The 172148-nt window shown below is 72.1% G+C and carries 143 protein-coding genes, 2 pseudogenes and 1 riboswitch (1 of these 146 only partly in view); of the genes and pseudogenes, 60 read left to right on the top strand and 85 right to left on the bottom strand.

The window, feature by feature from the left end; translation table 11 throughout:
* The 3 genes and pseudogenes from ACF08F_RS26255 to ACF08F_RS26245 all read left to right on the top strand — a co-directional run.
* A pseudogene (locus ACF08F_RS26255) lies at nucleotides 1-825 on the top strand (RiPP maturation radical SAM protein 1); the annotation flags it as partial.
* Between the two features lie 220 nt (nucleotides 826-1045).
* Nucleotides 1046-1609 (top strand): DUF2087 domain-containing protein, encoded by a 564-nt coding sequence (locus ACF08F_RS26250; RefSeq protein ID WP_392300992.1) that lies wholly within the window; start codon nucleotides 1046-1048, stop codon nucleotides 1607-1609.
* A 13-nt stretch (nucleotides 1610-1622) separates the two neighbouring features.
* Nucleotides 1623-3215 (top strand): M17 family peptidase N-terminal domain-containing protein, encoded by a 1593-nt coding sequence (locus ACF08F_RS26245; protein ID WP_392300981.1) that lies wholly within the window; start codon nucleotides 1623-1625, stop codon nucleotides 3213-3215.
* On the opposite strand, the gene ACF08F_RS26240 is transcribed toward ACF08F_RS26245, so the two are convergent.
* The 7 genes from ACF08F_RS26240 to ACF08F_RS26210 all read right to left on the bottom strand — a co-directional run bounded on the left by ACF08F_RS26240 (nucleotide 3187) and on the right by ACF08F_RS26210 (nucleotide 13658).
* Nucleotides 3187-3768, bottom strand: coding sequence for a TetR/AcrR family transcriptional regulator (locus ACF08F_RS26240; RefSeq protein WP_392300980.1), 582 nt, complete (start codon nucleotides 3766-3768; stop codon nucleotides 3187-3189). The genes ACF08F_RS26245 and ACF08F_RS26240 overlap by 29 nt on opposite strands.
* 75 nt (nucleotides 3769-3843) lie before the next feature.
* Entirely contained in the window at nucleotides 3844-5433 is a 1590-nt protein-coding gene (gene serA, locus ACF08F_RS26235; protein ID WP_392300979.1) for a phosphoglycerate dehydrogenase, read from the bottom strand.
* Between the two features lie 237 nt (nucleotides 5434-5670).
* Nucleotides 5671-6672: a ketol-acid reductoisomerase gene (ilvC, locus tag ACF08F_RS26230; RefSeq protein WP_392300978.1), complete on the bottom strand. Its 1002-nt coding sequence runs from the start codon at nucleotides 6670-6672 to the stop codon at nucleotides 5671-5673.
* Between the two features lie 119 nt (nucleotides 6673-6791).
* Nucleotides 6792-7319: an acetolactate synthase small subunit gene (gene ilvN, locus ACF08F_RS26225; RefSeq protein ID WP_024756291.1), complete on the bottom strand. Its 528-nt coding sequence runs from the start codon at nucleotides 7317-7319 to the stop codon at nucleotides 6792-6794.
* Nucleotides 7320-7350: 31 nt separating this feature from the next.
* Nucleotides 7351-9195 carry an acetolactate synthase large subunit gene (locus ACF08F_RS26220; protein WP_392300977.1) on the bottom strand — a complete coding sequence of 615 codons (1845 nt, stop codon included), beginning with the start codon at nucleotides 9193-9195 and terminating at the stop codon, nucleotides 7351-7353.
* Nucleotides 9196-9424: 229 nt separating this feature from the next.
* The gene (locus ACF08F_RS26215) at nucleotides 9425-12256 is read right to left on the bottom strand and encodes a putative bifunctional diguanylate cyclase/phosphodiesterase (RefSeq protein ID WP_392300976.1); all 2832 of its coding nucleotides are present in this window, start codon (nucleotides 12254-12256) and stop codon (nucleotides 9425-9427) included.
* A 436-nt stretch (nucleotides 12257-12692) separates the two neighbouring features.
* A complete protein-coding gene (locus tag ACF08F_RS26210; RefSeq protein ID WP_392300975.1) occupies nucleotides 12693-13658 on the bottom strand; it encodes a 2-hydroxyacid dehydrogenase in 966 nt (321 codons plus the stop codon).
* 75 nt (nucleotides 13659-13733) lie between these two features.
* Here ACF08F_RS26210 and ACF08F_RS26205 point away from each other — a divergent pair, with 75 nt between their 5' ends.
* The 3 genes from ACF08F_RS26205 to ACF08F_RS26195 all read left to right on the top strand — a co-directional run bounded on the left by ACF08F_RS26205 (nucleotide 13734) and on the right by ACF08F_RS26195 (nucleotide 16312).
* Entirely contained in the window at nucleotides 13734-14756 is a 1023-nt protein-coding gene (locus tag ACF08F_RS26205) for an aldo/keto reductase (protein WP_392300974.1), read from the top strand.
* A gap of 104 nt (nucleotides 14757-14860) precedes the next feature.
* Complete coding sequence (locus ACF08F_RS26200; RefSeq protein ID WP_392300973.1) at nucleotides 14861-16015, top strand: PQQ-dependent sugar dehydrogenase; 1155 nt, start codon at nucleotides 14861-14863, stop codon at nucleotides 16013-16015.
* A 15-nt stretch (nucleotides 16016-16030) separates the two neighbouring features.
* A complete protein-coding gene (locus tag ACF08F_RS26195) occupies nucleotides 16031-16312 on the top strand; it encodes a DUF6191 domain-containing protein (RefSeq protein ID WP_392300972.1) in 282 nt (93 codons plus the stop codon).
* Here ACF08F_RS26195 and ACF08F_RS26190 read toward each other — a convergent pair.
* The 15 genes from ACF08F_RS26190 to ACF08F_RS26120 form a co-directional block, all read right to left on the bottom strand.
* Nucleotides 16196-19252 (bottom strand): AAA family ATPase, encoded by a 3057-nt coding sequence (locus ACF08F_RS26190; protein ID WP_392300971.1) that lies wholly within the window; start codon nucleotides 19250-19252, stop codon nucleotides 16196-16198. The genes ACF08F_RS26195 and ACF08F_RS26190 overlap by 117 nt on opposite strands.
* Nucleotides 19253-19259: 7 nt before the next feature.
* Nucleotides 19260-19457 carry a hypothetical protein gene (locus tag ACF08F_RS26185; RefSeq protein ID WP_392300970.1) on the bottom strand — a complete coding sequence of 66 codons (198 nt, stop codon included), beginning with the start codon at nucleotides 19455-19457 and terminating at the stop codon, nucleotides 19260-19262.
* A 169-nt stretch (nucleotides 19458-19626) separates the two neighbouring features.
* A complete protein-coding gene (locus tag ACF08F_RS26180) occupies nucleotides 19627-20262 on the bottom strand; it encodes a hypothetical protein (protein WP_392300969.1) in 636 nt (211 codons plus the stop codon).
* Nucleotides 20263-20297: 35 nt separating this feature from the next.
* Nucleotides 20298-20864, bottom strand: a complete 567-nt coding sequence (locus tag ACF08F_RS26175) for a GNAT family N-acetyltransferase (RefSeq protein ID WP_392300968.1) — start codon at nucleotides 20862-20864, stop codon at nucleotides 20298-20300.
* Nucleotides 20842-23112 (bottom strand): MMPL family transporter, encoded by a 2271-nt coding sequence (locus tag ACF08F_RS26170; protein ID WP_392300967.1) that lies wholly within the window; start codon nucleotides 23110-23112, stop codon nucleotides 20842-20844. The genes ACF08F_RS26175 and ACF08F_RS26170 overlap by 23 nt, the downstream gene beginning before the upstream one ends.
* Nucleotides 23113-23291: 179 nt before the next feature.
* Nucleotides 23292-25394 (bottom strand): phosphocholine-specific phospholipase C, encoded by a 2103-nt coding sequence (locus ACF08F_RS26165; RefSeq protein WP_392300966.1) that lies wholly within the window; start codon nucleotides 25392-25394, stop codon nucleotides 23292-23294.
* A gap of 293 nt (nucleotides 25395-25687) precedes the next feature.
* Complete coding sequence (gatB, locus tag ACF08F_RS26160) at nucleotides 25688-27199, bottom strand: Asp-tRNA(Asn)/Glu-tRNA(Gln) amidotransferase subunit GatB (RefSeq protein ID WP_392300965.1); 1512 nt, start codon at nucleotides 27197-27199, stop codon at nucleotides 25688-25690.
* 16 nt (nucleotides 27200-27215) lie between these two features.
* Nucleotides 27216-27449 (bottom strand): hypothetical protein, encoded by a 234-nt coding sequence (locus tag ACF08F_RS26155; protein ID WP_030693796.1) that lies wholly within the window; start codon nucleotides 27447-27449, stop codon nucleotides 27216-27218.
* Nucleotides 27450-27454: 5 nt separating this feature from the next.
* Complete coding sequence (gatA, locus tag ACF08F_RS26150) at nucleotides 27455-28954, bottom strand: Asp-tRNA(Asn)/Glu-tRNA(Gln) amidotransferase subunit GatA (RefSeq protein ID WP_150265818.1); 1500 nt, start codon at nucleotides 28952-28954, stop codon at nucleotides 27455-27457.
* A 6-nt stretch (nucleotides 28955-28960) separates the two neighbouring features.
* Nucleotides 28961-29257: an Asp-tRNA(Asn)/Glu-tRNA(Gln) amidotransferase subunit GatC gene (gene gatC / locus ACF08F_RS26145; RefSeq protein ID WP_015036350.1), complete on the bottom strand. Its 297-nt coding sequence runs from the start codon at nucleotides 29255-29257 to the stop codon at nucleotides 28961-28963.
* Nucleotides 29258-29406: 149 nt separating this feature from the next.
* Nucleotides 29407-31521, bottom strand: coding sequence for a putative bifunctional diguanylate cyclase/phosphodiesterase (locus ACF08F_RS26140; RefSeq protein WP_392300964.1), 2115 nt, complete (start codon nucleotides 31519-31521; stop codon nucleotides 29407-29409).
* Between the two features lie 310 nt (nucleotides 31522-31831).
* Nucleotides 31832-34012, bottom strand: a complete 2181-nt coding sequence (ligA, locus tag ACF08F_RS26135) for an NAD-dependent DNA ligase LigA (protein WP_392300963.1) — start codon at nucleotides 34010-34012, stop codon at nucleotides 31832-31834.
* Nucleotides 34013-34044: 32 nt separating this feature from the next.
* Nucleotides 34045-35070 (bottom strand): methionine synthase, encoded by a 1026-nt coding sequence (locus tag ACF08F_RS26130; RefSeq protein WP_392300962.1) that lies wholly within the window; start codon nucleotides 35068-35070, stop codon nucleotides 34045-34047.
* A 2-nt stretch (nucleotides 35071-35072) separates the two neighbouring features.
* Entirely contained in the window at nucleotides 35073-35771 is a 699-nt protein-coding gene (locus ACF08F_RS26125) for an SDR family oxidoreductase (protein ID WP_392300961.1), read from the bottom strand.
* A gap of 64 nt (nucleotides 35772-35835) precedes the next feature.
* Nucleotides 35836-36375, bottom strand: a complete 540-nt coding sequence (locus ACF08F_RS26120) for a TIGR00730 family Rossman fold protein (RefSeq protein ID WP_392300960.1) — start codon at nucleotides 36373-36375, stop codon at nucleotides 35836-35838.
* Between the two features lie 98 nt (nucleotides 36376-36473).
* Between ACF08F_RS26120 and ACF08F_RS26115 the strand changes: the two genes are divergently transcribed.
* Entirely contained in the window at nucleotides 36474-37268 is a 795-nt protein-coding gene (locus tag ACF08F_RS26115) for an alpha/beta fold hydrolase (protein ID WP_392300959.1), read from the top strand.
* Nucleotides 37269-37544: 276 nt separating this feature from the next.
* Here ACF08F_RS26115 and mnmA read toward each other — a convergent pair whose 3' ends face one another.
* Nucleotides 37545-38690, bottom strand: a complete 1146-nt coding sequence (mnmA, locus tag ACF08F_RS26110) for a tRNA 2-thiouridine(34) synthase MnmA (RefSeq protein ID WP_392300958.1) — start codon at nucleotides 38688-38690, stop codon at nucleotides 37545-37547.
* A 60-nt stretch (nucleotides 38691-38750) separates the two neighbouring features.
* Between mnmA and ACF08F_RS26105 the strand changes: the two genes are divergently transcribed.
* Nucleotides 38751-39428: an N-acetylmuramoyl-L-alanine amidase gene (locus tag ACF08F_RS26105; protein ID WP_392300957.1), complete on the top strand. Its 678-nt coding sequence runs from the start codon at nucleotides 38751-38753 to the stop codon at nucleotides 39426-39428.
* Nucleotides 39429-39476: 48 nt separating this feature from the next.
* On the opposite strand, the gene ACF08F_RS26100 is transcribed toward ACF08F_RS26105, so the two are convergent.
* The 11 genes from ACF08F_RS26100 to ACF08F_RS26050 form a co-directional block, all read right to left on the bottom strand.
* Nucleotides 39477-40640, bottom strand: coding sequence for a cysteine desulfurase family protein (locus tag ACF08F_RS26100; protein ID WP_392300956.1), 1164 nt, complete (start codon nucleotides 40638-40640; stop codon nucleotides 39477-39479).
* 144 nt (nucleotides 40641-40784) lie between these two features.
* Nucleotides 40785-41660, bottom strand: coding sequence for a thioesterase family protein (locus ACF08F_RS26095; RefSeq protein WP_392300955.1), 876 nt, complete (start codon nucleotides 41658-41660; stop codon nucleotides 40785-40787).
* Nucleotides 41661-41683: 23 nt separating this feature from the next.
* Nucleotides 41684-42361, bottom strand: a complete 678-nt coding sequence (locus ACF08F_RS26090; RefSeq protein ID WP_392300954.1) for a trimeric intracellular cation channel family protein — start codon at nucleotides 42359-42361, stop codon at nucleotides 41684-41686.
* Nucleotides 42362-42669: 308 nt separating this feature from the next.
* Nucleotides 42670-43812, bottom strand: coding sequence for an ABC transporter ATP-binding protein (locus ACF08F_RS26085; RefSeq protein WP_392300991.1), 1143 nt, complete (start codon nucleotides 43810-43812; stop codon nucleotides 42670-42672).
* A gap of 8 nt (nucleotides 43813-43820) precedes the next feature.
* Nucleotides 43821-44924, bottom strand: a complete 1104-nt coding sequence (locus ACF08F_RS26080; protein WP_150265843.1) for an ABC transporter ATP-binding protein — start codon at nucleotides 44922-44924, stop codon at nucleotides 43821-43823.
* On the bottom strand, nucleotides 44921-45919 hold the full coding sequence (locus ACF08F_RS26075) for an ABC transporter permease (RefSeq protein ID WP_392300953.1): 999 nt from the start codon (nucleotides 45917-45919) through the stop codon (nucleotides 44921-44923). Before ACF08F_RS26075 ends, ACF08F_RS26080 begins: the two co-directional genes overlap by 4 nt.
* A gap of 113 nt (nucleotides 45920-46032) precedes the next feature.
* A complete protein-coding gene (locus ACF08F_RS26070; protein WP_392300952.1) occupies nucleotides 46033-47805 on the bottom strand; it encodes an ABC transporter substrate-binding protein in 1773 nt (590 codons plus the stop codon).
* A 119-nt stretch (nucleotides 47806-47924) separates the two neighbouring features.
* Complete coding sequence (locus tag ACF08F_RS26065) at nucleotides 47925-48953, bottom strand: ABC transporter permease (protein ID WP_392300951.1); 1029 nt, start codon at nucleotides 48951-48953, stop codon at nucleotides 47925-47927.
* A 362-nt stretch (nucleotides 48954-49315) separates the two neighbouring features.
* A complete protein-coding gene (locus tag ACF08F_RS26060) occupies nucleotides 49316-50107 on the bottom strand; it encodes an enhanced serine sensitivity protein SseB C-terminal domain-containing protein (RefSeq protein WP_392300950.1) in 792 nt (263 codons plus the stop codon).
* Nucleotides 50108-50208: 101 nt separating this feature from the next.
* Nucleotides 50209-50949 carry an enhanced serine sensitivity protein SseB gene (locus ACF08F_RS26055; RefSeq protein ID WP_392300949.1) on the bottom strand — a complete coding sequence of 247 codons (741 nt, stop codon included), beginning with the start codon at nucleotides 50947-50949 and terminating at the stop codon, nucleotides 50209-50211.
* Nucleotides 50950-51285: 336 nt separating this feature from the next.
* Entirely contained in the window at nucleotides 51286-51966 is a 681-nt protein-coding gene (locus ACF08F_RS26050) for an AAA family ATPase (protein ID WP_392300948.1), read from the bottom strand.
* Nucleotides 51967-52117: 151 nt separating this feature from the next.
* Nucleotides 52118-52217, top strand: a riboswitch (glycine riboswitch).
* A 172-nt stretch (nucleotides 52218-52389) separates the two neighbouring features.
* Here ACF08F_RS26050 and gcvT point away from each other — a divergent pair.
* The 6 genes from gcvT to ACF08F_RS26020 all read left to right on the top strand — a co-directional run bounded on the left by gcvT (nucleotide 52390) and on the right by ACF08F_RS26020 (nucleotide 58475).
* Entirely contained in the window at nucleotides 52390-53514 is a 1125-nt protein-coding gene (gene gcvT, locus ACF08F_RS26045; RefSeq protein WP_392300947.1) for a glycine cleavage system aminomethyltransferase GcvT, read from the top strand.
* A 77-nt stretch (nucleotides 53515-53591) separates the two neighbouring features.
* Nucleotides 53592-53969, top strand: a complete 378-nt coding sequence (gene gcvH, locus ACF08F_RS26040) for a glycine cleavage system protein GcvH (RefSeq protein WP_024756552.1) — start codon at nucleotides 53592-53594, stop codon at nucleotides 53967-53969.
* A 31-nt stretch (nucleotides 53970-54000) separates the two neighbouring features.
* The gene (gene glyA, locus ACF08F_RS26035; protein ID WP_392300946.1) at nucleotides 54001-55269 is read left to right on the top strand and encodes a serine hydroxymethyltransferase; all 1269 of its coding nucleotides are present in this window, start codon (nucleotides 54001-54003) and stop codon (nucleotides 55267-55269) included.
* A 159-nt stretch (nucleotides 55270-55428) separates the two neighbouring features.
* Nucleotides 55429-56799 (top strand): L-serine ammonia-lyase, encoded by a 1371-nt coding sequence (locus ACF08F_RS26030; RefSeq protein WP_392300945.1) that lies wholly within the window; start codon nucleotides 55429-55431, stop codon nucleotides 56797-56799.
* 110 nt (nucleotides 56800-56909) lie between these two features.
* Nucleotides 56910-57830, top strand: a complete 921-nt coding sequence (locus ACF08F_RS26025; protein WP_392300944.1) for a hypothetical protein — start codon at nucleotides 56910-56912, stop codon at nucleotides 57828-57830.
* A gap of 75 nt (nucleotides 57831-57905) precedes the next feature.
* Nucleotides 57906-58475 (top strand): DUF7010 family protein, encoded by a 570-nt coding sequence (locus ACF08F_RS26020; protein ID WP_392300943.1) that lies wholly within the window; start codon nucleotides 57906-57908, stop codon nucleotides 58473-58475.
* Between the two features lie 312 nt (nucleotides 58476-58787).
* Here the strand turns inward: ACF08F_RS26020 and ACF08F_RS26015 are convergent, their stop codons facing one another.
* From ACF08F_RS26015 to ACF08F_RS25985, 7 genes are all read right to left on the bottom strand, one after another.
* Complete coding sequence (locus ACF08F_RS26015; protein WP_017236050.1) at nucleotides 58788-59003, bottom strand: EF-hand domain-containing protein; 216 nt, start codon at nucleotides 59001-59003, stop codon at nucleotides 58788-58790.
* 106 nt (nucleotides 59004-59109) lie between these two features.
* Entirely contained in the window at nucleotides 59110-60285 is a 1176-nt protein-coding gene (locus ACF08F_RS26010) for a hypothetical protein (RefSeq protein WP_392300942.1), read from the bottom strand.
* The gene (locus tag ACF08F_RS26005; protein ID WP_392300941.1) at nucleotides 60285-61082 is read right to left on the bottom strand and encodes a polysaccharide deacetylase family protein; all 798 of its coding nucleotides are present in this window, start codon (nucleotides 61080-61082) and stop codon (nucleotides 60285-60287) included. Before ACF08F_RS26005 ends, ACF08F_RS26010 begins: the two co-directional genes overlap by 1 nt.
* Before the next feature lie 392 nt (nucleotides 61083-61474).
* A complete protein-coding gene (locus ACF08F_RS26000; protein ID WP_392300940.1) occupies nucleotides 61475-61981 on the bottom strand; it encodes an ATP-binding protein in 507 nt (168 codons plus the stop codon).
* Nucleotides 61982-62073: 92 nt separating this feature from the next.
* Nucleotides 62074-62841: an enoyl-CoA hydratase/isomerase family protein gene (locus ACF08F_RS25995; protein WP_384138974.1), complete on the bottom strand. Its 768-nt coding sequence runs from the start codon at nucleotides 62839-62841 to the stop codon at nucleotides 62074-62076.
* 110 nt (nucleotides 62842-62951) lie between these two features.
* Nucleotides 62952-64214 carry an Ig-like domain-containing protein gene (locus ACF08F_RS25990; RefSeq protein ID WP_392300939.1) on the bottom strand — a complete coding sequence of 421 codons (1263 nt, stop codon included), beginning with the start codon at nucleotides 64212-64214 and terminating at the stop codon, nucleotides 62952-62954.
* Between the two features lie 280 nt (nucleotides 64215-64494).
* The gene (locus ACF08F_RS25985; protein WP_392300938.1) at nucleotides 64495-65673 is read right to left on the bottom strand and encodes an Ig-like domain-containing protein; all 1179 of its coding nucleotides are present in this window, start codon (nucleotides 65671-65673) and stop codon (nucleotides 64495-64497) included.
* Nucleotides 65674-65896: 223 nt separating this feature from the next.
* Between ACF08F_RS25985 and glgX the strand changes: the two genes are divergently transcribed.
* Nucleotides 65897-68098 (top strand): glycogen debranching protein GlgX, encoded by a 2202-nt coding sequence (gene glgX / locus ACF08F_RS25980; protein ID WP_392300937.1) that lies wholly within the window; start codon nucleotides 65897-65899, stop codon nucleotides 68096-68098.
* 42 nt (nucleotides 68099-68140) lie between these two features.
* Here glgX and ACF08F_RS25975 read toward each other — a convergent pair whose 3' ends face one another.
* The 4 genes from ACF08F_RS25975 to ACF08F_RS25960 are packed head-to-tail and all read right to left on the bottom strand — an operon-like array spanning nucleotide 68141 to nucleotide 71775.
* Nucleotides 68141-68785 (bottom strand): response regulator, encoded by a 645-nt coding sequence (locus ACF08F_RS25975; protein WP_392300936.1) that lies wholly within the window; start codon nucleotides 68783-68785, stop codon nucleotides 68141-68143.
* Between the two features lie 13 nt (nucleotides 68786-68798).
* A complete protein-coding gene (locus ACF08F_RS25970; RefSeq protein WP_392300935.1) occupies nucleotides 68799-70106 on the bottom strand; it encodes a sensor histidine kinase in 1308 nt (435 codons plus the stop codon).
* A 17-nt stretch (nucleotides 70107-70123) separates the two neighbouring features.
* Nucleotides 70124-70873 (bottom strand): ABC transporter permease, encoded by a 750-nt coding sequence (locus tag ACF08F_RS25965; RefSeq protein WP_392300934.1) that lies wholly within the window; start codon nucleotides 70871-70873, stop codon nucleotides 70124-70126.
* Nucleotides 70870-71775, bottom strand: a complete 906-nt coding sequence (locus ACF08F_RS25960; protein ID WP_392300933.1) for an ABC transporter ATP-binding protein — start codon at nucleotides 71773-71775, stop codon at nucleotides 70870-70872. The genes ACF08F_RS25965 and ACF08F_RS25960 overlap by 4 nt, the downstream gene beginning before the upstream one ends.
* A gap of 155 nt (nucleotides 71776-71930) precedes the next feature.
* Here ACF08F_RS25960 and ACF08F_RS25955 point away from each other — a divergent pair, with 155 nt between their 5' ends.
* Both ACF08F_RS25955 and ACF08F_RS25950 read left to right on the top strand, forming a co-directional pair.
* The gene (locus ACF08F_RS25955) at nucleotides 71931-73733 is read left to right on the top strand and encodes an ABC transporter ATP-binding protein (protein WP_392300932.1); all 1803 of its coding nucleotides are present in this window, start codon (nucleotides 71931-71933) and stop codon (nucleotides 73731-73733) included.
* Nucleotides 73730-75583: an ABC transporter ATP-binding protein gene (locus ACF08F_RS25950; protein ID WP_392300931.1), complete on the top strand. Its 1854-nt coding sequence runs from the start codon at nucleotides 73730-73732 to the stop codon at nucleotides 75581-75583. The genes ACF08F_RS25955 and ACF08F_RS25950 overlap by 4 nt, the downstream gene beginning before the upstream one ends.
* Nucleotides 75584-75759: 176 nt before the next feature.
* Here the strand turns inward: ACF08F_RS25950 and ACF08F_RS25945 are convergent, their stop codons facing one another.
* Complete coding sequence (locus tag ACF08F_RS25945; RefSeq protein ID WP_392300930.1) at nucleotides 75760-76128, bottom strand: hypothetical protein; 369 nt, start codon at nucleotides 76126-76128, stop codon at nucleotides 75760-75762.
* 651 nt (nucleotides 76129-76779) lie between these two features.
* Between ACF08F_RS25945 and ACF08F_RS25940 the strand changes: the two genes are divergently transcribed.
* The 4 genes from ACF08F_RS25940 (at nucleotide 76780) to ACF08F_RS25925 (ending at nucleotide 81536) form a co-directional block, all read left to right on the top strand.
* The gene (locus tag ACF08F_RS25940) at nucleotides 76780-76953 is read left to right on the top strand and encodes a hypothetical protein (RefSeq protein ID WP_392300929.1); all 174 of its coding nucleotides are present in this window, start codon (nucleotides 76780-76782) and stop codon (nucleotides 76951-76953) included.
* 239 nt (nucleotides 76954-77192) lie between these two features.
* Nucleotides 77193-79223, top strand: coding sequence for a M4 family metallopeptidase (locus tag ACF08F_RS25935; protein WP_392300928.1), 2031 nt, complete (start codon nucleotides 77193-77195; stop codon nucleotides 79221-79223).
* Between the two features lie 125 nt (nucleotides 79224-79348).
* Nucleotides 79349-80026: a response regulator gene (locus ACF08F_RS25930; RefSeq protein ID WP_392300927.1), complete on the top strand. Its 678-nt coding sequence runs from the start codon at nucleotides 79349-79351 to the stop codon at nucleotides 80024-80026.
* Nucleotides 80019-81536: a sensor histidine kinase gene (locus ACF08F_RS25925; RefSeq protein ID WP_392300926.1), complete on the top strand. Its 1518-nt coding sequence runs from the start codon at nucleotides 80019-80021 to the stop codon at nucleotides 81534-81536. Before ACF08F_RS25930 ends, ACF08F_RS25925 begins: the two co-directional genes overlap by 8 nt.
* A gap of 22 nt (nucleotides 81537-81558) precedes the next feature.
* Here the strand turns inward: ACF08F_RS25925 and glgP are convergent, their stop codons facing one another.
* The 3 genes from glgP to ACF08F_RS25910 all read right to left on the bottom strand — a co-directional run bounded on the left by glgP (nucleotide 81559) and on the right by ACF08F_RS25910 (nucleotide 85264).
* Nucleotides 81559-84114 (bottom strand): alpha-glucan family phosphorylase, encoded by a 2556-nt coding sequence (gene glgP / locus ACF08F_RS25920; RefSeq protein ID WP_392300925.1) that lies wholly within the window; start codon nucleotides 84112-84114, stop codon nucleotides 81559-81561.
* Between the two features lie 158 nt (nucleotides 84115-84272).
* The gene (locus tag ACF08F_RS25915; protein WP_392300924.1) at nucleotides 84273-84575 is read right to left on the bottom strand and encodes a helix-turn-helix transcriptional regulator; all 303 of its coding nucleotides are present in this window, start codon (nucleotides 84573-84575) and stop codon (nucleotides 84273-84275) included.
* Complete coding sequence (locus tag ACF08F_RS25910) at nucleotides 84572-85264, bottom strand: cupin domain-containing protein (RefSeq protein ID WP_392300923.1); 693 nt, start codon at nucleotides 85262-85264, stop codon at nucleotides 84572-84574. The genes ACF08F_RS25915 and ACF08F_RS25910 overlap by 4 nt, the downstream gene beginning before the upstream one ends.
* A gap of 117 nt (nucleotides 85265-85381) precedes the next feature.
* On the opposite strand from ACF08F_RS25910, the gene ACF08F_RS25905 reads away from it, so the two are divergent.
* The 5 genes from ACF08F_RS25905 to glgB all read left to right on the top strand — a co-directional run bounded on the left by ACF08F_RS25905 (nucleotide 85382) and on the right by glgB (nucleotide 94488).
* Nucleotides 85382-86323, top strand: a complete 942-nt coding sequence (locus tag ACF08F_RS25905) for an SDR family oxidoreductase (protein ID WP_392300922.1) — start codon at nucleotides 85382-85384, stop codon at nucleotides 86321-86323.
* A 369-nt stretch (nucleotides 86324-86692) separates the two neighbouring features.
* A complete protein-coding gene (locus ACF08F_RS25900; protein WP_392300921.1) occupies nucleotides 86693-88678 on the top strand; it encodes an alpha-1,4-glucan--maltose-1-phosphate maltosyltransferase in 1986 nt (661 codons plus the stop codon).
* On the top strand, nucleotides 88675-90369 hold the full coding sequence (treS, locus tag ACF08F_RS25895) for a maltose alpha-D-glucosyltransferase (protein ID WP_392300920.1): 1695 nt from the start codon (nucleotides 88675-88677) through the stop codon (nucleotides 90367-90369). Before ACF08F_RS25900 ends, treS begins: the two co-directional genes overlap by 4 nt.
* A 245-nt stretch (nucleotides 90370-90614) precedes the next feature.
* On the top strand, nucleotides 90615-91964 hold the full coding sequence (locus ACF08F_RS25890; RefSeq protein WP_392300919.1) for a maltokinase: 1350 nt from the start codon (nucleotides 90615-90617) through the stop codon (nucleotides 91962-91964).
* Nucleotides 91965-92187: 223 nt separating this feature from the next.
* Nucleotides 92188-94488: a 1,4-alpha-glucan branching enzyme gene (gene glgB, locus ACF08F_RS25885; RefSeq protein ID WP_392300918.1), complete on the top strand. Its 2301-nt coding sequence runs from the start codon at nucleotides 92188-92190 to the stop codon at nucleotides 94486-94488.
* On the opposite strand, the gene ACF08F_RS25880 is transcribed toward glgB, so the two are convergent.
* The 4 genes from ACF08F_RS25880 to ACF08F_RS25865 all read right to left on the bottom strand — a co-directional run bounded on the left by ACF08F_RS25880 (nucleotide 94475) and on the right by ACF08F_RS25865 (nucleotide 98223).
* A complete protein-coding gene (locus ACF08F_RS25880) occupies nucleotides 94475-96709 on the bottom strand; it encodes a HelD family protein (RefSeq protein ID WP_392300917.1) in 2235 nt (744 codons plus the stop codon). The genes glgB and ACF08F_RS25880 overlap by 14 nt on opposite strands.
* A gap of 159 nt (nucleotides 96710-96868) precedes the next feature.
* Nucleotides 96869-97207 (bottom strand): thioredoxin family protein, encoded by a 339-nt coding sequence (locus tag ACF08F_RS25875; RefSeq protein WP_392300916.1) that lies wholly within the window; start codon nucleotides 97205-97207, stop codon nucleotides 96869-96871.
* A gap of 5 nt (nucleotides 97208-97212) precedes the next feature.
* Nucleotides 97213-97623: a MerR family transcriptional regulator gene (locus tag ACF08F_RS25870; RefSeq protein ID WP_392300915.1), complete on the bottom strand. Its 411-nt coding sequence runs from the start codon at nucleotides 97621-97623 to the stop codon at nucleotides 97213-97215.
* A gap of 84 nt (nucleotides 97624-97707) precedes the next feature.
* A complete protein-coding gene (locus ACF08F_RS25865; RefSeq protein ID WP_392300914.1) occupies nucleotides 97708-98223 on the bottom strand; it encodes an Lrp/AsnC family transcriptional regulator in 516 nt (171 codons plus the stop codon).
* A 67-nt stretch (nucleotides 98224-98290) separates the two neighbouring features.
* On the opposite strand from ACF08F_RS25865, the gene ACF08F_RS25860 reads away from it, so the two are divergent.
* Entirely contained in the window at nucleotides 98291-99220 is a 930-nt protein-coding gene (locus tag ACF08F_RS25860) for an NAD-dependent epimerase/dehydratase family protein (RefSeq protein WP_392300913.1), read from the top strand.
* Nucleotides 99220-100113 (top strand): aldo/keto reductase, encoded by an 894-nt coding sequence (locus ACF08F_RS25855; RefSeq protein ID WP_392300912.1) that lies wholly within the window; start codon nucleotides 99220-99222, stop codon nucleotides 100111-100113. Before ACF08F_RS25860 ends, ACF08F_RS25855 begins: the two co-directional genes overlap by 1 nt.
* A gap of 280 nt (nucleotides 100114-100393) precedes the next feature.
* Here the strand turns inward: ACF08F_RS25855 and ACF08F_RS25850 are convergent, their stop codons facing one another.
* Nucleotides 100394-101776 carry a cation:dicarboxylate symporter family transporter gene (locus ACF08F_RS25850; RefSeq protein ID WP_392300911.1) on the bottom strand — a complete coding sequence of 461 codons (1383 nt, stop codon included), beginning with the start codon at nucleotides 101774-101776 and terminating at the stop codon, nucleotides 100394-100396.
* Between the two features lie 177 nt (nucleotides 101777-101953).
* Between ACF08F_RS25850 and ACF08F_RS25845 the strand changes: the two genes are divergently transcribed.
* From ACF08F_RS25845 to ACF08F_RS25830, 4 genes are all read left to right on the top strand, one after another.
* Nucleotides 101954-103684 carry an ATP-binding protein gene (locus ACF08F_RS25845; protein ID WP_392300910.1) on the top strand — a complete coding sequence of 577 codons (1731 nt, stop codon included), beginning with the start codon at nucleotides 101954-101956 and terminating at the stop codon, nucleotides 103682-103684.
* Nucleotides 103681-104376, top strand: coding sequence for a response regulator (locus ACF08F_RS25840; RefSeq protein WP_392300909.1), 696 nt, complete (start codon nucleotides 103681-103683; stop codon nucleotides 104374-104376). The genes ACF08F_RS25845 and ACF08F_RS25840 overlap by 4 nt, the downstream gene beginning before the upstream one ends.
* 166 nt (nucleotides 104377-104542) lie before the next feature.
* Entirely contained in the window at nucleotides 104543-105151 is a 609-nt protein-coding gene (locus ACF08F_RS25835; RefSeq protein ID WP_392300990.1) for a helix-turn-helix domain-containing protein, read from the top strand.
* A 41-nt stretch (nucleotides 105152-105192) separates the two neighbouring features.
* The gene (locus tag ACF08F_RS25830; protein WP_392300908.1) at nucleotides 105193-105951 is read left to right on the top strand and encodes a tyrosine-protein phosphatase; all 759 of its coding nucleotides are present in this window, start codon (nucleotides 105193-105195) and stop codon (nucleotides 105949-105951) included.
* A 9-nt stretch (nucleotides 105952-105960) separates the two neighbouring features.
* On the opposite strand, the gene ACF08F_RS25825 is transcribed toward ACF08F_RS25830, so the two are convergent.
* A complete protein-coding gene (locus tag ACF08F_RS25825) occupies nucleotides 105961-107157 on the bottom strand; it encodes an RICIN domain-containing protein (RefSeq protein ID WP_392300907.1) in 1197 nt (398 codons plus the stop codon).
* Between the two features lie 282 nt (nucleotides 107158-107439).
* Nucleotides 107440-108465, bottom strand: a complete 1026-nt coding sequence (locus tag ACF08F_RS25820) for an ATP-dependent 6-phosphofructokinase (RefSeq protein WP_392300906.1) — start codon at nucleotides 108463-108465, stop codon at nucleotides 107440-107442.
* Nucleotides 108466-108777: 312 nt separating this feature from the next.
* Between ACF08F_RS25820 and pta the strand changes: the two genes are divergently transcribed.
* The 5 genes from pta to ACF08F_RS25795 all read left to right on the top strand — a co-directional run bounded on the left by pta (nucleotide 108778) and on the right by ACF08F_RS25795 (nucleotide 118205).
* Nucleotides 108778-110889 carry a phosphate acetyltransferase gene (gene pta / locus ACF08F_RS25815; protein WP_392300905.1) on the top strand — a complete coding sequence of 704 codons (2112 nt, stop codon included), beginning with the start codon at nucleotides 108778-108780 and terminating at the stop codon, nucleotides 110887-110889.
* Nucleotides 110886-112118: an acetate kinase gene (locus ACF08F_RS25810; protein ID WP_392300904.1), complete on the top strand. Its 1233-nt coding sequence runs from the start codon at nucleotides 110886-110888 to the stop codon at nucleotides 112116-112118. The genes pta and ACF08F_RS25810 overlap by 4 nt, the downstream gene beginning before the upstream one ends.
* 82 nt (nucleotides 112119-112200) lie before the next feature.
* Nucleotides 112201-113628, top strand: coding sequence for a pyruvate kinase (gene pyk, locus ACF08F_RS25805; RefSeq protein WP_392300903.1), 1428 nt, complete (start codon nucleotides 112201-112203; stop codon nucleotides 113626-113628).
* Nucleotides 113629-113929: 301 nt separating this feature from the next.
* Nucleotides 113930-117721, top strand: a complete 3792-nt coding sequence (locus ACF08F_RS25800) for a hypothetical protein (RefSeq protein WP_392300902.1) — start codon at nucleotides 113930-113932, stop codon at nucleotides 117719-117721.
* Nucleotides 117705-118205: a hypothetical protein gene (locus tag ACF08F_RS25795; RefSeq protein ID WP_392300901.1), complete on the top strand. Its 501-nt coding sequence runs from the start codon at nucleotides 117705-117707 to the stop codon at nucleotides 118203-118205. The genes ACF08F_RS25800 and ACF08F_RS25795 overlap by 17 nt, the downstream gene beginning before the upstream one ends.
* Before the next feature lie 87 nt (nucleotides 118206-118292).
* Here the strand turns inward: ACF08F_RS25795 and ACF08F_RS25790 are convergent, their stop codons facing one another.
* The 4 genes from ACF08F_RS25790 to ACF08F_RS25775 form a co-directional block, all read right to left on the bottom strand.
* Nucleotides 118293-119675: a hypothetical protein gene (locus tag ACF08F_RS25790; RefSeq protein WP_392300900.1), complete on the bottom strand. Its 1383-nt coding sequence runs from the start codon at nucleotides 119673-119675 to the stop codon at nucleotides 118293-118295.
* Nucleotides 119665-120231 (bottom strand): DUF6114 domain-containing protein, encoded by a 567-nt coding sequence (locus tag ACF08F_RS25785; protein WP_392300899.1) that lies wholly within the window; start codon nucleotides 120229-120231, stop codon nucleotides 119665-119667. Before ACF08F_RS25785 ends, ACF08F_RS25790 begins: the two co-directional genes overlap by 11 nt.
* Nucleotides 120232-120337: 106 nt before the next feature.
* On the bottom strand, nucleotides 120338-121006 hold the full coding sequence (locus ACF08F_RS25780) for a DUF6230 family protein (protein WP_392300898.1): 669 nt from the start codon (nucleotides 121004-121006) through the stop codon (nucleotides 120338-120340).
* A gap of 599 nt (nucleotides 121007-121605) precedes the next feature.
* Nucleotides 121606-122577 (bottom strand): tetratricopeptide repeat protein, encoded by a 972-nt coding sequence (locus ACF08F_RS25775; protein ID WP_392300897.1) that lies wholly within the window; start codon nucleotides 122575-122577, stop codon nucleotides 121606-121608.
* Between the two features lie 321 nt (nucleotides 122578-122898).
* Here ACF08F_RS25775 and ACF08F_RS25770 point away from each other — a divergent pair, with 321 nt between their 5' ends.
* Nucleotides 122899-123528 (top strand): TetR/AcrR family transcriptional regulator, encoded by a 630-nt coding sequence (locus tag ACF08F_RS25770; RefSeq protein WP_392300896.1) that lies wholly within the window; start codon nucleotides 122899-122901, stop codon nucleotides 123526-123528.
* A 9-nt stretch (nucleotides 123529-123537) separates the two neighbouring features.
* Nucleotides 123538-123948 (top strand): PPOX class F420-dependent oxidoreductase, encoded by a 411-nt coding sequence (locus tag ACF08F_RS25765; protein WP_392300895.1) that lies wholly within the window; start codon nucleotides 123538-123540, stop codon nucleotides 123946-123948.
* A 198-nt stretch (nucleotides 123949-124146) separates the two neighbouring features.
* Here the strand turns inward: ACF08F_RS25765 and ACF08F_RS25760 are convergent, their stop codons facing one another.
* The 4 genes from ACF08F_RS25760 to ACF08F_RS25745 all read right to left on the bottom strand — a co-directional run bounded on the left by ACF08F_RS25760 (nucleotide 124147) and on the right by ACF08F_RS25745 (nucleotide 128019).
* Complete coding sequence (locus ACF08F_RS25760) at nucleotides 124147-125847, bottom strand: methylmalonyl-CoA mutase (protein WP_392300894.1); 1701 nt, start codon at nucleotides 125845-125847, stop codon at nucleotides 124147-124149.
* Nucleotides 125848-125918: 71 nt separating this feature from the next.
* The gene (locus ACF08F_RS25755; protein WP_392300893.1) at nucleotides 125919-126251 is read right to left on the bottom strand and encodes a DUF3817 domain-containing protein; all 333 of its coding nucleotides are present in this window, start codon (nucleotides 126249-126251) and stop codon (nucleotides 125919-125921) included.
* 43 nt (nucleotides 126252-126294) lie between these two features.
* Nucleotides 126295-126804: a MarR family winged helix-turn-helix transcriptional regulator gene (locus ACF08F_RS25750; protein WP_392300892.1), complete on the bottom strand. Its 510-nt coding sequence runs from the start codon at nucleotides 126802-126804 to the stop codon at nucleotides 126295-126297.
* A gap of 42 nt (nucleotides 126805-126846) precedes the next feature.
* Entirely contained in the window at nucleotides 126847-128019 is a 1173-nt protein-coding gene (locus ACF08F_RS25745) for an MFS transporter (RefSeq protein ID WP_392300989.1), read from the bottom strand.
* Nucleotides 128020-128362: 343 nt separating this feature from the next.
* Between ACF08F_RS25745 and ACF08F_RS25740 the strand changes: the two genes are divergently transcribed.
* Together ACF08F_RS25740 and ACF08F_RS25735 are read left to right on the top strand one after the other, a co-directional pair.
* Nucleotides 128363-129355 (top strand): DUF5937 family protein, encoded by a 993-nt coding sequence (locus ACF08F_RS25740; RefSeq protein WP_392300891.1) that lies wholly within the window; start codon nucleotides 128363-128365, stop codon nucleotides 129353-129355.
* Nucleotides 129356-129458: 103 nt separating this feature from the next.
* Complete coding sequence (locus ACF08F_RS25735) at nucleotides 129459-130475, top strand: glycoside hydrolase family 6 protein (RefSeq protein WP_392300890.1); 1017 nt, start codon at nucleotides 129459-129461, stop codon at nucleotides 130473-130475.
* Between the two features lie 48 nt (nucleotides 130476-130523).
* On the opposite strand, the gene ACF08F_RS25730 is transcribed toward ACF08F_RS25735, so the two are convergent.
* The 7 genes from ACF08F_RS25730 to ACF08F_RS25700 form a co-directional block, all read right to left on the bottom strand.
* A complete protein-coding gene (locus tag ACF08F_RS25730; RefSeq protein ID WP_392300889.1) occupies nucleotides 130524-132485 on the bottom strand; it encodes a galactose oxidase-like domain-containing protein in 1962 nt (653 codons plus the stop codon).
* Between the two features lie 3 nt (nucleotides 132486-132488).
* Nucleotides 132489-134300: a glycosyltransferase family 2 protein gene (locus tag ACF08F_RS25725; protein WP_392300888.1), complete on the bottom strand. Its 1812-nt coding sequence runs from the start codon at nucleotides 134298-134300 to the stop codon at nucleotides 132489-132491.
* A 90-nt stretch (nucleotides 134301-134390) separates the two neighbouring features.
* On the bottom strand, nucleotides 134391-135083 hold the full coding sequence (locus ACF08F_RS25720; protein ID WP_392300887.1) for a TetR/AcrR family transcriptional regulator: 693 nt from the start codon (nucleotides 135081-135083) through the stop codon (nucleotides 134391-134393).
* Nucleotides 135080-135739 carry a DUF4166 domain-containing protein gene (locus tag ACF08F_RS25715; protein WP_392300988.1) on the bottom strand — a complete coding sequence of 220 codons (660 nt, stop codon included), beginning with the start codon at nucleotides 135737-135739 and terminating at the stop codon, nucleotides 135080-135082. The genes ACF08F_RS25720 and ACF08F_RS25715 overlap by 4 nt, the downstream gene beginning before the upstream one ends.
* 29 nt (nucleotides 135740-135768) lie before the next feature.
* Nucleotides 135769-136491: a hypothetical protein gene (locus ACF08F_RS25710; RefSeq protein ID WP_392300886.1), complete on the bottom strand. Its 723-nt coding sequence runs from the start codon at nucleotides 136489-136491 to the stop codon at nucleotides 135769-135771.
* 186 nt (nucleotides 136492-136677) lie between these two features.
* Nucleotides 136678-136971, bottom strand: a complete 294-nt coding sequence (locus ACF08F_RS25705; protein WP_073808485.1) for an MTH1187 family thiamine-binding protein — start codon at nucleotides 136969-136971, stop codon at nucleotides 136678-136680.
* A complete protein-coding gene (locus ACF08F_RS25700; protein ID WP_392300885.1) occupies nucleotides 136968-137321 on the bottom strand; it encodes a DUF3817 domain-containing protein in 354 nt (117 codons plus the stop codon). Before ACF08F_RS25700 ends, ACF08F_RS25705 begins: the two co-directional genes overlap by 4 nt.
* A gap of 107 nt (nucleotides 137322-137428) precedes the next feature.
* Between ACF08F_RS25700 and ACF08F_RS25695 the strand changes: the two genes are divergently transcribed.
* The 4 genes from ACF08F_RS25695 to ACF08F_RS25680 all read left to right on the top strand — a co-directional run bounded on the left by ACF08F_RS25695 (nucleotide 137429) and on the right by ACF08F_RS25680 (nucleotide 140065).
* Nucleotides 137429-138067, top strand: coding sequence for an AIM24 family protein (locus tag ACF08F_RS25695; RefSeq protein ID WP_392300884.1), 639 nt, complete (start codon nucleotides 137429-137431; stop codon nucleotides 138065-138067).
* Complete coding sequence (locus tag ACF08F_RS25690; RefSeq protein ID WP_392300883.1) at nucleotides 138067-138717, top strand: AIM24 family protein; 651 nt, start codon at nucleotides 138067-138069, stop codon at nucleotides 138715-138717. The genes ACF08F_RS25695 and ACF08F_RS25690 overlap by 1 nt, the downstream gene beginning before the upstream one ends.
* Nucleotides 138714-139499, top strand: coding sequence for an AIM24 family protein (locus ACF08F_RS25685; RefSeq protein ID WP_392300882.1), 786 nt, complete (start codon nucleotides 138714-138716; stop codon nucleotides 139497-139499). The genes ACF08F_RS25690 and ACF08F_RS25685 overlap by 4 nt, the downstream gene beginning before the upstream one ends.
* Before the next feature lie 83 nt (nucleotides 139500-139582).
* Nucleotides 139583-140065, top strand: coding sequence for a MarR family winged helix-turn-helix transcriptional regulator (locus tag ACF08F_RS25680; RefSeq protein ID WP_392300881.1), 483 nt, complete (start codon nucleotides 139583-139585; stop codon nucleotides 140063-140065).
* Between the two features lie 67 nt (nucleotides 140066-140132).
* Here ACF08F_RS25680 and meaB read toward each other — a convergent pair whose 3' ends face one another.
* Both meaB and ACF08F_RS25670 read right to left on the bottom strand, forming a co-directional pair.
* A complete protein-coding gene (gene meaB, locus ACF08F_RS25675; protein WP_189509292.1) occupies nucleotides 140133-141089 on the bottom strand; it encodes a methylmalonyl Co-A mutase-associated GTPase MeaB in 957 nt (318 codons plus the stop codon).
* A gap of 24 nt (nucleotides 141090-141113) precedes the next feature.
* Nucleotides 141114-142322: an acetyl-CoA C-acetyltransferase gene (locus tag ACF08F_RS25670; RefSeq protein WP_392300880.1), complete on the bottom strand. Its 1209-nt coding sequence runs from the start codon at nucleotides 142320-142322 to the stop codon at nucleotides 141114-141116.
* A gap of 138 nt (nucleotides 142323-142460) precedes the next feature.
* Between ACF08F_RS25670 and mce the strand changes: the two genes are divergently transcribed.
* The 7 genes from mce (at nucleotide 142461) to ACF08F_RS25635 (ending at nucleotide 152809) form a co-directional block, all read left to right on the top strand.
* On the top strand, nucleotides 142461-142913 hold the full coding sequence (gene mce, locus ACF08F_RS25665) for a methylmalonyl-CoA epimerase (RefSeq protein ID WP_392300879.1): 453 nt from the start codon (nucleotides 142461-142463) through the stop codon (nucleotides 142911-142913).
* Nucleotides 142914-143127: 214 nt separating this feature from the next.
* Nucleotides 143128-147639, top strand: coding sequence for a polarized growth protein Scy (gene scy / locus ACF08F_RS25660; protein ID WP_392300987.1), 4512 nt, complete (start codon nucleotides 143128-143130; stop codon nucleotides 147637-147639).
* Between the two features lie 114 nt (nucleotides 147640-147753).
* On the top strand, nucleotides 147754-148689 hold the full coding sequence (locus tag ACF08F_RS25655) for a hypothetical protein (protein ID WP_056644144.1): 936 nt from the start codon (nucleotides 147754-147756) through the stop codon (nucleotides 148687-148689).
* 130 nt (nucleotides 148690-148819) lie between these two features.
* Nucleotides 148820-149788, top strand: a complete 969-nt coding sequence (locus ACF08F_RS25650) for an ABC transporter ATP-binding protein (RefSeq protein WP_392300878.1) — start codon at nucleotides 148820-148822, stop codon at nucleotides 149786-149788.
* Between the two features lie 3 nt (nucleotides 149789-149791).
* Nucleotides 149792-150571 (top strand): ABC transporter permease subunit, encoded by a 780-nt coding sequence (locus ACF08F_RS25645; RefSeq protein WP_392300877.1) that lies wholly within the window; start codon nucleotides 149792-149794, stop codon nucleotides 150569-150571.
* Between the two features lie 235 nt (nucleotides 150572-150806).
* On the top strand, nucleotides 150807-151976 hold the full coding sequence (locus ACF08F_RS25640) for an ATP-binding cassette domain-containing protein (protein ID WP_392300876.1): 1170 nt from the start codon (nucleotides 150807-150809) through the stop codon (nucleotides 151974-151976).
* A complete protein-coding gene (locus ACF08F_RS25635; RefSeq protein ID WP_392300875.1) occupies nucleotides 151973-152809 on the top strand; it encodes an ABC transporter permease in 837 nt (278 codons plus the stop codon). The genes ACF08F_RS25640 and ACF08F_RS25635 overlap by 4 nt, the downstream gene beginning before the upstream one ends.
* A 16-nt stretch (nucleotides 152810-152825) precedes the next feature.
* On the opposite strand, the gene ACF08F_RS25630 is transcribed toward ACF08F_RS25635, so the two are convergent.
* On the bottom strand, nucleotides 152826-153155 hold the full coding sequence (locus tag ACF08F_RS25630) for an ATP/GTP-binding protein (protein ID WP_392300874.1): 330 nt from the start codon (nucleotides 153153-153155) through the stop codon (nucleotides 152826-152828).
* Nucleotides 153156-153353: 198 nt separating this feature from the next.
* On the opposite strand from ACF08F_RS25630, the gene ACF08F_RS25625 reads away from it, so the two are divergent.
* Nucleotides 153354-154388: an LLM class flavin-dependent oxidoreductase gene (locus ACF08F_RS25625; protein WP_392300873.1), complete on the top strand. Its 1035-nt coding sequence runs from the start codon at nucleotides 153354-153356 to the stop codon at nucleotides 154386-154388.
* Between the two features lie 106 nt (nucleotides 154389-154494).
* Here ACF08F_RS25625 and ACF08F_RS25620 read toward each other — a convergent pair whose 3' ends face one another.
* Nucleotides 154495-154887: an SCO5389 family protein gene (locus ACF08F_RS25620; protein ID WP_030210566.1), complete on the bottom strand. Its 393-nt coding sequence runs from the start codon at nucleotides 154885-154887 to the stop codon at nucleotides 154495-154497.
* Nucleotides 154888-155115: 228 nt separating this feature from the next.
* On the opposite strand from ACF08F_RS25620, the gene nucS reads away from it, so the two are divergent.
* Nucleotides 155116-155787 carry an endonuclease NucS gene (gene nucS / locus ACF08F_RS25615; protein ID WP_392300872.1) on the top strand — a complete coding sequence of 224 codons (672 nt, stop codon included), beginning with the start codon at nucleotides 155116-155118 and terminating at the stop codon, nucleotides 155785-155787.
* Between the two features lie 79 nt (nucleotides 155788-155866).
* Here nucS and ACF08F_RS25610 read toward each other — a convergent pair whose 3' ends face one another.
* The 4 genes from ACF08F_RS25610 to ACF08F_RS25595 all read right to left on the bottom strand — a co-directional run bounded on the left by ACF08F_RS25610 (nucleotide 155867) and on the right by ACF08F_RS25595 (nucleotide 160902).
* Entirely contained in the window at nucleotides 155867-158569 is a 2703-nt protein-coding gene (locus tag ACF08F_RS25610; protein ID WP_392300871.1) for an ATP-binding protein, read from the bottom strand.
* A gap of 211 nt (nucleotides 158570-158780) precedes the next feature.
* Nucleotides 158781-159104 carry an anti-sigma factor antagonist gene (locus ACF08F_RS25605; RefSeq protein WP_392300870.1) on the bottom strand — a complete coding sequence of 108 codons (324 nt, stop codon included), beginning with the start codon at nucleotides 159102-159104 and terminating at the stop codon, nucleotides 158781-158783.
* Between the two features lie 127 nt (nucleotides 159105-159231).
* Nucleotides 159232-160080 (bottom strand): 3-hydroxyacyl-CoA dehydrogenase family protein, encoded by an 849-nt coding sequence (locus tag ACF08F_RS25600; RefSeq protein WP_392300869.1) that lies wholly within the window; start codon nucleotides 160078-160080, stop codon nucleotides 159232-159234.
* A 183-nt stretch (nucleotides 160081-160263) separates the two neighbouring features.
* Nucleotides 160264-160902, bottom strand: coding sequence for a TetR/AcrR family transcriptional regulator (locus tag ACF08F_RS25595; protein ID WP_392300868.1), 639 nt, complete (start codon nucleotides 160900-160902; stop codon nucleotides 160264-160266).
* Nucleotides 160903-160990: 88 nt separating this feature from the next.
* Between ACF08F_RS25595 and ACF08F_RS25590 the strand changes: the two genes are divergently transcribed.
* Genes ACF08F_RS25590 through ACF08F_RS25580 form a run of 3 tightly spaced genes read left to right on the top strand, consistent with a single transcriptional unit; the run spans nucleotide 160991 to nucleotide 163107 of the window.
* Nucleotides 160991-161764: an ABC transporter ATP-binding protein gene (locus ACF08F_RS25590; protein WP_392300867.1), complete on the top strand. Its 774-nt coding sequence runs from the start codon at nucleotides 160991-160993 to the stop codon at nucleotides 161762-161764.
* 7 nt (nucleotides 161765-161771) lie between these two features.
* Entirely contained in the window at nucleotides 161772-162521 is a 750-nt protein-coding gene (locus ACF08F_RS25585) for an ABC transporter permease (protein WP_392300866.1), read from the top strand.
* A 13-nt stretch (nucleotides 162522-162534) separates the two neighbouring features.
* A complete protein-coding gene (locus ACF08F_RS25580; RefSeq protein WP_189509310.1) occupies nucleotides 162535-163107 on the top strand; it encodes a cob(I)yrinic acid a,c-diamide adenosyltransferase in 573 nt (190 codons plus the stop codon).
* A gap of 111 nt (nucleotides 163108-163218) precedes the next feature.
* Here ACF08F_RS25580 and ACF08F_RS25575 read toward each other — a convergent pair.
* Nucleotides 163219-163770, bottom strand: a pseudogene (locus ACF08F_RS25575) (hypothetical protein); the annotation flags it as partial.
* Nucleotides 163771-163922: 152 nt separating this feature from the next.
* Here ACF08F_RS25575 and ACF08F_RS25570 point away from each other — a divergent pair.
* From ACF08F_RS25570 to ACF08F_RS25560, 3 genes are all read left to right on the top strand, one after another.
* Complete coding sequence (locus tag ACF08F_RS25570) at nucleotides 163923-165119, top strand: sensor histidine kinase (RefSeq protein WP_392300865.1); 1197 nt, start codon at nucleotides 163923-163925, stop codon at nucleotides 165117-165119.
* Nucleotides 165120-165173: 54 nt separating this feature from the next.
* Nucleotides 165174-165830, top strand: a complete 657-nt coding sequence (locus tag ACF08F_RS25565) for a response regulator (protein WP_392300864.1) — start codon at nucleotides 165174-165176, stop codon at nucleotides 165828-165830.
* A gap of 210 nt (nucleotides 165831-166040) precedes the next feature.
* A complete protein-coding gene (locus ACF08F_RS25560) occupies nucleotides 166041-167798 on the top strand; it encodes a glycosyl hydrolase family 18 protein (protein ID WP_392300986.1) in 1758 nt (585 codons plus the stop codon).
* Between the two features lie 65 nt (nucleotides 167799-167863).
* Here the strand turns inward: ACF08F_RS25560 and ACF08F_RS25555 are convergent, their stop codons facing one another.
* The 5 genes from ACF08F_RS25555 to atpA form a co-directional block, all read right to left on the bottom strand.
* Nucleotides 167864-168310 carry a DUF2550 domain-containing protein gene (locus ACF08F_RS25555; RefSeq protein WP_015036211.1) on the bottom strand — a complete coding sequence of 149 codons (447 nt, stop codon included), beginning with the start codon at nucleotides 168308-168310 and terminating at the stop codon, nucleotides 167864-167866.
* A 145-nt stretch (nucleotides 168311-168455) separates the two neighbouring features.
* Nucleotides 168456-168830: a F0F1 ATP synthase subunit epsilon gene (locus ACF08F_RS25550; RefSeq protein WP_024761909.1), complete on the bottom strand. Its 375-nt coding sequence runs from the start codon at nucleotides 168828-168830 to the stop codon at nucleotides 168456-168458.
* A 111-nt stretch (nucleotides 168831-168941) separates the two neighbouring features.
* Nucleotides 168942-170384 (bottom strand): F0F1 ATP synthase subunit beta, encoded by a 1443-nt coding sequence (gene atpD, locus ACF08F_RS25545; RefSeq protein ID WP_392300863.1) that lies wholly within the window; start codon nucleotides 170382-170384, stop codon nucleotides 168942-168944.
* Nucleotides 170384-171301, bottom strand: a complete 918-nt coding sequence (locus tag ACF08F_RS25540; protein WP_150266029.1) for a F0F1 ATP synthase subunit gamma — start codon at nucleotides 171299-171301, stop codon at nucleotides 170384-170386. The genes atpD and ACF08F_RS25540 overlap by 1 nt, the downstream gene beginning before the upstream one ends.
* Before the next feature lie 20 nt (nucleotides 171302-171321).
* Nucleotides 171322-172148, bottom strand: partial view of a F0F1 ATP synthase subunit alpha gene (gene atpA, locus ACF08F_RS25535; RefSeq protein WP_150266031.1) — the 3' portion only. 772 nt of this gene lie beyond the right edge of the window; 827 of the gene's 1599 nt are visible here — the last part of the coding sequence; its start codon lies beyond the right edge, outside the window — the gene reads right to left on this strand; the stop codon is at nucleotides 171322-171324.

Below are 172148 nucleotides of genomic sequence, written 5' to 3'. Positions count from 1 at the left end.
GGAATCCGCTCCGTCCAACCCGGCATCGAAAGCCTCAGCACCGAAGGCCTCCGCCACCTCAAAAAAGGCGCCACCGCCTACCAGAACATCCGCTTTCTCCTCGGCTGCGCCGAATACGGGGTCCTGCCGGTCTGGAACATCCTCACCGGATACCCGAACGAGACCCCGGAATCTCTTCGGGAGCAGATCGGCCTCGTTCCCTCACTCGTCCACCTCCAGGCGCCGGACAACGACATGCTGGCCGTGCACTTCGACCGGTTCAGCCCCTACGTGGAACGGCCCGAGCAATTCGGCCTGCGGCTTTCCCGGCCGCTCCCCGGGTATCGGCACGTCTATCCCCACCTCTCCCCCGAGGAGCTGTGGAACATCGCCTATCACTTCGAGGGGGAGTTCGCCGACGATCCCGGCAACGCCGAGCTCCGCCGGACCCTCGCCGCCCGGGTCAGCCTGTGGCGGGCGCAGTACCGACGGGCGTCCTTCACCTACCGGCTCGGCTTCGACTCCGTCACGCTGACCGACCGGCGCCCCGGGCTCCCCGCCGAGGACACCGTCCTCACCGGGGACGACGCCCGCCTCTACCGCGCCGTCATCGGCGGAACACGCCACCGCGACCTGACCGACCCCGGCGCACCCGGCGAGGACCTGGAGCGGGCCGTGGAGACCCTGGCCGGGTGGCAGCGCAGGAGGTGGGTGCACAGCGAGGGTTCAAAGGTGATCGCCCTGGCCACGAGGGCCGTGCCCTCCGCCTACCGCTCCCCGCCGGAGAAGGGCACCCCCCGGCGCGCCCGCACCCCCGTCCCCCTGACCCTCACGACCCGTCCCTAGGTCCTGTCGTCCGGATCTGGCCGAAACCACCCGCACCCTTCGGAACGCCGTTTCCCGACAGCCCCGCCGCGCGGTAGTCCTGGGGGTGTCACGGGGCTCGCCCCGATCCGCCGCGCCCCCGCATCGACGGACCAGGGCGCCCGAACGAGAGACCGAGAGCAGAGAGTTGACCACCGAAGACACGCCCGTCACGTCCGTCACGCCCAACCCGCCGGTCGCACTGGACGGCCCGGCCCCGGAGCCGTCCCCGGCCGGGCCTGAGGCCGGTGAGCGCCCGCCGTCCTGCCGCGATCTGGTCGGCCTGCTCGCCCAGAACGACCGGCGGTCGGCGTACGCGGCGCTCGTGCTGGGCGCCACGAGCCTGGCCCAGGTCGCGGAGCGCACCGGGCTGCGCCCGGCCGCCGCGGCGATGGTCCTCCAGAAGCTGGTGGAGGGACGGATCGCCCGCCACGACCCGGAGCGGGGCGGCTACGCGATCCTCGACGACACCTTCCGCCTCGCGGTGCGCGAGGAGGTACGGGTGACCGGCCGGGGCGGCGGGGACGGCGCCGGCGCGTACTTCCGCAAGGGCCGGCTGACCTCGATCCCGGGCAACGCGCAGGTACGAAAGCGCGTCCTCACGGTGGTCGCGGACTCCTTCGACAAGGGCGTCGTCTACCCGGAGTCCAAGGTGAACGCCATCTGCGGCGGCTGGCTCGACGACTGGGTCACCCTCCGGCGCGCGCTGGTCGACGAGGGCCTGCTGGTCCGGGACGACTCGGCCGCGCGCTACGAGCGGGCCTGAGCGGGAGCGCGCCGTGACCGTGGTCCGCGCCGGTGACCCCGACGAGACGGCCGACGTGGTGGCCCGCCCCCGGCACTCGGCCGCCTCCGCCGGCCCCTTCGCCCGGCGGAGGGGGTTCCTGGCCCGGGTCGGGCAGGTGGTGGCCGAGCCCTCGGAGGACGGGCGGGGCGTCCTCCTGCACGTGGGGCTCGGCCCGGCGGGGGCCGCCGGCGTCGACGCCTTCCGGCAGGCGGCGGCCGCCGCCGTACGGGCCGCGGGACCGGCCAGGACCGTCCGCCTCGATCTGGCGCAGACCGAGGACACCGGTGTGCCGGCCGCCGACCGGGTCGGGGCCGTGACGGAAGGGGCGCGGCTCGCGCTGTACCGGTTCGACGGCTTCCGTACGGCCCGGGGGCTGCCCCCGCCCGCCGAGATCCGGGTGACGGGCGGGGAACCGGGCGCACTCGCGGAGTCCCTGGCCGCGGCCGAGGGCACCTGTCTCGCCCGGGACCTGGTCAACTCCCCGGCCGGGGAGTTGACCCCGGCCGCGTTCGCCCGGCGCACGGAGGCCGAGGCGGCGCGGGCCGGACTGTCCTGCACGGTGTACGAGGGCGTCGGCCTCGCACGGCTCGGACTCGCCGGGTTGGCGGCCGTCAGCCGGGGCTCCGCCGAACCGGCGCGCTACGTGGAGCTGACGTACGAACCGGCCGCCCCGCCCTCGCTCACGGTGTCCCTGGTCGGCAAGGGCGTCACCTTCGACTCCGGCGGGCTCTCCCTCAAGCCTTCGGGCGAGCTCCACACCATGAAGGCCGACATGGCCGGGGCCGCCGCCGTCCTCGGCGCCCTGGTGGCACTCCCCCGGCTCGGCCTCCCGGTCCGGGTGCGGGCGCACCTGCCACTGGCGGAGAACATGCCGGACGGCGGGGCGCTCCGGGTGGGCGACGTGGTCCGGCACCTCGACGGGACGACCACCGAGATCACGCACACGGACAACGAGGGACGGGTCCTGCTCGCCGATGTGCTGCTGCGGGCGACCGAGCCCGGACGGACCGATCTGGTCCTGGACGTGGCGACGCTGACCTCGGCCGCCTCGCTCGCGCTCGGCACCCGTACCGGCGCCCTCTTCTCCCCCGACGACCGGCTCGCGGAGCTCGTGCGCTCGGCCGCCGAGCGGGCCGGGGAGTCGCTGTGGCGGCTGCCGCTGCTCGGCCACGAGCGCCGCCACCTCCGCTCGGCGGTCGCCGACCGCGTCAACTGCTCGCACCGGCACGGGGACACCGTGCAGGCCGCGCTGTACCTCTCGGAGTTCGTGCCCCCGGGCACCCGGTGGGCCCACCTGGACATCGCGGCACCGGCCTGGAACGACGAACCGCCGTACGGGGAGGTCCCGCACGGGGCGACCGGTTTCGGCGTGCGCACCCTCCTGGAGACACTGCGCGCGCTGGCCGAGGCATCCGCGTCGGAGCCCCGGAACGTCACGACGCCCCGGACGGCCACGGCCCCCCGCACGGGCGACGGCGTCCCCGCCGGCCCCGCCAGTCCCGTCGACCCCGCCAGTCCCATCGGCCCCGGCAGCCCTGCCAGCCCTGCCAGGCCCGTCAGTCCCGCTCCCCCATCAGGACCCTGAGCCCCTCCGTGAGGTCCTCCGCGCTCGGCGCGGTCTCCGGGTCGACCATCCACTGGATCATCACACCGGTCGCGAGGGCCTGGCAGAGGAGCCCCGCCACACGGGCCTTCTCCGGGTCCGCCTCCGGGTCGATGCCGAGGAAGCCCTCGGCCATCCCGAGGCGCCCCTCGCGCTGGGGCTCCTTGATCGCGTCGCGGAGCTTCTCGTCGTCGTCGAGCCGGGTGACGATCTCGGTCTGGAGCTTCCAGACGGGCCGGCTGGCCTCGGCCGCGCCGATGACCTGCTCCCAGACGGCGTGGAAGCGCGCGTACGGGTCGGCCGGCAGCTCCCGCTTCTCCTCACCGCTGCCCGCGGGGCCGACCTGCTCGCCCCACTCCTCGGTCAGGGCGAGGAAGGCCTGCTGGAGCAGGGCGTCCTTGGAGCCGTAGTGGTAGCCGATGGAGGCGAGGTTGGTGCCCGAGGCGGCGACGATGTCACGGGCCGTGGTGCGCCCGTACCCCTTCTCCAGGAGGCAGCGCTTGGCACCGTCGAGCAGGTCTTCCTTGTGTCCCATGACAGCACTGTACCCGGCCGCTAGACAATCGTGTAAGACGAATGTCTAGTGGCCGGGCACTCCCTGCGAACAGGGTCAGATCAGGTTGACCGTGCGGGCCGAGGCGGCGCCGATCTCCTGCGCGATCTCCGCGAGCACCGGAGCCGGCAGCGTGTCGTCCACGGTGAGCACGACGAGCGCCTCGCCGCCCTCCTCCGAGCGGGAGACCTGCATGCCCGCGATGTTCAGACCGGCCTCGCCGAGGATCCGGCCGACCGTGCCGACGACGCCCGGGCGGTCCTCGTAGCGCAGCACGACCATGTGGTCGGCGAGCGCGAGGTCCACGTCGTAGTCGCCGACCGCGACGAGCTTCTGGAGGTGCTTCGGGCCGGCCAGCGTGCCGGAGACCGCGACCTCCTCGCCGCTGGCGAGGGTGCCACGCACGGTGACGACGTTGCGGTGGTCGGGCGACTCGGAGCTCGTCGTCAGACGGACCTCGACACCACGCTCCTGCGCGAACAGGGGGGCGTTGACGTACGACACGGTCTCGTCGACCACGTCCTCGAACACGCCCTTGAGCGCGGAGAGTTCGAGCACCTTCACGTCGTGCTGGGTGATCTCGCCGTAGACCTCGACGTCGAGACGGGCCGCGACCTCGCCCGCGAGGGCGGTGAAGATCCGGCCGAGCTTCTCGGCGAGCGGCAGACCCGGCTTCACGTCCTCGGCGATGACGCCGCCCTGGACGTTGACCGCGTCCGGGACCAGCTCGCCCGCGAGCGCGAGGCGCACCGACTTGGCGACGGCGATGCCGGCCTTCTCCTGGGCCTCGTCCGTGGAGGCGCCGAGGTGCGGGGTGCAGACGACCTGGTCGAGCTCGAAGAGCGGGGAGTCCGTGCAGGGCTCCTTCGCGTACACGTCGAGGCCCGCGCCGGCGACCCGGCCCTCCTTGAGGGCGGTGTAGAGCGCCGCCTCGTCCACGATCCCGCCGCGCGCGGCGTTGACGATCCGGACGGCCGGCTTGACCTTGTGCAGCGCCTCGTCACCGATGAGACCGATGGTCTCCGGGGTCTTCGGCAGGTGGACGGTGATGAAGTCCGCGACCTCCAGGAGCTCGTCCAGGGCCAGCAGCTTCACCCCCATCTGGGCGGCGCGGGCCGGCTGCACGTAGGGGTCGTACGCGACGATCTTCATGCCGAAGGCGGACATGCGCTGGGCGACCAGGACACCGATGCGGCCGAGGCCGACGACGCCGAGGGTCTTCTCGCTCAGCTCGACGCCGGTGTACTTGTTGCGCTTCCACTCGCCGTTCTTCAGCGCGGTGTTGGCCTGCGGGATGTTGCGCGCGGTGGCGACGAGCAGACCGCACGCGAGCTCGGCGGCGGTGACGATGTTCGAGGTCGGGGCGTTGACGACCATGACGCCGGCCTTGGTGGCGGCGGAGACGTCGACGTTGTCCAGACCGACGCCGGCACGGGCGACGACGCGGAGCTTGTTCGCGGCGGCGAGGGCCTCGGCGTCGACCTTGGTCGCGGAACGGACCAGGATCGCGTCCACGTCCGCGATGGCGGGGATCAGTTCGGCGCGGTCGGCGCCGTTGCAGTGCCGGATCTCGAAGTCCGGGCCCAGCGCGTCGACGGTGGCGGGCGACAGCTCTTCAGCGATGAGTACGACAGGTTTCGAGCTCACGTGAGTCCTCACAGATCCAGTGCGGACGGCCGTCCCGACGGCCGCAGGCGGTGGAGGGGGCTTGCCGCGTGAAAGCGCACGACGCTGTGGGCCTGACGCGTATGTTGTTGAGAAGTGTAGTGGTGCGTCGGCGCAGCTCATACGCCTCGTTGGAAGGATCACCCGTCCGTGGTTGGACGAGGTGTCCAACGACGAGGAACGGGGCCGGACACACTGTCCGACCCCGCCCCGGAAGGCTTACGCCTCCTCGTCGTTCACCCAGCTCATGAGCTTGCGCAGCTCCTTGCCGGTGGTCTCCAGGAGGTGGTTCTCATCCTGGGTCTTGTACTCGTTGTACTTCTTCAGGCCGCCGTGGTACTCGGCCATCCACTCCTTGGCGAAGGTGCCGTCCTGGATCTCCGCGAGGACCTTCTTCATCTCGGCCTTGGTGGCGTCGGTGATGATCCGCGGGCCGGTGACGTAGTCGCCCCACTCGGCGGTCTCGGAGACCGACCAGCGCATCTTCTCCAGGCCGCCCTCGTACATGAGGTCGACGATGAGCTTCAGCTCGTGGAGGCACTCGAAGTAGGCGATCTCCGGCTGGTAGCCGGCCTCGGTCAGGGTCTCGAAGCCCGCCTTGACCAGCGCCGCGGTACCACCGCAGAGGACGGCCTGCTCACCGAACAGGTCGGTCTCGGTCTCCTCCTTGAACGTCGTCTTGATGACGCCCGCGCGGGTGCCGCCGATGCCCTTGGCGTACGAGAGCGCCAGCGCGAAGGCGGAGCCGGTCGCGTCCTGCTCGACGGCCGCGATACACGGAACGCCGCGGCCCTCCTCGTACTGACGGCGGACCAGGTGGCCCGGGCCCTTCGGGGCGACCAGGGCGACGTCGATGCCCGCGGGGACCTCGATGAAGCCGTAACGGACGTTCAGGCCGTGGCCGAAGAAGAGGGCGTCGCCCTCCTTCAGGTTGTCCTTGATGGACTCCTCGTAGACCTTGGCCTGGATCGGGTCCGGGGTCAGGATCATGATGAGGTCGGCCTCGGCCGCCGCCTCGGCGACGGAGACGACGCGCAGGCCCTGCTCCTCGGCCTTGACCTTGGACTTCGAGCCCTCCTGGAGGCCGACGCGGACGTCGACACCGGAGTCACGGAGCGACAGCGCGTGGGCGTGGCCCTGGCTGCCGTAGCCGATCACCGCGACCTTGCGGCCCTGGATGATGGACAGGTCGGCATCGTCGTCGTAGAACAGCTCGGCCACTGGGATTCTCCTTGAGGTGCTGATGTTGCGTCCCACCGTACGGGGGAGCGCTTGAGGGAAGCTTTGGGGTCTCGTCAGTCGGACCGCCGGATGGACCTGCGGTTGACCTCCGATGACTCTCAGGCGCTGCGGTCGAGGGCCCGCAGGGACCGGTCCGTGATGGACCGGGAACCACGCCCTATGGCGATCGTGCCGGACTGGACGAGCTCCTTGACGCCGAACTGCTCCAGCATCTTGAGCATCGCGTCCAGCTTGTCACTCGAACCGGTGGCCTCGATGGTGACGGCCTCGGGCGAGACGTCCACGGTCTTGGCGCGGAACAGCTGCACGATCTCGACGATCTGGGAGCGGGTCTCGTTGTCGGCGCGGACCTTCACCAGGACGAGCTCGCGCTGGATCGCAGCGCTGGGCTCGAGTTCGACGATCTTCAGGACGTTGACCAGCTTGTTGAGCTGCTTGGTCACCTGCTCCAGGGGCAGGTCCTCGACATTGACCACGATGGTGATGCGGGAGATGTCGGGGTGCTCGGTGACACCGACGGCGAGCGAGTCGATGTTGAAGCCACGGCGGGAGAAGAGCGCGGCGATCCGGGCGAGGATGCCGGGCGTGTTCTCGACGAGGACGGAGAGCGTGTGCTTGGTGGACATGTCTGGGTCTCTTCCTTTTCGCTCTTCGCTGTCAGTCGTCTTCGCCGTCGCCGAAGTCGGGGCGCACGCCCCGCGCGGCCATGACCTCGTCGTTCGAGGTGCCCGCGGCGACCATCGGCCAGACCTGGGCGTCCTCGTGGACGATGAAGTCGATGACGACCGGACGGTCGTTGATGGCGTTCGCCTCGGCGATGACCTTGTCCAGGTCGGCCGGGTCCTCGCAGCGCAGGGCGACACAGCCCATGGCCTCGGAGAGCTTGACGAAGTCGGGGACGCGGGTGCCCTTGTTCGCCTGGAGGTCGTCCGGGCCGGAGTGCAGGACGGTGTTGGAGTAGCGCTGGTTGTAGAACAGCGTCTGCCACTGACGGACCATGCCGAGGGCGCCGTTGTTGATGATGGCGACCTTGATCGGGATGTTGTTCAGCGCGCAGGTGGTGAGTTCCTGATTGGTCATCTGGAAGCAGCCGTCGCCGTCGACCGCCCAGACCGTGCGGTCCGGCATGCCGGCCTTGGCGCCCATCGCGGCGGGGACCGCGTATCCCATCGTCCCGGCGCCGCCGGAGTTCAGCCAGGTGGCGGGCTGCTCGTAGTCGATGAAGTGGGCGGCCCACATCTGGTGCTGGCCGACGCCCGCGGCGAAGATCGTGCCCTCGGGGGCGAGCTGGCCGATGCGCTGGATGACCTGCTGCGGCGAGAGGCTGCCGTCCTCCGGCAGGTCGTAGCCGAGCGGGTAGGTCTCGCGCCAGCGGCTCAGGTCGCTCCACCAGGCGGTGTAGTCGCCCTTGTTGCCCTCGCTGTGCTCGGCCTGGACGGCCTGGACCAGGTCGGCGATGACCTCGCGGGCGTCACCGACGATCGGGACGTCGGCGGCGCGGTTCTTGCCGATCTCGGCCGGGTCGATGTCCGCGTGGACGATCTTGGCGTACGGGGCGAAGCTGTCGAGCTTGCCGGTGACGCGGTCGTCGAAGCGGGCGCCCAGGGCGACGATCAGGTCGGCCTTCTGGAGCGCGGTGACGGCGGTGACCGCGCCGTGCATGCCGGGCATGCCGACGTGCAGCGGGTGGCTGTCGGGGAAGGCGCCGAGGGCCATCAGCGTGGTGGTGACCGGGGCGCCGGTCAGCTCGGCGAGGATCTTCAGCTCGGCGGTGGCGCCGGCCTTGATGACACCGCCGCCGACGTACAGGACGGGGCGCTTCGCGGCGGAGATCAGCTTCGCGGCCTCGCGGATCTGCTTGGCGTGCGGCTTGGTCACCGGGCGGTAGCCGGGCAGGTCGGTCTGCGGCGGCCAGCTGAAGGTGGTCTTCGCCTGGAGGGCGTCCTTGGCGATGTCGACCAGGACCGGGCCGGGACGGCCGGAGGAGGCGATGTGGAAGGCCTCGGCGATCGTCCGCGGGATGTCCTCGGCCTTGGTGACCAGGAAGTTGTGCTTGGTGATCGGCATCGTGATGCCGCAGATGTCCGCCTCCTGGAAGGCGTCCGTGCCGATGGCCTTGGAGGCGACCTGGCCGGTGATCGCGACGAGCGGGACGGAGTCCATGTGCGCGTCGGCGATCGGGGTGACGAGGTTGGTCGCGCCCGGTCCCGAGGTCGCCATACAGACGCCGACCCTGCCGGTGGCCTGCGCGTAGCCGGTCGCGGCGTGGCCCGCGCCCTGCTCGTGACGGACCAGGATGTGCCGCACCTTCTTCGAGTCCATCATCGGGTCGTACGCCGGGAGGATGGCGCCGCCCGGAATGCCGAAGACCGTGTCGGCGCCGACTTCCTCGAGAGAACGGATGAGGGACTGCGCACCCGTGACGTGCTCGACGGTGGGCTGCGCGCCGCTACGGGGCCGCGGCTGCGGATGGTGCCCGGTGGCCTGGTCGGTCATCAGCATCTCTTCTCGAAGCAGAGGGTTTTTGGCGAGGTGTTTTGCGAGGGTTTACGTCGACTTGAGGGTGATCCAGTGCAACAAAAAACCCCTCGTGCCGTGAGGCAAGCGAGGGGAGCGCGTCGGATGCTTTCTCAGCCGGGCCTACGGTGGCCCTGCTTCAGCCGACGCGCTTTCCAAGTACGAGAATTCGGGTGCGCATGGCACTGACCCTCCCTCTCCCACCTCACCACTGTCAAGTGGGTGGGACGGGCGTCTCAGTATTTGAGCGGAACGGAGGACGGTTTCCGGCCCTCACGGGGACCCCTCCGGGGAGGGGGTACTCGTCCCGGACGAGTGCCCTGCGCAGCCGGTACTCGTCCAGCGGGCCCGAGAAGGCCATGCCCTGGGCGTGACTGCAGCCCATGGCGCGCAGAGCGAGCACCTGCTCCGGTACGTCGACGCCCTCGGCGACGGTCTGCAGGCCGAGCTCGCCGGCGATACGGAGCACCCCTCGGGTGATCTTGCGGAGCCGGGCGGACTCGACCACGCCCTCGACGAGTCCGCGGTCCAGCTTCAGTATGTCGACGGGAAGCCTCCTAAGGGCGTCGATCGACACATGTCCGCTGCCGAATCCGTCGAGCGCGATCCGCACCCCGAGGCGGCGCAGGCTCACGAGGCGCTGTTCCAGCTCGTCGAGCGAGGTCCGGTCGTCGCTGTCGGCGAGCTCGATGATCAGCGAGCCGGAGGGCAGCCCGTGCCGGGTGAGCAGCGACTCGACGGAGCCGAGCGGGAGCGAGCGGTCCAGGAGGCGTGCGGCGGAGAGCCGGATGGACACGGGTGTGCGGTGGCCGATCCCCGCCCGCTCGGCGGCCTGCTCCACGGCCTCCTCCAGGAGCCAGCGGCCGAGCTCCGCGGTCCGCTCGCCGTCGTCGGTGACGCGGAGGTACTCGGCGGGGGTGAAGAGGATGCCCTGGGACGAGCGCCAGCGCGCCTGGGCGCTGACGGCGGAGATCCGGCCGGTGGCGAGGTCGACGACCGGCTGGTGGAGCAGGGCGAACTCGCCGTCGTGGAGTGCGGTGCGCAGCCGGGCGGCCAGCTCGGTGCGCCGGACGACCTCGGCCTGCATCTGGGGCGCGTACAGCTCGACGCGGTCCTTGCCGGCGGCCTTGGCCCGGTACATCGCGAGGTCGGCGTTGCGCAGGAGGTCGCCCGCCTCCATGCCGGGCTCGGCGAAGGCGACGCCGATGGAGGCGGCGACCCGCACCTCGTTGCCGCCGTCGACGCGGTACGGCCGGGAGAGCGTGAGCCGGAGCCGGTCGGCGATCTCCTGGACCTGGGTCTCCCTCGCGTCCCGCTCGCGGCCGCCGTCGCCGAGGATCAGGGCGGCGAACTCGTCGCCGCCGAGCCGGGCGGCCGTGTCCCCGGCCCGCACGGACTCCTGGAGGCGGCGGGCGGCCTGGACGAGGAGGTCGTCGCCCGCCTGGTGGCCGAGGCGGTCGTTGACCCCCTTGAAGCCGTCGAGGTCGATGAAGAGCACGGCGGTGCCGGGGTCGGAGGCTCTGCGGCCGCCGAGCGCCTGCCGGACCCGGCGGGTGAAGAGCGCCCGGTTGGGCAGGTCTGTGAGCGGGTCGTGCTCGGCGTTGTGCTGCAGCTGGGCCTGGAGGCGGACCCGCTCGGTCACGTCCCGGCTGTTGAAGATGAGACCGCCCTGGTGGCGGTTGACGGTCGACTCGACGTTGAGCCAGTCTCCGCGGCCCGAGCGGAAGCGGCACTCGATGCGGGTGGTGGGCTCGTCGGCGGGCGAGGCCGCGAGGAAGCGGCGCACCTCGTGGACGACGGCGCCGAGGTCCTCGGGATGGATGAGGCCGGCGAGCTCGGAGCCGATGAGCTCGTCGGCCTCGCGCCCGTACACGCCGGAGGCGGCGGGGCTGACGTAGCGGAGGATCCCGGTCGGCGCGGCGATCATGATGACGTCGCTGGAGCCCTGCACGAGGGACCGGAAGTGGTTCTCCTTCTGGGCCAGTTCGTGGGTGAGCGCGATGTTGTCGAGGAGCATGATGCCCTGGCGGACGACGAGCGCGAGGACGACGGCGCAGCCGGTGAGGACGACGACCCGGTCGACCCTGCGGCCCTCGACGACGTTGTACAGGATGCCGAGGGTGCAGACGGCGGCGGCGAGGTACGGGGTGAGCGCGGCGAGGGAGCCCGCGACCGGACGGCTGTGCAGCCAGGGGCCGCGGGCTGCGGCGGCGGTGTCGGGCAGGCGACGCACGCCCCAGGGCGCGTACGCGAGGAGCAGGGAGCCGGCGAACCAGCCGGCGTCGAGGAGCTGGCCGGAGGCGTAGTTCTCGCGGAGCAGCGGCGAGGTGAACAGGGCGTCGCACAGGACGGTCAGGGCGAGCGCGGCGATCGCGGTGTTGGTCGCCGAGCGGTTCGCCTGGGAGCGCCGGAAGTGCAGCGCCAGGACCATGCTGACCAGGACGATGTCGAGCAGCGGGTACGCCAGCGACAGGGCGGCCTGCGCGACGGACTCGCCCTCGAAGTGCGCGGTGCGGGCGAGGGCGAGGCTCCAGGAGAGCGTGAGCAGGGAACCGCCGATGAGCCAGGCGTCGAGCCCGAGGCAGACCCAGCCGGCCCGGGTGACGGGCTTCTTGGCCAGGACGAGGAGCCCGACGACGGCGGGCGGCGCGAAGAGTAGGAAGAAGAGGTCCGCGACGGAGGAGTCGGGCACCTGCGTCCGCAGGACGCACTCGTACCACCCCCACACCGCGTTCCCCGCGGCGGCCATGAGGGAGGAGAAGGCGAAGAGGTGCCATGCGGGGCGGTCGCTGCCGCGGTGCGCCCGGGCGTAGAGGAAGCAGGAGACCGCGGCGGCGAGCGCGGCGACGCTGAGTCCGAAGTCGCCCATGAAGAGCGCCAGTTCCGGCGAGCCCCAGCCGAGCGAGGCGCCGGTCGTGTAGCCCGCGCAGATGAGGACCAGGACGACTTGAGCGAGGATCGAGCCGATTCCGGAACGATCCCGGCCGGGATGCCCGGAGCCGCCGCCGACGGGGCGGCGCGTGAGGACGGCCCCGGGCGCGCTCACCGGCCCCTCCGGCGCCGCGCCACCGCACCCGGCCGCCTCGTGCGGGCGCGCGGGCGGCTCCTCGGCACCACCGGGGGCGTGCCCGTCGCAGTCGTGCGGCCCGGCGGCGCGTGGCGCGCGGAACGGCTTGGCCTGGTCCGGCACCGAACGCGCGAGGCCGGCAGCGAGGCGCGGGAGGCTTGCCGACGGCGTCGCCCCGTCGGATCGTCGGTGCTCCGGCCGCGCTTCACCCGTCGCCCCCCTCGAAATCTGATGACCCGTCACTTCGCTCCCCAGCGTCAGCCCGTCATCGACGCAGTCCCCCGCTTCGGGACGATACACCAGGACCGTCACTCAGGGACAGGGTTGCAGTACTCTCCGTGACTACCTGGGGGCTTGTGAGCGGCGCGCGTCGGGGGCGCGCCACCCGCCCCCGGCCTGCCGCGACCCCCGGGGCTCAGCCGGTGGTGAGGAGCACGTTCACCGGCTCCTCCCCCGCCGCGAACCGCCGCAGCTGTCCGGCGATCAGCCGCTTCGCGCGCGGCATGAACGCGGAAGTGGAACCACCCACATGCGGACTGATCAGGACACCGGGAGCGTGCCACAGCGGATGCCCGGCCGGCAGCGGTTCCGGGTCGGTGACGTCGAGCGCCGCCGTGATCCGCCCGCTCTCGACCTCCTTGAGCAGCGCTGCCGTGTCCACGACGGGCCCACGGGCGACGTTCACGAGCAGCGCCCCGTCCTTCATCCTGGCCAGGAACCCGGCGTCGGCGAGGTGGTGGGTGTCGGGCGTGAGCGGAGTCGACAGCACGACCACGTCGGCCTCGGGCAGGAGCACGGGCAGATCCGCGAGGGCGTGGACCGGGCCGCGCTCCGATGCACGCGCGGAGCGCGCGACGCGCGCCACCCGCGCGCACTCGAACGGCGCGAGCCGGTCCTCGATGGCGGCGCCGATCGATCCGTACCCCACGATGAGCACCGACTTGTCGGCGAGCGCGGGGTAGAAGCCGGCCCGCCACTCCTCGGCGTCCTGGCCGCGCACGAAGCCGGGGAGGCCGCGCAGCGAGGCCAGGATCAGCGCGAGCGTGAGCTCCGCGGTGCTGGCCTCGTGCACGCCCTTGGCATTGCAGACGGCGACCCCGGGCCGCAGGGCGGGAATGCCGGGCGTGACGTGGTCGATGCCCGCGGAGAGGGTCTGCACGACCCGGACGGAGGTCATCGCCCCCAGCGGCCGTACGGCGATCTCCGACCCCTTCATGTACGGGACGACGTAGAAGGCGCAGCGGGCGGGATCGGCGGGGAAGTCCGGTCCGCCGTCCCAGAAGCGGTAGTTCAGCCGGGACCCGCCCGGGTCGGGAAGTCCCTCGATCTCGTCCGCGGGAACCGGAAGCCACACGTCGGAGGCACTGTCTTCGAATCTCATGACCGGGAGGCTATGCGAAGAATCCCGCGCTCCATTGGTTACTTTGGGGGACGGCACAGGGAGGGGTACCGGCAGGTGGAGCGCAGGACTATCGGGGCGACGGCGCTCGACGTGGGGGCGATCGGCCTGGGGTGCATGCCGATGAACTGGGCCTACGGAAGTTCGCAGCAACGGGGTGACCGCTCATTGCGGGCCGTGCACGCGGCACTTGACGCCGGCATGAGCCTGCTCGACACCGCCGACATGTACGGTCCGTTCACCAACGAGCTGCTGTTGGGGCGGGTGTTGAAGGAGAGGCGTGGGGAGGCCTTCGTCTCGACGAAGTGCGGACTGCTCGTCGGCGACGGCGGCGAGCGGCGGCATGTGGTCGCCAACGGCAGGCCGGGATACGTGCGTCGGGCCTGTGACGCCTCGCTGCGGCGGCTCCAGACCGATGTGATCGACCTCTACCAGCTGCACCGCGCGGACCCCGAGGTGCCGGTCGAGGAGACCTGGGGCGCGATGGCCGAGCTGGTGTCGGCGGGCAAGGTGCGGGCGCTCGGGCTGTGCGCGGTCGGCGCCCGGTCGGCACGCCGGGGCGCGACCGGGACCGCCCGGGACGGCTACGAGGGAACGATCCGCCAACTGGAGCGGATCCAGCAGGTCTTCCCGGTGGCGGCGATCGAGGCCGAGCTGTCGGTGTGGTCGCCGGAGGCGCTGGTCCGGCTGCTGCCGTGGTGCGCGGCGCGCGGGGTGGGCTTCCTGGCGGCGATGCCGCTGGGGAACGGTTTCCTCACGGGCACGCTGACCCCGGGCGGCGGCTTCGAGCCGGACGATCCGCGGGCCCGGCACCCCCGGTTCACGGCCGAGATGATGGCGGCGAACCAGCCGCTCGTGGCGGGGCTGCGGCGGGTCGCCGCGCGGCACGGGGAAGAGGTCACCCCGGCGCAGGTCGCGCTGGCGTGGGTGCTCGGGCGTGGGCCGCACGTCGTGCCGGTGCCGGGGGCGAAGCGGGAGCGGTGGGTCGTGGAGAACGCGCGGGCGGCCGGGCTGCGGCTGACGGCGGGGGATCTCGCGGAGATCGCGGCCCTGCCGGCGCCCCGGGGGTCGTGGGACTGAGCGCCACACGGAATTCGGTGTCCGTGGGCGGGAACCCGATCGGGTCGGGCGGTGTATGAAGAGTGAAGGGATGCCGCTCGACTCGTCGAAGGGGACCGTTGACCATGAGCCGTCCTGTTGTGCTGAAGGCCCTGTGGGGCGCCGCCGCGCTGGTGCTCGTCGCGGGCTGCTCCTCGGGGGGTTCCACCGGCGGGTCCGGGGAGCGTCCCGGTACGGCTCCGCCCGCGTCGGTGTCCGCCCCGGGGTCGGCATCCGCCTCCGCCTCGGCCTCCGGTTCCGCGTCGCCGGGCGGCCGGGTGTCGGTGGCGGGCACGCTCACCGAGGGCCTGCGGTCGCCCTGGGGCCTCGCCGAGCTGCCGGGCGGCGACCTGCTGGTCTCCTCGCGGGACGAGCGGACGATCACCCGGATCGACGGGAGAAGCGGCGCCAAGACCCCGCTCGGAGAGGTGCCCGGGGTCGTGCCGGGCGGCGAGGGCGGACTCATGGGGCTCGCCGTCCATGACGGCTGGGTGTACGCCTATCTGACGGCCGCCTCGGACAACCGCATCGTGCGCATGCGGTACGGGGGCGCGGACGGCGACCGGCTCGGGGCGCCGCAGCCGGTGCTGACCGGCATTCCGAAGGGGACCGTGCACAACGGCGGGCGGATCGCGTTCGGACCGGACGGGATGCTGTACGCGGGCACGGGCGAGACGGGCGTGACCGGTCTCTCCCAGGACCGGGCCTCGCTCGGTGGGAAGATCCTGCGGATGACGCCGGAGGGCAGACCGGCGCCGGGCAACCCCTTCCCCGACTCCGTCGTCTACAGCTACGGGCACCGCAATGTGCAGGGCATCGCCTGGGACGACGCCGGGCGGCTGTGGGCGGCCGAGTTCGGGCAGAACACCTGGGACGAGCTGAACCTGATCGAGCCGGGGAAGAACTACGGCTGGCCCGAGGCCGAGGGACAGGCGGGCCGCGAGGGGTTCGTGGACCCGGTGGCCCAGTGGCCGACCTCGGAGGCCTCCCCGAGCGGCATCGCCTACGCGCGGGGGGCGATCTGGATGGCCGGGCTCAGGGGCGAGCGACTGTGGCGCGTGCCGCTCTCCGGCGAGGAACGCTCGGGGGACCCCGAGGCGTTCCTGTCAGGTGAGTACGGACGCCTGCGCACGGTCCTCGCCGGGGGCGACGGCCGGCTCTGGCTGGTGAGCAGCGAGACGGACACCCGGGGCACGCCCGCGCCCGGGGACGACAGGATCCTCCGGCTGGAGGTGAGGTGAGGGAGGCGGTGACCCGTGTTCGATCCGATCGCGGAGCTCTTCGCGCCGGGACGCCGGCACGCCGAGGACGAGCTGCGGCGGCAGGCCCTCACCCGGGAGGACCCGGGGGACGGGGACCCGGGGCGCGGCCCGATAGACCTCACCTCGGGCCGCGTGACGATACGGATCCCCCGGCCGGGGTCAGAGGGCCGTGTCGAGGAGGTGGAGCCGGTGGGCGAGGGCGGCGGCCTCGCCGCGGCCGGCGACGCCGAGCTTGGCGAGGATGTTGGAGACGTGGACGCTCGCCGTCTTCGGTGAGATGAAGAGCTCCTCGGCGATCTGCCGGTTGGTGCGGCCGGCCGCGACCAGGCGCAGGACGTCCTGCTCGCGCGGGGTCAGGCCGAAGCCGTCGTCGCCGGGCTCCGCGGGCGCCGGGAGCTGCTTCTCGGGTGCCAGGGAGAGGCGGGCCCGGGCGGCGAGGAGTTCCAGGTCCTCGCGGAGCGGGCGGTCACCGAGGCCGACGGCGGTCGCGTGGGCCTCGCGGAGCAGGGCCGTGGCCTCCTCGCGGTGGCCTCCCTCGACGAGCAGGGCGTCGGCGAGGCGGTGGCGGGCGCGGGCCAGCTGGGCGGGGCGGTCCAGCGGCTCGTAGGCGGCGACGACCTCGGCCCAGCGGGTGACGGACTCGCGGCCCTCGGCCCGGGCCAGCTCCTGGGAGACCTGGAGGGAGTGCGCGGCCCAGACGGGGGCCGGGGCGGCGAGCTCGCGGACGCATCGGCGGATCAGGGCGAGGGACTCGGGGCGGCCCTCGTCGGCGGCGGGCAGTCCCCGGCTGTCGGCCTCCGCGGCGGCGGCGGTGAGGACGAGCGGCCAGCCGTAGCGGTGGGTGCCGGGCGGGAAGCCGCCCTCGGCGGCGGTCGCGAGCTGGGCCCGGACCTCCTGGACGCGGCCTTCGGCGGCGGCCACCGCGATCGCGACCTGGGCCATGGGCAGGGTGTACTGCGGGATCGGGTCGCGGCTGCCGTAGACGGCGCGGGCGTCGGCGAGGTGGCGGCCGGCCGCGTCGAGGTCGCCCCGCACGACGGCGAGCTGGGCGAGCCGGAGGGAGGCCGAGCCGCGGGGCTTGATGCTGTTCGCCGAGTGCTGGAGCCGCTCGGCGGCCTCCCGGGCCTCGTCCCAGCGGCCGAGTGAGATCAGGGACTCGGCGCGGTTGGCCTCGATCCAGCCGATGCTGCCGACGAGTCCGTAGGAGCGGGTGAGGCGGATGCCGGCGTCGGCGACCTCGACGGCCTCGCGGGAGCGGCCGAGGGCTTCGAGGGCGGAGGAGATGTTGATGTGGGCGCGCGAGGCCTCGCTGAACTGGCCGAGGGCCATGGTCCGTTCGCGTACCTCGTGCATCTCGGCGAGACCGGACTCGACGTCCCCGGCGGCGGTCATGATCGTGCCGAGGGTGAGGCGGGCGTTGAGTTCGATCGACTCGGCCTTGACGTGCCGGGCGTACTCGACGGCCCGTTCGGCGGCGGCGAGGGCCTCGGGGCCGGGGTTGCGGAGCATGCCCCAGCCGGCGGCGCCGACGAGGACGGTGGCGTGGACGGCCGACGGCGGGAGGCCCTTGACGAGTTCCTGGGCGCGGGCGATCTCCTCGGAGCCGTCGCCGCGGCCGAGGTTGGACTGGAGGCGGGCCTTCTCGCTCCAGAACCAGGCGGCGCGCAGCGGGTCGTGCACGTCCTCGCCGTCGAGGAGGCGGAGGGCCATCCGGCCGATCTTCAGGGCGCGTTCGTGTTCGCCGCTGAGCCGGGCGGCGACGGCGGCCTCGGCTAGGAGGTCGAGGTAGCTGAGCGGGGTGGTCTCGGGGTCGCAGCCGCAGGGTGGGTAGGCCTCGGCGTAGTCCATGGGCCGGAGTCCGCGGCGGACCTCGGCGGGGGCCTCGTCCCAGAGCTCCATGGCCCGCTCCAGGAGCCGGAGCTGCTCGGCGTACGCGTGGCGCTTGCGGGTGGCGACGGAGGCGCGGAGGACGGCCGGCAGGGCCTGGGCCGGGTCGTGCGCGTGGTACCAGTACGTGGCGAGGCGGGTGGCCCGCTCGTCGGGCCGGACGAGCGAGGGGTCGGCCTCCAGGGCCTCGGCGTAGCGCCGGTTGAGGCGGGAGCGCTCACCCGGGAGCAGGTCGTCGCTGACGGCCTCGCGGACGAGGGAGTGGCGGAAGCGGTAGCCGTCGCCGTCGGGGACGGTGAGCAGGATGTTGGCGCCGACGCAGGCCCGCAGCGCCTCGATGAGCTCGTCCTCGCCGAGCCGCGCGACGGCGGCGAGCAGGCCGTACTCGACGGTGGAGCCGCCCTCGGCGACGATCCTGGCGACCCGCTGGGCGTCCTCCGTGAGCGTCTCGACCCGGACCAGCAGGAGGTCGCGCAGGGAGTCGCTGAGCGTGCCGAGGGCGCAGCCGGCCTCGTGGGAGACGACGAGCTCCTCGACGAAGAAGGCGTTGCCGTCGGAGCGCTCGAAGACCTCCTCGACGAGCCCGGGGTCGGGTTCGGCGGCGAGGATGCCGGTGAGCTGGCGGTGCACCTCGGTGCGGGTGAAGCGGGAGAGCTCGATGCGGCGGATGGTGCGGAGCCGGTCGAGTTCGGCGAGGAGGGGGCGCAGCGGGTGGCGGCGGTGGATGTCGTCGGCGCGGTAGCTGGCGACGACCACGATCCGGCCGCGGCGGAGGGTGCGGAGGAGGTAGGTGAGCAGGTGCCGGGTGGAGGTGTCGGCCCAGTGCAGGTCCTCGAGGACGAGCACGACCGTGCGGTCGGCGGCGAGCCGCTCCAGGAGCCGCACGGTGAGTTCGAAGAGGCGGGCGGTGGCGTCCTCGTCGGAGGGTTCGTGGCTGCCGGGGTCGCCCAGCTCGGGCAGCAGTCGGGCGAGTTCGCCCTCCTGGCCGTCGGCGGCGGCGGTCAGTTCGTCGGGCAGCTTGCGGCGGAGCGAGCGCAGGGCGGTGGCGAAGGGCGCGAAGGGCAGACCGTCGGCGCCGAGCTCCACACAGCCCCCGAGGGCGACGACGGCGCCCCGGTCGCAGGCCGCGTCGAGGAACTCCTCGATGAGGCGGGTCTTGCCGACGCCCGCCTCACCGCCGACGAGCAGGGCCTGGGGCTCTCCCGCGGTCGCGCGGGAGAGCGCCTCGGTGAGGGCGGTGAGTTCGCCGGCCCGGCCGACGAAGACGGGGCTGACTGACCTGGTCTCCACGGCGCCGAGCATCGCACAACCATCCGTACGGTCGCTCATACGGGGGTCACGCGGCCCGGGCGAAGCGGCCGCGGTCGCCGCCTGTCACCTGCCCCTCCGTGCCGTGGTGGCCGTGCCGGCGACCGAAGAGGTGCAGACCCCGGGTGGCCCCTGCGGCCTCGGCGGCCTCGTGGGTCAGGCGCTGGGCGGCGGCCTCGCGGACGAGCTGGGCGTGGTTCATGTGGTGGAGTTCGTACTCGAACATCGGGTGCTCCCTGGCGGTTCCGGGTTTCGGTATCGCTCCTTGCGATGCCTCCACTCTCGTTTCCCAGGGGGTCCCGTCACATCGGGCGAGTGCCGCATGTTCGGGGTACGGGGGGCCTTAGGCGGACCTCAGGGGGTCCTTAGACGCCCTGAGTACCCCCCTCAGGACCTCAGGACCCGGTGGTGGGCAGGCTCAGGAAGAGGTCGAAGTAGGTGCCGACCGACAGGAGCAGCCCGAGGCCGCCCAGGACCGCGCCGCCGAGGGCCACCGCCCGGACCCAGACGGGGCGCTCGGGGCGGGCGAGGACCAGGACGAGGACGGCGGTGACGAGCGCGAGCAGCGAGAAGAGGCCGTTGACGAGGGCGGTGCTGTGCCAGGCGTCGCCGTAGATCTCGGAGATCTGCTGGGCCGGGGTGCCGGACTGGCTGATGATCTGCCCGATGAGCGTCTCGCGCTCGGAGACGACCTTGCCCGTCCAGGTGCCGGTGAGCGCGACGGCGCCGAGGGCGGCGGAGACGACGGCCGCGCCGCCGGCCCCCACGCCGGTGCCGGCGGGCGCCTCGCCCACGAGCTCGTCGTCGGCCGGCTCGTCGTCGGCCGACTCGCCGTCGGCCGGGGAGTCCCCGGCCGACGCCTCGGTGTCCGAGGACGAGGACGAGGACGCGGACGAGGACTCGCCGGCGGCCGTCCCCGCCGCATCGGTCCGCGCGTCCGGCCCGGTCGGCGCGTCCTGCTCCACAGCGGCCTCGGTCGTCGGCTCCGGAGCCGTGTCCGTGGTCTTCTCGTCGGTCTTCGTGATGTCCATGCGGCGCACGCTAGGCGCCGCACATGAGAACGGCCTTAAGAGACCTGACGCTCTTTCGCCGCGCGCCACTCGGGGGCGAGGACGGCCCAGACCTCGGTGTCGGCGCGGGTGCCGCGGTGCGGGTAGTTCTCGCGCAGCACGCCCTCCTTCGTCATGCCGAGGCGGCGGGCGACGGCGATGCTCGGCCCGTTCTTCGAGGAGGCGTGCCACTCCACGCGGTGGATGCCGCGCTCCTCGATCGCCCAGTCGATGATGACCCGGCAGGCCCGGGTGATCAGGCCCTTGCCCGCGGCGGAGGGCTCCAGCCAGCAGCCCGCCTCGGCGGTCCCGTACGCCACGTCCATGGTGCGGAAGAGGACGCCGCCGACGAGCCTGCCGTCGGTCCAGATGCCGTAGATGCGTCCGGCGTCGGCCGCGGCCTTCTCGGCGTACGAGCGGAGGAAGGAGCGGGCGGAGTCGAGGTCGGCGACGAAGTCCGGGAGGGCGATGTGCTCTCCGACGAACTCCCGGCCCCGGTCCATGTGCGCGAGGAACTCCTCGGCCTGCCAGGGCTCCAGGGTCCGGAGCTCGGCGCCGTCGTCACCCAGCGATATCGCGAACATCGTCGTTCTCCTCGACCGTCGAAGCCGTCACACGTTGCCCTGGGATCTTCGCACGGGCGTCCGCGGCGGCACGGCTCTCGGCCGGCTCGATGCTGATCCTGGGCAGGATCCGGTCGAGCCGCTTCGGCAGCCACCAGTTCGCGCCGCCGAGCATGTGCATGAGGGCGGGGACGAGGAGGGTGCGCAGGACGAAGGCGTCGAGGGCGACGGCCGAGGCGAGCGCGATGCCGAACATCGCGATGACCCGGTCGCCGGAGAGGACGAAGGCCAGGAAGACCGCGATCATGATGACGGCCGCGGAGTTGATCACCCGGCTGGTCTCGGCGAGGCCGACCCGGACCGCCCGCCGGTTGTCACCGGTCTCCAGCCACTCCTCGTACATTCGGCTGACCAGGAAGACCTGGTAGTCCATGGAGAGCCCGAAGAGGACGGAGACCATGATCACCGGCAGGAAGGGTTCGATCGGTCCCGCGCTGCCGAGGCCGAGGAGCTCGCTCCCCCAGCCCCACTGGAAGATCGCCACGACGATGCCGAAGGCGGCGGCTACGGCGGCCACGTTCATCGCGGCGGCCTTGAGCGGGATGCCGATCGAGCGGAAGGCGAGCAGGAGCAGCAGGCAGCCGAGCGCGATGACGACGCCGACGAAGAGCGGCAGCTTGCCGACGATGATCTCGGCGAAGTCGTCGTAGGAGGCGGTGACGCCGCCGACGTGCACGTCCAGGGAGGTGCCGGCCTCGGCCTTCGGGAGGACGTCCTGGCGGAGCAGGTCGACGAGCTCGCTGGTCGCCTTGGACTGGGGCGAGGAGTCGGGGACGACGGTGAGGAAGGCGGTGTCGCCGGAGCTGTTGTACGTGACCGGGGAGACGGACGCGACGCCGTGGGTGCCGGAGAGCGCGGCCGGGAGCTGGTCGAGGGCGACCCGGTCGTCGGCGCCGTCGAGCGCGGCGACGAGCGTGAGGGGGCCGTTGACTCCGGGCCCGAAGCCTCCCCCAGAGCCTTCGGCCTGGGAGGTACCCCCACGGGCGATCAGGTCGTAGGCCTGCCGGGTGGTCGCGGTGGCGGGGCCGTTGCCCTGGTCGGAGGTGCCGAGGTGGAGCGAGAGCGTGGGCAGCGCGAGGACGGCCATGACGACGGCGGCCACGGCCCCGAGGAGCTTGGGGTGGCGCTCGACGAAGGCGGACCAGCGGGCGGCGAAGCCGGTGGGGAGCTCGAGCTGCGGACCGCGCTCGGCGAGGATCCGCCGCTCGCGCCGGGACAGGGCGCGCATGCCGATGAGGGAGAGCAGCGCGGGCAGCAGGGTGACGGAGGCGGCGACCGTGAGGACGACGGTGAGGGAGGCGGCGATGGCGACGCCGTTGAGGAAGCTGAGCCGCAGGATCAGCATGCCGAGCAGCGCGATGCAGACGGTGGCTCCGGCGAAGACGACGGCGCGGCCTGTGGTGGCGACGGCGATCCCGGCGGCCTCGGGTACGGGGAGCCCTCGTTTCAGGCCCTTCCGGTGCCGGGTGACGATGAAGAGCGCGTAGTCGATGCCGACGCCGAGGCCGACGAGCATGCCCAGCATGGGCGCGAAGTCGGCGACGGTCATCAGGTGGCCGAGCAGGACGATGCCGGAGTACGCGATGCCGACGCTGACCAGCGCGGTCGCGATGGGGAGCACGGAGGCGGCGAGCGAGCCGAAGGCGAGGAAGAGGACGACGGCCGCGACAGCGACGCCGACGACCTCGGCGATGTGGCCGCCGGGCGCCTCGGTGAGGGCGACGGCGGTGCCGCCGAGCTCGACCTGGAGGTTCTCGGAGGCGGCGGACTTCGCGGTGTCGACGAGGGCCTGGGCCTGGGCCTCGGGGATGTCGTCGGCCTGCGCGTCGAAGGTGACGGTGGCGTAGGCGGTGTGCCCGTCCTCGCTGATCTGGCCGGCCGTGTCCCCGTACGGGGAGGTGACGGCGGCGATCCCGGGGAGCTCGGCGACCTTGTCGAGCATCGCGGTCGTACGCCGCTCGACGGCTTCGGCGCGGACGCTGCCCTGCTCGGTGTGCCAGACGATGGTGTCGCTGTCGCCGCCGAGGCCCTGGAAGCCCCGCTCCAGGAGGGCGGTGGCCCGGCCGGATTCGGTGCCGGGGACCTCGTAGTCGTTGGAGTAGGCGCTGCCGGCGAGAACCGCGCCGGTGCCGACCCCGCCGAGGGCGAGAAGCCAGAGGAGGACGACGACGAGACGGTGCCGGATGCACCATCGGGCGATGGCTGCCAAAGGACGGGCTCCCTGGGTGGTTCGTGGATCTTGCACGGGAGCGGCCCGAGAAGAACGCATGACCTAGCTGCGCCCACTCTTGCAGCCAAACGTGATCGTTTGCCCCTTTCGTGTCGATGCTCACAGCCGTGTGCGAGGGTCCGGGACCGAGGTCCCGGACCCTCGCGCACGGAGGGGAGTCATCCGGAGACGCTGGGACGTCCGTTCTCGATGTGGCCCATGAGCCGGCGGCGGAAGCCACCGGGCGCGCTGACCTCGATGTCGTACCAGCCGTGCGCGTCGGCGGCGGAGTGCACGACCGTACGGGTCTTCCCGGGCTTCACCGTGACCGTGCGGGTCCAGTCGTCGAGGTCGCGCTCGTCGACGTAGCCGAGCGGCCGGACGGTGAAGGACAGCGGGGCCGCGCCCGTGTTCCGCACGGTGAGGTGCAGGTCACGGTCGTGGTGGTCGAGGCGCGTGGCGAGCTCGGCACCGCCGGCGGCGGGGCCCTCGAACTCGCGGCGGAAGCCGTTCGGGCCGGTGATCGTGAAGCGGTAACGATCACCCGTGACGGGGACGGTCCACTCCCCCGCCCCCCTGACGTCCCGGTGCTGCGGGGCCGGGAACTCGCCCGCGTACGGGTAGAGGGCGAAGTGCGCACTCGCCCTACCGGTGTTCCGCAGGGCCACCGTCACGGCCCCGGGGGCGACGGTGGCGGAGGCGTCCGGCTGGTACGGCAGGGGGCGGGCCGGGCGGGCGCCGGGCTCCTGGACGGGCATCCGCTGGACGGCCGGGGGCTGCGGCCGCCAGCGGCCGGTGAACGGCGGGACCGGGCCGGGCTGCTCGACGGGCGGCTGCCGGCGGCCGCGCTTGAAGTCGAAGGCGGAGGTGAGGTCGCCGGTGACGGCCCGCCGCCAGGGCGTGATGTTGGGCTCGGCGATGCCGGTCAGCTTCTCCAGGAAGCGGATCACGGAGGTGTGGTCGAAGGTCTCGGAGCAGACGTAGCCGCCGACGGACCAGGGGGAGACGACGAGCAGCGGGACCCGGATGCCGAGCCCGGTGGGCAGGCCCTTCCAGCGCTCGTCCGTGTTCTCGGCGGGCGGGACCGGCGGCGGCACGTGGTCGAAGAAGCCGTCGTTCTCGTCGTAGTTGATCAGGAGGACGGTGTGGCGCCAGACGTCCGGGTGCGAGCCGAGGGCGTCGAGCACCTTGTAGACGAGGCTCGCGGAGGCGATCGGCGAGGAGGAGCCGGGGTGCTCGGAGTCGATCGCGGAGGGCACGAGGTACGAGACCTCGGGGAGCGTGCCGGCGGCGACGTCGGCACGGAAGGCGTCGGCGAGCGTGCCGCTCTCGACCCGGCGCAGTCCGCGCTCGAAGAGGGAGCGCTCGGCCTCGGTGAGCCCGGCGACGCCCTGCTCCAGGAGGCCGAGGAGGCGGGTCCGCTCGGCGAGGTCCCCGGTGTCGCGGACGGCGGCGTAGAAGGACTCCATGAAGGTGTGGCCGCCGGTGTGCGCGAGCGCCTTCCGGGCGATCTTCTTGAAGGTGGTGAAGAACTCGATGTTGTTGTCGGTGAAGTTCTCCCACTCCGTGTACGTCTTCCAGCTCCGCCCGGCGGCTTCGAGCCGCTCGGCGTAGGTGGGCCAGCCGTAGCCGGGGTGGGTGCCCTCGGCGTAGGCGGCGTTGGTGACGGCGCGGGTGCCGTCGGCCTCGAAGCCGGTCCAGCCGGACCAGAGGTGGTTGCGGTTCGGGCTCGTCGAGGTGTGGACGGAGGAGTGGTAGGCATCGCAGATGGTGAAGGTGTCGGCCAGCTCGTAGTGCAGGGGGATGTCCTGCCGGTCGTAGTACGCCATGGTGGCGGCGGTCTTGGCCGAGACCCAGCCGTCCATCCAGCCGCCGCGCCAGGCCTTGCCGCCGCCGCTCCAGGAGTGGTCGAGGTCGCCGATGTACTGGAGGTCCTTCTGCTGCGTCTCGGCGGCGCCGCGGATCGGGAACGGCAGTACGGTCCTGCCGAGCGCGGCGGGCTGCTCGAAGACCGGCTTGCCGGACGGCAGCTCGATGGCGTTGCGGTCGCCGAACCCGCGGACGCCGCGGAGGGTGCCGAAGTAGTGATCGAAGGAACGGTTCTCCTGCATCAGGACCACCACGTGCCGCACCGCTCCCAGCCCTCCGGCCGGCGGCTCCGCGGCCATCGCGGCCTGCAGGGACGGCGGCAGCAGTGAACCGGCCGCGGCGACACCGAGGGCGCCACCGCCCAGCGCGAGGAGCCTTCTGCGGGACAGCTCGGGAGACTTCTCCGATGACAAGACCGACCTCCAGTCGACGGCCAATGGTTCGCCTTCGAGCCATTGGTGGTACGACGGGGACGGTAGTGAGCCGGGGTGACACAGAGAAGACCCGGCGAGGACGCGGCGATGAACGTCCAAGAGAACGGAACGGGAGTCCAAGTGCTTTCCGGCCGCCCGGCGAGAGCGCGCGCGGACGGCTCCCGCCCCGGGGCGCTGAACCGGCGCCCCCTGGAGCGCCCGGGAACGACGACGGCGGTGCCCCGGGTCCTCTCGGAACCCGGGGCACCGCCGCCGTACGGAAGGGGCGGGGATCAGCCCTCGCTGACGCCCAGCTTCTCCAGGATCAGGTCCTTGACCTTCGCCGCGTCCGCCTGGCCTCGGGTCGCCTTCATGACCGCGCCGACCAGGGCGCCGACCGCGGCGACCTTGCCGCCGCGGATCTTGTCGGCGATGGCCGCGTTGCCCGCGATGGCCTCGTCGACGGCCGTGCCGAGCGCGCCGTCGTCGGAGACGACCTTCAGACCGCGCTTCTCGACGACCTCGTCCGGGGTGCCCTCGCCCGCGAGCACACCCTCGATGACCTGACGGGCCAGCTTGTCGTTCAGGTCGCCGGCGGCGACCAGGGCCGAGACCCGGGCCACGTCGGCCGGGGTGATCGCCAGCTCCTCCAGGGAGACGCCCTGCTCGTTGGCGTTGCGGGCGAGCTCGCCCATCCACCACTTGCGGGCCGAGGCCGCGTCCGCGCCCGCCTCGGTCGTGGCGACGATCGAGTCGACCGCGCCCGCGTTGAGGATGGACTGCATCTCCAGCTCCGAGACGCCCCACTCCTCGCGGAGACGGTTGCGGCGCACGCGCGGCAGCTCGGGGAGGCCCTTGCGGAGCTCCTCGACCCACTCACGGGCCGGGGCCACGGGGACGAGGTCGGGCTCCGGGAAGTACCGGTAGTCCTCGGCGTTGTCCTTGATGCGGCCGGAGGTGGTGGAGCCGTCGTCCTCGTGGAAGTGACGGGTCTCCTGCACGATCGTGCCACCGGCGGTGAGCACGGCCGCGTGGCGCTGGATCTCGAAGCGCGCCGCCCGCTCCACCGAACGGAGCGAGTTGACGTTCTTCGTCTCCGAACGCGTACCGAAGGTCTTGGTGCCGTTCGGACGCAGCGACAGGTTCACGTCGCAGCGCATCTGGCCCTTGTCCATGCGCGCCTCGGAGACGCCCAGGGCGCGGATCAGCTCGCGCAGCTCGGCGACGTACGCCTTGGCGACCTCGGGGGCCCGCTCGCCCGCGCCCTCGATCGGCTTGGTGACGATCTCGATGAGCGGGATGCCGGCCCGGTTGTAGTCGAGCAGCGAGTGCGAGGCGCCGTGGATGCGGCCGGTCGCGCCACCGATGTGGGTGGACTTGCCGGTGTCCTCCTCCATGTGGGCGCGCTCGATCTCCACGCGGAAGATCTCGCCGTCCTCCAGCTGGACGTCCAGGTAGCCGTTGAAGGCGATCGGCTCGTCGTACTGGGAGGTCTGGAAGTTCTTCGGCATGTCCGGATAGAAGTAGTTCTTCCGGGCGAAGCGGCACCACTCGGCGATCTCGCAGTTCAGCGCGAGGCCGATCTTGACGGCGGACTCGACGCCGATCGCGTTGACCACCGGCAGCGAGCCGGGCAGGCCGAGGCAGGTCGGGCAGGTCTGCGAGTTGGGCTCCGCGCCCAGCTCGGTCGAGCAGCCGCAGAACATCTTCGTCCTGGTGCCGAGCTCGACATGGACCTCGAGGCCCATGACGGGGTCGAACGCCGCGAGGGCCGCGTCGTACGACAGCAGTTCAGTGACAGTCACGGTGAGACTTTCCCTCTCAGCCCAGCAGGACGTCGTCGTCGCCCAGGCGCTTGAGCTCCCGGTAGAGGATCGCCAGGCCGGTAACGATGGCGGCGGCGGACACCGCGGCGTCGATCAGCCGCAGGGTGTCGTTGTCGTTGCGGGCCAGCTTGGCCTGCTTCGCGACGCTGACGGCACCGAACGCGGTGGTCGCCAGCGAGACGTAGACGCCGGTCTTCGACTTCTTGAAGTTCTTGGCCTTCTTTGCCATGGCACTCACAGCGACGGAGCCTCCTCAAGCAGCGGGTGCCCCCACTTTTCCACGAAGGCGGCCTCGACGGCGGCGCCGACCTTGTACAGCCGGTCGTCCTTCATGGCGGGAGCGATGATCTGCAGGCCGACCGGCAGACCGTCCTCCGGCGCGAGGCCGCAGGGCAGCGACATCGCGGCGTTGCCGGCCAGGTTGGTCGGAATGGTGCACAGGTCCGCGAGGTACATCGCCATCGGGTCGTCGGCGCGCTCGCCGATCGGGAAGGCGGTGGTGGGGGTCGTCGGGGAGACGATCACGTCCACCTCCTCGAAGGCCTTCTCGAACTCGCGGGTGATGAGGGTCCGGACCTTCTGGGCCGAGCCGTAGTACGCGTCGTAGTAGCCGGAGCTCAGCGCGTACGTACCGAGGATGATGCGGCGCTTGACCTCGTCGCCGAAGCCGGCCTCACGGGTGAGGGCGGTGACGTCCTCTGCGGACCGCGTGCCGTCGTCGCCGACCCGCAGGCCGTAGCGCATGGCGTCGAAGCGGGCCAGGTTCGAGGAGCACTCGGACGGCGCGATCAGGTAGTACGCCGAGAGGGCGAGGTCGAAGGTCGGGCAGTCCAGCTCGACGATCTCGGCGCCCAGCGACTTGAGCAGCTCGACGGACTCGTCGAAGCGCTGCACGACGCCGGCCTGGTAGCCCTCGCCGCGGAACTGCTTGACGACGCCGACGCGCATGCCGGCGACCGAGCCGTTCCGGGCGGCCTCGACGACCGGCGGGACCGGGGCGTCGATGGAGGTCGAGTCGAGCGGGTCGTGCCCGGCGATCGCCTCGTGCAGCAGGGCCGCGTCCAGGACCGTACGGGCGCAGGGGCCGCCCTGGTCGAGGGAGGAGGAGAAGGCCACCATGCCGAAGCGGGAGACGCCGCCGTAGGTCGGCTTGACGCCGACGGTGCCGGTGACGGCGGCGGGCTGGCGGATGGAGCCGCCGGTGTCCGTGCCGATGGCGAGCGGGGCCTCGTACGCGGCGAGGGCGGCCGAGGAGCCGCCGCCGGAGCCGCCGGGGATACGGGTCAGGTCCCAGGGGTTGCCGGTCGGACCGTAGGCGCTGTTCTCCGTGGAGGAGCCCATCGCGAACTCGTCCATGTTCGTCTTGCCGAGGATGACGACGTCGGCGGCCTTGAGGTTCTTGACCAGGGTCGCGTCGTACGGCGGGATCCAGCCCTCCAGGATCTTCGAGCCCACGGTCGTCGGCATGCCGACGGTGGTGAAGATGTCCTTGAGCGCGAGCGGGACGCCGGCCAGCGGGCCGAGCTTCTCGCCGCGGGCGCGCTTCTCGTCGACGGCGCGCGCCTGCGCGAGAGCGCCCTCGCGGTCGACGTGCAGGAAGGCGTGGACCTTCTCGTCGACGGCCTCGATACGGGCGAGGTGGGCCTCGGTCACCTCGACCGCGGTGAGCTCGCCGGCGGCGATCTTCCCGGCGATCTCGGCGGCCGTGAGCTTGATGATGATGTTGTCCGTCATGACTTCTTAGTCCTCCCCCAGGATCTGCGGCACCTTGAAACGCTGCTGCTCCTGGGCCGGGGCGCCGGAGAGCGCCTGCTCGGGGGTGAGCGACGGACGGACCTCGTCCGCGCGCATGACATTGGTCAGCGGCAGCGGGTGAGAGGTCGGCGGTACGTCTTGGTCGGCGACCTCGGAGACGCGGGCGACCGCGCCGATGATGTCGTCGAGCTGGCCGGCGAAGTGATCGAGTTCTTCGCCCTTCAGCTCCAGACGCGCCAGCCGTGCGAGGTGGGCGACCTCCTCGCGCGTGATGCCAGGCATGCGGTTCCTCACGGGGTGAGCTTGATGGTTTGGTCCATCCTATGGGGCCGGTACCGCTCCCCGTGAAACGGTCGGCCCCGGGCGGGACATGTCCGAGGGGTGTGTTGCCGATCAGACCCGCGAGCCCGGCCTGATCGGCGAGACACCCCCTACGGGACGACCTGGCCCGAGGGCTGGTCGAGGACGGCCTCGGCGGCGATGTCGGCGGGGCGGCGCCAGCCGTGCTCGCCGCGGGCCAGGAGCCAGGCGGTCGCCTCGGCGGGCGGCATCGCGGCGGCGACGAGCCAGCCCTGGACGGCGTCGCAGCCCAGGTCACGCAGGCGCTCCCAGGTCTCGTCGTCCTCGACGCCCTCGGCGACGACGAGGAGGCCGAGGGAGTGGGCGAGGTCGAGGGTGCAGCGGACGATCTCGGCGTCCTCGGTGTCGACGGCGAGCCGGGCGACGAAGGAGCGGTCGATCTTCAGTTCGCTGACGGGCAGCCGGCGCAGATGGACGAGGGAGGAGTAACCGGTGCCGAAGTCGTCGAGGGACATCTTGACGCCGTGGCCGGTGAGGCCGTTGAGCGTGTCGGCGGCCCGCTGGGGGTCCTCCAGGAGGACGTGCTCGGTTATCTCCAGTTGGAGGGCGCCGGCCGGGACGCCGTGGCGGGCGAGGCGGGCGGCGACGGCGCCGGCGAAGCCGGGGGTGTGGACGTCGCGCGGCGAGACGTTGACGGCGACCGGGACGTTGAGGCCCTGGGTGCGCCAGCGGGCGACCTGGGCGAGGGCGGTCTCCAGGACGTACTCGGTGAGGTGCGGCATCAGGCCGGAGGACTCGGCGATGGCGATGAACTCGTCCGGCGGAACCTTCCCGCGCTCCGGGTGGACCCAGCGGACGAGCGCCTCCAGGCCGGCGACCTGGCCGTCGAAGCGGACCTTGGGCTGGTAGTGGAGTTCGACCTCGCCCGCGTCGAGGGCGCGGCGCAGGTCGCCGAGGAGGCCGAGCCGGTCGGGGGTGTTGGAGTCGCGCTTGGACTCGTAGACCTCGACGCCCGTGCGGTCCCGCTTGGCCTGGTACATGGCGACGTCGGCGCGGCGCAGCAGGCCCTCGGCGTCGAGGGCGTGGTCGGGGAAGACGGCGACGCCCGCGCTGGCCTCCAGGACGAGGGTGAGTCCGTCGAGGTCGAGCGGGGAGGAGAGTTCGGCGACGAGGTGGCGGGCGACGCGCTGGGCGCTGGTGGTGGAGTCGGCGGTGGGCAGCAGGACGGCGAACTCGTCGCCGCCGAGCCGGGCGGCCTCGGCGCCGTGGGGCAGGGCGAGGCGGAGCCGTTCGGCGATCTGGAGGAGCAGCCGGTCGCCCGCGAGGTGTCCGAGGGTGTCGTTGACCGACCGGAAGCGGTCGAGGTCGATCAGGACGAGGGCGGCGCGGGCGCCTTCGCCCTCGGCGTCCTCCAGGGCCGTCCAGGCCCGCTCCAGGAGCCACTGGCGGTTGGGGAGTCCGGTCAGGGGGTCGCGGAGCTGTTCCTCGGCGCGGGCCCGGGCGATCCAGAGGGTGGAGTCGAGCGCGATGAGGGGTACGGCGAAGAGCGGCAGGAGGACGGGGCGGGTGGCGGCGACGACGCAGATGAGCGGGGCGATGCCGAGCAGGGCGACGGCGACGAGGCCCTGCCGGAGGAGGGCGGTGCGGGCGATGGTGGGCAGTCCGCGGCCCTGGGGCGCGAGCGTGTACCACAGCAGGATGCGGGTCACCACGAGGTAGGCGGCCGCGGCGAGGACGACTTCCGGGAGGTCCCCGATCGTCCAGTCGAGGGGCTGCCACGGCTCCTCGACGGTCGGTACGTCTCCGAAGACGGCGAGGACGAGGGCGGCGGCGCCGACCCCGAGGACGTCGGCGGCGCCGTGCAGCAGGCCCTGTCGCCAGCGGTGCCGACGGGCGGCGCCGACGAGGGCGACGACCGTCAGCGAGACGAGTCCGGCGGGCACCCAGCCGTACAGCAGGAGCACGGCGAGGGTGAGGGCGGCGCCGGAGCCCGTGCCGCCCCACCAGCGGTCGCGGCCGAGCGCGACCAGGTGACCGACGATGAGTCCGGTGAGGACGGCGAGGGACCAGCCCGCGGCACCGCCGGGGAAGAGTCCGTGTCCGGTGCTCAGGGCCCGCTGGAGGCCGGCGACGAGCACGACGGCGGCGATGCCCACCACGGCTGCGGGCAGCCGGGAGGTGAGGCCCGTGGGGACCACACGGCCGTACGGCCGTGGGGCCGGGGCGACGCTCTCGGTCGGTTCCATTCCCGTCCCTCTCACAGGCGGCGGTGCCGTCGGTGTGCGATGGGCCGCGATCGCGCGGCCGTCCGTCGTCGGGCCGTCCGCCATGCGGCCGCCACCGGGCGGCCGTTCCTCATGCCACTGGGCCGTTCGTCCTGGCGCGTACGACCGGCAGCCCTCGCGCGGACGTGCGGGACAGGACGCACGGTCACCACAGTAGGCCGCCGAGGGCTCCGACGGGCAGCGCTCTCCCTCTCTTGCCCGAATGCGACCCGGCCACCCGTAACGATCTGGTATGCGCCGAACGGGTGAGCTTTTCCCGGGCCGTCGGCGGCTACTCGGCGACCGGTACCGCGGCCTCGCGAGCGGCTTCGGGACCTTGTTCGAGCAGGACCGAGAAGCCTTCCTCGTCCAGAACCGGAACCTTCAGCTGCATCGCCTTGTCGTACTTCGAACCAGGGTTTTCGCCGACGACCACAAAGGCGGTCTTCTTTGAAACGGAACCGGTGACCTTCGCTCCGAGGCTCTGGAGGGACTCTTTTGCGCCATCCCTGGTGAACTTCTCCAGGGTCCCGGTCACGACGACCGTGAGACCTTCCAGCGGACGCGGTCCCACGTCCTCCCCGGCGCCCTCGTCCTCCAGCGACACTCCGGCGGCGCGCCACTTCCGCACGATCTCGCGGTGCCATTCCTCGGCGAACCACTGCTTCACCGCGGCCGCGATGATCCCGCCGACGCCGTCGACGGCCGCCAGCTCCTCCTCGCTCGCCTGCTCGATCCGCTCCAGGGAGCGGAACTCACGGGCCAGCGCCTCGGCCGCGACGGGCCCCACGTGCCGGATCGACAGGCCGTTGATGAAGCGGGCGAGCGGGCGCGCCTTGGCCGCCGCGATGTTCTCCAGCATCGACAGGGCGTTCTTCTTCGGCTCGCCCTTCTGGTTGGCGAAGACCGTGACGATCTTCTCCTCGCCGGTCTTCGGGTCCCGCTTGGGCAGTCCGCTGTCCTGGTCGAGGACGTACGCCTTGATCGGCAGCAGCTGCTCGACGGTCAGGTCGAAGAGGTCGCCCTCGTCCACCAGGGGCGCCTCGGCCGGCTCCAGCGGGCGGGTGAGCGCCGCCGCGGCCACCTTGCCGAAGCTCTCGATGTCCAGGCACTGTCGCCCGGCCAGGAAGAAGACCCGCTCGCGCAGCTGGGCCGGGCAGGTCCGGGCGTTCGGGCAGCGGAGGTCGATGTCGCCCTCCTTCATCGCCTTCAGCGGCGTCCCGCACTCCGGGCACTCGGCGGGCATCACGAACTCCCGCTCGGTGCCGTCCCGCAGGTCGGCGACGGGCCCGAGGATCTCGGGGATCACGTCACCGGCCTTGCGCAGCACGACCGTGTCGCCGATCAGCACGCCCTTGGCCTTCACCACCTCCTGGTTGTGGAGGGTGGCGAACTCGACCTCGGAGCCGGCCACGGTCACCGGCTCCACCTGCGCGTACGGCGTGACGCGCCCGGTGCGGCCGACGCCGACCTTGATGTCGACCAGCCTGGTGTTGACCTCCTCCGGCGCGTACTTCCAGGCGATCGCCCAGCGGGGGGCGCGCGCCGTGGAGCCGAGCCGGCCCTGGAGCGGGATCTCGTCGAGCTTGACGACGACCCCGTCGATCTCGTGCTCGACGGAGTGGCGGTTCTCGCCGAAGTACGCGATGAAGTCCCGCACGCCGGCGAGCGAGTCGACCACGCGGTTGTGCTTCGCGGTCGGCAGGCCCCACTCGTGCAGCAGCTCGTACGTCTCCGACAGCCGGGAGATGTCGAAGCCCTCGCGGGCGCCGATGCCGTGGACCACCATGTGGAGCGGGCGGGAGGCGGTGACCTTGGGGTCCTTCTGGCGCAGCGAACCGGCGGCCGCGTTCCGCGGGTTGGCGAAGGGCTTGTCCCCCGCCTCCACCAGGCGGGCGTTGAGCCCTTCGAAGCCCTCCATCGGGAAGTAGACCTCGCCGCGGATCTCGACGAGGTCCGGGACGCGGTCGCCGCGCAGCCGGTCCGGGACGTCGGTGATCGTCCGGACGTTGGGCGTGATGTCCTCGCCGGCGCGGCCGTCGCCGCGGGTCGCGGCCCGGGTCAGCCGCCCGTGCTCGTACGTGAGGTTCACGGCGAGGCCGTCGACCTTGAGCTCGCACAGGTAGTGGAAGTCGGGGGTGCCGACGTCCCGCGCGACCCGCTCGGCCCAGGTGGCGAGCTCCTCGTCGTCGAAGGCGTTGTCCAGGGAGAGCATGCGCTCCCGGTGCTCGACGGAGGTGAACTCCGTCTCGTACTGCCCGGCGACCTTCTGGGTCGGCGAGTCGGGCGTCCGCAGCTCCGGGTACTCCTCCTCCAGCGCCTCCAGCGAGCGCAGGAGCTTGTCGAACTCGCCGTCGCTGATGACCGGCTGGTCCTTCACGTAGTACCGGAAGCGGTGCTCCTCGACCTGCTCCGCCAGATCGGCGTGCTTCTCCCGTGCCTCGGCGGGCAGGGCCCCCTGTTCGACTGCCACCTTCGTCCGTCCTCCCGTGCCTCTGAACCCGGTCACTCTGGGTTGTCCGCGAGCGATCTCGCCGCCCGGGCGCAGTGCGCGAGGGCCGCGCGGGCGTAGGCGGGCGAAGCGCCCGCGAGCCCGCACGTGGGGGTGACGACCACGGACTCCGCGAGAGTCCCCGGATTCAGCCCCAGCCTGCGCCACAGCGTCCTGACACCCATGACGCTACCGCCCGGGTCCGACAACGGGCCGTCGGTGGACGGCACCACACCGGTGAAGAGCTTCGTGCCGGCCTCCACGGCCTCGCCGATCGGCTCCTCGTCACGTTCGGTGAGGAGACCGAAGTCGAACGAGACCCCGGCGACACCGGCCCGGCGCAGCAGCGCGAAGGGGACGTCGGGGGCGCAGGAGTGGACGACGACCGGCCCGTCGTGGGCGGCGATCACGTCCCGCAGGGCGCTCTCCACGACCTGCCGGTCGACGGCCCGGTGCGTGCGGTAGCCGCTGGCGGTACGGATGTGTCCGCGCAGGACGGCCGTGAGCGAGGGCTCGTCGAGCTGGAGGACGATCCGGGCGCCGGGGACGCGCTTGGCCAGCTCCGCGAGGTGGGCGCGGAGCCCCTCCGCGAGGGAGCCGGCCAGGTCGCGGCAGGCGCCCGCGTCGCCGAGGGCCGCCTCGCCGCCGCGCAGCTCCAGGGCCGTGGCGAGCGTCCACGGGCCGACGGCCTGGACCTTGAGCGGGCCCTCGTACCCCTGGGTGAACTCCTCCAGGGCGTCCAGGTCCTCGCCGAGCCAGGACCTGGCCCGCTTGGTGTCGCGGCCCGGCCGGTCGCTGATCCGCCAGCCGCTCGGCTCGACGTGCGCGTACAGGTCGACGAGCATCCCGATGGTCCGGCCGATCATGTCGGCGCCGGGCCCTCGGGCGGGCAGCTCCGCAAGGAAGGGGAAGTCCTCGAAGGAGCCGGTGACCGTCTTCGCGGCCTCGCGGGCGTCGCCGCCGGGCATGGACCCGACGCCGGTGGCGGGGCCGAAGAACCGCGTGCCGCCCTTGTCCGCGCCGTCTGTCTCGTCGCTCACGCCTATCGCCCCGGTCGGACGGTGAGGTCGTTGATCTCGGCGTCGCGCGGCAGGTCGATCGCGGTGAGGATCGCCGTCGCGACCGACTCGGGGTCGATCCACCTCGACGCGTCGTACTCCTTGCCCTCCTGCTGGTGGACCTTCGCCTGCATCGGGCTCGCGGTGCGGCCCGGGTAGACGGAGGTGACGCGCACACCGTGGGCGTGCTCCTCGTGGCGCAGGGAGTCCGCGAGGGCCTTGAGGCCGTGCTTGGAGGCGGCGTACGCGCTCCACTCGGCGTGCGCGGCGAGCCCGGCGCCCGAGTTCACGAAGACGACGTGGCCCTGGGAGACGCGCAGCTGGGGCAGGAGGTGGCGGGTCAGCTCGGCCGGGGCGACCAGGTTGACGTTGAGCTGGTGGTGCCAGGTCTTCGGGGTGAGGTCGCCGACCGGGCCGAGGTCGACGACGCCCGCGATGTGCAGGAGGCTGTCGACCCGCTCCGGCATGGTCTGGTGCGAGAAGGCCCAGGACAGCCGGTCCGGGTCGGCCAGGTCCCCGACGAGCGTCCGCGCGCCCGGGAACTGCGCGGCGAGCTCCTTGGCGCGGCCCGCGTCGCGCGCGTGCAGCACGAGTTCGTCCCCGCGCGCGTGCAGGCGGCGCGCGACGGCCGCGCCGATGCCGGAACCGGCTCCGGTGATCACATGTGTAGCCATGGGCACCATGCTCGCATCAGCGGGGGCCGCCGCTCTCCCCCAGGCCCGGTCCGGTCCGGTCCCCGGCGCTCCCTCAGCGCTCCGCCAGGCTCTCCTCCAGGTGGGCGAGGGCCGTCGGGCCGTCCTCCGCGAAGAACACGAGGTCGGTCAGCGGGACCGGCAGGAAGCCCTCGTCCGCCATACGGCGGAGCTGGATCTTCAGGCCGTCGTAGAAGCCCGCCGTGTTGAGCAGGACCACCGGCTTGGCGTGCTGGCCATGCTTCTTCAGCTCCAGGATCTCGGTGGCCTCGTCGAGGGTGCCGATGCCGCCGGCCATCACCACGATCGCGTCGGACTTCGCCAGGAGCAGCGCCTTGCGCTCGGCCAGGTCCCGGGCGACGACCATCTCGTCCGTGTCCGGGCGGGCCTTGTACTGGAGGAACTCGACGGAGACGCCGACGAGCCGGCCGCCCGCCTCCTGGGCCCCGTCGGCGACGACCTTCATCAGGCCGGTGTCGGAGCCGCCCCACACGAGGGTGTGGCCGGCCTTGCCGAGGAGACCGGCGAACTCGCGGGCCGGCTCCGTGTACCGCTCGTCGAGGTCGGCGGCGGAGAGGAAGACACAGATGTTCATGCGCTCCACCGTAGGGGGTGACCAGCGGCTTCGCGGATTCCTCGGGAATTCTCCCCGTACGGCGATGAGTTCCGGGGCCGGGCCGGGTCTGCACTGCCATGGACGAGGTGAAGACCCTGCCGGACAGGGCCGTGGGACGGGTCACGTCACGGGACGGGACGACGATCGCGTACGAGAGGTACGGCGACGGGGCCGGGCCGCCGCTGGTCCTGGTGAGCGGCTCCCTGCGCACGGCAGGGAGCGAGCGGCCCCTCGCCGCACTGCTCGCCCGCCGCTTCACGGTCGTGACGTACGACCGGCGGGGGCGCGGCGGGAGCGGCGACACCGGGCCGTACGCGGTGGAGCGGGAGATCGAGGACCTGGCGGCGGTGGCCGCGGAGGCGGGGAGCGGCGCGGCGCTGTACGGGGCGGGCACGGGCGGCGTCCTGGCGCTCGCCGCAGTGGCCGCCGGGCTCTCGACGGGGCCGGTGTCGGTGTACGAGCCGCCGTACTCGGCGGAGGCCGCCGCGCTCCACCGCCGGGCCGCGGAGCTGCTCGGCCGGGGCCGGCCGGACGCGGCCCTCGACGTGTTCCTCGCGGAGTCGGGCGTACCGGCGGGGGCGTGGCCGGGCGGGGTGGCGCCGGCACCGACCCTCGCGTACGACCACGCCGTCCTCGGCGACGGGACGGTGCCCGAGCGGAGTCTCGCCGGGGTCCACGCGCGCGTGCTGGTCGTCGACGGGGGCGCGAGTCCCGGGTGGGCGCGCCGGGCGGCCCACGCTCTGACGGCGGCGCTCCCCCGGGCCCGCCACCGGACCCTGACGGGCCAGACGCACGAGGCGGCCCCGCACGTCCTGGCGCCGGTCCTGGAGGAGTTCCTGGTGGAGGACCGGGAGGCGAGCGAGGTCGGCTAGGGCGTGTTGCGAAAGGAGCGCCGGCCGCCCGAAGGGCGGGCCCGACGGCGTCTGGTGCGTGCGATCGCAAGGCGGAGGGTCGCCCCGATACTGGATGTATCGGGGTGATCCCGACAACGCGGCGAGCGTGCGTGCCAGGCGCCGTCGGGCAGGCGGGACTTTCGCAACACGCCCTAGGGCGTGTCGTCACACTCCCGTCGTCCGCCCGAAGGGCGGGCCGCAGGGCAGGCGGGAGTGTGACGGCAGGGCCTAGGACCCCGCTTCCCCCGCGCCCCGCTACGCGGGCGTGGGCTCGGTCGTGCGGCGGGTGGTGGTGGCGATGGTGGCCGAGCCGACCACGCGCGTGCCGTCGTAGAGCACGATCGCCTGGCCGGGGGCGACGCCGCGGACCGGCTCGGCGAAGGTGACCGTGAGCTCGCCGTCGACCAGGGCGGCGGTCACCTCGGTCTCGCCGCCGTGGGCACGGAGCTGGGCGGTGTAGCGGCCGGGGCCCTCGGGGGCGGTGCCGCACCAGCGGGGCTTGATCGCGGTGAGGGCGGTGACGTCGAGCGCCTCGACGGGGCCGACCGTGACCGTGTTGTTCACGGGCGAGATGTCGAGGACGTAGCGGGGCTTGCCGTCGGCGGCCGGGTGGCCGATCCGCAGGCCCTTGCGCTGGCCGATGGTGAAGCCGTACGCGCCCTCGTGGGTGCCGACCTTGGTGCCGGCCTCGTCGACGATGTCACCCTCCGCCTTGCCCAGGCGGGAGGCGAGGAAGCCCTGGGTGTCGCCGTCGGCGATGAAGCAGATGTCGTGGCTGTCGGGCTTCTTCGCCACCGCGAGTCCGCGCCGCTCGGCCTCGGCCCGGATCTCGTCCTTGGTGGTGAGGGTGTCGCCGAGCGGGAACATCGCGTGCGCGAGCTGCTTCTCGTCGAGCACCCCGAGGACGTACGACTGGTCCTTCGCCATGTCGGAGGCGCGGTGCAGCTCGCGCGTGCCGTCGTCGTTCAGGACGACCGTCGCGTAGTGGCCGGTGCAGACGGCGTCGAAGCCGAGGGCGAGGGCCTTGTCGAGCAGCGCCGCGAACTTGATCTTCTCGTTGCAGCGGAGGCAGGGGTTGGGGGTGCGGCCCGCCTCATATTCGGCAACGAAGTCGTCGACGACGTCCTCGCGGAACCGCTCGGCGAGGTCCCACACGTAGAAGGGGATGCCGATGACGTCGGCGGCCCGGCGCGCGTCGCGCGAGTCCTCGATCGTGCAGCAGCCGCGCGCTCCGGTGCGGAACGACTGCGGGTTCGCGGAGAGCGCGAGGTGCACGCCGGTGACGTCGTGGCCCGCTTCGGCGGCCCGGGCGGCGGCGACGGCGGAGTCCACTCCGCCGGACATTGCGGCAAGTACCCGGAGGGGCTGGGTGCGGGGGTGCGGGGGCGAGGTCTCAGTCATAGCCCTACCAGGGTACGGGGCCCGGGAACCAAGGTCGCGGGAGTAAGCGTTCTCTGGTGCATGGGGAGCAGGGGAAGCGGTTCGGACAGGCGGGTGGGGCGGCGTGCCGTGCTGCTCGGCGGCGGGGTCGCCGTGCTGGGCACGGCCGCGCTGGCCAGGGATGAGCTGGCGCGCGCGTGGTGGCGGCTGCCGGGGATGGAGAAGAAGCGGGTCGAGGGCGAGCTCGACCACAAGGGCGCCGAGTGGACGTCTGCGGCGCGGGCGAACTGGCGGCGGGCGGACCGGCCGGACGACTACGGCATCGACCGGGTCGTGATCCATGTCGTGCAGGGCAGCTACGCGACCGCGCTGAAGGTCTTCAAGAACCCGGGGCACGGGGCCGCCGCGCACTACGTGGTCCGCAAGGACGGCCATGTGGCGCAGATGATCCGGGAGCTCGACGTCGCGTTCCACGCGGGGAACCGCGACATGAACGAGCGGAGCATCGGCATCGAGCACGAGGGCTTCGTCGACCGGCCGCAGGACTTCACGCCGGCGATGTACGCGGGGTCGGCGCGGCTGACGGCCGACATCTGCGCGCGGTACGGGATACCGGTGGACCGGGAGCACATCATCGGGCACGTGGAGGTCGAGGGCACCGACCACACCGACCCCGGGCCGCACTGGGACTGGGACCGCTATCTGCGGCTCGTGCGCGAGGCGTCGAGGAAGCGCGAGGCGACGCAGAAGCCGGTGTGACGGCGGCGGGAGCCGGTGTGACGGCGGCCCGGCCGGCGGGCCGGGCCCTCAGCTGAGGCCCGCGGTCCTCGCCCGCTCCACGGCCGGGCCGATGGCCTCGGCGACCGCCGTGACGTCCTCCTCGGTGGAGGTGTGGCCCAGGGAGAAGCGCAGGGTGCCGCGGGCCAGGTCCGGGTCGGTGCCCGTGGCGAGCAGGACGTGGCTGGGCTGGGCGATGCCGGCGGTGCAGGCGGAGCCGGTGGAGCAGGCGATGCCGGCGGCGTCGAGGAGCAGGAGCAGGGAGTCGCCCTCGCAGCCCGGGAAGGTGAAGTGGGCGTTGGCGGGGAGCCGTTCGACGGGGTCGCCGCCGAGGATCGCGTCGGGGACGACCGTACGGACGGCGGTCACGAGCTCGTCGCGCAGGGCGCCGACCTCGCGGGCGAACTCCTCGCGGCGCTCGGTGGCGAGCCGGGCGGCGACGGCGAAGGCGGCGACGGCGGGCACGTCGAGGGTGCCGGAGCGGACGTGCCGCTCCTGGCCGCCGCCGTGCAGGACGGGCACGGGGGTGTACTCGCGGCCGAGGAGCAGGGCGCCGATCCCGTACGGGCCGCCGATCTTGTGGCCGGAGACGGTCATCGCGGCGAGGCCGGAGGCGGCGAAGTCGACGGGGACCTGGCCGACGGCCTGGACGGCGTCGGCGTGCAGGGGGACGCCGAACTCGGCGGCGGCGTCGGCGAGTCCGCGGACCGGCATGACGGTGCCGATCTCGTTGTTCGCCCACATGACGGTGGCGAGGGCGACGGACCCGGGGTCGCGGGCGATGGCCTCGCGCAGGGCCTCGGGGTGGACGCGGCCGTGGCGGTCGACGGGCAGGTACTCGACGTCGGCGCCCTCGTGCGTGGCGAGCCAGTCGACGGCGTCGAGCACGGCGTGGTGCTCGACGGGGCTCGCGAGGACGCGGGTGCGGCGCGGGTCGGCGTCGCGGCGGGCCCAGTAGAGGCCCTTCACGGCGAGGTTGTCGGCCTCGGTGCCGCCGGAGGTGAGGACGACCTCGCTGGGCCGGGCGCCGAGCGCGGCGGCGAGCGTCTCGCGTCCTTCCTCGACGGTCCGCCGGGCGCGCCGTCCGGCGGCGTGCAGGGAGGAGGCGTTGCCCGTGACGGCGAGGTGGGCGGTCATCGCCTCGATCGCCTCGGGCAGCATGGGCGTGGTCGCGGCGTGGTCGAGGTAAGCCATGGTGGGTCGATTCTACGAGTCCACCGCGGCGGCCCCGGCGTCTGGCCGGTTTACGCCCCCGTTCAGGCCGGGTGCCGGGGACTTCCGTCCTCGGATCCGGCCTGAACGGCAAGAACCCTCGGCGGCGGGGGGCGCGGGCGGTCGTCAGCCGCGGGGGGCGCGGGCCAGCTGGCGGGACTGGGCCACCAGGCGGTCGGCGCTGTCCCAGACCTCGGCGTCCTCCTCCAGGAAGCCGCCGGCGAGGTTGCGGGTGGTGATCGAGACCCGCAGGGGGCCGGGGGCCGGGCGGCAGCGGATGTGGGTGGTGAGCTCCACGGTCGGGGTCCAGCCCTTGAGGCCGAGCTCGAAGGAGGTCGGCGGCAGCGCGTCGACCGTGAGCAGCAGGGAGAGCGCGTCGGGCTCGCGGCCGTCGACGAGGCCGAACCAGGCCCGCATCTCGCCCTTGCCGGACGGGGCGCCGACGGCCCAGCCCACGCAGGCCGGGTCGAGGCGGAGGTCCAGGCGGTCGGCGATGGCGGAGGAGCCGGGGATCCTCGGGGCCGGGTTGTCGGCGGCGCTGAAGCAGTGCTCGATCGGGGCCATCGCGGGCGGCGTCGCGGTGGTGCGGACCTCGTCGGGCAGGGCGTCGAGGTCTCCGTACGAGGCGAGGACGCGGATGCGCTCGACCTCGGTGCCGTCCTCGGCGTACTGGAAGAGCGAGGCCTGGCCGGTGGAGAGGGTCCGGCCGGTGCGGACGGTCTCGGTCCGGATCACCGCGGGGCCGGGCACGGACGGCGTGAGGTAGTGCGCCGAGATCGTGAACGGGTCGGGGTGCGGGAGGTGGTCGCCGAGGGCGCGGCCGAGCAGGGCGAGGAGGTAGCCGCCGTTGACTGCCTGGATGATCGTCCAGCCGGCGGAGAGGTCGGCGTCGTAGACGCCGGGGGCCCGGAGGGTGACGGCGGTGTCGCGGTCGAACTCGCTCGCGGAGGCGAAGGCCGTGGCGGTCGTCTCGGCGGCGGTCGGCTCGGTGCTCGTGCTCATGGTTCCGACGGTACCGCAGCTCGTTACTGAGCGGTAGCTTTTTCGGGTTCCTCGCGCGCGGAGGAGCGGCGGTTCCAGGCGCGGGGCGCGCGCCAGTGGTAGCGCATGGCGAGGAGCCGGAGGACGAAGGCCGTGAGGACGGCGGCGCCGCTGGTGAAGGCGTTGAGCGCGTCGAAGCGGATGCACAGGACCACCATCGTCGCTCCGACGATCGCGGGGACGGCGTACAGGTCGCGGTCCCAGCGGAGCAGGGACGGCACCTCGTTGGCGAGCACGTCCCGCAGGACACCGCCGCCGACGGCGGTCGCGAGACCGAGCGCGGCGGAGGAGGTCAGCCCGAGGCCGTAGTCGTACGCCTTCGTCGTACCGGTCACGCAGAAGAGGCCGAGGCCCGCGGCGTCGAAGACGTTCACGGCGGTCTGGGTCCGCTCGACCTCCGGGTGCAGGAAGAAGACGAGGACCGTCGCGACCAGGGGCATGACGAAGTAGCCGAGGTCGGTGAAGGCGGCGGGGGGTACGGCGCCGATGATCAGGTCGCGGAGGAGACCGCCGCCGAGGGCGGTGACCTCGGCGAGGACGGCGATGCCGAAGACGTCGAAGTTCTTGCGGACGGCGAGGAGGGCGCCGGAGATGGCGAAGACGAAGATGCCGATGAGGTCCAGGGCGTGCTGGACGTCGGGGCTGAACAAATCGTGGAGCACCGCCCAATTGTGCCGGGTGCTGCCGCTTGGGTCGGCCCGCGCCGGGCGGTGGGCCCCGTGCCGGGCACCTGCCCCCGTGCCCGACCCCGCCCCCTGTGCGCGGCGCTCTGATGGAGCGGGCTCAGGCACAGGGGGCGGAGGCGCCCGCGGAGGGCGCCGTCCCGTGTGCCCACCCTCCCCCGGAGGGGGCACCCTCAGCCCAGGCGGGACGACTGCCCACACACGGGGGGGGAGGCGGGCAGGAGCACGCGGGCCCGGGCGGCACGCCGGAGGCCCCTGCCGCGGGGTGCGGCAGGGGCCTCTCGGTGTCACGCCTTCGGCGACTCGTCGCCCTCGGCCGACGGCTCCGCCTTCGGCGACTCCGACTCCTGCTCGGGCTTCGCGTCCGACGGCTCCGGCTTCGCCGCGGGCTCCGCCGGCTTCGCCTTCGTGATCTCGACCGACTCCCGGGCCCCCGGGATCGTCACGCCCTCCGCGTTCTCCGGGTGGTGGCAGGCCACTCGCTGGCCCGGGCGGAGTTCGATCAGCGGGGGTTCCTGCGTGCGGCAGACCTCCGTCGCCTTCCAGCAGCGGGTGTTGAAGCGGCAGCCCGGCGGCGGGGCGATCGGGGACGGGACGTCGCCGGTGAGCAGGATGCGCTCGCTCTTGGCGCCCCGGCGGCGCGGGTCCGGGATCGGGACCGCGGACATCAGGGCCCGCGTGTACGGGTGCATCGGGTTCTCGTACAGGGACTTGCGGTCCGCGAGCTCGACGATCTTGCCGAGGTACATCACCGCGATGCGGTCCGAGACGTGCCGGATGACCGAGAGGTCGTGCGCGATGATCACGTACGTGAGGCCGAGCTCCTGCTGGAGGTCGTCCAGCAGGTTGACCACCTGGGCCTGGATGGAGACGTCCAGGGCCGACACCGGCTCGTCCGCCACGACCAGCTTCGGCTTCAGGGCCAGGGCGCGGGCGATGCCGATGCGCTGGCGCTGGCCGCCCGAGAACTCGTGCGGGTAGCGGTTGTAGTGCTCGGGGTTGAGACCCACCAGACCCAGGAGGCGCTGGACCTCCTTGCGCACACCGCCCTCGGGCTCGACGCCCTGGAGCTTGAACGGGGCGGAGACGATCGTGCCGACCGTGTGGCGCGGGTTCAGCGAGCCGTACGGGTCCTGGAAGATCATCTGGATGTCGCGGCGGAACGGACGCATCCCGCCGACGCCCAGGTGGGAGATGTCCTTGCCCTGGAACTCGACCGTGCCGTCGGTCGGTTCGAGCAGCCGCGTGATGAGCCGGCCCATCGTGGACTTGCCGCAGCCGGACTCGCCGACGACGCCGAGGGTCTCACCGGGCAGGACCTCGAAGTCGAGCCCGTCGACCGCCTTGACCGCACCGGTCTGACGCTGGAGCAGCCCCTTCTTGATGGGGAAGTGCTTCTTCAGGCCGGTGACCTTGAGGAGGGGTTCCATGGTCTCGCTCACAGTTTCGGCGCAATCTCTTCGGTCCAGATCCGGGTGCGCTCCTCCTGCGGCATGTGGCAGGCCGAGAAGTGGCGGTCGCCGGCGAGCGCCAGCTCGGGCCGCTGGGTGCGCGTGATGCCGCCCTTGGGGACGTCCGCGTACGGGCAGCGGGGGTTGAAGGCGCAGCCGCTCGGGATGTTGATCAGGCTGGGCGGGTTGCCCTTGACCGGGATGAGCCGCTCGGTCTGCTCGCGGTCGATCCTCGGCATCGAGCCGAGCAGGCCCCAGGTGTAGGGGTGCTGCGGCTCGTAGAAGACCTGCTCGGCCGGGCCGCGCTCGACGCAGCGCCCGCCGTACATCACGAGGATGTCGTCGGCGAGCTCGGCGACGACGCCGAGGTCGTGGGTGATGATGACGACCGCCGAGCCGAACTCCTTCTGGAGGTCCCGCATCAGGTCGAGGATCTGCGCCTGCACCGTCACGTCGAGCGCGGTGGTCGGCTCGTCCGCGATGAGCAGTTCGGGGTTGTTGACGAGCGCCATGGCGATCATCGCGCGCTGGCGCATGCCGCCGGAGAACTCGTGCGGGTAGTTGTCGAACCGCTTGGCCGGCTCGGGGATGCCGACCCGGTCGAGGAGTTCGACGGCCCGCCGCTTCGCGGTCTTCTTGTCCACCGGGTGGTGGACCCGGTAGGCCTCCACGATCTGGTGGCCGACCGTGTAGTACGGGTGCATCGCGGACAGCGGATCCTGGAAGATCATCGCCATCTCGCGGCCGCGCATCCGGCGGACCTCGTCGGGGTCGGCGGAGAGCAGCTCGCGGCCGTTGAGCCAGATCTCGCCGGAGATCCGCGCCTTCTGGCGGCCGTACTGGCCGACGGTGTGCAGGCCCATGATGCCGAGCGAGGTCACCGACTTGCCGGAGCCGGACTCGCCCACGATGCCGAGGGTCTTGCCCTTCTCCAGCTGGAAGCTGAGACCGTCGACCGACTTGACCAGACCGTCGTCGGTCGGGAAGTGGATCTTGAGGTCGCGTACGTCGAGGAAGGCGTCGGACGGGGCGCCCGAGGACACGACCGGCTCTCCGGGCGCCGCGCCCGTCTTCGTCAGCTTGTCGGTCATGCGAGCCTCACTCGGGGGTCGATCACCGCGTACAGGAGGTCGACGACGAGGTTGGCGAGGACCACACAGGCGGCGGTGATGAGGGTGACGGCCAGGATCAGCGGCAGGTCACGCTCGCTCACGCCCTTGATGGCCAGGCCGCCGAGGCCGTGGAGGCTGAACGCGGTCTCGGTCAGGATCGCGCCGCCGACGAGGGCGCCGAGGTCCATGCCGAAGATGGTCAGGATGGGAGTCATGGTGGAGCGCATGGCGTGCTTGCCGAGCACGACCGGCTCCGGCAGACCCTTGGCCCGCGCGGTACGGATGTAGTCCTCGCCGAGGACCTCCAGCATGGTGGCGCGGGTGAGACGCGCGTACATCGCCGCGTACAGGAAGGCGAGGGTCACCCAGGGCAGCAGCAGGCCGCCGAACCAGCCGGTGAAGGACTCGGTGATCGGCGTGTACGAGGCGTCGACCCAGCCGAGCTGGGTGCGGAAGACGAGCATCGCCAGCATGGCGGTGAAGAAGATGGGGAGCGAGACGCCCGCGAGCGCGGTGATCATCGCGACCCGGTCGATGACCGTGCCGCGCTTGAGCGCGGAGATCACACCGGTGGAGACACCCAGGACCAGCCACAGCACCGCGGCGCCGATGACCATGGAGAGGGTGACGGGGAAGGCGTCGACCAGCATCGACCACACGTCCTGCTCGGTGCGGAACGAGTAGCCGAAGCAGGGCATCGCGCAGTGGATGGTGTCGCCACCGCCCGTGTAGTCCCGGCCGACGAAGATGCCGGAGACGAAGTGCCAGAACTGAACCAGGATCGGCTCGTCCAGGCCCAGCTTCTGACGGATGCCCTCAATGGAAGCCGGATCCGCCTGCTTGCCGACGAACATCGCGGCAGGGTCGCTGCCGGTCATCTTGGGGATGAGGAAGAAGATGCTGAGCGTCACGAGCGTGACGACGAGCAGCATCACGACGACTGCGAAGAGCCGTCGGATTATGTATGCAAGCATGCGGTCGGCCGGTCGGCGGCCGGGGGGCCGATCGGGTCCCCCGGCCGCCGCCCTCGGCCATCACCTGCCCTTCGGACCTGGCGGCGGGTGGTGCGCCGGTGGAGCGGGTCGGATTACTTGACGACGCCGAGCGACGCGTAGTCGTAGCGGCCGTTGTAGGCGTCCGCCGTGTAGACGTTGGTCAGCCGGGAGCTGCGCCAGATGATGTTCTTCTCGTGGGTGAAGGGCAGGTAGACCGCGGCCTCCGAGACCTTCGTGTTGATCTGCTTGTAGAGCTCGCCGGCCTTGTCGGGGTCGGTCTCCTTCAGCGCCTGGTCGAAGAGGCCGTTGACGGCCTTGTCGTTCAGCTCGGAGAAGTTGTTGTTACCGCTCTGGAGGATGAAGCGGCCGTCGACCAGCGGCTGGAGGAAGCCCTGGCCCGACGGGAAGTCGGCGCCCCAGCCCATGATGATGATGCCGTAGCCCTTGTCCTTGACGACCTTCGGCGAGCCGATGATGCCGGAGGTCTGGGCGCCGTCGAACTGGTCGATCTGGGCGTCGATGCCGACGGCCTTCAGCGACTGCTGGAGGGACTCGGCGGTCGCGATCTCGATCTTCTTGTTGTTGCGGACCGCGATCGTGGTCTTGAAGCCGTTCGGCTTACCGCACTTCTTCAGGGCCTCCTTCGCCTTGGCGAGGTCCGGCGCACCGGCGAGCTTGCCGTACGGGTCGGCCTTCGCGTCGGCACCCTTGATCGCCGGCGGCAGCATGTTGGTGGCGATGTCGCCACCGGCCTGCGGGCCGCCACGGGCGGTCTGGAGGGACTTCGAGTCGGCCGCGTAGATGATGGCCTTGCGGCACTCGATGTTGGGGATCACCGTCTGCGGGAAGACCGCGTAGCGGATGAAGCCCGTCTGCGGGTTGTCGACGTTGCCCTTGTGCTGCTGGAGCACCTTCTGGCGCGCGGCGGCGCCGACACCCGTCGCGTTGATGTCGAGGTCGTACTCGCCCTCGACCAGACGGTTGTCCATGTCGTCGGCGTTCGTGGTGAACGTGACGCTGATCTTGTCCGGGAGGGCCTTGCGGACGGTGTCCGTCTTGGCGTCCCACTTGTCGTTGCGGACAAGCTTGATGGACTTGTTCGGCGTGTACGACTCCCACTTGTACGGACCGGAGGAGAAGGGCTTCAGCTGGTACTTGGCCTTGGTGTCCTTGTCCTGGCGGACCGGGGACGCGGCGGGCATGGCCAGCATCTGCAGGAAGTCACCGTTGGCGACCGGCAGCTTGAAGACGATCGTCTTGTCGTCCGGGGTCTCGATCGCCTTCAGGCCGAGCTTGTCCGGGGTGGTGTCCTTGTAGGGACCCTTGTACTCGCCCTTGGGGTCGAGGACCTGCTGGAGGTAGATCGGGCCGCCGGAGATGACGTCCTGGGCCCAGATGCGCTCGATGCCGTACTTGATGTCCTTGGAGGTGATCGGCTTGCCGTCCTCCCAGGTCACCCCGTCCTTCAGCGTGAAGGTGTAGGTGAGGCCGTCGGCCGAGACCTTGCCGGCGTCGGTGGCGAGGTCCGGGACGAGCTCGGTGGAGGCCGCGCCCGGCTCGGACTTGAAGGTGACCAGCTGGCGCGTGTAGTAGCGCGCGAAGTCCCACACGAAGCCGTAGTAACCGCGCTGCGGGTCCCACGAGTCGGCCTCCTGCGAGCCGATGAACTTCAGCTCGCCACCCTTCTTGTCCGAGGGGTTGGCGACCTTGTTCACGGCGGCGTTGAAGCCGGCCGCGCCCTTCGGGCCCTTGTCGCCCGTCTTGCTGCCACCGTCGCCGCCGCACGCCGTGGTGACGACCATCGTGGCCGCCGCCAGGAGCGCGCCCGCGGCGATTCTGCGCCTCTGAGAGCTCATCAGAGTCATGGGTCTCGCAACCTCCGGAGTAGTGACGGCCGTCATGTCGGTCCGCCGTTGGGGGATGAGCCTCCTGTCGCCAGCGGCAGGGGCGGGTCTGTGTGGTGTCGGGGCCGTCGCCGAAGCGGTCAGCGGGAGCCCTTCGGGTCGAGCGCGTCACGCACGCCGTCGCCGAAGAGGTTGAACGCCAGGACGGTGATGAAGATCGCGAAGCCGGGGATCACCATGAAGATGGGGTCGGCCTCGTAGGTGGTGATGGCCGTCGACAGCATCTGGCCCCAGGAAGCGGTGGGCGGCTTCACACCCGCGCCGAGGAAGCTGAGCGCCGCTTCGGTGAGGATGTTGGTGGGGATCATGAGGGTCGCGTAGACCATGATCGGGGCGATCAGGTTGGGCAGCAGCTCGCGGCGCAGGATGTAGAAGCGCCCGGCGCCCAGGCTCTGGGCGGCCTCGATGTACTCGCGGTTGCGCAGCGAGAGGGTCTGGCCGCGGACGATGCGGCCGACGTACGGCCAGCCGAAGAAGCCGATCACGAGCACCAGGGCCGCGATGCGCACGCCCGAGCCGTCGAGTCCGAGGAGCTCGTTCGGCAGCACCGAGACCAGGGCGATCGTGAAGAGCAGCTGCGGGAAGGCCAGCATGACGTCCATGACGCGGCTGAGGGCGGCGTCGATCCAGCCGCCGAAGTAGCCGGCGATGATGCCGAGGACGGTGCCGAGGACGACCGCGAAGACCGCCGCGAGGAAGGCGACGAGCAGGGAGATCCGGGCGCCGTAGACGATCCGGCTGAAGACGTCACGGCCGTTGACCGGCTCGACGCCCAGCAGGAACTCGGAGCTGATGCCGCCCCACGACCCGATCGGCGTACCGAAGAGCGGGTCGATCTGGTCCTCGTGGAACTCGTCCGGCGGGTGGCCGAGCAGACCGACGATGACCGGCGCGAAGACCGCGACCAGGATGAGGAAGACGACGACGAAGGCGCCGGCGAGGGCCAGTTTGTCGCGCTTCAGGCGGGTCCAGGCGATCTGCCAGGGCGAGCGGCCCTGGATCGCCTTGGCGGTCGTGCCGGAGTTGTCCGGTGTGCCGGGAGCGTCGGGCGCGCCGACGACGGTGGCGGTCGACTCGCCCGCACTCGTCTCGTGCAGTGGTGCCGTCATCGTGGTGAGGACCCCTCTCGGCCGCCGGTAGCCGGCCCTTGCCCGCCGCGGGTAGCGGCTCGGTGGAACAACCTGCTGGGCACCGGCTCGAAAGGAGCCGAACGCCCGGTGTTCCGGGGAGTCTTCAATGCGTTTGCGATCACCCGCCAGCCCTGACGGGGAATGTTTGCTCAAACGTGATGCGGTGCTGCGACTTCCGTTATCCGGACGTCGTGATCACCTGAGCGGACCATCTCGGGTCCTCTTCGCCGCAATCGGACATGTCACCCAACTAGGCCTTCGAGGTGCGCTATTGGGGCGAACAACGGCCTCCGGAGAGAACTCCGGAGGCCGTTGGGGTGCGAGGTGAGACGAGTGGCGTCTCAGTATCCGGACGGAGCCGGCGGCGGGTATCCGTATCCCGGAACGGCGGCGGATCCGCGTCCGGCGTGCGCCTCGCGGTCGTAGAAGGGACGCGCGTGGGCGGTCAGCCAGAGCGCCACCGGGTCGTACGCGTCGGAGAGCGCGACCGTCGAGACGGGGAGTCCGTCGGGGACGGCGGAGATCGACTGGCGCATCATCGCGCGGACCGAGTCGACGGCCGCCGCGGAGGTGTCGTACAGGTCGAGCCCGACGGCGAGGTACGGGGAGCCGAGCGCGGGCTGCACCCAGCCGCGGCGCAGCGACCGGACGGCCGGGGTGCGGTGCGCGTTCTGGGTGAGCAGGGCGTAGAACTGCGGGATCTCCAGAGCGGGTTCGCTGACCCGCAGCGGCCCGGCGGGCATCCGGTCGAGGCCGGTGGCGATACGGCGCAGATCGGCCCAGGGGATGCCGACGCCGCCGCCGGGAGCGTGCGGATTGAGCCAGATGCCCCAGCGGTCGGGGTAGAGGGCGCGGGCCATCTCGCGGCCGGTGACGAGCTCGTGGGCGCGGTTCCAGCCGGAGGCGGCGAGCTCCTGGGCGGAGGTGACGCAGGGCGCGTAGCCGAAGCCGTCGACCTCCATGTTCCCGTACTGGGCGTCGGGCGAGCCGGGAGAGCCCTGCCAGAGCAGCATCCAGACCTCGCCGTCGGCCAGGGCGTGCAGCAGCCTCTCGTACGCGTCGTAGCGTCCGGGTGCCACCTGGCGCAGCATGTGCTCGACCCCTCCGGTCGCAGCGGTGCTCGACGCGCTCACCCTGGGTCCCGCCCCTCTTCCGTTCACCACGTCCGGCCAGCCGCTGATTCGGTTCGGCTGAGCTCTCGGTCCAGTTCAGTTCAGCTTAGACAGGGTGCCGCTCACCCGGCGGCGCGCTGGTAGAAGGGGCGAACCCGCTCCAGCATCCAGTCGCCGACCGGGTCCCGCGCCATGTCGAGCAGGATGAGGTTCACCGGCCAGGCGGCCTCGACGCGGCCCAGGGCGCGGCCGAGGGCGTCCAGGGGCGCGTTCCGGTCGACGCCGTCCCAGGCGACGAGCTGGACGCCGATGAAGAGGGCGGGTTCGGTGCCCTCGACGCTCGCGAGGGCGCGGCGGGCGGTGGCGACGACTCCGGTGGCCTCGAACTCGGCGGAGGCGGCGGCGAGGAAGTCGACGGGGTCGTCCTGCCAGTCGGGCTCGAAGAGCCGGACGCGCCCGCCGCTGGCGGGGCCGTCGAGGGGGGTGCGGCCGACGCGGCAGAGCTCCGCGACGGCGGGCGGGGGCAGCGGGACGCCGACGGTGCCGCCGGGGTTCACGGCGATGCCGAGCTGCGGGGGCAGGCCGCGGGCGAAGTCGCGGGCGGGGGCGACGGTGTAGGACATGTGGGTGCCGACACAGGCGAGGAACTGCTGTTCGGAGCTGAAGACGGGGACGAAGGCCGCGCCGTCGATCTCCATGGTGGCGAGGTCCAGGTCGGGGCTCTCGGGGCCGCCGCCGTTGGGCAGGGGCACCCAGATCTCGCTGCGGCCCAGCACCTCGACCAGCCGGCCCCCTGCGGCGGGGTTGCCGAGCGAGGCGGCCAGCACCTCTTCGAGCTCATTGCCCGGCCACGTCACGTCCACGGTCCCTCTTCCCCTGTCTCGCGGGGGCGCGCCCTCCCGCGCCGCCCCGCAGCACCCTAACGCCGCCTTGACGCCGTCGTGGCCAAAAGCAGCGGGTACGAGTGTGGGACAGCCCTCAGAGACCGTCCACGGCGCCCCGCCGGAGCGCGCCGCGGACGGCGCGCGGAGCAGGCCCCCGCAGCCTCGCGGACGGCGTCAGGACCGGGCCTCGGGCCGGATCCAGGACGACGTCAGGGCCGGATCGAGGGCGGCATGCGGACCGGGCCTCGGGCCGCCTCGCGGACGGCACCCCGACCGGGCCTCGGGCCGGATCGAGGACGGCACCCCGACCCGGCCTCAGGCCGCGTCGCGGAAGCCGATCTTCCGGAGGGCGCCCGCGGAGTCCCGGTCGAGCAGGGTCGCCGAGGCGCAGCCGTGCGGCAGGCTGCCGGACTCGGCGGCCTTCAGCATCCGGCCGACGGCCCGCCGGTGCCGGGCGAAGGCGTACGCGGAGACTCCGCGGCCCCGGGCGCGCTGGCCGTCGCGCGCGGTGTCCGGCGTGACGTCGAGCAGGACCAGGTGCAGGGCGCTGCCGCGGCGTCTCGCCTCGCGGGCGAGCCAGCCGCGCACCCAGGACTGGGTGCCGCAGTCGTGCACGATCACGCTCGCGCCGGAGCGCAGGGCGCGGCGCAGTCCGGCGTAGTGCGCGATCCGGACCAGGGGGCGGTAGACCGCGTACGGCAGGAGGCGCGGCATGCGGGCCTCCCAGCGCTCGCGGGTGTCCTGGGAGTCGATCCCCCGGCCGTCGGCGGCGCGCTTCATGAGCGTGGACTTGCCGCTGCCGGGCAGCCCGGAGACGACGACCAGGTCGCCCGCCGCGAAGGTGAGGGCGCGGGGGCCGCGGCCGCCGCGCTCGCGCAGGTCCCGCAGGATCCGGCCGCGGCGGCCGGTCCCGGCGCGCGCCCTGGTGCGGGCCCGGGCGCGCTGGGGCGGTATGCCGGTACCCGTCGCGTACGCGCCGGTGTGCTGGATCCTCATCGTTGCTCCCCCTGCCGGGCCTCAGGAGACCCTTGCCCACAAAGTGTAAAGAAGCGGTAATGAGATACAAGTGATGTGCCACGCGGAGCCCGCGTGCAATGATGTGCGCGCCAGGCGCGCACAGTCGCCACACAATCGCATACCGGCCGCTCGAATCCGCGCGGGAGAGTTCCGGACCGCCCGAGGCGTCCGGACGCCGAAGGAGCAAGACCCTCCCTTGAATCTCTCAGGCCCCGTACCGCGTGGATGAGGCAGATCTGAAAAGCGGGACACCCTGCCGTGTCCCCACCCAAGGTGCAAGCCGAGCTCTCGACGACGAGATGCCTTCGGTGAACCTCTCAGGTTCCATGACAGATGGGGAGGACGTCCTCGCCCGTCATGTGTTTCGTCACCGAACCGCCCTTGGGATCCGGGAGCCACCCCATGAGCACTGCCCCCCGTCTGACCGCCCTCGATGCGCTGCATCGTTCGCTGGGCGCGACCATGACCGACTTCGCGGGCTGGGACATGCCGCTGCGCTACGCCAGTGAGCGGGACGAGCACGTCGCCGTCCGGACCAAGGCGGGCCTCTTCGACCTCTCCCACATGGGTGAGATCACCGTCACCGGTCCGCAGGCCGTCGAGCTCCTCGACTTCGCCCTGGTCGGCAACATCTCCACGGTGGGCGTGGGCCGCGCCCGCTACACGATGATCTGCCAGGAGGACGGCGGCATCCTCGACGACCTGATCGTCTACCGCCTCGGCGAGACGGAGTACATGGTCGTCGCCAACGCCTCCAACGCGCAGGTCGTCCTCGACGCGCTGACCGAGCGCGCGGCCGGCTTCGAGGCCGAGGTCCGCGACGACCGCGACGCGTACGCGCTGATCGCGGTCCAGGGCCCGGAGTCCCCCGGCATCCTGAAGTCGCTCACCGACGCCGACCTGGACGGCCTGAAGTACTACGCCGGCCTGCCGGGCACGGTCGCGGGCGTGCCCGCGCTGATCGCCCGTACCGGCTACACCGGCGAGGACGGCTTCGAGCTCTTCCTGAAGCCCGAGCACGCCGAGGGCGTCTGGAAGGCGCTGACCGAGGCGGGCGCCCCGGTCGGTCTGATCCCCTGCGGCCTGTCCTGCCGCGACACGCTCCGCCTGGAGGCGGGCATGCCGCTGTACGGCCACGAGCTGACGACCGCCCTCACCCCCTTCGACGCCGGTCTCGGCCGGGTCGTGAAGTTCGAGAAGACGACCAACGACGGCCGCTTCGTCGGCCGCGAGGCGCTGGAGAAGGCCGCCGAGCGCGCCGAGACCGCCCCGCCGCGCAGGCTCGTCGGCCTGGTCGCCGAGGGCCGCCGGGTCCCGCGCGCCGGTTTCTCGGTCGTCAAGGACGGCGTGGTGATCGGCGAGGTGACCTCGGGCGCCCCGTCCCCGACGCTCGGCAAGCCGATCGCGATCGCCTACGTGGACGCGGCGCACGCCGCTCCGGGCACCGAGGGTGTAGGTGTGGACATCCGCGGCACCCACGAGCCCTACGAGGTCGTGGCGCTGCCGTTCTACAAGCGCCAGAAGTGACGCAGTCGTCTCATCCCGGGTCTCACCCCGCGAGACCCACGTTCATCAGTACTCCCCCGATCCAGGAGAATCAGGTCATGAGCAACCCCCAGCAGCTGCGCTACACCAAGGAGCACGAGTGGCTGTCGGCCGCCGAGGACGGCGTCGCGACGGTCGGCATCACGGAGTTCGCGGCCAACGCGCTCGGTGACGTCGTCTACGCCCAGCTCCCCGAGGTCGGCTCGACCGTCACCGCGGGCGAGACCTGTGGCGAGCTGGAGTCGACGAAGTCCGTGAGCGACCTGTACTCCCCCGTCTCGGGTGAGGTCGTCGCCGCCAACCAGGACGTGGTGGACGACCCGTCGCTGGTGAACACGGCTCCGTTCGAGGGTGGCTGGCTGTTCAAGGTACGTGTCGCGGGCGAGCCGGACGAGCTGCTCTCCGCCGACGAGTACACCGCGTTCTCCGCCGGCTGAGACCGGGCCCGAGACCCCTAGGGATCGATTCATGTCGCTTCTGAACACTCCCCTCCACGAGCTGGACCCCGACGTCGCCGCCGCCGTCGACGCCGAGCTCCTTCGTCAGCAGTCCACCCTCGAGATGATCGCCTCGGAGAACTTCGCTCCGGTCGCGGTCATGGAGGCCCAGGGCTCCGTCCTCACCAACAAGTACGCCGAGGGCTACCCGGGCCGCCGCTACTACGGCGGCTGCGAGCACGTCGACGTGGCCGAGCAGATCGCGATCGACCGGGTCAAGGACCTGTTCGGCGCCGAGTACGCCAACGTCCAGCCGCACTCCGGCGCCTCCGCGAACCAGGCCGCCCTCTTCGCGATCGCCCAGCCCGGCGACACGATCCTGGGTCTGGACCTGGCGCACGGCGGCCACCTCACCCACGGCATGCGCCTGAACTTCTCGGGCAAGCAGTTCAACGTGGTCGCGTACCACGTGGACGAGGCCGGTCTGGTCGACATGGCCGAGGTCGAGCGCCTCGCCAAGGAGCACCGCCCGAAGGTCATCATCGCGGGCTGGTCCGCCTACCCGCGTCAGCTGGACTTCGCGGAGTTCCGCCGGATCGCCGACGAGGTCGAGGCCTACCTGTGGGTCGACATGGCCCACTTCGCGGGTCTGGTCGCGGCCGGTCTGCACCCGAACCCGGTCGAGTACGCGGACGTGGTGACCTCCACCACGCACAAGACGCTCGGCGGCCCCCGCGGCGGCATCATCCTCGCGAAGAAGGAGTTCGCGAAGAAGCTGAACTCCTCGGTCTTCCCCGGCTTCCAGGGCGGCCCGCTGGAGCACGTGATCGCGGCCAAGGCCGTCTCCTTCAAGGTCGCGGCCTCGGAGGACTTCAAGGAGCGCCAGCAGCGCACCCTGGACGGCGCCCGCATCCTCGCCGAGCGTCTGGTCCGGGACGACGTCACCGCGCACGGTGTCTCGGTCCTGTCCGGCGGCACGGACGTGCACCTGGTCCTCGTCGACCTGCGCAACTCGGAGCTGGACGGCCAGCAGGCCGAGGACCGTCTCCACGAGGTCGGCATCACGGTCAACCGGAACGCCGTTCCGAACGACCCGCGCCCGCCGATGGTCACCTCGGGTCTGCGCATCGGCACGCCGGCGCTCGCCACCCGCGGCTTCGGCACCGAGGACTTCACCGAGGTCGCCGACATCATCGCCGAGACCCTGAAGCCGGGCTTCGACGGCGAGAAGGCCGAGTCGCTCAAGGCCCGCGTGACCGCGCTCGCCGACAAGCACCCGCTCTACCCCGGTCTGAAGTAATTTCGTACGCTCTTCGTACGCTTTAGTTCCGATTGCGTTCGTACGGAACCTCTGGGGCACCGCGCACACTGGACAGTGAGCGCGGTGCCCCGCCCCATGATCAACGTTTCTGCACCACCCCGGCAGACAACGACGTCTAGCCCCCACAAGGAGTCCCCCGTGGCCATCTCGGTCTTCGACCTGTTCTCGATCGGCATCGGCCCGTCCAGCTCCCACACGGTGGGCCCGATGCGCGCGGCCCGGATGTTCGCCCGACGGCTCAAGAACGAGGGCCTGCTCGCCCACACGGCGGCCATACGGGCGGAGCTGTACGGCTCCCTGGGCGCGACCGGCCACGGCCACGGCACCCCCAAGGCGGTGCTCCTCGGCCTGGAGGGCAGCTCCCCGCGCACGGTGAACGTCGAGACCGCGGACGAGGAGTTCGAGCGGATCAAGTCGAGCGGCCGGATCAACCTCCTCGGCGCGCACGAGATCCCCTTCGACTTCGACGCCGACCTGATCCTGCACCGCCGCAAGGCGCTCCCGTACCACGCCAACGGGATGACGATCTTCGCCTACGACGCCGAGGGCGCGCTCGTCCTGGAGAAGACGTACTACTCGGTCGGCGGCGGCTTCGTCGTCGACGAGGACGCGGTCGCCGGCGAGAACCCGATCGTCCCGGACGACACCGTCCTGAAGTACCCCTTCCGCACCGGCGACGAGCTCCTGCGCCTCGCCAAGGAGACCGGTCTGTCGATCTCCTCGATGATGCTGGAGAACGAGAAGGCCTGGCGCACCGAGGAGGAGATCCGCGCCGGTCTCCTGGAGATCTGGCGGGTCATGCAGGCCTGCGTCTCGCGCGGCATGTCCCGCGAGGGCATCCTGCCGGGCGGCCTGAAGGTGCGCCGGCGCGCCGCGAACACGGCCCGCAAGCTGCGCTCCGAGGGCGACCCGGCGGCGCTCGCGATGGAGTGGATCACCCTCTACGCGATGGCCGTGAACGAGGAGAACGCGGCGGGCGGCCGGGTGGTCACCGCCCCGACGAACGGCGCGGCCGGCATCATCCCGGCGGTCCTGCACTACTACACGAACTTCGTGCCCGGCGCCGACGAGGACGGCATCGTCCGCTTCATGCTCGCGGCCGGCGCGGTCGGCATGCTCTTCAAGGAGAACGCCTCCATCTCCGGCGCCGAGGTCGGCTGCCAGGGCGAGGTCGGCTCGGCCTGCTCGATGGCGGCCGGCGCGCTGGCCGAGGTCCTCGGCGGCACCCCGGAGCAGGTGGAGAACGCGGCCGAGATCGGCATGGAGCACAACCTGGGCCTGACCTGCGACCCGGTCGGCGGCCTCGTGCAGATCCCGTGCATCGAGCGGAACGGCATGGCGGCGGTCAAGGCGGTCACCGCCGCGAAGATGGCGATGCGCGGCGACGGCAGCCACCTGGTCTCCCTCGACAAGGTCATCAAGACCATGAAGGAGACGGGCGCGGACATGAGCGTCAAGTACAAGGAGACCGCGCGCGGCGGTCTCGCGGTGAACATCATCGAGTGCTGAGGCCCGCCTCCCGCTCGTCCCGCTTTGTCCGGTGAGGTGATCACGGGCCGCGCGCGGCCTACAATGCGCGACCGCTGATGATCACGAACACCGGACGAGACGGAGAAGCGATGCGGAGACTCCTGTGGGTGGCGGTGGCGGCCGGCCTGGCCGGGACCGCCGCCGTGAGCGGCTGCGGGGCCCCACAGGCCTCGGGCCCGGCGGCCGGGACCCCGACGGCTTCCCCGTCCGTGACGGCTCTCCCGTCCGCCTCCCGCACTCCGGCGGGCGCGACGGCCGGCACGAAGGACGGCACGAAGGCCGGCGCGGCGGAGCTGCTGGCGCGGGCGGAGGCGGCCATGGGCGCCGAGGCCGGCTGGACCTTCACGGTGACGGGCAAGGAGTCGCTGACGCAGTCCGGCGCCCCGGAGGGACAGGGCAGCAAGGCCTCGTACTCCGCCAGGGTGGACCGGACGGCCGGTCCGGAGGCCCTGCACCAGGCCGGCACGGTCACCGGCAAGAACGGGAGCAGGCCCGAGGAGGTCGTCACCGTGGGCGGCACCGGGTACGTGCGGGAAGGCGCACCCGGTACTCCCTGGACCACCGGGCCGCTGACCGACCCGGAGATCGCCGCCAAGGTGGAGGACCCACTGGACGTCCTGGCCTCCTTCGCCGACCACGCCGAACGGGGCGAGCGGATCGAGGTCGTCAGGTCCGGCGGCGAGATCCGGCTCCGGATGCGGGTGCCGTCCGCGACCCTGGCCGAGCGCGAGGAACGCCCGGCGGTCGCACGGGCCGCCCGGGAGTTCCTGCCGACTCTGAAGCAGCTGCGGAAGGCCGGGGTCACGGCGAGCGAGAAGAAGATCGTCCTGACCGGGTTGGAGGAGAGCCTCGTCCTCGACGCACGGACCCACCGGATGACGTCCTACCGGTCCTCCTTCGGCTTCGCCGTCCCGCACGAGGGCAGGCAGCTCCGCTACGCGCAGACGCTCGGGGCGGACACCCGCGGCATCTTCACGGGCCGGATCGAGGCCCCCGTCACCGCCCGGTAGACCGGCCCCCCTAGGGCGTGTCCGGTCGGGTGAAAACCGGCTCACCGGCCCAGGGCCGCCTGTAGTGTCCGCGTCATGACCACGCAGACGGAGACCACCGACGCCGAGTGCCTCGCCCTGACCCGCGGACTGCGCCGGCGCGGCGCGATCGTCCTCGCCGTCTTCGGTCTCGTCTGGGCGCTCGCGGGCGGTTCCGGGGTGACGGCGGGCCCGGTGGCGGTCGCCGTCGGTGTCGTCGCGGCGGCCGTGGCCGGCGGCGCGGTCGTGGTCGCCTTCCGGGGCACCAGGGGCCCGGTCCACCGGCTGGTGCGGCTGCCGGAGAAGTGGAACCGCGGGGTCGGCCTGGTCAACGGCGCCGAGCTGCTGGCGATCTTCGCGGTGATCGCCGCGTCGAACGCCTCGGGCCACCCGGAGTTCGTCCCGGCCGGGATCTGCCTCGTCGTCGGTCTGCACTTCTTCCCGCTGGCGCGCCTCTTCGACCAGCCGCAGTACATCTGGACGGCCGTGTCCCTGACGGCGGTCTCGCTGCTGGGCCTCGCCGTCCTCGCGACCGGCGCCACCGCGGAGACCGTCCGCGCGGTGGTGGGCCTGGGCGCGGCGCTCGCGCTGTGGGCCTCGTCGTTCCACGTGGCCCTGCGGGGCTAGGGCGTGTTGCGAAAGTAGCGCCGGCCGCCCGAAGGGCGGGCCCGACGGCGTCTGGTGCGTGCGATCGCAAGGCGGAGGGTCACCCCGATACTGGATGTATCGGGGTGATCCCGACAACGCGGCGAGCGTGCGTGCCAGGCGCCGTCGGGCAGGCGGGACTGTCGCAACACGCCCTAGGAGGCGAGCCGGCGAGGACCGCCGCGGTCGGACGGCTCGGGGGACCGAAGGGTCCGGGAAGCGTCACCGGACGGTCGTCACCGAGCCCCGGGCGGGCGGCGACTCAGGGTTGCGCCGCCCGCCCGGGCGGGCGGTTCAGGCCTTGCTGTAGTGCGCCCAGAACTCGTCCCAGGACAGGACGCCGTCGCCGTTGTCGTCGCGCTGCTTGATGAGGACCTCGGCGACCGTCTCGGTGACGTTGAAGTCGCCGTGGCGGGCCATGAGGCTCTTGTACTCCGCGGCGGTGATGAAGCCGTCGCCGTCCGCGTCGAACTGGTTGAATGCCGTGCGTGCCGACTCGATGTCCGCCACTGCTTCCGCCCCTTCTTGGTGCTTCTCTGACGGGCTCAGATTAGCGGGCCCGCCGCCGCCGGATGCGGGCGGTACGCGGGGTGGGGCCCGCCGGGCGGGACGTGCCCTACCGGAAGACGCCGGTGTGGCCGAGGGAGTAGCGGCCGGGCTGGGGGTAGACGGCGAGGCCGTGGGGACCGCCGCCGACGGGGATGCGGGCGAGCTGCTTGCCGCTGGTGGTGTCGATGGCGTACACCTCGGCGTCGTAACGTCCTGACAGCCACAGGACCTTGCCGTCGGCGGAGACGCCGCCCATGTCCGGGGAGCCGCCGTCGGGGAGCCACCACTTCTTGGTGAGCTTGTTCTTCACGAAGTCGAAGACGGAGACGGAGCCCTCGCCGCGGTTGGGGACGAACATCTCGCGGGAGTCCCGGCTGACGTAGAGGCCATGGGCACCCTTGCCGGTGGGGAGCAGGGTGGGGGTGGTGAACTTCTCGCCGTCGAGCACCCACATGCCGTGGGCCATCATGTCGGCGACGTAGAACGTCTTGCCGTCCGGGGAGATCTTGACGTCCTGGGGCATGGCGCCCTCGAAGGGCAGTTTCTGCTGGCCGATCACCTCCATCTTCTCGGTGTCGACCTTGAGGAGTTCGCCGGAGAACTCGCAGGAGACGACGAAGTAGCGTCCGTCGGCGGAGAAGTCGGCGTGGTTGACGCCATAGCAGCTCACCGGGACGGTCTTCTTCCGTTCCATGGTGTGCGGGTCGCGGAAGACGAGTTCGCGGTCGAGGGAGGCCATGACGATCGCGTACTTGCCGTTGGGGGTGAAGTAGAGGTTGTACGGGTCGTGGACCTCGACCGGCTTGCCCGCGACGCCGGTGGCGGGGTCGATGGGGGTGAGGGTGTGGCCCCGGTTGTTGTTGACCCAGAGGGTCTTCATGTCCCAGGAGGGCACGACGTGCTGGGGCTGGATGCCGACGGGGATCGTCTCGACGACCTGGTAGGTCGTGGGGTCGATGACGGAGACGGTGTTGGAGTTGGTGTTGGGGACGTAGACCCGGGAGGGGAAGTTCCTGACGACCGGGGAGAGCTGGTTCGGCCGGTCGGCGGCGTAGACGTCGTTCGGGTCGAGGAGCGGCGGCATGCCGGGGAGTCCGGCGGGGGCCTTGGGTACGGCGGGGGCGGCGGCCTTCCTGACCCCGGTCGCGCCGTTCTCGTCCTGGTTCGCGCCGCCGCAGCCCGCGAGGGTGACGAGCAGGGCCGTGGCGAGGAGGGCTCCGCTGCGCGCGGTGAGGTGTGCCATCAGGTCAGCAGCTCCGTGGTGGTGACCGCGCGCAGTCCGCGGCGGTCGAGGTCGGCGAGGAGGAGGGGCAGCGCGGCGGCGGTGTCCGGGTAGCCGAAGTGCAGGCTGACGACGGAGCCGGGCCGGAGGGTGCCGGTGACGTTGCGGACGATCGCGGCGGGGCCGGGCGAGGTGAAGTCCAGGGAGTCGACGTCGTACGAGAGGGCGTGCGGGTATCCGGCGCGGTGGGCGGCGCGCAGGACGGCCGGGGAGGCGTGCTGGGTGCGGGAGGGCCGGAACCAGGTGCCGACGGAGCCGGTGAGGCGGCGCAGGCGGGTGGCGCAGGCCTCGATCTCCGCGTGGGCCTCCGCCTCGGTCATGCCGTTGACGTCGGTGTGGTGCTGGGTGTGGTTGCCGAGGTCGTGGCCGCCGTCGAGGATGCGGCGGGCCATGCCGGGGTGCTGGTCGAGCCAGGTGCCGACGGCGAGGACGGTGACGCGGGCGCCGGCCTTCTCGGCCTGGCCGAGGAGGGTGCGGGCGAGGGCGGGGTCTCCCTGGCCGTGGAAGGTGAGGGCGACCCGGGGCCGGTCGCGGGGGCCGTGGTCGATCTCGGCGGGCCGGCCGGGGTAGCGGCGCGGTGCCGGGGCGGCGGCCGGGGCGGCGGCCGGGGCGGCGGCGGGGGCCGTGCCCGGTGCGGCTCCGGGGCGGCGGGAGGCCGGGGCGGGGCGGGGCTCCGTACCGCAGGCGGTGGCGAGGGCTCCCGCGAGGGCGGCGGCCGCGCCCGCCCGGAGGGCACCGCGGCGGTCGGTCGGCTTCACACGACCAGTAAAGAAGGATGTCTGCCGAATCGTGATGATTAGGCCGAATCAGGACGTTTGCGGACCACGTCGGGACGTCCACCATGCGGACGATCCCGGGAAACAATCGATGAACCGCATAGCCATTCAATGTTTACAAGGCGGGTGCCACAGATCACCAATGATTCATAGAAGATCAATCCCCATTTGACCGATTTTGCCCCGGTAGGGACTTTTGGCTACGAGGCCGCCTGTCTGTCATAGTCGGGGACACGACCCCCATTGACCCGGGCCAGGTCGACATAGCAGCCGTGGATACACCCCCCCCCCGTCCACGGCGCACCACATGAGAGCCCCCAGGCGCCCCACCTCGGCGTACGGGGGCTTTCGTGCGTCCGGGGCCGGGTCCGCCGTCAGGCGCGGTCGGCGACCCGCATCTCGAACCAGGTCGTCTTGCCGCGCGGCGCGAGGTCGACGCCCCAGCGGTCGGAGAGCTTGTCGACGAGGAAGAGCCCCCGGCCGCTCGTGTCGAGCTCACCCACGGGCATCAGACACGGCAGCCCGCGCGAGGGGTCGCGGACCTCGACCCGGATCCAGCCGCGCCGCCGGTGCATCCGCAGCGCGAAGGACCGGGCGCCGGTGTGCCGGACGGCGTTGCCGACGAGCTCGGAGACGAGCAGCACCGCGTGCTCGGCGATCTGCGGGCCGAGCCCCCACTGGCGCAGGACCACGCCCTGGGCGAGGCGCCGGGCCACCCAGGCGGACTCGGGACGGGACGGCAGCCGCACGTCCTCCTCGGCCGGGTTCCCGTACAACTCCAGTACACCGGCGACCTGTTCGTCTTCCACGGCCGGTGACCACCGTGCGGCGGCGGCGCTGCCGCGCTGCCACGGTTGTTCCGTACCCTCCAGGCCCGCCATGCCCCCCATCATGGCCGCACGGAGCCGTCCGCGGGGGCCGTTCCGGCGGAATCGGCCCCCGCGGGGTTGACCGGCACGGCCGGGGACGTGCCTCAGGCGAACTTCGCCTTGCCCGGGCCCTCCTCGACGAAGCTGCGCATGCCGTTCTCACGGTCCGCGGTCGCGAACAGCCCGGCGAACCAGGTGCGTTCGATGGCGAGACCGGTGTCGATGTCGGCCTCCAGGCCCTGGTCGACGGCCTCCTTCGCCGCCCGCAGGGCGACCGCCGGCCCCTGCGCCAGCTTCGCCGCCCAGGCGTGCGCCTGCTCGTACACCTCGGCGGCCGGGACGACCCGGTCGACGAGACCGAGGGTGAGGGCCTCGTCCGCCTTCACCATGCGGCCGGTGAAGATGAGGTCCTTGGCGCGGGAGGGGCCGATCAGCCGGGAGAGGCGCTGGGTGCCGCCGGCGCCGGGGATCAGACCGAGCAGGATCTCCGGCTGGCCCAGCTTCGCGTTGTCGGCGGCGATCCGGTAGTCGGCGCAGAGCGCGAGCTCGCAGCCGCCCCCGAGGGCGTAGCCCGTGACGGCGGCGACGACGGGCTTGGGGATGCGGGCGATCGCCGTGAAGGAGTCCTGGAGGGCGCGCGAGCGCTTGACCATGGCCACGTGGTCCATGACCTGCATCTCCTTGATGTCCGCGCCGGCCGCGAACACCTTCTCGCCGCCGTAGAGGATCACGGCCCGCACGTCGTCGCGGTCGGTCGCCTCCTGGGCCAGCTCGCGCAGCCGGTCCTGGACGGCGATGTCGAGGGCGTTCATCGGGGGGCGGTCGAGGCGGATCGTGCCGACGCCATCGGCGACTTCGAGGTTCACAGTCATGGGGGAAGGTTAGTCGGCAGGGGGTCTGGGGGCCTCCCCCCAGAAGGCACAGCACGGGAAGGGGCCCGGTGCTGTTGCTCACAGCGCCGGGCCCCTCCGTGTGCGACGACCTACTTGATCCACTCCGCCCACGGCATGTTCCAGCCGTTGAGGCCGTTCTCCGGCTGGATCTGCTTGTCCTTGGAGTTCTTGACCACGATCACGTCACCGATGATCGAGCGGTCGTAGAACCAGGCGGCCGGGGTCGAGCTGTCGCCCGCGCCGCGCGTGTCCGACAGGCCGACGCAGCCGTGGCTGACGTTCGAGGAGCCGAAGGTGCTCTTCGGGGCCCAGTAGTTGCCGTGCACGAAGGTGCCCGAGGTGGAGAGCCGCATCGCGTGCGGGACGTCCTTGATGTCGTACTCGCCGCCGAAGCCGACCGTGGCCCCGTTCATGCGGGTCACCTTGTACTTCTCGCTGATGACCATCTGACCGTTGTACGTGGTCGTCGACGGCGCGCCCGCGGTGATCGGCAGCGTCTTGATGATGGAGCCGTCCCGCTCGATCTTCATCGTCTTGGCGCTCGCGTCGACGGTGGAGACCTGACGGCGGCCGATGGTGAAGGTGATGGTCTTCTTCTGCTTGCCGTAGACGCCCGGGCGGCCCTCGACGCCGTCCAGGTTGAGGTCGACGGTGACCTTGGTGCCCGCGGCCCAGTACTCCTCCGGGCGGAAGTCGAGGCGGTCGTTGCCGAACCAGTGGCCCTCGATCTCGACGGCCGGCTCGGCCGTCACCTTGATGGCCTTCTCGACGGCGTCCGGGTCGGTGATGCCCCGGGTGAAGTTGATGGAGACCGGCATGCCGACGCCGACGGTCGAACCGTCCTCCGGCGTGTAGTGGCCGATGAAGGTGTTCTTCGGGACCAGGGTGGTGAAGGTGGTGTCCTTCGCCGACTCGCGGCCCTCGGCGTCCTTCGCGACGGCGTGGACCTTGTACTGGGTCCCCGCGGAGAGGTGCGCGGTGGGTGCCCAGCTGGCGCCGTCCGCGGCGATCTTGCCCTCGACCGCGGTGCCCTTGGAGTCGGCGACCGTGACCGTGGACAGCTTGCCCTGCGTGGCGGTGACCTTGAGGGCACCGCTGGTGGCGACCGAGTCGGCGCCGTCCTTCGGAAGGATCGTCACGACCGCCTGGGAGGCGGCGTTCTCCGGCTTGCCGCTCCCCTGCGACGCCGGGTCCTGGCCCCCCTTGGCACCGCCGGTCTCACCGCCGCCGCAGGCGGTGAGGACGAGGAGCAGGGCCCCCGCGGCGAGCGCCTGCAGCCGGACGCCCCCGCGTCCCCGGCCGCGCCGGCCCGTCGCTCCTACCGATGCCCCCGATATCGGCTGCCCGTTCACTGTGGTCTTCTCCCCTCGCACGGCCTGGCACTGCCACGGCCCCACCCCCGTGCGCATTCGCTCGCGCACACGGCGCTAGATAATCACACCGCAGGACACGAAAGATCCTCGCGAATGTCACCGTTCCGTCCCGATCGACGTGCTAAGGCGACAGGAGGACGGCCCGGTGACGAAAGGGACGCGAGAGGGACACGGGAGGGACACACCGGGAGCCGACGGGCAGGCCGGCAGGGGCTCGACGGGCACGTGAGGGGCCCGCCTCACCCCACGTCGGCCCGGCTCAGCCCAGCGCCGAACCGGCCTTCCACCGGACCCAGTCCATGTTCCAGCCGCCGAGCCCGTTGTCGGGAGCGACCTTCCGGTCGCGCGAGTTGACCACCTCCACCACGTCGCCGATGAGCGTCCGGTCGAAGAACCACCCCGCCGGGGAGTCCGCGCTGCCGCCCTTCTCGTCCCGCAGCCCCACACAGCCGTGGCTGACGTTGGCCGTGCCGAAGGTGCCGGGCGCGGCCCAGTAGTTGCCGTGCAGGAAGGTCCCCGACTCGGTGAGCCGCATCGCGTGCGGGACGTCCTTGATGTCGTACTCGCCGCCGAAACCGACCGTCCGCCCGTCCATCCGCGTCACGTCGTACAGCTCCGTGACGACCATCTTCCCGTTGTACGTGGTCGTCTTCGGCGCGCCCGCGGTGATCGGCACGGTGGCCAGCAGCGCGCCGTCCCTGCGGACCTCCATGGTGTGCGCGGCCGCGTCGACGAGGGAGACCTGGGAGCGGCCGACGGTGAAGCCGACCTTCTTGCGTTGGATGCCGTACACGCCGGGCGCGCCCTCGACGTCGCGGAACGCCAGGTCGACGGTGACCTTCGTGCCCGGCTTCCAGTACGCGGCGGGGCGGAAGTCGAGCCGCTCCTTGCCGAACCAGTGGCCGACGACCTCGACCGGCGGGTCCGAGGTGACGCGGACGGCGCGCTCGACGGCCTCCCGGTTCTCGATCGGACGGTTGAAGGAGAAGGAGACGATCATCCCGGTGCCGACAGTGGAACGGTTCTCCGGCTTGAAGTAGCCGATGAACCGGCTCTCCGGCACCACGGTCGTGAAGGTGGTGTGCCGGGCCGAGCGGCGGCCGTGGGCGTCGAGCGCGACGGCGTCCACGCTGTACTTGGCGGCCAGCGCGAGCCGGGCGTCGGCCCGGGGCCGCCAGCGCAGCCCGTCCGCCGAGATCTCGCCGGCGACCCGGGTCCGCTGGGCGTCCTCGACCTGGACGACCGTCACCCGTTCGAGCCGCCCGCTGTCCACCCGCACCTCGACGGGGCCCTCGGCCGGCACCCCCCGGCTGCCGTCCTCCGGACTCACCCGGATGACGTCCCCGGGGGCCCGCGCCTTGCCCGGCAGGGAGAGGTCGACGCCCCCTCCGCCACCCGCTCCTGTGCAGCCCGCGAGGCCCGCCACCAGTCCGGCCACCGCGAGTGCGTACCTCGCCCGTTTCCATACACGATTCACGCTCGGCCCAACGACAGCCCCCCTCCAGGGGAAACGTGCGTGCGGGCCATGTTGGGAGCACGGCCGTGCGGGCAGAACAGGGGGGACGACGGGAAAGAACGACGCGCGGGAGCGGTGGCCGGGACGCCGCCGCTCCCGCCGGTGCGGGCCCCACGAGCCCCACGAGCCGCGGGAGGCCGGGACGGTGTCGAGCGCAGCCGAGCAGGAGGCGGTACAGGAGCATGCCCTGGAGCGGGCCCGACCGCCCGTCTGGCCGGGGGCGCCGACGCCGCTCGGCGCCCGGTGCCGGGTCGGGCCCGGCGGGGTGACGGGCACCAACTTCGCCCTCTGGGCGGGGGGTGCGGAGGCGGTGGAGCTGTGCCTCTTCGACGCGGACGGCACGGAGCGGCGGCTGCCGCTGACGGAGCTGACGCACGAGATCTGGCACGGTTTCGTGCCCGGGATCGGTCCCGGGCAGCGGTACGGCTACCGGGTGCACGGCCGCTGGGACCCGTGGACGGGTGCCCGCTGGAATCCGGCGAAGCTGCTCCTCGACCCGTACGCGCGGGCGGTCGAGGGCGACTTCACGCTGCCGCCCGAGGTGTACGGGCACGTGCGGGACTGGCCGCAGCAGCATGTCGCCGACACCGTCCGCGACGACCGGGACTCCGCCCCGTACGTCCCCAAGGGGGTCGTCGTCCAGGACGACGACGACTGGTCGGACGACCGCAGGCCGAAGACGCCCTGGCAGGACTCGGTCATCTACGAGCTGCACGTGAAGGGCTTCACCCAGCGGCACCCGGGCATCCCTGAGCGGCTCCGCGGCACGTACGCGGGGCTCGCGCACCCGGCGGCGATCGAGCACCTCGTACGGCTCGGGGTGACGGCGGTCGAGCTGCTGCCCGTCCACCAGTTCGCGCACGAGGACCATCTGCTCCGGCGCGGGCTGAGCAACTACTGGGGGTACAACTCCCTCGGCTACTTCGCCCCGCACGCCGCCTACTCCTCCTCGGGGACGACGGGGCAGCAGGTCGGCGAGTTCAAGCGGATGGTGCGGGCGCTGCACGCGGCCGGCATCGAGGTCATCCTCGACGTCGTCTACAACCACACGGCGGAGGCCGGCGAGCTGGGCCCCACGCTCTCCCTCAAGGGCATCGACAACCGCGGCTACTACCGCCTCCAGTCCGACGCCCGCCGGTACGCCGACTACACGGGCTGCGGCAACACGCTGCACGTCGTGCAGCCGCAGGTGCTGCGGCTCATCACCGACAGCCTCCGCTACTGGGTCACGGAGATGGGCGTCGACGGCTTCCGCTTCGACCTGGCGGCGGCGCTGGCCCGCTCGATGCACGACGTCGACATGCTCTCCCCCTTCCTCGCGGTCATCGCCCAGGACCCGGTGCTCCGCCGGGTCAAGCTCATCGCCGAACCGTGGGACGTGGGCAACGGCGGCTACCAGGTCGGCGCCTTCCCGCCTCTCTGGACGGAATGGAACGACCGCTACCGGGACGCCGTACGGGACTTCTGGCGGGGCGCGCTGCCCGATGTGCGGGACCTCGGCTACCGGCTCTCCGGCTCCAGCGACCTGTACGCCTGGGGCGGCCGGCGGCCGTACGCCTCGGTCAACTTCGTCACCGCGCACGACGGCTTCACGCTCCGGGACCTCGTCACGTACGAGCGGAAGCACAACGAGGCCAACGGCGAGGGGAACCGGGACGGCACCCACGACAACCGTTCCTGGAACTGCGGGGCCGAGGGCGAGACCGACGACCCCGGCATCCAGGCGCTGCGGCTGCGCCAGCTCCGCAACCTCCTCACCACCCTGCTCCTGTCGACCGGGGTGCCGATGCTCGTCGCCGGCGACGAGATGGGCCGTACCCAGGGCGGCAACAACAACGCCTACTGCCAGGACAACGAGATCGGCTGGCTCGACTGGTCGCTGCCGGAGGACCCGGGGCGGGCCCAGCTCCTCGCCCTGACCCGCCGGCTGCTGGCGCTGCGCCACCGCCACCCCGTGCTGCGCCGCCGGGCCTTCTTCTCGGGGCGGGCGCAGGGCGCGGACGGGCTGCGGGACCTGGCCTGGTTCGGGGCGGACGGGGCCGAGATGACGGAGCGGGACTGGTACGCGCCGTCGGCGACGCTCGGGCTCTACCTCTCGGGCCGGGACATCCCGGGCCGGGACGAGCGCGGGGAGCAGATCACCGACGACAGCTTCCTCGCCGTCCTGCACGCCGGCCACACGCCGCTGGAGTTCCGGCTGCCGGGACCGCCGTGGGCGGAGTCGTACGAGCTCCTCGTCGACACCACCCGGGAGGACCAGTCGGGGGCGCCGGGCACGGTGCACCGGGGCGGCGGGACGATCACGGTCGGCGCGCGTTCGACGGTGCTGCTGCGGGTCAGGGAGTGAACGGGGGCGGGGTGAGTGGTCCGGGGGCGGCCGGGGCGGGTGTCAGGTGCGGCCCAGGATGCCCCGGTCGTAGCCCGTGGCGACGGCGGCCGCCCGGTCCTTGACCCCCAGCTTGCCGTAGATGTGGGTGAGGTGGGTCTTGACGGTGGCCTCGCTGATGAAGAGCTCGGCGGCGATGGCGCGGTTGGCGGTGCCCTTCGCGACGAGGCCGAGGATCTCGGCCTCCCGGGCGGAGAGCGTGGCGTCGGCGACGGGCACGGGGGTGCGGACGGCGGTGACGAGGCGGGTGGCGACGGCCGGGGAGAGGACCGTACGGCCCTCGGCGGCGGACCGGACGGCCGCGAACAGCTCCTCGCGCGGGGCGTCCTTGAGGAGGTAGCCGGTGGCGCCCGCCTCGATCGCCGGGAGGGTGTCGGTGTCCGTGTCGTACGTGGTCAGGACGAGGACCCGGGAGCGTGCGCCGCGGCGGGTGAGCTCGGCGATGGCGTCGACGCCGCTGCCGCCGGGCATGCGCAGGTCCATGAGGACGACGTCCGGGTCGAGCCGCAGGGCCAGCTCGACGCCCTCGACCCCGCCGGAGGCCTCGCCGAGGACGCGGAATCCCGATCCCGCCGCGGCGAACATGCCGCGCAGGCCGTCCCTTACGACGGGGTGGTCGTCGACGATCAGAAGGGTGATGTCGGTCATGGCGCCCCCTCGGTCATGGTTGCCCCCACGGTACGCGCGCGGAGATCGCCGTGCCCTCGCCCGGAGCGGCCTCCACGGTGACGGTGCCGGTGAGCCGTTCGGCGCGGGCCCGCATGCCGTCGAGGCCGAACCCGCTTCCCGTGCCGACGCGTTCGGGCGGGGCGAGCGGGTCGAAGCCACGGCCGTCGTCCCGTACGTCGAGGGTGATCTCGTCGTCCATGTAGGAGAGCGTGACGCCGGCGCGGGAGGCGCCGGAGTGGCGGGCGGCGTTGGACAGGGCCTCCTGCGCGATCCGCAGGAGGGTGGCGGCGACCTCGTCGTGGAGGGGGAGCTCGGTGCCGGTGACGGTGAACCGGGTGTCGACGCCGGTGCGTTCGGCCCAGTCGGCGACGGTCTTGCGCAGGGCCTCGGGCAGGGTGTCGTGCTCCAGGGCGGCCGGACCGAGGTTCCGCACGGAGCGGCGGGCCTCGCCGAGGCTCTCCCGGGCGAGACCGGCCGCCCGCCTGAGGTGGGCGTCGGCGCGCTCGCGGTCGGGGGTGGCGGTCGCGGCCTGGAGCTGGGCGATGACTCCGGTGAGGCCCTGGGCGATGGTGTCGTGGATCTCGGCGGCGAGCCGGCGGCGCTCGTCGGCGACCCCGGCCTCCCGGGCCTGGAGGAGGAGTTGGGCCTGGAGGGCCGCGTTCTCGGCGAGGGCCTGTTCGAGGCGGGCGTTCGTACGGCCGAGTTCGGCGATGGTGGCGGTGCGTTCGGCGGCCTTCTCGGCCTCTTTGCCGCCGAGGTGGGAGAAGACGATCGCGAGGCAGGCGTTGAGGGCGAACAGTCCGCCGAAGGCCAGCCAGTTGACCAGGGCGGCGGGCGGCAGCCCGCCGGACTGGGAGCCGGCCATGACGACGGCGGTGACGAGGAGTCCGGCGCGGGAGGCGCGGCGCGGCAGGAGGTGCTCGGCGTCGAAGTAGCCGATGCAGGCGTAGATCGCGAAGAAGGGGTTGAGCCAGGCGAGGGCGAAGGCGAGGGCGGTACGGAGGGTGAAGTAGGCGACGGACGCGGGCCCGGGCACCCCGGCCACGATCTCGGGCCCCGTCCGGGGCGGCTCGCCCTCGGGGCCCGCCTCCGGGTCCCTGGGGCGGGCCCGGGCACAGTGGCGGTGCCAGACCGTCTGCAGGACGAACGCGGCCGACACCAGGCACCCGACGGCGATCTCCTCCGCTCCGCTCATCAGCTCCCCCGCCGCCCCGACGGAGATGACGGTGGCGACGGCGAGCAGCCCGTAGGGCCCCCAGCTGAAGAACTGGCGCCAGCGCTCCTCGACGGTGGTGGGCACCCCGCGCCCCCTCTCGCTCACTCCCAGCGGAACCAGCGCACCGCGGCGGCGGTCAGGCCCACCATCCACACGGCCATGACGGCGAGCGGGGCCCAGCCGGGCCAGCCGCCGGACATGGCCGTGTCGAGTGCCTGGGACGCGGCGCCGCACGGTGTGAGCTGCACGATCCGCTGCAGGGTATCCGGCATGGCCTGGACGGGCACCCAGACGCCCGCCGTGAACATGGTGGGGAAGAAGACGGCCGAGCCGACGGCCGTGGCGATCTTCTGCGTGCGGGAGACCGCGCACACGGCGGCGCCGAGCGCGAGCCCGCCCGCGACGGCGAGGAGCAGGGCGAGGGCGTAGCCGGGGAGGTTCTCCGGCAGGGCCACGCCGAAGGCGAGCCGGCCGACGATGATCACGAGCAGCGTGGAGACGAGCGCGGCGACGGCGTGCAGGGCGAGCTGAGCGGTGAGCAGCGTCCCGGCGCGTACGGGGGTGGTGGACATCCGGCGCAGGATGCCGCGTTCGCGGTAGCCGGAGAGGACCGGGGGCATGGCCTGGAGTCCGGACATGATCAGGGCGAACAGGACGGCGACGGGGACGTAGAGGTCGATGACCCGGCGTCCGCCGAGGTCTTCGGAGGCCTCCCGGAAGGAGGGGATCAGACCGAGGATCGTGAGCAGGACGGTCGGCGAGACCATCACCCAGAACAGGGAGCCGGGTTCGCGGGCGAAGAGCCGGGCCTCGGTGCGCAGGACCGTACGGGTGGCGGTGGTGGCACTCATCGGGGGTCGGCTCCTGTCAGGTCGAGGAAGGCGTCGTCGAGGGTGGCGTCGACGACGCGGAGCCCGCCGGCGGTGACACCCCTGCGGGCCAGGAGGGAGACGAAGGCGGCGACGGTCTCGTCGGTGCCCCGGACGACGGTCCGGCCGTCCTTCGTCTCGACCGCCGCGGCGCCGGGCAGCGCGCGGAGCTCCGCGGGGTCGAGCGGTGTGCGCGCGGCGAAGGAGATCTCCTTGGCCGCCGAGGAGCGCCCGATGAGTCCCTCGGGGGTGTCGAGGGCGGCGACCCGGCCCCGGTCGATGACGGCGATCCGGTCGCAGAGGCGCTGGGCCTCCTCCATGAAGTGGGTGACGAGCAGGACGGTCACGCCGCCCGCGCGGACGGACTCGACGAGCGACCAGACCTCGCGGCGGGCGCGCGGGTCGAGCCCGGTGGTGAGCTCGTCGAGGACGACGACCTTCGGGTTCCCGATCAGGGCGAGGGCGATGAACAGCCGCTGCTTCTGGCCTCCCGAGAGCTTCCCGAACCGCGTACCCAGCCGGGGCAGCAGCCCGAGCCGCTCCGCGAGCTCGTGCCGGTCGGCGGGCCGCTCGTGGAAGGAGGCGTACAGGTCGAGCGCCTCACGGACGGTCAGCTTCGCCTGGAGCTCGCTCTCCTGGAGCTGTACGCCGAGGACCCGGGTGACGTCGGCGCGCCGGGTGACGGGGTCGTACCCGCAGACGCGCACCCGCCCCTCGTCGGGGGTGCGCAGTCCGGCCACGCACTCCACGGTGGTGGTCTTGCCCGCGCCGTTGGGCCCGAGGATCCCGAAGACCTCGCCCTCGCCGACGTCGAAGGAGACCCCGTCGACGACCTTCCGGTCGCCGTACGTCTTGTGCAGTCCGCGCACCTCGATCGCTGTCATGCCCCGAGCCTGTCGGTCCGGGCGGACGGCCGGTATCGGCCATCGCGCTCGAAGCGGCATCAACCGATCGGCTGATGGCGGCACGGCGTCCGGGGGACGTGGGGGACCGAAAACCGGATGAGACGTGTCAGTGGCGAACCGTATGGTCGGACCTGATGCCCGAGAAACCCTTGCCCCCAGAGACTCCCCCGAACTCCTCCGACCGTTCGGCGATCCGCGTGCTGCTCCGGCTGTGGCCGTACGTCCGCCCGGTGCGGGTGCGGCTGTTCACGGCGGCGTTCGTCGCGATCGTCGCCTCCTGTCTGTCGCTCGTCATTCCGCTCGTCCTGAAGTGGATGGTCGACGGGCCCATCACCGACCGCGACCCGGGCGGGGTGTGGCTGGGGGCGCTCTACCTCCTGCTCCTCGGCATCGCCGAGGCCGTCCTCTTCGGGTACCGGCGCTGGCTGGTCGCGCGGCCGCTCTCCGGGGTCGAGGCGCGGATGCGGTCCGACCTGTACCGCAGGCTCCAGCGGCTGCCGATCGCCTTCCACGACCGGTGGGCCTCGGGGCAGCTGCTCTCGCGCGGCACGACCGACCTCATGCTGGTCCGGATGTTCCTGGCCTTCCCGCTGACCTTCCTGCTGGTCAACGGCGTGACGATCCTCGCCGGTTACGTCCTCCTGCTCGCCCAGGACTGGTCGCTCGGCCTGGTGCTGCTGACGCCCGTGGTGCCGCTGGTGATCGTGTGCTCGCTCTTCGAGAGCCGCTACGGGGTCGTGGCGCGGCGCGCCCAGGACCAGGTCGGCGATCTGACGACGGTCGTCGAGGAGAGCGTCCTCGGCATCCGGATCGTCAAGGGCTTCGGCCGGCACCGCAGCCAGGCGCGGGCCTTCCGTGAGCTCGCCGGACAGCTGCGCGGCACGGAGCTCGTCAAGGCCCGGCTGCTCGCCCTGATCTGGGCGGTGATCACCGTCGTGCCCGAGCTGGCCATCGGGGCGGCGCTGGTCCTCGGCACCGTGCAGGTCGCGGACGGGGACCTGTCGGCGGGCACGCTCGTCGCGTTCCTGTCGACGGCGCTCGCGCTGCGCTGGCCGGTCGAGTCGATCGGTTTCCTCCTCGCGATGAGCCAGGAGGCGGCCACCGCGACGGAACGGTACTTCGAGGTGATGGACGCGGACGAGGAGCCGGACACGACGGCGCCCTCGGCCCCGGCCGACGACTCCGCCGGCGTGCGCTTCGAGAACGTCTCCTTCCACTACCCGGACGCCCCGGACGGGACGCCGGCCGTCCTGGACGGCATCGACCTCCACATCCGCCCGGGCGAGACCCTGGCCCTGGTCGGCGGCACGGGTTCCGGCAAGACGACGCTCACCGCGCTCGTACCGCGGCTGCACGAGGCGACCGGCGGGCGGATCCTGCTCGACGGCGAGGACATCGCCCTGATGGAGCGGGAGCGGCTGCGGACCCTGGTGTCGGTGGCCTTCGAGGAGCCGACGCTGTTCTCGGCGAGCGTCGGGGAGAACGTCCTGATGGGCGCCGCTGCCGGAGCCGGCGAGCCGGAGCTGCGGCGCGCCCTCGGCGTGGCCCAGGCGGACGGCTTCGTGGACCGGCTGCCGGAGGGCACGGAGACCCAGGTGGGCGAGCAGGGGCTGAGCCTCTCCGGAGGCCAGCGCCAACGCCTGGCGCTGGCGCGCGCGGTGGTCGGCCGGCCCCGCTTCCTGGTCCTCGACGACCCGCTCTCGGCGCTCGACGTGCACACGGAGGCGCGGGTGGAGGCGGCCCTGCGGGAGGTGCTCCGCGAGACGACGGCGCTGGTCGTGGCGCACCGCCCGTCGACGGTGATGCTGGCCGACCGGGTGGCGCTGCTGTCCGGGGGCCGCATCACGGCCGTGGGCACCCATCAGGAACTGCTGCGGAGCAGCGAGGAGTACGCCTGGCTGATGTCCGGCGACGACGAGGGGAACGGACACCGATGACGGACACGACCGTCGCGACCACGAGCGAACCCCCGGCCGCACGGTCCGAGGCGCCGCCCGCTGACCCCTTCGACCGCGACGACCTGCCGGCACCGCCCGGTGCGACGGGCGGGCTGCTGCGCTCCCTCCTCGCCGGCCACAGGCGGCGGGTCACGGCGGCGGCACTCGTCCTCCTCCTCAAGGAGGCGGCGGTCCAGGCGGGCCCGCTGCTCGTCGCGTACGCCATCGACCGGGGCGTCCCGGCCTTCCGCGCGGGCGACCACGGCCCGGTGGTGGCGGTAGCGCTCGGCTACCTCCTGTGCGCCGCGCTCTCGGGACTCCTGCAGTACGCCTTCGTACGGGTGGCCGCCCGCGTCAACCAGGACGTCCTCCTGGACCTCCGGGGCCGGATCTTCCGCCATGCCCAGGTCCTGAGCGTGGACTTCCACGAGCGCTACACCTCGGGCCGGCTCATCTCCCGCTCCACGACGGACGTCGAGTCGCTGCGCGAGCTGCTCTCGGAGGGGCTCCAGGAGCTGATCGGGGTGGTCCTCTCCTTCGTCTCCATCTCCGTGATCCTGCTCTGGCTCGACCTCGGCATCGGAGGGGTGGCGGTGGCGTCCTTCGTCCCGCTGTACCTCCTGGTACGGATCTACCGCCGCCGCGCGGGCGCGGTGTACGCGGAGCGGTCCACGGCGATCGCGGGCGTCATCGTGAAGTTCGCGGAGACGATGAACGGAATCCGCCCGGTGAGGGCGTTCCGCCGCGAACAGCGGAACGACGCCGAGTTCGCGGTGCTGAACACCCGCCACGAGCGCAGCAACGGGGACGCGCTCCTGGAGATGGCCCGCTATGTGGTCGGCTCGCGGCTCGTGGCGAACACGGCGGTGGCGGGGATGGTCCTGTGGGGCGCGTACCGGGTGGCGGGCGGCACCCTGGAGCTGGGTGTCCTGGCGGCGGCGGTGCTGTACATGCGGCGCCTGTACGACCCGATCGACCGCCTGGGCATGTTCCTCAACTCGTACGAGTCGGCGGCGGCCAGCCTCACCAAGATCGCCGGCCTCCTGGCCCAGGAGCCGGGGGTCCCGGAGACGACGGCGCCGAAGGAACTGCCGGACCGCGAGGGCACACCGGGCCGTGAGGTGGTCTTCGAGAAGGTCCGCTTCGCCTACCGGACGGGCGGCGAGGTGCTGCCCGCGTTCGACCTGAGGATCCCGGCGGGCCAGACGGTGGCGGTCGTGGGCGCGACGGGCGCAGGCAAGTCGACCCTGGCCAAACTCCTCTCCCGCTTCTACGACCCGACGGACGGCCGGGTACTCCTCGACGGCGTCGACCTCAGGGACCTGACCACGCCCACCCTCCGCCGAGGGGTCGTCATGGTGACCCAGGAGGCGTTCCTCTTCTCCGGGACGGTGGCGGAGAACATCGCGATCGGCCGCCCGGACGCGACCCGCGAGGAGATCGAGGCAGCGGCCAAGGCCATCGGGGCCCACGAGTTCATCACCACCCTCCCGGACGGCTACGACACCGACGTACGCAAGCGGGGCGGCCGGATCTCGGCCGGCCAGCGTCAACTGGTGGCGTTCGCGAGGGCACTTCTCGCGGACCCGGCGGTCCTGATCCTGGACGAGGCGACGAGCTCGCTGGACGTGCCGGGAGAGCGGGCGGTGCAGCGGGCGATGGACACGGTCCTGGCGGGCCGTACGGCGGTGGTCATCGCCCACCGCCTGTCGACGGTGGAGGTGGCGGACCGGGTCCTCGTCATGGAGTCGGGCAGGATCGTCGAGGACGGCACGCCCAGGACCCTCGTGTCGGGCGAGGGCCACTACGCGGGCCTGCACAAGGCATGGCGGGACAGCCTGGTGGGCTGAGAACGAACCACCGGCGGCCACCGCTCCACCGACGGGAGTGGGGGACGTGGAGGGGGTCGTGCTCGGGACGCAAAGCGTGATGTGTGGCGCGGGAGAAACGCTCGCCCCTCAGGAGGCCCGAGGGCGCCGTAAATCATGCAGTCCCGAACGCGACCCCCGGAGCGTCCCCCACGCACTCAGGAACGCCCCCGCAACACCACGACGGACACCACGGCAGCAAGCGCCATCAACACGGCGGCCCCCAAGGCGGCACCCCCATGGCCGAGACGAAGGCGGACCGCGCCGCGTCGAGGACGGCGGGCGAGGCCTCCAGCGCCCCCCAACGTCTCCCGGGCGGCGGCCGGAGCGGACACGGGCATGGCCGCGGTGTAGACGGCCGCCCCGATCGACCCGGGGAGAGCCATGCCGAGCGCTCCGCCCAGCTCCTGCCCCGATTCGAGGACGGCGGCGGCCGACCCCGCGCGCTCGGGCGGGGCGGCGCCGAGGGCGAGTTCGTTGGCGAGGGTCATGGCGGAGACGAGCCCGGCGTAGGCGGCACTGGCCATGAGGACCGCCCAGAAGGGCGTGGTGCGGTCGATCGCGTCCAGCCAGGCGAAGCCGCCGGCGGAGACGAGGAACCCACCCCCATGACGTACGCGCGGTCGACCCGCCGGGAGAGCACCGCGGCCACCGGGGCGGCGAAAAGAACGCCGACGGCGGGGACGAGGCTCCACAGGGCGGCCTCGAAGGGGCTCTGGCCGAGGACGGACTGCAGGTATTGGGTGAGGAAGACGGCGAAGCCGACGGTCGCGACCATGGCGAGCAGGTTGACGAGGCCTGCGCCTATTGGCTCTGGAGAGAGCAGTCGCGCCAAGGCTCGGGCTTTGAACTGCTTCTCCGACGGCGAGTGGGTGACTCCTCCCCCGGATTGACCCGGGGGCTTCTCCTGACGGTGGCTAGGCCACTTCGGGAAGGACCAGCCCGGCCCGGGTAGTGATCGGCCAGCATCCCGGACAGGGCCTGCGCCTGCCGGATCGTTGGGCGGAGAAGGAACGTGTATGCGCGATACGTTGCCGCCCCTTTTCTCCCGATCCGACTGATGCGATCACCCTACCGACCGCCACCGACAGCGGGGAAGACTCCGCCACTTCACCTCTGCAGCCGCGAGTGAACACCTCCTCCACCGAACGCCGTTAGCCCTCACCCATGGACGCGCCGTGGAACAGAATGAGCCATGCTTCGATGCGATCCGGGCGGGTGGTTCGCACCCCGATCCGGACTCGGCCACGACCGACGGGGCCTTCGGTCTGGACCTCGACGCGCTCTTCGAATTCGGGCTTCAGCGAACTCTGGACGGCATCGCGTCCATGATCGACGAAACGTCCGGTTAACGAACACGAACGTACGGGCAGCGGACGAGTTCCGGCCAACTTGCCGACGCACTCATGACAGGTACCCGTCAGTCCTGTCACTCTCTCCCCGGTTCTTCGCATCACTGTTCGCCGCTTCACCCGAACGTGCTGCACAGCTCCGATGGTGCTCCACAGCTTGCGCTCCACAGCTCTCCAGTTGCTCTGCCCGGACGGGCCTCACCCAGTCCGCCGGTACCCCCCTCGCAAAAGGAGTCTGCGTGAGATCCACGCCCAGCCGTCGCGCCACCGCGACCGGCGCTCTGATCGCTGCCGCCGCCATGCTCGCCGTGAGCGTCCAGACCGGGTCCGCCACCGCGGCCGACGATCCCTGGACCATCGCCCCCAAGGCCCAGCAGGGCACCTCGGCGAACCCCGGCAAGCTCCCCGCCGACCTGACCCCGGCCGAGCGCGCCGCGCTCATCAAGGCCGCCGACGCCGACAAGGCCGCCACGGCCAAGGAGCTCGGCCTCGGCGCCCAGGAGAAGCTGGTCGTCCGCGACGTCGTGCAGGACCGCGACGGCACGACCCACACGCGCTACGAGCGCACCTACGCCGGCCTCCCCGTCCTCGGCGGCGACCTGATCGTCGCCGAGACCAAGGGCGGGACGACCGCCTCGGTCACCAAGTCCTCCCGCGCGGAGCTGAAGAACGTCGACCTCAAGGCCACCGTCGCCCCGGCCGCCGCCGAGAAGCAGGCCGTCGGCCTCGCCAAGGCGGAGGGCTCCAAGGAGACGGACGCCGAGCGCGCCCCGCGCAAGGTCGTCTGGATGGCCAACGGCGCCCCCGTCCTCGCGTACGAGACCGTCGTCGGCGGCCTCCAGCACGACGGCACCCCGAACGAGCTGCACGTCGTCACGGACGCCAAGAGCGGCGCGAAGCTGTACGAGTGGCAGGCCGTGCACACCGGCACGGGCAACACCCAGTACAGCGGCCAGGTGACCCTCGGCACCGCGCCCTCGTACACGCTCACCGACACGACCCGCGGCAACCACAAAACGTACAACCTCAACCGGGGTACGTCCGGCACCGGAACGCTCTTCTCCGGCTCCGACGACGTCTGGGGCGACGGCACCCCGCAGAACCTGGAGACCGCGGGCGCCGACGCGCACTACGGCGCCGCCCTCACCTGGGACTACTACAAGAACGTGCACGGCCGCTCCGGCATCCGCGGTGACGGCGTCGGCGCGTACTCCCGGGTCCACTACGGCAACGCCTACGTCAACGCCTTCTGGCAGGACTCCTGCTTCTGCATGACGTACGGCGACGGCTCGGGCAACACCAAGCCGCTCACGTCCATCGACGTGGCCGCGCACGAGATGACGCACGGCCTCACGTCCGTCACCGCCGGCCTGGTCTACAGCGGCGAGTCCGGCGGCCTCAACGAGGCCACCTCGGACATCTTCGCGGCGGCCGTCGAGTTCTACGGCAACAACGCCCAGGACAAGGGCGACTACCTCGTCGGCGAGAAGATCGACATCCGCGGCAACGGCACCCCGCTGCGCTACATGGACAAGCCGAGCAAGGACGGCTCGTCCAAGGACTACTGGTACTCGGGCATCGGCAGCGTCGACGTCCACTACTCCTCGGGTCCGGCGAACCACTGGTACTACCTGCTCTCCGAGGGCAGCGGCGCCAAGACCGTCAACGGCGTGAACTACGACTCGCCGACCTCCGACGGCCTGCCCGTCACCGGCATAGGCCGGGACAAGGCCTCGCTGATCTGGTTCAAGGCGCTCACCACCAAGTTCAACTCCTCCACCAACTACGCCGGCGCCCGCACGGGCACCGTCGCGGTGGCCACGGAGCTGTACGGAGCCAACAGCCCCGAGGTCCTCGCCGTCCAGCACGCCTGGGCCGGTGTGAACGTCGGTACCCGCCCGGGTGGCGGCGAGCCGCAGCCGGGCAAGGTCTTCGAGAACTCGGCCGACGTGTCCATCCCGGACAACGGCGCCGCGGTGACCTCGACGGTCAACGTCACCGGCATCGCCGGCAACGCCCCCGCCACCCTCAAGGTGGACGTGGACATCGTCCACACCTACCGCGGTGACCTCGTGGTCGACCTCGTCGCCCCCGACGGCTCGGCCTACAGCCTGAGCAACCGGTCCGGCGGCAGCGCCGACAACATCGTCCAGACCTTCACCGTCAACGCCTCCTCGGAGGTCGCGAACGGCGCCTGGAAGCTCCGCGTCCAGGACAAGGCCTCGATCGACACCGGCTACATCAACAACTTCAAGCTGACCTTCCCGTAAGCCCGGGAAAGGCCCGCACAGCCTGAAGTGACATGACGGAGGCCCGGAGGGAACGTTCCCTCCGGGCCTCCGCACGTCCGTCCCCGCACGTCCGCGTCGGCTCCGCGTCTGCATACCCTGGGCACATGATCAGGGTGCTGCTGGCGGACGACGAGACGATGATCAGGGCAGGGGTCCGGGCCATCCTCACCACCGACCCCGGGATCGAGGTGGTCGCCGAGGCCGGCGACGGCCACGAGGCCGTGGAGCTCGCCCGGCAGCACCGGCCCGACGTCGCCCTGCTCGACATCCGGATGCCCCGGCTCGACGGGCTCGGCGCCGCCGCGGAGCTGCGCACGGCACTCCCGGACACGGCCGCCGTCATGCTCACCACCTTCTCCGAGGACGCCTACATCGCCCGGGCCCTCGCCCTCGGCGTCAGCGGCTTCCTGCTCAAGTCCGGCGACCCGCGCGAACTCATCGCCGGCGTCCGGGCCGTGGCGGCCGGCGGCGCCGCCCTCTCCCCCGCCGTCGCCCGCCGCGTCATCGACACCCTCGGCGGCGAGCGCCTCGGCCGCGCCGCCGAGGCACGGGCCCGGCTGGAACCGCTCACCGGCCGCGAGCGGGAGGTCGTCGCCCTCCTCGGCGCCGGGCTCTCCAACCAGGAGATCGCGGACCGCATGTACGTCGTCGAGGGCACCGTCAAGGCGCACGTGAGCGCCGTCCTGGCCCGCCTGGGCCTCCGCAACCGCGTCCAGCTCGCGGTCCTCGCGTACGAGGCGGGCATGGTCCCCGGCGGCCCCGCCGGTGCCCCGGATGCGTGAGCGCCTCTTCGACCTCGGGCTGTGGCTGCTGCTGTGCGTCCCGGTGCTGCTGAGGTCGGATCCGAACGACGGCGGGAGCTGGCCGCAGGTCGTCGTCGGCGTCGTGGTGCTCGGCGGCTGCGTCGCCGTCAGCCGGAGGTGGCCGCTGGCGCCGATCGCGGTGACGGTCGCCCTGAGCCTGCCCGCCACCCTGGAGCTCTTCACCCCCTCGTACAGCCTCGCCCTCGTCGCCTTCGGCTATCTCGCGGGGCGCCGCCAGGAGCACACCCGAAGCGCGCTGTGGCTGTTCGGCGCGGTGGCCGCCGTCGGACTGCTCCTCACCCGGCTCACCGCCACCTCGCTCGGCCAGTGGTTCACGCTGCTCCTCGCGCTGGCCCTGGCGATCGTCGCGCCGTGGCTGATCGGCCGTTACGTCCGCCAGTACGACCGGCTCGTGCACAGCGGCTGGGAGCTCGCCGTCCGGATGGAGCGCGAGCAGGCGGCCGTCGCGGACCGGGAGAGGCTGCGGGAACGCTCGCGGATCGCGGGGGACATGCACGACTCCCTCGGCCACGACCTGGCCCTCATCGCGGTCCGAGCGGGCGCCCTGGAGGTGGATCCGGCGCTCGGTCCCGACCAGCAGCACGCGGCCGGCGAACTGCGCCGCGCGGCGGCCGACGCGACGGCCCGCCTCCGGGACGTCATCGGCGTCCTGCGGCAGCCCGACGAGGACCCGGCGCCGACGGCCCCGGGCGGCGAGCCGGTCGAGGAGCTCGTCTCCCGCGCCCGCGCCTCGGGCCTCGCGGTCACCCTCACCGTGACCGGGGAGGGCCACGAGCCGGACGGGATGGCCGGGTGGGCGCTGCACCGCGTCGTCCGGGAGGCGCTCACCAACGCGGCCAAGCACGCGCCGGGCGGCGCCGTGGACGTCCGGGTCGACGCCGGCCCGGCACGCGTCACCGTGGACGTCGTGAGCGGTCCGGGCACGGCCGGTTCGCCGCTGGCCTCGGGCGGCACCGGACTCGTCGGCCTCGACGAGCGCGTACGGCTCGCGGGCGGGACCCTGACCCACGGGCCCACGCCCGACGGGGGCTTCGCGGTCCGCGCGAGCCTGCCGCGCCGCACGCCCCCCGGCGGCCCTGCCGCGCCGGCCGCGCCCACCTCGGCACGGGAGCTGGACCGGGTCCGGCGCGCGGTCCGCAAGGGCCTCGCCCAGGCCGTGTGGATCCCGCTCGCGCTGCTCGCCGCGCTCGGGCTGCTGATGGCCGGGGTGGCGCTGTGGACCCAGCACCAGTCGTACCTGGAACCGGACGACTACGGGCGGATGCGGATCGGCCAGACGCTCAGCGCGATCACCGAGGCCGAGGACCTGCCCGAACATCCGCTGGACGGCCCGCCGAAGGTCGTCCCGGCGGAGCCGCCCGGCATGGACGAGTGCCGGTACTACCGGTCGACGCTGCTCGCCGCGGTCCCGGTGTACCGGCTCTGCTTCGTCGACGGGCACCTCGCCGACAAGGCCGAGGTGCCCTGATCCGCCCCGCGGGGTGTCGTGCCTACCGCAGGAGACAGCCCGCGCCCTCCCCCGCCGTCTCCTCCGGCAGGGCCACGAGACCGAGTTCGGCCTGGTGGGCGAGGAGCGGGTGGGCGGGCAGGACGCGGACCGTGCAGCCGAAGGAGCCGGTCCTGTCGAGCTCCAGGGTGCCCGCGTACGGCAGGCGCCCCTCCAGGTCCGGGCCGCCCGCCGGCTTGAGGGTGCCGGTGCGGGTGTCCGCGAGGGTGTCGTCGGCGTCGACCCGGCCCGTGACGGCCTGCACCTCGACGTCGTCGGGGCCGAGTGCACCGAGGGCCACCCGGACCCGGACGACCGGGGTGGAGCCGAGCTCCGCGTCGGCCAGGTCCTCGGCGAGCCCGTCGCCGACCTCGACGTGGTCGACGGAGACCTTGGGCCAGGCCTCCCTGACCCGGGCCTTCCAGGCCGCGAGCTCCCGCGCCCGGTCCGGGGTGAGCGCCCGGCGGGCCTCGGCGGCGGGGACGTACAGCCGCTCGACGTACTCGCGGACCATCCGGTCGGCGAGGACCTTCGGGCCGAGGTCGGCGAGGGTGCGCCTGACCATCGCCGTCCAGCCGGCCGGGACGCCGTCGGGGCCCCGGTCGTAGAAGCGGGGGGCGACTCGGCGCTCGATCAGCTCGTAGAGGGCGGCGGCCTCCAGGTCGTCCCGGCGGTCCTCGTCGGCGGCCGCCGCGCCGTCGGCGGTGGGGATGGCCCAGCCGAAGTCGGGCTCGAACCACTCGTCCCACCAGCCGTCGAGGACGGAGAGGTTGAGGCAGCCGTTGAGGGCGGCCTTCATGCCGCTGGTGCCGCAGGCCTCCAGCGGGCGGAGCGGGTTGTTGAGCCAGACGTCGCAGCCGGGGTAGAGGCCGCGGGCCATCTCCATGCCGTAGTCCGGCAGGAAGACGATCCGGTGCCGGATCCGGGGGTCGTCGGCGAAGCGGACCAGCTCCTGCACGAGCCGCTTCCCGCCGTCGTCGGCGGGGTGCGCCTTGCCGGCGACGACGAGCTGCACGGGCCGCTCGGGGTGGAGCAGCAGGGCGCGCAGCCGGTCCTTGTCCCGGAGCATGAGCGTGAGCCGCTTGTACGAGGGGACGCGGCGGGCGAACCCGATGGTGAGGACGTCGGGGTCGAGGACGGAGTCGGTCCAGCCGAGTTCGGCGGCGGCGGCCCCGCGCTGGCGCCAGGAGGCCCGGAGCCGTGCCCGTACGTCGGTCACGAGCCGTTCGCGCAGGGTGCGGCGGAGCTCCCACAGCTCGCGGTCGGTGGCGTCGGGGCCGAGCCGGCCGACCTCGGGGGCGACCCAGGTGGGGGCGTGGACGCCGTTGGTGATGGAGGTGAGGGGCACTTCGTCGGCGTCGAAGCCCGTCCAGAGTCCGGCGAACATGGCGCGGCTGACGGCGCCGTGGAGGGTGGAGACGCCGTTGGCGCGCTGGGCGAGGCGCAGTCCCATGGCGGCCATGTTGAAGACGCCGGGGTCGCCGCCGAGCGGGGTCTCGTCGCCGAGTGCGAGGACGCGCCCGGTGTCGACGCCGGGGAGGGCGCCGTCCTCGCCGAGGTGGCGGGCGACCAGGCTCCGGTCGAAGCGGTCGATACCGGCGGGGACGGGCGTGTGGGTGGTGAAGACGGTCCCGGCCCTGACGGTCTCCAGGGCGCTGTCGAAGTCGAGCCCCTCGCCCTGGAGTTCGCGGATGCGTTCGAGGCCGAGGAGTCCTGCGTGGCCTTCGTTGGTGTGGAAGACCTCGGGGTCGGGGGTGCCGGTGAGCCGCGTGTACGTGCGGACGGCCCGGACGCCGCCGATGCCGAGGAGCATCTCCTGGAGGAGCCGGTGCTCGCTGCCGCCGCCGTACAGCCGGTCGGTGACGTCCCGTTCGCCGGGGGCGTTCTCCTCGACGTCGGAGTCGAGCATGAGCAGCGGGACGCGGCCGGCCTGGGCGATCCAGATGTGGGCGTGCAGGCTGCGTCCGCCGGGCAGGGCGAGGGTGACGCGGGCGGGTGCGCCGTCGGCCTCGCGGAGCAGGGTGACCGGCAGTTCACCGGGGTCGAGGACGGGGTAGTGCTCCTGCTGCCAGCCGTCGCGGCCGAGGGACTGCCGGAAGTAGCCGTGCCGGTAGAGCAGGCCCACGCCGACGAGGGGGACGCCGAGGTCGCTGGCGGACTTGAGGTGGTCGCCGGCGAGGATGCCGAGGCCGCCGGAGTACTGGGGCAGGGCCGCGGCGACGCCGAACTCCGGTGAGAAGTACGCGACGGCCGCGGGCGGCCGGCCCGCCCGGCCCTGGTACCAGCGGGGCGCGTGGAGGTAGGTGTCGAGGTCATCGGCGGCGGCGGTCAGCCGGGCCAGGAAGTCCCGGTCGGCGGCGAGCGCGGCGAGCCGGGGGGCTTCGAGGGAACCGAGGATCCGGACGGGGTCGGTGCCGCCGGCGCTCTCCGGGGCGAGCGAGTCGAAGAGGGCGCGGGTGGGTTCGTGCCAGGACCAGCGCAGGTTGTGCGCGAGGTCGGCGAGGGGTCGAAGGGTGTCGGGGAGGACGGGACGCACGGTGAATCGACGGATTGCCTTCACGCGTTCCACCTTCGCAGGCGAGTACGGAGCGGAGTGGACGCACCACGCTGTGCGTCCGTCGTTCCGCTCCGACGTTAGGACATGTCGCCCGGCCGGACCATGGCGCGTCGGCGCGTTCGGCGTGTCGGCCAAGGGCCCGGCGTCCGGCGCCCGCCGGATCAGGTGGCCCCCGCGCCTCCCGCGCGGTACTCGCCCGGTGTCACCCCGTAGCACTTGCGGAAGGCGACGTGAAAGCCTTCGGCGCTCCGGTAGCCGATGCGGGCGGGCAGGGCCGACTGCGGGAGCGAGGTCTCGGTGAGGAGGCGCACGGCCTCCTGCATGCGGCGGGCGGCGAGGTAGCGGGCGGGGGACTCGCCGACGAGTTCGCGGAAGGCGGCGGCGAACGCGGAGCGGGACATGCCGGCCTCGCGGGCGAGGGAGTCGATCCGCCAGGGTTCGGCGAAGCGGGTCGCGATCGTCACGACGGCCCGGCTGATGCCGGGGTGCCGAAGCAGGGGCAGTGAGGCGGGGCCGCCGGCGAGTTCGCGCAGCAGCGGGCGGAGCGCGAGGACGAGCGCCATCTCGAAGGCGCGCAGGGTGATGAGCCGGTCGCCGGGCCGGCGGGCCGGTCGGGGGTGGCGAGCAGCCGGAGGGTGTCGCGGAGCAGCGGCTCGCGGTCGACCTGGCCGCGGTCGAGGACGAGGGCCCAGGGCAGTGAGGTGGAGAGGGCGGTGGCGGCGCCGGCGTCGTAGTGGAGTCCGGCGCAGAGGAGCCGGGCCGTGGGGCCGGTGCCGTCGATGACGATCTCGCCGGAGGTACCGGGCCGCCGTTCGGGCAGGACGGCCTTGAGGGGGACGCCCCGGCGCTCGGGGCGGTCGGCGAGGCGGTGTGCGGTGCCGGTGGGGAAGACGACGAGATCTCCGGTGTGCAGTTCGACGGAGGGCTCGCCGGCGGCGGTGATCCAGCAGTCGCCCTCCACGACGTAGTGCAGGACGGCGCAGCTGCGTTCGGCGTCGCCCTCGACCGCCCAGGGGGCCCGGACGTTCCAGCGGCTGGCGAAGACCCCGGTGAGCCGGAGGGGTTTCAGGAGTTCGCTCAGCAGGTCCTCGTGCTCGGCGCCGCGGTCCTGGTGCGCGTGCCGCTGGTCACGGGCGGTTCCCACGGTGTCCATGGACGATCCTTCAGTCTCCGCACCGGTTTGTTGATTGAACGGCCGCAGTCGTCGCGGCGAGCCTGGAGGGAGTCGGCGCAGCAGCGGCGACAGCCTATCGAAGGGGCTCGGAGAGACATGTCCAGTGAGATTCCGATGCGGGTGGCGGTCGTCGGCGCGACCGGTTTCCAGGGGGGTGCGGTGGCCCGGCTGCTGGCGGAGCGGAGCCATCCGGTCCATGGTCTGACACGGCGTCCGGAGGCCGACCGGCCGACGCTGCCCGGCGTCCGCTTCCTCGCCGGCGACCTGGGGCGGCCGGCGGACGTGCGGCGGCTCTTCGAGGGCACGACGCACGCGTTCGTCACGCTGCCGCTGGTGTACGAGGCCGAACGGGTGGAGGCGTACGCGCGGGGCATAGCGGAGGCCGCGCTGTGCGCGGGCACGACACGGCTGGTGCTCAACACCAACACCCGGGTCCCGCAGACCCGGACGGGGGTGGCGGCGTTCGAGACACGGCGCCTGGCGGAGCGGGTGATCCGGGACAGCGGGGTGCCGCTCGTGGTGATCCGGCCGCCGGTCTACCTCGACAACCTCTTCTCGCCGTGGAACGGTCCCGCGCTCGTCGACGAGGGCGTACTCGCCTGTCCGCTGCCGGAGTCGGCGCGGACGGCGTGGCTCTCGCACCGGGATCTGGCGGAGGCGGCGCTCGCGGCACTGACCCGGGAGGGCCTGGAGGGGCGGACGTTCGACGTCGGCGGGGCGGAGGCGCTGACGGGCGGTGAGCTCGCGGCGGCGTTCGGCCGGGGGCTGGGCAGGGCCGTGCGCTACCAGGAGCTGGATCCGGCCGACTTCGAGCACGGGCTCGCCGGGTTCCTCGGTCCGGCGGCGGCGGCCGGGGTGGCGGGGATCTACCACCACATGGCGAGCGGCGCGGATCCGCTGCTCATGGCGGGCGACGACGGAGTGTCGGCGGAGGCGCTCGCGCTGGAACCGGCCCCGGTGGAGGAATGGGTGGCCGGTCAGCCGTGGCGGGTCTGGTCGTCGGACGCGGAGGAACCGGACGCCTCGCCGTACCGCTGACCCGCACGGCCGGCGCGTCCCACGGGTCCGTCCCTCCTCTCCGGCCCGCCCCGCCCCACCGGTTCGCGAGGAGCTCCGCCCCGCTCCGGCGGGGCGGGGATTTTTCGGTCGTCCGTGCGCTTGCCGGTGCGGCTACGTCCTAGTAGTTAACAAAGCGCCGGATTGCCCACCCGAGAACTGTGGGAAGGCTCCTCCGGTACCCACACCCCCCGGACCCTCTGGAACCCGTACTCCCTGTGGACCCGCCATCCGAGTGAACGCGGACAGGAGCCGTCAATGCCCGCAACCCGCCGGCCGTCGACGGAGCTAGAAAGAGCGCACCACCACCCGCACCCCCGTAACCCGTCAGGTGATGCTGTGAATCCGCTCATGGGACGCATTCCCGTACTGGACGTACGCCCGCTGGTCGACTGTGGCCGGCGCCCCGCGAAAGCGGTGGCAGGAGAGACCTTCGAGGTGACGGCGACCGTCTTCCGCGAAGGGCACGACGCGGTCGCCGCCAATGTCGTGCTGCGCGGCCCGTCCGGCCGCCCCGGCCCGTGGACCCCGATGCGTGAACTGGCCCCCGGTACCGACCGGTGGGGCGCCGAGGTCACCCCGGACGCCGAGGGCTCGTGGACGTACACCGTCGAGGCGTGGAGCGATCCGGTGGCCACCTGGCGGCACACCGCGAAGATCAAGATTCCGGCCGGCATCGACTCCGAACTCGTCCTCGCCGAGGGCGCCGAGCTGCACGAGCGGGCCGCGAAGGGCGTCCCGAAGAAGGGCGGCGGCCGGGAGGCCGTGCTGGCCGCGGCGGACGCGCTGCGCGATGTCGCCCGCCCGGCGGCGGTCCGGCTCGCGGCGGCGCTCGCGCCGCGGGTCGTCGAGTCGCTCGACCGCCACCCGCTGCGCGAACTGCTGTCCTCCTCCCCCGCGTTGCCGCTCCACGTGGAGCGGGAGCGGGCGCTGTTCGGCTCCTGGTACGAGTTCTTCCCGCGCTCGGAGGGCGTGCGGAAGGTCAAGGGCCGTACGGTTCCGGGGAACTTCCGCACCGCGTCGGAGCGGCTTCCGGCGGTCGCGGCGATGGGCTTCGACGTGGTGTACCTGCCGCCGGTGCACCCGATCGGCGAGACGCACCGCAAGGGCCCGAACAACTCCCTCTCGGCGTCACCGAACGACGTGGGCGTGCCGTGGGCGATCGGCTCCCCCGAGGGCGGGCACGACGCGCTCCATCCGGACCTCGGCACCTTCGAGGACTTCGACGCCTTCGTGGCGCGGGCCCGGGAGTTGCGGCTGGAGATCGCGCTGGACTTCGCGCTCCAGTGCTCGCCCGACCATCCGTGGGTGGAGAAGCACCCGGAGTGGTTCCACCACCGGCCGGACGGTTCGATCGCGTACGCGGAGAACCCGCCGAAGAAGTACCAGGACATCTATCCGATCGCGTTCGATGCCGACATGGACGGGATCGTCGCGGAGACCGTGCGGGTGCTGCGGTTCTGGATGGACCACGGGGTCCGGATCTTCCGCGTGGACAATCCGCACACCAAGCCGGTGGTGTTCTGGGAGCGGGTGATCGGCGAGATCAACCGGGCCGATCCGGACGTGATCTTCCTGGCGGAGGCGTTCACGCGGCCGGCGATGATGCGGACGCTCGGCGCGATCGGTTTCCAGCAGTCGTACACGTACTTCACGTGGCGCAACACCAAGGAGGAGCTGACGGATTACCTCACCGAGCTGTCCGGCGAGTCGGCCGCGCAGATGCGGCCGAACTTCTTCGTGAACACCCCCGACATCCTGCACGCCTACCTCCAGAAGGGCGGCCGGCCGGCGTTCGAGGCGCGGGCGGTGCTGGCGGCGACGCTCTCGCCGTCCTGGGGCATGTACGCCGGGTACGAGCTGTGCGAGAACACCCCGGTGCGGGAGGGAAGTGAGGAGTACCTGGACTCGGAGAAGTACGAACTCCGGCCCCGTGACTGGGAGTCGGCGGAGCGGGCCGGGAGGACGATCACCCCGCTGATCACCGCGCTGAACCGGATCAGGCGCCGTCACCCGGCGCTCCGCAGGTTGCGGAACATCACCTTCCACGACACCGACAACGCGCAGGTGATCGCGTACTCGAAGCGCTCGGGTTCGAACATCGTTCTGGTGGTCGTCAACCTCGACCCGCACCACACCCAGGAGGCTTCACTCTCGTTGAACATGCCGGAACTCGGCCTCGACTGGCACGAGACCGTGCCGGTGCGCGACGAGCTCACCGGCGAGACCTATCACTGGGGCAGGGCCAGTTACGTGCGCCTGGAACCGGGTGTCACACCCGCGCACGTCCTCGTCCTGCGACCGTCCCCGCAGACCGGAGGGTCACCCACCACATGACTGTCAACGAGCCCGTCCCCGACACCTTCGAGGACACCCCCGTCAAGGACCGCGATCCCGACTGGTTCAAGCGGGCCGTCTTCTACGAGGTCCTGGTCCGCTCCTTCCAGGACAGCAACGGCGACGGCGTCGGCGACCTGAAGGGCATCACGGCCAAGCTGGACTACCTCCAGTGGCTGGGGGTGGACTGCCTCTGGCTGCCGCCGTTCTTCAAGTCCCCTCTGCGGGACGGAGGTTATGACGTCGCGGACTACACGTCCGTGCTCCCCGAGTTCGGCGACCTGGCCGACTTCGTCGAGTTCGTCGACGCGGCCCACCAGCGCGGGATGCGGGTGGTCATCGACTTCGTCATGAACCACACGAGCGACCAGCACGAGTGGTTCCAGGAGTCCCGGCGCGATCCGGAGGGGCCGTACGGCGACTACTACGTCTGGGCGGACGACGACAAGCAGTACGCGGACGCCCGGATCATCTTCGTCGACACGGAGACCTCCAACTGGACCTTCGACCCGGTCCGCAAGCAGTACTACTGGCACCGGTTCTTCTCGCACCAGCCGGACCTCAACTACGAGAACCCGGCGGTGCAGGAGGAGATCCTGTCCGCGCTGAAGTTCTGGCTGGACCTGGGGATCGACGGCTTCCGGCTCGACGCGGTGCCGTACCTGTACCAGCAGGAGGGCACCAACTGCGAGAACCTCCCGGCCACCCACGGCTTCCTCAAGCGGGTCCGCAAGGAGATCGACGACCACTACCCGGACACGGTGCTGCTCGCCGAGGCGAACCAGTGGCCGGAGGACGTCGTCGACTACTTCGGCGACTTCCGGTCGGGCGGCGACGAGTGCCACATGGCCTTCCACTTCCCGGTCATGCCGCGGATCTTCATGGCCGTGCGGCGCGAGTCGCGGTACCCGGTCTCCGAGATCCTGGCGAAGACCCCGGAGATCCCCTCCGGCTGCCAGTGGGGCATCTTCCTGCGCAACCACGACGAGCTCACGCTCGAGATGGTCACGGACGAAGAGCGCGACTACATGTACGCCGAGTACGCCAAGGACCCGCGGATGCGGGCCAACATCGGCATCCGGCGCCGTCTCGCCCCGCTCCTCGACAACGACCGCAAGCAGATGGAGCTCTTCACCGCGCTGCTCTTCTCGCTGCCCGGCTCGCCGGTGCTGTACTACGGCGACGAGATCGGCATGGGCGACAACATCTGGCTGGGCGACCGGGACGGGGTCCGCACCCCGATGCAGTGGACGCCCGACCGGAACGCGGGCTTCTCCTCCTGCGACCCGGGACGGCTCTACCTGCCGGCCATCATGGACCCGGTCCACGGCTACCAGGTGACCAATGTCGAGGCGGGCATGGCCTCACCGTCCTCGCTGCTGCACTGGACGAAGCGGATGATCGAGATCCGCAAGCAGAACCGGGCCTTCGGCACGGGCACGTACACCGAACTGCCCGCGTCCAACCCGGCGGTGCTCGCCTTCCTCCGGGAGGACGGCGACGATCTGGTCCTCTGCGTGAACAACTTCTCGCGGTTCGCGCAGCCGACCGAGCTCGACCTGCGGCGCTTCGCCGGCAGCCAGCCGGTGGAGCTGATCGGCGGGGTGACGTTCCCGGCCATCGGCGAGCTGCCCTACCTCCTGACCCTTGCGGGACACGGCTTCTACTGGTTCCGTCTCAAGAAGGGCTGACCGGCGGTCAGTTCGGATTCGTCCGGGGTGGGACGGTTTCCCCCGTCCCCCTCTGGGCACTGTGTCCCACACACGTTCCACGTCACGATTCAGGTCCATACGGGCCTTCTTGCCGGACCCGTACGGATCTTCCCCTTCCGACACGTCCCGCACTTCCGGACAGTCCAAGCCGCCATCCGGGACACTCTGCGCATTTGAACGCATACGACAGCCAACTGCGCGCCCCGGGGAAAGGACGCGATGCCATGCCGGAGACCGCATCCACCACCCGGGCCCCGGACGCCCTCCTTCCGTCCCTCGCACCCCTGCTCCACGAATGGCTGCCACGGCAGCGCTGGTTCGCGGGCAAGGGCCGCCGGGTCATCGGATTCACGCTGGACGCGGCCACCGAGCTGCTCCCCCTGGACGGCGCGGGACCCGGTCTCCTCCATCTGCTCGTACGGGTCGACCAGCCCGGCCGCCCGGCCGGCACACCCGCCGACTGCTACCAACTGCTCCTGGGCGTACGGACCCAGCTGCCGCCCCGCCTCGCCCCCGCCCTGATCGGGCGGATCCGGCAGGGCCCGCTCGCCGGACGCGCGGTCTACGAAGGGCTGCGCGACCCGCGGCTCGCGGGACTCCTCTACGAGCGGCTGCGCTCCCCGGGCCGGACCGGCCCCCTGCGCTTCCACGCCACCACCGCACTCCCCCCCGCCCTCGCCCCCCGCGTACTCGATGCCGAGCAGTCCAACTCCTCGCTCGTGTACGGGGATTCGTTCATCCTGAAGATCTTCCGACGGGTCAGTCCCGGTGCCAACCCGGACCTCGAACTGCCCCTCGCCCTGAGCCGGGCCGGCTGCGCGCGCGTGCCGGCCCCGGTCGCCTGGTTCGAGTCGGGGGCCGCGACCCTCGGCGTCCTCCAGCCCTACCTCCGGGACTCCCGGGACGGCTGGCGGCTCGCGCTCGACGCGCTCGCCGACGGGCGGGAGTTCACCACCGAGGCGCGGGCCCTCGGCCGGGCCACGGCCGAGGTGCACCTCGCGCTCGCCGGCGCGCTGCCGACCCTGCGGCTGCCGCGCTCCGAGACCGAGCACCTCGCCGCGGCGATGGACCGGCGGCTGCACGCCGCGGCGCAGGCCGTACCGGCGCTCCTGCCGTACGTGCCGGGGCTGCGGGCCGTCTTCGCGGCGGCCGGCGAGGCGCCCGGCGCGGGTGCGCTCCAGCGCATCCACGGCGACCTGCACCTGGGGCAGACCCTGCGGGGCTCCGACGGCGGCTGGGCCGTCATCGACTTCGAGGGCGAGCCGGCGAAGCCGCTGGACGAGCGGCGGAGCCCCCAGCCCACCGTCCGGGACGTCGCCGGCATGCTCCGCTCCTTCGACTACGCGGCCCGCACCCACCGGCCGTGGAACGCGGACTGGGCGGCGCGCTGCCGGGCCGCGTACTGCACGGGCTACGCCGAGGCGGCGGGCGCGGACCCGCGCGCCGACCCGGCGCTCCTGCGCGCCTACGAGACCGACAAGGCGGTCTACGAGGTCGTGTACGAGGCCCGGCACCGTCCGGACTGGCTCCCCGTGCCGATGTCCGCGATCGAGCGCCTCGCCGCGCCCCGGTGATCCCGTCCGCCCCCGTGGCCGGCCGCCCCGCCCCGACGGGCGGGGCGCCGGACCCGTTCGGCCCAGCCGCCCGCGGCGCGCGCACCGCTCCCGCCTGCGGTGACCCGCACGCGCCCCGTTCGGCCGAGTGTCCCGCACCCTCGGGGCGCCGTTTCCTACCCCGTAGACAACCGTGGACACGTACACCCGTATCCCTCGTTCCCGCCCTCCAGGAGGCACCCCCGTGACCGCCCGATCCGCAGGCAAGACGTCCCGCGCCCGGAAGACGCCCGCACCGGACCGGACCGAGGTACGGAAGGCGCCCGCTCCGGACCGGACCGCCGTGCGGAAGGCGCCACCCGTCGGGCCGGGTGACCGGGCCCGGCTGCTCGCGGGCGAGCACCACGACCCGCACGGCCTGCTGGGCGCCCACCCGGTCAAGGGCGGCGTCGTGATTCGCGTGCTGCGGCCGTGGGCGAAGGAGGTCACGGTCCTGACGAAGGGCCGCCGCGTCACGCTCCACGACGAGGGCGACGGCCTGTTCACCGGCCTGCTGCCGCTGCTGCGGAAGGTGCCGGCGTACGAGCTGCGCGTGCGGTACGAGGACGGCGGCGAGGAGCTCGCCGTCGTCGACCCGTACCGCTTCCTGCCCTCCCTCGGCGAGCTGGACCTGCACCTCATCGGCGAGGGCCGGCACGAGGAGCTGTGGACGGCGCTCGGCGCCCACCTCCTGACCCACGAGGGCGTCGCCGGCACCCGGTTCGCGGTCTGGGCGCCGAACGCCCGGGGCGTCCGCGTCACCGGTGACTTCACGCACTGGGACGGCACGGCGCTGCCGATGCGCTCGCTGGGTTCGACGGGCGTGTGGGAGCTGTTCGTGCCGGGCGTCGGCGAGGGGGCGCTGTACAAGTTCGACATCGCCCGGCCGGACGGTTCGCACACCGTGCGCGCGGACCCGATGGCCCGCCGTACCGAGTGCCCGCCGAACACCGCCTCGGTCGTCACCGCCTCGCACCACGTGTGGGACGACGCCGAGTGGCTGGCGCGGCGCGGCGCCCGCCCGCACCACGAGGCGCCGCTCTCGGTCTACGAGCTCCACCTGCCGTCCTGGCGGCCCGGCCTGACGTACCGGCAGCTCGCGGAGCAGCTGCCGGACTACGTGCGCGACCTCGGTTTCACGCACGTGGAGTTCATGGCCGTCGCCGAGCATCCGTTCAGCGGCTCCTGGGGCTACCAGGTCACGGGCTTCTACGCGCCGACGGCCCGCATGGGCACGCCCGACGACTTCAAGTACCTGGTGGACGCGCTGCACCGGGCCGGGATCGGGGTCCTGATGGACTGGGTCCCGGCGCACTTCCCGAAGGACGACTGGGCGCTCGCCGAGTTCGACGGCCGTCCGCTGTACGAGCACGAGGACCCGCGCCGTTCGCACCATCCCGACTGGGGGACGCTGGAGTTCGACTACGGCCGCAAGGAGGTGCGGAACTTCCTGGTGGCGAACGCCGTGTACTGGTGCCAGGAGTTCCACCTCGACGGGCTGCGGGTGGACGCGGTGGCCTCGATGCTCTACCTGGACTACTCGCGGGAGCACGGCGAGTGGCTGCCGAACGAGTTCGGCGGCCGGGAGAACCTGGACGCGGTGGCCTTCCTCCAGGAGATGAACGCCACCGTCTACCGCCGCTGCCCGGGGATCGTGACCTTCGCCGAGGAGTCCACGGCCTGGGACGGGGTGACGCGGGCGACGGACCAGGTGGGCCCCGGCGGCTTCGGCGGCCTCGGCTTCGGCATGAAGTGGAACATGGGCTGGATGCACGACTCCCTCGGCTACGCGGAGAAGGAGCCGGTGCACCGCAAGTACCACCACCACGAGATGACCTTCTCGATGGTGTACGCGTACAGCGAGAACTACATCCTGCCGATCTCCCACGACGAGGTGGTGCACGGCAAGCGGTCGCTGGTGTCGAAGATGCCGGGCGACTGGTGGCAGCAGCGCGCCAACCACCGCGCCTACCTGGGCTTCATGTGGGCCCACCCCGGCAAGCAACTCCTTTTCATGGGACAGGAGTTCGCACAGGGCGGGGAGTGGTCGGCGGAGCACGGGCCCGACTGGTGGCTACTCGACCCGGCATACGGGGCGGAGCCCGACCACCGGGGGGTGCGGGACCTGGTCCGGGACCTGAACACGGTGTACGCGGCGAGCCCCTCGCTCTGGGAGCGGGACACCGCCCCGGACGGCTTCCAGTGGGTGGTCGGGGACGCCGCCGAGGACAACGTCTTCGCGTTCCTGCGCTTCGACGCCTTCGGCTCCCCGCTGCTCGCCGTCTCCAACTTCTCGCCGGTCGTGCGGCACGACTACCGGCTGGGCGTGCCGGACACCTTCGCCGCCTGGGCGGAGGTCCTCAACACGGACGCCGCCCGGTACGGCGGCGGGGACGTGGTGGGCACCGACCCGGTGAAGACCGAGTCGGTGCCGTGGCACGGCCGTGCGGCGAGCCTGCGGATGACGCTGCCGCCGCTGGCGACGGTCTGGCTCAGGCCGGCCTGATCACGCCCAGCCGCTGGGTCGCCCGGGTCAGCGCCACGTACAGGTCGTTGACCCCGTGCGGGGCACCGGCCGCGATGCCGTCCGGGTCGACGACCAGGACCGTGTCGAACTCCAGGCCCTTGGCCTGCCGGGGGTCGAGGAGCACCACAGGGCGGGTGAGGTCGGGGGCCGCTCCGTGGGCGGCCTCCGGCAGGGCGGCGACCAGGCCGGGGAGCAGCTCCGCCGGGGCGATGACGGCGAGCCGGCCCTCGCTGCGCAGTTCGGCGGCGACGGCGTCGGCGGCCTCCTTCACCGGGTCGTCGACCGTGCGGTCCCAGGGCGCGACGCCGGTGGAGCGGACGGACCGCGGCGGCTCGAAGGCCGGGTCGGCGGTCCGCCGGACGTCGGCGGCGACCTCCATGATCTCGGCGGGCGTCCGGTAGTTGACCCCGAGGCGGACGTGCTCCCAGCGGTCCTGCACGTGCGGTTCGAGGATCCGCTCCCAGGCGCCGACGCCGGCCGGGTCGCCGGTCTGGGCGGGGTCGCCGACCAGGGTCATGGAGCGGGTCGGGCTGCGGCGCATGAGGAGGCGCCAGGTCATCGCGGAGAGCTCCTGGGCCTCGTCCACGATGATGTGGCCGAAGGCCCAGGTGCGGTCGGCGGCGGCCCGTTCGGCGGCGGTGCGGTGGTCGGCCTCCTCGTGCCGGTCGGCGAACCGCTCGGCGTCGATGATGTCGTGGGCGGAGAGGACCTCGGAGGCGTCCTCGTCGAGCTCCTCCTTGTCCTCGAACTCGTAGGTCCGCGAGGCGTAGCTGACGTCGAGGACGCCCTGCGCGTACTGGATCCGGCGCTGCCGCTCGGCCTCCTGGGCGGCGCGGGCGGCCGAGTCGTCCTGGCCGAGGAGCTCGGCGGCCTCGTCGAGGAGCGGTACGTCGGCGGGGGTCCACGCGCCGGCCGCGCGGCGGACCGCCGCGGCGTCGGCCTCGTCGAGGTGGGTGGGCTCGGCGAGGTAGTCGGCCAGGAACTCCTGGGGCGTGAGCTCCGGCCAGAGGGTGTCGACGGCGGCGTGCACGTCGGGGTTGGCGGCGATGCCCTTGGCGAGGAGCGCCCGGTCGTCGGGGCCGAGGAAGTTGGGGCCGCCGTAGGGGTCGGCACCGATGCGGTCGGCGAGCTGCTCCGCGAGGGCGTCCAGGATCCGGAAGACGAAGTAGGGGCGGGCGAGGTTGTGCGGGAGGACGGTCTCGCGGGCCTTGTGGCGGGCCTCCAGGGCCATGTCCCAGTCGATGACGAGGTCCCCGTCCTCGTGCGGGACGAGGAGGGGCGCGCCGCGCTCGGGGACCTGCTGGCGGTCCCGTACGGCGGCGGCGAGCGCCTCGGCCATGGCGGCGGAGCCCTTGACGGCGGCGGCGCGGGGGGTGTCGGTGCCGGTGGCGCGGACGCCGGGGAAGAGCTCGGCGGGGGTGGCGAGCAGGACGCCGGTCTCGCCGAGGGAGGGCAGGACGTTCCCGATGTAGCCGAGGAAGGCGGGGTTGGGGCCGACGATGAGGACGGCGCGCCTGGCGAGCTGCTCGCGGTGGGCGTAGAGGAGGTACGCGGCCCGGTGCAGCGCGACGGCGGTCTTGCCGGTGCCGGGGCCGCCCTCGACGACGAGGACGCCGTGGTGCGGGGAGCGGATGATGGCGTCCTGCTCGGCCTGGATGGTCTGCACGATGTCGTGCATCCGGCCGGTGCGGGCGGCGTCGAGCGAGGCGAGCAGGACCTCGTCGGCGTCGCGGCTCTCGTGTCCGGTGCGGGTGGCGTCGGCGAGGTCGAGCACCTCGTCGTGGAGGGCGGTCACCTCGCGGCCCTGGGTGCTGATGTGCCGGCGGCGGGAGAGACCCATGGGCTCGTAGCCGGTGGCGAGGTAGAAGGGCCTGGCGATCTCGGCGCGCCAGTCGACGACGAGGGGCGTGCGGTGCGGGTCGTCCTCGCGGATGCCGAGCCGGCCGATGTGGTGGTCGCGCCCGTCCTGGAAGACGAGGCGCCCGAAACAGAGCCCGGTCTCCCCCGCGTTGAGCGCGGAGAGCAGCCCGGACTGCTCGGCGACCAGCACGTCCCGTTCGAGGCGGCCCTGGTTGCTGCCGACCCCGGGGGTGCGCAGGGCCTTTCCGACGGCGGCCTCGGCCTCGTCCCTCAGTTCGTCGAGTCGGGCATAGAGATCGGTGATGAATTGCTGCTCGTTCCGAAATTCCTCGGTTGACAATTCGACTCCCGGCGCGATACAGTGCGTTTATTGAACTTCTCCGTGCTTTCAGTGTGTTCAGGCACGGAATCCATGAATATACGCGAGGCGATACCCCGACTGTCAATTCTAGTCGGGGTATTTCTGTATGCCCTGGTGAAATCTCGCGGCCCGGCCGCGTCAGGCGAGGGCGTCCCCCAGCTCCGCCAGGAGGCGGCGCTTCGGGCGGGCTCCGACCAGCGACCTCACCGGCTCGCCCGAGCGGAAGAGCATGAGCGTCGGGGTGCCCAGCACCCCGTACCGCACGGTGGTCTCCGGGCTGCGGTCGACGTCGATCTCGACGATCCGCAGTCGCCCCGACCACTCCGCGGCGATCGCGGCGAGCACCGGCTTCAGCTGCCGGCACGGCCCGCACCACTCCGCGGTGAACTTCACCAGGACCGGCAGTTCGGCCGCCAGTACCTCCGTGGCGAAGTCCGCGTCCGTGACCTCGGCCACGCCCTCCGTGTGCGTCGTCATCTCCGTCATCCCTCCATGTCCGTCACCACGTCGAATTCGCACCGGGGCTCCGGGCCGTGCGGCAGCTCCGCCTCGGCGCGCAGCAGCTGGGCGCCCACCTGGGCGCGTACCGCCCGGAGCTGCTCGATCAGGCCGTCCAGTTCGGCGACCTTCCGCCGGTAGACGGCGATCGACGCGGGGCAGGAGTCGCCCGCCGGGTGCCCCGCGCGCAGGCAGTCGACGAACGGCCGCGTCTCCTCCAGCTCGAACCCGAAGGCCTGGAGGGTCCTGATCTGCTGGAGGAGCCGCAGGTCGGCCTCGTCGTAGGTGCGGTGCCCCTGCTCCGTGCGCCGTGCGGTCAGGAGGCCCCGGGACTCGTAGTACCGCAGAGTCCGCGTGGTGGTGCCCGCCCGTTCGGCCAGTTCTCCGATACGCATGTCCCCGAACCTAGGCCTTGACGCCGACGTCAGGGCAAGGAGGAAGGGCCTCAGAAGGGGAGCAGCGGCTAAGGAGGAAGGGCCTCAGAAGGGGAGCAGCGGCTTCCGCTGCACCGGCGAGGACAGCACGACCGAGGTCGTGGTCCGGCCGAGCGCCGAGGTCTGCTCCAGGATCTCCTCCAGGTGGACGGTGTCGGTGACGGCGACCTTGAGGATCCAGCAGTCCTCGCCCACCACGTGGTGGACCTCCAGGACCTCGGGGCGACCGGTCAGCTCCAGGGTCCGCGGGTGCTTCAGGGTGTAGCCGCCGTGCGGGTTCACGCGGATGAAGGCCTGGATGCCGTAGCCGAGCCGGGCCGGGGAGACATGGGCGCCGTAGCCGGTGACCGCCCCGCTCGCCTCCAGCCGGCGGACCCGCTCGGTGACGGCCGCGGGGCTGAGCCGGACGCGGCGGCCGAGCTCGCTGAGTTTGATCCGGCCGTCGCTCTGCAGGAGGTCCAGGATCTGCCGGTCGACGGCGTCGAAAGCGGGCGCCGAGGAATTGTCGGCGGCGGGGCGCGCGGGCCGTGGTTCCTTCGGCGCGGCGGCCAGGACTCCCATGATTCCCCCTTCAGGCAGCGAGCGGACAACGTAACACTTGTCCTGCGGATCAAGGGAGTTGAGAGCAATGGACATTCTGGTCATCGGCGGGAACCGCTATTTCGGAAAGCGGCTCATCGCCCTGTTGCGGGAATCCGGGCACCGGCTCACGGTGCTCAACCGGGGTTCTTCCGGAACCCCCGGGGGAATCGAGCACCTCGTGGCCGACCGCGACGACGAGGCCGCGCTGGAATCCGTTCTGGCGGGCCGTTCCTTCGACGTCGTCGTCGACCAGGTCTGCTACACCCCGCGCCAGGCGGAGATCGCCCGCAGGGTGTTCGGGCCGCGCACCGGGCGCTATGTGATGACGTCGACGGTGGAGGTGTACGGGTACGAGGACGCGGCCGGGCCGATCGCCGAGTCCGTCCTCGACCTGGCCTCGGTCACCGTGGACACGGCCCTGGCCTGGGAGGACCCGGAGTTCCGCGAGGAGCACTACGGGGAGGGGAAGCGGCAGGCCGAGGCGGTGTTCGCGGCGCCCGGGGCGCCCTTCGCCTGGACCTCGGTGCGGGTCGCCCATGTGCTGGGCGGCGAGGACGACTTCACCGGCCGGATCGACCACTACGCGCGACGGATCCGGGCGGGCGAGCCGATCGCCGTGCCCGTCGTGAACCGTCCGGCGACCTATGTGTACGTGGAGGAGATCGCCGCTTTCCTGGCCTGGGCCGTCGAGGCGGAATTCACCGGGCCGGTGAACGCCCATTCCCACGGGCTGCTCTCCACCGCCGACATCTGCGCGGAGATCGAGAAGGTGACGGGAGGCCGGGCGGTCTTCCGGGAGGTGGAGCTCGGCGAGGTCTCCCCCTTCTCCTTCGCGCGCTTCTACGGGATGGACAACTCCCGCGCCACCGCGCTCGGCTATTCCTTCCGGCACTGCGCCGAATGGCTCCCGCGCGCGATCTCCGAGACGGTCCGAGCCGTACGCTTCGAGGAGACGGACCCCGGGGCGGTGCGCTGATGCGGCTCAGGACGCTGGGGGACGTACGGGTCGGGGCGGTCGGCCTCGGCACCATGCCGCTCTCCATCGAGGGCCGACCCGACGAGGCCCGGGCGGTCGCGACCGTGCACGCGGCCCTCGACGCGGGCGTGACCCTCCTCGACACCGCCGACTCCTACCACCCGCCGGGCGGCGCGCCCGGCGAGGGCGAGCTGCTCGTGGCACGGGCCCTCGCCTCCTACGGGGGCCGCACGGACGACGTGCTCGTCGCGACGAAGGGCGGGCGCGGCCGGACGGCGGACGGCGGCTGGACCGTGGACGGGCGGCCGGCGCACCTGCGGCGGGCGGCGGAGGCCTCGGCCCGGCGGCTCGGCGGGACGCCGATCGGCCTGTACCAGCTGCACAAGCCGGACCCGGCCGTCCCGTACGCCGAATCGCTGGGCGCGATCAGGGAGTTGCTCGACGCGGGCACGATCAGGCTGGCCGGGATCTCCAACGCGGACACGGAGCAGATCCTGCTGGCCCGCGAGATCCTGGGCGACCGGCTGGTCTCCGTGCAGAACCGGTACTCGCCGGCGGTCCGGGAGAGCGAGGCGGAGCTGCGGCTCTGCGCGGAGCTCGGGCTCGCCTTCCTGCCGTGGAGCCCGCTGGGCGGGATCTCGCGCAGCTCGCTCGACGGGGCGTCCGCCCTGGAGGAGGACCCGCGGTTCGGGGGCTTCCACCGGGTGGCGCGGGAGCGGGGGGTCGGTCCGCAGCGGGTGGCGCTGGCCTGGCTGCTCACCCGCTCGGAGACGGTGCTGCCGATCCCGGGCGCGAGCCGCCCGGAGACGGCACGGGACTCGGCCGCGGCGGCCGGCCTCGACCTGGGGACGGAGGAGCTGGCACTCCTGGACGGCGGGCCCGGCGGCGCCTGACCGCCGGACGGACGGGCGCGGACGGACGGGCGCGGACGGACGGGCGGTGCGGGCGGGGCGGAACGGCCGGGGCCGGACCGCCGGGGCCGGACGGCCGGACCCGGACGGCCGGACCCGGACGGCCGGCTCGGTGGGCGTCTGAGCGCCGACCGTACCGGCCGCGTGTTCCGCTACCTGCGTCGCTCCGTACAGCCGCGTCCTCCCGGGGCCCGGATCCGGCTCAAGGCCCGGGATCCGGAAGGACGCGGCCCCCCCGTCGGGGTCTGTGGGGGCGTCCGGGTCAGACGCCCGCTCGGGCCTTCTCCTCGCCGCCCTCGACCCGCTGGTCCGGGACCGGGGCGGGGGCGTGGTCGTCGACGAGGGTCTTCTCGTCGAAGGGGATGTTCCCGGCGAGGACCTCCGTGACCCTCGCTTTGTCGATCTCCTTGGTCCAGGTGCCGACGAGGACGGTCGCGACGGCGTTGCCCGCGAAGTTGGTGAGGGCGCGGGCCTCGCTCATGAAGCGGTCGATGCCGACGATCAGGCCCACCCCGTCGACCAGTTCGGGCCGGTGCGACTGGAGGCCGCCCGCGAGGGTCGCGAGGCCCGCGCCGGTGACGCCCGCCGCGCCCTTCGAGGCGATGATCATGAAGACGAGGAGCGAGATCTGCTCGCCGACCGAGAGCGGGTCGCCCATCGCCTCGGCGACGAAGAGCGAGGCCATCGTGAGGTAGATGGCGGTGCCGTCGAGGTTGAAGGAGTAGCCGGTCGGGACGGTGATGCCGACGACCGGCTTGCTGACGCCCAGGTGCTCCATCTTCGCGATGAGCCGCGGCAGCGCGGACTCGGAGGAGGAGGTGGAGAGGATGAGCAGGAACTCGCGGCCCAGGTACCTCAGCAGGGTCCAGATGTTGATCCCGGCGACCAGGCGCAGGATCGCTCCGAGCACGACGAAGACGAAGAGGCCGCAGGTCAGGTAGAAGCCGATCATGATGACGGCGAGCGACTTGAGCGCGGCGGCGCCGGTCGCGCCGACGACGGCCGCGATCGCGCCGAACGCGCCGACCGGGGCGACCCACATGATCATGCCGAGGATCCGGAAGACGAGCCGCTGGATGTGGCCGATCCCCCGCAGCACCGGCTCTCCGGCGGCGCCCATCGCCTGGAGCGCGAAGCCCGCGAGGAGCGCGACCAGGAGCGTCTGGAGGACCTCGCCCTCGGTGAAGGCGGAGACGAAGGTGGTCGGGATGATGCCGAGCAGGAAGTCCGGCGTGGACTCGCCGCCGCCCTCGGCCTGCTTGGCGCCGGCCTCGGCGATCTCCTTGGTCAGGTGGAGGCCCGAACCGGGCTCCAGGAGGTTGCCGACGAGCAGACCGATCGCGAGTGCGACCGTCGACATCACCAGGAAGTAGCCGAGGGCGAGGCCGCCGACGGCGCCGACCTTCGCGGCCTTCCGGACCGACCCGACGCCGAGGACGATCGTGCAGAAGATGATCGGCGAGATCATCATCTTGATCAGGTTGACGAAGCCGGTGCCCAGCGGCTTCAGCTCGACGGCGACGCCCGGCGCCAGGAAGCCGACGGCGATGCCGAGCAGTACGGCGCCGATGACGGCCAGATACAGATAGTGGGTACGGTCCCGGCGTGCGGCCACGGGGTCCTCCTCGCGCTGATGGGTGTCCACGTCCCGGTGGACTCCGCGACTATCCATCAGCCTGTGACCGGGGTCACGGTTACGTTCGTTTCGTTCACGGCCGAAACATCACCCCGCCCGGAGTGCGCGGGCGGGAGCGCTCCCGGGAAGAGAACGATTCGGGAACGCAATGACCCGGCGCAAATTCCGCCGTGCACACTTACCCGCATGCGCCTCCCCCGTCCCCGCCCCCGCAGCCTGGCCGGTCAGCTCTTCGCGATGCAGGTCGTGCTGGTGGCCTTCGTCGTGGCGGGCTGCGCGGTCTTCGCGTACGTCACGGACCTGGCCCAGGCGGAGGAGACCGCGCGGCGCCAGTCCACGGCGACCGCCGCGGCCGTCGCCCACTCCCCCTCCGTGGTGGCCGCGGCCCGCTCGGCCGATCCGGCGGCGGTGCTCCAGCCGTACACGGAGTCGCTGCGCCGGCACGCGGACGTCGCCTTCGTGGTGATCATGGCGCCCGACGGGACCCGCTGGACGCATCCGGAGCCGGACCAGATCGGCCGTACGTACCTCGGTCACATCGAGGAGGCGGTGCGGGGGCGGACCTTCTCCGAGACGCACCTGGGGGTGCTCGGCCCGTCCGTGCGGACGGTGGCGCCCGTCCAGGACGAGGACGGCCGGGTCGTCGCCCTCGTCAGCGCCGGCATCACGATCGAGCGGATCAGCGAGCAGGTGCGGGAGCAGGTCGCCGCCCTCTTCGGCATGGCGGGCGCCGCGCTCGCACTGGGCGGCGCGGGGACGTACGTCGTCAACGCCCGGCTGCGCCGCCACACGCACGGCATGAACGCGGCCGAGCTGAGCCGGATGCACGACTACCACGAGGCCGCTCTGCACGCCGTACGGGAAGGGCTCGTGATGCTCGACGGGCGGCGGCGGATCGCCCTCATCAACGACGGGGCGCGGGAGTTGCTCGGCCTGGACGAGGGCGTCGTCGGCCGCCCGGCCGCCGAACTCGGCCTGCCCGCACCGCTGACGGGGGCGCTGCTCTCCTCCGAGCCGCGCGTCGACGAGACCCATCTGACGGCCGACCGGGTGCTCGTCGTCAGCACCCGTCCGGTGGTCGGCGGGGAGCGGCGCGGCACGGTCGTCACGCTTCGCGACCGTACGGAACTCCAGGCGCTGTCGGGGGAGTTGGACTCCGAGCGGGGGTTCACCCAGGCGCTCCGCTCCCAGGCCCACGAGGCGGCGAACCGGTTGCACACCGTCGTCTCGCTCATCGAACTGGGCCGGGTGGAGGACGCGGTGGAGTTCGCGACGGCGGAACTGGAGCTCGCGCAGGCCCTCACCGACCGGGTCGTCGACGCGGTCGGCGAGCCCGTGCTCGCGGCGCTGCTGCTCGGCAAGGCGGCACAGGCCAACGAGCGGGGCGTGGAGCTGGTCCTGACCGAGGACAGCCGGATCGACGACGGCCGGGTGCCGGCGGCCCTGCCCTCCCGGGACCTGGTCACGATCCTGGGCAACCTCATCGACAACGCCGTCGAGGCCGTGGGCGGGACCCCGCAGGCGCGCGTGACGGTCACGGTCGCGGCCCGGGCGGGCGACGGCGAGCTGCTTCTGCGGGTCGGGGACAACGGCCCCGGCGTCCGCCCGGCCGACCGGGACGCGGTGCTGAGCCGCGGCTGGACGACCCGCGGCCCGGGCCGCGGCCTGGGCCTCGCCCTGGTGGGCCAGGCGGTCTCGCGCGCCTCGGGCACCCTGGAGCTGTCGGACGCGAGGGAGGGCGGCGCGGAGTTCACCGTACGGCTGCCGCTGCCGAGGGAGGGCGAGGGTCGCGCGGGAACGGCGACCGCCGGCGTCACCACGGACACGGGCGTCACCACGGACACGGGCGTCGACGCCGTCCACGCAGCGGCCGCCACCGACGGCGCCGCCTCGACGCGAACCGAGGTGACCCCGTGAGCACGCGTCCCCTCCGTGTCCTCGTCGTCGAGGACGACCCCGTCGCCGCCGACGCCCACGCGCTCTACGCCGGCCGGGTCGACGGCTTCACCGTCGTCGGCGTCGCCCACTCCCGGGCCGCCGCCGTGCGGGTGCTCGACCGGACGCCGGTCGACCTGATCCTGCTCGACCTCTACCTGCCCGACGGCCACGGCCTCCAGCTGCTGCGCGCGCTGCGCGCCGCCGGGCACTCCGCCGACGTGATCGCCGTGACCTCCGCCCGCGACCTGGCGGTCGTCCGCGAGGGCGTGTCCCTCGGCGTCGTCCAGTACGTCCTGAAGCCCTTCGCCTTCGCCACCCTCCGGGACCGGCTCGCCCGGTACGCGGAGTTCCGGGCGTCCGCCGGGGAGGCCTCCGGGCAGGACGAGGTGGACCGGGCTCTCGCCACGCTGCGGGCCCCGCACCCCGCCACGCTGCCGAAGGGGCTCAGCGCACCGACCCTGGAGGCGGTCACCCGTACGCTCCGGGACACCCCGGCCGGGGTCACCGCCGCCGAGGCGGGCACGGCGGTCGGGATCTCCCGGATCACCGCCCGCCGCTACCTGGAGCACCTCGTGACCGAGGGCCGGGCGGTGCGCGCCCCGCAGTACGGTCAGATCGGGCGGCCCGAGCTCCAGTACCGCTGGCTCGACGGCAGGTCCCGTGGTCACTGATCGCGATTCCGGGGTTACCGACCGGTTCCGACGTTCCTACGACGTTTCACGTTGGGCGAACGAACCGTAGCCAGCCGTCATCGTGCGCACCTACGGTGACCGGGTGCACCAACCCTCTCCCCCCTTCAACGGCCTGGCCGCCCGACGCCTGCGCGAGGGTCTCGGCATGGCCCCGGGACACGTCGCGTACGGCCTCCGCGCCCAGTACGGCATGTTCGTCGAGCCCGAAACCGTCGTCGCCTGGGAACGCGGCACCCACCGTCCGACCGAGCAGGAGCTCACCGCCCTCGCGGGCGTGCTGTGGTGCGCCCCGGCCGAGCTGATCGCCGCCGCGACGACCCTGCGCGAGCACCGGCTGGCCCGCGCGCTCTCGGCGGACGAGCTGGCCCGGCGGGTCGGTGTGTCGGCCGGCGCGTACCAGCGGATGGAGGACGAGGGCCGCTGGCGCGGCACCGAACGCCAGACGGCCGCCCTCGCGGAGGTCCTCGGCCTCGGCCCGCGCGCGCTGCTCACGGCGACCGGTGGTGACGACAGCCTCGCCGAGCTGCTGCGCGACGCCGCCACCACGCGCTGGCAGGCGTACGTGAAACCGGCCGTGAAGATGGTGCCGCTGCCCAAGCGGACCATGGAGTCGGCGCTCCAGCGCCTGCACACGGACTACCACGCGCGGATGGCGGCGACCAGCAGCTGGGGCGCCTCCGGGGCGACGGGCGACGAGGGACGCGCCTACCTGGAGGAGATCGCCGGGCACTTCTGGGCGGCCGTCGGCCTGTGACTCCCCGTGGCCCGGCCGCTCACGGGCCGTAGATTGGCCGCGTGACACGACACGTACCCTTCGAACGACTCCACAACTTCCGTGACCTGGGCGGCTATCGGACCGCCGACGGCGGGACCGTGCGGTGGGAGACCCTCTACCGCTCCGACTCCCTGGCCAAGCTCGCCGGAGCCGGACCCGAGGACCTCGACCGCTTCCGCGCGCTGGGCGTGGCCGCCGTGATCGACCTGCGCTACCCGTGGGAGATCGCCGCCAAGGGCCGTCTGCCGGAGACCGAGGAGGTCGTCTGGCACAACCTGTCCATCGAGCACCGGCCGTACGACCAGGCGGAGATCGACCCGGACCTCGACCCCTGGCGCTATCTGGCCGACCGGTTCGCCGAGGTCGCCGAGGACGGCGCGGCGGAGATCCGTACCGCGCTGGAGGTCATCGCCGCGGCCGACGGGCCGCTCGTCTTCCACTGCGCCTCCGGCAAGGACCGGACGGGGATCGTCGCGGCCCTCGTCCTCTCGCTCCTCGACGTCCCCGACGAGGAGATCCTCGCGGACTTCGCGCTCACGGAGCTCGCCACGGAGCGGCTGGTCGCCGACTGGCGCGCGTCGCACCCGGGCCGCGAGCTGCGCTGGCCGGGGTACGGCCGGGCACCGGCGGACATCCTGCGGCTGTTCCTCGCGGACCTGCGCGCGCGGTACGGCTCGGTGCACGGGTACGTCACCGGTCACGTCGGGCTCGACCCCGCGGTGGTGACCGCGCTGCGGGACCGGCTGGTGGAGCCCGCCCGGGAGGTCCCGGTCCCCTGATCCCTTCCGTCAGTTCCTGCGGTCGAAGCTGAAGAGCTGGCCCGCCGCGTCCGGCGCGCAGGGGGCCTGGGCCAGTCGCGCCCAGGCCGCCGAGCGGTCGCCGACGACGGTGACGCAGCTGCCGGGTGTCGCGGAGTCCGCGGGAACGATCCGGTACCCCTCGACGGGCGTGCCGTACGGCTCCAGGGCGAACGCCTCCACCCGGCTCGGGTCGCCGCACTCGGAGTCCTCGAACGCGGCGTCGGGTATCCGGCCGCCGGAGGGTATGCCGGAGCAGCCGGGACCGTAGTCCGGGTGGTCCGAAACGATCCGCCACCGGCCGCCGCCCAGCTCCTTCAGCGAGTAGAGCGGGACCTTCGCGTCGGCGCACGGCACCTGGTGGATCTGTCCGGTGCGGGAGCCGCGCCGCTCGGCGAGGCACAGGTCCTGGCCGATCACCCGGATGCGTACGTCTCCGGCGGCGGGCGCGGTGAGGGTACGGGGCGGGTGGGCGCGGTGCCCGTCCCGCAGGACGGCGACGACGCTGACGCCGGCGAGCACGAGGCCCGTGAGGGCGACCGTCGCGACGAGGGCGCGCCGTATCCGGGACCGGGGTCCCGGCCGCGGGGTGCCGGGGGCGTCCCCGTCCGGGGACTCCGGCGGCCCGCCGGGCCAGACGAGTCCCGAGGGGCCGACGGCCGCCTCGGGCTCGGCACGCTCCGACGGCTCGACACCTCCCTGCGGCCCGTCACCCGCCGGCTCGACGCCCTCCGTCGACTCGACGCCGCCCTGCCGCTCGTCACCCGCCGCCGGCCGGGTCGCCGCGTCCTGGGCCGCCGCGTCCTGGGCCGCCGCCGTGTCGGCGCCCGCCGCGTGACCGCCCGCCACCGGACCGGCACCCTCCGCCGGACCGCCTTCGGCGCGCTCGCGCTCGTACACCCCCCGGACCGCGAGTTCCTTCCGTACCGCCTGCCACTCCTCCATGGCGGCCGGTCCCAGCCCGCACGCGCGGACGAAGGAGACCAGGAGCTCCTCCCGGGGGACGGTGGCGCGGGCCAGCATGTTGGCGACGGTCGACCGGGGCAGGGTCTCGCCCTGCGCCTCGGCCCGGGCCGTGAGCTCGCGGTAGGTCAGGCCGGACCAGTCCTTGAGCGCCTGGAGGCGCGCGATGAACTCCGCGGGGTTCCGTGCCGCTCGCGGGTCGGGTGCCCGTTCCGCCGGTGTCATCCGCGTCTCCCCCTTCCGCCGGACAGGGTTGGGACATGTCCGGGACAGGCCCCAAGCCTTGTTGATCTCCGGCTCCGGCGAAAGAGTGGAACCCGGCAATTCCGGTGGCGCCGCCGGTCACGGGCGAGTGGCCCCGACCCTCCACGGGGGGAGGGTCGGGGCCACTCGGGTCTTCCGGGGTCCGGAGCGGTTCCGGAGCGGTTCCGGGACAGAGGGTCGGGACCGAGGTCCCGGGACAGGTCGGGACGGAGGTCCCGGCCGGCGGGACCTCGGTCCGTACGGTCAGAAGACCGATTCGGCCTCGCGCATGCGGTCCTCGGGGACCGTCTTGAGCCGGGTCACGGCCTCGGCCAGCGGCACCATCTCGACGTTCGTGCCGCGCAGCGCCGTCATCCGGCCGAACTGGCCCCGGTGCGCCGCCTCCACCGCGTGCCAGCCGAAGCGGGTGGCGAGCACCCGGTCGTACGCGGTCGGCGTGCCGCCGCGCTGGACGTGGCCGAGAATGACCGGACGGGCCTCCTTGCCGAGGCGCCGCTCCAGCTCGACGGCGAGCTGTGTGCCGATGCCCTGGAAGCGCTCGTGACCGAACTGGTCGATCTCGCCCTTCTGGTAGTCCATCGAGCCCTCGGCCGGATGCGCGCCCTCGGCGACGCAGATGACGGCGAACTTCTTGCCGCGCGCGAAGCGCTCCTCGACCATCTTGACGAGGTCGTCGACCTCGAAGGGACGCTCGGGAAGGCAGATGCCGTGCGCGCCGCCGGCCATGCCGGACTCCAGCGCGATCCAGCCGGCGTGGCGGCCCATCACCTCGACGACCATCACGCGCTGGTGCGACTCGGCGGTGGTCTTCAGCCGGTCCATGGCCTCGGTGGCGACGCCGACGGCGGTGTCGAAGCCGAAGGTGCGGTCCGTGGAGGAGATGTCGTTGTCGATCGTCTTCGGGACGCCGACGACGGGCATGCCCGCGTCGGCGAGCATCCGGGCGGCGGTCAGGGTGCCCTCGCCGCCGATCGGGATGAGGACGTCGATGCCGTACTTCCGGGCGAGGTCGGGGGCCGACTCGGCGGCCTCGCGCAGCCGGTTGCGCTCGAGACGCGCGGAGCCGAGGATCGTGCCGCCGCGGGCGAGGATGCCGCTCACGGCATTGAGGTCGAGGGGGCGGTAGTGGCCGTCGAGCAGGCCCTTGAACCCGTCCTCGAAGCCGATGACTTCGTCGTCGTGGCCGGTCAGCGCCCGGTGCACGACCGACCGGATCACTGCGTTCAGGCCGGGGCAGTCGCCGCCTGCGGTGAGAACTCCGATGCGCATCGTGCTGTGTCTCCTGCTCGGTCGCGGTCCAGATGAGCCACGGCAATTCTCACACGCCCGGCCTGACGGGATCGCTCGTCGCCGCTCCGCGCGTCCCTTCCGGAGGGCCTTCCGAACCCGCGCGGAGGCCTTTCGTCCCGGGGTTCCGGGCCCTCCGTCCGGCGGGCGACCTAACCACTGGCGGGGGTATTGTCAAGGGGGTAATGCCGCCCTTTAGGGGCTTTCCGAGAACAGCGGATTGACGCGGACGCAGCGGTCGGCGCGGCCGCCCGGGAGAGCCCCTTTCCGCAGGACTGGACAGGAGACCACGGCGTGACGCGCAGCGTGTACGTGACCGGGATCGACCGCGGAGACGGCCGCCAGGTCGTCGAGCTGGGAGTCATGGAGCTCCTCACCCGTCAGGTGGACCGGGTGGGGGTGTTCCGTCCGCTGGTGCACGACGGCCCCGACCGCCTCTTCGACCTGCTGCGGGCCCGCTACCGGCTCTCGCAGGACCCCTCGACGGTCTACGGCATGGACTATCACGAGGCCTCGGCGCTCCAGGCCGAGCGGGGCACCGACGAGCTGGTCTCGCAGCTCGTCGAGCGCTTCCACGCCGTCGCCCGCGACTACGAGGTCGTCCTCGTCCTCGGCACCGACTTCGCCGCCACGCAGCTCCCGGACGAGCTCGCCCTCAACGCGCGCCTCGCCAACGAGTTCGGCGCCTCCGTCATACCGGTGGTCGGCGGCAAGGGCCAGACGGCCGAGTCCGTACGGGCCGAGGCGCGCAACGCCTTCCGGGCGTACGACGGGCTGGGCTGCGACGTGCTCGCGATGGTCGTCAACCGGGTGGCGTCCGAGGACCTCCCGGCGCTGGAGCGGCTCGCGACCCGGGTCCCCGTGCCCTGCTACGTGCTGCCCGACGAGCCGGCGCTCGCCGCGCCCACCGTCGCCCAGATCACCCACGCGCTCGGCGCCTCCGTCGTCCTCGGCGACGACGCGGGCCTCGCGCGCGACGCCCTGGACTTCGTCTTCGGCGGTGCGATGCTGCCGAACTTCCTCAACGCGCTGACCCCCGGCTGTCTCGTCGTCACCCCCGGGGACCGGGCCGACCTGGTCGTCGGCGCGCTCGCCGCGCACTCGGCCGGCACGCCGCCGATCGCCGGGGTGCTGCTCACCCTCAACGAGCGGCCCAGCGAGGAGATCCTCACCCTGGCGGCCCGCCTCGCGCCCGGCACCCCGGTCATCTCGGTCCCCGGCAACAGCTTCCCGACGGCGACCGAACTCTTCTCCCTCGAAGGCAAGCTGAACGCCGCCACCCCGCGCAAGGCGGAGACGGCCCTCGGCCTGTTCGAGCGGCACGTCGACACCGCCGACCTGCTCAAGCGGATCTCGGTCGCCCGCAGCGGCCGGGTCACGCCGATGATGTTCGAGCACGAACTCCTCGAACAGGCGCGGGCCGACCGGCGCCGGGTCGTGCTCCCCGAGGGCACCGAGGAGCGGGTGCTGCGCGCGGCCGACGTGCTGATCCGCCGGGACGTGTGCGACCTGACGCTCCTCGGTGACGTGGAGGTCATCCGCAAGAAGGCCGCCGACCTGAGCGTGGAACTGCGCGAGACGCAGCTGATCGACCCGCAGACCTCGGAGCTGCGCGACTCGTTCGCCGAGAAGTACGCGGCGCTCCGGGCCCACAAGGGCGTCACCGTCGAGCTCGCGTACGACGTCGTCTCGGACGTCAACTACTTCGGCACGCTGATGGTGCAGGAGGGCCTGGCCGACGGCATGGTCTCCGGCTCGGTGCACTCGACGGCCGCGACGATCCGCCCCGCCTTCGAGATCATCAAGACGAAGCCCGAGGCCTCGATCGTCTCGTCCGTCTTCTTCATGTGCCTCGCCGACAAGGTGCTCGTGTACGGCGACTGCGCGGTCAACCCCGTCCCGAACGCGGAACAGCTCGCGGACATCGCCGTCCAGTCGGCGGCCACCGCGGCCCGCTTCGGCGTCGATCCGCGGATCGCGATGCTCTCGTACTCCACCGGCACCTCGGGCTCCGGCGCGGACGTCGACAAGGTGCGCGAGGCGACGAAGCTGGTCCGCGAGGCGCACCCGGAGCTGCGGATCGAGGGCCCGATCCAGTACGACGCGGCGGTGGAGCCGTCCGTCGCCGCGACGAAGCTGCCGGACTCGGAGGTGGCCGGGCAGGCGACCGTGCTGATCTTCCCGGACCTCAACACCGGCAACAACACCTACAAGGCCGTGCAGCGCTCGGCCGGCGCCGTGGCCGTCGGCCCGGTGCTCCAGGGTCTGCGCAAGCCCGTGAACGACCTCTCGCGGGGCGCGCTCGTCAGCGACATCGTGAACACGGTGGCCATCACGGCGATCCAGTCCCAGCGCCCCTCTTCCCCGTCGCAGGTTCCCTCCCAGGGTCAGGAGCTCCCCGCATGACCGGCACCCCCACCCGAGTCCTCGTCCTCAACTCCGGCTCGTCCTCGGTCAAGTACCAGCTCCTCGACATGGCGGACGGCAGCCGGCTCGCGGTCGGTCTGGTGGAGCGGATCGGTGAAGAGACCTCCCGTCTGGTGCACACCCCGCTGCAGGGCGGTGGCGGCGAGAAGCGCGAGACGACCGGCCCGGTCGCGGACCACGAGGCCGCGCTGAAGGCGGTCGCGGAGGAGCTGGCGGCGGACGGCCTCGGCCTGGACTCCCCCGAGCTGGCCGTGATCGGTCACCGGGTGGTGCACGGCGGGCTGCGGTTCACCGCGCCGACGGTCATCGACGACGAGGTCCTCGCGGAGATCGAGCGGCTGGTGCCGGTGGCGCCGCTGCACAACCCGGCGAACCTCACCGGCATCCGTACGGCGATGTCCCTGCGTCCCGACCTGCCGCAGGTGGCGGTCTTCGACACGGCCTTCCACACGACGATGCCGGAGTCGGCGGCGCGGTACGCGATCGACGTGGCGACGGCGGACGAGTACCGGATCCGGCGGTACGGCTTCCACGGCACCTCGCACGCGTACGTCTCGCGCGAGACGGCGAAGCTGCTCGGCAAGGCGCCGGAGGAGGTGAACGTGATCGTGCTGCACCTGGGCAACGGCGCCTCCGCCTCGGCGGTGGCGGGCGGCCGGTGTGTGGACACCTCGATGGGTCTGACGCCGCTGGAGGGCCTGGTCATGGGCACCCGCTCGGGCGACGTCGACCCGGCGGTCACCTTCCACCTGAAGCGGGTGGCGGGCATGTCGGCGGACGAGATCGACGTGCTGCTGAACAAGAAGTCCGGGCTGGTGGGGCTCTGCGGCGACAACGACATGCGGGAGATCCGCCGCCGTGTCGACGAGGGCGATCCGGCCGCGGCGCTGGCCTTCGACATCTACATCCACCGGCTGAAGAAGTACATCGGCGCCTACTACGCGGTGCTCGGCCGGGTGGACGCGGTGGTGTTCACGGCGGGGGTCGGCGAGAACGCGGCCCCGGTGCGGGAGGCTGCCGTCGCGGGCCTGGAGGAGCTGGGTCTCGCCGTGGACACGGAACTCAACGCCGTGCGTTCCGACGAGGCGCGGATCGTCTCCCCGGACTACGCGCGGGTGGCGGTCGCCGTGGTGCCGACGGACGAGGAGCTGGAGATCGCGCGGCAGAGTTTCGCGCTCGTTCAGAGCTCGGCGAGCTCGAACGAGTGAACGCTTGAGCGGACCCGCGCCCATTTGTACTTTCCGCCAGTCGGAATATTCCGCAGTGAAACAAACCGATAGGATCCGCCTCATGCGCCGTTCCAAAATCGTCTGCACGCTGGGCCCCGCCGTCGACTCGTATGAGCAGCTGAAGGCTCTCATCGAGGCCGGCATGAACGTGGCCCGATTCAACTTCAGCCACGGATCCCAGGCAGAGCACCAGGAGCGGTACGACCGCGTCCGGCAGGTCTCCGCGGACACCGGGCACGCCGTCGGCGTCCTCGCCGACCTCCAGGGCCCGAAGATCCGCCTGGAGACCTTCGCCGAGGGCCCGGTCGAGCTGGTGCGCGGTGACGAGTTCACCATCACCACCGACGACGTCCCCGGCGACAAGTCCATCTGCGGCACCACCTACAAGGGTCTGCCGGGCGACGTCTCCAAGGGCGACCAGGTCCTCATCAACGACGGCAACGTCGAGCTGCGGGTCGTCGAGGTCGACGGTCCCCGCGTCAAGACGATCGTCGTCGAGGGCGGGGTCATCTCCGACCACAAGGGCATCAACCTGCCCGGCGCGGCCGTCAACGTCCCGGCCCTGTCCGAGAAGGACGTCGACGACCTCCGCTTCGCGCTCCGCATGGGCTGCGACATGGTCGCCCTCTCCTTCGTCCGCGATGCCAACGACGTCAAGGACGTCCACAAGGTGATGGACGAGGAGGGCCGCCGCGTCCCCGTCATCGCCAAGGTCGAGAAGCCGCAGGCCGTCGAGAACATGGAGGCCGTCGTCGCGGCCTTCGACGCGGTCATGGTGGCCCGTGGCGACCTCGCCGTCGAGTACCCGCTGGAGCGGGTCCCGATGGTGCAGAAGCGGCTCGTCGAGATGTGTCGCCGCAACGCCAAGCCGGTCATCGTCGCGACCCAGATGATGGAGTCGATGATCACCAACTCGCGGCCGACCCGCGCCGAGGCGAGCGACGTCGCCAACGCGATCCTGGACGGCGCGGACGCGGTCATGCTGTCGGCCGAGTCCTCGGTCGGCGCCTACCCGATCGAGACCGTGAAGACGATGTCGAAGATCGTCGCCGCGGCCGAGGAGGAGCTGCTCTCCAAGGGCCTCCAGCCCCTGGTCCCGGGCAAGAAGCCGCGTACCCAGGGCGGCTCCGTCGCCCGCGCGGCCTGCGAGATCGCCGACTTCCTCGGCGGCAAGGCCCTGATCGCCTTCACCCAGTCCGGCGACACGGCCCGCCGCCTCTCCCGCTACCGGGTGCAGCAGCCGATCCTCGCCTTCACGACGGACGAGAACACCCGCAACCAGCTCACCCTGAGCTGGGGCGTGGAGTCCTTCCTCGTCCCGTTCGTGGAGACCACGGACGCGATGGTCGACCTCGTGGACGCCGAGCTCCTGAAGCTCCAGCGCTACAACGCGGGCGACACCATGGTCATCACCGCCGGCTCGCCCCCCGGCGTCCCCGGCACGACGAACATGGTCCGCGTCCACCACCTGGGCGGCGGCAACGCCTGACGTCGCGTCTGACACGGAGAACGGGCCGCACCCCTGAACGGGGGTGCGGCCCACCGTCGTACCCCCGGTAATAAACCCCCTTCCTCACCGCCGGTCCCCGTGCAATGATCACGATGCCTTCGGGGGGAAGGCGGGGGAAACCGGCGTGTGTGGGGAGCACACGCGTCCGAAGGAAGCGCACCGACCGGCGCACCCTTCACCACACACCACACCGATGAGCGGCTACCCGGCACGACCACGCCGGGGAGCTTTCCGTGCTTCCTCCCGGGCAGACCGAGATGTCGACACGACAGGCTGTGAAGTGCGAAAAGCGATACTGCCGGGCATTCGGCGCGCCAAGCGCGCCGGACCGGCGAGACGTTGGACGTCGGGCATCGTCCTGACGACGGCGGCCGCCCTCCTGGGCGGCCTGGTGACCGCGGCCCCCGCGGCCGCCGAGGAACCGGGGGACCACCCGACCGACCCCTGGCTGCGGACCCTGCGCATCAGCCTCGGCTCCACGGAACGCAAGGACCGGTGCCTCGTCTCCGGCGCCGTCCACTACGGCGGCCCGGAACTGAAGGCCCTGGCCAACGCCGATCTGTCCGGGCCGCCGGCCGCCCTGCGCCAGGCGGCGATGTACTGGAACTACGAGCCGTCCATCAACGCCCAGAAGCGGGACGTCGACGCGGGCTACGCGTACGCCGACGCCTACCGGGCGCGTCAGGACAAGGTGAACACGGCGAACAAGCCGTACTCCTCGCTGAGTTTCTCGCAGGGCCGCGCGCACAACGTGCCGGACTTCGGCGCGGACATCCTGACCTTCACGCTCAAGACCCAGCGCGAGCTGTACTTCAAGTCCTTCGAGGACCGGACGCCCCAGCCCGGCAAGGCCGCTCTCGACCAGGCCAAGGTGCTCTTCGACGGCATGCCGACCGAGGACTTCTGGGCGTCCCAGTACAAGTACGTGGCCGGCCAGACGCTCCTCGGCATCGGAGCCACCCGCAGCAGTTCGGCACGGGACATCGCCGACTTCCTGCGGTTCGGCGGCTTCCCGACCAAGGCGCCCGAGCCGGGTTCGGCGGAGTTCCGCACCGAGGTGGAGACGCTGAAGCTGGCCTGGGCCGGCTGTGACAGCGAGAACCCGATCGACCACTACCGGGCCATGTCCATGGTGGTCCTCCAGGCCCACACCGAGTGGGAGGCGGAGTACGCGTCCCAGGCCGCGCAGCGCAAGGAGATCGTCGCCGCCGAGGCGGTGGCGGCCAAGGAGCTGCGCACCGCCACCGACACCATGCTGGAGGCGATCCGGCAGGCCTGGCACGCCGACCAGATCCTGTACTGGCAGAAGTACTGGTCCGACAAGAAGAGCTGGGGCGGCTACCCCAAGCCGGCCGAGTTCGCCAAGGCCAACGCCGACCTGAGCGCGGCCCGTGCCGCGGCCGCCGCCCAGGTGCCGCTGGCCAACGTCGCGGTGGCCCGGGCGAAGGCCGCCGCGGACAAGGCCGCCGCCCAGCAGACCGCCGCGTGGGGCATCGCCGACGCGGCCAAGCTGCCGCGCGGCCGCGGTCTGATGTACGCGCAGCAGTCGGTGCAGGTGGCGAAGGCGTCGTACGCCGCCGCCCAGGCCGCGGCCAAGACCACGCTGACCGCGTCCAACGCCGCCAAGGCCACGGCCGCGGACAGCGGCGCGCTCTACTCGCTGAGCCAGACGCAGGCGCACGCCCTCAACACCGAGTTCCGCAGGGCCGCCGCCCAGGAGGCCGCCGCCCAGGCGAAGGCCGCCATGCAGGCCGCCGAGGCGCAGGCGAAGGAAGCCGCCGCCAACGCCACCAAGGCCAAGAAGGCCCAGGCGGTCGCGGAGGCCGCGGAGCAGACCGCGAAGGCCGGCGCCGCGGAGGCGAAGCGACAGCGCGCCATCGCGGAGGCCGAGAAGGCCAACGCCGCCCGGGAGCGGGTGAACGCCGCCCGCGAGCGGGAGAAGGCCTCCGCCGCCGAGCAGCGCGCTCAGTCCGAACGCGACGCCGCGGCACGGGCCCGTACATCCGCCGAGGCGTCGGGCGCCACCGCCGCCGAGGAACGGGAACAGGCCGAGGCCGCCGAGGCCCGCGCCGCGCTCGCCCGGTCGGCCGCCGAGACGGCCGAGCGGAACAAGCAGGCGAAGGCCTCACGCGCCGCCGCGCTCGAAGCCGCCGCCGCTGCCGCCGAGGGCACCACCGACGCCGGCGAGGCACGGCAGGCCGCGACCGCGGCCCGCGCCGCCGCCAACGACGCGACGGACGCGGCCGGCCGGGCGCGCAGCGCCGCGAACGACGCGTCGACGGCAGCGGTGAACGCCCGTGCCGCCGCGACCCGTTCCGCCGCGGCGGCCTCACGCTCCCGCGCGGCGTCCGACGCGGCGTGGTCGGCGTATCAGACGACCAACGCGGCCGCGGCCACCGCCCACGCAGCCGCCGCCGAGGCCATCGACGCCGCGGCGAACGCCAAGGCGAACGCCCGCGCGGCGGAGGCCGAGGCCCAGAAAGCGCAGGCAGCGGCCATCAAGGCCCGCCAGGAGGCGACCGCTGCGAAGGCCGAGGCCGCGCTGACGGCGGAGTGGGCGGCCAAGACCGCCGGGTTCGCCTTCGCGGCCGGTCAGGCCGCCGCCGGCGCCCGCGACGCGGCCCGTGCCGTGAACGTCGCCGCCGACGAGGCCATCGCGGTGGGCAGCCCGTACCGCGAGACGGACACCTCGGCCGCGTTCGCGGTCCTGGTGGCGCAGTCCTCGAAGCCGCTGGCCGAGCAGCAGGCCGCCGCCGCCGAGGCCAAGGCGAAGGAGGCGGCGAAGGCCGCGGCCGAGGCCAAGGTGCTCGCGGACAAGGCCGCCGGTGACGCCAAGCTGGCGGCCCAGGCGTCGGCCGCGGCCGCGGCGGACGCGGCCAAGGCCCTGGAGCACGTGGCCGCGGCCCGTGCCTCCGCAGCCGAGGCGCAGAAGGCCGCGGACGCCGCCAAGCGGGCGGACGCCAAGGCCCAGGAGTACGACGCGCAGGCCGGCGTCGACGCGATGCACGCCTCGTACGCCGCGTCCGCGGCCGAGTCGGAGGCGGCCGCCGCCGACGGTGAGGCCACCGCCGCCGAGCGCGACGCCGCCTCCGCCCGCTCCGCGGCCTCCGCCGCCGAGCAGGACGCCGGCAGCGCCCGGAACACCGCCACCCAGGCGGAGAAGGACGCCACCGCCGCGGAGGGCGCGGCCACCCGCGCCCACGAGAGTGCCACCGAGGCGGACAAGGCGGCCGACCGGGCCGAGGCCGCCGAGCGTGAGGAGGAGCAGCGGGCGATCCAGGAGCGTGTGGAGGCCAACGGCTCCGACGTGGGTGCCGACCTCACGGTCGACGAGGAGGAGCTGCTGCGCCGCGAGTGCGGCGAGGAGTGCGTCCAGGAGTTCCGCGCGGCGAAGGCGCTGGCCGGCCAGGGCATCCTCGACTGGCTGGTCGAGAACGGCGGCGAGATCCTCCTGGAGGAGATCGGTTACCGCGACCTGGAGCGCTGCTTCACCCAGGGCGACATCGAGAGCTGCCTGTGGACGCTGGCGAAGGCTGTGCCCGTCGCCAAGGCGTTCTCCGTGGGCAAGGCGATCGTCCGGGTGGCCAGCGGAATCGTCGGTTTCCTGGACAAGTCCGTCACCGCCAAGCGGGCCCTGGACAAGTTCCGCAAGATCATCCATGACGCCAAGCAGGGCAAGGGCACGGCCTGCCCGATCAAGCCCAAGCCCGCCGCGGCGGCACGGGCGTCGGCGTTCGCCGCTCCCGCGGGCGCCGGTACCGCGTCGGCCACCACGGCGGGGGCCACGACGGCCCGCTCCGCATCGACCAGCCCGCAGTACCCGGGTGTCGGCACGATCGTGAACCAGGGTGGCGTGACCATCCAGATCTACTCCAACGACCACGCCCCGCCGCACGCGCACGTCAAGGGCAAGGGCGCGGAGGTCCGGATCGGCATGAACGGCAAGCCGATCCTGGACGACAAGCCGCCGACGAAGCTCCAGCAGGCCGTCATCGACAACAACATCCGTACCATCAGGGAGAACATCCGAGCCGCCATGGAAAGGTTCAAGGCCAATGGTGGATGTCACTGACGTCTCCCCGGAACTACGGGACGCCCTGCGGCAGCTTGAGGAACGGGTCGGCACGACCGTGTCCGACGTGACCGACGGACACGCGCGCTGGGAGTTGTACCGGGCCGCCCTCGCGTCCGACGCGGCGCGGCCGGGCCTGCTGGCCGCGGTCGCCGCCGAGGCGGACGGCGCGCTCGCGTCGGCCGTCGTCGGCGAGGCCCTGGAGCGGCTGCCCCGCGCCGACCGGGAGGCCTGGGTCCAGGCCCTGGCCCCCTCGGTGCGCGCGTTCAGTGAGCGCCGGGCACGCGAGCTGGGGATCCTGGAGGACCTCCGGTCCGGAGCGGAGCCGCCGGCGCTCGGCGCCGAGCTCGTCGACGGCTGGAGCGACTGGCTCCAGCTACGGATCGGCGCCGAGGTCTCCGAGGCGTCGGTGCTGAGGGTCCTGGCCGAGTCGGGCCGGACGAAGCGCATCCGGCGGACCGCCGCCGAGGCGCTCGGCGGCTGAGGCCGACCGGACGGGAACGACGACGGCCTCCCCTCCCTCACGGGAGGGGAGGCCGTCGTGGTGTACGGCTCCCGGAGTGGTGCGGGATCAGCTGGGCTCGATCGTGTTGCGGAGGCCCGGAACCTTGAGGGTGCCGCCGAACTGGCCCGCCTGCTTGAGCTTCACCTGGGTGAAGAAGGCGAAGGGGACGTCCAGCGGGGGCGGGGACTCGGGGCCGAAGGTGATCGGGATGATGCCGAAGAGGTTGCCCTTCAGCTCCTCCGTGTACATCGTCACCGTGCCGTCGGTGATGGTCGACGTCGAGCCCCGGTCGGAGCGGACGTGGCCCGTGAAACCGGGCGAGTGGACCGTCAGCTGGTGGAGGTCCTTGATGTCGATGCCGCTCGCGGTGAACTTCAGGACCTTCTTGATCTTGCCGCTGCCGGTCTTCACCTCGACGATGCCGTGGTACTTGAGGCCCTTGAGGGTGAGGAGCGTGCTCTCCAGCCGCCACGGGTCGTCCGGGAGCAGCGGGATGCCGGGCTCCAGGTCGGCCTCCGCGAGTGCCTCGGCGTCGAGCTCGGGGCACGGGAAGCGGGGCTTGGCCCCGTCGGGTATGGACTCGTCCTTCTTGGGGTCGAGGCCCTTGGAGCTCTCGGGGAGCTCCTTGACGGTGACGCCGGCCTTGTCGGCCGCCTTCTCGATCGCCTTCTTGGTCGCCTCGGTCGCCGGGTCGACCGCCGGGGCGGTGGTGGGGGCGGTGGTCGGGTCCGCGGTCGTCTTCGGTTCGGGGGCGGTGGGCGTAGTGGCCGAGGCGGTCGTCCTCGGCTCCTCGTCCGTCACGGCCTTCCCGGCCGGGGCGGCCGTGGTCGGTGCCGTGGTCGGTGCCGTGGTCGGTGCCGCCGTCGTGGCCGTCGGCTTCGGGTCCGGGCCGTCGAAGAGGTCCTTGAGCGCGTCTCCCCAGCCCAGCGGGTCGAGGGGGTTCGTCGACTTCGTCGCCGAGGGGGTCGCGGTCGGTGTCACGTTCCCGGCCTGCTGCGTGATCGCCTCACCGGTCGCCTGCCCGGCCTCCGTCGCGGTCGCGGTGGGGGCGGCGGTGGACGTCTCGGTCTCGGTCGCCGAGGGGGTGGCCGTGGCGGGCGGGGCGGTCGTCGCCGTGGCGCCCGGGGTCGGGGCCGTGGTCGCGGTCGACGAGGGGGTGGCCGTCGGCTTCGCGCTCTCGGTGGGCTTCGCCGTCGCCGTCTCCGTGGCCTCCGGAGTGGGCTCGTCCGATCGGGTCACGCAGGGGCCCGGCGCGAAGGGGATGTCCTTCTCGTCGGCGAGGGCGAGCTTGGGCGTGAGCCCCATGCCCACGAACACCGCGGTCGGCATGGCCGCCAGCGCCATCGCCTTGCCCGCGGGGCCCTGGATCCTGTTCAGCAGCGACTTGCGCGGGGCCGCGTGCCGCGGGCCCTCCTTCGCGAGCGCCGACTGGGTCTCGTCACCCCGCACTGTTCCTCCCGCCATTGGCGTCCGTCGTCGTTTCGGCCGCCGACTCGTTCGTCTGGCGCTGCTCCGGGACACCGGCCGCCACCACGACCTCGCTCCCGAGCTCGGCGCCGGCCTCCTCGGAGGCCTCAAGCTGACCGTCGTGCTCCGCGTCGTCGGTCTCCTCGACCGGGGGCGCGGGCGCCCAGGCGGCGGACATGCCACCGCCGATCAGGGCGAACAGGAAACCGATGACGAGGCCGCCGAAGTTCGACACCGGGATGGAGACAAGGGCCAGGACGATCGTCGCGACGCCCGCGAACACCCGGACGACGGGCTGGAACCACATCGTGAACCCGAGCGTGATGAGCAGGACACCGATGATCAGCGCGCCGGCTCCGGCGGTCGTCTGCATGGCGAGCGTGGCGTTGCCGAGCCGCATGTCCCCGTACGGGAGGTAGGCGATCGGTACGCCGCCGATCATGGTGAGGAGTCCCGCCCAGAAAGGCCGGGTCTGCCGCCAGACCTTGAACCGGTTCTCCTTGGGGACTTCGCGGGAGGCGGGGATCTCGGCGCTCATGGAAACAGCTCCCTGGAAGCGGTGTTGCTGAGAAAGGTGAAGAAGGTGGTGCCGACGGGCGGCGCGGGTGGGGCCGCACGGAACGGCCCACACCCCAAGGACCGGATCAGTCCTTGTAGCACTCCGCCGAGGTGCCCCGGTGCAGGGACAGGTCGAGGTTGGGGAGCTTGAAGGTGGCGGCCGTCGTGGCCCACGCCTTCTGCCGGACGTTGTTCAGCGTCGCGTCCTTGGCGCGCTGACCGAAGCCGAAGAGGTTGGCCTTCGTGTTCGGCTGGATGCCCGGCTTGCTCTCGTCGACCTTGCCGTTGAACTCGTTGAGCTTGCCGGCCGCGACACCGATGTCGATGTTGCCGAACTCGGCGTCGGCCTTGAGCTCGGAGACATCCAGGTAGATGCCCTTCGCGTAGACCGGCTTCTTCGCCTCGGTGCCGGCCTCCAGCCGGAGCGTGACGTCACCGATGAACGGCACCTTGGGCGTGACCACCGACTGGCACATGTTGGTGATCCAGGCCTCGGAGAAGCCCGAGACCGCGACGGGCTCGGCGAAGTCCTTGCCCTCGAGGTCCTTGCCGCCGTCGACGCTGCCGTACTGGACGAAGTCCTTGCCGACAAGGCTGTCGGCCTTGACCTTGAAATCCTGGCCGGAGATCGAGAAGGACGCGGCGAGCGCGCCCTGGGCCAGACCGACGCCGATCGCGGCCGTCGCGGCCACGCTCGGGACCATGACGACGGCGAACCGCTTCCATCTGGTTCCGCCACGAACCTGGGACTTCATGAAGATTCCTCCTTCTCGGACGTACATCTCCGAGAGGGCCGGGGCCGTCCTGGAGATGGGAGAAGAGCTACGTCCTCGGGAAGGGAAGCACCGAGGCATCGGGCAGCACTGCGCGTCCGAATCACCGGCGATCACCCCCGAGCGACAACCATGAGCCACGCTTTGCGCGTGACCGGATTGGACAGGCCCCGTTCGGTGGGAGCGGGAACCCCCCTGTCCATGGCCGGCGCCTGGGCACCGGCCCGCCCGGTGGGGATCCTCCCCTTCTTTCCCGGGTGGTTGCCGGGGTGTGCGGTTCGGACCGAGCGTCGCCGATCGTGGTCCATTCCGGGCCCTCGCACAAGGGGGTTCGTTACTGGCTAGTAACGGCCTGATAACCGGGGCATGGCAGGGCGGTGCCGAACGGGCACTCAGGGTGCGGTCGAGTGATGCGTAATATCAGCAGATGGCCGGATGAAGGCGGACAGAATCCTCGGTTCGATTTACTGCAAGTAACAGCGGCCGCGATTACCAAGTTTTGGTAAAACGCGGCCGCCGTTTGTCGCCGTGTCGCCAAATCGTCGGCCGATCCGGCGCCCTGCGGGAAAAGCGCGAGTGCCTCAGAAAAGGACCCGGGCGAGGGCCTGGCGGGCCGCCGTCACGCGCGGGTCGTCGACGCCGATGACCTCGAAGAGCTCAAGGAGCCGCAGCCGCGCCGCGTCCCGGTCCTCGCCCGCCGTGCGGCGCACGGTCTCCACGAGGCGCCCGAAGGCGTCCTGCACGTGACCGCCCACCAGGTCGAGGTCGGCCGCGGCGATCTGCGCGGCGACGTCGGCCGGGGCGTCCGCCGCGTTCTTGCGTACGGCGGCGGGGTCGAGGTCCTGAACCCGGGCGAGGAGCTCGGCCTGGGCCAGGCCCAGCTTGGCCTCCGGGTGCGCCGGGTCGTCGGCCAGCACGTTCTTGTACGCCTGGACGGCACCCGCCAGGTCACCCGCGTCGAGCGCGGACATGGCCGCTTCGAGCAGGGCGTCGTACGGGCCGGCGGGGCGCGCGGCGGAGCCCGCTCCCTCGGCGTCCGCGCCCGCGTCCACGGCGATGCCCGTGAGGCCGAAGCGCTCCTCGCCGACCATGATCAGCTGGTCGAGGGTCTCGCGGATCTGGGCCTCGGGCACCGCACCCTGGAAGAGCGGCAGCGCCTGGCCGGCGACCACCGCGAAAACGGCCGGAATTCCCTGGATGCCGAACTGCTGCATCAGCATCTGGTTGGCGTCGACGTCGATCTTGGCGAGCAGGAAGCGGCCGTTGTACTCGACGGCCAGCCGCTCCAGGAGGGGGCCGAGCTGCTTGCAGGGCTCACACCACTCGGCCCAGAAGTCGAGGACGACCGGGACCTCGGCGGAGCGCTGGATGACATCGCGCTCGAAGCCGGCCTCGTCGACGTCGATCACCAGGGCGGAGGGGGGCACCGCGGCGGGGCCACCCGTCCGGGCGGCCTCGGCCCGGACCTGCTCCGCCTTCGCCTTGGCCTCTCCGGCCGCCTTCACCGCGGCGAGGTCGACGACGCCGCTCATGGACATGTTTCGGGGCTGCATGCGTACATCCTCCCCCTTCCGCGCGCGTAACCGGTAAGTCATGGCTGAACCGTGCCGCCCGTACGCCTCCCGCCGGTGTGCGAGACGCCCGGGCAACACGGTTCTTCGTCTTCCGTTCCGCACCGGATCCCCACCCGGTGCGCGCCGGGTCCCCACCCGGCACTTGGTTGTCGCTCGGGCCGCTCAAAGCCTTTCGCTACAGGTCGTAGCGTAACTCTCCGGGAGGATCGGCGGGGAGGGCGCGAGAGCGATCCGCCCGGTGAACTGCCTCACATCACGCGCCTCTGGCGCCGTACCTACCGGCGGGTATGGTCGACGTCCATGTGCAGCAGGACCCCCCGCAACAGCCGAACCGGACGCCCCCGCTCGACCGAGGCCGACTCGGCCATCCTGGAGGCGACCCGCGCCGCCCTGGTCGACCTCGGCTGGTCCAAGCTCACGATGGGGGACGTCGCCGGCCGCGCCGGGGTTGCGAAGACGACGCTCTACCGCCGCTGGGCCAACAAGAACGAGCTCGTGGTGGACGCCGTCGCCGTCCTCTTCGATGAACTCGAACTGCCCGACCTGGGTTCCCTCCAGGCCGACATCGAGCATGTCGTCCTCCAGTTCGCGGCGCTCCTCGAACGCCCGGAGACCAAGACGGCCCTGATGGCGGTGGTGGCCGAGTCGACCCGCGACGCACCGCTGCGCGAGCGCATCCGCGCCTCGATAGTGGACCGCCAGAAGCGCCTCGTCCTGGCCGGCCGCCGGCGGGCGCAGCAGCGCGGGGAGCTGCCCTCGGACCGCGATCCGGTCACCGTGGACGCCACGGACGACCTGATCTTCGACGTCATCGCGGGCGCGGTCGTCCACCGCGCCCTGGTGAGCGCGGAACCGGTCGACGGGGAGTGGGTGACCCGCCTCTCGGCCCTCCTGGTGGGGGGCCTGGGCGCGGTGGCGGCGCTGGGCTAGCGTCACTCCGTGACTCCTCAACTCCCGGACTCCGTCCGCGCGCTGCTCGACGACGTCAACCCGGCCGTGCTGGCCACGATCCAGCCCGACGGTTCCCCGCAGACCTCGGTCGTGTGGGTGGGCCGCGACGGCGACGACCTCCTGATCTCCAGCCAGGACGGCCGCCGCAAGATCAAGAACATCCGGGCCGACGCCCGGGTCAGCCTCACCGTCCACGACCGCCGGGACCCGCTGCTGTACGCGGAGATACGGGGTACGGCGACGGTCGCCGAGGATGCCGGCCGCGCGCTGGCCGTGGCGCTCGCGGAGAGCTACGAGGGCGAGGGCGCCGGGCGGGAGTACCTGGAGCTGCCGCCCGAGGAGGTCCGGGTGGTGGTCCGGATCACGCCGACGAAGATCCTGGGAACGGCCGCGAAGTAAGTCACCTTCGCGTCGGGCCGACACGGGCAGGGGCGGTACGGGAACACCCGTACCGCCCCTGCCCCTTGTGCCCGCGGGCTAGGTCCTGTCGTCGAACTCCCGTCGTCCGCCCGAGGAGCGGGCGGGAGTGTGACGACGGGGCCTAGGGCGTGTTGCGAAAGTCCCGCCTGCCCGACGGCGCTACTTTCGCAACACGCCCTAGAAGCCCGGCGGCTCCGTGTAGACGCCCCACTCGTCGCGCAGGGCGTTGCAGATCTCGCCGAGCGTGGCCTCGGCGCGGACGGCCTCCAACATCGGGCCGATCATGTTCGAGCCGTCCCGGGCCGCCGCGATCATCGCCTCGATCGAGGCGCGGACCTTGGCGTCGTCGCGGCGGGCCTTGCGCTCGCCGAGGACGCGGACCTGCTCCCACTCGACCTCGTGGCTGACCCGCAGGATCTCCAGGTCACCGGTGACCGAGCCGTGGTGGCAGTTGACGCCGACGACGCGCTTGTCGCCCTTCTCCAGGGACTGCTGGTACTGGAAGGCGGACTCGGCGATCTCGCCGGTGAACCAGCCGTCCTCGATGCCGCGCAGGATGCCCGAGGTGATCGGCCCGATCGGGTGCTGCCCGTCCGGGTGGGCGCGGCGGCCGCGCTCCTTGATCTGGTCGAAGATCTTCTCGGCGTCGGCCTCGATGCGGTCGGTGAGCTGCTCGACGTACCAGGAGCCGCCCAGCGGGTCGGCCACGTTGGCCACGCCCGTCTCCTCCATCAGCACCTGCTGGGTGCGCAGCGCGATCTCGGCGGCCTGCGCGCTGGGCAGCGCGAGGGTCTCGTCGAGGGCGTTGGTGTGGAGGGAGTTGGTGCCGCCGAGGACGGCGGAGAGGGCCTCGACCGCCGTACGGACGACGTTGTTGTACGGCTGCTGGGCGGTGAGGGAGACCCCGGCGGTCTGGGTGTGGAAGCGGAGCCACTGGGCCTTGTCGGTCTTGGCGCCGTACACCTCCTTCATCCAGCGCGCCCAGATCCGGCGGGCGGCGCGGAACTTGGCGATCTCCTCGAAGAAGTCGAGGTGCGCGTCGAAGAAGAAGGAGAGGCCGGGGGCGAAGACGTCCACGTCGAGGCCGCGGCTGAGGCCGAGCTCCACGTAGCCGAAGCCGTCGGCGAGGGTGTACGCGAGCTCCTGCGCGGCCGTCGCCCCGGCCTCGCGGATGTGGTAGCCGGAGACCGAGAGCGGCTTGTACGCGGGGATGCCCTGCGCGCAGTGCTCCATCAGGTCGCCGATGAGGCGCAGGTGGGGCTCGGGCTCGAAGAGCCACTCCTTCTGCGCGATGTACTCCTTGAAGATGTCGGTCTGGAGCGTGCCGTTCAGCACGGCCGGGTCGACGCCCTGGCGCTCGGCGGCGACCAGGTACATGCAGAAGGCGGGCACGGCCGGCCCGGAGATCGTCATCGAGGTGGTGACGTCGCCGAGCGGGATGTCCTTGAAGAGGACCTCCATGTCGGCGGCCGAGTCGATGGCGACACCGCAGTGGCCGACCTCGCCGAGGGAGCGGGGGTCGTCGGAGTCGCGGCCCATGAGGGTCGGCATGTCGAAGGCGACGGAGAGGCCGCCGCCGCCGGCCTCCAGGATCATCTTGTACCGCTCGTTGGTCTGCTCGGCGTTGCCGAAGCCGGCGAACTGGCGGATGGTCCAGGTGCGGCCCCGGTAGCCGGTGGCGTGGAGTCCCCGGGTGAAGGGGTACTCACCGGGCCAGCCGATGCGCTCGAACCCCTCGTAGGCGTCGCCGGGCCGGGGCCCGTAGACGGGCTCCACGGCGTCACCGGAGAGCGTGGTGAAGTCGGCGTCCCGCTTGCGGGCCTTGTCGTAACGGGCCTGCCAGCGTCGGCGGCCTTCCTCGATGGCGTCAGCGTCCATGACTCGAATTTACTAGGACGTCCTAGTAAATGTCGATGGCAAACCTCCGCACATACGTGCGGAGGTGGGGGTCAGGCCTTGACCGGCTCCGGCTGCACGCCGCTGACCAGCGGCAACGTCTCGCGGGCGATCTTGCGCTCGACGAAGAAGCCGACGAAGGGGATCGTCCCGGAGAGCAGCACCCAGAGGAGCTTGCCGAACGGCCACTTGGCCTTGGAGCCCAGATCGAAGGCGAAGACCAGGTAGATGATGTAGAGGATGCCGTGGGCCTGGGAGACCATGAAGGTCACGTCCTCGCCCTTGTCGAACCCGTACTTGAAGATCATGCAGGTGCAGAGCACGAGCAGCATGACGGCGGTCACGTAGGCCATGACGCGGTAGCGGGTCAGCACGCTGGATTTCATGCCGTCGAGCGTAACGGCACGTTCCGGGCGATCTTCGCCCGGGTCAGCTCTCGTCGAAATCGTGCGCACTGACCCGGAGCGGGCGGAGCATCGCGAAGATCTCGCCGCACTCCTCGGCGTCGTACGTGCCGAGACCGAACTCCATCTCCATCAGGTCGCGGGTCGCCGACTCGACCACCTCGCGCCCCTTCTCCGTGATGGACGCGAGGGTGCCGCGGCCGTCGTTGGGGTTCGGGCGCTTGGCGACCAGTCCCGACCTCACGAGCCGGTCGACCGTGTTCGTCACCGAGGTGGGGTGCACCATCAGCCGCTCGCCGATCTTGGACATCGGCAGCTCGCCCGCCTTGGAGAAGGTGAGCAGGACCAGGGCCTCGTACCGCGCGAAGGTCAGCCCGTACGGCTTGACCACGGCGTCGACCTCCGCGAGGAGGATCTGGTGGGCGCGCATGATCGAGGTGATCGCGGCCATCGACGGGACCGGGCCCCAGCGCTTCTGCCACAGTTCGTCGGCACGGGCGATGGGATCGAAGGGGAGACTGAGCGGCTTCGGCACGCGTCGACCTTACCCATGGGGAACTTGGCGGTCAGCCCCGTCTCAGTTCTCGGTCGCCCCGGCGGCCTTCAGCTCCGCCGCGGCGGCGAGCAGACAGAGCGTGCCGACGACGCCCGTGCCCGCGACGACCGTGTGCACGGGGGCGAACTCGGCCGCGAGTCCCGCGCCCGCCATCCCGACGCCCTGGACGGTCATCATGCCCGCGGTCATCAGGGTCATGGCCCTCCCCCGCTGCTCCTCCGGCACGGCGGCGACGAACCAGGCGTCGAGGCCGAGGGTGTACGCGCCGGTGGCGCCCGCCAGGAAGAGCGCGAGGACCGCGAGGGCGACGCCGGGCTCGGGGGCGTAGAGGAGATAGGGGAGGACGCCGGTCACCGCGAGCGGGAGCACGATCCGGGAGCGGGCCGCCGCGCTCAGGAAGGAACCGGCGAAGAGCTCGCCCGCGATGGTGCCGACCGGCAGCGCGCACATCAGGAGGCCGAGGGCGACGGTGGAGACGCCGATCTCGTCCGCGTAGGGCGCGGCGAGCGCCTCCGGCACGACGGCGAAGAGCGGCGGCACCCAGAACATCAGCATCAGGGCGCGCACCCGCCGGTTCCGCAGCACCGCCCAGGTGCCGGACAGCCCGCCCGCGGAGTCCTTCCCGGCGGCGCGGGCGGGCCGGCGGGCGGTGCCGAGGCGCAGCAGCAGCGCCGAGGCGAGGAAGGTGCCGGCGGTGACGGCGAGGGCGCCGCGCGGCGGGACGACGGTGAGGAGGACGCCGCCGACGGCGAAGCCGGCGAGGAGGGCGCTCTGCGAGACGATCCGCAGGAGGGAGCGGCCGAGGACGAAGAGGTCGCCCTCGCCGAGGATGTCGGCCAAAGTCGCCATCCTGGTGCCGTTGAAGACCGGCGAGACGACGGCGACGGCGCAGCGCAGGGCCAGCAGGACGGCGACGGGGGTCGCGGGGAGGACCATCACGGCGACGCAGGCGGCGCAGACCAGGTCGCAGACGACGAGGATCCGGCGGGGCGGGAGGCGGTCGGTCAGACCGGCGAGGAGGGTGCCGCCGAGGAGGTAGGGGAGGAAGCCGAGGGCGAAGGTGAGGGAGGAGAGGAGCGGGGAGCGGGTGAGGTCGTAGACGAGCACGGTGAGGGCGAGCTCGCTGACGACGACCCCGAGGAGCGAGAGGAGGTGCGCCACGAAGACGAACCGAAACTCCCGCACCCGGAACACGGCCCGGTATCCGGGCCGACCGGCCCCGGCGGGTGCGGGATCCGCAGCGGCGGGCACTGCCGGGGCGGACGCGGGGGCCGAGGCGGGGGCCGGGTCGGGGGTCGCAGTGGGCACCTGGCCGGGGGCCGAGGTGGGGTCCTGGCCGGGGGCCGAGGTGGGGTCCTGGCCGGGGGCCGAGGTGGGGGCCTGGCCGAGGGCCGAGGTGGGGGCGGGGGGTTCGGTGGTGGGCAGGGGTGGGGGTGGGGAGTCGTGCTTCGGCATGGCGGCAGCGTGCCGCCGTGCGCGGCTCCCGCCCTAGACTTTCGGCTCCACACGAATGTTCCGCCGCTCCGGGGAGGCCCCCGTGCCGTACCACCTGCGCTTCGGCGAGGCCGACCCGCTGCGGATCCGGTTCTCGATCTCGCCGCTCTGGGAGACGCACTCCGCCGTCCGGGTCCTCGCCCGGCCCGGCAAGCAGAGCTACCACCTGCCCTGGATGCGGCGGATCGAGGGCGCCGCGCGCGGGCTCGACCTCGGGCCGCTCCAGCTCCTCATGCCGCTCCGCGGCCACAGCCCCGACTTCCTCTACCCGCCGCCGCTCGGGCCCGCCGCCACCTTCGACGAGGAGATCGCCGCCGTACGGGAGACCGACCCGGCCCTCGCGCTCGTCGACTTCGAGCGGGCCCTCGCCGAGACACCGGGGGCGGCCGGGACCGAGGAGGGGCGGCGGCTCCTCGCCGATCCGGCCGACGGCGTGCGCCGCCTGTGCGTCCTCCTGGAGGCGGCCTGGGAGGCGCTGGTCGCGCCCGAGTGGCCCCGGCTGCGGGCGCTCCTGGAGGCGGACGTGGCCTACCACTCGCGCCGGCTCGCCGAGGGCGGGCTCGAACGGCTCCTGAGCGAGCTGCACCCGGCCTTCGCCTGGGCCGCCGAGACCGCGACCCTCCAGGTCGCCTACGCCGGGGAGCACGACCGCCCGCTGGACGGGCAGGGGCTCGTCCTGATGCCCTCGGTCTTCACCTGGCCCGACGTGGTGAGCGGCTTCGATCCGCCGTGGCAGCCGACCGTGGTCTATCCGGCGCGCGGGATCGGCGGCCTCTGGGCCGAGCCCAGGGACCGTACCCCCGAGGCGCTCGCCCGGCTGCTCGGCCGCGCCCGGGCGGACGTCCTGTGCGCCCTGGACGAGCCGACGGGGACGACGGCGCTCGCGCACCGCCTGGGCCTCGCGCCCTCCTCGGTCTCCGCGCACCTGTCGGTGCTGCGGGACGCGGGGCTGCTGGCCTCCCGGCGCTACGGCCACCAGGTGCTGTACGAGCGGACACCGCTGGGCATCGCGGTGTCGCAGCCCGGAACCGACTGACCGACATGCCAGGATGGCGCCGATTGTCACGAATCCTTCCCCGTGTCCTGAACCCCGTACCCGTACGCCCCGCCGTAACCGCGTACCCGAGCCTGGGGGCCGGATGTCCCGCCGCACCGTCACCGCCGCCGCCCTGACCCTCGTCTCCGCGCTGCTCCTGACCGGGTGCTCCACGGACGAGCCCCCGAAGGGGCCGGTCGGCCCGCCGTCCGCGCGCAGCGAGGCACCGGCCCCGTCCGGCGGTTCGCCGTTCTGGGTCGACCCGGAGAGCGACGCGGCGAAGCAGGTCAGGAAGTACGAGGCGCAGGGCAGGACCGAGGACGCGGAGATCCTCAAGCGGATCGCGGAGCGCCCGGTCGCGGACTGGCCGGCCGGGGACGACCCCGTCCCCGAGGTCACGCGCGCGGTACGGGGCGCGGCGGCCGGGGGCCGGACCCCGGTCTTCGTCGCGTACAACATCCCCCACCGCGACTGCGGGATGTACTCGGCGGGCGGCTCGCACGACGCCCGGGCCTACCGGAACTGGATCGACTCCTTCGCCTCCGCGATCGGGGACTCCCCCGCGATCGTCGTCCTGGAGCCGGACGCGGTGCCGCACATCGTGGACGGCTGCACCCCGGCGCAGTACCACGACGAGCGCTACCAGCTGCTCGCCGAGGCGATCGTCCGGCTCAAACGGCAGCCGCGGACCCGGGTCTACCTGGACGCGGGCAACCCGGCGTGGATCGACGACCCCGGCAAGCTGGTGGAGCCGCTGCGCCGGGCCGGCGTCGCCCGCGCGGACGGCTTCTCGCTGAACGTCTCCAACTTCCAGACGAACGACACGGTGAAGGGCTTCGGCTCGAAGCTGTCGGGGCTGCTCGGCGGCACCCACTTCACGGTGGACACCAGCCGCAACGGCGACGGCCCCCTCCCGGGTGACCGGGCGGAGGCCTGGTGCAATCCGCCGGGCCGGTCCCTCGGCGTACCGCCGACGGAGCGGACCGGGGACGAGCTGGTCGACGCGTATCTGTGGATCAAGCGCCCCGGCGACTCGGACGGTCAGTGCCGGGGCGGCCCGGCCGCCGGGACGTGGTGGCCGGAGTACGCCCTGGGCCTCGCCCGGAGGGCGAAGGCCTGAGGGTGAAGGCCTGAGGGTGAAGGCCTGAGGGTGAAGGCCTGAGGGCGCTCACTGCACCTGGATCCACTTCGCCTCGCTCGGGATGCCGTCGGCGTCCGTCACGAAGAGCATGTACCAGCCGGGCGGCACGAGCGTGCGGTCCTGCGGTACGTCGACGGTGACCGTCTTCCCGTCCTGCCCCTTCGTCAGGCCGAGCTCCACCGAGCGCTGCTCCACGTCCGTCGTGTGGGTGACGGCACTGGGCCGCATCAGCCGGGCCTTGACGATCCGTCCGGCGTCGGCGGTCGCGAAGGTGGCGCGGCCGTTCTGGTCGAGTTCCTGCGGGCCCTCCCCCAGGGCGGGCCGGTCGGTGCCGGCCTGGTGGAGGTAGGGCGGGGTGAAGACCTCGATGCGCTGCTCGAACGTACCGAGCTTGGTGTTGTCCTTGTCGTCGAAGAGCGGGTCGGAGCCGAAGGTCGCGACCCGGCCGTCGGGGAGCAGCAGCGCCTCGGAGTGGTAGTTGCGGCCGACGGTGGGTTCCACGGCCTCGGTGAAGGCGTTGGTCCTCGGGTCGTAGAACTGCGCCTTCAGGATGTCGCTGCCGCTGCGGCCCCGGTACTGCTCGGATCCGCCGCTGGTGAAGACGGTGTCGTCGGGCAGCAGGACGCTGCTGAGGTAGCGGGTGCCCTGCGGGAGCGCGGGTCCGTCGGTGAAGACGGGGCTGTCCGCGGAGAGGTCGACGATCGAGGTGCGGGCGGTGGACTTCGGGGACTCGCCGACCCCGCCGCCGCCGAGGACCATGACCTTCTGGCTCTGGACGGGGGGCAGCATCAGGGAGGCGGAGGTCTCCAGCTGGTCGGGGTCGGTGAGCCCGCCGAGCTTGGTGAAGGAGTTCTTCCTCAGGTCCCACAGACCGGGTTCGCGGCCCTTCTCGGCGGGGCCGTAGCCGGCGTTGGAGCCGGTGTAGAGGAGCTTGCCGCCCTTGGTGAGGAAGAGGGAGGGGTAGGTGGGGAAGTAGCGGAAGGGGCCCTTGGTCCACTTCTTGGTGGCGGGGTCGTAGATCTCGTTGTCGCCGGGGACGACGTCGCCGACGTCGTTGAGCCCGGAGACGGCGAGGACCTTGCCGTCCTGGAGGGTGACGAGGGTGGGGTACCAGCGGGCGTCCTTCATGGGCGCCACGGGGATGTACCTCTCGGCCCGGGGGTCGAACTCGTAGGCGCCCTTGATGCCCTGGAAGTCCTGCTTCTCGGTGGTGAGCTTCTGCGCGAGACCGTAGACGTTGTCGGCCGCCTCGCCCTTGAGGCCGACGATCTCGTACTGCGCGGCCTCGGTGGTGAGGGCCTGCGGGCCGGCCTTCCTGGCCTCGACGAAGACCCGCGCCTCGGCGGCGGTGACCTTGGTCTTCCACGGCTTCATCTGGCCGCTCTTGAAGTACGAGATCTCGAACTCGCGCTTGGCCTTCGGGACGGTGACGTCGAACTTGGAGACGTACTCGATCCCGGACGGGGAGCGGAAGACGGTGCCCTTCTTGAGGGTGACCGCCTTGTCGGGGCTCTCGTTCTTGACCCGCATGCCGCCGCCGGCCTTCTCGACGCCGCCCTCCAGGACCTCGTAGCGGGCGGTGCCGCCGGCGACGAGCAGCCGCCCGTCGGGGAGCTGGGTGTGGCCGGAGCAGAAGAAGTCCACGGGGGTGGGGATCTTCTTGAAGGTGTTCTTCGCGGGGTCCCAGAGGACGGTCTCGAAGGTCCCCGCGTCGAAGTTCTTCTGGTCGTTGCCCGAGCCGGCGATCAGCAGCACCTTCCCGGTGCGGAGGAGGGCCGCGTGGATGGCGTTGATGCGGTACTCGGCGGGGACGTCGACCTGCTCCCAGGAGCCGAACTGCCTCTTGTAGCCGGGCTGGGCGATCTTGTACGCGTGGTACTTCTCCTCGGCGAAGGAGACGGCGGCGGGGGCGTTGAGCGCGGCGAGGACCACGACCGCCCCGCTGCCGAGAAGAGTCTTCCTGAACTTCTTCGACGGCCGGTGGACCATGGCTCAGTTCCCTCCGGTCGTCGTCGGGGCCGGGGCGGTCGGGTGCGGTGTGGCCGCCGTGACGACCTCGACCCCCGCGCGGGCGTCGACGAGGCCGCGGGCACGGGCCCGGGCACGGGCGCGCTCCCTGACGGTCCGGGCGCGCCGGTCCCGCAGGGTCGTGAACGCCCAGAGGGTGACCGGGGTCAGGGCGATGACGAGGGCGAGGGACGCCCAGGTGCGCATGGCCGCGTGGGTGTGACCGAAGTGCACGGAGGCCACGAGCGAGGCGATGAGGACCGCCGCCCAGCAGAGGTGGATGCGGAAGGTGAGGAGGCGGTCGGGGCTGGCCTCGCCGCCCTTGGGGGTGACGACGAAGCGGCCGCGGGTGCGCAGGACCGCCGAGCCGAGGGACTTGAGGTAGATGGGCGCGGAGAGCGCGGACATCGCCATGCCCGCGAGGCCGCCGGAGCCCTCGGGTTCGTGGGGCGAGACGTTGTGGCGCCGGTTCCAGAGGTAGAGCCCGATCTGGAGGGCGACGGCGTCGCTGTAGATCATCAGCCACACCGAGGTGGAGACCTGGGTGCCGGAGGCGCCGAACCAGAGGTAGAGGACGCCGCTGAGGATGCCCACGAACCAGTTGACGGCCGTCATCGGGTAGTAGACGAGCATCAGGGTGTAGTTGAGGAAGCGGCCCGGCGGGGTACGGAAGGGCGTCTTCCAGAACTGCTTGACGATCGTCTCGTACGTGCCCCGGGACCAGCGCAGCTGCTGGGTGAAGAAGTCGGTCCAGGAGGCCGGCCCCTCACCGACCGCGAGCACGTCGGGGGTGTAGACGGAACGCCAGAAGTGGCCGGTGCGCGGGTTCTTCCTGCGGTGCAGTTCGAAGCCGGTGGCCATGTCCTCGGTGACGGAGTCGTACAGGCCGCCGATCTGCTTGAGGGCGGCGATCCGGACGACGTTGTTGGTGCCGACGAACATGGGCGCTCGGTAGCGGTTCCCGGCTCGCTGGATGAGGGCGTGGAAGAGGAACTGCTGCGACTCGGCGGCCTTGGTGACGATGCCGGTGTAGTTGCCGTAGACCTGCGGTCCGACGACGAAGGCGATGTCGGGGTCGCGGAAGTAGCCGAGCATCCGCTCCAGGAAGTCGGGGAGCGGGACGTGGTCGGTGTCGACGGAGGCGAAGAAGTCGTAGTCGTCCCCGTGCATGGCGAGCCAGGCGTTGTAGTTGCCGTGCTTGGTCTTCGCCCTGTGGGCGCCCTTCCTGCGGTTCCACTCGGGGACGCCGGCGCGGGTGAAGTGGCGCACGCCGAGTTCGGCGCAGAGCGCCTTGGCCTCGGCGGAGTCGCCCTCGTCGAGGAGCCAGACCTGCATCGGCCCGTCGTGCCGCAGCCGGACGGCGCCTTCGAGGGTGCCGCGGACCATGGAGAGCGGTTCCTTGCCCGGGACGTACGTGGTGAGGAAGGCGACGCGGGTGCCGGGCTCGGCGTGGACGGGTATCGGGTCGCGGGCGACCATGGTGGCGTGGGCGATCGACGTGACGTTCACCAGCATGAAGAAGCAGATGAGGCCGATCGACACGAGCATCACGGTGTCGAGGTGGACGAGCCAGCGGTCGCCGCCCTCGCGGACGGTCCAGTGGCTCGGCCAGACGAGATAGGCCAGGAGCAGCGCCGACAGCAGCGGCGCGAGGCACATGAGCAGGACGGCCCGTATTCGGTGGGGCTCCTTGGAGAGCAGACTTCGGTACTGCACCTTGTAGGCCACCGGGTCCGGTTCCGTGAGGGGACCGGCGAGTCGGCTGTAGGTGTCGTAGTCGTAGCCTCCCTGCCGCACGGTGCCTCCAGCTGTCGTCGAACAGGTCGATACCCCAACGAAAGGGGACATCGCTCGGCGTGTCGACTGGAGTCGTCCGAGTGGGCGTCTTTACCGGACGCGACCGCTCTGCCGTCGCAGCGTGTACGTGACGGCCTTTCGGGCGACCGGGTTGAGCTCCTCGACCGCGGCCATCAGGGCGCCGAGCTGCTCCAGCGCGGTGAGCGCCGCCTCGGCGCCGGCCGGGTCGACGCCCTCGTACAGTTCGAGGCCGACGAAGGACGCCGCGACGGCGCGGGCGAGCCCGGCGGCGTCGGTGAACTCGGCGAACGGGGTCCCGGCGAGGACCCGGACGAGCACCTGTTCGATCTCCGCGATCCACAGGTCGAGCCCGGCGGCGGTGGCCGGGGCGAGCCGCGGATGGGTCTGGGCCCCGGCGAGCAGCTGGCCGAGGACGGCGACGTGGCCGGCGTCCCGCTCCTCGGCGTGCATCTCGCGCCCGAAGGCGAGGAGCTCGGAGAGGCTGCCGACGGAGCGGAGCCGCTCGCGGTGGCGGGCGACGCGCAGCTCGGCGCCGCGTCGGCAGGCGGCGGCGAGCAGCTCGTCGACGGAGCCGAAGTGGTAGAAGACCAGCGCCTGGTTGACCCCTGCGGTGGTCGCGATGGCCCGCGCGGAGGCCTTGGCGATGCCCTGCTCGACGAGGGTGCGGAGGGCGCCGTCGAGCAGCTTGTCGCGGGTCTCCCGACTCCGGGCGTCCTGCCCCTTGGGCTCCCCGGCCTTCCGGTCCTTCACGTCCCCGCTCACGCCCGCACCTCCTCGCGCACCGGGCGCAGCCCGGCGCGCACCCCCCGGGAGCGTACGTCGGCGTACTCGGCGGTGAAGGAGCCCTCGTAGCCGAAGAGCGGTCCGAAGTGGCGGTTCACCACCCGGACGTCGATGCGGAAGCGGCCGGTGCGCTCGTCGAAGGACTCGCGGACCTCGGCCCGGCCGCCGATCAGTTCGGGGACGCGGACGTCCAACGGACCTTCGCGGAAGCGGTGTTCGCCGGAGGTGATGAGGAGCGAGCCGTCGGGTTCGGCGGAGAGGTGGAGGTCGCTGGCGAGGTGCTGGTGGGTGCCGAGGTAGTCGAGGACGCAGTCGCGCTCGGGGCTGTGGACCATGGTGGCGTCGAAGCGCCGGGGGCCGCCGGGCAGGTCGAAGGTGCGGACGAAAGTGACGGTCTCCCGGCCGTACGAGTCGGTGTACGGCACGTTCTCGATGACGAAGGGGACGTTCCGGCCGGTGCGGGGCAGCAGGATGTTCCGCCGGCCGCCGACCGCGAGGAACGGCTTCACGAAGGCCCGGCCGTGCCAGACGCGGTCCATGACGCCCCGTCCGACGCACAGCTCCCCGCTCGCGAGCCCCACGGAGAAGCGCCGCCGGAGCTCCGGGTGCAGCCGCTCGAAGGCGGCGTCGCCCATGGCCGTACGGAAGATCGAGGGCGGCGCGGTCACGGCTGCTCCAGGGTGGCGAGGAGCCGGGGCTCCCGGCTGCGGGCGGGCGGGGTGCGCAGACAGCGGCGGGCCGCCGGGGTGCCGGGCGAGGGCGGTACGAGGACGGCGGCGGCGAGCCCGAGGACGGTGAGCGGCACGGAGGCGAGGGACACCAGCCCCAGCGGCAGCGAGCCGACGGCCCACGGGACGGCCACGAGCAGTACCCGGCCGAGGAGTTCGAGCAGCCAGCGGTTGCGGGAGCGCTCCGGGGTGATCCCCCGCTCGCACCAGAGCCGCAGCCGGTCGAAGGACCAGGCCGTGGCCCAGCCCATGAGGGGCCGGAAGACGAGCCGGTCCGCGGCGCGGCCGAGGCGGCCCCAGCGGGGGCGGTAGTCGTAGCCGGTGAGGAAGCGGACGCCGTCGGGCGTGGGGACGTAGCGCCAGTAGCCGCTGCCCTCGGCGAGGAGCGAGAGCGGGTGGGGCGAGGCGAACCGGAGGGCGGAGACCCGGTCGCCGCCGGCCCGGTGGCGCTCCCCCGCGGAGACACCGGTGCCGGCGACGACCAGGAAGGGCAGGACGCGGGTCGCGTAGCGGAAGTGCTGCGGCTCGCCCTCGGCGCGCGGGAGGTAGGCGATCTCCGTGAACCGCAGGTCCCACCGCTGGTGGCGGTCGGGTTCCTGCGTGCGCTCCCAGAGCGTCTCCAGGTCGGCGCGCACCCGCGTCTCGATGTAGAGACCCATCGGTGTTCCCCCAGCTCGTCCGACATCTTGAGCACTCGCTCAAAACTGCCCGCGAGTGAAGGTAGCCGATTTTGAGCAGTCGCTCAACCAGGTAACGGAAGAGACCCCCGGCCCTGGATCAGGGCCGGGGGTCCCGGCTGCTTCACAGTTGTGTCGGGCGCCTCGCTGCGTCAGGCGCCGCCGGTGTCAGGCGCCGAGGTGGCGCTCCACGGTCTCGACCTTGGAGGTCAGGCCGTCGGTCACGCCGGGCCGGATGTCGGCCTTCATGACGACGGAGACGCGCGGCGCGCGGGCCTCGACGGCGGCGACGGCGCGCTTCACGACGTCCATCACCTCGTCCCACTCGCCTTCGACGCTCGTGAACATCGCGTCGGTACGGTTCGGGAGGCCGGACTCGCGGACGACACGGACTGCGTCGGCGACGTACTCGCCGACCTCCTCCCCCACGCCCAGCGGCGTCACGGAGAACGCGACGATCACGCCTTCACCGCACCCTCGGCCGCCTCCGCGCGGGCACGGGAGGCGCTGACCGCCTCGGCGGCCTCGCCCTTCAGCTTGCGCTCGGCCCAGAAGCCGCCGAACGGCAGCACCGAGAGGGCGAAGTACAGCGCGGCGGTGCCGAAGCTCCACTTGGTGCGGTTCCAGGCGTCCAGCCAGAAGAGGACGTACAGGACGAAGAGCACGCCGTGGACCGCGCCCATGACCGGCACCGCGTTGAAGTCCGTCGTCCGCTTGAGCACCGAGCAGACGAGCAGAAGCAGGAACGAGACGGCCTCCGGCGCGGAGACGAGCCGGAGCCGGTGGAGGGAGGAAGCGGTCTTGATGTCCACGGAGGGGGTCACCTTCGTTCGATCTTGTGAACGGATGCACAAGGGCCCGTCCATTGTGCACGCCGACTTTGCTGTCTCTTTATCCGGGTCCCCAGTACCTTCTCCGGGTGGCAACGTTCCGACTCCAGGGCAGCAAGGTGCTCGCGGTCTCCATGACCGGCGACTCCGTCAAGGCGAAGAACGGCTCGATGGTCGCCTACGACGGCCAGATGGCGTTCAAGAAGATGAGCGGTGGAGGTGAGGGTCTGCGTGGCATGGTGACCCGCCGGCTCACCGGTGAGCAGATGGAGGTGATGGAGGTACGCGGCCAGGGGACCTGCTGGTTCGCCGACCGGGCCTCCGAGATCAACCTCGTGTCCCTGCACGGCGAGAAGCTCTGGGTCGAGGCGAGCAATCTGCTCTGCACCGACGCGGGGCTGCGCACCGGCACCACCTTCACGGGCCTGCGCGGCGGCGCCACCGGCAACGGCCTCTTCACGACGACCGTGGAGGGCACCGGCCAGGCGGCGATCACCTCCGACGGCCCGGCGGTGGTGCTCCGGGTGACCCCGCAGTACCCGCTCCAGGTCGACCCCGGCGCGTACATCGCCCACCAGGGCAACCTCCAGCAGCACTTCCAGTCGGGTGTGACCTTCCGCACCCTCCTGGGTGAGGGCGGCGGCGAGGCCTTCCAGATCCGCTTCGAGGGGGACGGCCTCGTGTACGTCCAGCCGAGCGAGCGCAACACGATCGGGGGGGACGTCTGATGCCGTTCCGCGAGATCAACTCGAAGATGGTCGAGGCGACCGTCATCCCCGGGCAGCGGATGTTCAGCCAGCGCGGGGCGATGCTCGCGTACCGCGGCGACGTCAGTTTCACGCCGAACATCGCGGGCGGCCAGGGCGGTGTGATGTCGATGATCGGACGCCGCGTGGCCGGCGAGGCGACGCCGCTGATGACGGTCGAGGGCAACGGCACGGTGATGTTCGGGCACGGCGGCCACCACATCCAGGTGATCGCGCTGACGGGCGACACCCTGTACGTGGAGGCCGACCGGCTCCTCGCCTTCGACGGCACCCTGGAACAGGGCACGATGTTCATGGGCTCGCAGGGCGGGGTCATGGGCATGGTCCGCGGCCAGGTGACCGGCCAGGGCCTCTTCACCACCACCCTCAAGGGCCACGGCTCGGTGGCCGTCATGGCGCACGGCGGGGTCATCGAGCTGCCGATCTCCCCCGGCCGCCCGGTCCACGTCGACCCGCAGGCGTACGTGGCCCACCACGGCGACGTGCGGAACAAGCTCTCCACGGCGCTGGGCTGGCGCGACATGGTGGGGCGCGGCTCAGGCGAGGCGTTCCAGCTGGAGCTGAGCGGCAGCGGCGCGGTGTACGTCCAGGCCTCGGAGGAGAAGCTGTGAGCACCCCGGTGATCCACGACCCGACGACGCTTCCGTCGGACGACAACGTCAATCCGTACACCTTCTGCGTGGAGCTCAAGGGCTCCCAGTGGTTCCTGCAGAAGGGCAAGATGATCGCCTACTACGGGCGGATCGAGTTCAACGGCATCGGGCACGGGCGGCTCGACCGGCTGGTCCGCACGTCCTTCCACTCGCCGCTGCACGCGAGCGACTGGGTGGTCGCGGAGGGCAGCGGCAAGATGCTGCTCGCGGACCGGGCCTTCGACGTGAACTCGTTCGACCTGGACGAGGGCAACCTGACGATCCGCTCGGGCAACCTGCTGGCCTACCAGCCGACGCTCGCGCTGAAGCAGTCGATCGTGCCGGGTTTCGTGACGCTGATCGGCACGGGCAAGTTCGTGGCCGCGTCGAACGGCCCGGTGGTCTTCATGGAGCCGCCGATGCGGGTGGACCCGCAGGCGCTGGTCGGCTGGGCCGACTGCCCCTCTCCCTGTCATCATTACGACCACGGCTACATGACGGGCGTGATGGGCGGCGTACGGGCCCTGACGGGCATCGGCGGCACCTCGGGCGAGGAGCACCAGTTCGAGTTCGTGGGCGCGGGCACGGTCCTGCTCCAGTCGACGGAGCTGCTCATGGCGGACCGGGCGATCGGCGGCCCGCCCGCGCAGGCGGGAGTCCCGGGCGGCCATGGTGCGCACGGTTCCGGCCAGAGCGTGCCGGGCTCGGTACCGCGCCTTCCCGGCCAGCTCGGTGACCTCCAGCGGCGCTTCGGTCTGTGAGCGGTAGTCTGCGGAGTGTGACGTCTTCGAACGCACGCTCCCAGATTTCGTCAAGTATTCAACTTCTTAGGTAGAATCCACACATGGAGACCGAGACCGAGACCGTCATCCCCTGGCTCACCGACGGCGAGCAGTGCGCCTGGCGCACGTTCCTGGACGTCCAGCGGATGCTCACGCACCAGCTGGAGAAGGACCTCCAGCCCTTCGGCCTGACGATGAACGACTACGAGATCCTGGTGAACCTCTCGGAGTCGGCGGAGCGGCGGCTGCGCATGAGCGACCTCGCGACGGCCACCCTCCAGTCCAAGAGCCGGCTCTCCCACCAGATCACCCGGATGGAGAACGCCGGACTCGTCCGGCGCGAGAACTGCGAGTCCGACCGCCGCGGGCTGTACGCCGTCCTCACGGACGACGGCATGGAGACCATGCGCAAGGTCGCCCCGCACCACGTCGAGTCGGTGCGCCGGCACTTCATCGACCAGATCGGCCCCGAGGCCCTCGGAGACCTCCACGAGTCCCTGAAGCCGATCGCGGAGCAGCTCCGCGGGCGCCGCGGCAAGCCGTGACCTGACAGAGAAACGGGAAGGGCCTCTCCGGACGACCGGAGAGGCCCTTCCCGCGTCGTGTACGCCGTCAGTTGCCCGTCAGGCTCGCGACCAGCTCGTCGGAGGCCGCGTACGGGTCGAGCTCGCCCGCGACGATCCGCTCGGCCAGCGCGTCCAGGCGCCGGTCGCCGTGCAGGTCGCCGATGCGCTCGCGCAGGGCGGTGACCGCGATGGTCTCCACCTCGCGCGCGGCACGGGACCTGCGACGGTCGGCGAGCACCCCGTGCTCCTCCATCCACGCGCGGTGCTTCTCCAGGGCCTCCACGACCTCGTCGATGCCCTCGCCGCGCGCCGCGACCGTCTTGACGATCGGCGGCCGCCAGTCACCCGCGGACCGCGCCTCGCCCAGGCCCAGCATGTGGTTGAGCTCCCGGGCGGTGGCGTCCGCGCCGTCCCGGTCGGCCTTGTTCACCACGTACAGGTCGCCGATCTCCAGGATGCCCGCCTTCGCGGCCTGGATCCCGTCGCCCATGCCCGGCGCGAGGAGGACGACCGAGGTGTCGGCCTGGGAGGCGATCTCGACCTCGGACTGCCCGACGCCGACCGTCTCCACGAGGATCACCTCGCAGCCGGCCGCGTCCAGGACGCGGATGGCCTGCGGGGCGGACCAGGCGAGGCCGCCCAGGTGGCCACGGGTGGCCATCGAGCGGATGTAGACCCCCGGGTCGGAGGCGTGCTCCGACATCCGGACCCGGTCGCCGAGCAGCGCTCCGCCGCTGAACGGCGAGGACGGGTCGACGGCCAGGACGCCGACCCGCTTGCCCGCCCTGCGGTACGCGGAGACCAGCGCGGACGTGGACGTGGACTTGCCCACGCCCGGCGAACCCGTCAGGCCCACCACGTACGCGCCGCCGGTCAGCGGCGCGAGCGCCGCCATCACCTCGCGCAGCTGGGGGGACGCCCCCTCGACGAGCGAGATCAGCCGGGCCACGGCCCGCGGCCGGCCCTCCCGTGCCTGGGCGACGAGTTCGGGGACGTCCACCATCTGCGCTGCTCCTTCAGTACGGAACTACTTGCCGTTTCCGGGGACACGGACGATCAGCGCGTCACCCTGACCGCCGCCGCCGCACAAGGCCGCCGCGCCGATGCCGCCGCCGCGCCGCTTGAGCTCCAGGGCGAGGTGCAGCACCACGCGGGCGCCGGACATGCCGATCGGGTGGCCCAGGGCGATGGCGCCACCGTTGACGTTCACCTTCTCGGGGGTAACGCCGAGGTCCTTCATTGACTGGTGCGCGACGGCGGCGAAGGCCTCGTTGATCTCGATCAGGTCGAGGTCGTCGACGGTCAGGCCGTCCTTCTTGAGCGCGTGCTGGATGGCGTTGGACGGCTGCGACTGGAGCGAGTTGTCCGGGCCCGCGACGTTGCCGTGGGCACCGATCTCGGCGATCCACTCCAGGCCCAGCTCCTCGGCCTTGGCCTTGCTCATCACGACGACGGCGGCGGCGCCGTCGGAGATCTGCGAGGAGGTGCCGGCGGTGATGGTGCCGTCCTTGGCGAAGGCCGGACGGAGCTTGCCGAGGGACTCGGCGGTGGTCTCCGCGCGGATGCCCTCGTCCTTGGAGAAGATCACCGGCTCGCCCTTGCGCTGCGGGATCTCGACCGGGGTGATCTCGGCCTCGAAGATGCCGTTCTTCTGCGCGGCGGCGGCCCGCTGGTGCGAGAGGGCGGCGATCTCGTCCTGCACGTCGCGCGGGATGCCCAGGCGCGTGTTGTGCTTCTCGGTGGACTCGCCCATGGCGATGCCCTCGAAGGCGTCGGTGAGGCCGTCGTACGCCATCGCGTCGAGCATCTCGATCGCGCCGTACTTGTAGCCCTCGCGGGACTTCGGCAGCAGGTGCGGGGCGTTGGTCATCGACTCCTGGCCGCCGGCGACGACCACGTCGAACTCACCCGCGCGGATCAGCTGGTCGGCGAGCGCGATGGCGTCGAGACCGGACAGACACACCTTGTTGATGGTGAGGGCCGGGACGTTCATCGGGATGCCGGCCTTGACGGCGGCCTGGCGGGCGGGGATCTGCCCGGCGCCCGCCTGGAGCACCTGGCCCATGATCACGTACTGCACCTGGTCGCCGCCGATGCCCGCGCGGTCGAGGGCGGCCTTGATCGCGAACCCGCCGAGGTCCGCGCCCGAGAAGGACTTGAGCGAGCCGAGCAGGCGACCCATGGGCGTGCGGGCGCCCGCGACGATCACTGAGGTGGTACCGGTCGTTCCAGACATGAGGCACGGCCCCTAGGGATGAGGAGTGAACGAGGGTTTACCGCCAATGTACTGAGACGCGCGGCGCCCGGTCACCGGGCAGCCGGTGTGATCGCGCGCACGTTGCGTAACCGCCCTTCTGGCGCTGGACTAGGGAGCATGCTGACGCGTATCGACCACATCGGGATCGCCTGTTTCGACCTCGACAAGACTGTCGAGTTCTACCGTGCGACGTACGGATTCGAGGTGTTCCACACCGAGGTCAACGAAGAGCAGGGTGTCCGCGAGGCCATGCTCAAGATCAACGAGACCTCGGACGGCGGGGCCTCCTACCTCCAGCTCCTGGAGCCGACCCGCGAGGACTCGGCGGTGGGCAAGTGGCTCGCCAAGAACGGCGAGGGCGTGCACCACATCGCCTTCGGCACGGCGGACGTCGACGGCGACGCCGAGGCCATCCGCGGGAAGGGCGTCCGCGTCCTCTACGACGAGCCCCGCATCGGCTCGATGGGCTCCCGCATCACCTTCCTGCACCCCAAGGACTGCCACGGCGTCCTCACGGAACTGGTCACCTCGGCGAAGCCCTCCACTGACCACTCCTCAGCGGAGCACTGACCTCCGGATTCCTGGCCCGGTAGAGTGGGCGGCTCCGGGCCGGGGCCGGTCGGGGCCGCTCCACGTGGCCCCGAAGTCGGGATGTCGGGGTCGTCCGATCCATCACGATTCCCCGGGGGTCCGTTCTCGTCGGTGAGGACGGTGCTCGTGGGGTTACGCGATCAGGGTTGGGGTCTCCCCTGCTCGAAGAGCTCGGGGAAGGATGGACCGCGCAGTGCGGGGCTACGAACGCCAGGAGAGCCACCGAGCTGAAGACGACCATCTCGCCCGGTTCGAAGCCGAGATGGACCGGCTGAAGACCGAGCGTGAGAAGGCCGTCCAGCACGCCGAGGACCTCGGTTACCAAGTCGAGGTCTTGCGTGCCAAGCTCCACGAGGCGCGCCGCACGATCGCGTCCCGGCCCGCGTACGACAGCGCGGACATCGGCTACCAGGCCGAACAGCTGCTGCGCAACGCGCAGGCGCAGGCCGAGCAGCTCCGCCAGGACGCCGAGCGCGAGCTGCGCGAGGCCCGCGCCCAGACGCAGCGCATCCTCCAGGAGCACGCCGAGCACCAGTCCCGGCTCCAGGCCGAGCTGCACAACGAGGCGGTCCAGCGCCGCCAGCAGCTGGACCAGGAGCTCAGCGAGCGCCGCCAGACCGTCGAGGCGCACGTCAACGAGAACGTCGCCTGGGCCGAGCAGCTGCGCGCCCGCACGGAGTCCCAGGCCCGCCGCCTCATGGAGGAGTCCCGCGCGGAGGCCGAGCAGTCGCTCGCCACCGCCCGCGCCGAGGCCACCCGGCTCGCCGAGGAGACCAGCCGCCGCGTCGGCACCGAGGCCGAGGCCGCCCGCGCCGAGGCCGAGGCCATCCTGCTGCGCGCCCGCAAGGACGCCGAGCGGCTCCTGAGCGCCGCCTCCAGCCAGGCCCAGGAGGCCACGAGCCACGCCGAGCAGCTCCGCTCGACGACCACCGCCGAGACGGACCAGGCCCGCCGCCAGGCCACCGAACTCTCCCGCGCCGCCGAGCAGCGCCTCCAGGAGGCCGAGGAGAAGCTCCGGCTGGCCGGCGCCGAGGCCGAGAAGGCCCTCACGGAGGCCAGGGAGGCCGCCGCCAAGCAGCTCGCCTCCGCCGAGTCGGTCAACGAGCAGCGCACCCGCACCGCCAAGACGGAGATCGCCCGGCTCGTCGGCGAGGCCACCAAGGACGCCGAGGCCCTCAAGGCCGATGCCGAGGAGAAGCTCCGCGAGGCGACCGCCGAGGCCGAGAAGCTGGTCTCGGAGGCCTCCGAGAAGGCCCGGACGGCCGTGGCCGAGGACTCCGCCGCCGCGCTCGCCAAGGCCGCCCGCAGCGCCGAGGAGATCCTCACCAAGGCCTCCGAGGACGCCCGCGAGACCACCCGCAAGGCCTCCGAGGAGGCCGAGCGGATCCGCCGCGAGGCCGAGACCGAGATGGACCGGCTGCGGACCCGCGCCGAGGAGCAGGCCGACGAGCTGCTCGGCTCGGCGAAGGACGACACCAAGGAGTACCGCGCCAAGACGGTCGAGCTCCAGGAGGAGGCCCGCCGGCTGCGCGGCGAGGCCGAGCAGCTGCGCGCCGAGGCCATCGCCGAGGGCGAGCGGATCCGCGGCGAGGCCCGCCGCGAGGCCCTCCAGCAGATCGAGGAGGCGGCCGGTACCGCCGAGGAGCTGCTGACCAAGGCCCGTACGGACGCCGAGGAGCTCCGCACCAAGGCCGGCGCCGAGAGCGAGCGGGTCAAGTCGGAGGCCGTCGAGCGCGCCCAGACGCTCCGTGCGCAGGCCGAGGAGACCCTGGAGCGCACCCGCGCCGAGGCCGAGCGGCTGCGCGCCGAGGCCGAGGAGCAGGCGGAGTCCGTCAGGGACGCGGCCGAGGAGACCGCCGCCGGGCTGCGCGCGGACGCCGAGCGGGCCGCCGAGGCCCGCCGCGCCGAGGCCGCCGACGAGCTGACCCGGCTGCACACCGACGCCGAGACCAAGGTGGCGGCGGCCGGACAGGAGCTGACCGACGCTCGCGCCGAGAGCGAGCGCATCCGCCGCGAGACCGCCGAGGAGACCGAGCGGCTCCGCACGGAGGCCGCCGAACGCGTCCGTACGCTCCAGGAGCAGGCCGAGCAGGAGGCCGAGCGGCTGCGCGCCGAGGCCGCCTCGGACGCCTCCACCGCGCGGAGCGAGGCCGAGGCCGCCTCCGTACGGCTCCGCACCGAGGCCGCGGACGAGGCCGAGCGCCTGAGGTCCGAGGCGCAGGAGACCGCCGACCGGGTGCGGGCGGAGGCCGCGGCCGCCGCCGAGCGGGTCGCCGCCGAGGCCGCCGAGGCGCTGGCCGCCGCGCAGGAGGAGGCCAACCGGCGTCGCCGGGAGGCCGAGGAGACGCTGGACTCGGCCCGCTCCGAGGCCGGCCGCGAGCGCGAGCACGCCCGCGAGCAGTCCGAGGAGCTCCTCGCCGCCGCCCGCAGGCGCGTCGAGGACGCCCAGACCGAGGCGCAGCGCCTGGTCGAGGAGGCGGACGCCCGGGCGACCGAGATGGTCACCGCCGCCGAGCACACCGCCCAGGAGGTGCGGGACTCGGTGGCCGGGCTGCGCGAGCAGGCCGAGGAGGAGATCGCCGGGCTGCGCAGCGCCGCCGAGCACGCGGCCGAGCGGACGCGCACCGAGGCGCAGGAGGAGGCGGACCGGGTCCGCGCCGACGCGTACGAGGAGCGGGAGCGGGCGTCCGAGGACGCCTCCCGCACCCGGGCGCGCGCCCAGGAGGAGTCGGAGGCCGCGAAGGCGCTGGCCGAGCGGACCGTCGCGGACGCGATCGCCGAGTCGGAGAAGCTGCGGGCGGACACCGCGGAGTACGCGCAGCGGGTACGCACCGAGGTGACGGACTCGCTCGCCTCGGCGGAGCAGGACGCGGCCCGTACGCGGGCCGACGCCCGGGACGACGCGAACCGGATCCGTTCGGAGGCCGCCGAGCGCGCCGAGACGGTGGTCGGCGAGGCGCGTGCGGAAGCGGAGCGGATCGGCGCCGAGGCCGAGCAGATCCTCGACGAGGCCCGCAGGGCCGCCGACAAGCGCCGCTCCGACGCCGCCGAGCAGGCCGACACCCTGATCGGGGAGGCGACGAGCGAGGCCGAGCGGATCGGCGCCGAGGCAACCGCCGAGGCCGAGCGGCTCACGACCGAGGCCGCCGAGCTCCTGGAGAGCACCGAGCAGGACGCGCTGCGGCTCCGTACCGAGGCCGAGCAGGTCAAGGCCGACGGGGAGGCGCACGCGGAGGCGCTGCGCACCGCGGCGATCGCGGACGGCGAGCAGGTCCTCGACGAGGCCCGCAGGGCCGCCGACAAGCGCCGCTCCGACGCCGCCGAGCAGGCCGACGCGCTGCTCGCCGAGGCGACGGCCGAGGCCGAGCGGCTCACCGCCGAGGCGGTCGAGCTCATGGACACGACCGAGCAGGACGCGCTGCGGCTCCGTACCGAGGCCGAGCAGGTCAAGATCGACGGGGAGGCGCACGCCCAGGCCCTGCGCACCGCCGCCCTCGCGGACGGCGAGCAGGTCCTCGACGAGGCCCGCAAGGCCGCCGACAAGCGCCGCTCCGACGCCGCCGAGCAGGCCGACGCGCTCCTCGCCGAGGCGACGGCCGAGGCCGAGCGGATCACCCGTGAGGCGGGCGAGCTGTCCGACGCGGTCACCGCGGACGCGCGCGCCGAGGCCGAGCGGATCGCGGCGGAGGCCGCCGAGCAGGCGGGCCGGACCGTCGCGGAGGCCGAGCGCCACAAGGCCGGGGCGGAGGCGGAGGCGGCCGCGGCGGTGGAGGCCGCTCAGCAGGACGCCGAGCGGATCCGCGCGGAGTCGGAGCAGGTGAAGGCGGACGCCGAGGCGGCGGCCGAGCAGATGCGGTCGGAGGCCCGCGAGGAGGCGGACCGGACGCTCGACGAGGCCCGGGAGGCCGGCGCGCGGAAGCGTTCGGACGCGGCCGAGCAGGCGGACCAGCTCATCGCCAAGGCCCAGGAGGAGGCGCTGCGCGCCACCACCGACGCCGAGACGCAGGCGGACACCATGGTCGGCGCGGCCCGCAAGGAGGCCGAGCGGATCGTCGCCGAGGCGACCGTCGAGGGCAACTCGCTCGTGGAGAAGGCCCGTACGGACGCCGACGAGCTGCTCGTCGGAGCGCGCAGCGACGCGACGGCCATAAGGGACCGGTCCGAGGAGCTGCGGGGCCGCGTCGAGGGCGAGATCGAGGAACTGCACGACCGGGCGCGGCGCGAGACCGCCGAGCAGATGAAGACGGCCGGCGAGCGCGTCGACAAGCTGGTCAAGGCCGCGACGGAGCAGCGCGCCGAGGCGGAGGAGAAGGCGAAGGAGCTGGTCTCCGAGGCGAGTTCCGAGGCGAGCAAGGTCCGTATCGCGGCCGTCCGGAAGGCGGAGGCGCTCCTCAAGGAGGCCGAGCAGAAGAAGGCCTCGCTCGTCGCGGAGGCCGAGGGCATCAAGGCGGAGGCCGAGCAGCTGCGGGCCGACGCGGAGGCCGAGGCCGAGCGGACCGTCGAGGAGGGCAAGCGGGAGCTGGAGGTGCTCGTGCGCAGGCGCGAGGACATCAATGCCGAGATCTCCCGTGTCCAGGACGTGCTGGAGGCGTTGGAGTCTTTCGAGACTCCGTCGGCGGGCGCGAAGTCCGGTGGGGCGGGGGGCGTCAAGGCGGGCGCATCGGCGGGGTCCACTCGTTCGAGTGGCAAGTCCCAGGACGGCTAGCCACTCGAAAGGCTGGACATTCTCCAGATCAAACGGGCATACGCTCGATGACACGCCGCTCCGGCCCCTAGGATTCCCTCTAACACCTCACCGGTCTCATTCGACAGGAACCCCATGAGCGACACTTCCTCCCCCTTCGGCTTCGAGCTCGTGCGGCGTGGTTACGACCGCGGTCAGGTGGACGACCGCATTACCAAGCTCGTCGCCGACCGTGACAGTGCTCTCTCCCGGATCACTTCCCTGGAGAAGCGCATCGAGGAACTCCACCTCGAAACGCAGAACGCACAGGCGCAGGTCACCGACGCCGAGCCGTCGTACGCCGGCCTCGGCGCCCGTGTCGAGAAGATCCTCCGGCTCGCCGAGGAGGAGGCGAAGGACCTGCGCGAGGAGGCCCGTCGCGCCGCCGAGCAGCACCGCGAGCTGGCCGAGTCGGCCGCCCAGCAGGTGCGCAACGACGCGGAGTCCTTCGCGGCCGAGCGGAAGTCGAAGGCCGAGGACGAGGGCGTCCGGATCGTCGAGAAGGCGCAGGGCGAGGCCAACTCGCTGCGCGCCGAGGCGCAGAAGGACGCGCAGTCGAAGCGCGAGGAGGCGGACGCCCTCTTCGAGGAGACCCGCGCCAAGGCCGCCCAGGCCGCCGCGGACTTCGAGACCAACCTGGCGAAGCGCCGCGAGCAGTCGGAGCGGGACCTGGCCTCGCGTCAGGCGAAGGCCGAGAAGCGCCTCGCCGAGATCGAGCACCGCGCCGAGCAGCTCCGCCTGGAGGCCGAGAAGCTGCGTACGGACGCGGAGCGCCGGGCCCGTCAGACGGTGGAGACCGCGCAGCGCCAGGCCGAGGACATCGTCGCCGACGCGAACGCGAAGGCCGACCGGATCCGCAGCGAGTCGGAGCGCGAGCTCGCGGCGCTGACGAACCGCCGCGACTCGATCAACGCGCAGCTGACCAACGTCCGCGAGATGCTGGCGACGCTGACGGGTGCCGCGGTCGCGGCGGCCGGCTCCCCGATCGACGACGAGCGCGCCGCCGGCGTCCCGGCCCAGCAGTCCCGCTGACGCCCCGGCAGTCCCGCTGACACCCGCCGGTTCCGCCGGCCTGTCGTCGGCGGAACCGCGTGCACGGCGCATCCGAAACCCTCCGTCATTCCGGTGGCGGGGGGTTTTGCGCGCCCTTAGGTTGGTACGCATGATCGAGCTTGAGGGCCTGACCAAGCGCTACGGGGCGAAGACGGCGGTCGACCATCTCTCCTTCCAGGTCCGGCCGGGGGTCGTCACGGGCTTCCTCGGGCCGAACGGGGCGGGCAAGTCGACGACGATGCGGATGATGCTCGACCTGGACAACCCGACCAGCGGTACGGTCCGGATCGACGGCAGGCACTACCGGGAGCTCCAGGAGCCGCTGAAGTACATCGGCGCGCTGCTCGACGCCAAGGCGATGCACGGCGGGCGCTCCGCGTACAACAACCTGCTGTGTCTCGCGCAGTCGAACCGGATCCCGGAGAGCCGGGTCGGCGAGGTGCTCGACCTCGTGGGTCTGACGGCGGTCGCACGGAAGAAGTCGAAGGGTTTCTCCCTCGGCATGGGGCAGCGGCTGGGTATCGCCTCGGCGCTGCTGGGCGATCCCGAGATCCTGATGTTCGACGAACCCGTCAATGGTCTGGACCCCGAGGGAATTCACTGGATCCGCAATCTGATGAAGGCGCTGGCCGGCGAGGGCCGGACGATCTTCGTCTCCAGCCATCTGATGAGTGAAATGGCGCTGACGGCCGATCATCTGATCGTGATCGGGCAGGGAAAGCTGCTGGCCGACACCTCGATGGCGGATTTCATCCAGCAGAATTCACGAAGTTATGTGCGGTTGCGTTCCCCGGAGCAGGAACGCCTGCGGGACGTTCTCCACGCCAACGGATTTGTCGTGGTCGAGTCGGGGAACGGCACGCTCGAGGTGGACGGGACGACCACCGAGAAGCTGGGTGAGCTGGCGGGCGCGAACCAGATCGTCCTGCACGAGCTGAGCTCCCAGCGCGCCTCGCTCGAAGAGGCGTTCATGCAGATGACGGCCGCTGCGGTGGAGTACCACGCGCACGGCACCGACGTACACGGCGCCGCGGTGGCGCCCGGCCCCCGGTGGGGCTCGACCTCCGAGGGAGCCTGATCGATGGCAGCGGCATCCGCGGTCCTCCGGTCCGAGTGGACGAAGATCCGGACGGTGTCGTCCACCGTCTGGACGCTGGCGAGCGCCCTGATCGTCACGGTGGGGGTCGGCGCGGCGCTGTCCGCCGTGTTCAACTCCACCTTCGACGATCTCAGCCAGGCCGAGAAGCTCACCTTCGACCCGACCCTGGTCAGCTTCTTCGGGATGACCCTGGGGCAGCTGGCGATGGTCGTCTTCGGCGTCCTGGTGGTCGGCACCGAGTACTCCTCCGGCATGATCCGCACCTCGCTCGCCGCCGTGCCGCAGCGCGCGACCTTCCTCTTCTCGAAGATCGCGGTGGCCGGTGGTCTCGCGCTGCTCGTCGGTGTCGTGACGAGCTTCCTCGCCTTCTTCCTGGGGCAGGCGCTGCTCGGCGAGCACCGGGCGTCGATCGGCGACGAGAACGTGCTGCGGGCGGTGTTCGGCGGCGGTCTCTACATGGGGCTGATCGCGATCTTCTCGATGGGCGTGGCGGCGATGCTGCGCTCCTCGATGCTGTCGCTCGGCATCCTGATGCCGTTCTTCTTCCTGGTCTCGCAGATCCTGGCGGCCGTGCCGAAGGCCAAGGAGGTCGCCAAGTACTTCCCCGACCAGGCCGGCTCGAAGATCATGCAGGTCGTCCCGGACGCCCTGAACACGGAGAAGGCCCCGTACGGACCCTGGGGCGGGCTCGGGATCATGCTGCTCTGGGTGGCGGCGTCGCTCGCCGGCGGCTACCTGGTGCTGAAGAAGCGCGACGCCTGACGGGTCCGGGCCGGGCCCCGGAGGTGCCGGCCCCCCGGGGATCGGCCGCACCGTCCGGGGCCGGTCCGACCCGTAGGGGTCGACCTGGAAATCTCCCGGACCTTCCCGACCGCTTCAATTCCGCTTCGCCGGAACCGTCAACGGCTGGATAAGCTCCTCATTCATACGGGGGGCTCCGGCCGACGGCCGCCACGCCCCGACATGGATGACACCGACCTGTCGATGGGGCTGGAGAATGATCGAGGCAGTCGGCCTGACGAAGCGCTACGGCGCCAAGACGGCCGTGTACAACCTTTCCTTCCAGGTGAGGCCCGGTGTCGTCACCGGCTTCCTGGGGCCCAACGGGTCGGGCAAGTCGACGACGATGCGCATGATCCTCGGGCTCGACCGGCCCACCTCCGGGCATGTGACGATCGGCGGCCACCCCTTCCGGCAGCTGCCGAACGCGCCCCGGCAGGTCGGAGCGCTCCTCGACGCGAAGGCCGTGCACGGCGGCCGGAGCGCGCGCAGCCACCTGCTGTCGCTCGCCCAGCTGGCCGGCATCCCGGCCCAGCGGGTCGACGAGGTCCTCGGCGTCGTCGGCCTCCAGGACGTGGCCAAGCGCCGCTCCAAGGGCTTCTCGCTCGGCATGGGCCAGCGGCTCGGCATCGCGGCGGCGCTCCTCGGCGACCCGCAGGTGCTGCTCTTCGACGAGCCGGTCAACGGCCTGGACCCGGAGGGCATCCTCTGGGTCCGCAACCTGATGAAGAAGCTGGCCTCCGAGGGCCGGACCGTCTTCGTCTCCAGCCACCTCATGAGCGAGATGGCACTGACGGCGGACCACCTGATCGTGATCGGCCGGGGGCAGCTGCTCGCGGACATGAGCGTCACGGACTTCATCTCGGCGAACTCCGCCGACTTCGCCCGGGTGCGGACCCCGCAGACCGAGCCGGCGCAGCGCGAGAAGCTGACGACGACGCTCACGGAGGCCGGCGGCCAGGTGCTGTCCGAGCCGGACGGCGCGCTGCGCGTGACGGGTCTGCCGCTGCCGCGGATCAGCGACCTCGCGCACGACGCGGGCGTACGGCTCTGGGAGCTCTCCCCGCACCAGGCCTCCCTCGAGGAGGCGTACATGCGGATGACGCAGGGCGCCGTGGACTACCGCTCCACCGACGACCGGCTCGCGCACCTCCAGGCGCCGCTCCTGCCCGGTCAGCCGGGGTACGGGATGCCGCCGCAGCAGCCGGCGGCGGCCCCCGAGGTCGCGCAGCAGGGCTGGTACGCCCCGCCGCCGCCCGGACAGAACCCGTACGCCGGGGCTCCGCAGGCGCCCGCGCCGAACCCGTACGCCGGGGCTCCTCAGCCGCCCGCGCAGAGCCCGCACGCCACCCCGCAGCCGAGCGACACCACCAAGGACGCCCGATGACCGCCCCCGCCCCGCACCACGCTCCGGCGCCGCACGCCTACGTCTCCCCCATCCCGGTCCGCAGGGCGCACCTCGGTGACGCCCTCGCCTCCGAGTGGACGAAGATCCGCTCGGTGCGGTCGACGATGTGGACGCTCGGCGTGATGATCCTGCTGATGCTGGGCATCGGCCTGGGCGTGGCGGCCATCGCCTCGGCCTCCGAGGCGCCGATGGGCGACGAGTCCGCGCTCGGCTTCGGCTTCTTCGGCATGCTCCCGGCGTCGATCTGCGTGATCACCCTCGGGGTCCTGACGATCGCCTCCGAGTACGGCACGGGCATGATCCGTACGACCCTGACGGCCTGCCCGAGCCGGGCGCGGGTGCTGACGGCGAAGGCGATCGTCTTCTTCCTGCTGGTCTTCACGGTCACCACCGTCTTCGCGTCGCTGGTGGCGGTGGCGCAGGTCGCCATGGTGGACACCGCGTCGGAGCCGACGGGCGCCGAGTGGCTGCGGGCGACGGTCGGGGCGGGCGCGTACCTGGCCATGCTCGGTCTGCTGTCGCTGGCGCTCGGGACGCTCATCCGGCACTCGGCCGGTGCGATCACCGTCATGATCGGTCTGCTGCTGCTCCCGCTGGTGGCGGCGCTGTTCATGTTCTCGGAGGCGCTCCGGTCCGTGCAGGAGGCGCTCTTCACCTACGCGATCCCCTCGCAGATGATCGCGCTGTACAGCGAGCGTCCGCCGTTCGGCGACAACGGCCCGGCGGGCTGGGAGCCGCTGCTGATCATGGCGGGTGTCACGGCCGCGGCTCTGGCCGGCGCCTACGCCCTGCTGAACAGCCGGGACGTGTGAGCAGGAGCGACCTGCCTCAGTACCTCGGCGCGTTCCTGGACCGCTGCACCCTGCTGGTGCGGCGGTCCTTCGCGCTCCAGCAGGCCTTGTGCCAGTGGCGGCGGTCGTCGACGCCCCCGTACTCGGGCCAGGCGACGACGTGCGGGGCGCCGGAGGGGATCTCCTGGTCGCAGCCGGGGCAGCGGTAGCGCTTGCCCGGCGAGCTGGCTCCGGCGACGAGGCGGACGTACCACTCCTCGCCCTGCCAGGTCTCGCTGCGCTGCGCGCCGCCGTACCGGTCGCCGGGTTCGCCCTGCTGCTGCTCGGGCTTCTCGCCGCCTCGGGAGCGGTTGTGGCGCGGGGACACGGGCACACCTCACGGGGTCTGGGGACACGGACCGTTCTCTCCAGCCTACGGGCCGCGACACGGTGCCCCGGGCCCCGCCCAGGACGGCTTAGCCGAAAATCGCAAGAACTTCATGAACGGCCGTTGCCTTTGGCACGTGTCAGACGTTGTTGCCAGTGCGAGGGGAGATACGCGTCGGCCGCAAGGAGGCAGAAGGCGATGCGCGTGGGTACGTTCGTTCTGGCCGCACAGTTCCCGGGCCAGGGACAAGGGGAGGCCCTGCACCGGGCGGTGCGGACCGCCGAGGTCGCCGAGGAGGCGGGGCTCGACTCCGTCTGGCTCGCCGAGCACCACTTCGTGCCGTACGGGGTCTGCCCCTCGGCCGTGACGCTCGCCGCGCTGCTCCTCGGGCGCACCCGGCGGCTGAGGGTGGGCACGGCGGTCAGTGTGCTGCCGACCGTCCACCCGGTCGCCCTGGGAGAGCAGGCGGCGCTGCTGCACCTCACCTCGGGCGGCAGGTTCACCCTCGGGGTGGGCCGGGGCGGGCCGTGGGTCGACCTGGAGGTCTTCGGCGCGGGTCTGGAGGCGTACGAGAAGGGCTTCCCGGAGTCGCTCGATCTGCTGCTGCGGTGGCTGGGCGAGTCCCGGGTCGGCGCCGAGGGGGAACGATTCGCTTTCCGTGAGGTGGCGGTCGTCCCCCGGGCCGACGAGCTGATCGGCGGTGAGTCGGGGCCCGAGGTCGTGGTGGCCTGCACCTCGCAGAAGAGTGTGCGGCTCGCGGCGGAGCGGGGGCTTCCGATGCTGCTCGGGATGCACTGCGGAGACCAGGACAAGGCCGAGATGGTCGCGGCCTGGGCGCGCTGTGCGCGGGAGGCCGGGCGGGACCCGGACGAGATCGCGCGGATCGGCGCGGGGCACGTCTCGGCGGGGGTCGTCCAGCTCGCGGACCGGGCGGCGGACGCGGCCGAGTCGTTGGTGAAGGCGATGCCGGGCTGGCTGAGGCAGGGTCTCGACGCGCATGTGACGGTCGACGGCCGGCACCGGGCGATGCGGGACCCCGTGGCGTACACGGAGCTGCTGTGCGGGCTGCACCCGGTGGGCACGCCCCGGCTGGCGGCGGACCGGCTCGCGGCGACGGCGGAGCGTACGGGCATCACACGGTTCGCTCTGCTCGCCGAGGGTTCGGGCGATCTCGCGGCGACCGAGGAGAACGTCCGGCGGCTCGGCGCCGAGGTGCTCCCGCTGCTGGCCTGAGGCCCGGCGGGGAGAGTGTGCGGCCGCTCCGGCATCTCTTCGTGGTCGACGCGCGTCGGCACGCGTCGACCACGTCTCCCGCGATGCGGAGCGGCAGCACCATGTCTCAGCAGTCGCGCAGGGTCGGCGACTGGTTGAGCAGCTGACCCCGTACGGACGTGAAACGGGCGAGCCGCTCGTCCACCGCCGGGTCCAGCGGGAACACGGCCACGCGGTGGCAGTTCTGGAAGGCGAGACGCACCCCGAAATGCCGCTGCAGGGCGCCACGAATGGCATCGCTCGCGAGCGCGCGCAGCAGCTGACCGCGTGCCTGCTCGTTCGGCGGCGGCGTCTGGTTGTCGGCGAACTCTCCGCCGTCGACCTTCAGCTGGGCCACCAGGGAACTGATCATCTCCCATGCGTAGGGCAGGGAGGTCCGGACGCAGTCGACGAAGTCGGCTTCGTCGACCTCGCCTCGCTCGGCCTGTTCCAACAGTGCCGGTGAGACGTCGAGCGACATGGGTTCTCCTCTCGCGACCCCGCGGACGGGGTCTTGCGGGCAGGGACGAAGGCCGGGCCGTGCGCCACGCAGCGTGCACGGACGACGACCTCCAGCTTCCACGGTAAGCGCGCAGACCTGGTCGCACCAGAAGATTGGGAACACAACAGGCTGATAACCGACGGGTGTTCGGCTCAGGATGATGCCCGAATCGCGCGGAAGAGCGCCCGTCTTGTAGCGTTGCGGACCATGCGTCTCGTCATTGCCCGTTGCTCCGTGGACTACGCGGGTCGGCTCACGGCCCACCTGCCCTCCGCGCCCCGTCTGATCCTGATCAAGGCCGATGGGAGCGTCTCGATCCACGCGGACGACCGGGCGTACAAACCGCTCAACTGGATGTCCCCGCCGTGCACGCTGAAGGAGGGTGCGGACGGTGAGGCGGGCGTCTGGACCGTGATCAACAAAGCGGGCGAGAAACTGATCATCACGATGGAGGAGATCCTCCACGATTCCTCGCACGAGCTCGGTGTGGACCCCGGTCTCATCAAGGACGGCGTGGAGGCCCACCTCCAGGAGCTGCTCGCCGACCGCATCGAGACGCTCGGCGAGGGGTACACCCTGATCCGCCGCGAGTACCCGACGGCGATCGGCCCCGTGGACATCCTGTGCCGCGACGCGGACGGCGGGACGGTCGCGGTGGAGATCAAGCGGCGCGGTGAGATCGACGGCGTCGAGCAGCTGACCCGCTACCTGGAGCTGCTCAACCGCGATCCGCACCTGGCCCCCGTGAAGGGCGTGTTCGCGGCGCAGGAGATCAAGCCGCAGGCGAAGGTGCTCGCGACGGACCGCGGGATCGGCTGCGTCGTGCTCGACTACGACGCCCTGCGCGGCATCGAGGACGACAAGCTCCGCCTCTTCTGAGCGGTAGGAGTACGGGTACGGGTACGGCCCCGGGTGCGAGGAACGCGCCCGGGGCCGTACCCGTCTGCCGTGAGCGGGGTCAGGCGATCGTCGTCTCCGAGGCGGCGGGGCTGTCCGGGGCCGAGGGGCCGCCGCCGAGGGGCGCCGACGCGGTGGTGCTCGGCGAGTTCTCCTCGGCCGGCGGAGCGGTGGTCGTCGGCGGCGCCGTGGTCGGCGGGGTGGTGGTCGGCGGCGGGGTCGTCGGCGGGGCCGTGGTCGTCGGCGGAGTGGTCGTCGGGCTCGATGTCGTCGGGCGCGGTCCGCCGGTGGCCGAGGGGCTCGACGGCGGCCGGGTCGTGGACGGGGAGGTGGTGCGTGTCGGCCCGCCCGTGGGCGAGGGCGGGGTGGAGGACGGCGCCGTGGACGAGGACGACGAGGAGGAGCCGGGCGAGCTCGGGGAGCCGGTGGCGCCGGGGCTCGTCGGCTGGTCCGACGGGGAGCTGCCGTCCGAGCCGGAGGGGCTCGGGGAGCCGGAGTGCGTGGGATCGCCCGACTCGCCGGTGTCGCCCGGCTCGCCGCCCTCCCCCGCCTCGCCCTCGGCGGGCGGCTCCTCGCCGTCGGTCCCGTCGTCGAGGGTGCCGTCGGTCGCCGTGCTGTCGGAGGTGACGCGGTTCGTGGCGGGGTCGTCGCCGTCGCCGGAGGTCGCGCCGAGGGTGACGACGGTGCCGAGGACGGCCACGAGGAGCGCGCCCGCGCCGACGGCGGCGAGGTTGCGCCGGGCGCCGCTGAGGATGCCGGCCTTGAGGCCCGGGCGGCGGCCGTTCTGCTCGGTGTCGGGGCGCGTGACGAGGGTCGGGCCCTCGTCGGCGAAGTCCGGGAACGCGGGGATCGGCGGGACCGCCGCGGCCCGCACGGGGCCGCCGGGCAGCGGGGCCGTGGGCGGCTCCGGGGCCGGGAGCGCGGGCCGGGCCGGGGTGCGCCGCAGGGCGGGGGTGCCACGGGGCGGCGAGACGGGCTCCTCGGCCCGGGCCGCCGCGACCGGGGTGGCGTGCTCCCCGGAGAGGTCGGCGACGAGCGCGAGCGCCCGGCGGCCGGCGACGGTGCCGCGCTTGTCGGCGAGCACCCCGCGCATCCCGATGGAGGCCTCCAGCTCGGCGCGGGCCCGCTCCAGGTTGCCGGCGCAGATCGCGAGGACGCCCAGTTCGTGGTGGAAGTACGCCTCCTCGGCGACGTCCCCGGCGAGCCGGGCGGCCTCCTGTCCGGCGCGCAGGGCCCGCTCCCAGGCGCCCCAGTGCAGTCCCGCGGCGAAGGCGGGCGCGGCGGCGCGGGCGAGGAGGACGGCGGTGGCCCGGCGCTCGTCGTCGGTGCCGGCCTCGGTGCCGGGGACGAGCGCGGCCAGGGCGGCGAGGAGGGCGTCGGACTCGGCGGCGGCGCGCTCGGGCGTGACGGAGGGGTGTCCGGCCCACCAGGCGTAGTGCTGGGCGGCGGTGTGCACGCGGTCGGCGGCGTCGCGCTCGTACCCGTGGGCGAGGAGCTGGGTCAGGACCCCGCCGGCGAGCCGGTAGCGGGTGCCGACCGGGGAGAGCAGCCCGCAGGCCACGAGCTCGCCGAGAGCGGCGTCGGCGTGGGTGTCGCCGACCAGGGCCGGCAGGTGGGCCTGGTGCGGGACCTCTCCGCCGAGGGCCACGGTGAAGCGCAGGGCCTCCTGGGCGGAGCGGCTGAGCCGCGAGGCGAGGAGGGCGGCGGGGGCGGCGCCCTCGCCGAGGCTGGGCAGGGGTATCTCGCGGAGCTCGACGTCGGCGTCCTCGACGCCGTCGAAGGCGGCGGCCGCGGCTGCGGCGGCGGCCTCGGGGTCGGTCGGGCCGAAGGCCTCTTCGAGGGCGCCGAAGGCGTCGAACTCGGCCGGGGTGACGCGCAACCGGTCGCGCTGGCGCAGCAGTGCCCCGGCCTGGACGAAGCGGAGGGGCAGGCCCTCGGACTCGAACCACAGGTCGCCGGCCCAGTTGGCCTCGTCGTCGGTGAGGGTGCGGCCGACGGCGCTCTCCAGGAGCTTGAGGGACGAGCCGCGGCCGAGGCCGGTGAGGGTGACCTCCTCCACGTGGGCGTCGGCCGTGGGGGCGGGGGCGTCGGGGGCGGCGGCGAGGAGGAAGGCGCACTCGGGGGCGGCGGCGAGGAGTTCGTCGAGGGCGGCGCCGCCGAACTCCAGGTCGTCGACGACGACGACGGCGCCGACGTCGCGGAGCCGGTCGAGGAGCTCGGGCCGGTCGGGCCGGTGGTTCGGGGCGTACCGGACGGCGGTGAAGAGTTCGTGCAGGAGCTCGGTGGGGGTGCGGTGGTGGCCGGAGAGGCGGACGACGCCGTCGGGGGCGAGCTCCGCGCAGTCGGCGGCGACCGCGTCGAGGAGGGCCGTACGGCCGGATCCGGCGGGTCCGGTCAGACGGGCGGAGCGGCCGCGTCCGAGGATCTCGGCGAGCCGCTCGCGCTGCTCCTGCCGTTCGAGGAGGGGCAGCTCGGGGGCGGCGGGGCCGGGCGGTACGGGCGGGGCCGCGGCGCGGGCGGCCTCGGCGCGCTCCTCGGGGGTGCGGCGGCGGGGGGCCGCGGGCTCCTGGCCCGGCGGGCAGGGTTCTATCTCGCTGCCGTCGACGGGGTTGACGGTGAGGAGCAGCTCGCCGGAGACCAGTCTGACGACGCGGGCGCGCGCGGGGGCCGCGGGCGCGGGCGCGGGCACACCGCGGCCCTGGCGGGTCTCGTCACCCTCGGTGTCGTGCCCGTACTGCTCCGACCCAGGGTTGATCGGGTCCATGGTGCAAGCCCCCAAGAAGCGGTGTCCGGTGCCCGCCGGGTGGGTCCGTCAATGTGCAGGCGACCGAACCCTAGACCGTGGTCAGGCGCTCGGGAACAGCCGGGGTGCCACGGAGACCAAGACGTCACGGTCTTGTGAGGATTGAGCGTGACGCCTGGTTCACACAGCTGCTTCACAGACGGCTGCGCCCTCGGGGGGCGCGCGCGACGGGTCAGACCCGGGGCAGCGACTCCGCGGCGAGGCCGCCCTCGATGGCGAGGATGCGGTGGAGCCGGGTGGCCACCAGCAGTCGCTGCATCTGGGGCGGCACCCCGCGCAGGACGAGGCGCCGGCCGCGGCGGCCGGCCCTCCGGTGAGCGCCCATGATCACGCCGAGCCCGGTCGCGTCCCAGGAGTCGAGGCCGGTCAGGTCGAGCACCAGATCGCCGTCTCCGTCGTCGACGGCCGAGTGCAGGACCGTACGGGCGTCCGCCGCGCTGCGGACGTCGAGGCGGCCCCCGACGACCAGCTCGACGTGGTCGCCCCTGATGTGCATATGCGCTCCCCGAGAGTGCTCCGTCTTCGCAACAACTGACTGCCGCACCGGCAGAAGCGTTGCGCCTTGTCAGCGAACCGGTACCGAAATTCACCCCACGGAGTGAGGGCGGGGTGGCGGGCCGGACTCAGTGCTTGTAGAAGCCCTGCCCGCTCTTGCGCCCGATGTCACCCGCGTCCACCATCCGGCGCATCAGCTCCGGGGGTGCGAACTTCTCGTCCTGGGACTCGGTGTAGATGTTGTTGGCGGCGTTCACCAGGATGTCGATGCCGGTGAGGTCGGCCGTGGCGAGCGGGCCCATGGCGTGGCCGAAGCCCAGCTTGCAGGCGATGTCGATGTCCTCGGCGGTGGCGACGCCCGACTCGTGGAGCTTGGCGGCCTCGACGACGAGGGCGGCGATGAGCCGGGTGGTGACGAAGCCGGCGACGTCGCGGTTGACCACGATGCAGGTCTTGCCGACGGACTCGGCGAACTCACGCGCCGTGGCGAGGGTGGCGTCGCTGGTCTTGTAGCCGCGGACGAGCTCGCAGAGCTGCATCATCGGGACCGGCGAGAAGAAGTGCGTGCCGACGACGGCCTCGGGGCGCTCGGTCACCGCGGCGATCTTGGTGATCGGGATCGCGGAGGTGTTGGAGGCGAGGACGGCGCCGTCCTTGGCGACCTTGTCGAGCGAACGGAAGATCTCGTGCTTGACGTCGAGGTTCTCGAAGACGGCCTCGACGACGACGTCGGCGTCGGCGACGGCCTCCAGCTCGGTGGTGGCGGTGATCCGGCCGAGGGCGGCCTCGGCCTCGGCCGCGTCCAGCCGGCCCTTGGCGACGAAGCGGTCGTACGACGCCTTGATGCCGTCGGTGCCGCGGGTGAGCGCGGCGTCGGTGACGTCACGCAGGACGACGTCCCAGCCCGCCTGTGCGGAGACCTGCGCGATGCCGGACCCCATGAGTCCGGCTCCGATGACGGCGAGCTTCCTGGCCACGATGTTCCACCCCTTAACGCCTGTTCACTTCTGGCTCTTCGGCGGAGATTAGCGGGCCCGGGGCGCCATGTGACCGCTAAGTAACGCGCGTCACGCCCTCTTTGACGGACGTCACACTCGCGACACCTCTTCCGCGCCCCCTTCCGGACGGGGCATACGCCCGGGGGTACGGGCGTCGCTCCCTCAGGCCTCGCGCACGGCGTACGTCAGGACCCTCTCGCCCAGCAGCTCCTCGATCTCGTCGAGGAGGACGAGGGCCTCGCGGGAGACGGTGGTCGCCTTGCGTCCCGCCGTCATCTCGCGGGTGATGTAGGCGACGACGGTGCTCTCGATCCAGGCGAGCTGGCCGCCGACGAGCAGCGGCAGCGGGTCGTCCCCGGCGGCGCCGGTCTCCTCGCGCAGGGTGGTGACGACGGCGTCGTGGACCTGCTGCTGGAGGTGGAAGAGCCGGGCCTTGAGGGTGGGCGCGTGCTCGATGACGTTCATGAAGGCGTCGAAGCCGTCCATGAGTCCGTACGCGGGCGAGACGGCGCCGATGTCCTGGCGCAGCGCGCGCAGGACGGCCGCGGCGGCGGACTCACCCTTGTCGCGGCCGCGGATCATGCGGGCGAGGCGCTGGGTGACGCCGTCCATCCGGTCGAGGAAGAGGTCCTCCTTGGCCGGGAAGTAGTTGTAGACGGTGTTGACGGAGACGTCCGCCGCCTCGGCGACGTCGGCGACGGTCACGGCCACGAAACCGCGCTCCAGGAACAGTCCTGTCGCGATGTCCGAGATCCGCTGCTTCGTCTCGCGCTTCTTGCGTTCCCTGAGTCCCTCGGCCATGCCCACATCCTAGGCTTCCTGAAATTTTGGGGCACGTGAAAACTTGGAGGCATTGCAAAATTTCATTGACTCTGTTTTTGTGGTCGTCATGCCCATCATCAGCACGGCCGGGCTCGCCCGGACCTTCACCGGCGGCGACGGCACCGTGGAGGCCGTCCGCGGCATCGACCTGACCGTCCGACCAGGCGAGATCCTCGGCCTCCTCGGACCCAACGGCGCCGGCAAGACGACCACCCTGCGCATGCTCACGACCCTTCTCCCACCCACCGGCGGCGCCGCCACCGTCGCCGGTCACGACCTCCTCAAGGACCCCGCGGCCGTCCGCCGCCGCATCGGGTACGTCGCCCAGTCCGGCGGCCTCGACCCCCAGGAGACGGTCCGCTCCGAACTCGTCCTCCAGGGCAGGCTCTACGGCCTCGACCGCACCCGCGCGACCGCGCGCGCCGAGGAGCTCGCGGAGGACCTCGGCCTCACCGAGCTCCTCGACCGGCCGACCCCGGCGCTCTCCGGCGGCCAGCGCCGCCGCCTCGACCTCGCGATGGGGCTCACCCACCGGCCGGAGGTCCTCTTCCTCGACGAACCGACGACCGGCCTCGACCCCGCCAGCCGCGCCGACCTGTGGGCCCTGGTGCGGCGGCTGCGCGACGAGCACGGCACGACCGTCGTCCTCACCACGCACTACCTGGACGAGGCCGACGCCCTCGCCGACCGCATCGTCGTCGTGGACAAGGGCACGGTCGTAGCCGAGGGCAGCCCCGCCGCCCTCAAGGCCGCGCACGGCGCCGCCACCCTCCAGGACGCCTTCCTGGCCATCACCGGGCGCGGCCCGGCCCCCGTGGACACCACCCCCGTAGCCGTCTAGGACCCCGATGCTTCTCCACGACACCGCGCTGCTCTTCGGGCGCTACGCCCGCCAGACCCTGCGCTCCCCGTTCCAGATCTTCTTCGGCGCCCTGATGCCGCTGCTCCACCTGTTCTTCTTCGGGCCCCTGCTCACCGGCCTCCCGCTGGGCCGCGAGGGCGACTCCTGGCAGATCCTCGTCCCGGGCCTGCTGCTCCAACTCGGCCTCTTCGGAGCCTCGTTCGCCGGCTTCTCGATCATCCTGGAGAAGGGCTGGGGCGTGTTCGACCGGATGCGGGTCACTCCGGTGAGCCGACTGGCCCTGCTGCTCGGGCGGGTCCTGCGCGACGCCGCGCTCTTCGTCTTCCAGGCGGTGCTGCTCGTCGCCGTGGCCGTTCCGATGGGCCTCCGGGCGCCGCTCCCCGGAATCCTGGCCGGCTTCGGCTTCGTCGCCCTGCTCTCGACGGCGCTCGCCTCGCTCTCGTACGCGCTGGCGCTGAAGCTGCCGAGCCCGCAGGAGTTCGGTCCCGCGATCAACACGCTCGCGATGCCGGCGATGCTGCTCTCGGGCCTGATGCTGCCGATGGCCCTCGCCCCCGGCTGGCTCGACACGCTCTCGCACCTCATGCCGTTCCGCTATCTGGTGGACGCGGTCCGGGAGGCGTACCTCGGCCACTACACGACACCGACCATGCTGTACGGGGTGCTCGTCGCCCTCGGCCTGACGGCGCTCGCCGTGACGGTCGGCACACGGTCGTTCCGCAGCGCCGGTGCCTAACTAGGCTGGACCCATGGTCAATCTGACGCGCATCTACACCCGTACCGGCGACCAGGGCACCACGGCCCTCGGCGACATGAGCCGGACCGCCAAGACGGATCTCCGGATCTCGGCCTACGCCGACGCCAACGAGGCCAACGCCGCCATCGGCACGGCCGTCGCCCTCGGGCAGCTCGACGAGGAGGTCGTGAAGGTCCTCGTCCGCGTCCAGAACGACCTGTTCGACGTGGGCGCCGACCTGTGCACTCCCGTGGTGGAGGACCCGAAGTACCCGCCGCTGCGCGTCGAGCAGAGCTACGTCGACAAGCTGGAGGCCGACTGCGACCGCTTCCTGGAGGAGCTGGAGAAGCTGCGCTCCTTCATCCTGCCGGGCGGCACGCCCGGTGCGGCACTGCTGCACCAGGCGTGCACGGTGGTACGGCGGGCGGAGCGCTCCACGTGGGCGGCGCTGGAGGTGCACGGCGAGACGATGAACACCCTGACCGCCACGTACCTCAACCGGCTATCGGACCTGCTCTTCATCCTTGCCCGGACGGCGAACAAGGAGGTCGGCGACGTCCTCTGGGTCCCGGGCGGCGACCGCTGACCCGTCCTTGGAGACCGGTGCGCCGTCCTCACGGGCCGGGGTGCCGTCCTCACGGGCCGGGGTGCCGTCCTTGAGGGCCGGGGCTCCGTCCTTGAGGGCCGGGGTGCCGTCCTCGGCGGTGTCCTCGCCCTCCGGGGCCTTCTTCGGCCAGATCGCGTAGGTGAGCGCGATCAGGCCGTGGATGCCGACCAGCCGCCAGATGCCCCCGATCGAGGCCTCCAGCTTCGAGGTGTCGCCGTCCCCGCCGACGTACCAGACCGCGGCGAGCAGGAGGCCGGAGGCGACGGAGGCCATCACCACCGAGCCGAGCCAGATCCTTCCCTCGTGGTGGGCGCGCGCCATGCCGTACTTCGGCGCCTTCACGGGCGGCGGGCCGCCGCCGAAGCGGTGGGCGGCATGGCCGTCGAGCCACTTCACGGTGCGGTGGCCGTGGCCCACGGTGTAGCCGATGTAGAGGGCGGCGAGGCTGTGCCGCCAGGCCGGTTCCGCGCCGTTCTTGAGGTCCATCGCGGTGACGACGAGGAGCAGGATCTCCAGGAGCGGCTCGCAGAGCAGCAGTGCCATGCCCAGCTTGGGCATCCGCAGCAGGTAGCGGGCACCGAGTCCGGCGGCGAGCAGGACCCAGAAGCCGACCTCGCAGACGACGATCAACGTGACGATCACGACGGTTCCCCTTTCCGTTCCCCTTCAGCGTCCCGTGGGATCCGGCCGCGTTCGTCGTCGTCGGTGACGAACTCCGCCTACATCCTTCGACGGAGGGACGGATCGGCCCGGACGAGGAGGTCGGGGCAGGTGGGGGCGTGTTGGATGGGTACGTGACGCTCCCCCGCCCGCACCGCCTCGACCTGTTCATCGCCCTCTCGGGGCTCGCCTGCGGCGTGCTCCTCTGGTCCTTCGGGCTGTACACGACGGGCGACCGCGTCCTCGACCAGCGGTGGGCGGCGCTCGTACCCCTCGCGGTGATGGCCTCGATGGAGGCGCTGCGGCGGACCCTGCCGCAGACGGCGCTGACCGTCGGGACGCTCGCCCTGGTCGCCGACCAGTTCACCAACGGGAACCTGGTCACGGTCCTGATGTTCACGGACATCGTCTACGCGGCCGTCGTCTACGGCTCGCCCTCCCTCGCCCGCCGCGTCCCGTACAGCACCGGGCTGATCACGGTCGCCGTGACGGTCGGCTTCCTCGTCTGGTGGCAGAACGCGGTCGCCCTGCTCATCGGGGTGATCACCGGCATGATCTCCTTCATGCCCGCGGTGACCGGCTCCATCGTGCGCAACCACCGGGAGGCCGCGGATGCGGCCCGGCTCCGCGCCGAGCAGACCGCGCTCCTCGCCGAGATGGACCGGACGCAGGCCGTGGTGGCCGAGCGGTCCCGGATGGCGCGCGAGCTGCACGACATGGTGGCGAACCACCTCTCCGCCATCGCGATCCACTCCACGGCCGCGCTCTCGCTCGACGAGCCGGCCACCACCCGGCAGGCGCTGACCGTGATCCGGGAGAACAGCGTCGAGGGCCTCGCCGAGATGCGGCGGCTGATCGGGCTGCTGCGCGACAGCGGCGGGGACACCGAGCCGGCCGCGGCGCCGACGCTCGCCGGTCTGGACGCGCTGGTGGCGCAGTCCGCGGCCAACGCCGGACCGGGCGGCCTCGTCCTCCTCCTCGACGACACACGGCAGAGCCCGGCGGCGCTCCCGGCACCGGTGGAGCTGGCCGCGTACCGGATCGTGCAGGAGTCCCTGACGAACGCGCTCAAGCACGCCGCGCCCGGCGAGGTGCGGGTGACCCTCGGCCAGGAGCCGGGCGCGCTGTGGATCCGGGTGACGAGCCCGTACGGGCAGCGCTCCGGCCCGACGGCGCCCGGTTCGGGGGCCGGCCTGGTGGGGATGCGGGAGCGGGTGGCCCTGCTCGACGGAGAATTCGAGGCGGGTCCGGTCACGGACGACGAGGGCCGGAAGACCTGGCGGGTCCGGGCGGAACTGCCCGTGGGCGCGAGCGACGAGGAGCGGACATGACGGCAGGGACACCTGGGAGGCGGGCATGACGGTGCGGACGGGCGGGAAGCGGGCATGACGGTGCGGGTACTGGTCGCCGAGGACCAGAGCGCGGTACGGGCGGGGCTCGTCCTGATCCTGGGCAGCGCCCCGGACATCGAGGTGGTCGGGGAGGCCGCGGACGGGGAGCGGGCGGTGGAGCTCGCCCGCGAGCTGCGCCCCGACCTCGTCCTGATGGATGTGCAGATGCCGCGGATGGACGGGGTGACGGCGACCGGGATCGTCGTCTCGGAGGGGCTCGCGGACGTCCTCGTGCTGACCACCTTCGACCTCGACGCGTATGTGTTCGGCGCGCTGCGGGCGGGCGCCTCGGGCTTCCTGCTGAAGAACGCGGAGGCACGGGAGCTCATCGAGGCGGTGCGGACGGTGGCGCGCGGCGAGGGGCTGATCGCCCCCGCGGTGACCCGGCGGCTGATCGCCGAGTTCGCCGCGACGGGCCGGCGCCCGGCGCGCCCCTCGGGCGGGACGGATCCGGCGGTGCTCGACACCCTGACGCCCCGGGAGCGCGAGGTGCTGTCGGCCCTGGGCGGAGGTCTGTCGAACGCCGAGATCGCGGTACGTCTCGACATGGCGGAGGCGACGGTGAAGACGCACGTCAGCAAGGTCCTGAGCAAACTGGAGCTGCGCAGCAGGGTCCAAGCGGCGGTATTGGCACAGGAGTTGGGGGTCTGACCGAGATCGGCAACGTTGGTCTGGACCTCTTGACGATTGGTCCAGACCTTCCTACGCTCGCGGGGCGCGCGCAACTCTCTCGGACCACCCCCACCCAGAACGTCCGCAACTTGAGGAGCACCGTTGAGCACTCAAGCACCGACGCGCCGAAGAGGATTCAGGGCACGGGCCGCAGCCGCCCTGACCGCCCTGACCCTCCCGCTCGCCGCCATGGTCGGCCTCGCCACCCCCGCAGAGGCGGCCACCTCCGCCACGGCGACCTACACCAAGACCCAGGACTGGGGCAGCGGCTTCGGCGCCAGCTGGACCATCAAGAACACCGGCACCACCACGATCAGCTCGTGGAACCTGGAGTGGGACTACCCCTCCGGCACCCGGGTCACCTCCGCGTGGGACGCCACCGTCACCAACAGCGGCAACCACTGGACCGCCAAGAACGTCGGCTGGAACGGCACCCTGGCCCCCGGCGCCTCCGTCTCCTTCGGCTACAACGGCGCCGGATCCGGCGCCCCCACGGGCTGCAAGATCAACGGCGCCGCCTGCGACGACTCCACCCCGCCGGGCGACAACCCGCCCTCGGCCCCCGGCACCCCGGTCGCCTCGGACATCACCAACACCTCGGTGAAGCTCAGCTGGGGCACGGCCACCGACGACGTCGGCGTCAAGAACTACGACGTCCTGCGCGACGGCACGAAGGTCACCACCACCACCGCCCTGACCTGGACCGACCAGGGCCTCACCGCCGGCACCGACTACACCTACTCGGTCGTCGCCCGCGACACGATCGACCAGACCGGTCCCGCCGCCGGCCCGACCCCGGTGCGCACCACCGGCGGCGACACCCCGCCGCCGCCGAAGGCCGTCAAGCTGGGCTACTTCACCAACTGGGGCGTCTACGGACGCAATTACCACGTGAAGAACATCGTGACCTCGGGCTCCGCGTCCAAGATCACCCACATCAACTACGCCTTCGGCAACGTCCAGGGCGGCAAGTGCACCATCGGTGACGCCTACGCCGACTACGACAAGGCGTACACCGCCGACCAGTCCGTCGACGGCGTCGCCGACACCTGGGACCAGCCGCTGCGCGGCAACTTCAACCAGCTGCGCAAGCTGAAGAAGGCGTACCCGAACATCAAGGTCCTCTGGTCCTTCGGCGGCTGGACCTGGTCCGGCGGCTTCGGCCAGGCCGTGCAGAACCCGGCCGCCTTCGCCCAGTCCTGCTACGACCTGGTCGAGGACCCGCGCTGGGCCGACGTCTTCGACGGCATCGACCTGGACTGGGAGTACCCGAACGCCTGCGGTCTCACCTGTGACACCAGCGGCGCCGCGTCCTTCAAGAACATGATGCAGGCCATGCGTGCCAAGTTCGGCGCGAACAACCTGGTCACCGCGGCCGTCACGGCCGACGCCTCCGCCGGCGGCAAGATCGACGCCGCCGACTACGCGGGCGCCGCGCCGTACTACGACTGGCTGAACGTGATGACGTACGACTTCTTCGGCGCCTGGGCGGCGAAGGGCCCGACGGCCCCGCACTCCCCGCTCACCTCCTACGCCGGCATCCCCCAGGCGGGCTTCAACTCCGCCGAGGCGATCGCCAAGTTCAAGGCGAAGGGCGTCCCCGCCAACAAGCTCCTCCTCGGCATCGGCTTCTACGGCCGCGGCTGGACCGGCGTCACCCAGTCCGCCCCCGGCGGCACGGCCACCGGTCCGGCGCAGGGCACGTACGAGCAGGGCATCGAGGACTACAAGGTCCTCAAGAACTCCTGCCCGGCCAACGGCACCGTCGCGGGCACCGCGTACGCCCACTGCGGCACCAACTGGTGGAGCTACGACACCCCCGCCACCGTCAACTCGAAGATGGGCTGGGCCAAGAACCAGGGCCTCGGCGGAGCGTTCTTCTGGGAGTTCAGCGGTGACACCAGCAACGGCGAGCTCGTCGGCGCCATCCACACCGGTCTGAACTAACCACGACGACCGGGAACGACGAAGCGGGGGCCGGCGCAGCACGCCGACCCCCGCTTCCTCACGTGTCAGGCCACGTTCACCCTCTGGCCGGGAGGCGCCGCCTCCAGCCAGGCCATGAACCCGGTCCGGGCGTCCTCGCTCATCGCGAGCTCCAGACGGACGCCCTCGTACATACAGGGCTGGATGACCATGTCGGAGAGGAGCGCGAGCTCCTCCTCGCCCTCGGGCATCCGCCGCTCCAGGGCCACGATGGACGAACGCTCCAGGACCCGGCGGGGCCGGGGAGCGTACGAGAAGACACGGAACCAGGCGATCTCATCACCGCTGTAGCGGGCGACGCCGTACACCCAGCCCTTGCCGCTCGGATCCGGCTCGTCGGGGACGTTCCAGTGCAGGGAACAGTCGAAGGTGCCGCCGGCGCGCTGGATCAGCCTCCTGCGCAAGCCGAAGACGAAGAGTCCGATCACCACCAGTGCGACGACCAGGCCGCACACGAGCAGAGCGAGGAACATCTTCACCGACCTCCTCGCTGCGTCCCGTAGCCGGCAGGGCCGACCGAACCGAAATACACGTGCATCTGCATCGCCTCAGCCGCGGCACGGTCTGGAAAATTCCAGCCGTGCCGCGGCTGAGGGCACTTCTACTCGGCGCGGACCGTCAGCGGACCGCTACCGCGCGCAGCCGGACATCGGCGCGCCGCTCGGCGGCGGCGTCGGAGTCCGACTTCGCACGCTCCAGCGCGCGCTCGGCGCGCTGGGCGTCGATCTCGTCCGCCAGCTCGCAGATCTCCGCGAGCAGAGACAGCTTGTCGTCGGCGAAGGAGATGAATCCGCCGTGGACGGCGGCGACGACAGTCGCGCCCTCGCTCGTACGGATGGTCACCGGGCCCGACTCCAGCACACCGAGCAGCGGCTGGTGGCCGGGCATGACGCCGATGTCGCCGGAGGTGGTACGCGCGATGACCAAGGTGGCCTCGCCGGACCAGACACTCCGGTCCGCGGCGACCAGCTCGACGTGCAGCTCAGCAGCCAAGGGTGGCTCCTCGGGTCACCACCCGGCGGTCGTGCCGGGTGTTGGGGTCAATTCTAATGGGCGTGGTGAGGGGGGCGGGACAGGATCCCGCCCCCCTCAGGAGCACGGGGCTCAGGAGACGCCGAGCTCCTTGGCGTTCTTCTTGAGGTCCTCGATGCCACCACACATGAAGAAGGCCTGCTCGGGGAAGTGGTCGTACTCACCGTCGCAGATCGCGTTGAACGCGGCGATCGACTCGTCGAGCGGAACGTCCGAACCGTCCACACCGGTGAACTGCTTCGCCGCGTGGGTGTTCTGGGACAGGAAGCGCTCGACACGGCGGGCGCGGTGGACAACGAGCTTGTCCTCCTCGCTCAGCTCGTCGATACCGAGAATCGCGATGATGTCCTGGAGGTCCTTGTACTTCTGCAGGATTCCCTTGACGCGCGTGGCGGCGTCGTAGTGGTCCTGCGCGATGTAGCGCGGGTCCAGGATCCGGGACGTGGAGTCCAGCGGGTCCACGGCCGGGTAGATGCCCTTCTCGGAGATCGGACGGGAGAGAACCGTCGTCGCGTCGAGGTGGGCGAAGGTGGTGGCCGGGGCCGGGTCGGTCAGGTCGTCCGCGGGGACGTAGATCGCCTGCATCGAGGTGATCGAGTGACCACGGGTCGACGTGATGCGCTCCTGGAGGAGACCCATCTCGTCGGCCAGGTTCGGCTGGTAACCCACCGCGGAGGGCATACGGCCGAGCAGCGTGGAGACCTCGGAACCGGCCTGGGTGAAGCGGAAGATGTTGTCGATGAAGAAGAGAACATCCTGCTTCTGCACATCGCGGAAGTACTCCGCCATGGTCAGACCGGCGAGGGCCACGCGGAGACGCGTGCCCGGCGGCTCGTCCATCTGGCCGAAGACAAGCGCGGTCTTGTCCAGAACCCCCGCTTCTTCCATCTCGACCATGAGGTCGTTGCCCTCACGGGTGCGCTCGCCGACGCCCGCGAAGACCGAAACACCGTCGTGCAGCTTGGCCACACGGACGATCATTTCCTGGATCAGAACGGTCTTGCCGACACCGGCACCACCGAACAGACCGATCTTTCCACCCTTGACGTACGGGGTGAGAAGGTCGACGACCTTCAGGCCGGTCTCGAACATCTCGGTCTTGGACTCGAGCTGGTCGAAGGCCGGGGCCTTGCGGTGGATCGTCCAGCGCGGCGCGTCCGACACCGTGGAGGCGTCGGCGTTCAGCACCTCACCGAGCGTGTTGAACACACGGCCCTTGGTGACGTCACCGACGGGGACGGTGATGCCCGTGCCCGTGTCGGTCACCGGGGCCTGGCGGACCAGACCGTCGGTGGGCTGCATCGAGATGGTGCGGACGACGCCGTCACCGAGGTGCTGGGCGACCTCGAGCGTCAGCGTCTTGGTGCCACCCTCAACGGCCGGGTCCGGGACCTGGACGTTCAGCGCGTTGTAGATCTCCGGCATCGCGTCGACGGGGAACTCCACGTCGACGACCGGGCCGATGACCCGGGCGACGCGGCCCGTGGCGGCGGCCGTCTCAACAGTGGTCGTCATTACTTGTCACTCCCCGCGGTCGCGTCGGCCAGGGCTGCGGTGCCACCGACGATCTCGCTGATTTCCTGGGTGATTTCGGCCTGGCGGGCCGCGTTGGCAAGTCGGGAGAGGTTGTTGATCAAGTCTCCCGCGTTGTCGGTCGCCGACTTCATCGCGCGGCGCGTGGCGGCGTGCTTGGAGGCAGCCGACTGGAGCAGCGCGTTGTAGATCCGGCTCTCGACGTACCGGGGCAGCAGGGCGTCGAGGACGTCCTCCGCCGACGGCTCGAAGTCGTACAGCGGTCGGAGCGTGTCCGAGTCGCCGGCCTCCTTCGCCACCTCGTCGAGGCTGAGGGGCAGCAGCCGGGCCTCGACCGCCGTCTGGGTCATCATCGAGACGAACTCGGTGTAGACGATGTGGAGCTCGTCCACACCACCCTCGGCCGTGTCCTTCTCGATCGCCTCGATCAGCGGTGCCGCGATCGTCTTGGCGTCGCCGTACGACGGCTGGTCCGTGAACCCGGTCCACGAGCCGGCCAGCTTCCGCTCACGGAAGTTGTAGTGCGCGATACCACGACGGCCGACGACGTAGATCGTGACCTCGCGGCCCTCGCTCTCCAGCTTCGCCGTCAGCTTCTCCGCCGCCTTGATGGCGTTGGAGTTGAAGGCACCGGCCAGACCGCGGTCGCTCGAGAGGAGCAGTACCGCGGCGCGGACGGGGTTCTCCGCCTCGGTGGTCAGCGGGTGCTTGTCGTTCGCACCCGTGGCCACCGCCGTGACCGCGCGCGTCAGCTCGGTCGCGTACGGAGTCGACGCCTGCACCTTGCGCTGCGCCTTGACGACACGCGAGGCGGCGATCATCTCCATCGCCTTGGTGATCTTCTTCGTCGCGGTGACGGATTTGATGCGACGCTTGTAGACCCGGAGCTGCGCTCCCATGAGTCAGGTCCCTTCCGTCGTCACTTCGAGACGTTGACGGCGGCCGGAGCGTCCTCGCCCAGCAGCTTGCCGTCAGAGGTCTCGAACTGCTTCTTGAACTCCGCGATGGCGTCGGCGACGGACTGCAGCGTGTCGTCCGACATCTTGCCGCCCTCACGGATGGAGGTCATGAGGCCCGAGTGGTTCTGGCGGAGGTACGCCAGGAGCTCGGCCTCGAAGCGACGGATGTCGACGACCGGGACGTCGTCCATCTTGCCGGTGGTGCCGGCCCAGACGGAGACGACCTGGTTCTCGGTGGGCATCGGCTGGTACTGAGCCTGCTTGAGCAGCTCGACCATCCGCTGTCCACGCTCCAGCTGCGCCTTCGAGGCGGCGTCCAGGTCCGAACCGAAGGCGGCGAACGCCTCCAGCTCACGGAACTGGGCCAGGTCCACGCGGAGGCGGCCGGAGATCTGCTTCATCGCCTTGTGCTGGGCGGAGCCACCGACACGCGAGACCGAGATACCGACGTTCAGGGCCGGACGCTGGCCGGCGTTGAACAGGTCGGACTCCAGGAAGCACTGGCCGTCGGTGATGGAGATGACGTTGGTCGGGATGAACGCCGACACGTCGTTCGCCTTGGTCTCGACGATCGGCAGACCGGTCATCGAACCCGCACCGAGCTCGTCCGAGAGCTTCGCGCAGCGCTCGAGCAGACGCGAGTGCAGGTAGAAGACGTCACCCGGGTAGGCCTCACGGCCCGGCGGGCGGCGCAGCAGCAGCGACACGGCGCGGTAGGCGTCGGCCTGCTTCGACAGGTCATCGAAGACGATCAGGACGTGCTTGCCCTGGTACATCCAGTGCTGAC

The organism is Streptomyces sp. NPDC015130 (genome assembly GCF_043080005.1).
Classification (GTDB): domain Bacteria; phylum Actinomycetota; class Actinomycetes; order Streptomycetales; family Streptomycetaceae; genus Streptomyces.
Note: the sequence above shows the minus strand (reverse complement) of the source record. Positions and strands in the feature narration are given on the sequence as shown.

Coding starts and splice junctions, on each gene's coding strand:
- ACF08F_RS26240 (WP_392300980.1), bottom strand. CDS start 3,768: ATGGGACACAAGGAAGACCTGCTCGACGGTGCCAAGCGCTGCCTCCTG.
- ilvN (WP_024756291.1), bottom strand. CDS start 7,319: ATGTCCACCAAGCACACGCTCTCCGTCCTCGTCGAGAACACGCCCGGC.
- ACF08F_RS26220 (WP_392300977.1), bottom strand. CDS start 9,195: ATGCTGATGACCGACCAGGCCACCGGGCACCATCCGCAGCCGCGGCCC.
- ACF08F_RS26210 (WP_392300975.1), bottom strand. CDS start 13,658: ATGAGATTCGAAGACAGTGCCTCCGACGTGTGGCTTCCGGTTCCCGCG.
- ACF08F_RS26200 (WP_392300973.1), top strand. CDS start 14,861: ATGAGCCGTCCTGTTGTGCTGAAGGCCCTGTGGGGCGCCGCCGCGCTG.
- ACF08F_RS26190 (WP_392300971.1), bottom strand. CDS start 19,252: ATGAGCGACCGTACGGATGGTTGTGCGATGCTCGGCGCCGTGGAGACC.
- ACF08F_RS26185 (WP_392300970.1), bottom strand. CDS start 19,457: ATGTTCGAGTACGAACTCCACCACATGAACCACGCCCAGCTCGTCCGC.
- ACF08F_RS26180 (WP_392300969.1), bottom strand. CDS start 20,262: ATGGACATCACGAAGACCGACGAGAAGACCACGGACACGGCTCCGGAG.
- ACF08F_RS26175 (WP_392300968.1), bottom strand. CDS start 20,864: ATGTTCGCGATATCGCTGGGTGACGACGGCGCCGAGCTCCGGACCCTG.
- ACF08F_RS26155 (WP_030693796.1), bottom strand. CDS start 27,449: ATGGCAAAGAAGGCCAAGAACTTCAAGAAGTCGAAGACCGGCGTCTAC.
- gatA (WP_150265818.1), bottom strand. CDS start 28,954: ATGACGGACAACATCATCATCAAGCTCACGGCCGCCGAGATCGCCGGG.
- gatC (WP_015036350.1), bottom strand. CDS start 29,257: ATGCCTGGCATCACGCGCGAGGAGGTCGCCCACCTCGCACGGCTGGCG.
- ACF08F_RS26140 (WP_392300964.1), bottom strand. CDS start 31,521: ATGGAACCGACCGAGAGCGTCGCCCCGGCCCCACGGCCGTACGGCCGT.
- ACF08F_RS26125 (WP_392300961.1), bottom strand. CDS start 35,771: ATGGTGCCCATGGCTACACATGTGATCACCGGAGCCGGTTCCGGCATC.
- ACF08F_RS26120 (WP_392300960.1), bottom strand. CDS start 36,375: ATGAACATCTGTGTCTTCCTCTCCGCCGCCGACCTCGACGAGCGGTAC.
- ACF08F_RS26115 (WP_392300959.1), top strand. CDS start 36,474: ATGGACGAGGTGAAGACCCTGCCGGACAGGGCCGTGGGACGGGTCACG.
- mnmA (WP_392300958.1), bottom strand. CDS start 38,690: ATGACTGAGACCTCGCCCCCGCACCCCCGCACCCAGCCCCTCCGGGTA.
- ACF08F_RS26105 (WP_392300957.1), top strand. CDS start 38,751: ATGGGGAGCAGGGGAAGCGGTTCGGACAGGCGGGTGGGGCGGCGTGCC.
- ACF08F_RS26100 (WP_392300956.1), bottom strand. CDS start 40,640: ATGGCTTACCTCGACCACGCCGCGACCACGCCCATGCTGCCCGAGGCG.
- ACF08F_RS26095 (WP_392300955.1), bottom strand. CDS start 41,660: ATGAGCACGAGCACCGAGCCGACCGCCGCCGAGACGACCGCCACGGCC.
- ACF08F_RS26085 (WP_392300991.1), bottom strand. CDS start 43,812: ATGGAACCCCTCCTCAAGGTCACCGGCCTGAAGAAGCACTTCCCCATC.
- ACF08F_RS26080 (WP_150265843.1), bottom strand. CDS start 44,924: ATGACCGACAAGCTGACGAAGACGGGCGCGGCGCCCGGAGAGCCGGTC.
- ACF08F_RS26075 (WP_392300953.1), bottom strand. CDS start 45,919: ATGCTTGCATACATAATCCGACGGCTCTTCGCAGTCGTCGTGATGCTG.
- ACF08F_RS26070 (WP_392300952.1), bottom strand. CDS start 47,805: ATGACTCTGATGAGCTCTCAGAGGCGCAGAATCGCCGCGGGCGCGCTC.
- ACF08F_RS26065 (WP_392300951.1), bottom strand. CDS start 48,953: ATGACGGCACCACTGCACGAGACGAGTGCGGGCGAGTCGACCGCCACC.
- ACF08F_RS26050 (WP_392300948.1), bottom strand. CDS start 51,966: ATGAGGATCCAGCACACCGGCGCGTACGCGACGGGTACCGGCATACCG.
- gcvT (WP_392300947.1), top strand. CDS start 52,390: ATGAGCACTGCCCCCCGTCTGACCGCCCTCGATGCGCTGCATCGTTCG.
- gcvH (WP_024756552.1), top strand. CDS start 53,592: ATGAGCAACCCCCAGCAGCTGCGCTACACCAAGGAGCACGAGTGGCTG.
- glyA (WP_392300946.1), top strand. CDS start 54,001: ATGTCGCTTCTGAACACTCCCCTCCACGAGCTGGACCCCGACGTCGCC.
- ACF08F_RS26025 (WP_392300944.1), top strand. CDS start 56,910: ATGCGGAGACTCCTGTGGGTGGCGGTGGCGGCCGGCCTGGCCGGGACC.
- ACF08F_RS26020 (WP_392300943.1), top strand. CDS start 57,906: ATGACCACGCAGACGGAGACCACCGACGCCGAGTGCCTCGCCCTGACC.
- ACF08F_RS26010 (WP_392300942.1), bottom strand. CDS start 60,285: ATGGCACACCTCACCGCGCGCAGCGGAGCCCTCCTCGCCACGGCCCTG.
- ACF08F_RS26000 (WP_392300940.1), bottom strand. CDS start 61,981: ATGGCGGGCCTGGAGGGTACGGAACAACCGTGGCAGCGCGGCAGCGCC.
- ACF08F_RS25995 (WP_384138974.1), bottom strand. CDS start 62,841: ATGACTGTGAACCTCGAAGTCGCCGATGGCGTCGGCACGATCCGCCTC.
- ACF08F_RS25975 (WP_392300936.1), bottom strand. CDS start 68,785: ATGACCGACATCACCCTTCTGATCGTCGACGACCACCCCGTCGTAAGG.
- ACF08F_RS25965 (WP_392300934.1), bottom strand. CDS start 70,873: ATGAGTGCCACCACCGCCACCCGTACGGTCCTGCGCACCGAGGCCCGG.
- ACF08F_RS25960 (WP_392300933.1), bottom strand. CDS start 71,775: ATGACAGCGATCGAGGTGCGCGGACTGCACAAGACGTACGGCGACCGG.
- ACF08F_RS25955 (WP_392300932.1), top strand. CDS start 71,931: ATGCCCGAGAAACCCTTGCCCCCAGAGACTCCCCCGAACTCCTCCGAC.
- ACF08F_RS25950 (WP_392300931.1), top strand. CDS start 73,730: ATGACGGACACGACCGTCGCGACCACGAGCGAACCCCCGGCCGCACGG.
- ACF08F_RS25945 (WP_392300930.1), bottom strand. CDS start 76,128: ATGGCCAGTGCCGCCTACGCCGGGCTCGTCTCCGCCATGACCCTCGCC.
- ACF08F_RS25930 (WP_392300927.1), top strand. CDS start 79,349: ATGATCAGGGTGCTGCTGGCGGACGACGAGACGATGATCAGGGCAGGG.
- ACF08F_RS25925 (WP_392300926.1), top strand. CDS start 80,019: ATGCGTGAGCGCCTCTTCGACCTCGGGCTGTGGCTGCTGCTGTGCGTC.
- ACF08F_RS25910 (WP_392300923.1), bottom strand. CDS start 85,264: ATGGACACCGTGGGAACCGCCCGTGACCAGCGGCACGCGCACCAGGAC.
- ACF08F_RS25905 (WP_392300922.1), top strand. CDS start 85,382: ATGTCCAGTGAGATTCCGATGCGGGTGGCGGTCGTCGGCGCGACCGGT.
- ACF08F_RS25900 (WP_392300921.1), top strand. CDS start 86,693: ATGGGACGCATTCCCGTACTGGACGTACGCCCGCTGGTCGACTGTGGC.
- treS (WP_392300920.1), top strand. CDS start 88,675: ATGACTGTCAACGAGCCCGTCCCCGACACCTTCGAGGACACCCCCGTC.
- ACF08F_RS25890 (WP_392300919.1), top strand. CDS start 90,615: ATGCCGGAGACCGCATCCACCACCCGGGCCCCGGACGCCCTCCTTCCG.
- ACF08F_RS25875 (WP_392300916.1), bottom strand. CDS start 97,207: ATGACGACGCACACGGAGGGCGTGGCCGAGGTCACGGACGCGGACTTC.
- ACF08F_RS25870 (WP_392300915.1), bottom strand. CDS start 97,623: ATGCGTATCGGAGAACTGGCCGAACGGGCGGGCACCACCACGCGGACT.
- ACF08F_RS25865 (WP_392300914.1), bottom strand. CDS start 98,223: ATGGGAGTCCTGGCCGCCGCGCCGAAGGAACCACGGCCCGCGCGCCCC.
- ACF08F_RS25860 (WP_392300913.1), top strand. CDS start 98,291: ATGGACATTCTGGTCATCGGCGGGAACCGCTATTTCGGAAAGCGGCTC.
- ACF08F_RS25855 (WP_392300912.1), top strand. CDS start 99,220: ATGCGGCTCAGGACGCTGGGGGACGTACGGGTCGGGGCGGTCGGCCTC.
- ACF08F_RS25845 (WP_392300910.1), top strand. CDS start 101,954: ATGCGCCTCCCCCGTCCCCGCCCCCGCAGCCTGGCCGGTCAGCTCTTC.
- ACF08F_RS25835 (WP_392300990.1), top strand. CDS start 104,543: ATGGCCCCGGGACACGTCGCGTACGGCCTCCGCGCCCAGTACGGCATG.
- ACF08F_RS25825 (WP_392300907.1), bottom strand. CDS start 107,157: ATGACACCGGCGGAACGGGCACCCGACCCGCGAGCGGCACGGAACCCC.
- ACF08F_RS25820 (WP_392300906.1), bottom strand. CDS start 108,465: ATGCGCATCGGAGTTCTCACCGCAGGCGGCGACTGCCCCGGCCTGAAC.
- ACF08F_RS25810 (WP_392300904.1), top strand. CDS start 110,886: ATGACCGGCACCCCCACCCGAGTCCTCGTCCTCAACTCCGGCTCGTCC.
- pyk (WP_392300903.1), top strand. CDS start 112,201: ATGCGCCGTTCCAAAATCGTCTGCACGCTGGGCCCCGCCGTCGACTCG.
- ACF08F_RS25795 (WP_392300901.1), top strand. CDS start 117,705: ATGGTGGATGTCACTGACGTCTCCCCGGAACTACGGGACGCCCTGCGG.
- ACF08F_RS25785 (WP_392300899.1), bottom strand. CDS start 120,231: ATGAGCGCCGAGATCCCCGCCTCCCGCGAAGTCCCCAAGGAGAACCGG.
- ACF08F_RS25780 (WP_392300898.1), bottom strand. CDS start 121,006: ATGAAGTCCCAGGTTCGTGGCGGAACCAGATGGAAGCGGTTCGCCGTC.
- ACF08F_RS25775 (WP_392300897.1), bottom strand. CDS start 122,577: ATGCAGCCCCGAAACATGTCCATGAGCGGCGTCGTCGACCTCGCCGCG.
- ACF08F_RS25770 (WP_392300896.1), top strand. CDS start 122,899: ATGTGCAGCAGGACCCCCCGCAACAGCCGAACCGGACGCCCCCGCTCG.
- ACF08F_RS25760 (WP_392300894.1), bottom strand. CDS start 125,847: ATGGACGCTGACGCCATCGAGGAAGGCCGCCGACGCTGGCAGGCCCGT.
- ACF08F_RS25755 (WP_392300893.1), bottom strand. CDS start 126,251: ATGAAATCCAGCGTGCTGACCCGCTACCGCGTCATGGCCTACGTGACC.
- ACF08F_RS25735 (WP_392300890.1), top strand. CDS start 129,459: ATGTCCCGCCGCACCGTCACCGCCGCCGCCCTGACCCTCGTCTCCGCG.
- ACF08F_RS25730 (WP_392300889.1), bottom strand. CDS start 132,485: ATGGTCCACCGGCCGTCGAAGAAGTTCAGGAAGACTCTTCTCGGCAGC.
- ACF08F_RS25715 (WP_392300988.1), bottom strand. CDS start 135,739: ATGGGCGACGCCGCCTTCGAGCGGCTGCACCCGGAGCTCCGGCGGCGC.
- ACF08F_RS25710 (WP_392300886.1), bottom strand. CDS start 136,491: ATGGGTCTCTACATCGAGACGCGGGTGCGCGCCGACCTGGAGACGCTC.
- ACF08F_RS25690 (WP_392300883.1), top strand. CDS start 138,067: ATGCCGTTCCGCGAGATCAACTCGAAGATGGTCGAGGCGACCGTCATC.
- ACF08F_RS25680 (WP_392300881.1), top strand. CDS start 139,583: ATGGAGACCGAGACCGAGACCGTCATCCCCTGGCTCACCGACGGCGAG.
- meaB (WP_189509292.1), bottom strand. CDS start 141,089: ATGGTGGACGTCCCCGAACTCGTCGCCCAGGCACGGGAGGGCCGGCCG.
- ACF08F_RS25670 (WP_392300880.1), bottom strand. CDS start 142,322: ATGTCTGGAACGACCGGTACCACCTCAGTGATCGTCGCGGGCGCCCGC.
- mce (WP_392300879.1), top strand. CDS start 142,461: ATGCTGACGCGTATCGACCACATCGGGATCGCCTGTTTCGACCTCGAC.
- ACF08F_RS25655 (WP_056644144.1), top strand. CDS start 147,754: ATGAGCGACACTTCCTCCCCCTTCGGCTTCGAGCTCGTGCGGCGTGGT.
- ACF08F_RS25650 (WP_392300878.1), top strand. CDS start 148,820: ATGATCGAGCTTGAGGGCCTGACCAAGCGCTACGGGGCGAAGACGGCG.
- ACF08F_RS25645 (WP_392300877.1), top strand. CDS start 149,792: ATGGCAGCGGCATCCGCGGTCCTCCGGTCCGAGTGGACGAAGATCCGG.
- ACF08F_RS25640 (WP_392300876.1), top strand. CDS start 150,807: ATGATCGAGGCAGTCGGCCTGACGAAGCGCTACGGCGCCAAGACGGCC.
- ACF08F_RS25635 (WP_392300875.1), top strand. CDS start 151,973: ATGACCGCCCCCGCCCCGCACCACGCTCCGGCGCCGCACGCCTACGTC.
- ACF08F_RS25625 (WP_392300873.1), top strand. CDS start 153,354: ATGCGCGTGGGTACGTTCGTTCTGGCCGCACAGTTCCCGGGCCAGGGA.
- ACF08F_RS25620 (WP_030210566.1), bottom strand. CDS start 154,887: ATGTCGCTCGACGTCTCACCGGCACTGTTGGAACAGGCCGAGCGAGGC.
- nucS (WP_392300872.1), top strand. CDS start 155,116: ATGCGTCTCGTCATTGCCCGTTGCTCCGTGGACTACGCGGGTCGGCTC.
- ACF08F_RS25610 (WP_392300871.1), bottom strand. CDS start 158,569: ATGGACCCGATCAACCCTGGGTCGGAGCAGTACGGGCACGACACCGAG.
- ACF08F_RS25605 (WP_392300870.1), bottom strand. CDS start 159,104: ATGCACATCAGGGGCGACCACGTCGAGCTGGTCGTCGGGGGCCGCCTC.
- ACF08F_RS25595 (WP_392300868.1), bottom strand. CDS start 160,902: ATGGCCGAGGGACTCAGGGAACGCAAGAAGCGCGAGACGAAGCAGCGG.
- ACF08F_RS25590 (WP_392300867.1), top strand. CDS start 160,991: ATGCCCATCATCAGCACGGCCGGGCTCGCCCGGACCTTCACCGGCGGC.
- ACF08F_RS25585 (WP_392300866.1), top strand. CDS start 161,772: ATGCTTCTCCACGACACCGCGCTGCTCTTCGGGCGCTACGCCCGCCAG.
- ACF08F_RS25580 (WP_189509310.1), top strand. CDS start 162,535: ATGGTCAATCTGACGCGCATCTACACCCGTACCGGCGACCAGGGCACC.
- ACF08F_RS25565 (WP_392300864.1), top strand. CDS start 165,174: ATGACGGTGCGGGTACTGGTCGCCGAGGACCAGAGCGCGGTACGGGCG.
- ACF08F_RS25560 (WP_392300986.1), top strand. CDS start 166,041: ATGGTCGGCCTCGCCACCCCCGCAGAGGCGGCCACCTCCGCCACGGCG.
- ACF08F_RS25555 (WP_015036211.1), bottom strand. CDS start 168,310: ATGTTCCTCGCTCTGCTCGTGTGCGGCCTGGTCGTCGCACTGGTGGTG.
- atpD (WP_392300863.1), bottom strand. CDS start 170,384: ATGACGACCACTGTTGAGACGGCCGCCGCCACGGGCCGCGTCGCCCGG.
- ACF08F_RS25540 (WP_150266029.1), bottom strand. CDS start 171,301: ATGGGAGCGCAGCTCCGGGTCTACAAGCGTCGCATCAAATCCGTCACC.